Below are 230,686 nucleotides of genomic sequence, written 5' to 3'. Positions count from 1 at the left end.
CGTCGACCTGAGAGACTTCACCAAACAGCTTGGCGATTCGGGCATCGGCGGCCACCGCTTGGTCAGCCGCCTCGGTGCGTTTTTGTTCGTTGTTCCGTTGTTCTCGCCCCGCATCACCCGGCCGGATCGGCTGCGGAAGATCCAATGTGCCTGCGCCGGCATTCGGCGGTATCGCAAAGGCATCCGGTATTGGTGGCTGGGCTGATGCACCGAATCCATCAGGGCCGGCCCCAGCAATCCATCCGCCGATTGATGCCAGCACGATTGCCAGCAAACTCAGACGGATGTTTTTTCGGGGGAGGGCCATGAAGATTCCTTTCTTCGTCCGACAGCGGATTGCAGGCTTGGCCGGGATGATCCGTGTCGGCTGTTTTCACCTTGGCGACTGAAACGGACAGGGGCGGCTGCGGGAGGGTGGGACAGCCGTCGCGCCGTTGTCGCTACTTCCAGGTGTCGTCCAAATGATCGCCGGTGTTCAGCTCTGCCCGGCAATTTGGGGGAGAAGGTGGCCAGAAACTCTACGTAGGCAATCGATTGCTCCGTTGAACGGGCCGTGAAACCCCAACCGCGTTTCGTCTAAGGCAACCCGCGGAGGTTTGACTCGTCGGCGTTGGCCGCTGAAGTTTCGGCTGAGGCGTCGGACCCATCGATCACCCGGCGAACATCCGACCATTGTTCGGACTGTCGCGGCGTCAATTCCGAATGTTCCCGCAACATCTGGTAAGCGACGTCGGCTTGGGTCGCCCACAAACGTCGCTGGTCGGCATCGACGTTGCCCAGATGAATCAGTGCCGCCAGCACTTCCGCAACATCCGACAGGTGACGCACACCAGGAGCGGTCTGCAATAAACGTTGTCGTCGGGACAGGCTGTTTTCCAGCAAGCGACGTGCTTCCAGATCGCTCGGACCGGGGGGCGTTCGGTCGTCGCCAAAACCGTCGGCTTTCATCAACAGAGTTGCCAAGCTGTATTCCGCCGCAGCCAGGTTGGTTTGGCAGAACCCATCACCATCGGTCAGCGATCGAGACCTATGAAGATCGTCGATGGCCAGTCGATACATCTGTGATGCTTCGGATCTGTGGCCGCCGGCATCGGTGATCAATCCGGCCAGCCGCAGGCGCCCGTGGGCAATCGACTGTCGATAGTCGACGCGGTTTGGATGGTCGTGGGCGATTCGCTGCATCGCAGCAATCAACTCTTGCCACACCAACCGTTCGTCGGCCAGTTGTCCTAGGTGGTGTAACGCATCGGCTCGTGCGACTGCGGCCGTTTCCATCAGGCGATGATCGGCGGCGGTGCCACGGTGCCGGGACAACCACGCGGACCATTGATAAGCTAGTCGGGCTTGCGTCAGTGTTTCTCCGGTGCAAGTGGGTGATTCATTCGTTTGCCAACGTCTGCAGGCGACCAAGTGCAGGCGGGCGAGCACATTGGCCAGATCGAAATCCAACGATTGGTTGGTTCCCGGAGCCGACGTCGGGTTGTCGATGCCTTGGCGTCGAAGTTGCCAGGTCAGCCAGCGTTGATGGCCGTCAATGTCGATTGCGGTTTCCGGATCGATCAGCATCTGCGCGATGTCCAGGTTGATCCGATGGACGTGATGATCGATACGGTCCGATGGCGAAAGTCGGGCGGACTGTACGGATTTCGCTACTGTTTGGGCACTGCGGTACGCGGCGTCGGCTTGCTGAATGTGTCCAGCGATACGGTGAAGGTCGCTCAGACGCAGGTACAGTTTTGACTGCTGCAATCGGCCGTAATGCTGCAACCGGACGGGCACCAGTTGCGGCTCCGACCCCAATTCAGTGGGTGCTTCTTCTTGCAGCAGGGACTCGTAATGGACGATGGCTTGTTCGATCAATTCGGATCGCACCGGATCGAGTCCCGGGTAGAACTGAAGCGAACCGCTCAGGTCGATCAGCCACGCGTCGGCCGCACGTCGACTCTGGTCCAGTCGGCGAAGGGCGTTGCGATGGGACTGTTGGGCGGCGATACGTGCATGCCGCTCACTCAATTGTGCTTGTCGAATGAAAAATCCGAACACCAATGCGGCGACCAACAGCATCGCCATCGCAATGGAAATGGTTGTGGCAATCGCCCGGTGTCGCCGACACCACCGCGATAGGACGTCGATGGTGGTTTCGCGATGCGCGCTGACTTTTTCGCCTGCGATGAAACGGCGAACGTCGGTGGCCAAAGCTTCAGCGGTGGGATAACGATGACTGGGATCCAACTGCATCGCCGTATCGCAGATCGCTGACAGGGCACGCGGTACGTGTCGGCATCGAAGCCGTGCGGCATCCCAGCGTCCGGCTCGCACCGCTGTCAGCACGTCTTCCACGCCTTGGCCGGCGAACGGATGGCTGCCGACGGCGATTTCGTACAGCATGACGCCCAAGGAATAGATGTCAGTGGCGCCGGTCAGCGTATCGGTCTGGCCGCAAGCTTGTTCGGGCGACATGTAGGCCGGTGTACCGACGACGGCACCGGCGGTGGTGCGCGCCGAGTCATCGATCGGTGATTCCAGCAGGTCGCCGGCAGCATTCAAGTCGGATTCGATGGCCGAAACATCGCGTACGGCGTCGGCCCCGTCGATGCGTTTGGCCAATCCCCAGTCGACGACGATGGTTTCGCCGAAGCGTCCGACCATGACATTGGCCGGTTTCAAGTCGCGGTGAATGACACCTTGCTGGTGCGCGTAGGCGACCGCTTCGCAAACATCAATGAAACGCTCCAGAAGCGGCACGATGGCTTCGCGATGGGACCAGGTGCTGGATTCGGATTGTGTGCAAAGCGAGGCGTGGGTGTCGCGGATCGATTGGCGAAGCGGATGTCCGTCCAACAACTTCATCACATAGGACGCATGACTTCCCGCCTGGCCTTCGTCCAACTCGTGAACCGGAACGATGCCCGGATGCTGCAGTTGGCTGGTGATCCTGGCTTCGTGCAAGAATCGTTGCCGAACCGTAGCGGTGATGTTCGCCGATTCAGTGATTCGCTTGATGGCAACGGTGCGTTGAAGTTGTCGATCGAATGCCCGTTGCACCACACCCCAACCGCCTCGCCCGACTTCGCCCGTGATACGGTAGCGTTGGTTGGTGGTCGGTTGGAAATCACCGGCCATAACCGGTTCGCTCGTCAACGAAGACTTTGCGGATGCGTCTGTACCTGTTTGCCGCTTGCGATGACGGGCCGAACGTCGGGGACGTCGCGATGCACCGGAGCCATAAGATGCTTTTTCGCCGGATCCGGACGAACGGCTTGGCGGACCGCCGGCCTTGGTTGGGTCCGCTGGTGATTCCGACGATTTGGCATTGGCGATGGGGCCGGCAGATCCGGGGCCAACGGTGGCGTCGCTTGGCGGTGGTGACGGGCGACGGGATGACATGGCGGGCTGCGCGGACGGACCGGGAAAGACGGCGTATCGGCGTTGTTTGGAGCGTCGACGCCGGCTTTCAAAGCTAGGTCACAGCCGTGTCGGAATGATGCAGCTGCCACGCGGGCCCGCAAAGTCCCGCCAAAGATCCCCTGCAATCGTTTCAATTCATGTAATAGGCCAGCCCGCGGCCCAGTAAGCTGAAACCGGTGATGCTGCAGAACAGAATGCCGCCGATCGCCCGGCCGGGGCGTCGTGCTTCGGCTTCGCCGTTGAAATGCAAGTACATCCCGTACAACCCGACCGCCGCGATCCCCAACAAGACGACACCGCCGATGATGAAGCCGATCGCCTTCAGGCTGTTGTCCGGTGTGTTGTCCTTGGGTTGCTTTCCCATTTCGTCTTCGGCGCGACGCAAATAGTCCGACGCACTGCCGCTGTCACCCGACTGGCGGTACGGCCCCGACGATCCGCCGCGACGTGACGACGCGCTGCCTTGGGACGACAACGCGACCAAGCCCCAGATCGAACCGCCGATCGCGAACGGGTACAGGATCAGCCCCAAACACATTCCGGCCAGACACAGTGTCGGCAGCAATGCGGCGATGCATGTCACATAGCCGACCCACTTCGCCCCGCCGGTGATCATCCGAATCGAACCGGCCAAGACCAAAAAGAAATTGATCAGCAGTCCCGAGAACAGGACGATCATCACGTTGAAGTCGCGAGGATTCGTTACTTCGTCCCGGTTGGCGATCGCGATCCCCATAATCGCAAGCGTTGACAACGTGCCCAGGCCATAGGGAATCGCGATCAGCAAGCCCGGCCCCAGCAGGCCCGTCGACTTTGCCGACCCGCCGGAATTGCGACGCGGCGGCGTGTAACCACCCGATGAGGCATAGGGATTGCCAGCAGGCGCCGGTGCGGACGGAAAAGCTGATCCCGATGAAAGTGGTGATGACCTTGTCGGTGCTGGCGCACCAGCATCCGGTAGGTCCGCAAAGGGATCATCATCGATCGCCGAAACCTGAGCCAACGGTTCGGACGGGATTTCCACCTCGGGTGTACGGACCGTGATCGTGGCCGAACACTTGGGGCACATGAAATGGTTCACGCCCGGGGCGACGGGCAAACGCATCTTCGACTTGCACTTGGGGCACACCGTGATCGACGGATCATCGGCGGTCTTGGACGTCGGCTTTGCGGTTGAATTGCCGGTCGCGGTGGATTGGGGCTTTGGTGCAGCCGTGCTGCGTGTCGGCTTGGGCGGACCCGTGGCCGGTCGCCTCGGCGATGCCGCTTTTGCCGGCGCGGCAGGCTTGGACGCAGCGGTCTTGGACGGAGCGGTTTTGGTCGGTTGTCGTTTTTCGACCAGATAGATTTCCTGGCACTTCGGGCACTGGACCTGCTTGCCCTTCAGCTCGTCCGCGATGGACAGCTTTTGGCCGCACTTCGAACAAGTCAGGGTCAGTGGCACGGAAGGCGAAGGCGGGAGAAAAGAGGGAGGGAGAACGGCGAGATGTTCGCGACCCGAATGGGGCAGCCTTCAGTTTAGCTTGCGAGCTTCCGATTCGACGATCCCTTTTCGCCCGCCAATTCCATTCCCTTCAGGATTTATCGGTCAGTCATCTGCACCGCCTCGGACGTCGCCGACGGAAATCGTCTGGCGATCGGTATCCAACGACGGTTCGTTGTCCAGCGTGGGAATTGGGTAGGAAGTGGCACGGCGATAGTAATACAGCGCTCCATGGGCATAGCGTCCATCCACCACGGTGTCGCGTGCCAGCAAATCCGCCAAGTCATAGACTGATGAATCACCACCGACGATCTTCAAGCGTGGATCCTCCAGCGTGCTGTTCTCGGCAATCTCAACTGCAAACTGTGGCGAGACGAGTGCCACCTGTACATCGTCAATCTCAACCCAGTATTCGCCTTCTGTAATGGCCACCTGCGCAGCTTTTCCAGCAACGATCAGGAACGGCTGGCCCTGTGCCGGATCGATCATGACGTCGTCATCGACGATATCACTTAGGTCGGTGACAGCGGAAGGAAGTCGTCCGTCGTGAGTCTTTTGCCACAGCAAAATGGCCATCCGGACAATCAACGCGCGGTACATCTGGACCGATCGCAGGAACGTTGGGGCGTCTTGAAGCTTGAACTCATAGGTGGGGACCAGCAAATGCGGATCACCGATGTACGTCTGGCGGACAAACCAGTCTTCGGAATCGGGGCGTTGATTTCGCTCGATAATATCGGCCATACGGCGAAGCGATTGAGTCGATTGGACAATCTGGTGGTCCACAAAGCGTTGCAAACGCTGGCGTTCCCAAGGCATCCACGAGGTGACGATCAAACCACGACGTGTCGTCGGATCCCAAATCCGATTGAAGAAATCCGAATCGTTGGCGGCCAACTGTTGAAGGAGATGGCTCTGCAGAGCCTGTGACCGCAAGGCCGACTCTTTGTCCGGAACCAAAGGCGTCAGCTGATCGATGATGCTTTGAATCGCTGCGGGCTCGGTTGACGGCATGGTCGCCCACTGGAGTATCAGCCAAGCGTTTTCTTGCTGAAAAAAATAGCTGTACCCAGCATCTTGTGCCAACGCTTTCAAGCGGATCAGCGATTGTAAAAATTTCTGCGCCGCTTGGCTGTCACCGTCGGCAATGGCCCGGCGAGCGGCAAGTTGGGTGTCAAGGCTGAGTTTTCCCAACGCATGCCGAATGCGAACGCGATCTGTGTCCGTCGGCAATGCGATGCGGTCTTCTTGCAAGGCTTCGCTGAGGACGTCGACATCAACCTCCGCAATGGGATCGTAGTGATACATTCCCCCGCCCCAGGAAGCACCGAGTCTGCCATGGATCTTTGGGTCAATCATCCGCAGGAATGCGGCCGTTTTGCCTTGGTCTTGGCGTGGCAGATCGGGCAATGACAATGCCGCGATCTGTTGCGCAGTGACCGCCGGTATTTCGTAAGCTCGGAACGCGGCCACAAATGCCAGGATCAATACCGCCGGCACTCCGATGCAGACGGCCAGCCAACGGCGATGTGCACGGTCGTCCCATTGGTACAGCCAACCCTTTGCGGTCAGAAAAGTCGCCAAGAACGCAAAGACGATCAGCGGAAGGACGGCGACCCAAAACGGGATCGCCAGGATCACCGCGAACGAGATCCAAAAGATGACCAGCACGCCGGTCAAAAGTGACAATCCGAATCCGATCAGTCCTGACTTGGCGAAACGCGAGATCAATTGACCGACCGCGAACCCGGCCAGAGGGCCAAAACAAAACAACCAATACTCGCGGCGACGCCAATCCATCATCATCAATGCGATGCAGAACAACGCAACGATCGCGCCGGGCAACACCAAGGTCGCCAACCAGTGAAAACGCGGCCGAATCGGTTGGGCGAACAGGAATCGCTTTTCGGCGGACGAAAGGCCCAGCGTGATGCCGCCGAACAGCGAACCGCCGAGCGTCAGAAACAAAGCGATGCCTTCTTCGTCGCGACGGATCGCGTACACCATCAGCAGGATCACCGCAGTCAGTCCGATCCAGATCCCGGGTGCCGAGCGATACTGGCACCAGACCAATCGTCCAAGTCGCGCCAGGGAACCCGTGGCGACCTTTTCCGATCGACTGGCCAATGCATCGGTGTCTCGGCCCAATAGCCCTTGACCTGCGCGGCCCCAGTCGGCGGCTCGGTCATCAAACCAGGCACCGGACGATCGAACGGCCAATGCAGCCACCACCGACATTGCGATCAACCGCATCACCATTCGCAAGGCACTATTTTGCGATTGGGTGTTCCATAGCGTGCCCGTCCAACCGAATGTCCATGCCAGATAATCGGCCAGGCTAACCATCGCAAACGCGGTCACCACTGCCAGCATGGCGGCCAGGACCAAAGCGACCAGCGGACGTCGGCTGAGCATCGATATCAGCATGCCCCAGGCGGTCATTTCCAAGGCCGCGACCAGCACGCTTAGGTTGCCAAGATCGACTTTGTCGGGGGCCGCCAACGCCACCGCGGTGAACGCCAGAATCGCAAACAGAATCAACGAAACGACCACGGCGACGATCAGTTTCGACAACACGACGGCGGAAACCGATGTCGGCAGCGATCGCTGCAGGATTCCCGTGCCGTTTTCATGTTCGGCGGCAAAAGCGGTCGCCACCATGCCGGCCAACGCGATCAGCGGCAATCCGGTCGCCAACGCCGCCATGCCGATCGTGTAACTGTCACCACTGCCGCGGCCCAGAAAGGCGGCCATCGCCAACAATCCGACGCCAATGACGGCCAGGACGATCGCAAAGCTGCGAGCGATGCGCCATTCCTTCCACAACAGACGTCCAAATCCCGGTTCGGTAATCACACTCATGACGAAACCTCCGGTGCAAGGGGTTGATCGTCACTTTGGGGGCGTGGCTGGGCCATTCCGTCATCGGTCGACATCGATTCGCCGATATAGCCGACAAAGATCTCCTCGAGCGATGGTTCGTTGACACTGCAGCGGTCGACGAATTCGCTGTTTTCAATTTCCGCAATTTGCGAATCGGTCACGTCACGAACCAGCAATCGCCATTGCCGGCCCGTTCGGTTAGCGCTGATGACGTTGTCACCACCCAGCGGTGACGGAACACCGGTATCGGTCACGTTGACCAGCAATTCACGGGTGTTGCGTTTCAGCGATTCCAATGACTCGCAGTGCACCAACCGGCCTTGTTTCATCAACGCGACATGATCGGCGACCCGTTCGACTTCGTTGATCTGGTGGCTGGACAGAAACACCGTTTGGCCCGTCGCCGCACGTTCGATCATGCTTTCCAGAAACTCACGACGTACCATCGGATCCAAGCCCGAGGTGGGTTCGTCCAAAATCAACAATTCCGGTTCGTGCGCGGTTGCCAGAGACAGAGCCACTTTGGCTTTCATGCCTTTGGACAATTCGCGAATTTTCTTGCCCGGTGCGATACCGAACCGGCGAATGGATTCGCGATAGCGGGCTAAGAAGCCTTCGGCGTGAAAGCCGGCGGCGAACCAACCCGTTTCGTCGACCGTCATCCAGTCGTACAGCGACGGTTGTTCGGGAACGATGCCGATGCGGTGTCGCAATGCCACACTGTCGGCGACCGGGTCACAACCCAGCACGCGAATGCTGCCGCCGTCGATGCGTACGGTTCCCAGCATGGCTTTGATCGACGTCGTTTTTCCTGCGCCGTTGTCGCCCAGCAACGCGAACACCACGCCCGACGGCACGTCGAAGCTGACTTGATCAACCGCGGTCGTTTTGCGGTAGCGTTTGATGACCGATTGGAACCGGATGGCCGAGGCAGGTGAGGGGGCATTCATGATTGGGCCTCCGGTTGGGATTCGTTGGACTGGATCAGTGCTTGTTCAACCAGGTCACGCACCTGGTCGACGCCGAGACCGCTGCGAAGGGCTTCGTCGATCGCTTGGCCGATGCGGGCACTGACGATCGCGTCACGTTCCTTTCGGCACCGATCGGTGGCCCTTTTCTTGACGGCCAACCCGGTGCCGCGAATTGATTCCAGCACCCCGTCGGTCTGCAGTTGGTTGTACGCCCGGGCGACGGTGTTGGGGTTGATGGTCAGTTGCCGGGAAAGTTCGCGGACGCTGGGTGCCATTTCGCCTTCGCGTAGCACGCCGTCGGCGACGGCAAACTTCACCTGGCGGACGACTTGGTCGTAAATGGCGACCCCATTGCTGGGGTCGATGTGGAACAGCATCGAATTGGCCTCCTGTTCTAGGTAACTAGTACAGTAGCGGTTGGCGACGGCGCGGTCAAGCTTTTTTGCCGATCGGTCTGTCACAGCCGCCCGCGGGCCCCGCTTAGACGACGGTGCCGCGGGTGAATCGCCGCTGACGTCGACTCGGCATCAGCGGACCCGGATGTTCCGGCTCGGGCACCGATTTCCATTTCAAAAATCGGGGAGACAGTATTGATGAAACGCCAAAACCATCGCCGCAGCGTGCGGCCACGTCGTCTAGGAGTCCAACCACTGGAAAGTCGCAAGCTGATGGCCGGCGATGTCGCGGTGGACGTCGACATTTCCGGAAGCCGTATGGATGTCGAATTGACCGGCGACGGTTGGTCCAACGGTGTGGAAGTGCGCCAGATCGGGGACTATTTGCACATCAACGGCCTGAACCACGGCGGCGCTGCGACCACGATTGAGGGGCAAGCGTCGTACGTCCTTGCGACGAAGTTCTACACCGGGTCCCAGTGGGTATCGTTGGACGATTTGCGAATCGAATTGAACGGCGGCGACGATCACGTGTTGATCCGCGACGTTCGAATGAACGCGTTCACCCACAGCGATTTGGAAATCCGCACCGGGCGGGGCAATGACCGCATCACGATGATGGATGTCACGGTGTTGAACGACATCGATTTGGACGACGACGCTTGGCAGGACGGCAATGATTATTGGTGGATGCGCAACATCGATGTCGGCGGGAAACTGGAAGCCGACATGGGTGACGGCTTTGACACGTTCGTCGCGTCCTATTTGGACGCCGACCACTTGGATGTGAACTCCGGCCGCCACAACGACTACGTCAGTCTTTTCGGGATCGACGTGGATGAGTTGGATGTTCAGCTTTCCAGCGGCAACGACCGGTTGCGTATCGATGCGTCCGATGCCGTCTTTGCCGACCTGGATGGCGGCGCCGACGACGACGTCTTGGATGTCAATGGTACCGGGTTTTATGCCAACGGTTTCAATGCGGTCGCCGCATCGGATGATTTTGAAACCATCTACAGCTGATGCCGCGAAACCAACGCTGATGCTGGCATTTGACGCCGATCGCGGCGTGGGATTCCGGTGGGAAACTGCTGTGTTTCACGTCGCCGGTCGGACGTCTGGCAATCTGACTTGAACGAAATTCGCGATTTTGCGACTCTTCGTTGTGAACGGTTCAATGCCTTCCATGGTCAACGGAGTGACCTGAATTGATCCCGATGCGTACCGCCGGACTGCTGTTGCTTGTCTGGGTTGGGTGCTGCGCTCCGGCGACCGTCTGGGGGCAAAACGGTGCCGCGTCGGACATCGACCCCATGGCCGACGCGACGGTATTGCCAAGACAGCCGGTCGAATTGACGCCCGAATCGTTGGACTTCTTGGGCGGTGGTCCGGAAAAGTGGACCAGTCCCGAGGGGATGGCCAGCAGCTTGCAGATCTTGCTGTTGCTGACCGTGTTAAGTCTAGCGCCCGCGGTGCTGTTGATGACGACCTGTTATGTCCGCATCGTGATCGTGTTGGGATTGCTGCGACAGGCCATCGGTTTGCAGTCGCTGCCGCCCAGCCAGGTGATGACCAGTGTTGCATTATTCATGACGCTGTTCGTCATGACACCGGTCTGGAACGAGGTGTACGACGACGCGATCAAGCCGTACACCGATCCCGAAATCGAAATGTCGTTGACCGAGGCGTTCGAGGCGGGGGCTTTGCCGATTCGGCGTTTCATGGCTCGGCAGATCGATCAGGCGGAAAATCACGAAGACGTGTTGCTGTTTTTGAACTACATGGATCCTGACGGGCCCGTTCCCAGTGGATTCGAAGACGTTCCGATTCGCGTCATGTTGCCGGCGTTCATCTTGAGTGAATTGAAGGTCGCATTCTTGATGGGCTTTCAGATTTACTTGCCATTCTTGATCGTCGACTTGGTGGTCGCCAGCGTGACGATTTCGATGGGGATGTTGATGTTGCCACCGGCGGTGATCTCGCTGCCGTTCAAGTTGTTGTTATTTGTGTTGGTGGACGGCTGGAATTTGGTCGTTCACATGCTGATGAATAGTTTCGGATAGACCGGATCGACCTGCGCCGGGCGACGGATCGTCGGGCCAGTGGACCGATGGATATTCTGCCTTTTTGATTGACGATGACGACGCATGGACGCTTCCTTTGCCACCGATCTGGTTCGCGAATCGCTGATGTCGGCGATGTTGATCGCCGCGCCCATGTTGATCGTCGGGATGGCGGCCGGGCTGTTGATCGGTCTGATTCAAGGTTTGACTCAGATCCAAGATCAAACCGTGGCTTTTGTGCCCAAGATTCTGTCGATGGCCGTCGTCTTGGTCGTTTGTACGCCGTGGCTGTTGGCTCGCATGGTCGAATTCACTCGCACGGTGTTTGAAAACGCGGGGAATCCTTGATGGAAGCGACCCGCGATCTGTCACAGTGGCTGGTCGATCATCTGGTGGTCTGTGTCCTGGTACTGACGCGGCTGAGCACTTTGTTGATGGCGATGCCGGCGATCAGCGCGGGTGTTCCCAAACGGGTCCGCGCGATGTTCGCGATCATGTTGACCGCGTTGTTGGTGCCGACGGTGGTGGACATGACCGATCCGGCGCGATTGCCAAGCATCGATAACTTGGTGGATCTGGCCGTCGCGATTGGTCGTGAGGCGTTGGTGGGGATGTTGATCGGGGCCACGGTGCAATTGATCGTGACCGGGATCCAGTTGGCCGGCGAAACGATTTCCGGCACCGGCGGGATGCAGCTGGGCCAGTCGATCGATTCCACGTCACAAAGCAGCGTGCCGACTTTGGCCAAGTTGGTTGGCATGATGGTAACCGCGGTCTTGTTGTTGATCGGTGGTCATCGTGTGTTGCTGAATGTCCTGGTCGACAGCTTTCGATCAATGCCGGCCGGCAATGTGGTGCTGGATTCGGCGATGATGGACTTGATCTTGACGCAGTTGACGTCGGGAATGATCGCGGGGATCCGTGTGGCCGCGCCCGTGGTTGGGGCCTTGCTGCTGAGCAATCTGATCACGGGTTTGGTCAGCCGGACGCTGCCACAGCTGAACGTGTTGGCGATCGGTTTAAGTATCAATGCTTTGGCAATGTTGGTCGTCACGTCGCTAACCATCGGTACGGTGGGTTACGTCTTTCGCACCGAACTGGGCATCGCGGTCGCACGGTTGCAGGAGCTGTGGTAGGCGATGGCTGATTCCGGTGGTGACAAGAAGCATTTTGCGACCGACCGAAAGCGACGTCAGGCACGCGAGAAGGGCCAAGTCGTCAAGAGCCAAGATTTGGCCAGTGCGTTGATGCTGTTGTCGGCATTGGCGGCGCTATGGTTTCTGGGGGATGCTGCCGCCAAGCAAATCGGGATCGCGGTGACCGAGGGATTGTCCAAGCCGCGTTTGTCACTTGGCGGACCCGCCGGCGCGTCGCGGCATCTGATGACTCACGCGGCGCGACTGGGACTGGCGGCCGTGCCTTTCTTGTTGGTGATGTTTGCCGCCGGCGTCTTGGTGAACGTGACTCAGGTCGGCTTGATGATTTCGCCGGACAAATTGGTTCCCAAGCTCAGTAACATCAGTCCGCTGTCGGGTGCCAAACGTATCTTTTCTCTGCAGGGCGTCATGCGTTTGACCTTTGGCTTGTTCAAAGTCGCGGTCATTGGCGTCGTGGCATTCTTTGCCGTTCGTCGCCGTTATGAAGCGTTGCTGGGCATGGCCACGATGACGATCGGCCAGGTCGCAAGGACGCTGTTCCAAGTGTTGGTCGAAGTGTGTCTGTATATCGGTGCGGCGCTGACGATTTTGGCGATCTTGGAATACGCGTTTCAAAAATGGAAGTTCGAACAAGACCTGATGATGACAGATCAGGAATTGCGAGATGAAATGAAGGAGACCGAGGGCGATCCACAGGTGGCCGCACGTCGCCGTCAAGTGCAGCGACAGATCGCCATGAACGAGATCGGTCAGAACGTTCCGAAGGCTGATGTGGTGGTCAGCAACCCGACGGAGTTGGCGATCGCGATTCAGTACGACCCGGTCACGATGCCGGCGCCTGTGGTGCTGGCCAAGGGGGCGGGGGTATTGGCCCAGCGGATCCGGCGTGTGGCGCTTGAAAACGGCATCCCCGTCGTCGAACGCAAACCGCTGGCGCAGTTTTTGTACAAGAACGTTGAAACCGGAGACGTCGTTCCGCCGGAACAGTACCAGGCGGTCGCCGAGGTGTTGCGGTATGTTTATCAATTGCAGGGACGCAAGATGCCGCAGGCCGCCTAGACGTCCTCGGGCCGGCCGAATCGCGGTTGGGGCGATGGCAGAAACGCGTCATCGGGCGAACCCCGACGGTCGTATTCTGTCTAGGCTTTACACATCCCCGGATCTTTGACCATACTTTCAATCATGACGACCCGCACCCAACTGCTACCGAGCCTGCTATTGTTGCGACGCCCCTGCGTCGGATGATGAAGGTTTGTGTCGCCGGAAACGGTCGGATCCCCGAACACGGAAAACCCGAGTCATCGCGACTCGGGTTTTTTTTATGACTTCGTTTGTCGTTTCATCGGTTCCTGAAAGGAAACCAATCATGTCTTCGTCTCGTTACATCCGCATTTTCGACACAACGCTTCGCGACGGCGAACAATCGCCGGGTTGCAGCATGAATCTGGCCGAAAAGCTAGAGGTTGCTCAGGCGTTGGCGGATTTGGGCGTGGACATCATCGAAGCCGGTTTTCCGATCGCTTCGCCGGGAGACTTTGAATCCGTCAAACAGATTGCCGGCACCGTGCGTGGGGCCACGATCTGTGGATTGGCCCGGTGCAATGAAAAGGACATCGATGCGGCTTGGGAGGCACTGAAGACGGCACCGGCGGCCCGGATTCACGTTTTCTTGGCCACCAGCGCGATTCACCGCGAGTTCAAGTTGCGGATGTCGCCGGACGAAATCGTCCAGCGTGCGGTGACCGGCGTCCGCCGCGCCGCAGGCTATTGCGACGACGTGGAGTTTTCACCCGAGGACGCCTTCCGTACCGAGCCGGATTTTCTGTGCCGGGTGGTCGAAGCGGCGATCGATGCCGGGGCGACCACCGTCAACATTCCCGACACGGTGGGGTATGCGACGCCCGGTGAAATCTACGACCGGATTAAATTGCTGTGTCAAAAGGTGCCCAACATCGACAAAGCGGTGATCAGCATGCACTGTCACGATGACTTGGGCATGGGCGTGGCCAACAGCCTGGCCGGGGTCGCCGCCGGGGCAGGGCAGATCGAATGCACGATCAACGGCATCGGTGAACGCGCCGGCAATGCGGCGTTGGAAGAAGTCGTGATGGCGATGAAGACCCGTGGCGATTTCTATCAATGCGAAACGGGGATCGATTCCAAGCGGTTGTTGCCCACCAGTCGTCTGGTCAGCAAAGTCACCGGACAAGCAATCCCACGCAACAAAGCCATCGTCGGGCGCAATGCCTTCGCCCATGAATCGGGCATTCACCAAGACGGCATGCTGAAGGAACGCAGCACGTACGAAATCATGTCGCCCGAAGAGGTCGGATTCACGAAGACTGATTTGGTGTTGGGCAAGCACAGCGGACGGGCCGCACTTGCCGATCGCGCCAAGACGTTGGGGCTGACCTTGACCGGCGAACAGCTTCAGCAAGTCTTTGAACGTTTCAAAGATCTGGCCGACAAGAAAAAAGAGATCTATGACGGTGACATCATCGCATTGGTCCAGCAACAGATCAGCGGCAATGTGCCGGAGGAATGGTCTTTGGTCGATTATGAAGTCACCAGCAGTCGCAACAAGACACCCAAGGTGTCGGTAACGCTTCGCAAGGGCGGCGAAGAACACACCGCCCAGGCCGAACAAGGGGATGGTCCGATCGACGCCGCGTTTTGGGCGGTCGAAAAGATCACCGGTGTGCAACTGATCTGCAAAGACTTTCAGGTCCGCAGCGCCACGTTGGGTCGGGACGCCATCGGTGAAGTCAACCTGGAAGTTGAATACAAGGGCCAGTCCTATCGCGGCATTGGTGTCAGCACCGACAGCGTCGAAAGTACGATCTTGGCAATGTTGAATGCGTTGAATCGGATCGGCGATAGCCGGCCGGCCGGCACCAGCGACGCTTGATTCTCCGCCATCATCGTGGTTGTCAATTGGACAGGGATCCCACGCGGCGTTTCGTTCACGTCCACCCTGCATCGGCGTCTGCCGCATCGATGCAGGGTGTCAACGTTCGTTGACCGAGATAATTAGGACGGTTTGTCGGTTTCGTCTTCGTCGACCGGCAGGGTCGGTTCGCCCGTTCGCGGATCGTTCTTCAGACGCAAGTCCGAATCGTCCGCGACGAACTGCGAATCACCGCCCAGGGGACGAATGTTCGTGCTGGTTTCGTCTTCCGACCCGGTCAGGTCGCCAACGTCCAACGGTTCGGCGTCCAATTCCGATGCAACCGACGCCGCATCGGGCGGATCGTTGCGGTCACCGATCACGACATCGGGGCGACCCACGGCGGTCAATTCGTCGTCAGTCGGTCGTGGATCCAATTCGCCATCGCCGGTCGATTCGATGTGGAAGATGTCTTCGACGTTGCCACGCAGCACACGATGGCCCAGGGCGATCGCCTGTTCTTCGGACCAACCCAGGAAACCGACAAAGTGTTCGGCCAGCAAGTTGGACAGCACCTGGCGGTACATGTCGAACTTGGGCCACACGAATTCCAATTTGTAAGCGTCGCTGTAGTAGCCGATCTGTTTGGTTTGCGGGATCGCTTCCAAGCGTGCCATCGCGTCGCGAGCGATGAATGACGGCGTGTTGCTGTACCACCAGTGTCCGTTGGTGACCACGTTCGGGAAAATCCATGCATAGCTGACCAATTCTTGATTGGTGACGCTGGCCAACACGGACACCGGGAAGGTGACCTTGGGGAACGCATTGAACAGGGCTTTGTACTGGATCAAAGAAACCCGCGAATCGTACAGGTCTTGGCCTTGGAATACGCCGGACTCGTACACACCGCGATTCACACCAATCATCAGATCAAAGGGCAGCCTAAATTCATCGCACAGTTCGGCCAGTGTCCAAAAGACGAAACGCGACAACGCGGTGTGGTGTGAATCGTCGGCCAAGATGCCTTGACGCAAAACGCTTTCCCAAGCCGTCTCGGCTCGACCGTCGCTGACCTGTTGCGGTTCGAAAGTGGGGGGCAACGAGATGGCACAGGCTTTTGCACCGGAGGCGGTGAAGTGTTCGAACCGTTGTTTCAAAGCCGAACGCAGACTGTCCAGCGATCCGGTCAGTTCGATGCCGCTGCAGTCGGTCAAACGCTGGCGTGTTTCCGGCTTGGCAAGGTGAAAGACAAGATCGTCCGTCCGCAGACAGGGAATGTATTTGGCGGTGTCGAAACCTTGCAGATCGTCATCGAAGTCGTTGGTCAGAAAGACCGCGCGGACGTTGCTGCGGGACAGCACGGTGTCGGCCCAATTCGGGGATGCAAACTTGTCGGCCGCTGCCGCGGTGATCGTCTCCAGGTTTTCAGAATCAATCGTTCGACAGTCGACATCAAAAAGTTTCCGGCAAATCTCGATGAACCAACGATACTGGACCGTGTTTTCGATCGGCCAAAGGCCTTTGACCAGTCGGGCGACCAGTTCATCGGGGCCGATCGAATCGTCTTCGATTTGGTCCTTGGGCATGCCGGCCGAATGGGCCAGTTCGGTGTAGTAGTGGTATCCCAGCAGGTCGGCCAGCGACTTGGACGCCGGTGCGTGCGGATTAATGTGGGTGTGCGGATCGACCAATTCGATGTCGGCGAGGGCTTGGTAGATCGTCTGGCTGATGGGATGAGGCATGATCAATCGGGTGATAACGCTTGGGGCGGGTTACGGGACTGTCGTATGAGGTGGCGTGGGAAACAAAATTTTTGGCCACGAACGTTCGGGGGCGACCGTTCCGGATTCGGGGCGACCCGGCCGATCCGGTCGCGACAAAACTCAGAATCGGCCCGAACGGTGTAGGGCTGAGTCGGAATATCAGGCGCGGGCGGCATGGGAACCGCCGTTTCTGCACAGTTTATCACTCGTCCCCGATGCCGCACCGTTACACTGGACGGGTCCGGTGGCCCGCCACGGCACAGCGTCAGGATATCGTCGACCGTGGTTCCCAACACGTCCGCCCGATGCCCTGATTTTGCTGTCACGCGGGATTGCCGGGGCGAACGGGGGTGCGACAGTAACGTCGGTCGGATGGTGGTGGAATGATGATTCCGCCATAAGCATCCGGCTTTTTCCCTAATGTCGATGGTTTCGTTTTTGGTTGCGCGATGACGAATGATCCTGCCGATCGAATAGAACACGAGTTGCCACAGCAGGCGTCACCGCCGATGTCAGGCAAGGACGACGATTCGGTCGTCACAGGCGATTCCGCCGTCCACCACGTTTGGGCGACCGCATCCGATCCGAGCGACGATCTGAAAACCGGTGGGATGCCGGAGGGCCAGATTTGGCGATTTGACGATGGCGTCGGCGAAGGGGGATTGGGCAAGGCTTCGCCGGCAAAAAACGATTCCCGCGCCGACACCGGTGTTTCGGAAATCGAGGCAGATGAGGATCAAGTCGACCAATTTCGCCGCGCCTTTGATGCGGCGCCTGCGTTGAATCCGACTCCGGAATCCGCAATGGAATCTGCGTCCACGTTGAACGGCCCAGCGACCTTGGCTGCGCCGTCGGCTTTCGGCGGGGCGTCTTCGCCGGCCAGATCTTCTGGCGGTTCAACCGAACGTGGGCGATCAAAAGCCAGGGCCCAGGGTGGTTCGGACGCACTGACACAAAGTCTTTTTCTGATGGCCACGATGTTGGTCTTGCTGGCGACGGCGCGTTATGCCGTCCCCCGGATTGTGGAAGAGATCCGTTACGCATGGCACCGTGGCGAGTTACGGGCCGAATACGAGACCGGAATTGATGGCTTGAAGAACGTTTCGCTGGATGCACTCAGCGACGCGTATCAAATGGTGACGGCCACGGTCGGCCCCAGCGTCGTTCATATCGACGTCCAACGTCGCGTTGACCCATCCGGTGACGCATTGTCGGCCTTGTTGCCCGGCGGCGGATCGCCGTCGGACCAGGGCAGCGGCGTGATCGTGGACCAGGCCGGCTATGTCCTGACCAACCGGCACGTCATCTCCGAAGGCGACCAAATTTCGGTGACCCTTTCGGACGGACGTCGTTTGCCCGCCACCGTTCTGGGCAGCGATTCGCTGACGGACTTGGCGGTGCTGAAAATCGATGCTGACCGTTTGATTCCGATTCGTTGGGGCGACAGTGATCGCTGCAAAGTCGGTTCACCGGTTTGGGCGGTGGGAAGTCCGTTCGGGCTGGACCGGACGGTGACGTTCGGGATTCTGAGCGGCAAGCATCGCATGGTCCGCGCGTCGAATCACTACGGGGCTCGCGAGGAATATCAAGACTTCATGCAAAGCGACGTCGCGGTGAACCCGGGCAACAGTGGCGGGCCGCTGGTCGATGCTCGTGGCACTCTGGTCGGGATCAACACGGCGATCGTCGGCGAAACCTATCAGGGGGTCAGTTTTTCGATCCCCAGCAATGTCGTCCGCAAGGTTTACGACAAGATTCGTCTGACCGGTGTGGTCCAGCGTGGTTGGCTGGGCGTTCAGTTGGCCCAGGTGGATGACGATTCGATCATCGGCGAAGACCTTCGAATTCGCGGTGCCAGGGTGGAACAGGTCAATCCGCCCGATTCACCTGCGGGGCGTGCCGGCGTGTTGCCCGGGGACATCATCCGAGCCGTTGACGGCGTGACCGTCACCGACGTCGGGCACCTGATGCGGTTGATCGGCAACGCCATGGCGGGGGCGAACGTGCGTTTGGAAGTGATTCGTGACGGACAGACGCAAGAATTGCAGGTCCTGTTGGGCAAACGCCCCGATCATTTGGATCGATAAGAATCGCAGATTGACGGTTTTACCCGGCGTGACGAAACGTCCGGACGCGATGCTGATACGGAACGTCGCAGGCGACCGTAAATGGCGCACCACGCTGGCGTTTCGTCGGGTTTCTGCTGACAATAGGGGGCAAGCTTTCCGGTCGGCGTCGCGGATGTCCGGCGAACCTGAACATCCGGGGCGTGGTTTTCACCGACACGGTTGCTTTCCTGCCCGCCTGAAATAGGCTCGACCCGCCTTCCGCCCCAAAGTTTCTTTTTCATGACTATCCATCAAAGTTCGATGCACGTGCCACGATTTTCTTTGCCGCGACTTTCATTGTTCATCGCGTTGGCCGCCTTGGTCGGCTTGAACCCCCATGCGACCGCAGCGACGCCCGGTATCGCCGACGAAAAACCGGCCGACGGTCCGTCGGTCAAAGTGGACCAGGGGTACATGGTGCCTTACACGGTTCGGATTCCGGGGACCGACATCGAGTTTGAAATGATTCCGGTTTCCGGCGGGACCTATCAGATGGGCAGCCCCGATTCGGAAGAAGACCGCAACGATGACGAAGGCCCCCAGGTCAATGTCGAAGTTGCACCGATGTGGGTCGCCAAGACCGAAGTGACTTGGCAGCAGTACAAAGAATACATGCGGATGTATTCGATCTTCAAAGACTTCGAAGCTCGTGGCGAACGCACCGTCAGTGATGACAACATGACCGATGCGATCACGGCACCGACCGAGTTGTATGATCCGACCTTCACCTACGAATATGGCGAAGAACCGATGCAACCCGCGGTGACCATGACGGTCTATGCGGCCAAGCAGTTCACCAAGTGGCTTTCGCGGATCACCAACCAGCAATTCCGCTTGCCGACCGAGGCCGAATGGGAATACGCCGCTCGCGCGGGAACCACCACCGCGTACAGTTTCGGCGACACCGCGGACGACATTGATGACTACGCGTGGTACTTCGACAACGCGTTGGACGGACCGGGTTTGGTCGCGACGAAGAAGCCCAATGCGTTCGGGTTGTATGACATGCACGGCAACGCTGCTGAATGGGTCGTCGATCTGTACAGCGAAGACGGCTATGCCCGCCTGGCCGACAAGCAACCGGTCGATGCGATCGAATCGGTCCAGTGGCCGGAAACGCCATGGCCCGCCGTGGCCCGTGGAGGATCCTGGGAAATGGACCCGCCAGATCTTCGCAGTGCGGCACGCTTGGCCAGTAACGACGATGATTGGAAAAGCGAAGATCCGAACTTCCCCGTCAGCCCCTGGTGGCACACCAGCGACCCATCGCGAGGCGTCGGGTTCCGTCTGTTCCGATCCTTGGAACCGTTGGCCGATGAAAAGATCGATCTGTTCTGGGACGCCAACGACGAAGAAACCAAGGACGCCGTTCAGTCACGGATCCAAGGCGGTCGTGGCGGCTGGGGCCTGGTCGACGAAACGTTGCCCGAAGCGATCGAGAACATGGACAACTGATCGACGCTTTTGCGAGCCCCATGAGGGCGGCTGGAACCCGGACGCATACGGCTGAAACGACGGCCCTTCCCGGCGATTTTGTGTCGCCTCGAAGGGTCTTTTCATGCGCCGGTTATTGACGAAACCAAGATCCAGGCGGATGTTTTCCTTCGCCGATCGGCCGTTTTCCGGGGAAATTCGGATGCCGCTTGCGGACGCTTGACGACCGATCAGGATGATGGATGTCGCTGCGTCGGCCTGCCATGGCGACCAACCGCGCGGCGGCGATGACGGGCCGAACCTGTGGGCGGTTACCCCTTTCATTCAGTCTGTTTCGCGACTTCCAACGTGTCGCTCCGTCGATTCGGGCCACACGTGACGCATGTCCGTCCAACACACCTTCATTCTACGAATCAAAGGATCACGACGTTGTCAGTCAACTTAGCCGTCGTCGGTGCCACCGGTGCCGTCGGCCGGATCGTTTTGGAACAGTTGGCCCTTCGCAAACTGCCCATCAATCGCTTGAAGCTGCTGGCGTCCCAACGCAGCGTCGGCAAAGAGGTCCGGTTTGCGGACGAAACGTTGAAGGTCCAATTGCTGGAACCCGATGCGTTTCAGGGGATCGACATCGTGGTCGCCAGCACGCCGGATGAAGTGTCTGCAGAATTCGCTTCGTGGGCGACCGACGCCGGCGCGGTGGTCGTCGACGAAAGCGGGTATTGGCGGATGGATCCCAAGGTGCCGCTGGTCATTCCCGAAGTCAATCCGGAAGCGATTCATGACCATCAGGGAATCATCGCCAGTCCGAACTGCAGCACAACCCAGATGGTGGTTGCACTGGCGGCGCTGCACCGCCACAGCCCGGTGCGTCGCGTTGTCGTCAGCACTTATCAGGCGACCAGTGGCGCCGGCTTGGCTGGAAACGAAGAACTCTACGACAGCACCCGCAGCGCCCTGACCGGCAAGACGCATCCGGCCAAGACGTTCCAGTATCCAATTGCTTTCAACTTGATCCCACAGATTGGATCGGAAAAGGAAGCGGGGTACACCAGCGAAGAAATGAAGATGGTGTACGAGACACGCAAAATCATGGGCGACGACGACATCGTCGTTTGTCCCACTTGTGTTCGTGTCCCGGTCACGATCGGCCACAGCGAATCGATCCTGGTGGAAACCGCCGACCCGATTTCCGTCGACAAGGCGCGAGAGTTGTTTGCGTCGGCACCGGGCGTGACGTTGGTCGATGACTTGGACAACAAGCAGTACCCGATGCCACAGGATTGCGAGGGCAAGGACGATGTGTTCGTCGGCCGCGTTCGCAAAGATCTCAGTTCGCCCAACGGTCTGGCGTTCTGGTGTGTCAGCGATAACTTGCGAAAGGGTGCCGCGACCAACGCCGTGCAGATTGCCGAATTATTGATTCAGAAATTGGCGGCCGCATCGTCGTGATCAAGGTGGCTTGTCCGCGGTCGCCGGCCGAATGGGTTCCATGACGTCACCACGCACGTTCAAGTTGACTGTCGCCTATGACGGTACCGATTTCAGCGGATGGCAAATCCAACCCGGTCGCATGACGATTCAGGGTTGGTTGGAGCGGTCGGCCGCGAAGTTGGCCGGGACGCGTGTTCATGTCGTCGGCAGTGGGCGGACCGATGCCGGCGTCCATGCGATCGCCCAGGTCGCCAGTTGTACGATGCCGCGATGGAATGCGCCGGCCCAAAAATTGGCCACGGCGATCAACGTGTCCCTGCCGGATTCGATCTTGGTCACCGATGCGGTCGACGCGCCGGATGATTTCCATGCGATTCGGGATTCGGTCAGCAAGCGGTACCGGTATCAATTGCAAAACGGCGGCAACCGCAATCCGCTGGAACACCGGTATTGGTACCGGCTGCGAAAACGCGTCGACTTGGATGCCATGGCCGAGGCGGCACAGTTGATCGTGGGACGCAAAGATTTTGCGTGCTTTCAATCGGCCGGGGCCCCGCGAACCACCACGGTCCGTCATGTGACCGCGTGCGACATCATCCCGTTGCCCGACGGGCCGTGGGGCGAATCGCGTTTGGCGATCGAGGTTCAGGCCGACGGTTTTTTGTACAACATGGTCCGCAATATCGTGGGGACATTGATCTATGTGGGGCTGGGCAAGCATCCGCCGCACTGGGTGACGGAATTGTTGGCGGAAAAAAAGCGTGAACTGGCCGGTCCCACGGCGCCGGCGAACGGTTTGTTCTTGAAGTCGGTCTGGTACGGGGCAAACGAACCAGGGGCGATCGAGACGTCCCTCGGGCGTCAAAATGCACCCTCCGGCTGACGAAGATTTCGTTTTTCCATCAAAAACGGCGGCCTTCATTCAAACTTCATTGAGAAGGCCGTAAAGCCCCTCGTGACGCGGGCGTAAGGGGGACGATCATCGAGGGCAAGGCATTACACTATGAGGTTCCCGCGAGTTGCGGGCCCACGAATCCCACGTCTCGGCGACTTCATGTCTGGTCAACCATCGACCCCGAATCCCACCCTGCTGGATGACGCTTCGCGCGGATTCGTTCGGCGTGCGATGGCCGGTGGGCTGGTGGAATTGGACGACGTCAAGAAAGTCGTGGCGTCATTGCTGGCCGATCAGACCACGTTGACCCCGGAAAGCTTGGCCGAGGGTCTGGTGGCGGCCGGGATCCTGACCGACTGGCAATCGCAGAAGGTGCTGGCCGGTAAGAGCAAGGGCTTCTATCTGGGGAGTTATCGGTTGCTGCGGCCGTTGGGCCGTGGCGGCATGGGGATGGTGTTTCTGGGGGAACACCAAATCATGAAGCGTCTGATGGCGCTGAAAATTTTGCCGTCCGAACAGTTGGCCGACGAACGTCGAATCCAGCGTTTCAAAGACGAGGCACGTGCATCGGCCCAGCTGGATCATCCGAACATCGTGCGGGCGTACGATTGTGCGGAAGCCGGCGGCAAAGTGTATATCGTCATGGAATATGTCGATGGTGCGGATTTACAGCAGGCCGTCGCCCGTGACGGGGTAATGCCCGTCGCCACCGCGATTGACGCGGTTCGCCAAGCCGCCGAAGGCCTTTCGCATGCTCATGCCCGGGGGATCATTCACCGTGACATCAAACCATCCAACTTGATGCTGGGGCGTGACGGCGTTGTCAAAGTCAGTGACATGGGGCTGGCACGCATCGGTTTTGATTTTGATGACGGCGGCAAATCGTCCAAGCGTCTGACCGGGACCGCCGACTACGTCGCCCCGGAGCAAGCGATCGACAGCCGCAGCATCGATTCGCGGGCCGATATCTATTCGCTGGGATGCACGTTCTATTTTCTGCTGACCGGTCGTCCACCGTTCAGCGGCAGCTCGTTACAACAGCGGTTGGCGAAGCACCAAACCGCGCCGGTGCCCGATGTCCGGTCGGTTCGTGATGATTGTCCGGTCGCGGTTGCCGATCTGGTCAAGCGGATGATGGCCAAACGGCCCTCGGATCGACCGCCGTCGATGTCCGACCTGTTGGTCCAGCTGAAGCAGATCCGTGGGGTTCCCACGACGGACCAAACGGGATCGCTGCGTTCGTTTGCACACCCCGATGACACCACATCAATGGCAACGTCGGGACAGCACACGGTTTTCGAGGAAAGTTCTATTTCCTCCAGTGGTGGCGACGAAAGCGGTCTCAGTGGCGATCCCACCGAATCATTGGACGGGTTCGATTTTTCGGACCTACCCGATTTGCCGGCTCCCGGGGCTGCGTCCGCTGCTGATTCGATGGGGCCGTTGGGGCCCGCTTCGCCGCCACCGCCGCCACGCGCGGTCGGTCGCACGACGGGTGGAAAAGCGGAATCCGATGGCGGCGGCAACAGTCAGCAGGTCTTGCTGGGGATCGGGTTGGCCTTCGCCGCCTTGGCGTTGGTGGCCGTTTTGGGCATGATGGCGTACACGTTTTCTCGTCCTTTGGAGCAATCCAGGCCGCGGTTGAAGCAGTTCGACAGCAAGGACGGCACCCTGATCATCGTCGACGAATAGCCTTCATACGCTTGGGTCTTGCCCGTCATGTTCGTGCAACTGATTCTGGCACAGGGTAGCCGGGCCGGTCTGACTGCAGACATTCATCACGGCTACTACATGATCGGCCGTCATGCGGAGTGCCAGATTCGGCCGAAAAGCAAATCGGTCAGCCGACGGCACTGCTTGATTCATCATGGTGCCGAAAGCGTCCGCGTGCTGGATCTGAACAGCACCAGTGGGACTCGGCTGAACAACGAGAAATTGCCGCCTCTGCAGTGGACCCAGCTGAGCGACGGGGATCAGCTGCGTTGCGGCAAGGTCGCTTTCGATCTGGCCGTGGCCGCCACCACGCCCGCAAACGGAACACCCGCGGCCGGAACGACGACGGATCACGACGCCGGGGACGGATCCGTCGAAACGCCCACGATGATTCGAGGCGAAGCGTGGCAAGAGTTTGACATCGCCGCGTTCCTGGAAAAACAGGACGATGCGGATCGAGAAAGGCGATACGAAAACATTCGAAGTCGTGTTGCGGCTGGCGAAGAAGCGGCGGCCGATGACGGCGACGAACGATCCTTGGACATCGATTCGGTCGACGTCGATTGGGACGAATCGGATTCGATGGATGTGTCGATCGGTCAAAGCGATACGGCGGTGAAAGAACCGTCGGGACGCCCGTCCACAGCGTCGCGTTCGCCCGACCGAAAGCCATCGGAATCGCCGTTCGCGGGGTCAAAGAAAGCTCGGGCGACCAGGGCAAACACCGATTGGATTGAAACGGCCAAGATGGTCGGCGCCATCGTTTTGGCCATACTGGTCGTGGCATTGGTGATCTATCAGATCGTGCAATTCCAAAGCCCACCCGACTTGCAGGTGATCGAAGGGATCGACTGACTATACTCGCCCCCACGATGACCACCGATACGACCCTTTCGAACCCCGCCGATTTGCCCGTGGATCCGCCGCCGGAACGTCCGGGGAAGATCCGCGCCGCTTGGGATCAGGTCCGTCAACGCAGCACGTTCGTATGGACGGTGGGGTTTGCGTTTGCGGTCGTCGCACTCCAGCTGGGCCAGGGCATCTTGCTGGCGCGGTTGTTGGGGCCTGAGGGACGAGGCCAATACGCGACCTGCGTCTTGTATGTGCAGATGTTGCTGTACGTCGGACTGTTCGGTGGTCTGGAAGTGATCTGTCGTTACGCTGCCGATGCGGGCAACGAGCAAGACCCGGCAAGTCAAAACCCTTTGCGGCGGGCGGCGCTGCGATTGGGCATGACCACGGGAATCGCCACGATGGCGGTCGTCGTGTTATTGAACGTGGTCGGTTTGCCGGAAGAGAAGCGGTTCTTGATGCCGCTGGCATTGATCTGTTCGCTCAGCATGATCGGCCAGCATGTGATGTTGATCATGACCGCGGTCGATCGTGGTTCGGGCGATTTTCGTGCCTACAACTGGCGACGTTTCATGTCGGCGGCCGCATTTCCTGGGTTGTTGCTGGCTGCGTTTTTGACGTTCGGCGTTGATTTGCGTGTCGCGTGCTGGATGTTCGTCGCTGCATCAGCGTTGTCGATGGTGGTGTGTGTCGTTGGGGTGCCCCAGCCGCTGCGTGGCGCGTCGTCGCCGCCGGTGCGATCGCTGGTTCGTGAAAGCCGGCCTTACGGGGTTTCGATGTTGGCGACGGATCTGTTTGAACGGTTGGATTTGTTGTTGGTGATGTGGCTGACGTCATTGGTGACGCAGGGGTACTACGCCGCGATGGTGCCGGTGGTGTATCCGCTGACCGTGATCCCAAACACGTTGGGGCTGTTTTTGTTCAACGCCGGGGCAGATTCGAATCGCCGTCTGAAAACGGCCGACGTCCATCGGATTCTGGGCAGTTCGCTTGCCGTGCAGGCCGCGACGCTGGTGCCGTTTCTGATCCTGATCGGACCGTTGGTACGGCTGGTCTATGGCGAGGAGTTTTCACCCGCGATTCAGTTCGCATGGTGGTTAGCACCGGTGTCCGCACTGAAAGGAATCCTGCAGGGGCTGGACAGTTACGTTAAAGGACGTGGACGTCCGCTGGCATCCATTCTGTGTCGTGTCGTTGCGGCCGTCGCCATGGTCGCACTGACGCTGATCTTGATCGATCAATGGGGCGCCGTTGCGATCGCGTTTTCCGCGTTGGTGGGACAGATCATCTGTTTGGTTTGGATCTCGGCGATCGTTTATGCCGATGTCCGCCGTCAGCATCCCGCGTCGGTCGCCTAAGACGGAACGTCGTTGGCAAGTCGGCTGATCTTGCTAGGCTTGGGCGAACGGACAAATGCCATGGCCAAATCGCTCAAGCTTCTGATCGACGGATACAACATCATCGCGCCGGTAGCCCCGCCCGGACGCGGTTCGACGGAGGCATGGTTGCACCACGAACGCATGGGGTTGTTGAATCGTCTGGTGCAATTCTTGCCGGCGAAAATCGCGCGGCGTTGTTGCGTGGTGTTTGACGCTCGCCAGCCGCCGACCGGCCGACCGGACCGGTTTGAACATCAAGGGATTGATGTGCGTTTTGCTGTGGATCATGACGAAGCGGACGATCTGATTGAACAGTTGATCGCTTCGCACCATTCCCCCAAGGGCTTGGCCGTCGTGTCATCGGACCGGCGGATTCAGACCGCTGCTCGGCGAAAGGGGGCGACCGTTTTCGAATCGCAGACATGGTTTGATCGACTGTTGGATGGGCGTGTCGGGCTGGCCAAAACAGGGCAGGATCAAAACGATCACAGCGGACCAGGCCGAGCCTCGGAATTATCGTCAAAACCGGACGAAACGGACTTGGATGAAGACGAGGTTCAGCGATGGATGCGTGATTTCGGAGTCGATCCACACTAAGAGTGCGGGATAGCGGGGTTTTCTGCGCCGCCTAAAGAATTGAATCTGCGCGAATGAAACGGCATCAATTACACTCGATTTTCCGACAAAAACGAGAGATGTCATCGGACAGGGGCAATGTCTGGACTTATCGACAGGTGTGTGGTGGTGCGACGAAACCAAGCTTACGACCAATTTGCTCCGCTGGGCTTACGAGACCTCATCGCGGCATGCTTTCGGTATTGGCCGTCGATTCTGGCTTTGACATTCTTGATTTTCGCGATGTCGATCGTGGTGATCTTGTTGTTGCCCGCCAAGTTTGATTCTCAGGGCCAACTGTTGGTTCGTCTGGGACGGGGATCGGTCGCGTTGGACCCGACCACTTCGTTGACCCCGACGGTGTCGCTTCAGGAATCACGTGCCAGCCAAGTGAATTCGGTTCGCGAAATGCTTCGCAGCCGTGCGTTGGCCGAACGCGTGGTTCACGAAATCGGCGCCCAGCGGATCATGGAGCCGCACAGTCGGTTAAGCCGATGGATTCATTCAGTGATGGAATCCGTTGCCGCTTCATTGCCCAAGTCGCCGCCATCGGGCGACGGCGAAATGACCGAGCAACAGGTTGCCGCCCAACTGGAAATGGAACAGGCGTGCAAGACGTTGGAATCGATGTTGGATGTCTATTCGGCGCCTGACGTCTACACGGTCAACTTGGGCGTACGCAGTGAATCACCGTTCTTGTCGCGCGACGTTTTGAATGCCGTGATGCAACAGTATCAGGCCTATCACGTTGAAGCCCACCAATCCGACGGTTCGGTGGAGTTCTTTGACCAGGAATCCAAGCAAGCCTTTGCGTTGGCGGCTGATGCCAAAAAGCGTTTGGCCGAAACGAAGACCGAGATGGGCGTGGTGGAGATCGAAGCTGCCAAGTCGTCACTGGTCGGGTTGATCAGCCAAGTGGATCGCGACCTGTTGTCGACCGAAAGTGAAATCGCCAGCGTGCGATCCGAATTGGAACAATTGGATCAAGAGATCGCGGTTCTGCCTGCCGAAATCGAATCAGAAACCATCAGCGGGATCCCAAAGGCGACCGGCGATTCGATGCGACAGACGCTGTACGGTTTGGAGGTCGAATACAAAGAGTTGACTTCGAAACTGAAATCAAACCATCCGAAGTTGCGAGCGCTGAAAGAACAATTGGACTCGGCCACCGAGATCGCCGCGTCCGAGGTCGGGGAACGGCCGCAAACACGTGTCGCTTTGAATCCGATCCGCCAGCAATTGGAACTGACCAAGCGGACGACGACATCGCGTTTGTCGGGCTTGCAATCCAAGAAGAAGACGTTGTTGGAGTCCAAGCAACAACTGAAACAGCAATTGGCAACGTTGAATGAGGATGAAGCGGCTTTGGCCAAGCTTTCTTGGGAAGCCTCATTGGCCGAAGCCGACTACATGCGCGCCGCCGAAAACCGTGATCGGGCCCGCCGTGTTGCCGAGCTGGATCGTGAAAAGGTCAGCGAGATCAGCATCATCCAACCCGCAACACTTTCGCTGAAGAAAGCTTCACCGTCGCGTGGCGTGTTGGTCGTTCTGGCTGCGATGATGTCGATGGGACTGGCTGTTGGTCAGGCGGTTCTGCGAGGCCTGTTTGATGTTTCGGGTGAAGTTGATTCGAACAACGCGGTGGGACGTGGCGATTCATCGGGCCGGCGGGATGTGGCGATCGAAGAACACTTGGACGATTCGATTCACGAACCAATGCGTGACGGTACCGAGGTTCATGACAGGACCGGGGATATTGTGAACGCCGAATCCAAGGATGACCAAGTGGTCGGATTGCCACGGTAGATCAGCATGCGGTTGGCGGAACAGAACGTCGTATTTTTGGTGAATTTCGTTGCGCCCAATCACTTGGCGGTGTTGCGGGAATTGGCCAGCCGTGTCCGGCGTTTGACCGTATTGTCATCGGTCGCCATGGAAGCCAACCGACAGTGGGATTCCCAGTGGGACGACCTGAACGTCATCGTCCAACGGACCCGCACCATCACGCGAACAGCCAAGCATCCCGGCGGGTACCAGGAACCAAACTACATTCACATTCCGTTGGATACCGCGTCGCAGTTGAAGCAGCTTTCACCCGATGCCGTGGTTTCCTTGGAAATGGGCGCTCGGTCTTGGCTGGCCCAGCGTTATTGTCGTCGCCAGCCCGAGTGTGTGCACGTGCTAAGCGTTTATGCGTCGCAGCGAAGTGAAGCCGGGCGTGGGCGGTTGCGTCAGCGGGTTCGGCGGCATCTGCTGCGTCGGGCCGATTGGGTGACGTTCAACGGTCCCAGTTGTCGACGCTTGCTGTTGTCGCTGGGCGCCGATGCCCAACGAATGTCGCCTTGGGATTACGCCGCCGATCCGCGGAAAGCCTATCGCGGCCCTGTCCAATCGGATGTTGGTCGCACCGGCGATGCATCGCTGCAGGTGCTGACGGTCGGGCAATTAAGCCAGCGAAAAGGCGTCGACGTCGCGCTTCGTCAGTTGATCCGGTGTTGCCGAGATTCCGGCGGTCGGTCGGTGTGTTGGAATCTGGTCGGCGATGGCCCGTTGCGGGAACAGATCGCGGGGGCCGAATTACCCGGCAATCTGCGGATCCGGCTTCATGGTCATTGCGAACCCGATCAATTGTCAAAACACTACGCTGCCAACGATCTGTTGCTGTTTCCAACGCTGGGCGATGAATGGGGACTGGTCGTCGATGAGGCTTTGGCGTCCGCGTTGCCCGTGGTCGGCAGTCGTCATAGCCAAGCGGTTGAGACGCTGATAGAAAACGGTGAAAACGGCTGGATCTATGATCCGGACGAGGAACACGCCCTGGCTGCGGTGTTCAATCAGGTTGAACGAGTCGACGAGTCCAAATGGAAACAGTTGCGGTCGTCGGCCCGGCAATCGGTGGCTCACCGGACCCCGGAAGCTTCCGCATGTCAACTTGGCGAAGCCATCCAAAATGCTCGGCGTGTTGTCGGGCTGAACAATTCGATCGGTTCCGACAGTCATCAGGCGGATGGTCGGTTCGGGCCGGTGTCGTCTGAATGCTGAATCTGACGGTCGTTGCCGAGACGCCCCAGCGAAACGAATGGAACTGACGGAACAATCACAAACCGAATCACGAAAGTCCTCGTCTTATCGGCGTGGGCATTTCGTGGGTTCGGAATCTTCGCAGGATGGGGCATCGCAATCGCAGCGAACACTGTCGGTGGCGGTGTATTTGGCGGACCAGAATCCGCACCGCGATCGCAGTTTGGGCATCACGTCGATGACCCAGTCGGTGATGCAACAGTTTGCATCGCGTGAAGATCTGAAAGTCCGTCAAATCATCAGCCGCAGTTCCCACCGACAATCTGAACCGCAGTTCGTGACCGACAGGATTCCACTGCGGACCGACACTACGTTGGGCCGGTTGACGGTGGATCGGTTGCATCGGTGGTGGTGTCGACCGCAAGTCGATTTGTGGTATTACCCCAAGGGTTATCTTTCGGCATGGGGCGGCGGCGGTGTTCCCAACGTCGGAACGATGCATGACACGATCGTCCAACACTATGCGGACCACTATCCCGAAAGCCGCAGCCGACGGGCGTTTCAGTTTTGGATCAACCAAACCAAACGCAGTTTGGCTTCACTGGACTGTGTGTTGACGGTTTCACAAAACGCTTCGGAGCAGCTGTACCGGTTTGCCGAGCGGTACCGAATCAAAATGCCTCCGGTTCGTGTGACGTACGAAGGCAGTCATTGGGAAAACTGTTTGAACCACTGGTTCGATAAGCAGGACTATGTCGTTCACATGGCGTCGCGTGCCCCGCACAAAAAAACCACGTCACTGTTGCGATGTTGGCAACAGATCCAATCGACCGGACGCGATTTACCGACCCTGCGTTTGGTCGGCCATTTGGATGAAGAAGCACAGGCGTTGATGGCGAAATTGCACGCGGTGGAACTGTCGGGACCGATGCCGATCGGGCAGTTGCAGATGACCGTCGGCAGGGCTCGTGCGTTGCTGTTGTCCAGTGAAATCGAAGGTTTCGGATTGCCCGCCTTGGAAAGCTATTACGCGGGAACACCGGTCTGTTTCAGTCGGGGCACGGCGACGGAAGAAGTCTTGGCGGGGGATCCGGCCCGGGGCGGTTTTGAACTGGAACATCCCGATTCGCTGGAACAATCGCTGCACTGGGCGTTCGGCTTATCCGAGGACGACGTTCGTGTTTCAGCCCAGCAAATGTATCAACGTTTCAACTGTGCCAAGATCGCTGACGGGATCGTGGATGCCTTTGAACAGACCGTTCGTGGCGACCTTCGCTAATGCGACGGTGATGGGCTGGTGCTGATTCCGGCTGTGGGTGCTTTCAGCATGGCTTGGCGTCTGTTCGCAAGGTCCGATGTCTCGCGGTTGTGCCGCTGCATCCATGCATAGGTCGGGTAGAACAGACACATCAGCCAAGTCAGTGTGCACGGGCCGGGAAACGTTTCCAAGACGGTTTCTTCCAACAGGCAACTGATCAACACAAAGAATGCCACCGCACGGATCAGCGGATGGCCGCCGGTTAAAACCAGATTCAAAGTCACGATCAACAGCACCACCATGAATCCGCCGGCAACGACGCCGCCGGCCAGAGACGCGTGCAGCACCGCGTTGTGCGTCGACTGTGAAAAGCGTTCCAGTAACGTGGGGCCGGCATTGAATCCGTGACCGATCCATGGCCTTTGGCGAATCAGGTCGATCGAATAGGCCCAGATCTCGGCACGCCCCGTTCCGGTGGTCAGTTCTTCGGTGCTGCCCGTCTTGGTCAATTTTGACAACGCGATTTCGGCGATCGATTCGCCGTACCCAGCCATCCAGACGACCGTCAGTGTGGTGATACCGACCATGGCCAGCACGGTGATTGCCGCGACCACACGACGCCGAAGGATTTGGTCGGCCCATAAGATCAGCAGCGCGATCGCCGTGGCGACCAGGCTGGTTCGGCTCCACGCCAGATAAGCAGCAACGGCGAAGACGGGCGCGACCAAGGCAAACCAACGCGTGGGGATTCGACCGGATTTCCACAGCCACACTGAAAGGATCAGGCCCAGGCAAATCGCACGGCTGACCCCGTTGGGGTGACCCATGCCGCCAAGCCGATAGACGATCAGCCCACCGCCCAAGTCTTCGGGGAACACACCATAGCGAGGCATAGTTAGGTAAAGACCCCACGCGCAACAGGTGTAGACAAACATGCCGACGGTCATCGCCGACACAGTGCCTCGAATGCCCAGGCCGACCAACGACGTGGCAATGAATACCACATAAGTGGTGTTGATCAATGCGGTGGCCGCCGACGCCGAGCTGACCGCCCGTGGCGTGGCCAACAACACCAGGAATAGGATTCCGAACAGCAGCAATGCCGGCATCGACAGGACCAATTCGCGGACGCCGCGACAGGTCGCCAGACCCCAGGCCGACCAAATCATAGCGATCAGCGCCGTCCCCAATTTGACGGCCACGACCGGGTCCAGGCCGACCGTCATCGTGCCGCCGTCGGCGACGATGTCCACCGGGCCGACGAAGATCGCCAAAGCCGTGCTGGCCCAAAGCAAGCGTCGGGGCCAACCCCTGCAGCCGCCGCTGGCGTCGGCGGCGAAATCATCGACGTCGGCGAGGGCTTCGGGCATCAATTCAAAGATTTTGAGGGACAAATTCTGGATTCCGACGCCTCCATCGGTGCCGGAACGCTTCACTGCCAGGGTTGCCTCGATGCACCGAGGCGGCCACGCTGGAGACCGTCCAAACGCCCTGGGCCGTTCACGCGCCACGGGCCGGGGCACAATGCATGATAGTCCCCCCTGGAGCCGATCCGAACGGCTGACTGGGGCATTCCGGTCTCAGCCAACCTTTCGTGTTTTCGGATCCCGGCTAAAATCCGGTCGCAACGAGTTGACGGGATTTGCCGGCGGTGGTGGCATGCCGATCCGGCCGTCTGTCCCGAACCCGTCCGCGATCCGTCGTTTCCCTAGGATCGTCCAGCGTCCACGTTGCCACCTCCAACCCACATCCGATCGTCAAGTCCATGAGCTCAGCCCTGACCGATTCCGCCCAGCAACGCGTTTTCAACTTTTCCGCAGGTCCGGCTGCTTTGCCGTTGTCGGTCTTGGAAGAAGTCCGGGATGAACTGGTGTGTTATCCCGGTGCCGGTGCGTCCATTATGGAAATCAGCCACCGGGACAAACGATTTGTCGATCTGTTGCACGAAGCCCAGGCGACGCTGCGTCAGTTGCTGGGAATCAGCGACGATTATGAAGTCTTGTTTTTGCAGGGTGGTGCGGCGCTGCAGTTTTCGATGATCCCGGCGAACTTGTTGCGAGGCACCGGAAAGACCGCCCAGTACTTGTTGACCGGATCGTGGGGCAAAAAGGCGATCAAGGAAGCCAAGAAGGAAGGGGATGCCCTGTCGATCTATGACGCCGGGGAAACCAATTACGATCGACTGCCAGCCGCCGGTGATTACCAGGTCGCCGACGACGCGGCGTATCTGTATTACTGCAGCAATGAAACCATCCAAGGCGTCCAGTTCACCGACGAACCGGCATGTCCCGATTCGGTCCCCTTGGTCAGCGACGCGTCCAGCGATTTCCTTTGTCGCCCCTTGGACATTTCCAAATATGGGCTGTTGTATGCCTGTGCCCAAAAGAATGCCGGACCGGCCGGCGTCACCGTCGCGATCGTCCGCAAAGATTTGCTGCAACGCAGCCCTGCGGACTTGCCGGGTTACCTGAACTACAACAACCACGCCGAAGCCGATTCGGAATGGAACACACCACCGACGTTTGCCATCTACGTCCTTGGCAAAATCGCCAAGTGGTTGCGGGATGACATCGGCGGCTTGGATGCCATGCTGCAGCAGAATCAACAAAAGTCCCAAACGCTGTATCAGGTGATCGACCAAAGCAACGGTTTCTATCGCGGTCACGCCCAGACCGAGGCGCGGTCACTGATGAACGTGACATTCAACTTGCCAAACGATGATCTGCAGGCCAGTTTCATCGCCGAAGCCGCCAAGCATGATTTGGCGGCTTTGAAGGGACACCGCAGCGTCGGCGGGATTCGCGCCAGCATTTACAACGCAATGCCGGTGGAAGGTGTGAACACGTTGGCCAGCTTCATGAAAGATTTTGCGAAAGCCAACGGTTAATCGCCGGCTTTTCCCCCCCCGGGCGGCCGACCGCCCGTTGACCGTCCAAAACGACGGCCAATCAAGTCCTTCGGTTCGACGTCGTGCCGCGACCCGGTCGACGTCGACCGGGCGGCCTTTGACGCCCCACGTATGCAACATTCCACGCAACCGGATCCTTTTCGATGTACAAGATCCTGACCCTGAACAATATCTCCGTCAAAGGCCTCAAGCGTCTGCCGCAGGACCGCTACGAGATCGCATCAGAATTCACCACACCTGACGCCATTCTGTTGCGGTCGTTCAAGATGCACGACATGGAGATCCCCGACACCGTGGCGGCCATCGGCCGGGCCGGGGCAGGGGTCAATAACATTCCGGTCGACAAGTTGACCGCTCGAGGTGTTCCGGTGTTCAACGCACCGGGGGCCAATGCGAACGCCGTCAAAGAATTGGTCGTTGCCGGATTGTTGATGGCGGTACGAAACATCTATCCCGCGATGCGGTTCGCCGGAACCCTGGAAGGCGATGATGCGAAGATCAGCAAGGAAGTCGAAGCCGGCAAAAAGAACTATGTCGGCAGCGAACTTCCGTCCAAGACGCTGGGGGTGATTGGTTTGGGGGCCATCGGGGTTCGTGTCGCCAACGCTGCATCGGCCCTGGGAATGAAAGTCGTCGGATACGATCCAAAAATCAGTGTGCAGAGCGCTTGGAAACTGTCACGCAAAGTGGAACAAGCGGTCAGTCTGGATCACTTGTTCAGCCGGTGTGATTGCATTTCGGTTCACGTGCCATTGATCGATGCGACCAAAGGTCTGGTCAACGCCGAACGCATCGCCATGATGCCCGCCGGCGGTGTGATCGTGAACTTGGCCCGCGGCGGCATCTGCGATGACGATGCGGTGCTTGCGGCCTTGGACAGTGGTCATCTGCAATCGTACGTGATCGACTTTCCGACCGGTCAGTTGCTGCAACACAAAAAGGTCATTTCATTTCCCCACTTGGGCGCGTCCACCGAAGAAGCCGAAGAGAACTGCGCGATCATGGTCGCCGATCAAGTTCGCGAGTACTTGGAAGACGGCACGATTCGCAATTCGGTCAACTTCCCCGAAGCGGTCATGCCGCGCGGCAGTGGTAAACGGATCACCGTTGCCAACAACAACGTGCCCAATATGGTCGGACAAATCTCAACCATCTTGGCCGACGCGGGGCTGAACATCGCCGACCTGTTGAACAAGTCACGTGGGGATGCCGCGTACACCATCATCGACGTGGACGGCGACGTCGCCGATTCCGTCATTCAGTCGATTCGCGACATCGATGGTGTGCTCAGCGTGCGCCTGTTGGGCTAATTCGTTCCGATCGGACAAAGTCGTACCGGGGTCTTCGACGACGCGGGCCGGTGGCGTTATCATCGGTGCAGCCGAGCTATCTTGGGCAACAGGATCGTCATCGATCCGGGTGGGCTGGGCACCGATGCGGCGAATTTGACCCCACAAGGCAATGCAATGAATGACCGACCCGTGATTTCGACGACACCTTTGTTGGTGATGGGAATTGTTCTGGCGGTCATGGGAGGCGTCGCGATTGCCGCGCCAGCCATCGCCGGCACTGCCGTTGTTCTTCTGATCGGATCGTTGATGCTGCTTGCGGGGATCGCACAAGTGGTCGCCGCGATTCAGGTCAAAGGTTGGTCCGACAAATTGCCCATGATCATTCTGGGGGCAATTACCGCGATCGCCGGCTTGGGCGTGTTAGCGCATCCGCTTCTGGGGCTCAGTTTTCTAGCCTTGTTGTTGACGATCTTTTTTGTCGTCGAAGGCGTTTGGAAAATCGTGGCATCGTTCAGTTTTCGCCCCGCGACCGGTTGGATCGCCCTGTTGATCAGTGGCTTGTTGACACTGGCATTGGGCATCATGATCTGGATGCAGTGGCCGCTGTCTGGGCTTTGGGCGACCGGAGTGCTGGTCGGTGTCAATCTGCTGTTCACCGGTGTTTCGCTGATCGGGCTTGCGATGACGTTGAAGCAAGCCGGGCAAGCGGTGCGGTCAACGATCGACGCATCGTAGTGCCAGATACGGCATCAGGTTGAAGCCAAGTATCAACAGCTTGTAGCCGGCCAGGAACGAAAAATACATCACCGACAACGTTGCTTCGGGCAAGCCGAACCAACGGGAATGCAGGGATGCAATCGGTCCCCCGGCAGCCAATAAGACGCCGGTCGCAAGCGTCAGCATTCCAAAGTTCAACAGCGTGCAGACGCCCAGGAAACGCCGCAGCGTCTGCAGGTCCGTAATGGATCGACCGGTGGTCATTGGTCGCTTGCCTGGTTTTCGGGGACCTGTTCACTGATTTGCCGGATCGGCGTCAGTTGGACCTTGCGAAATTCGACCTCGCTGCCTTCGGCTTGCAACGCAATCTGACCTTGCTCGGCCGTGCAATCAAAGCCTTCGTTGACCAGGTCGCCGTTGACCCAGACTTTGACCTTGTCAGCGACACATTCGACGACCATTCGGTTCCATTGCCCCAGCGGCTTTTCCGAACTGTCGGTCAGATTCAAGATGCGTCGGCTTTGCCCTTGTTTGCCGCCCCAGGTCGACGGATCCCCCGGTCGTCGCGACGCCATGTCGTCCACGACGATGTTTTCGTGGATGCACCAAAAGTCCCCGGCGTTTTCGTGCATCATCTGCACTTCGATGGATTGCGGAAACATCTTGTACAGCGCCCTGGGGGTGGACGCGTGAACCAGCACGCCACAGTTACCCGGTTTGCCCGCAAAGCGATACTCGACCTCTAGCCGATAGTCGGAATACGATTGGTCAGTGATCAAGTGACCACGCGGCGTACCCATGCTGACCAATTTGCCATCACGGACGATGAATGATGGCCGGATGTCAGGGTTGTTGTCCGCGTCGGGGACATCGACATGCCAACCGGTCAGGTCTTTACCGTTGAACAAGTCCTTTGCCGTGCCAGTTGCCGATGGATCGTCGCCAAGCGTCACCGTGGGTAGCAGCAAGCCGATGGTGGTCAGCAGAAAAGGGAAAAACGCGAAAGATTGAATGACACGTCGCATGGTGTGGTGCATGAAAGAGGCGCGGAGGCGAAAGACTTGGCAAACGGCCAAAGTCAAACGCACATCATACCCCCGTGGCGGTCGGCCGGCCGGTGTCAGGAGAATTCCCGCCGATGCTGGCGTGTCGTTGGGGGCTGGTCTTCATCGTGTCGCTGCGACACGCGCGCCGACGTGGCAATACATCAGCGATCCCGGTGTGATCAGTGATCCAGATGGATACGTTTCGCGGCGATGGTGATCAGATTCATCTCGGGGTTGAATGTGCATTCACCTTCGACGCTCAGGCGGTCACCCTTGCTGACCCCCAATTCTTTTTGGGCCGTGTGGGCAATCAATTCACCGTCATCGCCTCGCAGTTCTACCAACGCCTTGGTCGCCGATTCGGCACGACGTTTACAGAACGGGCAATTGTCAACGTGTTCCAGCGATCCGTCGCCGTGGCTGGGGTCGGGCAATTCGGAGATCAAGAATGCAGCACTATCGGACTGGAACGGATCGTGTTCGCCGGCGTAAATGATGCCTTCGATGGCAAGCGATAGTGGTGCGGTGGCGTCTGCGTTCTGCAGCTTTTCCACGGCTTCTTCGATCGACATGGCGTCGGTTAAAGCATTGTCGGTCAAAAAATCGCTTTGTACCGCAGTCGGTGTGGGCGGATCATTGCACCCGGTCAGCACCAAGCAAACGGTCAGGGTGATGGCTGGTGCGACACGCCAAATCCACTGCGCGGCCGTTGAATGCTTCGGCTTGGACGACAGGTTCGGCTGAACGCGGGGGATCGATTTCATTTTGAACGTCTCCATTGTGATCATTCACCATTCAGGCTGGCTTGCAACGTCTTCACCGCGGCGGAGATCTCGTCTTTGACATCGGAATAATCCTTGCCCTCCAAGCCGTGCAGTTTGGCGTCAATTTCGCTGAAGGCGTCAAACAGGATTCCTGTCGCTGCGACCACATCGTCGCTTTGTTCAGACGACTTGGCCAACTTTTCGACATTCTCGATCGCGTACCCGACCTCGTGCAGTTCACCGTGGACGGAGTCAACGTCCCCGTCATCCAATCCTTCGCCGATCGTTTGTACCAGGGCGATCAGTGATGTGGTGGCTTCCGGGTAATTGTCAGGCAAGGGAGCCGAACCGGACGACGGCAACTGGTCCACGTCCAGCCCGACGGCACTTGGGTCCATCCCATGGTCATGATCGTGATCATGGTCATGACCGTGTTCGTCTCCGTGATTGTGACCATGTTCGTCGGAGGTATTCGAACCCGAATTGCAACCGGCCAACGCTAAAGATGCCGTCAACAGAAGGGCAGTGAATCGAAAGGAAAGTCGCATCGCAGTCTCGGTGGTTAGGGTGTGTCAGGACGCTGTCGTTACAGGTTCCAGTGCGGGCAAAGGCGATCGATCGATGGTCGCCACTTACGGTGTTTTGGATGCATATTGATTGGCAACGGAATCGATGATGTCGTCCAAATTCATGGTTGGTCGAAACCCGATCGCATCATGAATCCGTTGCAAATCGGGGACCCGCCGACGGATGTCTTCGAAGGATTGATCGTACGCATCGCTGTAGGATTGGAATTGAATTTCCGACGATGAATCGGTGCGTTCGATGACGCGTTTGGCCAAATCCAAAATGGACACCGGTTGGTCGCTGCCGATGTTGTACACACGACCGCTTGCCGAAGGCGTTTCGATCAACTTCACGACGGCTTGGATGATATCGTCGACGTGGGCGAAGCATCGGACTTGGTGACCGTCGTCGTGAACAACCAGCGGTCGGCCGGCCAGCGCGGCTTCGACGAAACGAGGCAGAACCATGCCGTACGCGCCGGTTTGGCGTGGCCCCACGACGTTGAAGAAACGACCGACCACGATCGGCAGGCCTTGTTGTTTGACGTGGGCCAAAGCCAGAAATTCATCAATCGCCTTGCTGACGCCATAGCTCCATCGCGGTCGAGTGGTCGCGCCGAAGACCAGATCGTCTTCTTCCGACCAGGTGTCCTTGGGGTTTTTGCCATACACTTCGCTTGTGCTGGCAATAAAACACGGGACCTGGCGACCACGCTGGGCCATGCTGCCCAGGCGATCCAGGATCAATTGTGTCGGGTAAACATTGCGCTCGATCGTTTGGATCGGCTCCTTGGCGATCAAGGCGACGCCCACCGCAGCGGCAAGGTGAAACACGCGGTCAGAACGACCCAAAAGTTCCGCGACCAAGGCGACGTCGTCGATGCTGCCTTCGATGAAATCCAGACGCGGATGATCCATGCTTCCGCTCAGGTTGTTCTGGCAACCCGTCGACAGGTCATCGACGACAATGACGTCATCACCTCGCTGCAGCAGGTGTTCGGCCAGGTGTGATCCGATGAATCCCGATCCGCCGGTAATCAATGATGTGGTCATGAGGCAAGCCGTTAGGTGCGAAATACGGAGAGGATTTGGCCGCAACCGGCGGCGGACACCGGGCGATCCGCTATTACGCAGCCCGGCGGTGAATCGTTTGGTCAAATCTGGGAGTTTCAGAATGCGCCCGTTGCACCGGCCGTTCAAGGACGGGGAAGACTTTGGAAAACGTTCGCGCAGCGTTAACCCCTGATGGCCGCATCGCATCTGCCAGTGGTGACCATGCGATCGCGGTGTTTTGGGTGCTTTGGGCGGGCTGGACGGTTGAACTTCCGACAGTTTTGCACGACCGCTAGACTAGGGCGGAACAGATTTTTTGGCACGTAGGGAACCGCTGGTCGCGAATCGGCATTGAAGATGCGCAGATCCATTCACCTTGTTCCGTCGATCGTCATGGCCGTGGTGCTGGCGACGGTGACATCCGAACAAATCGTCGTGGCACAGGACGATGCTGCTGATGCTGCATCGACCGATGAACAGGCGATGGCGTTGTATGCCGACGCAGCCAATTTTCAAACCGCCGGCGCGATCAAATTGGCGATCGAATCTTGGCAGGCTTTCTTGAACCGGTTTCCCGATCACAAGATGGCGTCCGGGGCGGCGCATTATCTGGGCGTCTGTTACATGCAACAGGAAAAGCCCGACTATCAGGCGGCAGCAAAATCGTTCGCCCGGGCCCTGCGCGACAAGACGTACGATTTGCGAGAGGAAAGTCTGGCCAACTTAGGGTGGTGTTTGTACGCGACCGCAGGTCCGGCGCCGGATTGGGATCAAGACAAGTTACGTCAAGCGATCAGCGTTCTGGGGACACTGAGAAAAGAGTTTCCCGAAAGCCCTTTCTCGGATCGTGCGGATTACTACACCGCGGAATCCTATTTCGGACTCGGGCAAACACAAAAAGCGATCGAGTATTTGGATCGTATGTTGGCGGCGCCCGACGCTAAGGAGTCTCCGCTCCGGTGCGAAGCTTTGTATTCACGAGGGATCGCTTACGAAGGCCAACGTGATTTTGAAAAAGCGATCGCGTCCTATCGTCAATTGATCGATGTGTGTGACGATTCGGACTTGGTCGCTGATGTCCATCTGCGAATGGGCGACATCGCTATTTTGAATGGACAATTCGGCGATGCCATTGATTCGTTTCTGTTGGCCGAAGATCAGGCGTCTGCCGACCAGGACAAAGCTTACGCGATTTATCGGCACGCCTTTGCATTGACAAAAAACAATCAGCCGGGCAAGGCCGCTGATCTTTACGAACGATTGATTCAGGAACACGGTGACAGTTCCTATGCGACCGCGGCCATCCTAGCCTCGGCACAAAGCACCTACCGCAGCGGTGACATCGATCTGGCATCGCAGCGTTTTGAACGTGTTTTGGAAAAGGGGGATCCCACAGCGGCAACCGAAGCGGCGCATTGGCTGGTGCGAATCGCTTTGTCCAAGAATGACGCCAAGGCCGCGGCGGAAATCGCCCGAAATCAGATCGACCGAGGGATCGAGGGGGATTTTGGGACCGCGTTGCGTCTGGATTTGGCCGATGCACTTGCGGCGGATCCGACGACGATCGATCAGGCACGCGACGAATTCAAGGCGGTTGCGACGGACAATCCAAAGGATCCTTTGGCCCCGCGTGCGTTGTACAACGCCGCGTTCTTCTCGTTGCAATTGGGAGACGCCGAACAAGCGATTCGCCAGGGTGAACAGTTTCTTGATCAGTATTCACAGGACGAACTGGCCGCCGATGTCAGGTTTGTGGTGGCCGAAGCGTTGCTGCGGCAGGGCGAGGTCAAACGGGCCGCCGATTGGTATGAAGAACTGATCAACAGCCAAGAAGATCGTGACAATCCCCAGCGACCGTTGTGGGTGATCCGCGGGGCTGCATCGATGCAATCGGCCGGTCAAGCGGAGGCCGCGATTGAGATGCTGCGGCGCGAGGTCGACCGGCTGCCCCAGTCAGCCCAGAAAGCGGAAGCTTCACTGATGATCGGCCAAGCGTTGATGGCGACCGGCAAGCCGTCCAGCGCCGTTGCCGCGTTCGGTAAAAGCTTGGAGTACAACGATCAATGGGCCCGCTCGTCGGAAGCCCGTTTGTTGCGCGGCGTGGCGTTTCAAGCGGATGGCAAAACGGACCAGGCCGCCCAGGTATGGACAGAACTTTCGGCAGATGACACGGATCCGCGAATGGCGGATCAGGCGATTTTTAAACTCGGCCAGTTGGCGGCAAACCAAGGGGACCATGCAACTGCCATCGCTGAGTTCGGCAAGATCTTGGACCGAAAGAACGATCCAAATCTTTTGCCTTACGCACAGTACGCCCAGGCAAGGTCCTTCATCGCCGACAAGCAACCGGAGCGCGCCGAAACGCAGTTGGACGCGTGGATCGACACGTATCCGAATCATTCTTTGAAGGGGGACGTGTTGACTTCGCTGGCATCGGTGAAACGATTGCTGGGCAAGGACGACCAGGCGTCCGAACTGTTGCAACAGGCCGCTTCATCCACGGCGTCGTCGATGACATCGGCTGCGGTGTTGTTCGAGTCGGCGATGTTGGACCAGGAAAAGGAACGCTATGACGATGCGATTGAGAAGTTTGTGCGGATTCGGTCCGAGTATCCGAACTATGCGGCGTCCGATCGCGTGACGTTCGAACTGGCTTGGTCGTACAAGGAAGCGGGGAAAACGCAGCAAGCGGAGACCGAGTTCGAGAACTTCCTAAAACAGTTTCCGGACAGTCCGCTGGGGGTGGATGCAAAGTATTTCTTGGCCCAACAGGCCTATCAGCGGGATCAATGGCAGGTTGCGGCGGACCTGTACAGCCAGGCTGCACAGTCGGCGGACGATCCGGAGATGTCGGAAAAGTCGCTGTATCGATTGGGTTGGGCGCACTTCAAGGACGGGGATTTTGCCGACGCACGCGATGCTTTTTCCCGTCAGGCCGATCAGCATCCCGGCGGTGAGTATCTGATGGATGCGTTGATGATGATCGGTGAATGCGATTTCAAACGCAAGGATTTTGATGCGGCTTTGGACAGCTACACCCGGGCTCGAACCCGGATCGAAAACGCTGACGAATCAGCCCAATCTTTGTCCCAGGATGACGAACGACAGGTTCGGGAACTGATTTTGCTGCATGGCGGACAAAGTGCAGCCCAGTTGAAACGCTGGGACGATGCGCTGGATTGGTATCAGGAATTGCGGACACGATTTCCCAACACCGACTATCTGTCTCAAGTCTTCTACGAAATCGCGTTCGCGAATCAGCAGAAAGGTGACACGGGGCAGGCGCTACAGTTTTATGGACAGGTCGCCCAAAAGTACCGAAATTCGGTGGCCGCGCGATCACGCTTTATGATGGGCGAGATTCATTTCGAAGCGGGGCGTTTGGACAAAGCCATCGAAGAATTTCAACGAGTCATGTTTGGTTTCGGTGCCGAAAAAGCATCGAAAGGAATCAAGGTTTGGCAGGCCAAAAGTGGGTACGAAGCCGCCCGGTGTAGCGAACGGTTGATGCAGCAAGCTCGCACCGAACAAGCCAAAAAGCGGGCCAAAGAAATTGCGGTGCAGTTTTATCGCTACGTCGTAGAAAAACATCCGACGGACGAAATGGCCGAACGGGCCCAACAGCGTCTGAAAACCTTATAGCGTTCAAAATGATTTCGCTGATCACACAACTTTCGTCGCGAATGAAACGCATCGTCGGCATCCGGGCCGATGAACGGACCGATTGGGTCCGGCGTTTGTCCGGCGACCATTGCCGTCCGGCATTCCTATGCTGGTTATTGCTGTGGGCGGTGGCAGTTCATGCCATCGCGGTGCTGGGCGGTCCATCGACGGGATACGCACAGACGGCCCAGACGCCGATCGTCGACGCATCCGAAATCCAGTCGGTGCTGAATGATGCACCGGAGCCTGAACCCGGCCAGGGCGAATCGCCCAGTGGAATTGATTTGCTCTCGCTGATCTTCCGCGGTGGTGTGTTCATGATTCCGATCGCGATCATGAGCTTGTTGGTGGTCACTTTGGCGGTGGAACGCATTTTGACGCTGCGTTCACGCAAAATCATTCCACGTCGTTTGGTGCGTGAACTGCGCACCCAGATGATGGACGACGCACACTTTCAGCCGTCCAAAGCGTTTTTGACCTGCGAGGAATTTCCTTCGGTGGCTTCACGCGTTGTCAAAGCGATGTTGATGCGGACCGGGGCTCCGATTGCCGATGCCGAGCGGGCTGCGACCGAAACGGCCCAGCGGGAAGCCGACCGTTACGCTTCGCCGATCCGGTGGTTGAATTTGGCAGCCGCGGCGACACCGTTGATGGGCTTGTTGGGCACGGTATGGGGCATGATCGTCGCGTTTCATGAATCGACCACATTGACGCCCGATCGCAGCCGCAGCGAACAGCTTTCCGAGGGCATCTACACGGCATTGGTGACGACATTGGCTGGTTTGATTGTCGCGATCCCGGCGGCGATCCTGGCCCAGCATTTGGAAAACAAGTTGACGCGTTTGTTTGGCCGTGTCGAACAATTGGCGTTTGATTTGGCGCCTTCGCTGAACCGATTCGTCGGCAACACTCAAATGCGTCGTGACGGGGCGTTGCAACCGATGGCCGATGCCGCGGGCGATGAATCGACCGGTGGACGTCCGCCCCAGGTCACAACCGGTTCTGTGGCTGGTCGCACGAAGACCAAGTCACGCGGTGGGATCCAAGCGGGATAGGTGCTGTGGCGGTAAAGATCAAGAAATCGTCGGCCGCCGGGACGCTCAGTTTGACGCCGTTGATTGACGTCGTTTTTCTGTTGCTGATTTTCTTCCTGGTGACCAGCGAATTTGAGGACGAAGAACGTCGCTTGGACATCGTCCTGCCGACCGCGACCAGTGCGACGCCGATGATCAGTCGGCCTCGGGAAATCATCATTGATGTCGATTCGTCGGGCCAAGTTTTTATGCGGGGGGAACCGACCGATTTGGTGACCCTGGAACAGTTGTTGGTCAAAGCGGTGGCCGACAATCCGGCCGATCAGTCGGTGGTCATCCGGGCGGATCGTGAAGCCAGCTTTCAACCGGTCGTCAGCGTGATGGATGTTTGCAATTCCACCGGCGTTGCTGACTATAGCGTGACCACGCGTGAGGGGCCTGCCGAGTGACCGATGACGGTTTGGGATTCAGCGATGATCCGGTGGACGGTGGTTCATCCCGGATGTGGCCACTGGACGTGGCCCTGGTCAGCGTGGCGGCGCTGATTTTGTATATCGTCTTTACCCAGCTAAGGTTTGACGATCCACGTTTGGTTCACAACGCTTGGACCTATGCGATCGCGGTCCCCGTGGTAACGTTGGCGTTGGCCATCTTGCTGCACAATGTGGTCAGCCAGAATGTGCAGAAATCGATTCAGCTTGGTTTTCTGACCAGCGTCTTTGTGCACCTGTTGTTGCTGTTGGTTGCCGTTCGTTGGGTCATCTTTCCGGCCTATTTTCCTGAGGCATTTCGCGGTGCAAAGTCACAGCGGAATCCGATCCGCAAGACCGTTCCCGAATACGTCTTCGAAGTCACCAAACAGACGCCCGACACACCGGACTGGGCACAGCCGGTGACGGCAACGTCGGCGGATCGGTCGACCCAGCGGGCCGACACCACTCAGCCAGACCCAGGGAAGCGATACACGCCGCCGGTACCGCTGGCTGATCTACAACCGGAATCTTCGCAACAGCCATTCGTGGTGCCCCGCGATGCACCGTCTGAAGCACAACCCGATTTGCAGAACGATCCGTCCACGCCTCCGCGACGTTCCCGCGATGTCGCCGAGACGCCTCCCGTCAATGCGTCGCCGACGGCACCTGATTTGACGCCAGTCTCGCCGTCTCCGGTGCAAGCCGATGTTACCGAGCGGTCCTTTGCCGATTCAAAAATTCCCAAGCGTCAGGATGTCGCTGCGATGCCGATGGCAGACATTCCGCTGCAACCATCCGACCCCGTTTCGGTGGCGGCGCAGCGCGCGGTCGATACGCCGGCGGCGACACGAAATTCGGCCGACTTGGATATGGCCATGCCACGAGTCGCCGAAAGTGTGACGACGCCACGCCGCAGTCAACGAATGCGGCCGGACCAACCGCTCGGTGCGGTTCCCTCGGCACCATCGGTGTCGATTGCGCGTTTGATGAACGACCAGTCCCGTCGGCTTGCACCGGAGCGTTCAACGGCTGAATCAGGTGATCGCCCCAGCCGAAGTTCCGACCTTAGTCAGACGTTGCCGCAGTTGCCCGGCGCGGTGCCAGGCGGGCCGATGGTCAGGCAATCGGAACCCTTGATGGCGGGGCCGCGACGCAGCGATTCGCTTGAATTGCCCAAAGTGACTGACGACGGCGCGGCGTCGAACCGTTTGGCGACGCCTGTACCGCGACAACCGTCCACGGTCGAAGTCGCGGGATCCGCCGTGGAAGTCCCCAACGTTTCCCCGAAGGACCCTGGCGAAGCATCGTCCCAGTCATTCGCTGCACGTGATCAGATCAACGAACCGATGAATCGTCGGGCTCCATCGACGTTGGCAGCGCCGACAGGGTTGCCGGGGCCACCGATGCCCGCGCCGGCGATGTTGCCCGGGCTGCCGGTGCCATCGCCTGCGATGGACGCCTCACCGATGGGCGGTGGACTGGACCAGCCTTTGATCGCATCACTGGAAACGATGCGTCGCCCCCGGCGTCGTGTTGATAGTGGTGGCCCGATCCCACCGGCCGGCAGCCAAGTCCAGCCCGTTAAACCGTTCGACCGTCGGACGCAACGAACCGATTCGTCCGCGCCACCCACGGCGGCGGGAATGGTCGGTCCGGAAACGGAGGAAGCGATTGAACGTGGGTTGGCATTTCTTGCCGAACTGCAAAACGAGAACGGCAGTTGGTCGCTTCAAGGGCATGGTGAAGACGTCATCTTGCGCAGCGATACCGCCGCCACCGGGCTTTGCTTGTTGGCATTTCAAGGTGCCGGGTACACGCACAAGCAACACCAGTATGCCGGGGTTGTCGCCAAGGGTTTGCAGTTTTTGCGTGATGTTCAGCGGACCAACGGTGATCTTTACAAATCCGAAGATCCGGTCAGCAATCGCAACGTGGCTTTGTACAGTCATGGAATCGCCGCGTTGGCGCTTAGCGAAGCGTTTGGGATGACTCAAGATCCCGAACTGCGCGAACCGGCGCAGATGGCACTGGACTACATCGCCGCGACCCAGCACCGCCGCCGTGGCGGCTGGCGGTACACGCCGCAAGTCAGTGCCGACACCAGCGTCACGGGCTGGATGATGATGGCTTTGAAAAGCGGTGAACTGGCTGGCTTGGAAGTGAATCCGGACGCATATGTTGGGATTCGCCGTTGGCTGGGCTACGCGCGACAAGATGCGGATCGCGAAGACCGCTATCGTTATGACCCCTTTGCCCCGGACACGCCGGCACAGCGACACGGCAGGTTTGTGACCCCGACGATGACCAGTGTCGGCATTTTGATGCGGATGTATTTGGGCTGGAGCCGTAATCGCGAGGAGATGAAATCCGCCGCGGAATACCTGCTGCAGTACCCACCACAGATCGGGACGCCCCGGTCCCCACAACGCGATACCTACTATTGGTACTACGCCACCCAAGTCATGTTTCATATGGGCGGTGATTATTGGGAACGTTGGAATCGTTCGCTAAACCCCGTCTTGTTGTCGGGGCAGATCAAACGCGGCGCCAACGCCGGTAGCTGGGATCCGAACTTACCGGTCGCTGATCGCTGGGCACCGCATGCGGGACGCTTGTACGTGACGACGATGAACCTGTTGAATCTGGAAGTCTACTATCGGCATCTGCCGATCTACGACGACACCGCAAAGTAAAGCGGTCAAGCAAGGCTGGACTTGCGGTGGCGACCTCGGGACGCCGTTATCGCGTAGGGCCGGTTGGTCACTTAACCGAAGCGTCGTTGCTCCAGCGTCACCGACCGATCGGCCAGCGTCTAGAATGTTCCTTGGTGGTTCTTTCACGCCTCCACCGGCAACCATTCCAGACCGAGCACAACGATGGCCAAAGAAAGACGGCTTGTCTTACCCGAACGACCAAACGTCAACGAGTTTCGATCACGACGCATCGCCGAGCCGATAAGTACAGCGGTGTTGCTGGGGATTGTTTTGGCTTTTCTGCCACGTGTTCATGCAGAATCCATTTGGATCGAAGGCGAGCAGCCTGAAGCATCCGACGTACGACATCATGGTTGGTACGACGGCGTTGATGCGGATCTGCTGTCCGGCGGAGATTGGCTGTCGCATTTCGGTGGTCAGGTGGCGACCGCCAGCTACAACGTTCGAGTCACCAAGCCAGCGACGTATACCGTTTGGGCACGGATCAATCCGACCAAGTCGTCATTGGCGATTGCTTGGGATGATCAAGCCTGGCAAAGCATCCCGACCCGAAACGCGAAGCATGTGGTCAATGTCGCCAAAGATGGTGCAGTGGATTTGCGATTCGTCGGGTGGTTGCGTTTGGGCCAGCGAAGCTTAGCGAAGGGAACGTCAACGCTGCGGTTCCGATTCGATAGCAAGAATCAAAATCACGGGGCAATCGACGCCATCTTTTTAACCGACGAGGGTCTATCGCCGGTGGGAAAAGGTAATCCCGCCGAAGAGGGCCAGTTGCATCATCCCGGCTATTTCGCTTGGTCACCGGGGACCGATCCGCTGCGCGAAGATTCACCGATTGATTTGCGGCGGTTGAATGAGACCGTCGCTGGTGAAAGCGGATTTGTACGACGCGATGGAGATCGATTTGTCACCGGGGCTGACGAGCCGATTCGATTTTGGGCGGTGCAAAATGGGCTGGGCAAAGACCCGGCGCAGTACGAACGCCGCGCCCGCCGATTGGCGAAATACGGTGTCAATCTGGTCCGCATGGGCAGCGGAGAATTCTTTCGTGTCTGGCGTCAGAATCCCGATCAAATGCGAGCTCTGGTCGATGACCTGCACCTTCGTGTTGCGGCGCTCCGAAAGGCCGGAATTTATACCTACATCGATCACTTGTATTGGCACACCCACCACCCAATTCGTGAAGCCGATTTTCCGGGTTTCGGCGAGGGGAAAAATGCCATCGCATTGATGTTCTTTAAAAATCAATTTCAAGACGCTTATCGTCAGTTCTTGATTGATTTCATGCACACGCCGAACCGCCATACCGGCTTATCGATGGCGGATGACCCGGCGGTGGCATTTCTGGAAATCCAGAACGAAAGCAGCCTGTTGTTTTACACGTTCAATCCTGCGCGTTTTCCTGAATCCGAACGTGCCTTGGTTGAACAGCGATTTGGTGATTGGTTGAAAGCCAAGTACGGCGATCTGGCATCGGCGCAAAAGTCTTGGCAAACCAGCCCGAGGCCGAACGGAAACGGATTGCAGGATCCACGTGCCGGTAAGCCCACGCCGGATCAGTGGGACGTCGGTCGCGTCGGGCTGTATTCGGCCGGCACCCTGTCCGGCGCGGATTGGGCGGTGCAGCAACGGAACCAACGCCGCGCGTCCGATCAATTGCAATTCATGGTCGAATCGCAGCAGGCGTTTTATCAAACCATGCGGCATTCGTTGCGTTCGGCCGGGGTAAAGCAAATGATCGTACCCAGCAATTGGAAGACGGCGGATCCCAAGGTGTTGGATGCGTTGGAACGTCACACCTATACCGCCGGCGATGTCGTGTGTCGGAATAGCTACTCTGGCGTCGACTATGCCAAAGACGGCCAGCAAAAATTCTATGAAATCGAAGTCGGCGACACCTATCGCGACGGCAGTGCGCTAAAGCGTCCGGGGTTGCCCGCGCCGCTGGGAACGCCTTTGGTCAAAGACTATCCGTTCATGGTGACGGAAAACAATTGGACGCGGCCCAATCGCTACCGGGTGGAATGGCCACTGATGATTGCCAGCTATGCGTCGCTTCAAGGCATCGATGGCTGGACGTTCTTCGCAATGGAAGACGTCGACTGGCGGCACTCCATGGGCGTTTGGGATCTTAGCAACCCATCGATCTTGGGACAGTTTCCCGCGACGGCGCTGATGTTTCGACGTGGCGATGTTCGCGCTGCGACCGAACCCGTGGTCGATGAATCGGTGGCACTGGACGATGCGTATCAAATGAAGGGCACGGCGGCGGTGCCGCTGCGTGGGTCGGATGCGTTGTGGCAGGCCAGGATCGGCGAACTGGAAGGCGGACAGCCAAAACAGGCCGACGGCCAAATCGATCAGCCATCGGTGGATCCACTGGCCTATTTTGTCGGACCGGTGGTGCAGTCGTTGGGCGATGGTCCCTCCACGTTACGTTCGGCGTCACTTTCACAATACATTGATCGTGATCAACAGATCGTTCGCAGTGTGACAGGTCAGTTGTCTTGGAATGCCGGTGTCGGGGTGATGACCGTGAACACACCACGGGCCCAGGGTGCTTGGGGATTCTTGCAAGATGCCGGGACGATCCGGTTGGATGACGTTGCCATTGATTCGCGAAACACGTACGGCAGTGTGTTGGTGATCTCGCTCGACGGCATGCCCTTGGCTCAGTCAGCGAAGATCTTGATACAGACCGGAACCTGGGATCAGCCGTACGGATTTGAAACCGAATCGGTGGGTGAATATCAACGGATCACCAAGCTGGGTGGATACCCAATGAATGTTCGCGAAGTCGACGCCACGGTTCACTTCAAGCGGCCGTGGAAGCAAGCCCGTGTGTTGGATGGCAACGGCGATTGGCAGGATCGAACTGTGCCGGTGACCGAGATGAAATGGGGACGTTCCGTTCAACTTCCCACCGACGCCATTTATACCGTTGTGCAGTGATCTCACACGATCGTATATTGCCGGCCCGCTGACGCCGGCTACTGGGCGGCCGATCGGCTGCCGTAGGGGCTGGCGGTGATCTTTTGGTCGGCAGCCAGTGGTCGTGCGGCCGTGGCGAAGCCTTTGGCGTACAGGTGCTCTTTCAGTTTTCGAAACGCTCGGTAGCTGTCCGGATAGACCCAGATCGTGACGGTGGTGGTGGCCGGATCTCGACCTGCGAGTTCGATATCCAACTGGCTGCGTCCCGATAGAATCACGTCCATGGATTGGCCGAATGGTTCTTCGACGGGTTCAAACACGAACCGAACCGGCCGGATCTCCGTCGCCATTGCCACGCGTCCGCCGCGGGAGGTCAGCCCGCGATTCTTTTCAAATTCATAGCGGCATAGATAGCCACGCACCGGCCCGACCACACTGTTTTGCCGACCTTCGCGTTTGCCGGCGAAAGCCAGTTTTAGATCGCGTTCCAATTGACGCAGCAGGCCATCCAGAGGGATTACCGATAGCTGGTTGCCTTTCAGTCGAAAGTGGACCTCATCCCCAAAAACCGTCTTGGCCATGGGGGTTGGCAGGTGGGCAATTTGTACCGTCGGCGTGTCGACATTTTCCAGTCGTTCGCGTTCGCCACGCACGCTTGCCAATTGGGCTTCCAGTTTCTGTTTACTGGACCAGCGTGCGGCCTGCTGCACTTTGGCTTGGTCCAGTTCGTCTTTCATTTCTTCCCAGGCCGATTCCGCTTCGGAAACCAAGTCCAAAAGCATGCCGCGTTTTTGTCGTTGGGCATCCAGTTTGGCTTCGTACAACTTGATCGATGCTTCCAAACGATCCGAATCTGCTTGGGCCGAAGCCGCTTTCATGGCGTACTGGGCCAACGTCGACATCTGATCATCCGTTGCCATCTCTTGCACCGGAGCGGGGTCGGCTTCGTCCAATATTTGCTTGGACTGGCTTCCCAAAACGACCACCAGGATGATCAGGATTCCCACCAAGTTTGCGACGATGTCCAAGAAGGCATCGTGTCCCATTTCGGGGCCGCTGTTTCGTCGTTTCGTCGACATGATGGGATTTACCTTTTGTCGATCGTCGAATTCGAGGTCCCGGCCGTGTGGACTTCGACGCCGCTGCCGTGTAGCAGCGTCCGAAGTTGGTCATAGCGGCCGGCCGCGTACGGCATGACTTGGACTTCCAGGCGTGGTTGCCATCGCCCACCGGGCAGCGATGTTCCCCAGGTCGCGACACGATCACGGATCGCCGCGGCCAGTTTCATCGTCGCGCTGTTGATGTCGCCGTTGGCGAAGCGAAACGTTTGTGAACGCGACGGATTGACGGTGTCGACCAACACGAATCGGTCGTGGTAGCAATGCATCGGAATCGGCCGAACGACTTCGGTTCCCCGCATTTGGGCGATCGCATCGGGCAAGGCCCAGTTGCGGCCCATTCGTTGCACCGGAGACTGTTGGGGCGAAAGGCTGGCCGATACCGATGGCGAAGCCGGTTGTGAAGGATCTTGGTCGGGGGGAGTTTCCGATGATGGCGTCGCGCCGGGACGCTGCATCGATGCGGCCGGTGACGCTGAGGCTTGGGCGTTTTGGCCAGACATCGTTGACGGGGTGGCACTGGCGACATCCGATTCGCCGGGCAACTGAAAGTTGTCACTTGCGTCGTTGCTGGATGGCGATCCGGTGTCGGATTGCGATTGGCTTTGCTGGGGCGATCCCAGTGAGGCCATGGAAGCATCGAAGGGCTGCCCGGCGGCGTCATCACCACTCTGTGCTAGCGACGGCGGATCCTTGGCGGCACTGGAACCATTGGGTTCGGCGGATCGACCATCGGAGGCTTGGCCACCAAACAGGTCAGCCGAATCCGAATCGGCGATCGTGGCCGAGTCACGGGGAATGCTGTCGACAATACGATCGATATCGGATCGGGTGTCGTAAGTGCTGGTGATCGAACCGGCGTGGGCAAAATCTTGATAGCCGCGGGCCTGGCCTTGGCGGTCAAGTTCGGCCGCCGACAAAACGGGCAATGGTTTGGCGGGTTTGGTGTTGCCCGCGTAGGAATCACCACCACCGCCGTTGGGTCCGGATCCGTCGCCCCCGGATTCGGCGGTGGGGCCACCGCCGAAGTATGGGTTATCCACGGTACCGGATCTAGAAACGCCCAACGGGCCACCTCGGCCGCCGGATCGTCCCAGCCCCGCGTAGCGAACCCGTTGGCTGGCAACCGTGCGTCGGATTGCGACCTGCAACGCTTCCTTCAGCTGTGCGTCCGGGGCGGGGAACGCCAATTCGATGTCGTCGGGAACCAATTCATAGCCGAACTGATCGTCCCAATCCTGCATCGCCATGCGAGCCAACGCGTACGTTTCGGTGCCATCGGGCCGAACGATCAGCAAGGGGTAGGGCGGGGCAGCATCACCGTAGTTTTGGGCGACGTGATAGCGAACCGCACGAAGTGCCGCGTCCAACGGGTTCGCGTCACGTGTGGTGTCAGCCATTTGCACCGGAGTGATGGTGACGCCTTCGGGCCAAATCGTGACGCCGTCGGCGGTGCATTCGACATAGATCGCACGGCGGTCGGTCCCGTTGGGACCCTTGTGTGGAACGATGACGACGCGTGGTTGTCCGGTCTCCAATTCTTCCTTCAGTTCGTCAACGGCCTGCTGTTCGTCTTCGATTTCTTCTTGCAAAAGGACCAGCGTTTCTTCGGCGATTTCTTCAACGTCCGCCGTCTCGCTTGCCAATTGGACTTCATCGCGAAGTTTGCGCAGACGGTCTTTCAGTTCTTCGGTGGCCACTTCCAGATGCGTCAGCTCGTCTCGGCGGCGTTGCAGTTCGTCGGTTTGTTCTTGACGAAACGAAACCAATTGCTTGGCACGGAACTGTTCGTCGGCGATCAATTGCGAAGCCGCCTTGGCGGTCAATGAATGCGTCGGCGGTGGTGCAGGAGTTTCCTGCTTTTGCTGCGCAGTCGTTTTGGCTTCGCGGGCCACCAAAGCCAGCAATAGGATCAGTGTTCCCAGCGTGCAAACCAGCACGGCTAAAAATGGGAACAGCGTGGGCGAAATCGCGTTGCGTTTTCGCCGACTCATGCCGCACGACCGATTTGCGAAGGAATCTTGGTTCCCGGTTCAGCCATCCGAGCGGACAAAAAGTCGACGGCACGGGCCAATGTGCGAACGGCATCGGACATGGCGGCATGACGCTGGTCGGCATCGGCGGCAATGTCGATTTGTTGCTGGGCCATGGCCAGACGTTCCAGGTTGGCGTCCAAGGCATTTTGGGCGGTGTGTAGCTTGTCGGTTTGGTGATACAGCAGCGCCAATTTCTCGGTATGTGAGATCAGGTCCTGCTGCAGATCGACCATCTTTTCATTGCCGCTGTTGAATGCGTGCAGTGATCCAGCGATCGAGTCGCTGTGGCGACGCAGGGTTTGCGATAGCGTGTTTTCGATCGCATCGGCGAACCGATCCGCGTCCGTTTCGTGAACACTTTTCCAATGTTCGTTGGCGACATCGATGGTTTGACGCCACAGATCGGTTTGGCTGGCCAGTGACTGGGCCACCGCCGTTCGAATACCGTCGCACAGGCTGACGATCAGATCGGTGGTGTTGCCTTCCTTGGCTTCGCTAGGCAGGTGCGCTGACAGCAACGGCCCGACACGTTTGTCGATCGTGGCCAGCAAGCGTTGTTCGCTGCGCTCCACCGGGAACTGTAAGAAGATCGCAACGACCGACAGGACCAACCCCAAGGCGGTGGTGTCAAAGGCGACGTACAAACCACTCTTCAGTCGGTCGACCGCCGCTGCACCATCGGTGAAATCCAGGCCGCCCAGGGTTTGGGTGATCCCGATCACCGTTCCCAAGAATCCCAGCATCGGGATGGCCCATACGATGATTCGGACCAGGCCGAATGAATCGTGCGATGCGTCGGCGTCACGTCCGGCCACTTCGCGCAAATCATCGGCCAAGTGGGCGGCGTTGCCTCGCAGCGATTGGCGATGCAGGACCTCCCGCAGCCGTTGCACCAACAGACTGTTGCGGACCGATTCGGGCAATTCAGCCAACGTTTCCGACCACCGTTGGGCGACGAACCGGACGTCGTGGCGGTCGCGGTAGCGATCGGTGGGCGATGCCTGGCCGACCGGCGGCAGTTCGGGCGTGAGGTCCAGATCGCGGATGGCCAGCGTGCGGCGGGTTTGGGCACGGACCTGGATCCCTTTGGCGATCAAGCTGGCCAGCGCCACGAAAAACAGAACCGTGGCGGCTACCGCGACGGCGTGCCCCAGGAAATACCGCTGGATCGGGGCCCAGGGCAAGACGTAGGCGGCTGCGTAAAACGCGCCGGCAGCCAAAATGCCAAAGCAGATCGGCAAGACGCCACCGGATTCGACCGGGGAATCGGGCAAATCGTTGTCGTACTGTTCGGCTGACGCCTGAGAATCCTTTCTCACGCCGAAATCCCTTGGGTTTGGGGGGCTGCTGTTCGCGACACGGGGTCGGCCCGCATCAATTCGCACAGTTAATCGGTAGATCGACCACTACGACGGGTGAGCTTTATCCAATCGTTAAAGTTTGCTACCAGATGCAAGCCGAGTTGGCCGGACGGACGGTAGGCAAGCAGACGCAAAGCAGGAAGGTCGAAATGATGTCGAATCCAACACCGAAGTCACAAATCCTGGGTGGCGCGATTCTGATGGCCGTTTTGGTCAACACCTGGGCCACCAGCCAGCCGCCGAGTTACCGGGATGTTCGCTCCGCATCGGTCCCCGCCATGCCGTCCGAGACTACGGGCGCGACAGCGACATCCTGGAATGCTGATCCCCCGGCCGATCCTGTTGATTTGGAGGACATCGAAACGGGGGCCTCCGGTTGGGCGGGGGGCGGCGACTTGCCCGCTTCCTTCGGGGCTTCCACACACGCCGGAACGATCGATTCCGGCGGCGGCCCGGCGGGCATTCCGGTCGGCAAGATGATGCCGCCAATTCCGCCCGCGGGAGGGGGTCAGGCAGCTTCGCCCATCCAACGCGTCGCCGCATCGGGCGACTTTATCGGTTTTTCACACGGGGACGGATCGGGAAGTCAGACAATCACGGTACTTCATACGGGAAAATCTTGGATGGCCGTGTATCATGTGGATTCGTCTGGGAAGATTTGGTTGCGCAGTAGCCGACCGATCGACGCGGACTTTTCGCTTCAGCTGAACGCCACATCGCCTTTGCCCGACGAGATTCGGCAGATGGAACGCCAAAACCGTTCCGGCAGCGGTTCTTAAGTCCCGACCGGTTTCGCCGGTGGCCATGACGGTTGTCGGCCCTCGGGGAAAGAGACCCGTCTGGTGGCGGGACCGCGATGAACCGGTGGAACAGGCCGACCGAAAATTCGGGCCGGTCCATGGGAACACGGTGATCGGATCGGCGGAGCGGAGCGAATGGGAACCCAACATCCCAAACTTTTCCAACGCACCCAAGCTGCCCCGCCTAATCGGAGCCACGTCGACGCATGGCCAACTATCTGTCACTCGAGGAAGCCGCCGCAAAACTAGGGATCCCCGCCGAGCGGTTAGTCGAACTACGCAGCCAAGGACAGGTTCGGGGATTTCGTGACGGCGCCAGCTGGAAATTCCCCGATACCGAAATCGATCGGTTGGCCGACGATTTGGCCGATTCGGGCATGGGATCCGGAATCCTGTATGACGAGGGCGGCAGCGGATCGTCCTTGGGATCCAAGCACGGCAGCGTTATTGGTGGCGACCAAGCCGGCGAAGAGGGCAGCGACGTTAATCTGACCGTCAGCCCCCAAGAATCCGAAGACAGCGACGTGGCTTTGGTGGCTGGTGGCAGCGACGTCCAAGCAAAGTCGCCTGCGGACACCGGGACCGGATCGGGGCCGGAATTGTTGGACGTGGATGATTCGGATCTGCAGTTGGATGGCCCCGCTGTCGACCACGATTCAGCGGAACTTGAATTGGCGGCGGCAGACACGCCCGAAACCTCGGGAAAGAAATCGGGCGAAAGCAGCTTGCTGGATTTGGACCTGGAAGAAGACAGTGCCGAAGCGATCATCGCCAGCGAAGACAGCGATCTGGACATCTTGGACGACGACAAGCCGGCATCTTCGGGGACCAGCAGTTTGGAATTGATGTCTGATCTGGAGGACGCCTCACAAAAGGCTGCCAGTGACAGTGGCGCCGACGTGTTGAGTGAACTGGATCTATTGAGTGCCGAACAGGCCGGCAGCGGGTTGATTTCCGGGCTGGGCAGCGGGTTGGTGACCGGCAGCGATGTCGGGTCGGGATCCGGAATACCCAGCGACGATGCTTTGGCCGACGACGACGACTTGGTCATCGCCGATGATGACGATGATCTGGTGATCGACAGTGCCGGCAGCGACATTTCCGTCGCGGGCGACAGCGGCATCAATCTAATGAGCCCGTCGGACAGCGGATTGTCCCTGGAAAGCGAGCCTCTGGATTTGGCCGGCAGCAGCATCAGCGCTTTGGATTTGGGCGCCGAGATCGGCAGCGGCAGTGGCAGCGGAGCGTCGGACGACGCCGGTTCGGCCGTGGATTTCCAGGCCGATGAAGAATTTCAACTTTCGCCCTCAGGCATCGGTTTGGAAACCGACGAAGACAGCGGTTCGCAGGTCATCGAGGTTGAAGAAAGCGAAGTCGCCGACGCGGTGGATTTCGGCGACGGCGGATTTGGCGGAGATGACGCATTTGCCGAAGACGCCGGCGTGGTCGAAGAGCCCGTCGCACTGGGTGACGCCGATGCGATGTCGCTGGACACCGATGACGTGGTCGCCCCGGCTGCGGGGACAGTATCGGCTGCACCGGAAATTCCGTTCACCATGTGGCAGGTCGCCTGCTTGGCGGGACTGGCCTGTACCTTGGCCCTTTGCGGCATGATCGCAACGGATTTGGTTCGCAACATGTGGGCGTATGCCGAACCGGCGTCGCCGGTCAGCGGTTTGACCGACGCATTGATCGGTCTGTTGCGGATGAATCCTTGATCATCCCGCCTTTGGTGGGTGACGTCTTGCGTTTGGGGGCCAAGGCGGCAACGGTCTGGGGTGACCTTGGCCGATCGACGCCGGCTATCTGATGAAAACATGGGTCCGGATGGCGGATCGGTTCGGCTCGATTGCCCCGGCGAACCGATCCGGCGTCTGGCCTATAGTAATGGGTGCAGAAGACAAGTTCGCTTTGGATGTTCAAAGCGTTCGAATTGGATTCGCATTCTGTCCCGCCTCTCGACATCGCTCATGCCGCCCCGTCTATCACGCCGCCGTTTTCTCGCGGTCGTCCCGTTTTGCTTTCTAGCCACCGCGGTCGTTTTGGCCGGTTGTGACAAAGAGGCCTCGGTTCGCACTTACACGATTCCGACCACGGTGCCGCCCCAGCTGCGAAGCAGCCCGCAGCGCATGTTGGCGGTCATGGTGCCGGTCGACCAAGACGTCTGGTTCTACAAAATTCAGGGGACGGCCGATGCGATCGAGGGTGTCGAAGCGGCCTTCAAAGACTTTGTCAAAACCCGAACATATGTCGACGATGCTCCGGACCTGGCGGAACTGCCGGAAGGCTGGCGACGCGGCGGCGAAAAGCCATTTCGCTTCGCTTCGATCGATATCAACACGCCCGACAAGCAACTGGATCTGAGTATTTCAAAGCTGACCGCCGGCGATGATTGGGACCAGTTTGTCGTGATGAACGTCAACCGTTGGCGTGGGCAAGTCGGCCTGCCTGATTCCGATGAACGTTGGGCCGGCGGAATGGCTTTCGATGTCGACGCGGTCGAATCCGACGCTGTCCTGGCTGATTTGGTCGGTGATGGTGACGCGGGAACGTCAGGCATGTCGATGCCGCCGTTTGCCGGCGCCACGGCACCGGGAGGCCCGGACAGCGGTGATCCACACGCGTCACTGCCGCCGGAAATGCGTCGACGCATTGCGGAGGGGCAGATGCCCAATCCGTCCGAAGGCCAGGCGTCTGGATCCGGCGAATCGTCCGAGTCAAAACAGGCGTCGGCCGACAGCGATGCAGACAATCCGTCCAAGTTGAAATTCGAGCGACCCGAGGGATGGCGTGACGGTCGAATGAGCATGATGCGGATGGCCGCCTTCGAAGCCGGCGAAGAGGACGCGAAAGCCGAAATCACCGTGATCACCGCCGGCGGTGACCTGCGCAGCAACGTCGCCCGTTGGCTGGGGCAAGTCATCGGCGGCCAGCCCAAGGATGAAGCGGTGGACGCCGCGATGGACGCGGCCGATGATGTGACAGTTGATGGTCGCGACGGAAAGCGGTTTCTTTTGCGTGCCGGTGGTGAATCCGATCCGGACCAAATGGCAATCGATGCGGTCATCGTGCCGTTGGAATCAGGGTTCAGTCTGTTTGTCAAAATGACGGGCCCCGAATCCACGGTCATGGCGGAACGCGATTCGATGGGTTCGTTCGTCCAGTCGCTTTCGTTCTGAGTGCGGACGATCCCGCCATAGAAATTCGATCGCTTTTTCGCCCGCAACTTCATCGTCATGTGAAAGGGGATGTTCGCTGTTGTTCAGCGGCGGCCCCGCTGATCGAATCATTCCCACCCCAACAACCGTCGGCTTGGTCCAAGCAAAGTGACGGTTTCCATCGACCCATTGTCAACGGATCGAGATATCCATGGCCACGGCAAGTACCACCACAGCGCAAGCGTCAACGGCGACACGGACGGATTTTTCGGTCAGCGATGTTCTGCGACCGTTGGGGTCGTTGAAGGTCACCGTTGTCCTGTTTGCGGTGTCCCTGATCTTGGTTTTGGTCGGGACGCTGGCGCAAGACGAGATGAACATGCAGGATGTCAAAGAAAGGTATTTCCTTTCTTGGATCGCACCGCTGCATTTCGATGACTTCTTTCCCCAAGCGTTCTTTCCGCACGAAAAAGCAATCCCCGGCGTGTTGCCGTTTCCCGGTGGTGCGTTGGTCGGCGTGTTGTTGATGGTCAATCTGTTGGCGGCCAAGATCACACGGTTTCGGATGCAAGCTCGTGGTCGACGTCTGGCGATGGGGCTGGGATTCTTAGTGGCCGGGTTTGTCATCGCCGGACTGATCGTCGCGTCGGGACACAACAGCGATGGATTGCAGGGCGCGCCGCCGATCACTTACCCACAGTTGTGGGGCGTTCTGATGGGTGGCATTGCGATGCTGGCCGCGTTTTGCGGTTGGGCGGCGACGACCACGAACGGTCTGTCGGCGCGAGTCTCATTGATGCTGGTGTCGCTGGCCCTTGTTGGCTTCATGGTCTTTGCAATCACCACCGGCTATCGCATCGGGGATCCGGGACTGCGGATCGTTTGGCAATTGCTGAAAGGTGTCGGTGCGGGGGCCGTTTTGTTGGTGGGATGCCAAATGTTGTTCGGTCGCCAAGGCGGCAACGTCTTGCTGCACTTGGGAGTCGGCTTGTTGATGGTCGGCCAGTTTGCGTTCGGTGACCGACAGTTGGAACAGCGTCTCAGTTTGGTCGAAGACCAGATGACCAATACCTTCGTCAACCTGGACGAAGTCGAATTGGTCTTCTTGACCGAATCCCAACAACAGCAAAACGTCGTCGCCGTTCCGGTGCAGCGTTTGGCTGCGATCGAAGGTAGAGACACCGCGTTGAACGATCCCGCCTTGCCGGTTCGAATCAAAGTCGTCGACTTCTTCGAAAACAGCAAGCTGATCGATATCGAGGATCTGGGCGGTGACAACCCGGCGGACCAAGGGAATGGGCTGGACTTCGCCGCAACCGAATTGCCGAAAAGCGGCGGCGCGAATCCGGAAATGGACATCCCGGCTGCCTACATCGAATTGCTGGATGCCGACGGCAATCAGTCATTGGGAACCTTCTTGGTATCCCAGCAGTTGTCCGACTTGAACATGTTGTCACCGGGGACGACCGCTGACGATTTGTTCAACGAGATCACCGTCGACGACACGACGTACAAGTTCGGTTTGCGACTGCACCGCGAAGTCAAACCGTATTGGGTCAAACTGGAAGACGTCCGACGTGTGAACTACAGCGGCACCGAAACGCCCAGAGATTACAGTTCGTTCATTCGAATTGTGGACCCGGAAACGGGGGAAGACCGTCGTGAAAGAGTCTGGATGAACAATCCGTTGCGATACCGCGGCGAAACGTTCTTTCAGTCCAGTTACACCACGCTGCGAAACGGCAAAGAACTGACCGGGATCCAAGTGGTGCGAAATTCGGGGTGGCTGATCCCGTATGTCTCCTGCAGCATCATCGCGCTGGGCATGGCGGCGCACTTTTGGGGAACGTTGGTGCGTTTTGTCCGGCGGCGTCGTCGCGAAGAATCCAAGAAACTGGCGGACGCCGATCCCTTTGATGAAGCACTGCAAGGTGACGATGCCCCCACCGTTTCGCCAAAACGCACGGGTGTCAAACCCTGGCCCACGTACGTCGCCTTGGCCGCCGTCGGCTTGTTCGCCGTGGCATGTCTGATTCCGGGATCACTGATTCAAAACGCGTTGCGACCGGCCGAGAGAGACCAGTCGGTCGACTATTTCGCGTTGGGCAAAATGCCGGTCCAGTACGGCGGTCGTGTGATGCCGCTGGACGCTTACGCGCGGCAAACCGTCAAAGCGATGACGAACAAAGAATCAATTCCGGTGAAGGACCGTAAGGAAGTGCCGTTGAAGGGGGTTCCTGGTCAGATCGCCGCGAAAGTCGATGGCAAGAAGATGTCGGCGCTGCAGTGGTTGATGGAAGTCGCCATCGATAACCCGAATCTGTACGACTTGCCGATGTTCCGTATTGATGCGGACGAAGTGCTTGCGGAACTGGGCGGCCTGGATCGGCGGCCGACCAAGTTGTACTCCTATGATGAGATTGATCGAAACCGTGTCGAGGTTCGTAAACAGGTCGAGGTCGCGTTTGCCAAACAGCAAGACGATCCGCAATCGCTGACATTTAAAGAAAAGAAGCTGATCGAACTGGAGCTTCGCAAACGACGATTTTTGACCACCGCCGTTGCCTTTCGCAAACCCACCATTCGGCCGATCCCCGAAGAGGCTTTGCCTGAAGGGATCACCAAGGAGATGGCGGAACTGTTTGCCGTTCGTCAGTTGCAAGACCAGATGCGGTCGATCCGACAGATGAATGCACCTCGCGTCATTCCGCCGGGTTCGGGCCAAGCGGCCGATGCAATTGATCAGCCGGACTGGGATGCTTATGCACCGGTCGCTTTCGACGACATGGTGGCCAAGGCGACCGCCACCGACGAATCCGATCAACCGGTTGCCGATGCGTTCACCGGGCTGATCGATGCCTACGAATCCGGTGATCCGATCGCAATAAACGAATCAATCGATGCTGCCTTGGCGGGCGTCGGTGCTTATCCGATTCCTGGTTACGTTGCAGGCCGTGTTTGGGTGGAGCGTTGGATGAACACCGCGCATCCCAATTCGATTTCGATTGCGTTGTACATCTTGGCTCTGGTGTTGGTGCTGGGGCATTTCGCTTTCGGCGGCGATCGGCTTCGCAAGGTCGCCTGGGGAACGGTGTTGATTTCGTTCCTGGTTCATACCCTCGTCTTGGCCGCGCGGGTGTACGTGACCGGCCGCGCGCCGGTGATCAACCTCTATTCGTCCGCTGTTTTCGTCGGCTGGGGCGCGGTGCTGTTCGGTTTGGTGATCGAACGCGTCTTTCGTTACGGAACGGGAACCTTCATGGCGGCAATTGCCGGTGCGACGACGTTGCAGGTCGCGTATGGGTTGACATTGAATCCCGGCCAAGGCGATACGATGCCCGTTTTGCAAGCGGTATTGGACACCCAATTCTGGTTGTCGACGCACGTTATCAGTGTGGCGTTGGGATACGTTGCCACGATGGTCGCCGGCGTGTTGGGGATCGCTTATTTGATTGCCGGTTGGATCGGCAAGGGGCCAGCGACGTTAAAGGAACTGTACCGCAGTGTTTACGGTGCGACCTGTTTGGGAATCCTGTTCAGCACCATCGGAACGATTCTGGGCGGACTGTGGGCGGACGACAGTTGGGGACGCTTTTGGGGGTGGGATCCCAAGGAAAATGGCGCCTTGTTGATCGTGATTTGGAACGCGCTGATGTTGCATGCCCGGTGGGACAAGATGGTGGCCGGTCGCGGGTTTTCGGTGCTGGCGATCGCCGGCAACATCATCACCGCCTGGTCCTGGTTTGGTACCAATGAACTGGGCATCGGTCTGCACAGTTACGGCTTCACCGAAGGCACGATGTTTTGGTTGACCGTGTTTTTCGTCAGCCAACTGGCATTCATCGCAGCGGGCATCGCGTATTGGCCCGGTTCCAAGACCGCCAACGATTGAACGCAGACGCTTTCGTGCGAGACCCGGGGATGGCGTTGGCGGACGATCGTGGGCCGGGCGGCCGGCTATCGCGGTTGGCTGATCGCTGCGGGCGAACTGTCGTCCAGTGATCGGACTCGCGACAAACGCGCCGTGGGCGAACCGCCGCTGATCTCCGGTGCACCCGGTTGCAACCACTTCAAGATCGGACGCGTCGCCTGTGTCAGCGGCACCATCGGGCTTTGTAGCGGAGCGGCCAGATATGCCAGCGCCGCGGAATCAAGCGGTCCGGTCGGGGGGAGCATCAGAAGGGGACGACCCCCGACGCTGGCTAGCACGTCCGGCGGCAAGTAGGTTTCGAGACGATTGCAGTTGCCGGTTGCCTGCATCGATCGTCCATTGATTTCGAACCAAGCCGAAAAGCGATCAAACCCGACGTCGCGTTGGCGGGCCCATTGGGGATCAATTTGGACGCCGAACTGATCAGCCAGCGGGGTCAGCAGCGTGGCGGCGATGAATCCGCCCCCGTCGCAGGTGATTTGACCGGCAATGTCGTGTCGTTGGTCCGATTGCAATACGCAACGATCGAATCGGATTTCCGCGGTTCCGCCCATGCGATGCGGAAGGTTTTCGGCGAAGGTGGCCAGGTCGATGTCGCTAAAGCGAGCACCGCTTAGATCGACAACCATGTCATCAAGACCGGTTTCCAAAGCCATCATCCCGGCGAACTGGGCCGAATCACCCAGACGTTTCATCCACGGAATGAAATCGTTCAGCACACGACACGGCAGTTGGGCCGTGTTCGTGTTGATCCACCAATTTGTCGACGGCAACACGCCGCTGCGATCACGCATGACGGTGGCTTCGATGACGTCATCGATTCCGTTTCCCGATGCCGGCACCGCACTCGCAATCACTTCCACGGTTTGTGGGTGCGGTACGATTTGCGCGTCGATGTCCCGGAATGTGAAATCGCCCACGGTCAAACCGTCGACCAAAATGGTCGTCGGTGATTGGGTGTGCTGGCTTTGGCACAGGTATCGATCGTGAATCAGATACCAGGCGGCGGAGATTTGATCATGGTGCAATTTGGGCTGCACAATCCGAATCACGGTGCCCTGGTCGTTGCGTTGCCACGTCACTCGGTACAGATCCAGCACCGGTCGGCCGGTTTCGGGATGACGTAATTGGACGTCGGAGAGTTCGATTCGATCCGGCGCCGCCCGATGAAAATCGCCGATTTGGAAATCTAGCCCGGTGCGAATTTCCAGCTTCGATTCCAACGCGCGGATTTCACTGCGGTGGTACCAGGGCGAACGGCAGACAATGATGACGGCCAACGTAAGCAAGGTCGGCATCGCGCAGCATGCAACGAACAGCAAACGAGCCATGGCTCGACTGGTCCGTTCATGCATCCCGCACATCCTTTTGCGAAGCGGATTTTGACCGTGGAATCCTAGACACCGTGGCGGGATCGCCGATAGGGCATTTGGGCGAAAGAGATGATCTGGAGAAGCCTTCGTCGGCATTGGTTTTTATTCGGACTGGGATTCGCCTTTGCGATCGGGTTTGGTGCCGGTCCGAAGGCCACCTGGTTGTTGGATTTGCCCTATTTACGCAGCGGGTTCGTGTTCACGGTGATGTGGATCACGGGCCTGACGTTGCGTGGCGATGCGATCCGCCGATGTGTGGCCCAGCCGATGGGCGGCGCGATGGCCTGTGGGCTGAACATGATCATTGTTCCCGCGCTTTGCTATGTCGCAGCGATTATTTTGACCCCCGAATTGGGCGGTGGGTTGTATGTGGCGGGGCTGGCGCCGTGCACCTTGGCGTCGGCCGCGATTTGGACACGACGTGCCGGTGGTGACGATTCGATTGCGCTGCTGACGACGATCGTCACCAACTTGGCGTGCGTTGCCGTGGTCCCGATCGGTTTGTGGATCGGTTTGGGCCGTCAGGCGGAAATCCCCATCGTCGGCCAGATTCAGAAGCTGTTTTGGGTGGTGGTCGTTCCCCTGTTGCTGGCCCAGGCGACCCGACGATTGGGCGGGGCCGCGGCGGCGGATAACAATCGAGGGCTGCTGGCATTTCTGGCGCAGATCGGCATTCTGGTCATGGTCTTTTTCGGCGCGATCGCCAGTCGACAACTGATGGACCAGTCCGACCAGCCGATGGGTTGGTTCGCCGGGGCGATGCTGCTGATGACGATTCTGGCTGCTGCGACCGTTCACGTTGCGGCGCTGCTGGGTGGCATTCGCTTGGCCAGGTTCGGCGGTTTGTCCCAGGATCGCCAAATCGCGGTTGGGTTTTCCGGCAGCCAAAAAACGCTGATGGTGGGATTGCAGATCGCCATTGACTGTGGCGTCAGCGTGGTGCCGATGATCATTTACCACCTGTCACAGTTGTTCATCGACACGTACGTGGCCGATCGCTGGGCCATTGCCCACGCCAATCACGGCGGACATCAGCCGCCCGATCCGACCGGTTCCTTGTCGGGAACGTCGGGGCCCTCCGACGCCGCCTGAAAGAGGATGTCCGCGGGGGACGTGATTCTCGGGAACAGAAATCCCGGCGGGGCTTGAACCGAAACCGTATTTCGGCGTATTCTTCGAGGCCCGGCGATCTGTACAAGGCCAGTGTCGCCACCCACGCCATTTGCGAATGAATTGAGCCATGAAAGACGGCATCCACCCGAAATATCAAGAAACCCAGGTCACCTGCGGTTGTGGTACCACGTTCACGACCCGCAGCACCCGTCCGGAATTGAAAGTCGACATTTGCAGCGAGTGCCATCCGTTCTATACGGGCAAGCTGAAGTACGTCGACACCGCCGGTCGAATCGATAAGTTCCAGAAGAAGTTTGCCGCGGGCAGCTACGGCAGCTTGGCGAAGCCGAAGAAGAAAGCCGGCAAAAAATAGCGACCGCACGATCGAAATATCGACCAGCCGCAGGATCCGTTCACGGGAACCTGCGGCTTTTTTCGTGCACCCGATTTTGCCCCCACCATTAAGCTTCGCCGTCGGCCCACATGAGCACCATCCGCGACACTCTGGAAGAAAAGCTTTCTCGATTCGAGAAGCTCGAGAGCGACCTGTCCGACCCGGAAGTCTTGGCTGACGGCGCGCGGATGTCGGCAACCGCCCGTGAACACGGCGGGTTGGCAAAGTTGGCCGGCAAGTACCGTGATTTCAAACGGCTGACCGACGAAATTCACGGCTGCCAGGAAATGGCCGAGGCCGCCGAGGATTCGGAAGAACGCGACATGGCGGAAGCGGAGATGTCATCGCTTCGCAAGCAACGCGAAGAATTGTGGGAAGAACTGCTGTCACTGACCGTCGGCGGCGAAGATTCCCACCGGACGCGTTGTGTCATGGAAATTCGTGCCGGCACCGGTGGCGACGAAGCGGCATTGTTCGCCCGCGATCTGTTCGACATGTATCGCCGCTACGCCGAACAAAAGGGATGGAAGACGGAGATCATGGACGCCAGTCCAACCGAACGCGGTGGTTTCAAGGAAATCACGCTGACGTTGGAGGGCGAAAATGTATTCCGCGATTTGCAATACGAATCGGGCGGGCACCGCGTCCAGCGTGTTCCGGAAACCGAAACCCAGGGCCGAGTCCACACCTCCGCCGCCACCGTCGCGGTGATGCCCGAACCGGAAGACGTGGAAGTCGCGTTGAAGCCAGACGATTATCGCGTGGACAAGTTTGGGGCCAGCGGTCCCGGCGGCCAGCACGTCAATAAAACGGAATCCGCGATCCGTTTGACCCACCACGAAACGGGAATCGTTGTGCAGTGCCAGGACGAGAAAAGCCAGCACAAGAACTTGGCCAAGGCGTTGCGGGTTTTGAAAGCGCGGATCTACGAAAAGAAACGCGAAGAGGAAGCGGCCAAGCAGGCCGAGCAACGCAAAGGCTTGATCGGGTCGGGTGATCGCAGCCAGCGGATTCGGACCTACAATTACCCTCAAAATCGCCTGACCGATCATCGCATCAACCTGACGTTGTACAAACTGGATCAGGTGGTCGCCGGTGACGTTCAACCGGTCACCGACGCACTGATCGAATACGACCGCGATCAATTGCGTGGCGACATGATCGATTGATCGGATCGGCCACATTCTTTTCAGCGCTCATGCGGAACACTCGGCCGTCCGACACATGATGCGTTCCGATATCGTTTCCACGACCTTTTCCATCCACTGATTGCTCATGTCCCAAGAACCATGGACGGTATTGCGTCTGTTGGAATGGACGACCGATTTCTTTCGCAAGCATGGCAGTGATTCGCCGCGTTTGGACGCGGAGGTGTTGTTGGCACACGCCCGCGAATGTTCGCGGATGGAACTATACACCGCATTCAACGAAGAACCCGCCGAGCCACAACGGGTGGCCTTTCGTGAATTGGTCCGTCGCCGCGGCGAAGGTGTTCCGGTGGCCCAGTTGGTCGGGTTCAAAGAGTTCTATTCGCTGAAATTTCGTGTCGACGAACACGTGTTGATCCCGCGACCGGAGACCGAACACTTGGTCGTCGAAGCGTTGGATCTTTGCAAGTCGGACTTTGCCGGCACCGACCCCATTCGGATCGCCGACGTCGGCACCGGAAGCGGCGCGATCGCCGTTGCGTTGGCCAAGCACGCGGACAAGGCAAAGCTGACCGCCATCGACATCAGCGAACCGGCCTTGGAAATCGCACGCTGGAATGCCACACACCACGAGGTGGATGACCGGATTGAATTTGTTCAAGGTGACCTGCTGGATGCCTTGGATGATCAGGCCGCGTTTGAATTGATCTGCAGCAATCCGCCGTACGTCAGTGAAGACGAGTACGAAGAATTGTCGGAATCGGTACGGCTGTATGAACCGGTCGAAGCATTGGTGTCAGGCCCGACGGGCACCGAGACGATCCAGCGATTGATCGACCAGGCATCCGTACGACTGGTCAGCGGTGGTGCGTTGCTGATCGAACTGAGTCCGATGATCGCGACGCGCTGTCTAGAAATGCTGCAATCGTCCGATGGTTTCACCGACGCTCGTTTGGTCAAAGACTTGGCCGGTCATCAGCGTTTGCTGGTTGGACGCCGGCGCTAGGGCGATCTAAAGCCATCCCGCGTCGCGGTACCACTGTGCGGTTTCGTGGATCCGCTGCTGCAAAGGCTCGGCGACGTGAAAGTCACATTCCTGGCTGATCTTCTGACTGTCGCACGCCCAGCCGCCGGCGCGGGCTTCGCGAATCTTGTCCAAGTTCAAGATATGCGGATGACCCCGCAATCGTCCGAGGCCTTCGTTCAAGAATGCCATGCCGTGGACCAGCGGCATTGGCACATTGATGGGCCAGGCGCGGGGCCGCGCGATGGTTCGGCCGACCATCCGTCCGAGTTCGCGGTAAGTGAACGGATCCGGATCGGCGGCAAAATAGCAGCCGGTCGCGTCGTCGTCGTCACGACAGCGGCGTCCATTTCGGGCGACGGCGATCAGGGCATCGGCCAAATCGGGGGCCGCGATCGCTGAAAACAAATGGTCCCCGCTGCCCGGCATCACGTGGATCCGCAACAACCGCATGGTTTTGAACAATTCCAAGCCGTCTTTATCCAGCGGGCCCAAGACGATCGGCGGACGCACGATGCTGACCGGCATTTGGTCTGCGAAGTTCCGGATCGCCCTTTCGCCGGCCAGTTTGCTGCGGCCGTAATCCGATACCGGGGCAACGGGATCCGATTCACGTCGCGGACGCATGCAGGCGTTTGCACCGGAGTCGCAAGGGACGTTGGGGCCGGCGGCGGCCAGACTGGACACCGCGACCATGATTGGCGGCGACGACTGATCAGCACAGACGCGTGCCAGGTTGGCCGATCCCGCTTCGTTGACCTTGAACAGTTCGTCGCTGCGGAACGCTTTGGTGCGACCGGCCAAATGAAAGACCACATCGATGTTCCGCATCGCTTCTTTCAGCGACGCCGGATCGTCCAAGCATCCGATCACGTTTTCCGCTTGCGGGGCAAGGTGGCTCGTGTCGGAACTTGGGCGAACCAAGCATCGAACGTCCAGCCCTTGTTCAATCAGGTGTTCCACCAGATGGTGTCCGATAAAACCGCTAGCGCCGGTCACCAAAGCGTGCTTCATGGTTCCGTGGAATTCAGGTCGGTTGTCGTACTCGCGGGTGTCGTTCAAACGGGAAACGCCGAATCAGTGGGCCGTCCAGCCGCCGTCGACCACCATCAGGCTGCCGGTCGTGTAGCTGGCGGCGTCGCTGGCCAAATAGATCGCGGCACCCTGGATTTCTTCCATCCGCCCCCACCGTTTCAAGGCGGTCGCACCGACGATTGACTCTTTGGCTTCGTCGGTGTCGGCGATCGGTTCGTTCATGGGGGTCAAGAATGGGCCCGGGCAAATTGCGTTCACTAGGATGTTATACGGTGCCAATTCCATTGCCAGGCTGCGGGTCAACTGCGTGACGGCACCTTTGCTGGTGGCGTAAGGCGTCCGATCGGCCAGGCCGACGATCCCCAGGGTGCTGGCCAAATTGACGATGCGGCCGCTGCGTCGCATTTTCATGTGCGGGACCACCGCCTTGGACATCATCCACATGCCGTCAACGTTGGTTTGCTGGACACGGCGAAAATCGTCGATCGTCAAACGGTCAATCGAACCGCGGACGTTCACACCGGCGTTGTTGATCAGGATGTCGATCCGGTCCATCGCGTCCAATGCCGCCGCGACGCTGTCGTCCACGTCGCCGGCGTCGGTCACGTCCGCTTCGATGGCCAGTGTCGGAACATCGTGGTCGGTGGCAATTTGTTGACTGGCGGCGGACGCCTCGTCCAAATTTCGGCTGATCAGAACCACGCCGCAGCCGGCCGATGCCAAAGCGTCGGCCATTGCCAGCCCAAGGCCCTTGCTGCCTCCGGTGATAACGGCAACACGATCGGATAGGTCAAACAGGCGAATGCCGGGCAACATGTCTAGCCAATGATTCGGGCGGTACAACGGGCAAGGGGGCGGACGCCGCCGGTCACGACGCCATGACGGTGCGTGACTTTGAATTTCTGGTTCGGACGACTTGTCAGTTTCAGATTCGGCGTGAAGCTTAAATCGAAAACAGAAAACTTACGCAAGAAGACACGAGAACGTGAAAGACTATACCAACCAGTACGACGCGCTGATTTTTGACTGCGACGGGACGTTGACCGATTCGATGCCGCTGCACTACGTGGCCTGGCGGGACACGATGGCGCGGCACGGGATCGAGTTTGCCGAAGATCGCTTTTACGGGATGGGCGGGATGCCCAGCGAAAAGATCGTCGCGACGTTGTCCGCCGAACAGGACGTCAGCGTCGACGCCAGCCACGTTGCCGTGACCAAGGAAGCGGCGTTTGTCGGCATGATCGACCAACTGGGAATGAAGGAAGATATCGTGGCTATTGCCCGCCACCATCACGGCCGAATGCCGATGAGTGTGGCCAGTGGCGGGACACGCCCGGTCATCGACAGACAATTGAAACAGATCGGGCTGGAAGGAATCTTCGACGTCATCGTGACGGCCGAAGACACCCAGCGTCACAAGCCGGAACCTGACGTCTTTTTGAAGGCTGCCGAGCTGTTGAAGGTCGACCCGACGCGATGTCTGGTGTTCGAAGATTCGCCGTTGGGGTTTGCCGCCGCCGATGCAGCCGGCATGGATTGGGTGGACGTCCGCTAAGAGGGCTGGCGGTCAATACGGGCTAGCGGTCAACAACACGGGCCGGCGATTCGCCGACCGCGGACTCACGGCCGTTCCGCGTCAGCCGTGCTTGCGAATCGCTTCGATGATCTTGTCCAGATCGTTTTCCACGGCGACCGAACCGTTACCAAATTTCGCTTCGGTCACACCGCGACTGCCCAAGACTTTGTCGAACATTTCTTGATCGCCGGCGTGATAGGCAACCGTCGCGTTGGGGTCTTTCAGTTCGTGGCCGGTCAACACACAGACGACCCGATCGCTGGGGGCGATCACGCCTTCTTCGCGAAGACGTTTGGCGCCGGCAACGCTGGCGGCCGACGCGGGTTCGCATCCGAATCCGCCGGCGCCCACCTGAGCCTTGGCATCCAGGATCTCCTGGTCGCTGACCTTTCGGACGACGCCATCCATCACGTCCAGGGCTCGCAGGCATTTCTTCAGGTTCACCGGCCGATTGATTTCGATCGCGCTGGCGATGGTGTCGGCGCGAATGCCGTCCTGGTCCATCTTCTGGTTGTATTGTTCGATCGGATCGGAGTTGATTCGACCTTCGTTCCAGCGGACGCCGCGGTTTTCAAACAGCTCGTACAGCGTTGCCGCGCCGGCAGCGTTGATCACCGCCAGCCGTGGGACGCGATCGATCAAGCCGTGTTCTTTCAATTCCATGAAGGCTTTGCCGAACGCGCTGCTGTTGCCCAGGTTTCCGCCCGGAACAACGATCCAATCCGGGACTTCCCAGCGGAGCGCTTCAAGCACGCGATACATCACCGTCTTTTGGCCTTCCAGGCGGAACGGATTGACGCTGTTGACCAGGTAGATCCCCATTTCTTTGCTGACCTCTTTGACGCGGACCATCGCGTCGTCGAAGTCGCCATGGATCTGAATGGTCAATGCGCCGTAGTCCAACGCTTGGCTCAGCTTTCCATAAGCGATCTTGCCGCTGCCGATAAAGATGACGGCCTTCATCCGCTGGGTCGCACTGCAGTACAGTGCCAGCGATGCCGACGTGTTGCCCGTGCTGGCGCAGGCGGCACGCTGGGCACCGACCAAGCCGGCGTGGGTCGTCGCGGCGCACATGCCGTTGTCTTTGAAGCTGCCCGACGGGTTCATCCCTTCGTACTGTAGGTGCAGTTGACCGGCATTTAGGCCGACGTAGCGGCCCACCGCGTCGGTTTGCTGAAGCAACGTCTGGCCTTCGCCGACGGTGACCAGCTTGTCTTGCGGTGCAAACGGCAACAATTCGTGGAACCGCCACACCCCGCTGAAACGGACCGGGTCGTTTCGTCGTGCCCACATCTGTTCGAAAAACGCCAGAGAGCTGGGCAGAGCGGCGCGGTCCCAGTCGTAGGCAATGTCCAGAAGTTCACCGCATTGCTGGCATGCTGTATGGATCGCCATCGCATCGTAAGTCGCCCCGCAAAGCGGGTTGATGCATCGTTGAAAGGCCAGGTCGGTTTGGGCGGCGTTGTGCTTTTCGGCGGAAAGCAACATGTCAGCGATCGATTGCGAAAGGGTGTGGACGTGCGAAAAACTAGACGGTCAAACGACTTCGTTTCCCGTAAACGCGAAATTCAAGTCGGCCGAGCCCGTGGCAGGCCTATGAAACCGGCGGCGCGATATCTGCCGCAACCGCACCGGATTCACGCTTAGAGTAGATCGGTCGAACGAGTTTGTCGCTAGATTCAGTGCCTGCAAACTTATGAAAATGTCGCGTCGCACGGTCGTAAAGCCGGCGGATTCCTCTGGGCATCCGGCGGTCGATTGTCGTACCGTGATTTCCATGGAAAACTGCATCAAAACAACGGATATGTCATCCCAGCGACACACCGTCGAAGAACCGGCGCCCGTGGGCCAGTGGCAGCGTGTCAGCGTGCCGATCAGCCGCGTGATCGCGTATGTCAGCCTGGCCGTGGTCGGCGGTGGCGTCGATTTGTGGACCAAGTCGGTGATGTTCGCATGGCGTGGGCTGCCCGGCCAGCGATCACCGTATTGGCTGATCGACGGGGTCTTTGGCGTCGAAACGGCCGTGAATTTGGGCGCCGTGTTCGGCATCGGCGCGGGCAAGGGCACCGCGTTCGCCGCTTTGTCGGTCGTCGCCGCGATCGGAATTTTGGCTTGGTTGTTCTATTTTGGCGCGGCCCGGTCCTGGTGGATGACCATTTCGCTGGGCATGGTCAGCGGCGGTATCATCGGCAATCTGTACGATCGATTGGGACTTTGGTGGGACGCGTCGATGCCGATCGAATGGCAAAGCGGGGTCCGCGATTGGATTCTGTTCCGGATCCAGGGCGTGCCGTTCTTCGACCCTTGGCCGAATTTTAATATCGCCGATTCGCTGTTGGTGGTCGGTGCGGCGATGCTGATCTGGCAGTCGTTCACCGTCGACGTCCAGTCTCCCGGTCAGGATGCCGGTACGGCCAACGCGGAATCCTAGGCGTCGATCCGGGCGGCGTTGCCAACGGGTTTACAGATGACTGCGACGGTCGCATAAACACCGTCGCGATGTCCCGATGGATTCATTCGGTCGGCGTCGCTGCTGTTTTCTTTCCGCGATCGCCGAATCCTTTGGATCATTGGTCATGAACGATCCCCGTCACTGGACCGAGCTACACGAAGGCCGCTTGACCGCGATGATCGACATCGCTATCGCCGCCGGCCGACACACGCTGCGTTATTACCAGGCGGACGACTTGGATGTGATTGCCAAGTCCGACGATTCGCCTGTGACGGTGGCCGACCGCGAAGCAGAACAACTGACGCGTCGGCTGGTCGGTGAACGCTTTGCCGATGACACCATCCAAGGTGAAGAGTTTCCGACCCAGGAGGGCACCTCGGCGTATCGATGGACGGTTGATCCGATCGACGGGACCAAATCGTTTGTTTGCGGCGTGCCCCTGTATTCGACCCTGCTGGCGTTGGAGATGGACGGCCAGCCGTTGGGCGGTGTCATTTTCATTCCCGCTTTGGGGGAAATTGCCGCGGCCGCGATCGGGCACGGTTGTTGGCATGCTAGCGAACTGCCGCGTGGTGCTGATGCAACGACGGTCGGGACCGATCTGCGGTGGGCTTCGGCACGCGTTTCGAAAAAAGACGATCTCGGGCGGTCGGTGTTCGTGACCAGCCAGGTCGATTCGTTCGCCGAACAGGGCGCCGCGGCGGCCTATCAAAGCTTGGAAAAACAGGCTTGGATCACGCGAACATGGGGCGATGGTTACGGGTACCTGTTGATCGCCACCGGGCGGGCGGATTTGATGGTTGATCCGATTTGCAACGCCTGGGACGTTGCGGCCGTTTTACCCGTGGTCGTCGAAGCCGGCGGACGTTTCACCGATTGGTCCGGGCAGGTGACCGCACAGGGCGGCAACGGGCTGGGGACCAACGGCATGATTCATGATGCCGTACTGAAACACCTTGCCGGTTGAATCCGCCGGCGTTCACGCCGGTGTCTATTTCAAGAACTCGACCTTGCCGGAATGCAGGTCATAGACGGCGCCGACGATCATCAAGTCGCGGTGTCGAAGGCTTTTCATCAGGTCGGGCACTTCCTTCAGCCGCCGGACCGACAATTCGACGTTGTGACGCACGCCTTCATTGATTTGCTCGCGCAACGCTTTGCTTCGGTCGACCTTTTCCAGTGCCGGTTCGATGCGATACAGCAAGGTTTCGATTTCATCGGTTTCGTTGACCTCACGAATCAAATGCTGGTGTGCCGCGGTCACGGCGCCGCAACCGGTGTGGCCCATGACCACGACCAAGTTGGTGCCACAGTGATCGACGGCGTATTCGATCGACGCAGTCACATCGGTGTCGACGACGTTCCCCGCGACGCGGACGACGAACAAATCGCCCAAGCCTTGGTCCAAGATGATCTCCGGCGGCACGCGTGAATCGGCACAGCCCAAGATCACGGCTTTGGGGGACTGCGACGCCTCCAGGCTGGCACGCCAGTTTTTCGACTCGTGAGGATGGCGGCTTTCCCCAGCGACGAATCGTTGATTGCCTTCGACTAGGTCTTTCAGGACGTCGTCGGCCTTGGGCCCTGGTTGGACGGCGGTTTTCGATTCCGTCTTTGGGTCGCTCGCAGAATCCGTCTCGGCCGATTTGGATTCGGTGGGTGGCGACTGGGCGCCGGCTTGTCGACCGCTGCGGGGGGCCAGGCTCAGGCAAATCAGTGCCGTGATCGCCGCGGTCGTGGTGATGGCAAGCAGCGTTTGGGGATTGGATCGTTTCATCAGCTGGCGTGCAGGGCAGGGTGATGTTGCCGGGGATGGTCCGGTCGGGCCTGGGCTTCGATTTGGCACCGAAGGATCGAGATAGTCTGGTCAGAGACGTTCAAATTGAAAAGCGACAACTCGGTTCCGTGACTTTTGGTCACCCTTGTGCGGCTGATTCGGATGCCTTGGCCGCCCCAAGAAAGACCCGCCGGCGGCGGCCGGCCTGGGATTCTGTGGTTTCCGGCGGTGGCCCTCGATTCGGGTCGCTTCTACACTTCACTGCGACTTCGCGGTTTCCGCCCACCGGTCTATTCAGGATCCGCCCACGTTTTCCCGCCCCTTTTTTGGAGACTTTCCAGTCGTGTTTGAATCCCTTTCGGACGGATTGCAAGGTGCGTTTAAGTCGCTGTCGGGCAAAGGCAAGCTGACCGAAAGCAACATGCGGGAGGGATTGGAACTGGTCAAACAGTCCCTGTTGGACGCCGACGTCAGCTATTCGGTCATCGAAGAATTCATGTCGCACGTGTCCGAGCGGGCGCTGGGCAAACGTGTGCTGTTGTCGTTGCGGCCGCACGAAGAATTGGTGCGGATCGTTCACGACGAATTGGTGTCGCTGTTGGGGCCGGTGGACACGTCGCTGCACCTGAAAAAAGATGGCCCGACCATCATCATGTTGTGCGGGTTGCAGGGAAGCGGAAAAACGACGACTTGTGGCAAGCTGGCTCAGTTGTTGTTGGAAGAAAACATCAAGCCCTTGCTGGTCGCCGCCGACCTTCAGCGGCCCGCCGCGATCGAGCAGTTGCACGTTATCGGCCGCCAGTTGAACGTGCCGGTCTACAGCGACAGCGAAAACAAGAATCCTGTCCAGGTCTGCAAGGCCGGGGTCGACAAAGCGAACGCGGAAGACGCCCGTGTGGTGATCCTGGATACGGCCGGTCGCCTGGCCATCGACGATGAATTGATGGCCGAATTGCAACGGATCGACAAACGCGTCGGTCCGGATCAGGTCTATCTGGTCGTCGATGGCATGACCGGTCAGGACGCGGTGCAAAGTGCCGGCGCATTCAATGAAGCGTTGGAACTGGACGGCGTGGTGATGACCAAGTTGGATGGGGACGCCCGCGGCGGTGCGTTGCTATCGGTCAAGCACGTCACCGGAGTGCCGATCAAATTCATGGGGACCGGCGAGCACTTTGATGCGCTCGAACCCTTCCGGCCCGACGGGATGGCCAGCCGCATTCTGCAGATGGGCGACATCGTGGCGGCCGCCCGGGAAGCGCACCGAATCGTCGACGAAAAGGAACGTGAGGAAATGGAGGCCAAGATGGCTTCCGGCGATTTCACGTTGGACGATTTCAAGAACATGATGGAAAAGGTGGCCAAACCGGGACTGATGGGCAAAATGATGTCGCTGATGCCGGGGATGAATCAGTTCAAGGAGGTCATGGAAAGCGAAGAAGCGGCCGGCGGTATCAAGCAAACCATCGGCGCCATCAACAGCATGACCCAGGATGAACGCAAGAATCCCAAACTGATCGACGCCGCCCGCCGGACACGCATCGCCAAGGGAGCCGGCGTCCAAACCCCCGTCGTGTCACAGTTGGTCAAGCAGTTCGAAATGATGAAACCGGTCATGCAGATGATGGCGGGCAAAGGTGCCGGCGACCGGATGAAAATGATGCAGCAACTGCAGGCCAGCGGGGCGATGACCGATCCGCGTGGAATGGGGGCGGTCAAGGTCAGCAAGGGGACCGGCAAGCGGCTGTCGGCGGCCGAAAAGGCCAAGCAACGCAAGGAACGTGACAAGCTGATGCGGCGGATGAAGCGGAAAAAGGGAAAACGCTAGGTTTTTGCGGGACCGGCGACGCAATTTCCCCTTGAAAATTTTGGGACCCCCGCCCACACTCTGCGGTCCGCGCCGCCGGTATGGACCGGCCGAGCGGATGTTTTCAGATGCCGTGAATGCTGCGGCACCGACCCGGGCAAGGCAGGGCAGGACCGTTTACCGGCAATACGTCCGGCAACCCTGACCTGATTCAATGCCGCCCAGGCAGTCTGACCCGATCCTCTGATCACCCATTTTCCGTTAGGAGACGAACCGACAGTGGCTGTACGAATTCGAATGAAAAAAATGGGACGGACGCACCGTCCGTTCTTCCGTATCTGCGCGATGGACCAACGCAGTCCGCGTGATGGTCGTGTGATCGAGGAATTGGGTTACTACGACCCGATGTGTCCGGAAACCGATGCCCGCGTGACGCTGAAAGCTGACCGTGTGGATTATTGGCTGTCCGTGGGGGCTCGCCCCAGCGACAAAGTCGGCGTGCTGATCAAAAAGTACGGCACCGAGGGCACGCATCTGGCCGCTCGTGAAGCCGCGTTGGAGCGATTGGGCAAGCGAAAGGAATACACCTTCACGCCGCCGGCACCTCAGCCGGCCAAGAAGGAAGAACCCAAGGCCGAAGAAAAACCGGCTGACGACGCCGCACCCGCCGAAGAAGCTCCGGCGGCCGAAGGCGGTGAAGCACCCGCCGCGGAAGCTGCCGGCGAGTGAGGTTCGATGTCGTCACGCTTTTTCCGGCGATCTTTGACGGCTATCTGACGCAAAGCTTGCTGGACAAAGCCATCCGACGTGACTTGGTCCATATCCACCGACATAACCTGCGGGATTGGGCCGAAGACACGCCGCACCGAAAAGTCGACGATCGGCCTTTCGGCGGCGGACCCGGGATGCTGATCCAAGTCGAACCGACGGTGAATTGTGTCCGTTCCGTGGAAGCCATGGACGACACACCGGCCAGAAAAATCCTGCTGACGCCCGCCGGGCGACGGCTGGATCAACGGGTCGCCGAAGATCTGGCGACCAGCAAACGCTTACTGCTGATGTGTGGACGCTACGAAGGTTTCGACCAACGCGTGCACGACATCTTGCAGCCCGAAGAAATTAGTGTCGGCGATTTCGTGCTGAACGGAGGCGAAGTCGCAGCCATGATCATCATTGACGCCGTCGTCCGTTTATTGCCCGGAGTCTTAGGAGACGAACAAAGCAGCTTTGACGATTCATTCAGCCGTGGAAATCGGTTACTGGAATTTCCCCAGTACACACGACCACGCGAATTCGAAGGTCATGTCGTTCCCGATGTTTTATTGAGCGGTGATCACCAAAAAATCGCCGCCTGGCGGGCCGAACAGTCCCACCACAAAACGAAGCAAAGACGCAGTGACCTGCTGGACGAATCTGCCGAATCCTGACCGAAAGCTGTTGTCCCATTTTCGGATCATTTCCGGACCCGACGAACACCCGTCACCCATTGCCCATCAACCATTCAGCCAGACATACCGCTAAGCAAGGAACCCACCAATGTCCAAAGCCATTCTGGACCTGGTCGAAAAGACCGCGATGAAAGAGAACCCGCCGCAGTTTGAAATCGGCGACACCGTGGACGTTCACCTGAAAATTTTGGAAGGCAACAAAGAACGCATCCAGGTCTTCAGCGGCGTCGTGATCGCACTGAGCGGATCCGGCAGCAAGGAAATGTTCACCGTTCGTCGCATCGTTGCCGGCGAAGGTGTGGAGCGAAAATTCCCGATCCACAGCCCGCGAATCGAAAAGGTCGAAGTCAAACGCAGCGGTGTCGTCCGTCGCGCCAAGCTGTACTTCTTGCGCGATCGCGTCGGTAAGGCCGTGCGTCTGAAAGAACGTCGCCGCAACTAGATTCGATCCCGCCGATAAAAGCGCATTCATCGGTCCGGTTCTGACGCCGGACCACGAGGGCTGCGAAGCTTGCATCGCCGGAATCTCCGACGAATCGCTGCTCGGCAAATGGCTGTTCAGCGAATCAATTCACGCGGATTTTTCCATCCGAATCAACCCTGTGTCGATCAATCGCAACATCGTCGCGGATGTCTTGGGCCGAATTCGCGATGACTTGGTCGAACGCTATCGAACGATTCGGTTTGGTGGAATCGATGATGATGGCCCGATCGGCCGGCGCGGCGAACAGGCCGCCGCCCGTCTTTTGCGTCAGAAACGGCTGCAAATTGTCGCCGAAAGTGAATCGGATCGTGGCGGCGAAATCGACCTGATCGCCGTCGATCGTCGGGCACGGACGATCGTTTTCGTCGAAGTCAAAACGCTGGCAACGACAAAACCGGGGCATCCGGCCGATCGTGTTGATGATCAAAAACAGGCACGGATCACCCGTGCCGCCCTGCGTTATCTGAAACGCAAACGTCTGGTCGGGACGCCTTGCCGATTTGACGTGGTGGCCGTTTGGTGGCCGCGCGACAGCGCACGGCCCCAGCGGCTGGAACACTATCCGGCCGCATTCGAAGCCGCTGGCCAGTGGCAGCTTTACTAGGCAAGCCGGATGCCGCGATGATCTTTTGCGATCCGGCAAAGTCGGTGGCTTATCGGCCGCGTTTGGCGGTCGCCAAGGCACGGCGGAATCGTGAGACGGGAGTGCCCACGCCAATCGTCCGCCCGCCGTCTTCGCCGCCCCCGGCGTTGACCGCGATCACCCGGTGCTGTTGATCGACAACGGGAGCACCACTGGTGGCCGTCAGGTTCAGCCGTCGGTCGAAACGGTACATCAGCCAACCGTCTTCTTCGCCCAACACCACGCCTCGGTGCGCTAGTGAATCGCTGCCGATCACTTCGGATACCAGCCAAACCACGTCACCTGTTGCGGGCCCTGCCGGCGCGATGGTCAGCGGATCCAAACGGTCATGGTTTGCGTCCAGCGGACTGGGGAAAAAGGCGATGACGTCGCCATGCAGTGACGTTTGCGGAAGATTCTTGGCCTGTGGAAGGTCCAAGACGCGTCCGTCCAAGCTTTCGATCCAGTCGCCGTTGACGCAATCTTCCAAACCCACAGTCATCCAAACAATTGGAACCTCCCGCCCGGCGATATCACGCGGGAACCCACCAGCGGTTCCCAGTAAATGCAATGCACTAATGACGATCGGATCGCGATCGGTATCCGATAGTCGCGCGATGAACGCCGTGCCGGCGGATGATTGGTCGTTGGACGTGTAGAACGTCGGACGATAAAGCGTCCCCGGGGTGATTTGTGGCGGCCCACGGAACCTAGGACGTGGTGTGGATGCCAACATGCCCGGTCGATCGGACCGAATCATCGGGCCGGAAATCGCGGCATCCGAATTGTCCACGTTGTCGTCGAAGCTGGAATCGATGCCACGGTCTGCCAAGCTTTCGGTCATCGACTGATAGGCATACCATCCAGCGCCGCCGATCATCGCCAGCATGACCAGCCCACCGGCAATGACCGCGACCAGCAGGCCCGCGTTGCCGCTGCGGTGCGATGTCGATCGAGCGCGACTTGGCACAACCGGGCGTGCGGCGGAAGACACGGCGGGGTTTGGCGGAAAGTTTATCTCCGGTGCAACTAATGGATCGACTGACGTCCCGGCAGCCGAAACCACGTTTGCGACGTAGGGTGCCGGTTGATCGGAAACAGCCGCCGGTTGGGCGGGTACATAGGCCACCGCCGGGATCACGTCGTCGTCGGCGGCGTCGTCATCGCTGACTGCGATCACTGGAATCGCACGATTCCTGTCTTGCGATGTCCGCTTGTCGGATACGGGCAAGGCGGCGACAACGTCTTCGCCGGCCGATCCGTCCGGATGTTGGCCGGTGGCAGAATTGCCCTCGACGCCGCCTTGGGGTTGCTCGGACAGCCAAGTTTCGAACTGATCCGCGGTCATCCAAGACCCACGTCGGCCGACGCGAAAAAGGACGCCGTCAACGACTTTCCATTTGGGCAGCATCCTTGCGGCACGCTGCAGGATGAAGGGTCCTTGGACGACATCGCCTTGGCGTACATAGACGCCGGTTTCGGCCAAACGTCGAAACAGAGCCATCACTTGCCGGGCCGAATGCCACACGCTGGTGCCCTGGCGGACTTGGTACAAGTCCATCTGGTCATCAGGCAGTTTCATCAGCCATCGTCGAAGTTCCGGTTCGGTCATCGGATCGCTTTCGCCTCGGGCGTCGCGATAGACCCAGTCCTTTTTCGGTTCAGCTTCGTTCATCGGCAATGGGTCAGACCGGCAACTTCCACGGTTTGCGATATTCGTAGTGCAGCATCGCGTTGGCATCATCGTCACCGACGAAGCGTTCCGCATCGGCGTCCCACTGCAACCGCCGTCCGAGTTTCAAAGAAATATTGGCCAAATGACAGAAGGTCGTGCTGCGGTGACCGATTTCGACGTCGGCATTGGGTTGCCGTCGGCTGCGCATGCAGTCCAGGAAATTCCGGGCGTGATTGGATGTCAGGTGATGGTTGTTGGAATCTTCGGTGCCTTTTTCAGGTTTGGCCATCGGGTGTTCTGTGGCGAATTGGCCACGGCGTTCGGGAATGATTTCGTAAGCACGTTCGCTGACGTAAGCGGTCCCCAACGTTCCCCGCAATTCGATCTCGCCGGTCGGCATCATCGGATTGCCGCTGGTTTCGTACTGGCCGAACACGGCCAATCGGCCCGATGGAAATTGGAAAGTGACCTCCATCGTATCGGGAATCGTACGGTCGTCGTCGATCGCAAACTGGCCGCCCATCGCGCAAACGCTCGATGGAGCCTCTTCACCGATGCACCAGCGAATGGCGTCCAGGTAATGCACGCCCCAGTTGCCCATTTGTGAACTGTAGTCTTGCCACCAACGGAATTTGTAAGGCGCGATGTTGTCTTGATAGGGCCGTTCGGCTCGCGGGCCCAACCACATGTCCCAGTCCAGGTGTTCCGGCGGCGTCATCGCGGGACGACGTCCAATGCCATCGGGCGCCATGTTGCTCAAACGGAACGCCCGCGACATGCACACTTTGCCCAGCAAGCCGTTTTGAATTCGTTGTGACAGTTCTTGGTACAGCCCGCTGCTACGACGATGCGTACCCACCTGAACGATTCGGTCGTACTTTCGTGCCGCGTCGACCATGGCACGGCCTTCGTGAATGGTGACCGCCAGGGGTTTTTCCACATACACGTCTTTGCCGGCGGCGCATCCGCTGATGCACTGGATCGCGTGCCAGTGATCGGGCGTTGCAATCACAATCGCATCGATCGAATCGTCATCGATGACTTTGCGAAAATCGGCGGTGGTTTTGGGGGATCCACCCGTTTGCTTGGCGGCTTTTTCTAATGTCTTTGAATCGACGTCGCACACGTAGTCGGGGGAACAGTCCTGATGTTCGGCAAAGGCTTTCATCAACTGGCCACCGCGATTGGCGACGCCAATGAACCCGAGCGAGATTCGGTCGTTGGAACCCGCTGCGCGAGCCGATGAAGCCGCCGTGGCGGCGGAAAGTACGAACGTCGTCGATGCGGACTTTTGGAATTGGCGGCGGGAAAGTGGGGCGGGGCGGTGGGACATGTCGATCGGGTCCTGATGCTTGGGGTGGGACAAAGCACCTTGTTGTCACGATACGGTGCTCAAGGGGTGAATTGTAGTCGACCGGTGATCCGTTGACTGCGTTTCCCGCGTCGGGATCGGCTAGTCTGGGCGTCCATGTCGTCCAAGCCTTTTCGTCGCATTCTGATCGGAATGATCGTCTTTCTGGCGATCTGTATCAGCGCCGTTGCCGGTTACGTTGGCTACGGATGGGACGTCAGCGACGCGTTGTACATGGTCGTGATCACCATTTTTGGTGTCGGCTATGGCGAAGTGAAACCCATCGAAACGCCCGAACTGCGGCTGCTGACCATTGCCGTGATCGTGTTCGGTTACGGCGCCGCTGTGTATACCGTCGGCGGGTTCATTCAATTGCTGATCGACGGCGAATTGCAAGAGATTTTGCGGAGTCGAAAAATGAGCCAGGGGATCGCCGGGTTGAAGGGTCACACGATCGTCTGTGGATTCGGTCGCATGGGATCCATCGTTGCCGAGGAACTGTTACGCAGCGAGCATCCGTTCTTGGTCATTGATCAAGATGAATCGCGCGTGGATGAAGCTCATCAGGCGGGCATGTTGGCAATGGTGGGCAATGCATCCGATGAAGACACATTGAATGAAGCGGGCATTGATCGTGCCAAGACATTGGCAACGTTATTGCCCGATGATGCGGCCAACGCGTTCATTTGCGTGACGGCCCGCGACCTGAATCGCAGTGTGGAGATCATTTCGCGTGGCGAGTCACGGAGCGCTGAAAAGAAGCTTCGACGCTGTGGCGCCGATCACGTCATCATGGCGGCATCGGTGGGCGCCAAGCGAGCGTTTCAATTGATCACGCGGCCGACGGCTGCCAGTCTGTTGCAGACCGACGGAGCGTCCGGCGATATCAACGGGGAACTCTCTGCGGTGGGCTTGCAGATGGAAGAACTGAAGATCACGGCGGGGTCACCGATGATCGGCCACACGTTGTCGGAGATCGAAATCCGTGGGAACCGTGGATTCTTGATCGTCGCGCTACGCAAATCCGACGGAAACGTCGAAATGAATCCGTCGGGGCAGTGCTCGTTGTCCGATGGTGACGTCGTCATTGTGGTCGGACACCGCGATGACATCGCGGCGCTCTGTCGGGTACATACCCTGAAACGCCAAGCGATGACTTATCGCGGTGCCAAGCACTAACCGGGAATCCGTTGGCGATCCCCGGTCACTGAATCAATCGTCGTCGTGACGCTGAAAGGCGGCCATTTCCGCTTGTTGAATGTCGCCGGGGGCCGGTTCATCGTGACTGTAGGTCATCGAAAAACTGCCCGCCCCTGAAGTGATGCTGCGTAGTTGTGGGGCATAGGATTGCAATTCGCCAAGCGGTGCGACGGCTTTGACCACGCAAGTCATTCCCTTCATTTCTGTGTCATTGACGCGGCCACGACGTGTCGCGATGTCACCAGACACATCGCCCATGAAATCGCTGGGCGTGGTGATGGCGACTTCGACAAAGGGTTCCAGCAAAATCGGCTTCGCTTTCTTCACCGCCTCCAAAAAAGCCTTCTTCCCGGCGGTGATGAAAGCGATTTCTTTGCTGTCCACGTCGTGGTGTTTGCCGTCGTAGACTTCCACCCGCACGCCCGACATTGGATAGCCGGCAACGGCGCCGTCGGCCAAGACTTGCCGGATTCCTTTTTCGATCGCCGGCATGAATTGACGTGGTATCGATCCACCAACGGTTGCATTGACAAATTCGAACCCGCTTTCATGATCGTCCGGCAACGGAGCAACCCGCAGATAGACTTCGCCGAACTGGCCGGCACCGCCGGTTTGTTTCTTGTGACGGTGATGACCCTCAGCCGGCATCGTGATGGTTTCACGATACGCGATCTTGGGTTGCGACGTTTCCAGTTCGATGTCGTACAACGCTTTTAGTTTTTCCAGCACGACGCGTAAATGCAGTTCCCCCAATCCACGCATCACCGTTTGCTTGGTGGCGCCGATGCGTTCCAGAGTGAAACAAGGGTCTTCGGCTTGCAACTTGGCGATCGCGGATGAAAACTTTGTTTCGTCGGCATGATTCTTCAGCTCGATGGCCAGTCCGAACATCGGTTTGGGCAACGGCAATGACACCAAGTGCGGCGGGTTGTCGGGGGTCGCCCCGTCGTGCAGCACACCGTCAAAATGGATTTCGTCCAGCTTGGAAACGGCTCCGATTTCGCCGGGGCCGATGGCTTCGGTTTCGACGTGCTCCTTTCCTTGCAGACGCATCACGTGGCCGACACGCAGCGGTTTCTTGGAATCGTCCATGTACAGTTCGCTGCGGTTGCGAACGACACCCTGGTGCACGCGGAACACACCTAGCTTTCCAATGTGCTTGTCGGTGGAAACACGGAACACGTGTGCGATTGTGGGTTTGGTGGCGTCAAATTCGGTTTGCAGTGGTTCGTCACCTTTGACGAACGGACGCGGGTTTCCTTCCAACGGGCTGGGCAACAGCGACGCGGTGACGTGCAGCAGTTTGTCCACGCCGGCGCCGGATTTGGCAGACACATAGACGATGGGTACCAGGTGGGCTTCGCGGAGCGCTTTTTCGAAGGCTTCATGCACACGGCCGGGATCCAATTGGTTGGGGCCCGATTCCAAATAGTTTTCCGTCAATTCATCGTCGACTTCGATCACCTGTTCGACGATTCGCGTGTGGGCGTCTTCGGCGCTGCTGAATAACGTGGGGTCATGTGAATCGGTTTCGAAAACATCGATCACGCCTTGACGATCGGGCGTGGGCATATTGATGGGCAGACAGATGTCGCCGAATTCTTCACGAATCTGGTTGGTCAATTCTTCCAGGTCGGCTTCGGCCAGATCAATCTTGTTGATCAGGATCATGCGTGGCAGATTGCGTTCAGTCGCGACCTGCATCAAACGCCGGGTTTCGCTTTCAATTCCGCGAACCGCGTCGATGACGACGACGACCGTCTCCACCGCGGGAAAGCAGGCAATGGCATGCCCGACGAAGTCCGCCATGCCGGGGGTGTCGATAACGTTGACGTGGTGACCTTCGTGGTCGAAGTGGATGACGGCGGGTTGCAGCGAATGGTGGTGCTGTTGTTCTTCGTCGGTAAAGTCGCAAACCGTGTTGCCGTGTTCAACGTCGCCCATCCGTTTGATCTCACCGGCGGCAAACAACAACCGCTCCGCGATCGTCGTCTTGCCGCCGCCGGTATGGCCGCACAGGCAAAGGTTTCGAATAGTATCTGGGTCAGGGATGGAAAGATCTTCAGCAACCATCGACTCACGGCTCCATGGGCTCCGGGGACTCGAACAAGCGAACGCCTCATCATATCGCTTCGCTCGCAGCCCTGGTGCAGCTGACAGGGGATTCACCACGTCCTGCGAACGTTTGTCGCAGGCCGCTGGTCCGATCATGTTGGCTGACGGAAGACGACGCGACGAATGCGGCGTTCAGTAGATCTCGGGAAGCCACGGCGCGGGGCCGGCAAAGGCCGCGTCGATCAGATCAATTGCCTGATCGTCGGCCCCATCGGCCTGGCCCAAGCGGATCAGCTGCCGCAATGTGGTGTGGCCGCTGTACAGCGTTGCTAAGCCGCGAATGTCTAGCCCGATCACCTTCTGGGACGGCTCCGGTGCATTGGATTGTCGGGCATGGCATTGTCCACCCGAAAACTCCAGTTCCCAGTGACCGTTGTTGGCCGGGAACAGCGAATCGGTGACTCGGATGGTGCATCGACCACCGACGTGTGTGGGGTAACCACGGGCCTGGATCGCTTGTGGGACATCCAGGATACGTAGCATCCAACGCAAGACTTCATGGATCTCGAACCACAATTCATCGGTCATGAACAGCAAGGGATCGTCGGGGCCGCCGCTCCATCGGAAACGTCCAAAGATCGACCGATGATCATGCAGCAACGCCATCAAACGTCGGACCGCGGCACCCGTGTTGGCGGCATAATCGCTGGCGATCAAGTCCGCCGGTAAGCCATCGTCGCGTCCGGCTTGTTTCAGAATGACGTATCCGTCGGGGCGATGAGTGTCGCCGAACAGGTACGTGAGGCATCGGCGACCGTCGTAGGGATGAATCAATCGATCCCATAAGCCTTCGGTCCGCAGAACGTTACCATTCGTCGCGTGGGCACGAGCGCGATGGGCATAATCCAACGCGTCCAGTGGGGCTGATTCGAATCGAGTGCAAGCCAATGTACGGTCCGGACGTGGTAACGACCGCAGCGGCAGGCTGTAATCGTAACGCGTGCCGGCCTGTTCGAATCCCACCGTGCGATAAAGGTGCTGCGTCGACGCGTACAGGGATGCGATCGGTATGCCTTCGTCACGCAATTCCTTCAGGGTGTCGATCAGCAGCGTCGCACACACGCCGCCGCCGCGGTAAGCAGGGTCAATCGCAACCCCCGAGATGCCTGCGGCGGGAATCGGTTGTCCGCCATAGACATGCTGCATCCGATAAAACGCCAAGCCCCCGACCAGGGTTTGGCCGGCATGAATGACACGGACATTCTCGCGGCCGATTCGGCGAAGGTACGTCTGCCATTGATCCAGCGAATTGCCAAGCAGCGATTCTTGAGCAATGTCAACGTATTCCGATTCGGTCTTCGCAGCATCGCATTGGTCAAGTGTCCGTACGGTCAAGTCACTGGCAGTCATGGGCGCGTTCGCAGCAATCGTGGGGCGGTCGAGTAGGGAAGTTCAAACCCGCTCAGGTCGAATCTTAGGCTGACCTGCAAGCTTTGGGGGGGCAGCAGGCTGTGGTCTGGGGACTGGGTGGTGCACAACCGGCGACGGGGTGCCGGCACAGACAGGTCAGCCCAGCATTCGGTTCACTGGTGCCTTCGATTGCGAACAGGATGCGTTTCCGGCCACGGATCGCTTCTGGTAGGATGTGGCCACGATGGCGGCAATTGGCCAGGCGGTAATTCGGCCAAGCAATCACTTGGCGACGCATGACAACAAGGGAATCGATGGAAAGTATCCCCCAGCCGACCGATGGTGCCGTATCGGGATCGGGGCGTTCCGAAATTTATCGTGAATTGACCGCTCGGGCGGTCGTGCTTGGCGTGATCCAAGGCGTGATACTGAACGTCGCGTTTGTGTACGCCGCGCTGAAACTTGGGTTTTCAATCGGCGGGTCGACCGTTGCGTCGATCATGGGTTACGCGCTGTTGCGTGGCGTTTTTCGCAACGGCACGATGGTTGAAAACAACATCAACCAAACCATTGCTTCGGGAATCAACACGGCGGGCACCGGTGTCGTGTTCACGGTCCCCGCATTGTTCATGTTGGACGCCGCTTGGCGTGCCGACGGCGGTGCCGGATTGGAGTTCCAGGTTTTGCCACTGGTCATCGCCGGTGTGGCCGGCGCCGTTCTGGGCGTCGTCGCCATTATTCCGTTGCGGAAACAGATGGTCGAACTGGACCGGTTGCGGTTTCCATCCGGTGTGGCCACGGCGACGATCATCCGGGCCGGTTCAACCGGAATGGAAAAAGCCAAGCTGTTGGCGGCGGGTTTTGCGATCAGCGCGCTTTGGAAACTGGTCATGGTTTCGGGCTGGTTGGAAACGCCCGGATTGATCGAGAAGTATGGCGCGGGCATTGCCGAGGAAGAATTGTTGTTCGGCTTTGGCGTCATTCCGGCCTATTGGGCACCGGCGGTTTACCTTTCGCTGATGAATATGGCGGCGGGGATGCTGGCCGGTCGCAGCGGGCTTCCATTCTTGTTGGGCGGCTTGATTTCTTGGTGGCTGATTTCGCCCACCGCGGTAGCGTCGGGATGGATGCCCGCGGATCTGGCCGTGGACGAAACCGCCGGGTTCATCTATTCCAAAATGCTGCGTCCGCTGGGCATTGGCGTGTTGATCGGTGGCGCACTGATGGGCGTGGTGACCAGTTTTCCCGCCATCAAAGGTGCGATCGGATCGTTGGCGTCGGCGACCAAAACGGCGGGCAGTGGCAAAGTCGTCGGCAGCGATGAAATGAAATTGCCCGTACTGATCGGCGGCAGCGTGCTGGCAATGGTCCTATTCTTTGTTGCTTCGATGATGACGCCGGGGGTGACGGTTGCCGGTGCGTCGCTTTCCGCAATCGTCGGGACGCTTTGGCTGGGGCTTGCCGCATTGATTGTGGCCCAGGCGACCGGGCTGACGGACATTTCCCCGATGTCGGGCATGGCACTGATCAGCGTCACCCTGATGATGTTTCTGTTGAACAAGAACATCGCCGCATCCATGGTGGTCGGCGTGGCCGTGTGCGTGGCAATCGGCCAAGGGGCGGACATGATGCAAGACTTGAAGACCGGTTTTCTGATCGGTGCACGACCGGTCAAGCAACAGTTGGTTCAATTCGCAACAACGTGGGCCGGTCCCATCATTTCACTGGCCGTGATTTACATCCTGTGGCACGGCGGACCCAACGGCCAAAACGGTTTCGGCGAAGGCACCGCGTTGCCGGCGCCCCAGGGCGGCGCGCTGATGGGGATCATTGATGCCGTCAACACGGGCAACGTTCCGATTGATAAATACGTGATGGGTGGCTTGGCGGGGGCGACGCTGGGTGCCGCGCCGATGAGCGGGCTTGGGGTTTTGGTCGGTTTGGCGATGTATCTGCCGTTTTCGATCACGCTGGGTTACGGAATGGGATGTTTGTTGCAGATGGCGATCCAGCGGGCCAAAGGTGTTGCATTCTGTGAACACAAACTGGTCCCTTTCGCGGCCGGTTTGATCGTCGGCGAAGCCCTGATGGGAATCGCACACGCTGGGTTTTCAATCCTTCGCGCAGCCTAGTTGATCAGGAGAGATTTCATGCGTCAGATCGGCTTGGCTCTGTTTGTGATCGGATTGTTGGTCGCGGTGATGTGTGGTGCAAAGTTGCCCGCCGATCCCGACACCGCTTTTCCCGATACATGGCCTGTCTTTGTGGTTGCCTGGCTGGTGGCTGTGGCCGGTTTGGTGATGTGGCGACGTGATCTGGCCGCATCACACCAGCATCATGATGACACGACCAGTCATGGCCAGCCCGGCGTTCAGGCCTTTGACGCTTTGCGATTGATGGACGCAATGACCAGCGAAATCGCGGTGGCGTCGGCAGGCACGGATGCCAAAGATCCGGCGTTTCTGGACCGCTTGGATCGTCTGATGCAAGAACACATCGAACCTTTTGTCGACCAACGTCAGCGGCTGATTCGCCAATTGGGACTACAAAAGGCGTCGGAAGTCTTGGTGGCGGTGGCGGTGGGCGAACGGCTGGTCAATCGCAGTTGGTCCGCGGCGGCCGATGGTTACCCCGACGAAGCGAATGCATCCTTGGCGGAAGCCGCATCGGCAATGGATGAGGCCCAAAGCGCGCTGAGTCGCGCGATGCAATCGATCTAGCCAGCCCGCGAAAAATTGACGCGGCCGAGGCATGATGCTTTGCGATATCGGATCAAGCATGTGGGCGGTATGTTCGACAGGCCGACATGTCCCCAATTCGCGACCGCAAACCGTACCGATGAATTGCTTTTCAGGTTCGCCACCATCTGGCCTTTTGGATTCGGAATTGCTGCAGTATTTGCGCGGCAATGACGAACATTCCGAACACCACATCACGTTGCTGCAGCGGGCGGAAACCTGCTTGAAGGATCCGACGGCGGAAGCCGCCGATCGTATGGACGTGGCCGGGCGGATCGAACGATGGCGGTACCAGACGCTCAACGAGTGGCGTGACGAACCGGTGCCGGGCCAAGAACGATTGATCGATTCATTGGATCGTTGGACTTGTTGGCTACACCGAATCGATCGCGAAATGCCTCGTTCGCTTCGTCATCATTTGACCTCAGTGTCATCCGATGACGACACCTGGCGGGCCGCGATCGATGGCCGGATGGCGATGCCCGAGCTTTGCGAAGCCGCCGAAGAAAAGACACGCCAGTTGTTTTCTGTCTCGTTACCCGATCAGCCCAATGCGACCAAGCGTCGGATGTTGCTGTATGCGCCGTTGTACGTGTCCAGTCACTGCGTGAACCATTGTGTGTACTGTGGATTCAAGTACGACATGGATATCCAACGAACGCATCTGGACATCGACGATGTGATGGTCCAGGCGGATATTCTTTTGGAAAATGGTTTTCAGCATCAGTTGTTGGTTGCCGGTGACTTTCCCCGTTTGACGACGACGTCGTATTTCTGTGATCTGGTTCAAGGCATGCGTGATCGTGGACTGGAGATCAGTATCGAAATTGCGTCGCAGTCATCGGATTCCTACCGCGCCATGGCTGATGCGGGGGCGACGGGATTGACGCTGTACCAAGAAACCTATGATCCGGAGGTGTATCGATCGGTGCATCCTCGTGGCCCCAAGCAGTCGTACGATTGGCGACTGGAAGCGCCCGAGCGGGCTGCCGAGATGGGGTTTTCACGAATCGGGATCGGAGTGTTGTTGGGCCTGGCTGATCCGGTTTCCGATGTGCAGATGATGATCCGTCATGCAACGTATCTGAAACACCAGTTTCCACACCTGCGACTGGCGCTCAGTCTGCCGCGTTTGCACGAGACGCCTGATGGTTACCAGGTCAAACATCCGGTCGATGACGAACAATTGATCCGATTCTATGCGGCGTGTCGTTTGGCAATTCCAGACGTCGAGCTGGTACTTTCGACGCGGGAACCGGCTGCTTTGCGGGATCGTTTGGCAAAGATCTGTATTACACAGATGAGCGCCGGCAGCAGTACCACACCCGGCGGCTATCAATCGGACGGCTGTAAACAGGATGACGCTGATCCGGATGGTCAGTTTCCAGTGACCGACCAGCGATCCGTTCACCAAGTTCGTGATTGGTTGTGCAAAGAAAACTTTGACGTCCGCTGGCGATTCGCTTAATCTTCCGGCCGGAATCCTCCGTTGGCGGGGGACGTCAATGCTCACGCACGGGGAATCGGGTCGATGTCGGATACGCTTCATTCACCACAGCACTCGCCGATGACGTCGGCGTCAGCAGACAAACCCAAATCTCGAACCGGTTGTCTCTTGATGGGTCTGGGCGGCGGCTGTTTGGGCGTCGTTTTGTTATGCGGTGGCGTCATGGGATTTGGCGTTTTCAGTCTGTTCACCCTGATCAAATCCAGCGATCCCTATCAGCAATCGTTGGCTAGGGCACAGGCGAATGAAACCTTGATCGCAGAATTGGGCCAGCCGATCGAAGCGGGCTGGATGCTGCAGGGCAACATCAACCTGAACGACGACGACGGGGACGCCGACCTGACGTATCCCATTTCCGGTCCCAACGGATCGGCGACCGTCAAAGTCAAAGGATCCAAACAGGACGGCGTCTGGACTTATGAAATCATGCGAGCGACCGTCGACGGATCGGGAACCCAAGTCGACCTGGGTGATGCCACCACCGAATCGCAAGAAGAATCTGTCGTGGAAGAAGTTTCGCTTTGACTTCAAGCAATCGCGTCAAGCGATGACTTCATTCACCACATTGCCGTGGACGTCGGTCAGCCGAAAGTCGCGACCGGCGTAGTTGAAGGTCAGTTGTTTGTGGTCCAAACCCATCAAGTGCAGCACGGTCGCATGAAGATCGTGCAGGTGAACCCGGCCTTCGACCGCTTTGTAACCCAGTTCGTCGGTGCTTCCGTATTGAAAGCCGCCACGCACGCCACCGCCGGCCATCCACATCGTGTAGCCATTGGGGTTGTGATCCCGGCCATCCAAGTTTTCTTTTGCGGTGTCGGGCGTGCGTCCAAATTCGCCGCCCCATAGAACCAGCGTTCGATCCAGCAATCCCCGTTGCCGCAGGTCTTTGATCAGGCCCGCGATGGGCTGGTCGGTCGCCGCGGCACGCGCGTTGTGGCCACTGACCAGGTTGTTGTGCTGATCCCAGAATTCGTCGCATAGTTCGATGTGACGTACGCCGGCTTCGACCATACGTCGAGCCAGCAAGCATTGGCGGCCGAAATTGTCCGACGGCTTACCATCGCCGATGCCGTACAAGTCCAGCGTTGCTTGGGATTCGTCATCCAGGTTCATCACCGACGGCAATTCGGACTGCATTCGAAAACCCAGTTCATACGAATCGATCACCGCATCGACTTGTGATGTATCGGCCGGATTCATTTGTTCGGCCAAATCTCGGTTCATCGATTGCAGCAACTCGATTTGTTGGCTTTGCTGGCGGCGATTCAAAAGGGGATTGGAAAGATTGCCGACCGACGCGTTCTTAACGGGTGTCTTGATGTCGCCGATCGCGGTTCCCTGGAACACCGCAGGCAGAAAAGCGGTCCCGTAGTTTTTGGCACCGCCATTGATGACCGGCGGGCTGATGCTGACAAAGCCGGGCAGATTCTGATTCTCCGTCCCCAGCCCGTACAGCAACCAAGACCCTAGTGATGGACGGGTGAAGGTGAATGATCCGGTATGAAGCTGCAGCATCGCAGGGGTGTGATTCCCGATGTCGGTGTGCATGCCCGAAAGCACACACAATTCGTCAGCGACCTCTGCGGTATGCTTCAGCAGATCCGATACCCACAATCCGCTTTCGCCCCGCTGTTTCCACTTCCAATGACTGGGGGTCAGTTGACGTCGCGGCTTCTTTCCCTTGGCCGGTTTCGCATCATCGCCCGAGGCCGACGCATTGCGTTTGGCCTGTTTATCCAGTTCCGGCTTGCGTTCGAACGTCTCCATCGCCGATGGTCCGCCTCGCATGTGCAGGAAAATGAAGTGATCGGCTTTGGACGCGTGGTGGGGCGTTTTGGGAGCCAACGGTCCGGGGGTGGCATTGCCGTTTGTTCGACCAGCGGCCAAACCTCCGGTCAGATCGCCTGCCTGGCACAGCAGGTCGGACAACGCGATCGATCCGAAACCGCATGTGGCGGCCGATAACATTTGTCGTCGTGTCGGTTGCACAGAAACCTCGGCGGAGCAGGGGACTTCGTTGTGGCCAAAAATGGTTTTCGAGAATCGCGGACCTAATTCACCAATCGAAATTCGGCGCTGGCCAAAAGCGTTTGGCAATAGACCGTCCAAGCGTCGAGTCGGGCGTCGATTGGTTTTGATGAATCGTCGGATCTGGAAGTGTCGTCGGGAATGAATGTGGGCAGCTTGATGAACTGTATGGCACGCTGAATCTCATCGCCGCTGGGCGATCGAGCAAAACACAGGCGATAAGCTTGGGTGATCCGTGCCTGATCGTCGGCCAGCGAAGAATCGTTCAGCAGATTGGATGCGAATGATCGAGCCATGCGGATCACGTCAGGGCTGTTCATCAGATACAGCGATTGTGTCGGCGTGGTGTTGGCGCTGCGCATCCCCTGGATGTTCGATGGCTCTGGGAAGTCGAAGATCTTCAGGCTTTCGGGAACAAGCCCTCGGATGATCGGCAGGTAGATACTTCGGCGATTGAACGGTTCCTCTAAAACGCGAGTGTTCAAGTTTCGGCCCACTTCTCCTTCGCCAATTCGTGCGACCAGGGATTGATCCAAAGGCGATACATCGATCAGGCCGCTAACGCTAAGCATCGCATCGCGAAATGGTTCAGCTTCCAATTGCCGTCGAGACATTCGCCAGCGTAGGCGATTGTCGGGGTCAGCCTGGTAATCGGTCGGATCAAACTCCGACGACTGGCGATAGGTGCTGGTATGCACCAGTGTCCGCACCATCGATTTCAGCGACCAGTGATGCTGGTGCACCATCGTGTGGGCAAGGTGATCCAGCAACGCGGGATGACTGGGCGGTGAACCTGAAACACCAAAGTTGTCGACGGTTTCGACGATGCCCCGTCCCATCAGGTGCTGCCAAATTCGATTGACGATGACTCGAGAGGTCAAAGGATTCTCAGACGCAACGACCCATTGGGCCAATTCGCGTCGCCCGCTTTCCGCTTTACTGATCTGGGCATCGAACTTGTCCAAGTTGGCATTGCACTGATTCACGGCGGAAAGAAAAGATCGCGGGACCACATCGCCACGTTGGTTCTTTTCGCCTCGAATCAAAATCGCCGCGTCGTTGGCTTTGCCTTTCTCGCGGACACCGATAAAAAACCGTGGGGGTTCGGGGATCGATGCTTCGATTGATGCCAGTTCGTCTTGCCGCTGTTTCAAAATCTTGCGGGCTGCATTTAATTGCCGAACCGCTGTCGCCGTTTTGCGATCCACGGTGTCGGGCAGTGATTTCGGATCCACATTGCGGTATTCCTCGGGAACCGCCCGAATCCGATTCGGCAACTGTCGCTTGGATGCCGCAATCTGTCGTTGCAGTTGAGTCGCCTTTTTCTGCAACTGGTCCAAGTCCTTTCGTGTTTTGGCGTCCGGAAGCGGATCCAGCGACAGGTACACTTTTAGTTGATCAGCCAAACCTGTGGGGCGATTGGTCCCGCCGCCGTACAGCGTTTCGGTGCTCTGGAAGATTCCCGACAGCGCGTAATAGTCGGCGGTTGGAATCGGGTCAAACTTGTGGTCGTGGCAGCGTGCACACGAAACCGTCAAACCCAAAAACGCTTTGGAAACGACGTCGATCTGGTCATCGACGATGTCGTGGGTCAAATTGCCACCGTTTAGCGACTTGCTGCCGATCGCCAGCATGCCTGTCGCAATCCGTTGACGCTCGCGTTCCTGGGCATCGGTCGAATCCAACAAGTCACCAGCGATCTGTTCGATGACGAATTGGTCGTAGGGCAGGTCGCGGTTCAGTGCGTCGATTACATAGTCGCGGTAACGCCAAGCGTGGATCATCAACACGTCGCGACTGCTGCCGGCCGATTCGCCATAGCGAACGACATCCAGCCAGTGTCGTGCCCAACGACGTCCGAATTCTATCGAACCCATCATCGTATCGACGATCTTGGCATAGTGCGTCTCCGACGGGTCGGCCGTGAAAGAGGCAACCAAGTCAGGCGACGGCGGTAACCCCAGCAGGTCAAAGCTAAGCCGACGGATCAACACCTCGGGCGACGCATCGCGATTGGGAGACATAGCCCGTTCACCCAACGCGGCCAAGATGAATCGATCCACGTCGCTGCGGGACCACTGATCATCTTGGATGACGGGAATGTCGGGGGCAACGATGGGCTGGATCGACCAAAGTTCTGATGCCGCGGGTGATGCGGATTTGGCGTCTGGTTTTGCCGGCGCTTTGCCTGTCGACTTGCGTGGGTCCGGTGCACCGCGAGCGATCCACTTACGAAAGGATGCGATGGTTTCCGGCGGCAGTTGGCCGTCCGGTGGCATTTCCGCATCGCGATACTCCAAAGCACTTAGCAGTGTGCTGGCACCGGGCCGTCCTGGAATGATGGCCGGGCCACTGATTCCGCCGCTTCGCATCGCGTCGGCGGAATCCAGCCACAAATCGCCACCGACATCATCGGTGGCGTCGCTGTGGCATTCGTAGCAGTGCTTCACCAGGGTGGGACGGACTACTTTTTCAAAGATCTCCAACCCAATCGGATCTGGCATCTTCGAATTGGCCGGGGCATCGGCCGCACCAGAATCGTTTTGGTGGCTGATGACCAGGCAGGCCAAAACAACCACATGCCGAAGCACACAGCGATGCATGAGGCAATCCATTCAAGCACGCCAGGGTCCGGTCAATCCTCGATTGGCAGAATCGGGTGACCGCAACGGTCGCGCAACTGGGTGGGACGGGTGGGGGAGGGCAACTGGCTTGTGGCCCGTCGCGACCCAGGTGCGGCGGGCGTCAAGACAGCAACACGTCGGACCGTTGTGAACGAATCGACGCGCCGAACGATCCAGGCTAACCCACCAAGCGGTGTGGATGCAAACTTTTGGTGGCAAAATCCAACACCGCTTCGTTCCGTGTGTTCACCCGTGGGGTGATGGTCGGCTTCAATTGCCCACCGGCGATCCGATGTAGGGGGCGCCGCCGGATGATCGACCGGAATCACCCAGTTGGACCAACAAATTGCTGGTCGTCGGCAAAATGTCGACACTGGCTTGCGATTCCAACAGAGCATCGATTTCCATCACTTCCAACAGCGTGCTCAATATTTCTTGGTCTTCCTTCGCGATTTCATTCAGCTTGTTGCCGACAATATTCGGCCGGGCTGCAGAAGCTTCCGCAAGTTTCTGGGAAACCTTGAAGGCGGTTTCACTGCGAATCAGGCCGACGCGGTTTTCACCATCTTGTTTCATGGCGCTGGTGACTTGAACCAAGCGTTTGACCACTTTGTCAGTGATATTGTCGACCATTTGGGCATCGGTAAATTCGACCTTTCGGATGTAGACCGAACCCAATCGGTAGCCCCATTTTTCGCTAAGCGGCGAAACGGTTTGGCGTACGGTGCGTGAAAGGCTGTGTCGATCTTCCAGCATCTTTTCCATTTCCAAATTGCTCAGCGTGGAAATGGTCGAACTGGTCACGTTGGCTTGCAACGACCCATCCGGGTTGGCGTTGGTGAACAGGAACGCGACCGGATCCTTGACCTGCATCTCGTACCAAATGCCGACACCCATCGGTGTGCCTTCTTCGCTGTTGACCATCTGGCTGCGCAGATAGTGTTGTCGCAGCGCCGTGCTGACGACGTACTTCTTTCCGAAAAACGGAATCAACAATGCTTTGGGGCCGAAATAGGCAATGGGGAAATGCAATCCGGCGATGTCGATGGTTCCCACCACCTTTCCGAATAACGTGAAGACTTGTGCTTCGCACTCGTTCACACAGGTGTAGATGCCGAACGTTCGAGCCAGACCCAATAGGAATGGGACGAAGACCAGTCCGACGACGAAAGCAAACATGTATGTCATGGCTGATAGGTCCTCGTTATGAACGTTGGTTGGCGGATTGAACGATGCGTCCGGCGCGTTTGTAAAGCGGGATCTTGGCGTTGCGGACATACGCCGATAAGCAATCCGATCCACCTTCGGTTTTGATGGTCGACAGGGTGCTGGCCAATTCCTGAAGCGGTGCGACTTCGGCCTGGGCGTTGTTGGTCGCAATTTCGACCGCCCGTGCGCTCATTGTGATCTGCTGTTCTGAATCGGCTCGGGCCGTACTGATGTCTGCGGCCACTTGGTTACGCGTGCTGTTGATGGCCGACAGGGCCCGGTCGACTTGTGCGGGCGGGTCAATTTCGGTGATCAGCGCGGCGTCCAGTTCGATGCCGTAACGCCCCGTGGTCGATTGACACTGCTGTTCCATGTACTGGTTCAGCAAAGGCAGGTTCTTACGCAAATCGTTGATCGAGACGCCTTCGGATAGGTCGACTGAACTGGTGGCGGATGCTTCGCCGTCGGATGGTGCCAATTCGTCATCTGCAAGCAACGTTTGGCCTTTCGGGTCGGTAAAGTTCGCGATCCGTTCTCGCAACACGGAAACGAAATATCCCATCACGTGTTCCAGCGGGCTGGCCACACCGAACAAGTAGGCGTACAGATTCTGTTCGCTGATTCGATATCGAATTTGCCCGTTCACGCCGGTCGTCAAATTGTCCTTGGTGACCGCTTCGATCGTGTCTTGGGCTTTGGTCGGGTCCCAAGACAGGTCGACCGCTTGGGTGGCAACGCTGACCTTGTGAACTCTTTGCCAAGGAAATTTGAAATACGGACCTCCGGGACCAATCACTTGCACCTGAGGATACCGATAACGTTCTTGCTCCTCGGTGCTCATCGAAGATTCATCAGTCATCCCCGGTGCCTGGCTGCCGGGCATCACCGTTGCAGCACCAAAGCTTGTGATGACGGCGCGTTGGTCCGGCGATACCGTATACAGACAGCCGGTCAGAATACGAATGGCGGCGTAGACGAATACACCAAACCCAAAGACGAACAAATGGATCATGGTTGATCTCGCTGCGGTTTATGCATCGATTTGGAAGGTTCACCAAGTTAGATCGCGACGCCGATCCGTTGGGTGACTTGAAAAGCAGCATACCGGCGCCGTTGTTGGCGTGCATGACGTCGTCGCTGTATCCCAGAGTGATTTGTCGTCATGACTGGACGGCGTTTTGACAGACTGGGCAACCGTCGAAGTGCCCATCTGCCGATCGGCGAGCGGTCGACAAAATTTTCGACCCAAGCGGACACATTGCGTGAATACGACCGTTGTGCGATCAAACTTAGCCCACGGTTTGGTGTTTGGGTCGTCCCACGCCAAATTGTTTGTGAAATCGATCTCCGAAGACTTTAGGTAAGACCGCATCATGGGACTTCCATCGTTCGACACAATGCTGCAGCGAATGGACCACCAGCGTCCCGAACACCGTGTCGTCGCGGTCGGTGCTGACGATGCGACCGTGCTGCAGGCTCTTCACGACGCGAAACGACGTCGATGGGTACGTCCTGTCGTCGTCGGTGATCAGCCCGAAATGCAGCGACTTTCTAAATCGTTGGACATCGATCTGGCCGACTGGGATGTGATTCACTCGGATGATCCGTCGGTCGACGCGGTTCGGGCAATCGTCGACGGTCGCGGCGACTTTTTGATGAAGGGCCGTGTTTCGACACCGGCATTGCTGAAAGCGGTTTTGGATCGTCGCGCGGGACTGAGGACGGGCGAAACCATATGCCAAATTGTTTTGATGGAGATTCCTCGTGACGACCGACGATTTCTGTTGACCGATACTGGAATCACTATCCAGCCTGATCCACAACAGGCCGACAGTATCTTAGGACAAGTCGTTCGCGTTGCCCGCGGCCTGGGGGCCCAGCAGCCGGTTGTTGCCGTCATGGCGGCGTCGGAAAAGATCAACGACGCAATGCCCGAAACAGCGCTGGCGACCACACTGGCGGATCGTCTCAGCGACACCGCTGCCGCCAATATCGTCGGACCATGTTCCTTTGATTTGGCCTATTCGCGGGAATCCGCCCAGCGAAAGAGTGTTGATGACGGGGCAATGGGGGCCGCCGACGTCATGCTGTTTCCCAACCTGTTATCAGCGAACTTGACGGTGAAGGCCATCATGTACACCAGCGATTGCCGGTTCGGTGGCATGCTTTCCGGCGTGGCTTGTCCGGTCGTGTTCATGTCACGTTCGGATGATGTGTCGACACGTATCCGGTCCCTGGCACTCGCATCGTATGCACATCGCCGTGGCGACAGATAATCGCTGCTGTTCGGCGATCAGCTTTCCGACGGTTGATCCCACCGGGGCGGACGCTTTTCAAGGAACGCCCGGATGCCTTCGTCGGCTTCCGGATCACATGCGTTGCGTGTCATGACGTCGACCGCGTCGGCATACGCATCGGGTTCGCATAAATGCAGTTGTCGGTAGAAGGCCGCTTTGCCGATCGTCGCCGCGTGTCCGCTAGATTCGACAATGTTTTGGGCAAGACCGATCGTGGTTTCCGGCAAAACGTCGTCATCGCAAACCGCGTTGACGAATCCGACATCGTAGGCACGTTGCGCGGTGATGGGGCGCCCGGTCAACAACATTTCCATCGCCAGTTTCGGCGGCAACCCGCGAACCAACGGGACCATCGGTGTGGTGCAGAACAGACCGATCTTGACACCGGGCGTTGCGAACGCGGCCGATCGGCCCGCCACAATCAGGTCGCATGATGCGGCAAGCTGGCAGCCTGCAGCGGTGGCAAGTCCTTGCACCTGAGCGATGGCAGGTTGTGGGATCTGACGAATCCGCTGCATCGTCATCGTGCACTGGCGAAAAAGCTTCTCGTAGTCTTCGGCCGATCGATTCACCATTTCTTTCAAGTCGTGCCCGGATGAAAACACCTTTCCGCTTGCCGCAATGATGACGACACGCACCGACGTATCGCCACCCAACTCCGACAAGGCTCGTTCCAGGTCGGCTAAGACCTGAAGTGACAAAGCGTTGCGTTTGTGCGCCCGATCCAGAGTGACGTGAGCGATCGAGTCGGTGATCCGGACGCGGACTTCGGGCGAAATGGATGGGTTCATCGAACGGCGATACGTTAGTCGTGTCTCGGGCGAAAAGGCAGAAATCCGACAAGATTTGACCGAAAGATACGTTCGGTGTTGCCCATCGCCCAGACGCCGGATTCTCGATCGGCGGATTCACCGTGTGAGCCGTGTCGATCCATTCATCTAGGGGCGTGCCCGCGGGTCAGTGGTGGGAACGCCGAAGTTGATCCCTGGGATGAAGTGACGGTGTGGTGACGGTACGCCGTAATTGATTCCGGGCACGATGCTGCGATAGGGCGACCGCAAGCCGCTGGCCGGCAACAAGGCTCGGTCGATTCGGTGTCGGAGTTCCGCTTCGCTACGACGCCGGTGGTCGGTGACGATCACGGGGCCTCGTTTGGCTTGGTTGTCCAACCCGGCACGCTTGCCGATGGTTCGATAGTCGGTGATGGAAACCCATCCCCTAGAGACTTTGGCGTCAGCGGAATCCTTGGACTGTCCGAACGAAGCCGATTTAGCTTTTCGCCACTTCCGGTACAGTTCGTCGACCCGTCGGCTGTAATCATCACCGTTCGACACGGACCGTGGAAGGCAGGCCCCGAACGAAAAGACGGACCACACAGCAACAGCGATGCACACTCGTGATCGCGGGCCGATCGTGGGCACCGGGGAAATTCGTGTCGGTTTGCCTGGCCACATCAATTTCTTCCGTGGGGCTTTGTGCGAAACATCGATGGTTGGTCAGGGCGTTGGGCCGAGACCGGGTGGCACCGAAAAGCGGTCAACCAGTGAAATCCTTCGTCTTGACCCGTTGATCGGGCAAGCCGGTATCGCCAAACTTGCTACTGGACATTTGTGACGAACTTGAGGGTTTGGGGCGACGATGCTGGCCGCCGCCGGTGCACACAACCTGTTGATGATCGGTCCGCCTGGGTCGGGCGAGCCGCGGGACATTCTGAAAAGTTGTTCCGACGATTCGATCACGCTTGAAAGCAGCTTCCCGAGGGGGGCCATCGCTTCGGTCTTCGACACCGCCAGCACTCAGTCGCATTTCTTTGAACCGGCGGTGGGTCCAACCGATGCATCGTTGCGAATCAACCAAGTCGCATCGGAGTCTCGATTTCAGTAGGAGAGCGCATCGGATTCTGCTCATTGTTCACTGGCAGCAACGATTGAGCCCCTTCCGTTAACCCGACTCCTGTTTGGGCTTCCATACCCACCCTACCTCTGGGTGGAATCGGATCTCGCAACTGGGACCCAAAGAAGCTCTTGCCAAGGGCGTCCCACACGCGCTAGCAGGTTGTGCAGTTCATTCGCATTCGATGTGGTGAAACGGACTGAAGAGATTCCCGAATCCGCGAGGCTCGAGGTCGGGTAAGCCCAGTGAACCCCCAATCCGAAAAATTTTGTGGCGATTGGTTGTAGAAACGATCGGCCAATCTCGTAACGTATTTGAATGACACAATCAATCCAACGCGAGGATGCTCTGCTCGAGCAGTTAGCGGCAGGCGAAGACTCCGCGCTCGGTGATCTATTTGCGCTGCATCGAGACCGCCTTTGGCGGATGGTGAGTTTTCGACTAGATCCACGTTTGACCGGCCGCATAGACGCAGACGACATCTTGCAGGAAGCATACGTTGAGGCCGCGCGACGAATCTCACAATATGCTCATGACGGCCAATCGTTCTACGTCTGGCTTCGCTTGGTGGTCCTGCAGACGATGGTCGACCTGCACCGCCATCATCTGGGTACCCAGAAGCGAGACATTCGGCGCGAGGTGGCGAAGCGGCCGGCATACCCCGAGGCAACTTCGGTATCTCTGATCCGCCATTTGGTAGGGAAGGTATCGACCCCAAGTCAAATAGCAATCAAAGCAGAATCGCTACGTCAATTGGAAGAAGCTCTAAGAGAGATGGAGCCAATTGACCAGGAAGTGTTGGCACTTCGTCACATAGAGGAGCTCACGAACATCGAAGTTTCTCAACTACTTGGAATCGAGCAAAAGGCTGCCAGCATTCGTTACGTGCGCGCGATCGCACGACTTAAGAACGTCCTCGCTGGAGTGCCGGGTTTCTTTGAGGAAGTGTTGAGAACAGATGATGCCCGAAGAAGCGACTGAGCATAGCCGCGTGGAAGCGCTGGCCGCAGAATTTTCCGAGAAGTTGCGGGACGGCGAGAATCCATCCCTCGATGACTACGTCGCGCGGAATCCGGATTGTGGGCCCGAGTTGCGCGAGTTGCTGCTCACCATCCTAGCGATGGAGGAGTTGAAGAACCAAAACAGTCCGGACGCGCCGCCAACAATGTTTGGGCCGGTTGGAATCAAACAATTGGGCGATCTGAGAATCGTGCGTGAAATTGGTCGCGGGGGAATGGGCATCGTTTACGAAGCGGTCCAGGAATCATTGGGCCGCACTGTCGCGGTTAAGGTCCTGCCCAAAGGTCGATTAGAAAATGAGCAGGCACTGGCTCGTTTTCAACGAGAGGCGAGAACTGCCGCTAGCCTCCACCACACTAACATCGTTCCGGTACTGGGTGTGGGGGTTGACGATGGTTATTACTACTACGTGATGCAGCTGGTCCGCGGCGTCGGTTTGGACGAAGTGATCGACGATCTGCGCGCTGACACTGCGCCGAGTTCACAGACCGACAGTCCCACTGTGAGTTTAACTTCGGTCGCCCACCGGCTGATCCAACGCAGCGAAGAAGCGTCAACGCTTTGCGTTGCCCAACAAGATGCTGCGGGCGAAGCCGACGGGAGCGCTTGTAACGCTGGATACTCCATCCCCTCGGCAGGTAGGCCGCGTAGATCCGACCGGGCGTATTGGCAATCGGTTGCTTGGATCGCTCATCGAGTGGCTACGGCGTTACAGTATGCCCATGACCAAGGGATTTTGCATCGCGATATCAAACCTTCCAACCTGCTGGTAGATTCGCACGGAGAGGTTTCGGTCGCTGACTTCGGGTTGGCCAAGTCGACTGACCAAGCGGGGATCAGCCGGCCCGGCGATGTCGTGGGAACATTGCGCTACATGGCGCCCGAACAGCTTGCTGGAGCCGCCGACAATCGCAGTGACGTCTACAGCTTGGGCGTTACGCTCTACGAGTTGGCGACACTGAGACCATTCTATGACGAAGCAGAGCTGGCACAGACGCTTACACACGGCGGTGGTCTGAAGCCGGCTCGTCCAAGTGAGATCAGACCGGACCTACCACGGGATCTTGGGACAATTATCGTCAAAGCGATGGACGTCGAACCAGCCAAACGGTACCAGACGGCTGCGGAGATGTCGGAGGACCTGCGACGGTTTTGTGAAGATCGCCCCATTCTCGCGAAGCGTACAAGCGTATTCGAGCATTTCTGGCGATGGAGCCGCCGCAATCCTGCCGTTGCGACTCTTGGAAGTGTCGCCGCGGCTCTGGTCGTTGCTGTCGCTGCTGTTTCAACGACTGCGTACTATCGTACTAACCTGGCTCGGCAAGAGGCCATCGAACAGCGCAACAAGGCTGACGAAACTGCCGAGTCGGCCTTCGACGCGCTGGACGAGATCTTTCACACTCTCGCGCCGATGCCGATGGTGAATCCGGACGAATTCGTCGACTCGTCCGACTTGGAGAGTGCGCCTCCTGCAGCTCCCATTCCCAGGAAACAAACCGCTGCCCTATTGGAAAAGATGCTCACGTTCTACGGCCGGCTCGCGGAATCCGGACAAACCGACGAACGGTACGGACAACGGCTGGCCGAAGCGCACCACCGGATTGGCGATATCCGCCAACGCCTAGGTCAGGTCGAGATCGCTGCATCGTCCTACCGCCGCTCCGCGGAACTTTATCGCCATCTTATAACCACCGATCCGTCACCGACCTTAGTCGCGCGGCTGGCCGCAGTTCACAACCAGTTGGGCATCTGCGCCCATCATCTCCGTCGGCAGCGAACGCCGCTCCCCGAAAATTCGCAACAACATGACCGGAGCCATGGTTTAGCAGAGTTCCAGGCGGCTCGTCTGTTGCTCGAACCGATCGCTACAGCCAACTCCCCGCCCGAGGTTCGATATGAGTTGGCTCACACGTATTACTTGTTGGGTGACCAACCCAGTGACGGGCGCCATGAAAGTCATGACGGGGACCATGAGCGACAATTGACTGAGTCGGCCGATGACATCGCCGGCATTCGAAGGGACAGACAACAAACAGAAAGCATCGAAGAGTCAGCTCGATTCAGTAGTCGAGCCCCCGACCGAGAAGTGCTGCTGCAAAGGGCAGCCGAAACGCTTCGACAGCTTCTCAAGGATTATCCTGAATCGCCAGATTACCGGCGTCTGTTGGCAATGTGTTATATGGAGAACTCCAAAGAGCTTTGGATCTCGGCTTATCCGCAAGGCCGACAACCCCGCCTCGATGCGATCGAGATATTGACCCCATTGGTCGAAGAGTTTCCTGAAAACCCGGACTATCGATTCGCCTTGAGTTCGGCACATGCGATCGGGAGGGTGAACTCGCCGTGGCTTGATCGTGATGCAATCCGGGCGTACATCGATCGGCTGGAAACGGCGGAATCCTTAATCTCAGATTTACGGGCTGAGCATCCCAACGTTCCGCAGTACCTGGTAGCACATGTGAAGCTCTTTCGCCAATTGGCAACCTTGCATCGTCGCCTTGGTGGACGTAGTGCTCAGTTGCCTGTCTATCGCCGGGCATCTCAAGTTTGTCGTGACGCTCGGCCTGACTCGATCACAAACGTATCATTCAAATCGGTGATCGAAGTCTACGATCGTACGGCAGATTTGCTCCTGGCCGAGGCGTCCGGCAATCAGCAAGAAAACCTGGTGGAAGCGCTCGCCGTGCTCAAGGCGGGGATTCATGAGTTTGAACGGCTAGAAATTCGAGCCAGCGAATCCAACGGCCATCCCGTGCGGGTCGAATTCCTCGCGCGGTTGGCTGATGTTCAGGAAAGATTGGGTCACACAGCGTCGACCAATTCGACTCAGCCACCGGAGTAGTCGACCGGGTTTCTTGTTTAGCGATTCGAGAGCAACTTGCTCCATCGTACCCGCGAAATCACGGTATGTCGGCCGCAAACCGGCAGCATCCACAGCAGGCAATTGTTGTTCAAGCGATTTGAAGCAGGGCCTGTCTCGGTGACTTGCGAGGGAAAAACCAAAATCCGTGTAGATAATTTATCCAGCGCCCGTATATCGGTAGCGAGACAATCCGCGTCCTTGCCCAGCCGGCAAGAATTGCTTGTGATGCGGTTCTAACTTTCCAAAACGAGAGGTCCTTGTTGTGCAGACTCAAAAGCTTTTGATTCTATTTGTTGCGTTGGTTTGGTCACTAGACACGTTTGCCCAAATAGTGATGGCTGCGGACGACGATACGGCATTAGACAACTACTATGTCAGCCGGTCCGAGGATGACGCCGAAGAAGGAACGAACGGTGAGGTAGACCTGGCCAATGAAGACCTTGATCTGGGCCAGCTATCGGGGTTCGAGTCAGCCGCAAAGATTGGAATTCGGTTCGATGGCATCCGCATGCACAACGAACGAAAGATCGAACGGGCATTCGTTCAATTCACAATGGAGGGAAATCGAATCAAATCTAAGCCGACCACACTGACGATTCGCGCAGAGCTTTCACCCGACGCCGAGTCCTTCAAGAAAGACGCAAAGAATATTTCGTCACGTGAGCTCACCAAAGAATCAGTGACTTGGTCGCCAGAGCCTTGGGACCCGAAACGAGCGCGGGATGAGAAACCACAGACTCCTGATCTGTCGGCTTTGATTCAGGAGGTCGTTGATCAAACGGATTGGGTGGAAGGGAATGCTCTGGTGTTCATCATCTCCGGAGAAGGTGAGCGTGATGCCGTGTCGTTCGATGGCGATAGGAAGAACGCTCCAATGCTGTATTTAGTGACTGATTGACGACGACCGTGCGTCACATTGAAGCCAGCGGCTCTTCAACAAGCAGAAGAGTCACTCAGGACCTATTTCAACGTTCGTACTTCCGTACCAAAGACGCTCTGCTCTGGCGCCGTCACCTAGATGTGATTCGTAAGTGGCACTAATCATATAAACTAAACGGTTGTTGATGTGAAGATTCAGAAGCTTGTGATTGTATTGTTGGTTTTCGGCTTCCAGATCCACGTACATGCCCAACAGGGAGGTATCGACGACGATGAGATCTTGCAATTGCTCGACACCGATTACAACCAAACCGTCTCGTTCGACGAAATCGACCAAGGCGCACAGCGGATACGCGGGATGGACGCAAACGGCGACAAGCAAGTCAGCGTTGCTGAGATGGCCGCTGCAAGGGGAGTCGATGGCGGCGCGGAGCTAGCCAAGCAACTGATGGGATTTGACAAAAACAAAGACGGAAAACTCTCGGCTGATGAGGTTCCCCATCGAATGCGTCTCATCTTGAAGTCGGCTGATAAAGACAAGGACAGCTTAGTGGATCGAGCAGAGTTGGCCGAAATGACCGCAGAAGTGGCAGCATCGGCTCCGCCTGCCGGAAGACGGCGCGGCGGCCGCGACGACGACGATGATGAGATTAGCCCGACTCGAATGGTACAACTCGCGATGTCATTTGATGCCGATAGCAATGGACAACTCAACCGGCAGGAGCTCACAGAATTCGCCGAGGCGTTTGCTCAGCGTGGTGGGCCGGGCCGACCGCGAGCTGAGAGGCCCGAATGACGTGGTCACCCGCGGAAATGACCTATTGCATTTGACAACACCTTAACAAAGTAAGACTCTCCATGAACCTGAAATCCGATGACCGACTGAACCGACGCGGATTTATCCGAACAGCAGGCGCAGCTGCCGGTATCGCTCTGCCTGCTTTGACCGACGTGGACCGTCTCCGCGCCGCGATGGCAGAAGCAAATTCGGCTGCGAGTGCCGTCCAAGAGTTTTACGCGTCGCTAACCGATAGGCAGTTGTTGACGCTGTGTTTCCCCTTCGGCGACCCTCGCCAGCAACGCATCCATGCGAACTGGAACATAACTGAACCAAGAATCGGCGACGAATTCTACTCCGACGAACAGCGAGAACTCATCAATCAGATCCTCAGGAACATTACCAACGAAGACGGCTACGAACGATTCACCCGGCAGATGGACGATGACATCGGAGGAGTCGAGGAGTTTAGCGTCGCCATTTTCGGTGACCCCGACAACGGACGATTCCAATGGGAAATGACAGGCCGGCACCTGACGCTGCGGGCGGACGGGGCATACCACGATAAGGCGGCTTTCGGGGGGCCGATCGTCTACGGGCATGGCGAAGCAGATCCGTCCGCGAACATGTACTACCGGCACACCAAGCAGGTAAACGAGGTTTTCAAAGCGCTCGATCCCGCGCAAATGCAGCAGGCATTGGTCCCCCGAGCGCCACGCGAAACGGCAGTCAGAATTCAGGGAAGTGCGGGTGACTTCACCGGTATCCGCGTTGCCGCCATGTCGTCGGACCAGCAACAACTGGTGGAGGAAACGATCAAGTACCTGCTGTCACCGTTCCGCGCTGAAGACGTTGGGGAGGCGATGGAAGCGATGAAAGCGGCCGGTGGATTCGACTCTCTGCGGATGTCGTTCTACCAGCAGGGTGACATTGACGACGACCGAGTATGGGACATGTGGCGGATCGAAGGTCCGTCATTCATATGGCACTTCCGCGGTTCGCCACATGTGCATGCCTACATAAACATTGCCGCACCAGCAAAGCCCTAACGGCGAAACCGATGCATCGGCGATCTGGCGGACGCAACCAAGGCACTCTGCTTCCACGCGACCGAGGTGATTTAGACCGATGCAACTTCTGCAGCTTTCCTCATGCGTGCGGGTGCATTGACTCCAGCGCCTTAGCAAAATCGCTGCGCCGCACTCTTCTCGAAATCTCGGACGAGATGGAGAGGAAACTGCTTCCAAGCGGGGCGACTGCCAGGGGTGTTGATACCGAAGCGGCGCCCGCGCAAACGAGAGCACCTCACGGGGCTCCTTCGTGCGTGAAGCGGGCCCAACCGAGCCGCCCAACGACTAGTTGGCCCCAATTCTGTTCACCGGTTGATTCTCGGACGAGGGCTCGCCACATTGTTGGTGGACATTTGTGACGCACTTGAGGGTTTGGGGCGACGATGCTGGCGCGACTGAAGACCTTGACGCTGTTGGGAATCGAAGCCAAACCGGTCGATGTGGAAGTCGACATTTCGCCGGCCGCGATGCCTAAGACGATTCTCGTGGGACTGCCCGACACGGCGGTGAAAGAATCGACGCACCGTGTTGAACGTGCGATCGTCAACAGCGGGTTCACCCGCCCGCATGATCGAATCGTGATCAATCTGGCCCCGGGTGATCTGCCCAAACAGGCCGCGTCATTCGATTTACCCGTGGCGTTGGGAGTGCTTGCCGGCAGCGGGCAACTGGCCACCGATCGTTTGGAACAGTACGCGATCGTCGGTGAACTGGCTTTGGAAGGGCACACGCGTCGGATCAAAGGTGCTCTGTCCATCGCCATCGAAGCGGCCAAGTGTGGAATCACCGGTTTGGTGGTGCCCCGTGAAAACGCCGAGGAAGCGGCGGTGGTCGATGAATTGGAAGTGATTCCGGTCGACAGCCTCGCACAAGCCGTCGCTTTTTTTGCCGGGGAGATCGACATCGCACCACAGCCCAGTCGTGTGGACGAATTGTTCGATGAATTCAGCGTCTACGATTTAGACTTTGCCGACGTCCGCGGCCAAGAAATGGCCAAACGTGCGATGACGCTGGCCGCCGCCGGCGCACACAACCTGTTGATGATCGGTCCGCCTGGGTCGGGAAAGACGATGTTGGCCAAGCGAATGCCGACGATCTTGCCGCAATTGACCGCCGCGGAATCAATCGAAACGACACGCATCTATAGTGCTTTGGGCCAGCTTCCAAGTGGCCAGCCGCTGCTTGCCAAGCGGCCTTTTCGAAGTCCCCACCATACGATCAGCGACGCGGGTTTGGTTGGCGGCGGAAGCCCGCCGGCACCTGGCGAGATTAGCAAAGCGCACAATGGCATTTTGTTTCTGGACGAATTGCCGGAGTTCAATCGCAAGACGCTGGAAGTCATGCGACAACCTTTGGAAGACGGCGTCGTAACGATCAGCCGGGCGCTGTCCAGCAGCCAATTTCCGTCCGACTTTATGTTGATAGCCGCAGCCAACCCTTGTCCCTGCGGTTATCGCAGTGATCCGCGCCGAAGCTGCAATTGCACACCGCCACAAATTGAACGCTACGTCGGTAAGATCAGCGGTCCGCTACTTGATCGCGTCGACATGCATATCGAAGTCCCCGCAGTCCCCTTCGATGAATTGTCATCCCAATCGGCCGATGGCACATCCAGTCAACAAATGCGACAGGATGTCGAACGTGCACGTCAGGTCCAAGCCGTTCGCTTCGACGGAAAGGCGTCTCGGTACAACGCACAGATGACCAGCCCCGAAGTCCGCACGCACTGTGCGCTGACCAGTGCTTGCCAGACCATGTTGCGGTCCAGCGTGGAGGAGATGGGGCTGTCGGCTCGGGCACACGACAAGATTTTGCGTGTGGCTCGCACGATCGCCGATGTCGACGGCAGCGATTGCATTCGCGAAGAACACTTGGCTGAAGCGATCGGCTATCGCAGTTTAGATCGAGATTTTTGGGTTTGATTCGTCCGTCGATCGCGATTTTGTTCGGCTTCTGCGGTGTGATGCGACTGAAAACTGCTGCGTAGCTTTTGGCAGCGTATTCACAGAGTCAATCTTGGTAAGGGGTCCAAAGACGGCATCGGAGGCAGGTTTAGGCGACGGTGCCGTTCGCTGAATTCCTGCGATGTTGTCGCAGTCGCGTGTCGCGCCAGAATGCGTGGGTCTTTCTTCGCCCTGATCCGCCATTCGTTGTTCTTTCGCATGAATTCAGTCCATCGCCCCTACCGGCATACCAAGATTGTTGCGACCGTCGGCCCTGCCACCGAGTCGCCCGAAATGTTGCGTGAATTGATTCGTGCCGGCGTCGACTTGGTGCGGCTGAACATGGCGCACGGTTCGGTCGAATGGGTCGGGGAAGTCATCGCAAGGATCCGTGAGGCTTCTGATGCCGTGAACCGTCAAGTCGCCGTGATGATGGATGTGAAGGGCCCCGAAATTCGTACCGGTCCGGTGGATCAACCCGTCGAATTGAAATGCGGCGACCGTTTGGAGTTGCATGTGGATCCGCCGCAATCGTGCGATGACGGTGTGCATCGTGTGAGTGTCAACTATCGCGATTTGCCCGCCGATGTTTCCGTCGGTGCGACCGTTTTGGTCGACAGTGGTTTGTTGCGGTTTCGCGTCTTGGAAACCGATGACACCAAAGTCGTGATGGAGGTGCTGACAGCGGGAACGCTGGGGTCACGACGGCACATCAATTTGCCGGGGATTCAAGTCAAATTGCCTGCCTTGACGGAAAAAGACAAGCGAGATTTGCAGGCCGGCGTCGAAGCAGGGATTGACTTCGTGGCATTGTCGTTCGTGCGACAGGCCGAAGACATCCGAACCCTTCAAGCCTATCTGGACGAACTGGGAAGCAAGGCTCGGATCGTCGCCAAGATCGAAGACCAGGCGGGCGTGCGAAACATGCACGAAATCATCTGTGCCGCTGATGGCGTGATGGTGGCTCGTGGTGACTTGGGCATTGAAATCGAATACCACCGGTTGCCGCTGGTGCAGACGCAATTGGTCCGTGCATGCCAGATGGAAGGTAAACCGGTCATCATTGCCACCCATTTGTTGGAATCGATGATTCATGCACCGATTCCCACGCGTGCCGAAATTAGTGATGTGTCCAACGCGATTCGTGAACAGGCCGACGCAATCATGTTGTCGGGCGAAACCACCACGGGATCGTATCCGCTGGAGTCCGTGGAAGCTTTGAAAAGCATTGTCGGCAGTATCGAACCATCGGTATCAACACCGATCAATAAGCGGATCGTCTTGCACGAACCGAAATCGAAAATGCTACGTGCATCGGTTTCGCTGGCGACTGAACTGGGCAATTCGGGAATCGTGGTCTTCACACGAAGTGGATTTCTGGCGTACGTGTTGGGGGCGTTGAAAGCCCGTGACGTTCCGATTTATGCATTCACCGATCTGCCGATTACCTTCCACCAGTTGTTGTTGCCCTGGGGCGTCGAACCATTTCTGATTGACTTCGACGAGGATCCAGAAAAGACAATTCAAAACGCGTTACAGATCCTCAGCAAGAATCAATGGTGTGTTCCCGACCAGTGGTTGGTCGTGATCACCAATGCGCTGGCCGAGGGTAAGATCATCGATACGTTGCAGTTGCGACAGGTTCCATCAGCTTCCGCGACCTGAATTCGAGACCGGCGACCAAACGCGATCGTGGCGGCCCGGCAAAGCTGGATTGTCGGTCGCTAGGGTAGGGTGATTCACACCGAATTCATCTTCCGCTGAGCGGCACACGCTGCTGATGACGACGCTGGAAACGCTTAGAATGCGACGCGATCGAGTCGTGGGAGTGTCGAATGACCGGAGTGCAGACGGTTGCTAAGTGATGAAGAAAAGGCCACTTACGAGTGGCAGATGTGGGTGCCGGACTTTGGCGAACATGGCCAGCAAAAACTGAAGGATGCCAGCGTGATGGTGTCACGGGTCGGCGGCGTGGGCAGCGTTGTGGCCTATGAACTTGCCGCCGCCGGTGTCGGCAAGTTGGTGCTGGCGCACGCCGGCAATGTGAAGCCCAGCGATTTGAATCGCCAGTTGTTGATGACGCACGATTGGATTGGAAAGCCGCGTATCGAATCGGTTCGCCGACGATTGTTGGAATTGAATCCTCGGTTGGAAATTGTCGCAGTCGGGGAAAATGTCAATGCCGATAACGCGGCGGACTTGGTCGCCCAAGCTGATGTCGTGGTCGATTGTGCACCGCTTTTCGAAGAACGGTTTGCAATGAATCAGCAGGCCGTCCAACAGGGCAAACCATTGGTCGAAGGTGCGATGTATGAAATGGAAGCACATCTGACCACAATCATTCCCGGTGCAACGCCGTGTTTGCGTTGTTTGTATCCGGAATTGCCGCAACCATGGAAACGACAGTTTCCCGTTTTTGGCGCCGTTTCCGGTTCGGTCGCCTGCATGGCCGCAATGGAAGCGATCAAGCTGGTTTCTGGACTCGGGGACCCACTTGCCAACCGAATGCTGCAGATGGATCTGCGAGACATGTCGTTTCGAACCTTAAAGATTGGCCGGCGCGAGTCGTGTTCGACTTGCCGACACTTGTTCACGACCGATTTCCAACCAACGGTGACCGAAAGCCCCCAATGATTCTTGTGATACCCACCGCACTACGAAAGCACTGCGACGGACGAAAGCAAATCGAATCGACCGCGTCCACGGTCGGCGATGCACTGGATGGCATCGGGAAAGATTACCCGGAATTGCACGCGGCGTTGTTCGGACCCGACGGTGATGTCGCGTCCCATATCAATCTGTTCGTCAATGACCAGAACGTTCGTGATCTGTCAGGGCTAAAAACGGCCGCTGGTGAACGCGATGAGCTGTTGATCGTGTCGGCGCTGGCCGGAGGCTGATCGTGGAATCGGCGGATTTTTTTTCAACGGAAGAGCGTATTCGATATTCCCGGCATTTTACCTTGCCCGAGGTCGGTGTCGGTGGCCAAGCAAAACTGAAACAGGCGTCGGTGCTGCTGATCGGGGCGGGCGGTTTGGGCGCGCCGGTGGCCATGTACTTGGCGGCGGCCGGGGTGGGGCGTTTGGGATTGGTCGATTTCGATCGCGTCGACCAATCCAACCTGCAACGACAAATCATTCATGGCACCAACGATGTGGGGAAACCGAAGGTTGAATCGGCTGAACAAACCCTAGCGGACATCAATCCACACGTGAGGCTACAGTTTTTCAATGAACCGCTGACATCCGAAAACGCAATGCAGCGGGTGGCCGACTATGACATTGTAATCGATGGCACCGACAACTTTGCGACCCGCTATTTGGTCAATGATGTTTGCGTGTTGTCAGGCAAACCCAATTGCTATGGTTCGATTTTTCAGTTCGAAGGGCAAGCGTCTGTGTTCGGCCTCGGGGACGGTCCGTGTTATCGATGCCTGTATCCCAAGCCTCCCGCACCGGGAACCGTTCCCTCGTGTGCGGAAGGAGGCGTCTTGGGCGTGCTGCCCGGCATGATCGGTATGATTCAGGCGACCGAAGCGGTGAAGCTGATCTTGGGCCAGGGCATGTCGCTGTCCGGTCGCCTGGTGTTGTACGACGCCTTGCAAATGCGGTTTCGCGAAGTGAAAGTGCGTCGTGATCCTCAGTGTCCTGTCTGTGGTGATCATCCCAGTATTACCCGTCCCATCGACTACCAAGAATTTTGCGGAGCCCCAAAGATGTCTTCAACCGACGCCAACGAACAAAGCCCATGGGATGTCCAGCCGGGCGATGTTCAACAACGACTGCAAACAGGTGCAGACTTTATCCTGCTGGATGTTCGCGAACCTCACGAGTACGAAATCTGTCACCTGGGCGGGACGCTGATTCCGTTGGGTGAACTGCAACAGCGTGTTGGCGAACTGGATGCGTCACGGGAAATCATTGTCCATTGCAAGATGGGCGGGCGCAGCGCTAAAGCGGTCCAGCAGCTGCGGCAACTGGGATTTGAAAACGTGCACAACATGCGTGGCGGCATCCACGCGTGGTCGGATGAAATCGATTCGTCCGTTCCGAAGTATTGATCCCGTTAGCCGATCAACGACAGGAATCTGCATCGGTGGTCCGAGTCAGCTTTCCGTCATGCAGTTGATAGATGGTGTCGGCCAGTGTGTCGGCTTCGCTTCGGTTATGAGTCACGTGCAAGGTGGTCACACCGGTTTGACGCTTGATCTCCAGCAGCAGTGAAAGGATTTCTTCACGCGTTGTTTCGTCCAGTGCGCTCAGAGGTTCGTCCAGTAACAGCACCGCTGGCTGAAACGAGAGCGCGCGGCCCAGTGCCACGCGTTGGCGTTCGCCTCCGCTAAGTCCTTGGATCCGACGTCCTGTCAGATGGCTGATTCCCAACAGGCCGGCTAAGTCAGCGGTACGGCTGGCGATGTCGGCGGTGGCCACGCGTCGCAAACGCAAAGCGAATTCCAGGTGTTCTTGGACCGTCAGTGTGGGAAATAAGGCCAGGTCTTGGGGAACGTAGCCGACCTGACGGTCACCCGGTGGCCAATTTGTGACGTCGGTCAGGCCAATGGTGATCGATCCCGATGTCACCGAGCGAAGGCCACAAATTGCTTCCAGAATGGTCGTTTTTCCTCGACCTGTTCGTCCCATCAATGCGGCATAGGTACCTGTAGGAATGGTCACCGACACATCGGTCAACTCAAAAGTCCCCGCTCGGATGGTGACTTGATCTAGGGCAATCATGATCCCAATTCCGTCCCCAAGAGTCTTAGAATCAACAGCACGACGATCGCCATTAGGACCATCAGCAGCGACACCGCGACCGCGGCGTTGAGTTGACCGATGCTGAGTTCCAGAAATACGGTGGTCGACAGGACCTCGGTCCTCATCCGTGTCGCCCCCGCGAAAACCAAGATCGGTCCGAATTCGCCCAACGCTCGTGCCCATGCGATGGTCGTTGCCGCAATCATGCCACGCCAAGCCTGCGGCAAAACGATTTGCAGGAACGCCTGGCCTCGGGTGCAACCAAGTGTGCGGGCGACGTTTTCGGGACGTGGGTCGATCTGGTCAAAGGTGACCCGCATCGTCCGAACTGAAAATGCACAGGCGACGGTGAATTGGGCCAGGACGACTGCCGGCCACTGATAGGTCACAGGGAAACCAACTCGATCACGCAGCCATGATTCCAGTTCCCAACCGCCGATGGGCAAGTGAAACAAGATCAACAGGCTAAGCCCAAGGACCAACGGCGGTAATACAATCGGGATGTCGACCAACGTGTCGATTGCCATCCGGCCTGGAAATTGGAATCGCGACAATAAATAGCCCAGCGGTGTTGCAACCCAGACCGAAAGCAGTGCGGCGGCAGTGCAGGAAAGCAGTGTTAAGCGAAATGCATATTGAATTTCCGGCTTCTTCAGTGCCGCGATAAAATCGTCGAAACTGACAAACAAGATGTCGGCGGCCAACAACAGCACGATCAGGAGAATGAAGCCCGACGAAATGCCACCCATCACCAGAAAAAACGGCGCATCGGACCTGCGGCGAAGCGGAGGTGCGATGGACGTCGGCGGATGGGGCGGTCGATCGGCAACGCTGTTCATTCAGCGAATTTCATCCGATTCCAACCGCCAGCGGAACCCTTCTGCTGCAAAGATTTCTTGTGATTCTGCCGAGCAAATCTTTTGGAACAAACGCGAGGCGGTTTCCGGATGTGAAGATTCCTTGTTGACGGCCCAGGGTTGGACGGCCGTGCTGCATTCGATTCCGGTGATTTGAACGGCGTCCAAAAATTCGCCTGCCCCCGCTGCGTTACTCAGGTAGGCCACCGCGGCGTCCAGGGACCCGGTTTGCAATTGGTTGACCAGCATGTCGCCGGTCGGAGTTTGGACGGTCACGTTGGGCATGATTTCTTCCTGTACGCCCCCTTCACGGAAAGTATTTTGCGTAATCCAGCCCATGGCACATTGTTTCTCGTGTCCGATGCCGACGCGCAGACCTTCACGGGCCAAGTCCTTCAGTGATCCGATATTGTGCGGGTTGCCTTTCTGAACCAGGATGACCAGTTCGTTCTGCGAGACCTGGACCGGCTGTGGGAAAAGGTCGTGCACTTGGTTCATGAATTCCTGGTCGCACGCAAAGTAGGCATCAGGATGCTGGCCGGCTTGCATCTGGGCGACCAAAATGCCGCACCCGTTGTAAACGCGGTTCACGGTGACGCCTTCGCGACTTTCAAAGGCGGCAATCGTGTCTTCGATGGCGGGACGCAACATCGAACCGGCAAAGACCGACAGTTCGGGAACGTCCGCCCAGACATCATGTCCGGCGGTTCGAAACCCCTGTTGGTCGTATTGGATCAACCCGCGATCTTTCGCGGACACGTACCGCGCGAAGTGCAACGCGGCGGTGGGTTGTTTGCTTTGGTCGATCACCCCCACAGCCACGCGACTGACGGCCGGTTTCAATTCGGGTAATTCGACGGCAACCAAATCGGGATAGGTGTGCAAGACAGCGTCATAAACAAAGCCGGCGTCAGCGGCGCCCACGACAATGTCGCTGGCAACTTCGGTCACCGTCGCACGATAGGCGACCGTGGCGCCAGACACATCGTCCCACTGGCCGGATTGTTGCAGCGTTTGTTGAACCAGTTTCCCGACCGCGGCGGTTTCCGGGCTGGCCTGGACCAGCTTTACCGAGTCGGACAGTAAGTCGTCCAAGGATTGAATGTTATCGGCGTCCTGGCGACGAACAGCGACCACCACCTGCATGTCGGCGATGGGCAAGACTTCGCGGATCAATCCTTTCTGCTTCGCCAGCTTCAAATAGCTATCATCCGCTGGCAAAAAAAGATCGCCCGCACCGCTGACATCGACAGATGACAACAACGTCTGACTGGGGCCGTACTGAATCTGAATTTCGCGGTTGTATTCGTCCTGATAGCGTTCCCGAATCGCTTCCATGACGGCGCGATTGCTGGCGGCGCAGTACAAAACGATCGGCGATTGGCCGTCGGCGGAAGTCGTTTGGGACGAAAGATTGACGCCTGCCATCGTCGTGATCAGCAGACCGAGCACGACGATCGAACCCAACATCCATAGCAAAGGGCGGTTCATAGAACGGACCCATCATCGAAGGAAAGGGAATTGCGAGTGGTGATGGACGTTTATCGCCCGGACGGAATTTCAAGCAGGACGGGCGGGCGATTTTTGCCTTCTTCTCGGCTGCGATCCGGCGGACTGTTTTCGATGCCGCCGAACAAGTCATTTTCCCATTGCGCTGCGATCATCAAATCGAATCCTGGATTGCGTTCTTTGACCAAGCATGAGCAGGCCGAGCACAAGAAACGACTGATGTTTTCAATCAAATGTTCCTGCACCATTTCGCCGGGAAGCACCTCCAAGGCTCGCCCACGGCCAAACACCGGAATGAAAAGCGGTTGCCCTTCATCAAACGCTTCTTGCTGAAATCCGATCAGCAGCTTTTTCAAGTACGGGTCCGCAACACCATCGTCGCCCATTTCCAGCACACTGAATCGCAGCAGCAGCGGAAGGTCCGCGTATAGTTCCGATCCAGGAAGCCCGACGCCGTCGGGAAGTTCCAGTTGTCCGGGCAAGCTTTCCAGCGATCGTTCGAGACGCTCACGAGACTCGCGGTTCAGCGTTTCATTGGTGCCGGGAATCATCAACCAGACCACCGAGTCGCCCGCCATTAACCGACGTCGCAGTTCCGTGCGGATCGGCGAAGTGACCAGCTGATCGCACAGCTGTTCATTCAAGCTGCCTGCGATCTGTTGCGTCCAACGACCCCGGCTGAGCTTGGTTCGGACGACGACCAACGGCAATGCGGCATTGTCGGTCGCCGCCTTGCGTCCGACCGCGACCAAGTCGTCGGGCTGTGATTGTGTGATGTCCACCGTCTGAACATCCACGTTGCACTTTGATTGATCATCGCCGATCGGTCCGGTCAAACGGTCAATCCATTGACGTTGATCTTCACTGATGGGTGAATCGTGAATGACCAAGACCTGGCAATCATCGGGGGCCCAACGTTCCAGTGCATAGCGAAACACGGGGATGTTGCAGGCCGACGCCGTGATCGACATGGCGATCAGCCCGACCGCCATCCCGAGGCATCGAACGCCCGTTGTTTGAGCCGTGCGTTTTGATCGCGTTAAGGTTTGGAGAAACAAATGACTTCGCCATTCAGGGTGGTAAGAAATAGACTTCCGTTGGCACCCGCCATTCCGTCCCAAGTCGGCAAGGAATCCAATTGGATTTCTCGTTTAACTTCACCGGTGTCGATATTGATTGCCAACAACGCGGCCCCTTCTGCGCCCAATAATGCTTTGTCTTGACGATTCAGTAAAGCGTGTGTTTTGGGGTCGTCGTTAGACAATCCCTCGAACGTTTTTTGTTCGTCAATGATGTCCGGCGGGCCGATGATAAAGAGGTTTTCTCCTGCCAACACCATGCCACGAACGTACACCGGTACATCTTGGGTCCACTTGGGTTCCACCAAGCTGTTGCCTTGACGCGAGGCGTTTTTGTTCTTCTTGAGACTGGGGGTGAACTGGACGGCGCGTCCGAACTGGCCGTCGACCGACTTGGCCCCCATGACCGTACCTGAATTGCGGTGCAGCGAGTGATCACGCGCGGATCCATCGTCAAAGCTGTAGGCCAGTACGGCATCGCCCGAGATTTCGGATCCGTTTGAATACCGTTCCGCGATTTGCTGTGATGTTGCCGCCGCAAAATAGATGCGAACTTCATCGATGATGCCGGTGAATGTCCCGGGCGATGTGTATTCGCCGACCGCGGTTTGTTGATCCGATCCGATGTCCAATCCTTGCGCGGGCTTTTTACTGATCAATCCATTGGCGACCCCTTCGCCCGCAAGCCGGCCGTCCAGATAGATTTTCATCGAGCGATCGGTATCCAAAACGCCAACCACATGGTGCCAACCGCCGACGGCACGCTTGTCCGCGGACACTTGGTTGAGTTTGTTGTTGCTTCGAATCAAGAACTCTGGACGACCATTGCGGACCGTCAATGCGTAACCTTCGCTCGGGCCACCATGTGCGACGATGACACCGTTAGGTTTGGTCGTCGTGAACCAAGCTTCGACCGTGATCGGTTGTTGTTGCGGCTGGATGCTGGGCGACATCGGAACTGACACGGTTGGGCCATTGGGGCCCGACGGCTTTCCTAAGTTTTCCGGGATCTTGGGTGGGTTCGGCTCGGCTGCGAACAGTTGATGTTCCAGAACCGTGGTCCAGCGCAGGTATTCCGGTTTTCGGCCATAGCCGTAAACGTATCCGTTGCCGTTGACCATGATGCGTCCCGATGGTGCGAAACGTCCTGCTTGGTAATAGCCACCGTGGCCGCCGGCGAAGCTTTGTCCGTGCACCCAGTACGATCGGTGAAACCAGGTGTCGTCCAAGAAGCCCATGGGGGCAAAGATGTGTGCATCGGGTCCACGTTGCTTGCTGACTTGGCCTACAAAGTCACCACTGTTGGGGCCGATCTCCAGACGATTGCCGTCCAAGTCAAACTTTTGTGACTTCATGAAGATATGATCGCCGTCACAGGACAGGATGTCGGGCAGACCAACGGGCATTTGAAGGATCTGCAGTTTTTCTTGGATGTTGTTTCCCGTGTCGGGGTTCTTTTCATCCATGATCTTCTCGGCCAGTTTTTGCCCGGTGGCCAAGTCCAGTTTCAACAGACGTAGGCCACCGTCCAGGAAGATCGAACGACCGGCGACGCAATACAGTTGGTCATTGTGAATAAGCACACTGCCGTGAACCGGCCACAGCGATTCCAGTTGCTCGAACGCCATCGTGCGACGATCGATCGGGGCGGCGCGGAACCGCCAGACCAGTTCGCCGTCGGTCGTTAGGCAATAAACCCAACCGTCGGTGCTGCCGAAGACAACCCGGCCGCGATGCACCGTGGGTGGCGAATCGATTCGTCCGCCCGCCTTGAACGTCCAACGGGTATCACCGGTCGTTTCGTCCATGGCGAACAACGTGTGCGTATCGACTTGTGCCACGTACACCGTTTCGTCTGCGATCACCGGTGACGTCAAACGGCCACCCAGATCCACCGACCAACTCGTTTGAACATCGTCATCGATGGGCAAATCGGTGGTGCCGCTGCGACGGGCGTCGTGGCGATAGGTCGGCCAATCATCACGTTGGGTGTTGTCGGCGCTTGTCAAAGCAGTCCCAAAGGCAGGCCCCTGTTCCAGTCGGCCTTCATCGGAAACTTCACCCGGTGTCGGTCGCGTGGGTGATGCAGCCGACAACGCGTTGAAGCCGAACAATTTGGCTTCCGGATAACAGGCACAGTTGTGCGGCGGTGCGTAAGTCAATCCGTTGCACGGCATGACGCCGTAAAGACAGCCGCCACGAACCCAATGGTGAATGTCCCAATGCTCTTGGTCCGGGTCGACAAATTCAATGCCGGTGCGCGATGGCATCAGGAAATTGTCGGTCGCTTTGGCGATGTAGCAGCGGTGATGGAACCAATAGGTATCGACGTCCGGGGCGAATTCCTTTTTCACTTCGCCCGTTCGCGGATCGCGGCCGGTATAAACCCCGCTGTCCTTGCCGGACGTTAGGGGAGCCAACCAGACCAGGCCGTCGACCACCATCAAGTCTTGGGGTGATTGATAGCCGCTGTTGGGGAACTGGGAATCCCACAACGCTTCGCCACTTTTGGCGTCCACGCTGACCAGTTTGCCGTCGCCGCCGGCATACAGCACCACGTCTTGATAAACGACCAGTCGCGGTCCGAAATTGAACGTGAACGACTGGCGACGCGTTACGGGATTGCTGGCCCAAACCGTATCACCGGATCGCCCGTCCAAGCTGACCACGCGTTGTCCGTCATGGAAATAGATCTGCGAATCCTGGGCGGCCAAGCTGAGTGGTGAAATCACGGTTTGCTTCGCCCACAACTGTTTCCCGCTGTCGGCGTCAAAGGCCATCAAGACCCTGGGGTGTTCGTCCCAGAAGAATTCCTCTCGTGATCGTGCTTGATCACCCACGGTTCCAAACAGCGGTGTGTAGTTTTGAAGTTCCGCTTCCCCTTTGCGGACGACCAAATACAGCGTGTCTCCGGTGCAAATGATTTCTTCGGTGGCATCGGTTCCTTCATAGACCCGCAGGGTTTTTCCCGTTTTGGCATCCAACGCCGAAAGAGGTTCGTTGAAACCCAACGGGGCATAAACGACGTCGTCGGTAGAAACGAGTCTGCGGGAAAGTTGACTGGGGCCACTTTTCAGCGGCCAAAGGTGCGATTGCCATTCGTCAATGTCTCGTTTCCAAAGCACCGTGCCGTTGAACGCATCGCGGGCAATCAGCTTCCATTTCGGAGGCATTTGAATGGATATCCGGCTGCCTTCATCCATGATGTAAAACATGCGGCCACCGGTGGAAACCAAAGCGCTCATGCTGGCCATTCGATCGTGGTGGCGCGACCACCGCGGGCTGCCCACCCATTGCAGGTGGCGGGGCGGTCCGACGACGTCGTCATGAGCGACGGAGTTGCCCGATGGGTCATGCAGATAGTGTGACCACTGGTCGATGTTGTCCGGCCAAGCCTTGACGTTCTTGGTCCACCCGTTGTCGTCACGGATCAAAGCGACACCGCCGGGCACCAAGACGCGATCAATTTCGGAGGCATCAATGTCGATGTCGTCTTCGAGGATCAACAGGTTGACCAAGTTGTCGACGTAGGGCAGGCGGCGATCGCGAAGTTGATCGAATGAAACGTTGCCATAGCGTTCAGCGTCGGTCGCATGGTCTCGAGCTTGCTTCAATTGCCGGACTGTTTGCACCAAGCCTTGAACTTGTGTCGCATCGTTCTGTTGAAGTGCCGTCGTCAGTTCGCCATCGGTGGCACCGACGTGGACGATGAAGCCGCCACTGAACTGGCCGCGTTCTAACAAAGCTGTCGCCTCGGAAACGGCATCCGCGGATGCGACGCCGAGGTTTCCAGCGGCCAGGACACAGATACAAACGAAGGCCTGGAGGGCCAATCGGGCCAAAGTCATCGACGCGATCTCCGACACGGTCAGAAACGAAAGCAGCGGCACAGCGGACGTTCACGCCGATTCACGATCACAACGTCGTCGTCCGGTCTGGGCTGGCGAGTCGATTGTACCGATGGCGTCACAGCCAATGTGAATTCTTTTTTTAGGACGGCGTCGCGGCGATTCGGTGCGGCAGTAGGACGGTGGATGCGAAGACGCGGAAGCCATCGGCGGCGGATACATCTACAATGCGCACCATTCGCCGCTGGTCTTGATTGACGGGTTGCGGTCCGATCTCCCGAGCAAGATCCGAGCGAGATAAAGGGACCCCGCGTCGCCGATCACGGCGTGAATTTTGAGCTCGCTTGGGTGACGGCAGACCCGCGCGACGATGTCCGCCGCATCCAACTCTGACCCCAAGAAGAGACATTCGTGATAGACAACGACGCCGTGATTCTGGGCCTACTGCTGGTCATCTTGGCGGTAATTTTCCGGACCAACGACAGCCCGCATCCGTTTTTTCGGCGATTCTATCGGTTCGTTCCGATGTTGTTGCTTTGCTATTTCCTGCCTTCATTGTTGACGCTCAGTGGGTTGGTCGACATCGAAAACTCGATGTTGTATTTCGTCGCGACTCGATATTTGTTGCCCGCCAGTTTGGTGTTGTTAACGCTTAGCATTGACCTCAGCGAGATCGTCAAACTAGGCCCCAAGGCCATCATCATGTTCTTGACCGGCACGGTGGGTGTCGTCATTGGCGGCCCGTTGGCATTGTTGATCGTCGGCCTGGTATCGCCCGAATCGGTGGGGGGACAAGACGGCGAAGCGATCTGGCGAGGGTTGGCGACCGTGGCGGGCAGCTGGATCGGCGGTGGTGCCAACCAAGCGGCGATGAAAGAAATCTTTGAACCGTCCGAACGACTTTACAGCCTGATGGTGGCGGTCGACGTCGTCGTGGCCGAAGTTTGGATGGCGATCTTGTTGTTGGGCGTCGGAAAGCACCGTTGGATCGATGCGCGGTTGAAAGCCGATTCTTCCAGCGTTGATCAGTTGACCGAAAAGATGGAGTTGTTTTCCAAACAAAGTCGTCGGATTCCCAGTTCCACCGACTTATTGATGGTATTGGGCGTCGCGTTTGGTGTGACAGCGCTTTGTCATTTGGCCGCCGACGCGATTGCTCCCTGGATCGAACAGAACTATCCAACACTGAATCGCTTCAGTCTGAATTCTGCGTTCTTCTGGCTGATCGTTCTGGCGACGACCGGCGGTGTGCTGTTGTCGTTCACGTCGGCACGTGGCCTGCATGGTGCGGGCGCGTCGCAGTTGGGGACGGTGTTTATCTTCATGCTGGTCGCAACGATCGGGCTGCGGATGGATGTGACCGCGGTGGCGGAACGCCCGATGGCGTTTGTGATCGGAGGCCTGTGGATGATGATCCATGTGGGATTGTTGCTGGTGGTTGCCGTGCTGATTCGTGCGCCATATTTCTTTCTGGCGGTCGGCAGCAAAGCAAACATCGGTGGTGCCGCTAGCGCTCCCGTCGTCGCCGCGGCGTTTCATCCCGCATTGGCGCCGGTCGGCGTACTGTTGGCGGTCGTCGGTTACGCGCTGGGGACCTACGCAGCGTACTTGTGTGCGTTGATGATGGAAGCGATCTCCGCCGCCTAGGTGGTCGTCGCCGCAGCGGGATGGCGCGACGGTGACATGTCCACGTTTGGATCTGATGCGGTATCGGCGACATCGCCGGCTAAATCGAACCGGTAGCGGATTGCGATGATCAACAAGCACACGGCGGAAATGCAAACCGTGGCAAGACCGAATCGGTTAAAGAACACGACAGCGTCACCGCTCGCCAAAATCTGATCCTTCACCGCGAGTGTCACCACGTAGCCCAGGTATCCCGCCGCATCGACCACGTACATCAAGTAGCCGATGTTTCCCTCTGCCCGTGTCATTGCCAAGAATCGTTCGAACACGGTGGTGTGGATGGCGACATACGGCAGGTACAGCCCCAACCCCATCAGCACCATGAACGGAAAAGCGGGTAACACGTTGCCCGACGCTTGGTCCACCAGCACGGCGGCAATCAGTGCCAAGCCCAACCCGCAAGTGACCAGCGATGTCAAGAATGCGCGGACGTTGTTGGAAACCAAGACGGCGGCGCCGTTGATGACCAGCACGCCGAAGGCAACCCACATTTCCGAACGACTGAACGTGGACGGGACCACGTCGGCACCCAACGCCTGCCACAGTTCCGGGGCAAAGTCCGCGCGAAAACTTCGCAGGATGGTGACCATTAAATAGATCGTGGTGATCGACCCCAACGTAACCCAGTATCGTCGTAGAACGCTGCGCCGCTGGCGTGAATTCATTGGGGTGCGTTCATGTCGTGCTTTCTGGTCGTCCAGCGATGGCGGAGGGACCCGTGATAGGACTCCGACGCAAATCAACAGTGGCGGCAAAAACAGGCCGCCGGCAACCGCCGGCATCCAAGCTTCGGTGACACCCGCTTGCAGCACCCAAGCCCCGACGGACTTGGTCACACCGTCGGCCAAGATAAAGCTTGCGCACAGGCCGGCCACTAAAGCTTCGGTCAAACGCCGACCTTCCAGGAATCCCAGCACCAGGCCGAAAACCATTCCCAACATTAGGCCGTTGACGAACAGAAACACAAACGACCACGTGGGCGGAGTGACGGCAAACAAAACCAACGCCGCTTCGGCCACCGCGATCATGCCGCACAGAACCAATGCACGCCGACCGCGACGCATTTCAGCTATCACTTTGATGCCGATGATTTTTGACAGCGTGTAGCCGACAACCTGTGTTAACACCAATACAGACTTCATCGCCCATGGACCCAAGAATTGGTTCTCGTAGGCGGCCACCGTGAAGGGTTTGCGAAGCCCGTAGGTGCAAAAATAGGTGCCGAAAGCAGCGACGACCGCGACGATCCCCCAGGCAAGGTCCTGGCTGCGAAGATTTGATGTGGACGGCTTGATCAACGCATGCCTCCTGGGCAGGATGCGATTGAGGGTGTTTTCGGATTCTCTTTTCACGCCGGCAGGTCCGAGGCAGGACCGAACGCAAACGCGAATTCGGTAAAGCGTGTGGCAAGCCGTTCGGCAGCGGTGTCGTAACAAAACACGCGGGAAACTGGATGCGAATTCGATGAAGGAACGGCTAGGATTCCAAGAGATTGCTCGGCCGGCCGAAAGGGAAACGTTCCTTGCCGGCTTGTCCGGGCGTTGTGCTTGAAACATGACCGACGCTGCTTTTGAACCCGTCGCAGTTTTTTGATCCGTTCTGGAAAATTCATGGCCCCATCAACCGTAAGGAATGAGTGGATGGAAGATCGTCAACATGTCGGAATCGTTGGTGCCGGAATCGTGGGGTTCGCTCACGCGTTGGCCGCCGCCAAACAGGGGCACCGCGTCACCGTTTTCGAAAGAAATGCAGCATGCCAGGGCGCATCGATTCGAAACTTCGGGATGGTGTGGCCGGTCGGCCAGGAAGCGGGGCCGGCATTGGATGCGGCGTTGCGAAGTCGAGAGATTTGGTTGGAATTGGCAGGACAAGCCAACTTCTTTTGCCGTCCCACCGGAGCGATCTACTTGGCCCACCGAGAGGACGAATGGCAAGTCCTGAACGAGTTCGCTGACCAAGCAGTCGACCTGGGGTATCAGGTGGAACTTCTTTCGCCGGATCAAGTTCGTCGAAAAACTCCCGCGGCCAACCCGAACGGTTTGTTGGGGGGGCTGTTTAGCCGGACCGAGTTGGCGGTCGATCCGGTCCAGGCCATTGCCGCGCTGCCCGGCTTTTTGAACGCACGTTACGGAGTCCAGTTCCATTTCGAATGCCCTGTGGTGGCAGTTCGATCCGGCGGTTTGACCACATCCGACCGGCGCGAATGGACGCTGGACCAAATCATTGTCTGCAGCGGTGCGGATTTTCATTCGCTGTTGCCCACGGTCTTTCAGCGTTCCGGCCTGCGGGCTTGCAAACTTCAGATGATGCGGACCATCCCGCAGCCCAGCGAATGGAACTTGGGGACTCACATCGCCAGCGGTTTGACGCTGCGTCACTACAACAGCTTTCGCATTTGTCCCAGTCTGAGCCGACTGGTTGATCGTGTTGCCGAAGAGACGCCGGAGCTGGATCGCTATGGCATCCACGTCATGGCTTCACAAAACGCGGCTGGTGAAATCATCTTGGGCGATTCGCATGAGTACGATACCGAGATCGGACCGTTTGATCGTCCTGAGATTGATGCGTTGATCCTGCGCGAACTGCACAAGATCATCGAACTGCCAACTTGGGAAGTTTCACGGCGATGGAGCGGAATTTATGCCAAGCATCCGACGCAAGTGATTTACCGTTCCGAGCCGATTCAGGGCGTTCATGTCGCGACGGGAACCGGTGGTGGCGGAATGACGCTGGCATTCGGCCTGGCGGACGCCTTTGTCGCCGGCGGACCCCTTTGTTCGGTGGCTTCGTGACCTGTCATACCAATTGATCCTGCGTCGCTTTCCGGCGATGCGGACCGATTCGCGTGCCTGTTCTTCACAGAACAGTCCACACCGTCCGCCCAGAACGGTCGATTCAAAATTCTTTCCTGCGAAGCGCAGCGTTCGTCTCGGGTCAGGCTCTAGCGTTGGGAAGGCCGGCATGTTCACCGCCGGCCGCACGCTTTGGCGTCAAGATTGCTATGTACGTTTGCCTGTCAACCAATTGGCTGTGCTCGGCCGCTTTCGGCATGCGAAGTGTTTGAGCCTGAATCAGGTGCATTGCACCTATCGGCAAGCCTTCGTTTGTGATTCTGGTGACGGTTACGGTGAAGAGACGATGAAATGAAGTCCCGTATCAATGATGACGGTAGATACCCGCCCGCCCGGTCCGCCATACTCGACCCGCAGGTCCATCGCAGTTCTACACATACGTTCCGTTTTGATCGGTCGCGATCTTCAATGTTAGCGGCGAACCAGCGTCTGTCGGTCATCGCACGCAAGGTCTTTGGGGCGGTCATGCGCGGTATCGTCTGGGCGACGGTGATTCCTTTGGGACTCGTTCATCGTCTGGCAATGCAGCTGGACGATTGGATGGACCCATCGTTGGATCAAGTTGCGGTCCAGCGCCCCTTGTTCGTCGTCGGTCTTCCACGCAGCGGAACAACCTTCGCACACCGCTTGTTGTCATCTGATCGTCAGACGTTCACGACGATGCCACTGTGGGAGGTCTTGTTTGCACCGGCGTTGTGCCAGAAACGATGCATCGGATTGTTAATGCGTATCGATCGACGCTTCGGTGGCCCGCTGGCCCGCTGTCTACGTTGGGCCGAAGACTGCTGTTTTCGTTCGCTGAACGATATTCATGCCACGCGTTTGACCGATCCGGAGGAAGACTATCTGGGGCTGATCGCTTTCGATGGATGTTTTCTGCGAGTACTACTGCAACCCCACAGTCAGCATGTCTGGGACCTGGGCCATTTCAGCGATCGATTATCCCCGCAACGCAAGCACCGATTGATCGATGCGTATCGCCGACTGGTGATCCGGCACCTGAAGTATCGAGGTGGCAACCGACGTTTGCTATCCAAGAATCCGTGTTTTACGGCATGGTTGCCTGAACTGGCGGATGCCTTTCCGGATGCAAGCTTCATTGGGCTTCGTCGCTGTCCCGAGCAGGCCGTCCCGTCCCAACTGAGTTCGATTGATGGCGGGCTGCGTCTGTTCGGACATCGTGCCAGCGAACCCCAGATTGTCGACCGGTTTGTCGACTTGTTGGCATCGTATTGGGATCGGCTGCGATGGGCTGATCATTCAACGCCACGAAATCGATTTGTGTTGATCGAGTATGCCGATTTGACTTCCCAGCCGTTTGAATCCGTCATGGGAGCCTTGGACACGTTGTCCGTACGGATTAGCGAATCGGGAGTGACCGAATTGCGGACGAAGGCTGACGCCGCGGCGGGCTACCAAAGCCGGCATCACTATGACTTAGGACAGTTTGGGCTGGATGCGAAACAACTTTCCCAGCGTTTTCAAATCGGTAGTCCTTCGGTGATGGATCCAAACTCAATTCATCGTGATGACTTGCGACCTGTTTCCGACTATGTGATGACGGGAGATCAAAAATGAGCACCAAAACCAGCCGCGCCCGGGTCGTTCAAAGCCAAATGAAGGACGGGACGATGGTGCCGCCGTCCGCCGGTCGACTGAGGATTGCGATTGTCTCCGATGCAATTGTTGGTCGCAATGGTGTGGGGACTTTCTATCTGGATCTCATTGAACATCTGATGCCGTTTGTCGACTCGATCGACCTGATCGCACCGCAGCAAGAACGCTGTCGCGAAATGGAGCGTTTTTCAATTCCCATGCCAGGGGATTCAACACAGCGATTGGCGTTGCCCCATGGGCGTCATGTGACGGAACGTTTGGACCGAATGGCACCGAACCTTATCATCGTGCCCACCCTGGGCGCGTTTTCGTACCTGGGATTGCGGTACGCGAAACGAAACGGCATTCCGCTGGTGATCGTCAATCACACCAGTTTTGGACAGCTGTTTCGTTTGTATTGGTCCAAGCTTGTGGCCGGACCGATGACTTGGGCGTTGAATCGTCTGAATCGTTGGTTGATGCGTCAGGCGGATGCCGTGGTTGCATTGAATGCCGAGGCGTACCAGGAAGCCAGTCAATGGGACGCCAAATTGGTACGTGTGATGGGCACACCGGTCGCCGCTGATTTTTTGCGTCGTCCGTCAGTTCGGCGACCAGGGCTAGCGCAGCATGACGGGGAAACGGGAATTCGGCGAACGGTTTTTGTCGGGCGATTGGCCGCCGAAAAACGTGTCGGCGATTTGATCGAAGCTGCCGAGAGGTTTACCAATTGTCAGTTCGCGATTGCGGGTGATGGTCCGATGCGCGATCAAGTCGAATCGGCGGCCCAGCGATTGCCCAATCTGCAGTACCTTGGTTGGCTGTCACGCGATCAGGTGTTGGGAGCACTCGATGAATCGGATGCCCTGGTGTTGCCATCGATGATTGAGTCGTTTGGTACCGTGGCATTGGAAGCCATGGCGCGGCGTCGTTATGTCATCGTCCGACGCGACTGTGGGATTGCAAAATGGCCGTCAATTTCCGCCGGATTGTTTTATATCGAAGATGATCAGTCCTTTGCCGATCGTTTCGAATCACTGCGAAATATGGATGATGAATCGTTGAACCAAATCGCGGGGAAAAGCTGGAACGCGGTAACCGATTTCAATCAACACACCGTCCGTGTTTGGTTGCAGTTCCTAATTGATGCGGCACGATTGGATGAACACCGTGTGATTGGTCAGCGCCGTGTACCCGCGGATCAGAGTGTTTGATGCTTTCGATGTTGGCGGTTTCCACACCTTCGCAAACGAAGCAACCCGAGGCGGTTGTTTCGATTCATGATGTGATGCCATCGACGATGGCACAGACTGGGCAACTGATCGACTTGTGCCGCCGTCACCAGATTCGGCAAATCGCTTTGCTGGTTGTCCCCGGTCTCGATTGGTCCGGCCGCGATGTGGACCAATTGCGTCGTTGGTCGGATGAGTCGCTGACGCTATGTGGACACGGGTGGGTGCATCAATGCGAACGAATCGCTGGATGGAAGCATCGACTTCATTCGATGTTGATTTCACGGCAAGTGGCCGAACATCTTTGTTGGTCCACTGACCAGATTGTCGGCACGATGTGTCGCTGTGCCGAATGGTTCGACATGGTCAGCCTGCCACGTCCGCGTTTGTACGTTCCGCCGGCCTGGGCATTGGGCGATCTGCCGAAAGATCGTTGGGGCGAAGTCCCGTTTGACTGGATTGAAACCTTGGCGGGTTTGGCATCGATGCGAGACCGCAGGGTCGCCGAACTACCGCTGGTCGGTTTCGAAGCCGACACGATTTTGCGGAAATGGTCTGTGCGTGCCTTCAACGCATTTGGATTGGCCGTTCGACGTTGGGGATGCCGGCCGCTGCGGATTTCCATCCACCCAAGGGATCATCAATTGAAGCTGGCTGATCACCTGGAATTCGTGCTGGCAAAGGGGTGGAACGACTTGTCCTATTCGCAGGTCGCCGAAGACGTGTTCACGACCACCTGAATCATTGTTTTTTTCGTTGGCCGGATGGCTTTTTGGGGTTCAGCGGTAGCACATTGGCGCGCTGGGCATATTGCTGCCAACGATCGGCCATTTCTTTTGCACGTTCGGGCATCTGGTCTGCCAGGTCGTTTTGTTCGCTGCGGTCTTTGGCAATGTTGTACAGCTCCCAGGGACCGTTGGCCTTCTTGGCGACCAGTTTCCAATCGCCCATCCGGATCGCACGATTGCCTTCATGTTCCCAGTAGATCGCGTCCCGTTGGATGGGTTCTCCGGACAGCAGTGGCTGCAGGCTGACGCCTTCGGCCGGTTTGATTGGTCGGCCGTCGTGATACGTATCAGGGTACGACGTTTGGGCGACGTCCACGGCGGTGGCCATCAGATCGATCAAGTGCGCCGGGGTGTGCTCAATTTCTCCCGCACGCGACAGTCCACCTGGCCAGTGCATGATCAAGGGGGATGAAATGCCGCCTTCGTGACAGAAGTGCTTGTATTCACGAAACGGCGTGTTGGATACCGTCGCCCACACTCGACCATACGCGATGTAAGTGTCCGATGGCCCCGGCATGACCATGGCACCGGTCCGCACCGGATATCCATCACGGGTCTGTTTCGGTTGCATGTGAACTTGGAGGTGTTCTTTGGGAAGCGGTGCCAGCGTTGGAGCGTCTTGTCGCAGTGTCGTCGACTTGGATTGGCGACCGTAGTTCTCGGCACATCCGCCATTGTCTTGAAAGAAGCAAATCAAGGTGTTTTCGAATTGCCCGGTGTCTTTCAATGCGGTGACAATACGCCCGATGCCTTGGTCCATGTTGTCGATCATCGCCGCATAGACTTCCATGCAACGTTTGTCCCATTCCCAGTGATTGTCGTTGATCCAATCTTGCGGAATCGGCCAAGGGGTAACGCTGTTACGATTCAACAGTCCCAGGCGAATCATCTTTTCGAAACGAGCCTTGCGTATCGCCTCGTATCCCGCGTCGTATTTGCCAATGTATTTGGCGATGTCGGCCTTTCGAGCATGCATCGGCCAATGGGCGGCGGTGTAGCTGACGTACAAGAAGAACGGTTGATCCCCGACGTTTTGGTGATGGTCATGGATGAACCCGACCGCGTGGTCGCTGATCGCATCGGTGTAGTAAAAGTCGTCGCTGTCGTCTTGGTCATCGCCTGGGTCTGAATCGCGTGGATACAGCGGGTCCGAAAACGGCGACACGAATTCGTTGTCTCGCGTCAGTGAATTGGGATCCCAGAAGCTGCCCGCACCGTGAATGGTTCCGTAAAAGCGATCGAAACCACGTTGAAGCGGCCAGTTGAACTTGTCTGCCGATGATTCCGGCTGGACCTTGGACGTCACATGCCATTTTCCAGACAGATAGGAACGATAGCCGGCGGACTTTAAAGCCTCGGCGATCGTCACACAGTTGCGGTTCAATTCGCCGCGATAACCGTCGTGTCCACGGTCTTGCATCATGTGCCCGATGCCGGCTTGGTGTGGATACAAGCCGGTCAGCAAACTCGCTCGCGTCGGACAGCATCGTCCGGTGTTGTAGAACTGAGTGAACCGCAATCCACGTTCGGCAAGACGATTCAGGTTCGGCGTGTCGATCTCGCTGCCGTAGCATCCCAAATCAGAAAACCCCATATCATCGCTCATGATGTACAGGATGTTGGGCTTCTGGTTTTCGTCCGCGCACAGCAGAGAGCCGACACACGTGATCAATGCAATCAGAATGACACGGTGGCAATGAGAGGCGATGTTCATGGGTTTGACGTGGGAGACATGCGGAGCGGGAATGGGGACTGGCGATGCGTTTGACGGCTATTCGATCGGGGCCGTTTCGAAGTCGTCTTTGTTGACCCAACCGGCGTTCATTTTTTCACCGTTCATGTAACGCTCGTAGAAGTTCTTCGTTCCCGAGTTAACGTATTCCATCTGTTCAAAGGTCTCGCCTTTGCCGAACATTCGGGGATCGTCCTGTAGTTTCAGTTCAGCGTTCATCTGGTTTCGGAGCGCCCGCATGATGCGGGCGTAGTCGGAGTTTTTCGCCAGATTCGCCAAGCAATCTTGATCGGCCGACAGATCGTACAGCTCTTCACTTGGGCGTTTTCCAAAGGACTGGTCCCAATGCAACGTATCGGTTCCGTCACGACGGCCCTCGAGGATGATGGACTTGGTCGGGCTTCCGTCGGTATTCAGGTAACCAGTTTCCGGATTGCCCGCGGGCCAGCGGTCGGGTTCAAAATTTTGGATGAACAGCATGTCATCCTGGATGATGCCTCGGATCGGATATCCCCAGTCGTTCGGACGTCCAATGTCGTGTCGTTCTTTACCGATCAACACGTGGTCGCGACTGGGATCGACTTGTCCTTCGAGGTCGCTTTCCAGCAATGCGACCAAGCTTTTGCCGGTCACCGGTTGCATGATGCTTTCTTGGATCTGCAAATCGGTTGCGTCCAGGATCGTCGGCGCCAGGTCGATTAGGCTGACATAGTCGTCGATCCGTCGGCCGATGTGTTGCATCCGCTGCGGCCACATGATCGCCAATGGGACGTGGTTGCTCGGCTCGTAAGCCTGGCCCTTGACTCGAGGGAAAGGCATTCCATGATCCGAGGTGACGATGACCAACGTGTTGTCCAGTTCGCCCAGTGAATTCAATTGGTCCAAGATGCGTTGGGTATGTTTGTCAAAGTGTTCGACTTCGACCGCGTAGTCCAGCATGTCGTTGCGAACGGTTTCGTTGTCAGGCCAATAGCCGGGAACACGATCGATGTCTGAAAGCTTTTTGCCGGCGATCCGTTGGCCCACGCCATATTCGTAGGCTCGGTGTGGTTCAGTCGCGCCGTACCAAAAGCACCACGGTTGTGATGTGTCGACACTTTGGATGAAGTCATCAAAGTTTGCCGCATAATCGTTCGCGCTGATGTGTTTGGCCGGTGGCTTAGCGGTGCGTTTGGTGAACGGGACACCGGTCATCTGGCGATTTCTTCCGTTGACGTCTTTGGCGATTCCAGGGCCCCAGCCTTTGCCGGTGGTTCCCACCTGATATCCGGCGACCTTCAACGCTTCGACGTACGTTTTGAACTTTGGCGGAAAATCACAGATGTGATTGCAGGCTTCTTCCAGCTGCCACGAGTTCCGACCGGTCAAGATCGCCGCCCGTGATGGCGCACACTTGGCGTTCGGCGTGTACGCATGGGTGAAGACGACGCCCTGCTTGGCGACTTGATCGAAACCGGGCGTTTGGACCCAATCGCAGCCGTAGGCTCCGGCATGTCCGTACGACCAATCGTCGGCGATGCACAGCAAGACGTTCGGACGTTCGGTTGGTTCCGATGTGGATTCGGCTTGCGCCGTGCAGCACAGGAGCAGGCACATGGCGATGGCGATCCGTGACGACGGCAGTCGATCGGCCTGCCGCAAAGTCAACCTACCGGATGCCAGTTCGGCTGTGGGATCGGTTGCGGTGCGATGGGCAGGACGGTGTCGGCGTCGGGCAGTGGGAACGCGAAACGCGGCGGCCGAAAGCGAAAGGGGGGACTTCATGGTGATGAATTTTTGGGGAAGGTTCACGGACGGCGGCGGGACTGTGGGCTGTCCAGGAAGATGGGTCTGGATTTTCCGTTTTTGATCATTAGCCAGCCGATCAGTGTATCTGTGTTTTCGAAGGGGTGGTTTGCCGTTTCGCGGGTGGCGATCCGATGGGATTCCGGTCATCAAGCCTTGATTGATGTGATGAAGCCGTCATGCGGTGCACCGAGAAGGCGGCTGGTCCTACGGACTTTACGGGCGGCACCGAGCCCAAAACGACCAGAAACTGCGGCTTGCCGCGAATTTGGAGGCAAATCGGCATGAACGCCAGCATGCCCGACCTAGGGTCCAGCGGTTCAGGACGTCGAATCCACTGGCTGCTTGCGGGCGAATTGCCGCAGTCGGCAGTCTGGTGCGGGAATCTGCGTTTCTGAGTCGACAGAAATGACCTAGAAAATCCGATTGTGGGCTCTGTCTGGGCTCAGACTGATCTCACTTTGGATCAAGACGGTAGGTTTTTGCGGCCAAGTGTTAGCCCCAGGGCGAAACCTGCAGAGACACCAACTTGATTGTCGAGTATATTGAACTGTCCCTCCGGGGTGCACACCGCGGCACACGTTGAATCGTCGTCGCGGTCGCTACGCTCCATCCTTCCCACCTCCGATTTTGTCGTGTTTGTTGTCACGCACGTGTCGAACGCCTGCCATGCCGGGTGTCGTTATGTGCACCGCACGCTGACGAAAGCCAGCCGCCTAATGCTGGGCCGATCAGGTTCCGCTCGGGCAGTGGTGGCCGTTTTGCAAGCGACGACGAACCGATTCCCACCCACCTACAAAGATCACTCCGATGTCTCAAAAGAATCAGCGATCTGACGTCAGCCGACGGCTGAATTGGAAAGGTGCGATTTCCGTTCGATCGGATGCCCGTGTACGTCGATCACGCCAGCGTCGTGGTGCGATCCCCGTGTTTCCCAGCCTGGCCGCGGCATCGTTGGTGCCCGTGTTTGGACTGGTCTTGGCGTCCAGTTTCTGGGGCGGCGGTGAAACACTGGATGATCGCGTGTTGTGGCACACGGTGGCGACCGAAGACTTGCAAATCAGCGTGATTGAACGCGGGAATTTGGAAAGCCAGACCAACCTGGAAATCAACTGCGAAGTCGAAGACGTCCAGCGAGACGGCATCAACGGCACCCCGATCGTTTGGATCATTCCCAACGGCAGTAGCGTCAAGAAAGGCGATTTGCTGGTGGAGATCGATTCGACGCCGATGCGTGAAGAATTGGACGAACAGATCCTGGATACGGAAACCGCTCGTTCGAATAAGATTCAGTCGGAAGCGGATTACAGCAACCAGTTGGTGCAAAACGAAACCGCCAAGGCGGAAGCCGAACTGAAGGTGCAGCTGGCCAAGCTGGAATTGGAAATGTTCGTTGATGAAGAAAGCGGCACTTACAAGTTGGCCGTGGATGAAATTCGACGAAACATTCACAACGTCAACAACGACATCTTGGAAGCTCAGGCTTCGCTGGAACTTCGGCGCGACGATCGCCAGGGCATCGAATCGCTGTACAAGTTGGGTTATGCCAATCGCAACGAACTGCGAAAAAGTGAGTTGGCATTCCTGCAGGCCGAAGGCAGCTATGCCGCTCAATTGAACAAGCTGCAAACCACCTTGGCCACGCTGAAGCGGAAGGAAAACTACGAGCGTGAAATGCAGTTGTTGACCTTGGAAGGCAAAGTCAAAACAGCCGAACGCCTGCTGTCACAGACCGAACGTAACAACGAAGCGCGGTTGGCCAAAGTAGAAGCGATCCTGCGGGCACGCACCGAATCGCTGAAGAAGGAAGAAGAGCGTCTGGAACGCTATCAGACCCAGCTGAAGGCTTGCAAAATTTTTGCCCCCGAGGACGGGATGGTCGCTTACGCTTCGGATCGCAACACCGAGATCCGCGAAGGCGTGCCGGTCCGTTATCGCCAGCACCTGATGTCGTTGCCATCGCTTAGTGCGATGCAGGTCCAAACAACCGTTCATGAATCCGACTTGGACCAGATTCAGCAGGGCATGAAGGCTCGCATCACTGTCGACGCCTTTCCCGAACGTGAATACTCCGGGACGGTTCAGTCGATCGCCGTTTTGCCCGCTCAAAACTCTTGGCGTGGCAGCACCACCAAGGTGTACGAAACGGTCGTGACCATCGATGACGAAGTGGCACACTTGAAGCCCGGTATGACCGCCGTGACCGAAATTATGGTGGACTACTTGGAGCAAATCGTGACGGTGCCCATGCAGTCGATCGTCGAACGCAACGGCGTGACGTGGGTGTTGACGCAACAGGACGGTCGCCTGATTCCACGCCAGGTTGAAACCGGTCGCGACAACGATTCGATGGTGCAAATCGTCGAAGGTCTGCAGGCGGGTGAATCGATCGCTTTGAATCCTCGCGAGTTCATCGACGATTTGCTGGAGACCGACGCCTGATGTGGTGGTCGACGTTCCGCTTGTCCGTCCGCAATTTGCTGCTGCACAAGATGCGAAGCACGTTGACGTTGCTGGGGACGATTCTGGGCGTCGCGTCGGTCATCGCAATGCTTTCGATCGGCGAAGGCAGCAAGCAGGAGGCCTTGGAACGCATCCGTTCGTTGGGGGCCAATAATGTTATTATCCGCACGCTTTCACCGGGCGAGGCGGAAGACGGCGGTGACAACAATTCCTCAACGTCCGCGGTGACGTCACGCAGTCTGTATCAAGTCAATGCATATGGACTGACCTATGAAGATCTGCGTGTGCTGGAAGATCTGCCCACCAAACGTTCCGTCGTCCCGGTGATGATGCAGCGTCGTGATGTTAGCCAAGGAGGGAACCGTTTGGGCGAAGCCCGCGTTGTCGCAACGACTCCCGAATTGTCAGCCGTTCGTAATATCCAGGTCCGCCGCGGGCGTTTTCTGCAGCGTCGCGATCGCGAAGACATGGCCAACGTGGCGGTTTTGACTCAAGGCGCGGCAACGGAACTATTCGGATACAGCGATCCCTTGGATCAACCGATCCTGGTCGGCGGCACCGCGTTCCGCGTGGTCGGCGTTTTGTCGGCTCGCGACAGCGGGATTGCTCGCGCCGGTGAATCGGGCGGGGACGATGCCAATCGCGACATCTTCGTGCCATTGGAGACGGGCCGAGCACGTTTCGGATTCTTGACGCGTGAAGCCGCCAGCAGCCGCGAATTTGATCGTGTCGAACTGAGCGAGATCACGATCGCCGTGGCCGATGGCGACCAAGTCGCACCGACCGCGACGATGGTCCGTGATCTGTTGGAAAAGCGACACACCGACGCCACCGATTACCAGGTCCTTGTTCCGCTGGAGTTGATGGCCCAAGCGGAACATGAAAAGCGGATCTGGAATTTGGTCTTGGGGGCAATCGCGGGGATTTCACTGCTGGTCGGCGGGATCGGCATCATGAACATCATGCTTGCGACGGTGACCGAACGGACTCGCGAAATCGGGATCCGACGTGCGATCGGTGCCAAACGCCGTGACATCATTCGCCAGTTTCTGGTCGAAACCACGGTCTTGTCGGCGACCGGCGGTCTGTTGGGGATCTTTTTGGGGATCAGTATTCCAATGGTGGTCACCGCGGTTGCCGGGATGCAAACGGTCACCAGTGTTGCTTCCATTGCCTTGGCGTTTGGGATCTCCGTTGCGATCGGCATCATCTTTGGTGTCTACCCGGCCTACAAAGCTGCGGCGATGAATCCCATCGAAGCCCTTCGGCAGCAGTGACCAATGCAACGGACCGGTTGCCTGTGATTCGGTCGCGTGATCGTCGGGAAACTCGACGTCTTTTGCGACAATATGCCTATGCCGTTTTGACACTGCGCGTGCGGTTCTGATGCGTCTTTCTTGACCGAAGGTGGCTACAATAGGGCGCAAAGTGAGCTGTAATGGTGACATGTTCGCCCATGTCGCTGGCACGCTTTGTCCCTCCGATATCCCCACCTTTCAGATTGGATTCACAACCAATGTCTGACGTCAAGAAATCCACGACGGAAAACCGTCGATCGTTCATGAAGAAAGCGACCGCCGCCGCAACGTCGGCGACCTTGGTGACCGGTGCAATGCGTCGTGTTCACGCCGCGGAAGATCACACGATTCGCTTGGCGTTGATTGGCAGTGGGGGACGTGGTGCCGGCGCCGTGGTCAATGCATTCAATACAAAAGACCAGGGTCCGATCAAGCTGCACGCCGTGGCCGATTTGGAATCGTCGCACATCCAAGCCCGCTTGGTTCCGTTGACCAAAAAGTTTCCGGACCAGGTCGATGCACCGGAGGAACGTTGGTTCTTGGGTTTTGACGCCTACAAAAAGGCGATCGACACCCTACGTCCTGGCGACGTCGCCATGTGCACGACGCGTGCATACATTCGACCGGTGCATGTCGAATATGCCGTCAGCAAAGGCATCAATGTCTTCATGGAAAAACCGTTCGCGTGTGACCCGCGTGGGCTACAGCGGATGGCCAACGCAGGAAAGATGGCGGACGAAAAAGGCGTCAAGATTGCTTGCGGTCTGCAGTGTCGTCACTCACCCGCCCGTGCCGCTTTGATTGAAAAACTTCGCGACGGCGAACTGGGCGAACTGGCCTATGTTCGTGCCAATCGTCGCGCTTCACGGCGGTGGATGGGATCCCAGCGTGAAAAGTCCAACATCTTCAAAGAGCAGCTAAGGTTTGGGAAGACGCATCTGTTGTGGGTCGGCTCGGGGCACATGGTGGACAATTTGATCCACCAAATTGATGAGTGCTGTTGGATCATGGACGACTGGCCGGTTTCCTGCGACGGGATGGGCGGGCGTGAAGTCGGCAGCACCGATCATGGCCAGAACATCGACACCTATTCGATGGAATACACCTTCCCCGACGGACGTAAAGCGTTCTGTGGATTCCGTCGCGCCGAAGGCGGGCACAGGGATTTTGCCACCTACATCCATGGCAGCAAACGAGCCGCCCAGTTTTCCGGGAACGTGCACAAAGCGACCGTGCACATGTACAAAGACTTGCGGGTTGACGATGACAACATCGATTGGCGGCCCGAAGCGGACAAACTGGTCCCGTGGGACTACGAATGGGTCGACTTTGTCCGCGCGATTCGGTCGGACACCCCCTACAACGAATGTCATCGTGCGGTCAAAGCCGACTATGCGTCGTTGATGGGCCGCGCCGCGGCACACTACAACCGCATCGTGACCATGGACGAGATCGTCAATTCAAACTTCCAGTTCTGTGACTATCTGGACGACTTGACCGACGACAGTCCACCGCCGGTGCTGGCCGATGCCGACGGCGTCTTTCCGGCGCCCGTCGCCGGCAAGTGGATTGAAATCTAGCGTTTCAGTTTCACGTCTTTGCTGCGTTTCTAGTCGGTGTTGCGTCCACGGTCCGGTCGGATTGGCCGGACCGGCCGCTGGCGGGGCGGAAAAGTTTGCCTGATCCGACCGACCCCTTCGTCGTGAGAAACCGTCGAAAGGCGAATAACCGATTGCCGATTCCAAACTGCGTGGTTCTCGCGCGCCCTTGGAATCGGCATGACCGTCTTGATCATCAGCTTCACGAATCTTCGCTCACGCTGGTTCGTCCTTGGCACCATGCTTGGGGCGGTCTGTCTGTCCGTTGGCGGCTGCACTCGCAAACACTATCGCACCCAAGCGGATTGTGATGTCGAGGCGATTTATCAGGAGAAACGCGCCGAAGAGGCTTGGAATCTGCCTCGTTTGCCAGGAATTCAGGTCGATCCCCGATCGCGTTTCTTTGACCCGTCGCCCGAAGATTGCCCGGCACTGCCGCCACCCGAACCCCGTTTGCACGGGTACACGCTGCCGCAGCTTGCGACGGGTGATCCCCGCCAATCGGTGGATTTGGCCGCGGACGAATCTGCCGACTTGGAGTCCGTTGACGAAACAACCGAACCGGAAGAAACGCGGGGGGAATCAAATCCTGAAACGACTCCGCAGCCGGAACTGATTCCCGCGGGTGATCGTCCTGAGTTGATCGACCCTGGTCTGATTGATCCGGACGCACAGGGGACCGCCGAACAATCGCAAATCGGTGCCCATCAACCGATCATTGTGCCGCCGTACTCGGAATTCAAGTCCGTCGCACCATCATCAAGCGACCCGCCGAGTGTCGGAAAACCGAAACAGGTGGGTGCGGCGACGCCAAGCGTTGGGACCATGCCTGTTGCCGATTCTTTCGTGCAACAAACATCCGCGGTGCAGCTGGTTGCACCAGGTTCCGCCGATGGTGGTCAGCCGGCAGCGGAGCTCGCGGTCAATAAAGACGCCGCTGCCGAACAGGTGGACGCACCGGAGGAATTAGCATTGCCAGCTGATTCGGAAGCGGTCGATTCCGATTCACTGGGCCAATTGCTGCAAGATGCTCCGAGCGCAGACGCCGACGACGCGACGTCCAGCGAACCGGCAGTCGCAGATGACGAACGCTTGGAAGACAGTGATGCGCAACCAACGGGCGGTTTGCGAATCGTGCCAATTCCACCGGAATACTGGGGGCGGATTCCCCAAACATGCATTCCCAGAATGCTGGAATTCGAATCGGTACGCGAAGAATTTCGTCGGTCGTATCCCAACGCAACCGATGCAGAAATCGAGCCGATGCTTAGCGATGCGCCCCGCCTGACATTGCCCAACGTCATGGAATTGACGTTGATCAACAGCCGCGAATATCAGACGCGTAAAGAGATCCTGTATCGGGTGGCGTTGCGTTTGACTCGCGAACGCTACGATTTTTGGTTGCGTCCGACGCGGCGGGGCAACGGAACAGCTCTGAATTATACGCACTCTCGGTTTCGTGGGCTGACCAACAACCGATTGGCGATCCCCACCAATGCGGCGGTGACGCAAACGTTGTGCACCGGGGGCCAGTTCCTGGCCAGCTTCGCCAACAGCGTGGTGCTGACGTTCAATGGGCCACAAGGCTTCGCCGCCGATGTGGGATCAGAATTGCTGTTCGATTTTCAGCAATCGCTTTTGCAACGCGACATCGTTTTCGAAAGTCTGACCCAGGCAGAGCGTGACGTGATTTACGCGGCTCGGGATCTGATTCGGTACCGACGTGAGCTTTTCGTCGACATGGCCGGTCGATATTACAACCTGTTGCTGACCTACCGGGCGATCGAGATCAGTTCACAGGATTACTTCAGTAATCTTCGGGCTTTCCTGCAGGGTAGGGCAGAGTACTTGAAGGCGGGCCGAATTCCACGCATTCAGGTCGACCAGTTTGAACAGAACGCACTGCGAAGCCAGAGTTCGCTGGTGGGTGATTGCAATCGATTGGAAACCTCATTGGATCGGTTGAAGCTTGCGATCGGCTTGCCTCCGGAAATGCCGTTGAATATCTCGCTTAGCGAATTGGAGGCATTGACCACCAGTGACGAATTGACCGTGACGCGACAGCTTGTCCAGCGAACCAAAACGTCGTTGCTGGAAACCACGGCGGGGCGATGGAGCGAACGAGATTCGGTGGTCAATGGTGCAACCGTATTGGTGGACCGCTTGATGGATACCCTGCGCGTCCGCAACGAGGTGTCCGGGATTGATGAAGTGACCGACGAACAGCGTGCCGCGACGCAATTGGAATCGATCCTGGCCCTGATCGAGTCGCGTTTGCAGGCGGATCAACTGGACGCGATTCGGCGTCGGGAACTGAGCGGCGACTTGCCGCCGGAGCCAATGATTCGCTTTGCACGAACGGTTGATTTGATCGATGCCAAGCTGGCCCAAGCCGAAGCGGCCATCGGTCTGCGCGCGCTGATGCGACAGGCGGAATCAGCCGAATCGGACCTCCGTGATCCCGACCCGGTGCCGGCCGATCCGGTCAAGGATGAAGGTTTGGAACAGTTAAGTCAGCAGGTCGAAACCTACGATCGCGAACTGGATCAATGGATCCGGCAATGGGAAACCGCGATCGAAAAACGACGGTTGGATGAATTGGAAACGCTATCCAAACGCGGCGATCCTTTGTTGCAGCAGGTGGATCGCTTGGATCGCGAAGCCGCCGGCGATTTGTTGCCCGACCAAGAGGGCGAAATGGATGAATTGATCGCCAAGACCGTCAAGGAAATTGTCGACTTGGTGGATCAGGTGGCCGGTAGCGACGTCGGCGGGCTGGATGAAGTCGATATCGACGACGACGAAGCAATGCTGACCGCATTGGTGCAACGTTACGACTTGATGAATCAGCGCGGCGACTTGGCCGACGCGCGACGTCAGATCAAGTTGGCTGCGGATGATCTGCGTTCGATCATCGACATTCGTGCGACGCATATTTTGCGGACAAGAAGCGATGTGAATCGTGCCTTTGATTTCACGTTTGACGACAGCGAAACTCGGCTAAGTGTTGCACTCGACACGCCGTTGAACCGACGGATCGAACGTAATGCATATCGTACCGCGTTGATCAACTACAACGCCGCACGTCGTGCATTGATCGACCAGGAAGACCAGATCAAGTTTTCGATTCGTGAACGCTTGCGGCAGCTTCGATTGCGACGAACGCAGTATGAAATCGCCGTTGCATCGGCGGCACTGGCGTACGAGCGTGTTGTCAGCACTCGACTGCAACTGCAACTAGCGGTCGGCAATGTCGTGGCACGTGACTTCTTGGAAGCTCAGCAAGACTTTACCGGAGCCTTGAATTCTGTGGCTCGAGAACACATCAATTTCATTCTGGAACGGATCGATTTGTTCTTGGCGATGGAAGCAATTCGTCTTGATCCCAATGGGTACTGGGAAGGCGTCGACGATGAACAGCTGGAACTGCCTTTGCGGCCTCCGTTTTTGGAAGCAAATCCCAATCCGTACGGGCGACTGGCACCGTGTTTGATGTACAGCGATGAAATCCGCAGTCTGCACTGACCCGAGCGTTCGCTAAGGTTCCGGTTGGGCAATGCCGGTGGATAGGTCGAAGGCCGATAGCATGCTGCCGAACGTCAGGTCCGCGAAAACCGCAGCATGCTGACCTTCGGGGACGTCGAATTCGACGGTCGCTTTTCGCTGGTTTTCCGCATCCGCATCGATTCGACGAAACTGGCGATCGCGGAAATCACGCGTGTCGGAAAATGCCACCCAAAAACGAAAGTCTGACACATCACGATCGGACTGGGCGGTGAAGCGAATGGAGCGTCCTTCGGTTTGGGTGGACCATTGAATGGACGGTAATCGCCGGCCTTCGACGCAATGCGCGGCAAAGGTCGCAATCGAAGCGGTCACACGCATGTGCCCGCCTTCCAAACCGTGTCCGGCATTGGCAATGGTCAACACATTCTTGGGCGATGATAGATCGTTCCAGTAGTTGTCCAGTGCATCGCAACGCCAATAGCGATCATTCGCACCATTGATCAGCAACTTGGGAACGCGTATTCGATCCCGGTACTCGTATGGATCCATCATCAAACGCAATTGCCGTTCTGCGTCACTTTCGTTTTCAAGGTTGACCAGCCCCGCTTCGGTGTAGTCGGCGATCTGTTCGCTGAAGAAGCCCCACTTCTGCTTCTGGTCCGCCATCTGTTTCCGAAAATTCAGTGTGTCGATGACCATGGGGGCTATGCCGATGACGCGATCATCTGCGGCGGCCGATAACCAACTGGTCCAGCCTCGCTTTGACGCGCCGGTCACGATGAAGCGTTCGATGGGACGTTGGAATTGTTGCTCGCTAAGTTCACCAACGCAGTCCATCGTCTTGACTGCGCTCTTAACCATTGGGAACAACAGCGGCCATGTCGCGTCGCCTGTGTCGAGGTATCTCAGCCAAGTCGCGGCAATCAATGCGTCTTCATATTTGCCGCCCAGCAACGGTTGATTGGGGACCTGGAACAAGGCCACAACCGGCATGCCGCTCATTCCGGCTAAAGCGACACAGGCGGGTTCGATCGCTGCGTTGGGTGGACGACGGTTGGAGCCACCGTTGACGAACAAGATTGCTGCATCCGGATGCGGACAGGGCTTGGGAACATAGACACGGACATCGTGCTTCCAAACGATGTTTTGCCAACGCTGGCTGGTCAGTTTCAACGACCACTTCTGATAACCCGCTGTATCAACCTTGTCTTCTAATTGCCACTGATAATCAGGTTCCGCCGTCTGGATGAACTCGGTAAAGGCAGCTTGCGGTTTCGCAAATTCTGGGTCCAAGCCAAAGGTGGCGTAGGGGCACAAGACGGCTTGGACCGCGACCAACGCAAAAGCGACTGTCCAGGTGCGACAAGTCGTGCTGGTCGGTCGGAGGTCGTGTCGCGTTAAGTTATTTTGAAGGCCCATCGAAAAGTCGTCCTGTAAGCAGCAGATCGCTTTGGCGGTGATCGTTCTGGATTGCAATGTATCAGATGCAAAAACGATAGCGATCGACGAAACGTTTTTTGTTTTCCAGCGTGGTGAAGGGTTTGGCCGTGAAGGTGCATGCAGCGATCCTGGTGACCGTCTTGTTTGGTGCGATGGCAACGGTGCGGGCGGAGCAACGTGTTCCATTCCCCGTGGACTGGACATCGATGGGAGACTCCTCACTTGACCTAAGCCGTTTTCTTGATGCTCCCGCGGGCAAACACGGGTTCATCCGTCCACAAAAGGATCACTTGGTGGATGGATCCGGCAAACGCTTTCGAATTTGGGGAGTCAATCTGGGTGGGCCGGCGTGCTTTCCTGAAAAGCAGCAAGCCGAACGACTGGCCGATACGCTTGCCGCTCTGGGAATCAACTGTGTCCGCTTTCATGGATTGGATTCAGCTTGGGGTAAAAGCAGCCTGGACCGATCGGGTGATCGTTGGGATCAGCTGAATGAAGCAGACCTGGCAAAGTTCGACTATTTGTTTGATCAACTGCGACGGCGTGGAATTTATGCCAATTTGAACCTGAACGTTTTCCGTACCTACGGACCGGCTGACGAAGTTCCGCAACCACGCGAACTGGGGCTGGGGAAATGGGCCACTCATTTCCATCCCCGTTTGATTCAGTTGCAGCAGGACTACGCCCGAAAACTGTTGACTCGCACCAATCCATACACCGGACGACGCTATTGCGAAGAACCCGCGGTCGTGGTGGTGGAAATCGTGAACGAGAATTCGCTTGTGGGCGGTTGGTTAAGCGGCAAATTGGTCGGCGAGGATGATCAAGACGCGGGAACCTGGAGCCCTTTGCCGACGAAGTACGCCGCGGAACTGAACCGTCAATTCAACCGTTGGCTGGCGGAAAATCGATCGCCAGAACAGAGATTAGAATTCGAGATGCAGGCGGGCCGGGCCGGTCCTTTGACATTGCTGTCGCCCGATCAGTTCGCAGGGGTCAGTCGCGAACGATTCGAAACGGATTATCAGTTCATTGTGCAAACGGAACGCAAGTTTCTGTCGCAAATGCGATCCTTTTTGAAGGACCAAGTCGGTCTGAAATCGATGTTGATCGGTGATTCTGATCACAGCGATACATTGAACGGATATCCGCACATGCTAAACAACGCCATGTTCGACTACATGGACGGACATGGTTATTGGCAGCACCCCAGTACGGGAACCGAAGTCAGGATCAAAAACGATCCAATGGTGAACGATCCATCGGACAGCACAATCGTGCAATTTGCTCGCACCGCAATGGTCGGCAAACCATTTGTGATTAGCGAAACACAGCATCCGTATCCGCACCGGTATGCCGCCGAAGGGATGCCGATTGTGACCGCGTACAGCATGTTGCAAGACTGGGATGGTGTGTGTTTCCACGCTTGGGGATCCAGCTTTTATGACAGCAAGTCAATCATCGAGCGACACGAATTGTTCCAGTTGTCACCCGATCCAATCAAAGTGGCCACATTGTGGGCGTGCGGTCTGATGTGGCATCAACGGGTGATCCGGCCCGCGACCGAACAAACGGTTCGGAATGTCAGTGCAAGGGAAATGGTCGATTGGTGCCGAGTCAGTCGTTGGGATCATCGACCGTTTTTCGACCCGTTGTTTCCAAAAACCTTACCGCTAGTACAGCAGACGCGTTGGCAATATGTGGGTGATGACGAAGTGCCGTCCGCGGATTATCCGGCCGTGTCGATTGACAACGGGATCCGATCCGAAGGTGGACAATTGGATTGGCTTGACTTTCAAAACGGTCGTGGGCATCTATTGATACAATCGCCGATGGCCGAAGCGATCGTTGGATTTCAATCGGATTGGCGGGGAAAAGCCTGGAAGGGCACTCGCCACTTGTCGACAGACTTGTCCAATGATTTCGCGGTGGTGATGTTAGTCAGTTTGGATGGACAACCGATTCAAGACAGTCGTCAATTGTTGTTGCTAGCGGCCGACCGAGCCGTTTGCAAGGGATTGACTTGGCATGACGACATGCAGACGGTCGACCAGTGGGGCGACGGCCCTGTTGAGATTCGTCCGGTCATAGGGAAGGTCTCGATCAAGGGGTGGCGAGAATCTGACAAGCTGAACGTCAGAATCCTCGGGGCCGTCGGGCAACCAACCGGCGAACAATGGATGGCGGAATTGCGCGGTGATCGACATATGATCGATGTTGGTTCGCCAGCGGGCATCATGGCAATCGTCGAACGAAATCCAACGGGCACGGAATAGTCAAAGGCATCGGAAACTGTCAGCTTCTTGCTTGCCCCATTAACTGTCGACGGTTGCCAAGAAGGTTCGCGTTTCAGCGAATGGCTGTCGTGCACATGTTTGTTTTGGCACTCGGTCAATTCATCTTTTTCGACATCGTCAATGTCCCCGTGTCGTCAGGATAGAATGTCGTCGTGACCCACGATGCGGAGACTAGGAATTGGCAATCGATCGACAACAAGATCCGACAGACGAACCAGGACCCGGATGTTTTGCCTCGGTCGGGGAAATCGATAGCCTGTACCAGCTGCCGCTACGTGGACGTAACGGGCGACACGGACAGCACGGCACCAGTTATCGTCGCCCGCCGGTGCGTCCCGGACAGCGTGGTGCCAACGGCGGCAATGCGACATCACCCGAAGACGGCGGCGACGCCACCGATGCGATTGTCCAGCTGGGATTTTCGGGGATGGATCGGCAAAGTCTGCGGCTGAACGGTCCTGTCCAAGTCGATTTGAACATTGGCGACCTCGGCTATGTCTTCATGGACGGCAGGGGAGGTCGAGGCGGTAATGGCGGTGACGGTGGCAACGGCCAGCCAGGCAGTCGCGGGTATCGTGGACGCGACGCCACTCGGTTTTCGCGTGGCGGAAACGGTGGGCCTGGTGGCGACGGCGGCAATGCGGGCAATGCAACCGACGGTGGGAACGCGGGGCGCGGATCCGACCTGCGACTACAGATCGATCATCGCGACCTGGGTTTGTTGATGTTGGTCAAGGGCGACCAACGCAGTGGCGATGTGGGCTTCGCGGGAACGCCAGGTAAACCCGGAAAAGGTGGCCCCGGCGGTCCCGGCGGCAGCAGTTATCACTGGACCGAGACCAAGACCTATCGTGACAGTGAGGGCCGAACGCGGACGCGAGTGGTCCATCGTGGTAATCCGGGAGGCTTCCGAGGCAGGGCGGGGCGTGACGGTGCGCCCGCATTTTATCGACCGGTTGATGGTGCCGAAGCTCGACCCGGGCGTCTGGCAATTGATGTTCAGCTGCCCGAAGGCGTGGTTCGCTATCCATCCCCTTACGACCTGCAATTGCGAACACTGGATGTTGCATCGGAGTATGCCATCCTTGAACCCGATAGTCTGGTCAGTGCCGACGCCATCACCATTGTCAATTGCGGTGGAATGCCGACGCCCGACAACTTTGTGGTGCGGATCTTTCTGGAACGTGATCGATGGATTCTGCCCGATGAAGTGGATCTGGTACTGGTCAGGTCGTTGCAGCCGGGCGAAAGCTTTACGTTTCAAAACGCCGGCTTGCGTTTTCGCTTGGGTGACTATGACGTTGATCGTCCACGACGCCAGCCGTTCACGTTGGATCATCAGGTCGATCCACACTGTCGGATGGAAAGTGGGATTCGCCGCCCTTTTCGTCAGTTCGAAAACGGCGAAGATATCGCGGTTCGTTTTCCGATCGAATTAACCGAGATCGAAGCTTTAGGAAGCCTGACGCCCGGGGAATCCACGTGGGTGCGTATCGGGGTCACTAACGTTGGCGATGAAACCTTCGATAACCAATACTTGTATCGGGCGGTCAAAAGCCAGATGCGATTGCTTAGCGGCGACCTGGCTTTCGAGAACATCGCGTTTTTTGATCCAACCGATCAACCGTATGACTTGATGTCCACGGATCTGACCTGCCCCATCAGCGACTTGCGGCCAGGGCAGACACACCAGATTCAAACCCGAATTGGCATTCGCGAAGATGCGGATATTATTCCCTATCAAGCTTTCCGATTCGGAATCGATCTGCATCTACAACGACCCAAGTCCAGTCCGCGTCACGATGAATTCCGTTGTGTCGACTATCGGAACTGGCAAATTCGCGTTGCCGAACCCTATCGACGTGACGATGGGTCACGATTCTTGCTGATTGCGAATCGCAACACCGATGTGAACGACATTGATCGGTGGACCCAGTTGGCGGACTATTTCGGAAGCGGCTTGGATGTTTGGGACGTTTCGTATTACGGTTTTTTCGATTTGGTTCGTCGGGTCCAGCAGGATCATTCGTTGTTGGATCACTGGCGTGGAATGACCATCATCATTCCGAATGATCATTTCAGGACCGCCGCCGGGCGAACCGTTTCCTTCAATGAATTGTCCCGGTCGCAATTCTTGAAGGCTGCGGCCGATTTTGACATCAACTTTTATATCGTGGGGGATTCGAAAACCGGCGGTGAAGCAATGTTGGCTTCGGCGATGGTGCCATTGGATGAATTCAAGTCCGACCAACAGCTAACAGATCAGAAGCAGTTTTTAAAAGCCGTCAAACGCTGGGGCAAATATGTGGCCCGCAGTGGCGATGTCAGCCAGGCTGTGGCCAGCGATGCGTCGGAGATTGCTGACCAGGCGATGGGAGCGGTCCACCGATTTGACGTCTCCAAACGCACCTTCTTGTTCCAGCCTGACCAAGCCTGGCTGACCAAACAAGCCGAACGACTGCAGCGGCGACTCCGCAAGATCGATCCGCTACATCGATGGGTCATTGTGCATCGCTACGATACCGGAGACTCGGATACGAGCTGGGGATTTTTTCGACATCGGCAGGTGGGAACGCTGGAGGCCCGGCGGACTTTGGATTCCACCAAGGGTTCCGTGGTTCTTTATGAAGTGGATCCCATCGACCTAGTGGATCCCGAGTTCATTACCAGCAATGCCAACAAGCACGGAATTTTTTTGGCGTTGAAGTTCGAAGACAAGGTCGATCGATTCATTCGTGTGGTCAGCGAACGAGTGTTTCCACGCTATCGTGAAGACTACATTGATCGTCCACTGACGGACGATGAAGTACAGCAGATCGGTCAAGAGTTGTTGGATTCGATCATGGTCGATCTTTACAACGAACAGTTGACTGCTCGGAACAGCCGGGTTTGGGGGCCGTGGGGGGTGGCAAGCTTGACGCCCAAGTTGAATTATTTGGCGGAGCGCTCGTTGAACTACGGTGTGACTTATCGGCAAATGCAGGAGAACGAAACGACGCTTCGGTTGCTGTACGATTTGATCGCCAACCTGAGGTATATGGCGATGGAAAGTCGCACGGCTTGGGATTTGCCGATTTTTCCAACCGCGTTTCTTAAACGCAGTCGCGCCGTTTCAGCTCACATGCTCGATCGTGTGGATCGGATCACCTCGGCCATCTTCGGTCCCAAGCTGTCATGGTGGGATCGCTGGACGTCGTCTAGCGATGATTACAACGCATTCGGCGGCGCTAAGAAAAAAGTCCCCAAAGGATTGGCCCGCGACACTGCGGATGAAAAGATCCGTCAAATCGAAACGCGTCTGCGAAACGAACGAACGAAGTTGTCCAAATACACGGTTGCCCAGTCTCATGATGGACTGACGTATGACCCAGAAGTTCTGTTGGAAAAGCAGCGGGTGATGTCGGGCAAGCAGTTTGATGCGTTGGTTCACGCCGAAAAACAGGCGGAATTGCGTCGTGCGAGAACGGAATACGAGGTCGCCGAGCAGCGGAATGAGTTGTTGGTTCCGTTGGAAACCGCGGCGGTGACAGCCACGCGGCAAGCCAGTTCCAAACCGACGCCGACGGGCGGTTCGGCGTAGCTGATCAAACCACGGAAGTGGATTTCGGTGATGACATGGACGCACGTTGCAGGATGTCCAAGCTGTAGACGGCGCTGGGAATCACTTCGCACTCGGCCCAACACCCCGGGCATGATCGCACCCAGTCGCGTGACTCAGAAATTTTCAGGCCGTGCCACACTTCGTCGAAGGTTTGTTCACGCAAGTTCCCCACAATCCGGCTGTTGAATTGGCACGTCGGAACGTCACCGTTGGGAAACAGTCGCAGGTGGCTGGTCAGGGCGACACAGGGCGGGTTCGGGCTGGCTTGGCCGTGGACGATACGATTACGGATGCCACGCAAGTAATACCGTTTTGCGATACGTTCGCCCCAGGGAAGGTGGCCCGTGTCCTGTTCGGCCTGTTCCAGCAATGCATCCAGTTTCAGTGTGTCCAAGTCGCCAAACGTTAAGAATTCACCGGGGGCTTTGGGGGCAACATCCAGTTCACGTTGAACGTTGTAGGTCGCGCTGGTGTCGTAGGCGATGACCAGGTGATGCGGGACATTCATATCGCGTAGCATCGCCTGCAATTGTCGGTAGTGATCGGCACCTTCGGCGTCGACGACGGTCTGATTCACCGCAAGTTTTAGGTTCAGCTCTTTTCGTCGCGGTGCCAATTCCTGTAGCGACTTGACGACGCTGGGCCAGGCTAGGTTGCTTCCACGAATTTGATTGTGTTTCTCACCCATCCCATCGACGGAGATCAGCAATTCCAGCGGTACCGATCGATCACGCTTTTCACAGAAATCCACCAATCGTTTGGTCAAGAACCCATTGCTGGTGACATGGAGCATCAGAGGACGCAGTGTCTTGATTGCAAGATTTGCGATTTCGGTGAAGTCCATTCGCACCAAGGGTTCCCCGCCAGTCAGACGGACAACATCCATCGTGGGCAGTTGCCGAAAGATGTGTTTGATGTCGTTCAGCCGAAGGTCATCGTCGGTGGGCATCTTCCACGAATCGCACATGATGCAGCGTGCGTTGCAGCCAAATGTCACCGTGTACGTCAGCATGCGAGGCAAGACATCTTTACGACGTCGCGTACGCCACGCATCGCGAATCCATCCCGGACCACGGGTCAAAGCTTGCGCGGTTCGGCGGAACTGATGAGTCGACGGAAGGTCAACGCCTGCGAGTGCTCGGAACAAGCTTGGGGCTCCGGATGGGGTGGATTCGAGGGCTTCGACAATGATGGGGGCGACGTCCAGTCGACGCGAATGCTGGGTACAGATTTCAGGCGGCGTGTGACGGCGCAGACTGTTGATCCGCAGAATCGTGATCCAAGATCATTTGATTCAAGCGATCAATGACCACTTGATTTCCCGCCGCGACGGCGCCGTTGGCGTTGCGATAGCGGTCAATGTTTTCCAAGAACTGCCCGACGGTTTGTGGATTGACCTGGGAATCCTGTACGGTTTGGCCTCCGCCGGTCGTTGGCAGAAAGAAACCGTTGATCTCTTGTTCAAAGTTTCCGAATTCCGGGACAGCCAAGATGGGTTTCGACCAGTGCAAGGCTTCGCCGATCAACTGGTTTCCGCTGCTGCAGACAAGTGCGGTGCTGGACCGCAAGTGTTCCAGGAAACCGTCAACGGACGTTTCCAAAAACTGGACGTTTCCCGTCGGCGACAACGCCCCCAGCCCGTACACGTAGACTTGTTTGCCGCAACGTTGCAGCGATTTCAGGAGTTGCTTTGGAAGGTCGCGGCGGAAGTATGCCACCAAGTGTTCGCCTGATTCTGATTTAGCACGCAGCACGGCGTTACGAAGCAAAGGTCCCACTTTGGTCACTTGATGCGACATCGACGGTCGGACTGGAAAATCGAAATAGGACGAAATGATCTGTCGGTCGGGACGCGGGCAAAACAACGGGATGCTTAACCGCAAAAAGCGAACCTTGCGGGCCAGCGAGGATGGCAAGACGCTGGTGTCCATCGCCGCAAGAAAGTGCTGGTGATCCAGACTGATCAATGGCAAGCCGGAACTGCGAGCGACTCGCGACAACAGCGGTTCGAAGTCGTTGATGACGTGCGTCGCGCCCCAGTTGCGGATTTCATGACGGATTGTTCGTAGGCGGGCCGGCAATCGCATCAGGAAACCCGACGACGCGACCAGCGAAGATAGGTAGCTCAGTCGGCGACCACGGTAGCGAAAACGCAGGCCGTCCAGTCGCCGCAACATGATTCGTTGAGGATCATACTGGCACTGAGACAACAAATCGTGCGCCATTCCGGGGGCATACACCAGGACGTCATGCTGTCGGCCAAGCAACGAAATCACGGTGTGGGCTCGGGTCGCATGGCCACGACCTTCGCCTGATAAACTGTAGACAATTCGTGCCATCGGAAAGGCCTTTGCGTCATGCCAGCCTTGCGGCCTTTTTGAATGCGGATCCGACACTGCACCTCAGCGGATCATTGTGCTGTGGGCGAACCGGATTCTGACCGCTGTGGATGAACATGATCCGGTCTTTGCCGTGAAGAACTGAAGAAACTTCCATCCGTGTATCTCCAAGGATGTCTCGCATGAGCGTGCCGCCCGACGACGCCGTTTCCGATGACTACTTCGAAGCACGCGATCGATTTTGTGAACTTGCGACTCATGCCGGAATCCGTCCGGTCAGTTACCGCGTTCGCCAGAACGAACAGGCCGGCGACCTGTTGACCATCGACGTTGCCGTCGGCGGATCGCTTGAATCTGATCAGGTCATGTTGGTGACCAGCGGTGTGCACGGCGTTGAAGGATTCTTAGGGGCCGCGGTGCAGGCAAGGTTGTTGGCCGACTGGACGCGGGACGGGTTTCCCGAAAATGTCAAAGTCGTGTTGATCCACGCGGTCAATCCATGGGGCTTTGCCCATCTGCGTCGTTTTGATCCACAGAACCGCGACTTGAATCGCAACTTCATGGTCGACGACGAACCGTACAGCGGGGCCGCACCGCTATACCCAAAACTAGATTCGATTATCAATCCAGTCGAACCGATGCCCAATGTCTTGTTTCAGTTGCGAGCCGCATGGTTGATTGCGATTCATTCCAAAGCGGCGTTGCGTCAAGCGATTGCATCGGGGCAATACGAATTCCCGCAGGGATTGTTTTTTGGTGGCAATGGGCCGGCCGTCCAGCACGATTTGATGCGACGCATCCTGGCGGAATATCTGGATGCGGCTGGCCGGGTGGTGCACATGGATTTCCACACTGGTTTGGGCCCCTGGAAATCATGGGTTCTGCTACCGTCGGGGCAATTCAAGCCCAGGCATCGTCGCTGGCTGGGCCGCTTGTTTGAACCGTCGATGGTGACCGAAGACATGGGGGAAAAGGCTTATCATCCGCGTGGTGACTTTGGAAACTGGTGTCGGCACACCGTCGGGGGCGATTATTTGTATGCCTGTGCGGAATTCGGAACGTATTCTTCGACCAAGGTGTTGAAGGCATTGAGCGATGAAAATGCTTGCCATCATTTGCATCTGGCAGGCAAGATCCAGACCACCGATGCCAGATACGCGGGGGCCAAACGACGGTTGAAAGAAGCGTTCTTTCCCAAGTCACCGGACTGGAGATCGTACTCCGTTGGCGAAGGGGTTCGGATCGTTCACCAATGCATTGAACAATGGAACACAGATTACGAATGAACGCTTTGGCACGTCTCTTGGCTGTTGTCAGCCTTTTGTTGGCCTGCATCGTCGGCATCAATGGCAATGTTGCTCTGGGCGATGACGGGCTGATCGATCAATTGATCGATCCCGGAATTGAGTTTGGCGACGGTTCATTGCATCCGGTTCAAAAGCCTTTGGACTGGGAGACGCCGCCGCACGTGGATACGCTGGCTGGTCGTCTGTCCTGGGATCGAATGGTGCGTGATTCGGTCGTCGCGCCGGTTTGGATGGATTTGGATTATGTCAAAGACGAATCGGGGCAGCGTATCGGTCATCACGTTCATTTTCGTTTCGTCGTGCACGTTCCTTTGGCGACGCTGCGCGACCGCGATCTGATGCGTGACTTGTTTAGCGATGTTGATGCAGACGATAGCGATGGCGACTTCGTTGATCTGGAGACCGAGGCGTTGTCCAAAGCTGGAATCGATGCGTCGCCAGGGCGGCACTATGGTCTGGCCAAGGTCCCACTGATGAATCAAGTCGTCGTCCGCGGGATCATCGAAGCGGAATCGAATTCGAACCATGACACCTATTTGATGATCTGGCGATTGAAGCCCCTTGATTCGGCCTCACCATACGCTTCGGTTTGGACGCCCGTGCAACGAAATGCGGTTGGCAAACGAGTGGTCGGCGACCCGGAACCCTATCGTGGTGCCGGTGGCTATCTGCAGCTGATGTCCCTGGCGACGTTGGACGACCAGCCAGTGGATGCTTGCTTGGTGGAAGGAAGGTTTTTGTTGTACGAGCCGGAAGGTTGGTTCGGCGGTAGCAACTTTTTGCGCAGCAAGTTCCCGCTTTTGATCCAAGAGGCGGCGCGAAAGTTTCGCCGACAAATCGCAAAGAAGTGATTCGGAACCGGAGCTTGGCAGATGCCTAGGGATGAGAGAACTTCGGTTCGATCTGCCAAAGATACATGAAGGTCGGCAGTTCGCTTCGGTCCAACCCGGGGACTTGAATCGGCAACAAGGACCCGATCTGCGATCGAACGGGGGTGATGTCCAGCGGGGTGAACGCGCGGTCGTTGTCGCGCCGAAGCATGATGACCGAACAGGCCTGGGGGGTGATGCCCGCCAAATCACCGGCCAGCGTGATCGCGTCGTCGATGAATCCGGTCTGATCCACCAGTCCTGCTTGGGCGGCTTGGACCCCGGTGACGACGCGACCGTCAAACCAGTCGTCGACGGTTCCGCCTGTGGGGCCCGTCAATGCGGGACGTGCTTGTTTGACTTGATCGACAAACATTTGGTGAAACGAGTCGGCCATGTGTTGCAGCGTCGCTCGTTCATCTTCAGACATCGTTCGTACCGGGGATCCCGCATCGATCTGTGAGCCTGATTTCACGGGAATTGCAACGATGTTGTATTGGCCCAGCGCGTCTTCCATGTTGTACAGATTCAAGATCACGCCGATGCCACCGACGACGGACGTGCCATGAGCGACAACGGCGTCGCAGTGGGTGGCGACGTAATAGGCGGCACCAGCGCCGTGCGTCATCAAGCAGGCGACGACTGGAATGCCGGTGCGTTGGCGAAAGCGATTCAAATCGTGACCTATCATTTCCGCAGCGGTCACACCGCCACCGGGTGAATCGATTCGCAAAACCACCGCATCGACGGTCGGATCTTGTTCCAGATGCCGGATCTTTTCGCGAAAGAGCGCCACGGGGTTTTCCGCCAGTGACCCGACGCCGCCCAAGTTTCGATTGACCAGCAAACCATCCAATTCGATCACTGCGATCTTTCCGGTCCGTGAATCCGATGATCCCTGGACGACGACCGATGAAAGGGCCGACGCTGTATTGTCCGCCTTTACCTTGGTCACCAGATCACCCTTCATGGTCATCGTGCCGTCGACCGCGGTTTGGCCACTGACGTTCATGTTTCCGTCCATTTGCATGCGACCGCCGATGTTGCCGCGCATCGCGACTGGAAACGGTCGGTGCATGCAGCCACCGAACAAAAGAATCAGCAAGCAAGTAAGAACGCGGAATTGACGCATCTGTCGTGACGGGGCGAACGGGAAACCGATGTCGGCGATGTGGATGTCCGCATGGTGGGCTTTTTCGCGAAATCCGATACCGTCGTTCAAATCGGACCGATCGATGAGGGTTCCCCGGCTAAAGTGGATTGATCGGGGCGACCGGATCTTTGTCAGAAAAGTTGAAGTCTTATCGAAGGAAAGCCGACCGGTGCGGTTCACATCCCTGATCGCGAAAAACCTGTTTCGCCGCCCGTTTCGATCGCTGTTGACGTTGGCCGCATTGACCACGGCGATTGCCAGCGTCGTCGCGTTGCTTGGCATCGCATCGGGTTTCAAGGAATCGTTCGCGGGCGTCTATCGCAGTCATTCGGTCGACATCGTGGTTTCGCGACAGGGGGCAGCGGACCGCTTAAGCAGTTCGTTGGACGCCTCGATCGCCGACAGGATCGGAAATGTCCCGGGCGTCCAGAAGTCGGCGGTCGTGTTGTTGGAAACGTTGTCGCTGGAACAACAGGGCGTGTACGGGATTCCGGCAATGGGGCTACGCCCTGATTCTTGGATGATGGAAAACTTTCAATTCCAGTCGTCCGGCAACGACCAATCCGAAGACCGTCGGGTCTGGTTGGGAAAAAATCTGGCCGATCGCTTGGAAACGCAGCCTGGCGACACGGTCTTGCTGTTCGACGATCCGTACCGGGTCGCCGACGTTTTCACCAGTCGCAGCACCTGGGAGAACGGTTCGATGGTGTTGCCGCTGAATCAGTTGCAAGCGTTGACGGGCCGCGAAGATCAAGTCACCTACGTCAATGTGGTGATCGATCCGGCGTCGACCCAGCAGCAAGCCGGGCAAGTGGTCCGGCGGATTGAGTCCTTGGATGCGAAGCTTTTGCCTTTGCTGACCGAAGATTTCGTGTCGACCGACACTCGAATGCAGATCGCGTCTGCGATGGCATGGATGACGTCCGTGATTGCGATCTTGATCGGTGCGGTGGGGACGTTGAACACGATGATGACCAGCGTCGTCGAGCGAACCGGCGAGATCGGAATCTTGAGGGCGATTGGTTGGTCGCGTCGCCGTGTGGTGGCAATGATTTTGGGGGAATCTTGTTTGCTGGCGGTGGCGTCCACGCTGTCAGGCATCGCATGTGCTGTGGTCCTAACGTGGTTGATGAGTCGTTCGCCGGCGGTTGCGGGGGTGCTGAATCCATCCATTCGGCCCGTGGTCATGCTCCAGGGATCGGTGATCGGGGTCGGGATTGGAGTGATCGGCGCGTTTTTGCCGGCGGTGCGGGCGGCACGACTGATGCCGACGGATGCTTTTCGCGATCTTGCCTAGTCTGCGTGGCCGTTCCGGTTTGCCAGTCGCTAAGGGTGAGCCATAATTCATAAATTTTCTGTCCCTCTGACGACTCGACGCTCGCTGAACTGTCTGTGGGGCCTGGTTCTCGGTTATCCCCGGTCAAACGTGATTGATTTCAGCCCATCTACATCGAACACTCTCGGCCCGCCCGCCATCGCGGTGGTTGGACTGGGATGCCGTTTCCCCGGCGGCGCGAATGATCCGGAATCGTTCTGGCAGTTGTTGTCCCAGGGACGTGACGCGATTACGTCCACGCCGTCGGATCGTTGGAACTTGAAAAAGTTTTTTCAGTCCGGCGAATCGGTGCCCGGAAAAACACAAAGTCGGTGGGGAGGCTTTGTCGACGGGATTCGAGAATTCGACCCGCAACTGTTCGGCATATCGCCTCGCGAAGCCGCTGCAATGGATCCGCAACAGCGACTGTTGCTGCAGGCTGCATGGCAGGCGATGGAAGACGCCGGGAAACCGATCGAATCGATGGCCGGTTCACGAACGGCGGTCTTCGTTGGGATCAGCAGCATTGATTACGCCGTCGCGGGACTTAGCTTTCGCGATCGATCCGTACTCGGTCCCTACAGTAACACCGGCGCGTCTAGCAGCATTGCCGCCAACCGAGTCAGCTATTGTTTCGATTTGCGTGGACCCAGTGTCGCCGTGGACACGGCCTGTTCGTCGTCTCTGGTGGCGTTGCATTTGGCCTGTCAGGCGATGTGGGACGGACAAGCCGATTCGGCATTGGTTGGTGGCGTCAATGCGCTTCTGCTGCCCGATTTCTATATCGCCTTTAGCCAATTGGGTGTGTTGTCCAGCGACGGACGTTGCAAAACATTTGATGCATCCGCCAACGGTTACGTCCGCAGCGAGGGCGCCGGCATGGTGATGCTGAAGCCTTTGGATGATGCGCTGCGCGACGGTGACCAGGTCTATTGTGTCATTCGATCCACCGCGCTGAATCAAGACGGGCATACCGATGGCATGACCGTGCCAAGTCAGCAGGCACAAATGGATTTGATGCGGCACGCCTATCAGAAATCGGGAATCGATCCGGGATTGGTCGGCTATGTCGAAGCCCACGGAACGGGAACCGCGGTTGGCGACCCCATCGAAGCCGCCGCAATTGCCGGGGTGATTGGACGCCATCCGGTTCGAAAGCAGCCGTGCTATGTCGGCAGTGTGAAGACCAACATCGGCCACTTGGAAGCCGGTGCGGGGATCGCAAGCATTATCAAGGTTGCGCTGTCGATGCGTCACCGAACAATTCCCAGGCTGCTGAACTTCCGCAGTTTGAATCCGGCAATTGATTTGGCAGACGGGCAATTGCGTTTGCCGCTGGAGAATCAAAATTGGCCGACCATTGAAGGACGACGGATTGCCGGCATCAATGGATTTGGGTACGGCGGTGCCAACGCACACGTGGTTATCGAAGACTTTGACGTTGGCGAATCGCACCACATCGCGAAGGCCTCTGGTCAGCAACAAGTCGATGCATCGGAGTTTGGCCAGCTGGGAGTTCCGTTGCCCATTTCTGGACAATCACCGGTGTCCTTGGCCGAAAACATGGACCGGTGGGAACAATTTTTGATCCAAGACGGATCGTCATGCCAAATGGACGCGGTGTTGGCCGCGGCAGTACACCATCGCAATCATTTGCGTCACCGTCATGTCGTTTTCGGTTGCGATACGAATCGCTGGGCGACCGAATTAACACGTGGCCCGGTCGACACGACTGACGCACAACGCTCGATCAGCCGAACCGGTCGTCAGGCCGGGATCTTGTTTGCCTGTTGTGGCCAGGGGGCCCAGCACTGGGCGATGGGCCGCCGTTTGTATGCCGCCGGCGGAACATTCGCCAAGAAACTACAGCAATGCGATCAGCAGATTGGGCGTGACAGCGACTGGTCGCTCTTGGAAGAGCTGCATCGCGACGAAGCCGATTCACGATTGAATGAAACCAAGATTGCTCAGCCCGCTTTATTCGCGATCCAAGTGGCGCTGGCATCGCAGTGGAATACGTTGGGGGTCCGACCGTCGGTTTTGGTTGGCCACAGCGTCGGTGAGATTGCTGCGGCTTACCTTTGTGGTGGTCTGTCATTTGACGATGCCTGCCGTGTCGCATTTCATCGGGGACGGACCATGGATTTGGCGACATCGCGCGGCAGCATGATTGCGGCCGGGATCAGCGCCGACCAAGCGGCCGATCGCATTGCCGGGCAACATGATCGTCTTGCGTTGGCGGCTGTGAATGGGCCCGAAAGTGTGACAATTTCTGGCGACGATGATGCCGTCGAATCCTTGGCTTGCCAGTTGGAACGCGAAGGGCAGTTTGTACGTCGACTGGCGGTCGAATACGCGTTCCACAGCCCACAAATGGACCCGGTACGCGACGAATTGCTGGAATCCCTGGCGTCGATTCAGCCAAAGACTCCGACCCTGCCGATGGTTTCCACTGTCACCGGAAAGCTCGTGCAGGGACCCGAGCTGGATGCAAAATACTGGTGGCAAAACGTCCGTCAAAGCGTTTTGTTTGCCGATGCGATCGACGTTGCGGTTGATCGGGACATCGAAGTGGCGCTGGAACTTGGGCCGCATCCGGTGCTGTCTTACATGATCAACGAATGTGCTTCGCAGCGCAAGTCAAAGATCCACACCGTTGCATCATTGCGACGTGATGAAGACGAAGTCGATACGATGCGACGTGCGTTCGGCCAACTGTACGCGGTCGATGCGCCGATCGATTGGAACGCGATTGTTCCTTCCAAGACGACGTGGGCCAAGTTGCCGCGATACGTCATGCAAAAGGAAGACTGCTGGTACGAATCACATGAGTCGGAAACGACGCGGTTGCAGGAAAATTATCACCCTCTACTGGGAGATCTGGTCGATGCACCGGAGCCGCGATGGCAGAATCGTCTGTCGTTGAAGACGCATTCCTACTTGGGCGACCACCGGGTACGTCAATCGGTTCTGTATCCGGCTGCGGCGATGATCGAAAGTGCTCTTTCGGCGATGCGGCAACAGGGGGCTGAACAGGTTGTACGTCTGAAGGATGTTCGTCTATTACGGCCGATGGTGCTGGATGCCGAACATCCGCAATGGACAACGGTCGATTTCGATTCGCGTGAAAGTCGGTTGAACTTTTATTCCCGTGGCAGCACAGCGGATCCCTGGCAATCGGTTGCCACGGTTGGGGTCAGTGACGACAATCGTCCCGCTTCATCGAAGCAAGACTTTCAATCGGTTTGGGATCGTTGCGACGAAACGGTGACTCAGTCCCGCTGCTATCGCTATTGCAACCGGCTAGGCTTGGAATATGGGGCGATGTTCCAAGGTGTGCGTCATGGCCGTCGCCGGTCACATGAGGCCGTCGTCAAAGTTTGCTTGCCAGATGACCTGCTGTCACAGGCCTGTGATTACGTCGTGCATCCGGCTTTATTGGACGCTTGCTTTCACGCCATGGTGGTCGCGGATCAAGATTTTGATCACCACGTCGGGGACCTCTATTTGCCCAGTCGGATGGGGCGGGTTCAGTGGAATCTGCCCGACGCAACCCAGTCGGATGTCGGGTTGTCGGAATTGACCGTTCACGCGCGTATCGTGTCCAAAGATGCCTATCGCATGCTTTGCGAACTGACGATCTGGGATTCGTTCGGCCAACTGGTCGCGGTGATTGAAGACTTCGAAAGCCGTAACGCTTCGGGCGTGGCCGAATCCAAAGGCGTTTCCGATTTGCTGTACCGGTACCAATGGCAAACACCCGATACGGAACGATCTGACGGCATTTCCATGAACGGGCGACGTCGCTATTTGGTGATGGCCGCTGAAAATGGTGTCGCGCAGCATCTGATTCAGCGACAGCGGATGATGGGAATCGACATAGCCGAAGTCCGTGTCGGCGAGACGTTTTCGCGCAACCAACGTTGCTGGACGATTGATCCCTGCGTGCCCGAGCATTGGGATCGGCTGTTGGATGAAGTGGGGCCCGAGAGCATCAGCGACGTCTTGCATTTATGGGCCACCGGTTTGCCCCGGAATCATGAGATTCAAGAGGTTCATGCGGTTCGACAAACCACTTCTGTCAGCACCGAATCATTGGTTCTGTTCGCCCAAGCGTGGGATCGCCGCCTGAAGCAGGCGGGCACCGCCACACGCCCGGTTTCTGAAACGATCAAGCCGCGGTTGACTGTCGTGACCACCGGGGCACAGTCCACCGACGACGAACCGGAAGACGTGCAGTTTTGTCAGACGCCGACGATTGGTTTGGGACGCGTGCTGATCAGTGAATTCGGTTCGATGTCGACGCGATTGGTTGATCTTTCGATCGAAGATGAAACGTTGGCGACCGAGCAGTTGGTCAAAGAACTGACCACGGACGACGAAGAAGACGAAGTGATGTACCGCGGAACCAGGCGGTTCGTGCGGAGATATGTTCCCCACGCCTCATTGCCACTTCCAAATTCGGCCAAAGGCCCCCGCCGTTCACGTTTGGCGTTGGGCAAGACGGTTGGTATCGGCGATCTGCATTACGTGGCCCAATATCCAGGCGAATTGGGCGATGGCGATGTTGAGATCGAAGTGTTGGCGACGGGGCTGAATTTCAGCGACGTCATGAAGGCGTTGGACCTTTACCCAGGATTGCCCGACGGACCGGTGGTTCTGGGTGCGGAATGTTGCGGACGCGTCACGCGAGTCGGAAGTTCAGTCGGGGAATTTCAAGTAGGCGACATGGTGGTCGCCATTGCCAAAGGTAGTTTTGCGACGCACGCGGTGGTGGACCAGCGATTGGTTGCCCGAAAGCCGCAAGCAACGACGCCGGAACAGGCCGCCTGTCTGCCGATTGCGTTTCTGACAGCCAAGTACGCCATCGAACACTGTGCACGTTTGCGTCGTGGGGAATCGTTGTTGGTGCATTCCGCCAGTGGTGGTGTGGGGCTGGCGGCGATCCAGTTGGCAAAGCAATTGGGGATCCATGTTCATGCCACTGCGGGGAATGCACAGAAACGCGATCATGTTCGGCGTCTGGGCGTTGCTTCGGTATCCGATTCGCGATCGCTGCAATTTGCCGACGACGTCCGCCGCGCGACTGATGGCTTCGGCGTCGACGCCGTACTGAACTCGCTTCCCGGTGAAGCCATCCGGCAAGGGCTGGGGTTGTTAAAAACGGGTGGCCGATTTTTGGAAATCGGCAAACGAGACATCTACGGGGACCAGGTGTTGAACCTGACGCCGTTCCGCAACAACTTGGCCTTCTTTGCCATTGATTTGGATCAGTTGTTCACCGAGCAGCCTGAGATGATGGGCCAGATGTTGCGTGAACTAATGCCCCAGTTTGACGACGGAACGTTGCAGCCTTTGCCGACGAAGTCATTCCAGGCGAACGAAACACGAGAAGCGTTTCGATGGATGCAGCAGGCAAAGCACATCGGTAAGGTCGCGATCAGTTACGAAGACGCGCCGGGTGATGTGTTCCCGGATCAGGATGTTGCACCGGAGCCGTCCGTCGCATCCGCGAACGGCCGATCGTTGTTCAAGTCCGATCGGACCTACTGGATTGCCGGCGGTCTGGGTGGTTTTGGAATGGAACTGGCTCGATGGATGGCGGGGCACGGTGCCGGTCATCTGGTGTTGGGGGGACGTTCGGGCAAACTGAGCGACGAACAGGTCGACCAGATTGACGCGATTCGTGCCGCCGGTGCGACAGTGACGCACCTTCCAACGGATATCACCGATCCGGTTCAAGTCCGCCGCACGATGGAACAAATTCGCGATGAACTGCCTCCGCTGGCTGGGATTTTTCATACGGCGATGGTCCTGAAGGATCGACTGTTGATCGATTTGGACGCTTCGACTCTGAACGAAGTTTTGAACCCGAAAATCCTGGGTGGATGGAATCTGCACAAGGCATCGCTTGACCGTGAATTGGTGCCGCAAGCGATTGACCATTTCGTGCTGTTTTCGTCTTTGTCCAGCATTTTCGGGCACGCCGGCCAAGCCAATTACTCCGCCGCAAATGCCGCTCTGGATGGTTTGGCCATGCATCGCCGTTGCAAGGGGTTGCCCGCGTTGGTGATCAACTGGGGACATGTCGGTGGTGCCGGCTATCTGGCCCAGCGTCAAGAGTTAGGAGATCGATTGGAACGGCAAGGTGTGCTGCGTTTTTCGATCGACGAAGCGATGCGTTCACTCGAGGAACTGATTCGCAGCGATTCGATCCAGTGCAGCGTTTTGAAAATGGACTGGTCGTTGTGGCGAGGTTTGGGGCTGACGGACAACGTCTCGCCTCGTTTCGCCCACCTGATTCGACATGAATCGGGAGCCGCCGACGTCTTTGACGCGGGCGCGTTACGGCAAGTGGATATGGCCGAACGCCAGTCAAAAATCATTGACCAACTGCGTTCGAAATTGAACGGGTTATTGGGCCTGCGTTCCGATCAGTGGGATGCCGACCGATCACTGTTGGAGTTGGGCTTGGATTCATTGATGGCCGTCGAGTTGCGAAACTGGATTGAGAGCCGCTTTGAAATTGTGATGCCGATTTCGGATTTGATGAGCGACGCGAATCTGTCTCGAATCACCGCAGCGGTTGATCGTCAGTTGATGCAAACGCCCGTCACCGAATCTTCCGATGGTGCCGATCATCAGAACTTCGTTGCTGATTCGGCGACCGGTGACGTCGACCAAGTAAGCCCCGACGATGTCGACCAAATGAGCGAAGAGGAACTGGACCAATGGTTGTCGCGTGTGGGGGCCGAGGGTGTCCAACAGGCAATCTTGGACGAAGGTTCTGTGGATGAAACGCATCCCGGATCAACGGAAACATTGTGACCCGATCGATACCCGATGGAACGGACACGGCGGGTTTGACCGCTGACGAAAAACGCGAACTTCTGAAACGGATTTTGCAAAAACGGCGTGCTTCGAGTTCGTCGTTCGCAATGTCTGCGCAGCAACGCGGCATATGGCATGCTTATCAGCGTGACCCCGAATCGTCGGCGTACAACGTGTTCTTGCCAGCCCGAATTCGTTCGCCTTTGGATGCGGATGCACTTCGACGGGCGATGCAATTGTTGGTGGATCGTCATCCCGCACTGCGAACCACTTTCCAAGAATCTAGCGGGCAACTGCGGCAAACGGTCCAACCGGCAATGTCGCCGGGGTTTGTGTCATGCCCGGCCAAAGGACAGGATGACTCTTGGGTCCGTCAACGAATTCTCACCGACGTAGCGAAACCATTCGATTTGGCCAATGGTCCGCTCTTGCGACTGACGGTGTTTGATCGAACGCCCGCAGACCAAATCGTTTTGGCAACGGCGCATCACATTGTCACGGACTTTTGGTCGCTTGTTCTGTTGATGAATGAATTGCGGACAATCTATCCCGCAATCTTGCACGGTCAGGATCCCGATCTGCCATCGGCAGCGGGAAACTACGGCGATTTTGTTCGCGAGCAAGAGACGCTGTTGCAATCGGATCAGGTCCACCGGTTACGTGAATACTGGGCAACGCAGTATCATGGAGCCGATCACGTGTTGGATTGGCCATTGGATCGTCGGCGTCCGGATCGATTCACCGGACGAGCTGACGTCATTCCAATGCACCTGGATGAATCACTGACACGCCGCTTACGTGACTTGGCGGTAAGGTGTGGCGCGACGATCAACGCCGTATTGCTGACGGCGATTGCTGTGTTGATTTATCGCTACACCGCCCAGCGTCACTTTTTGTTGGGCAGCCCTTTTTCGGGAAGACGCCAACGCAAATATGAGCAAACCGTCGGCTTGTTCAGTGGAGTGTTGCCGATTCGCGCGGACGTCGATCAAGCGTCGACATTTGATGATCTGGTGCGTGCGACGGCACAGCGAATGGTTGCGGCATTGGAACATGAAGCCTATCCGCTTTCGGAGATCGTTCGTGATGCGGCACCAGTTCGCGACGTCAGTCGATCGCCGCTGATGCAAGTGCTTTGCACCTTCGAAAATTCACAGGACCGAAGCGAATCGGGGCGGGCCAAGTTTTTGATGCCCCAGCACGGCCAGGTCGATGTGCGGCACGACGTCGGTGGGATGTTGCAGGAAGCGTTTTCGGTGGACCATCCGACGTGTCACTATGATCTGGAATTCGCGTTTGAATCATCCGGCAAAACGATCGACGGAATGCTTTGTTTCTGTCGTGATTTGTTTGATCGGGCGAGTATGCAGCAAATGGAGATGAATTTTCAAAGTCTGCTGGATCAATTGGTGACGCAGCCCCGGGTTCCACTGTCGCGGGCTTTTGCGGATGCATCGCCGGAATCGGACGACACTGGGATCTTTGGCGACATTGACGTCCAACCGCCCCGGTCGATGCTTCAAGGCTTCGAACAAGCATGTGCACAGTTTCCGGATCGAATCGCCGTCACATCGGGCGACGTTTCATGGTCCTACGGCCAATTGGATTCGATCAGCCGATCGATCGCGATAGGTTTGGCCAACCAGGGTGTGGGCCGCGGTGATATCGTTCCGATCGTTTGTCGGTCGAACGCGGCGGTGGTGCCGGCGGTGCTTGGCGTTCTGCGTAGCGGCGCGGCGGTGTGCCCATTGGATGCGTCGATGGCATCGGTTTCCGCGGATGACCTGGTCGTCCAGACCGGGTGTCCACTGGCCATCGTGGATGCACAGGGACGTCAATATTTGGACCAGGCTTTGGGGCGTGCAAAGCAGGTGACACTATGGGACTTGAAAGAAACGGTCTCGGCGACTGAATTGTCGGACGATCGCTTGCCCGAAATCGCCGGCGACGACTTGGCGTATGTCATTTACACGTCGGGTTCCACGTCAGGGCCGAAAGGTGTGAAGGTCAGTCATCGGGCGATCGGAAATACGCTGGCGTGGCGACGCGCGGCGGTACCGCTGGCTGCGGACGACGCGGTTCTTGCGTGGATGTCAGTCCAGTTCGACGCAGGATTTGGTGTCATGATGACAACGTTGGACCAAGGCTCACGTTTGGTCTGGCAATCGTCCGCGTTGGACTTGGCATCTGTGGTGCAGGCGGTTGATCGTGACCGGGTGACCGTGTTGCCGGGGACTCCAGGAATGGTCGCAGCGGTGTTGGATCGTTTGGATCTGGACGATTGCCAGGTACGACAGGTTTGGTCGGGCGGCGAGGATTTGACGGACGACTTGGTACAGCGAGTCGCAAAGATTCCCGATGCGGAACTTTGGAACTTCTACGGTCCCACCGAAACGGCTGTGGAAGCGACGGCCTACCGTGTCGATTTTCAAGCGGATGTTCGGCGACCCATACCGATCGGTCGCCCAGTCGCCAACAGTCGCGTGGCGGTGGTCGACGAAGCGGGGCAGGGCGTTCCCGACGGAATTCCGGGCCAGATCGTCATCGTGGGCCCGGGGCTGGCGGACGGTTACTTGGACGACGATGTGTTGACCGATCAGCGATTCGTCCGTTGGTCAATGAACCGTGTTTATCAGCGAGGGACGGATCAATCGACCGATGGCACGCGGGCGTATTTGACCGGCGATCGAGGCCGGATCAACGCCCAGAGGCAGTTGATGTTTCTGGGGCGGATGGATGATCAAGCCAAGCTTCGCGGTTATCGGATCGATTTGTCGGAAGTGCAACGAGCGTATCAGCAGATGGACGCCGTCCAGGATGCGGCTGCGTGTATTGTCGGTACCGGCAGTGATGCTCGTTTGCACGTCTTTGTGGTGACTGAATTGGCTTCCGACTTGGTCGGAAACGCGGAACGTTTGGCAAAGTACAAACGCCCCGACCAAGTGCACCGCATCGCTGCGATTCCTAGGACGTCGGGTGGCAAGATTGATCGTCGGCGATTGAAACAGATCGCGTTGGAATCAACGGGACGATCCGAAATCAGTTGCATCGCACCGGAGGGGCCTCTGGAGTCCTACCTGGTTGAACAATGGGCGGACGTTTTGAAAACCGATGCCGTCAGCACGTCGGAGAACTTCTTTGATTTGGGCGGTAGTTCTCTGTTGGCTGCGACGCTGACATCACGACTTAGCGATGAACTTGGCGTTCGCGTTCCACCCGCGCTGGTGTTCGATCTTGCCGACATTCGTACGATGAGCAAACGATTGCTTGACCTTTACCCGAGCCAATTGGAGGCAAGGTTTGGCGTCGAAGTCTTTCAAAATACGATGGCAGCGAACGGTCTTGATCAAGCCCGCGTTGGTTCCGATCCTTTGATTGCCGCTTGGAAACCTAGCGGCAACCGAACCCCTTTGTTCTTGGTCCACCCGCCGGGTGGAATCGTGGTCTGTTACAAAGACTTGGCATCAGCGGTGCATCCCGATCAGCCGTTGTATGCAGTTCGTTCACGGGGACTGCATGGGGATGAGCGTTTGCCGGCGACTGTTGTTGAGATGGCAGATGAGTACGCGGCGGCAATCGATCGGACGTATCCCGACGGGATGGTTTCCGTCGGTGGATGGTCGTTGGGCGGAATCTTTGCGGTGGAATTGACACGTCAGTTAAAGCGGCGGAGAAGACGGGTTCAGCGTCTTTGGTTGTTTGACACCACCTTGGACGCCGCGGCGTCCGATCCATCAGCGAGTTCGAATTCGCCGGCCCATATTGGTCGTGAATATGGATTGGACATGACACTGCAAGATCTGAGTGAATTGGCACCAGAGGAACAACTGCCTTTCTTGTGGGATCATGCAAAGAAACTTGGTGTGTTGCACGACGATGCACCGGAGGGCGTGGTGCGACAGACTCTGGAAGACCTGCAGCGGCTGTTTCATCATCACGTGCAGTTGGCTTCCGGCTATGCGATGGAGCCGATCGATGTCCCCGTCACCCTGGTGCGACCCCGGGACGTTCCGGTGCAACTGGTTGGTCCAGAAGACCGCGGATGGTCCGCTTGGACGGGTTCACTGGACGTGTTGTGGGTTCCGGGACATCACCACAGCATGCTTTCGATGCCTCACGTGAAAACTTGGGCGGCCAGTGATCTGGGATGCCAATGACCGGGGCCGCTCAAGGCATCGACCGTCGGGCTAGTCGCTGACGATTTTCCCGTCACACAATCGGATTTGGCGATCGGATCGATCGGCCAAAGCTTTGTCATGAGTGACCACGACAAGGGTAGCGGTGGAATCGCGGCAAACCGTTTCCAAGATGTCCATGATCGCGCGTCCCCCCTGTGAATCCAGCGCGCCGGTCGGTTCATCGGCCAGGACCAAGCTTGGGGCGTTGGCCAAAGCACGGCAGATGGCCACACGTTGCCGTTGGCCGTTGGACAATTGTGCGGGGCGGTGATTCAAGCGATCCGACAATCCGACCGAATCCAGCAGAGCTTTTGCACGGGCGACGCGTGCGGAGGGGGGAAGTTTACCCGGCATCATCGGCAACTGGACGTTTTCGATGGCGGTCAGGTTGGGCACCAAATGGAACGATTGAAAGACAAAGCCAATTTTTTCAGACCGCAATCGGTCCAGGTTCATCGATGGATTGACGCGATGGCCTTCGAAATAGACTTGGCCCGAGGTGGGGCGGTCCAAAATTCCAATCATGTTCAGCAGGGTCGATTTGCCACAGCCGCTGGGGCCCACGATCGAAACCAATTCACCTTTGGCGATCTGCAGGCTGACGTCATCCAATGCTTTGACATCGCCATCCGCATAATGCTTGCTGACGTTGCGGATTTCCACGATGTTGGTATCAGGAGGAACGGGTGTTTTTTGATTCAAAGGAGTTCCCGCGGTGAACCGATGGAGTGACGGCGTCAGGCCAAACCCAAAGACGCTGATTTCAGAAAGTTGTTCCAGTCGGATTCGGACGAATCGCAGACGGGCAAATCCACCCAGATCGTGCTTCTTGGGCACGGTGCTGGTCGTGTCCTGTGTTTTTACCACGTTTGTGGTTTCACAAGGACCGATGCTTTTTGCGGCACCGGTTTCGCGTTTGCCGCCCGGTTTGGTTGTGCCTGAACTACCGCCGGATGGCGAGTCCGGCGAGGTGTCGATCAGGCGGTCGGGCGATGCGTCGCTAACCGGCACCTGGAACCGTGTCTTGCTAGTTGCCAAGCCACGGATTGCTGCCGGCGATGTCAATTTGGTCAGTCCCGCGATCCGAGATGCCGCTTCGCAATTTCGTTTGACGCTGATGGCAAAAGTGGGTCAGGAAGATGAAGACCAGCGATTTCATTTGCATGGTGTGGGAATTGGTTACAGCTATCCGATCAACGGCCAATTGACGGTCATCGACGGCGATAGTGCATCACGTTTGGGGGCATCCCTGGGATTCATCGAAGGTCAAGTCTTAAGCGAAAACGAAAGTCACCTGACGGAGACGCGAGTGGTGGTTCACACGTCGACGTTGATGATTTTTGATGTGCCGGCTATCTACCATCGTTTCGGCAAGCACTTGGAACTGCTTTCCCGGCATCTGGTCTGGATCGACCGATCCACCGGAAAAACGATGATGGCCAACTGGTTGATGTCTGGCGATGATCAGCGGAACGACTATCGCAACATGAAAGAACCGATCCGGTTGGTGCCCGGCGGGACTCATGAAGATCGTGTCATTCATGTGGACCAAGATCATTTCTTCTTGGGCATCCCCAGCCGGCGTGGATTCGCACTGGTGAACCTGCCGCCCGGAATTGACCTGTCGTGGAACGCGGCGTTGTCGGATTTTGCCGTCCGACGACAGTACGATGGAACGACACTGGCGCGATTGGTGACACACTTGAATCGAAAGATTGCGGAACAAACCAAGGATTCACCACCATCGAATCAAGGCGATGCCGACCAGAACTAGGCGTCCGGCAGGTTGGCCGCTGCACGCAGTGTTGAAATGAATCGTTCGCGATCACGAGGCGATACGATGTAGCGGCGGTTTCGTGTTTTGATTTCCACACGACGCAGCGACAACGCCGGGCCACTGAGCAGTGTGCTGGTTGGACGCAGGTCAGTGATCTCATTGACCGGGACGTGGAAGACGATCAATCCGCAACGTATCGCCAAGGTGTCGTCGGACAATGTGTAGCGACACGGAAGCATGAACAGCAGTGTCAGGAGCAACGCGAAGGCGCCGGCCAGAAACAGCATCGCCGCATCGTTCGGGTTTCCATCCAGCCAAGTGTGAATGCCTGCGGCCGTTGCAATTAAAGGGCCGACGGTGACGATAAGAATGAGCCATCGGTCGATTGCCGAGGGGAACACTTCGGGTTGTCGATGGGGCGGGCTGGATGCCGGCATACGGTGGACACCAAGACGAAAACGGTGAAGGCTGTCGGCGTGAAGGATCAATGGATCCGGTAACCTTTCGAATCATAAATACGTCGCTGCACCGTCGTTAGACCCCGTGCGTGAACGTGACAAATCACAGATCGGTCGCCTGGCCATGAAATTCGATTCGAAGCTGGAGGCAAACCGAAAACAGATGAGTACCGATTCGACGACCGCGGTGACCGGTTGGCGTCCGTGGCAGGCCTGGAACTTGAACCGAAATCCTTTCGGAGAACTGACGCGGTCGGAGCGAGCGGAATTGGCCGTTCTGCTGGACGATCTTGAACAACAGTCGACGCCGGGTGACTTTCAAGCCTGGCAGTTCATCGGTAAGTGCGGGCGTGGCAAGACCAGCCAGATGCTGGGGTTACAACGCCGTTGGTCGGATTCGGCCTACGTTTACATGCCCGTCGATGGACCTTGTCCCGACATCCCCGTGGCGCGTCCGCTTTTGATCGATGAATTCCAAAGGGTTCCACGTCGAATCCGGACGCAGTTGATTCGTTCCGGTTTGCCTTTGGTGTTGGGAACGCATCGCGACATGTCACGGTCGCTGCGCGGTGCAGGATATCGGGTACGCACGATTCGATTGGGACATCAGAATACTGCGGATCACTTGTGCAAAGTATTGAACCGGCGGATCGAACACTGTCGACTGTTTGAGGGGCCGGTTCCCAAGATCCGTCGTCGAACCGCCGAAGACCTGATTCGACGATTCGGGTCCGATTTGCGCGCGATCGAGAATCATTTGTACGAATGGACCCAAGCACAAGCGTTCTTGCCGAGACCCACAGACCATGGCCAAATGCAATTTGACGGTGATTTTGAATGATCCCGATCGAATCTATTACGCCGGCGACACGGTTTCGGGGCGTGTGCGCGTGGACGTCGATGCAGAGGTGCGTTGCAACGCGTTACAGATACGGTCGGGGTGGCGAACCGAAGGTCGAGGCAACGTATCGCGAGGTGAAACAGAATCAATTGTCGCCTTCAGCGGAACTTGGGAAGCGGGACAAACACTGGAGTATCCGTTTGAACTAGCGGTGGCAGCATGGCCGCCGACGTATCACGGTCACTACTTGACGGTGAATCACGCCGTGGATGCTCAGGCAAAAATTTCGTGGGCGTTCGATCCAAAGGCTTCCTGCCAGTACCGCGTCGCCGCATCGGGAGCACCGGAGAGTTCCGAACTCAAACCTACGGCGCATCAAGTCGGTGGTTGGATCGCCGGGCTGGTGGCGGTCGTCTTCTTTGCGTTTCTGGCCTTTGTGTTTGTCGTTTTGATTGCCAACCCGGTGATTCTGGCGATTGTTTTGGTCTTCGCGATCGTCGCCGGGACGTATTACTTCGTACGGCATGTGATGCCGCGCATGGTGCTCGGTGAAGTGGATTGCGTGTTGGATTCGCCAGTGGCGACGCCGGGATCACCGATTGCCGGAAATCTGCACCTGTCTCCCAAGAAAGCGGTTCTGCTGGATGCTGTCACGGCGGAATTGACCGGGCAAGAAGTCTGTGTCAGTGGTAGCGGCAGCAACAAGAAGACACACAAACACACGTTGCGGACTCATACCGAAACGCTACGGCAATCCATCAAAGTCTTGCCCGGCGTGCGGACATCGATCCCGTTTGAATTTCAGTTGCCGTCGACCGATGCATACACGTTGAAACTGGGTGACAACCAAATTCGGTGGACGCTTTCGATGCGGATCGCCATTCCACGCTGGCCCGATTGGCGACATAGCGAGGCAATCCAAGTGGTCCCACCGCAACGGTCCGATTCCGCGGACGGTGCCATTGATTCGGAGGCGTCGATGTCGATGCAGCGCGTGGCAGGCGATTCGCCGGAGGATGAAATCACTTTCGACGAAACAGCGTCACATTTTTACGCAGCGCGCCGCGATCGAGAGCGTCTTGATTTGTTGCTTGACGCAGTTTCCGGGATGACGTTTCCCATGGAAGTCATTGTCGAAAGGCGTTTGTTGTACAGTGGCGACGATGGTCAGCTGGGATACCCCGACGGCCATGCCGTGTGGGCCAGGTTTGTCGATCCGCCGTTGCCCATGACGCTGTATGTGCCCGGTGAATTGGCGGATGAATTTGAACAAGTGGGAAATCGGCGGTGGCAGGGCCGGGCCACGGTGGTCGGCTGGGATTTTGATCACCGACGTTTGGCAGTGCGGCTGGAACGACCGAGCTAAAAATGGACGCTGCACCATCGCCGACGTCGAAGGGCGTAGGCTAATGGCGGGACGAATCGTCGCAGCTTGGCGAAACTAGGCGGGAATCGCCGACTTCTGCGATTGATCCACTGTCGGGCGAAACCTTATGCCAACAAAATGGGACCATTGGTTCCGTCGCTTTTCATTTTTCATCATCCCCACGATTCGATGTTTCCAATCGTAGAAGCTCGTTTCTTGGCGCCCGACGTCAAGTTGTTCCGCATCCAAGCACCGCGTATCGCGCGCAAGCGACGCGCCGGTCAGTTTGTGATCATTCGCATCGACCAGCACGGCGAACGCATTCCACTGACGATTGCCGACAGCGATCGGGATGGGAACATCACGATCATCGTCCAGGGAGTCGGGAAAACCACTCGGTGGTTGAACACGCTTGAATCGGGGGATTCGATCCGCGATGTCGTCGGTCCGCTGGGGGAACCATCGGAAGTGGAATCCTTCGGCACAGTCGTGGTGATCGGCGGCGGTGTTGGAACCGCAATCGCCTACCCGACCGCGGTCGCCATGAAGCAGGCGGGGAATCGGGTGATCAGCATCATCGGGGCCAGGGATCGCGAACGCCTAATCTTGCAGGACGCGATGCAACAAACCAGTGACGAATTGCACGTGATGACCGACGATGGATCGGCGGGCACCCAGGGATTCGTTACCGATGCGTTGGACCAAATGATTCAGTCGGGCGTGGTCGTGGATCGTGTGTTGGCGATCGGGCCGGTTCCCATGATGCGCGCCGTATCGGCCGTGACGAAACCTCGCCAGATTCCCACCATCGTCAGTTTGAATCCGATCATGGTCGATGGAACCGGGATGTGTGGCGGTTGTCGCGTTTTGGTCGGCGGGCGGGCTCGGTTTGCGTGCGTGGACGGCCCCGAATTTGATGCGCACGAAGTCGATTTTGATGTTCTGATGAAACGCAACAATTTGTATCGCGATCAGGAAGCCGAAGCGTTGCGTGAATTTAACAAACATCCATCTGAATCCGTCACGCGATCATGCCAATTGCAACACCACCATCCGGAAGTCGGGCCCCGTTCGGGCGATGACAGCCGAAGCGATGTGCCGGTGACATCACCCGAAAACTCTTGACGGCTTCACTGACGACCTACTGAATGCAGTTGATATTGAAGCTGTGAATCCATTGCCGTCCCCGTCATTTCCCACTGATATTCATTTCAAGTTGATCTGTCATGGCTGAACCACTGCCGCCCAAAGAGCGAGTCAAAATTCCTCGACAGGCGATGCCGGAACAAGACGCCGACGCACGGGCACGCAACTTCGACGAAGTCAATCTGGGATTGGAAGTGGTGGCGGCCCAGTGCGAAGCGCAACGCTGCTTGACCTGTGCCGATCCGAAATGTGTCAAAGGTTGCCCGGTCGGTGTGAAGGTTCGTGATTTCGTCGAACTGGTGTTGGCCGGTGATTTTCTGGGTGCCGCGTCGAAGATCCGCGAAGACAATGTTTTGCCCGCGGTGACCGGGCGCGTTTGCCCGCAAGAAAACCAGTGTGAAGGTGCTTGCATCATGGGCAAGCGATTTGACTCTCTGGCGATTGGTAACCTGGAACGCTTCGTCGCGGATTACGAACGCGAATCGGGTCAGGTCGCTTTGCCTCAACGTGCACCGTTGACCGGAAAGAAGGTGGCAATCGTCGGCAGCGGGCCGGCGGGTTTAAGTTGTGCCGGCGACCTGTGTTTGCGTGGACACGACGTCACGGTGTTCGAAGCATTGCATGAAATCGGCGGGGTGCTGCTGTATGGCATTCCCGAGTTTCGATTGCCCAAGGACATTGTGCGTCAAGAAATCGACAACATGAGGGCCATGGGCATTGAATTTCAAACCAATGTCGTTGTGGGCAAGACCGTCACGATCGATGAACTGATGCAGGAGGAGGGGTTCGATGCTGTCTTCGTTGCCACCGGTGCCGGCTTGCCTCGTTTTTTGGACATACCCGGCGAACACTTGGGCGGGGTCTATTCGGCGAACGAGTTTTTGACACGCGTGAATCTGATGAAGGCCTACGATTCATCGCACTATGATTCGCCGATCTATCAATGTCGTGATCGGCACGTCGCGGTCATAGGTGGCGGCAACACGGCAATGGACTCGGTGCGATCGGCGATGCGATTGGGCGCGGCGAAAGCATCAATCATCTATCGCCGCAGCATGGAAGAAATGCCTGCGCGTCAAGAAGAGGTTCATCACGCACAGGATGAAGGCGTGCAATTTTTGGATCTGCACAATCCGGTGGAATTCATTGGTGACGAACAGGGCATCTTGAAATCTGTGCGTCTGGTGAAAATGGCGTTGGGCGAGCCCGATGAATCGGGCCGACGTCGTCCAGTGGCGATCGAAGGCAGCGAGTTTGAAATGCCGCTGGATGTTGCGATCGTGGCCGTTGGGACTGGAGCGAATCCATTGGTTCAATCCACCACGCCCGACATGAAAACCAATCGTTGGGGGTACATTCAGGCCGACGAGGAATCGCTGCGGACCAGCAAGGTGGGCGTCTTCGCGGGTGGCGATATCGTCAGCGGTGCGGCCACGGTTATTTTGGCCATGGGTGCCGGACGCACCGCGGCCAGTTCCATTGACGATTATCTGCAGACGGGAGTATGGGAGACGGATCCGGCGGCGGCCGAGTCGTGACCGGTCGTTGGCTTGGGGACGCCTACTCAAAGTCGACCGGATTGGCGAAGATGAGGCCAGTGGCTTTTGAAAGCCACGTTGTTTCACCCATTCTTCCTCCCATACGTTGCATCCATGGTCGCACCACGCGTTCTCGTCTTGCGGGCTCCCGGAACCAATTGTGATGAGGAAACCGCGTTTGCGTTCGAGCAGGCCGGGGCGGTCGCCGAACGCGTTCACGTCAATCGATTGATGGAGAACCCGGCATTGCGGGACCGCTATCAGATTTTCTGCCTGCCGGGTGGATTCAGCTATGGCGATGATGTGGCGGCCGGACGGATTTTGGCCAGCCGTCTGCAGCAGCATCTAAGCGACTGGGTCGACGCATTTGTGCACGGTGATGGTGATCGCTTGGTCTTGGGGATCTGCAATGGGATGCAGGTGTTGATGCGACTGGGGGTGCTGACCGCCGATGTCCACGATGACGCCGATGCGAATCCAGATGTCCCGGCCACGTTGACCTGGAATGATCACGGTCGGTTCGAAGATCGATGGGTTCATCTGGCTGTCGACGAAACCCCCTGTGTTTTCTTGAAAGACATCCAGCACATGTATTTGCCAATGGCTCATGCCGAGGGCAAGTTTGTGGCTGCCGACGATGACGTATTGCAAGCGTTGAAACAGCAGGGACGATTGGCCATTCGGTACTGCCAAGACGAGCAGAACATGATCGTCGATTCGCCGTTGCCGTTTCCCGCCAATCCGAACGGTTCAGACGCCAACGTGGCCGGCGTCTGTGACCGAACCGGCCGTGTGTTCGGGTTGATGCCCCACCCCGAACGACACCTGGATCCTACGCATCACCCCAGTTGGACACGTCGGGAACAACAACCCGATGAAGGTGACGGGATGAAGATGTTTCGCAATGCCGTCGAATGGTTCAAGTAGCGGGCGATTCGAATTGCAACGGATCCACGCCGAACTTGGTCGATACGGACGCGGACGGTTCGATCAACGAAGGTGGATGCTGCAGGTGTCTCCGTCACATGATTTGCCGGCCAAGCGGTAACGTCGTTTGGCGACCTGTTGGTATAGCCAACGCCATAGCGACGCGGTTCCCGGCAAGTGCAGGATCGGCACCGCCGGCCAGAGTAAGGGTAAGCGACGCGACAGATAACGCACCGCTTCGCTGCCACCATGGGCGTCGCCGTTCTGGTCGACGACATACATCTGTTGCATCAGATCTTCGTACTGCAAATCTGGGTACCGATCGTTGACGCGGTCGTCATGCAGCGAAAGAAACGTCAAACGGCCGCTAAGATCCAGGCGATGCAAGCGTCGAACTTGGGCGCGACAGAAATTGCATTGCCCGTCGTAAATGACGACGTCCGATGATTCCATTGAATCTGGATCTGGCAGATCGATTTTTTCGGACGATGACGACATGACAAGTGTCCAGGACCTCGGCAGCGGCATCTTGAGCCGGATTGAGGGCAAAAAAGGGCGGTGTGGTGGTTCGGATCGCTATACTGCGAACAGGTGAAAACCGCGTGCCAGTGGCACGCCAGTGACGGGCGAAGTGACAAAATGGCGTCCTTTGCCTATTAGAACCGTACCTTTTCTCCAGGCGGCAACCCATGAATTCGATTGAATCCACCGTCAGCAGAGCCCGGATTCGAATGATTTTGGGACGATTCGGCCGATTGTGCTGCTGGACCATCGCGGTCGGTTTGGCAATCGCCGCCCTGGCCATCGTGTCGGTCGTTTGGTGGAACGTTCCGGTCGATTTGACAAATTGGTCGATCGGTTGGGTGGCCACCGGATTGGGTGGCGGAATGGCAGTGGCCGCGTGCATCGCTGCTTGGACCGCGCCAAGTCGACAGGCGGCTGCCGAAGAAGTCGATCGACGTTTCGGCTTGCGCGAACGGGTCGGCAGCGCGATGGGCATGTCGCATTCCCAGCGTGAAACGAAATTCGGCAAGGCGTTGGTTTCCGACGCCGACGTCAGGGCAGGCCAGTTGGCGGTGGCCGACCGCTTTGCCTTGCGTCCGAGCCGTCTGGGATGGTTGCCGCTGTCGATGGTGCCGGTGTGTTTCGCCGCTTTCTTGCTGGTCAAGCAATATGGGGATACGCCGCCGACGGTCACCGAGGCGACCGAAGTTTCGGCGGAAACGAAACAAGTTCAAACCGTGGCACGCCAGCTTCGCAACACGCTGAAGGAACAAAAGGAACGCGCCGAAGCGGAAGGTTTGGAAGAGGCGCGTGAGTTGTTTGAAAAAATGGAAGCTGATCTGGAAAAGGTCGCTCAGCAGAAACAGATGTCGCGCAAGGAGGCATTGATTGCGCTGAACGAATTGAAAGACCAGTTGGATCAGCGGCGTGAAAATTTGGGATCGCCTGAACAGATGCGTCGGGCAATGTCGCAAATGAAGGGGTTGGATTCCGGACCGGCAAAAAAGGTCGCCGATGCCATCAAGGACGGTCAGTTCGGTGACGCTCAAAAGATGATCAAAGATCTGGCAAAGAAGGTGCGTGAAGGCAACCTGTCCAAAGCGGACCAAAAAAAGCTGGCCCAGCAGGTCAAGCAAATGCAACAACAGATGAAGCAGGCGGTCGAAAATCACGAGAAGAAAAAACAAGACCTGCAACGACAGATTGATCAGGCACGTCGCGAGGGCCGTACGGCCGATGCCGAACAGATGCAACAGAAGCTGGACCAATTGCGTCAGCAAGACGGCCAGATGCAAAAGATGCAGCAGATGGCCGAAGCGATGTCCAACGCCGCCCAAGCAATGGAGCAGGGCGATGCTTCATCCGCCGCCGATGCCATGCAGCAGATGGCTGATCAACTAGGCGACATGGCTGACGAAATGTCAGAACTGGAAGACCTGCAGTCGGCGATGGATGACCTGCTGCAATCCAAGCAACAGATGGGGTGTCAGCAATGTCAGGGCATGGGTTGCCAAGGGTGCCAGGGTGGGATGCAAGGGGACAAACCCGGCAACGGGCTCGGCCGCGGGGCGGGCCAGGGCGATCGTCCCGAGTCGGAAACCGACACCAATTTCTATGACTCGCAAGTTCGCGGCGATGTGCGTCGTGGACGAGCGATCATCGCCGGTTTTGCCGACGGACCCAACCGCAAGGGAGTCACACGCGAAGATCTGAAATCGGTGATCGAGAGTGAATTGGATGAAGCGGCCAACCCGCTGGAGAATCAGAATCTTCCCCGAGCCGAACAAGAACACACGCAGCAATACTTTGATCGCCTAAGATCGGGGCGATGATCACCGGCGGCGACGCCGCCATACCGACACACAAGCTTCGAGCGTGTTGCTGCCATTGCGCCGGCGAGCGTCTGACCAGGTTCGTGACTGACTAGAAATTCAATCTGTCGCGCAACGGTCGTCAACTCTTCATCGTGTCTTCATGGCTGCCGGATAGACTATCGGCAAGTATGAACGCCCCTGAACATGATCCCGCCAGCCCATTTCGCATCAGCCTGGTTTCCCGCAACGCGGAAACGAATGGTTCGCGGTACCCTGTGGATCCCAAGGGGTTCGTCATTGGTCGGCACGATGGTTGCCATCTGCGGCTGAAAAGTCGTTCCGTCAGTCGCCGGCATTGCCAGATCGCGGTTTATAAGAATCGCGTGGTCGTCTGTGATTTGGAAAGCCGTAACGGCACCTTGATCAATGGGGCGCGTTGCAAACCAAAGCGATGGTGTTTGCTGTGGCACGGCGACACGTTGAAAATCGGTAAACGCCTGTTCCGTGTGTCCGTTCGGGATGCGGTGTCGCGTGAAGCGGTGACACCGGACACCATTGCATCGATTGAATCGGGCAGCAGTCGCAAGAAGGACGATGTCGCTGCTGCGAAGCAGGCCACCAATCCGGTCGAATCCAACAAAAGTGTGGATGAGTTGTTCGAGGAACTGGAGCAACTAAAGTCGTCGTTCAGCCTGGGGGTATCCGATGACCTGTCGCAAGGCAGTTTGATCGACGAGGAAGATGTGCAGCCCAGTGGCGACACGACAATGGACGAATCGGCATACGCCGACACGTCCGCCGGCAGCTTTTTAGCCGAAACCGCCGAGGCCATCGTGGGCAAGGATGATTCGGTGTTTCGCATCGACCCGGCAGAGGCCGACGAGCATCTGCTTGACGAAGACGGCGAGGACGAAATCCCGAAGGTTGGCAAGCTGCCAGACCACATCAAGCATCGCCGTACGGTAGATTCTAAGAACGCTGCCGAAGAGGCTTTGAAGCGGTTTTTTGAGGGCCGCTAGCCGAACCGCTTCTGATTTGCCGGTTGTTCCACGAGCTGAACCGGTGTGATCTGCAATGCCGCTATTCGGCAGCACCGGTTTCTGGGGAACCGTTTTCTTCGTTCCGCAAAGGTGTTCTGTCGTGCGTTTGTTTTCGCTTCTGTTTGTATTGACCCAGGGCATGGTGCTAGGTGGGGTTTCGGCCACCGCCGCTGAAAAGAACGAACAGATTCAGACGCCCGCCAACGTTTTGTTGATTTGCGTCGATGATTTGAGACCGGAACTGAATTGTTTCGGTCAATCGTACATCCAGTCACCCGCGATCGATGCGTTGGCGGAGGATGGCGTTCGGTTCACGCGGCACTATGTCCAAGCCCCGACCTGTGGCGCGTCCCGCTACGCCATGTTGACCGGCCGATATGGGCCGTACGGAAACGCTGCCTTGTTGAATCGGGGCAAGACCATTCTGAAGCAGGGCGATGACGCCGATCATCCCACGATGCCAGGTTGGTTTCGCCGCAACGGGTACGCGACCGTGTCGGTCGGCAAGGTTTCGCATCATCCCGGTGGACGTGCGGGAGCCGATTGGGACGATGGCAGCCAACCAGAAATGCCGGGCGATTGGGATCGCCATTTGATGCCCTGCGGCCCTTGGATGCATCCCCGCGGGGCGATGCACGGGCTGGCCAATGGTCAGATCCGACGTGACGCGGGAAAGATGGATGTATTCGAAGCGTTCGATGGATCCGATGAAAGTTATCCCGACGGATTGATCGTCGAAACAGCATTAAGTGAAATGCGGCGTTTGCAGGAGGACGCATCTGGGAAGCCATGGTTTTTGGCCGTCGGCTTGATTCGGCCTCACTTGCCGTTTGGCGCACCGGCCAAGTATTTGCAACGCTACGACGGTGTCTCTTTGCCGCCGATCGAGCATCCCCAGAAACCGGAAGGCGAAACGACATGGCATCGGTCAGGGGAGTTCATGAAGTACAACCGTTGGGGGCGTGATCCCAACGTCGATCATGAATTTGCCACCGAAGTTCGTCGACACTATGCCGCTTGCGTTTCCTACGCCGATGCCCAAGTCGCCAAACTGTTGGACCAATTGGAACAGCTAGCGGCCAGTGAAAATACCATCGTTGTATTGTGGGGAGACCACGGATGGCATTTAGGTGAGCACGCGATTTGGGGGAAGCATGCTTTGTTTGAGGAGGCATTGCGATCACCTTTGATCATTCGTGATGCCGGATCACCGTCACGAGGCGGCGTTGTTGAACATGTCGTGGAGTCGATCGACGTCTTTCCAACGCTGTGTGATCTGGCGTCGTTGCCAATGCCCGAGTTTGCCCATGGGCAAAGCTTGCGGCCACTTTTAGCCGATGACGATCAAACCACCGGAACAGCGGTCTCCTACACCAAGGCAACCACGATCCGGTCAGATCGTTTCCGATTGATTTTGCATCCGTCGGGTCACGTGGAACTGTACGATCATGCATCTGGTGACGGGGAAACGGTCAACGTCGCCCAATCGCATCCCGATGTTGTGAAGAAATTGACACGTCAAATGCAAGATCGGCTGGCACGACGCGAACGTTAGTCCGGTACAGCGATGTCGGTCGATTGCGACGCCGATTGTTTACGACGTCGGATGGAAGCATCGTACGACCGTTTCGAAATGTTTTTGGCTTGGGGCGGAAAGCACAGTCGATGAACCAAGACCCCGACCCGACATTCGTCTATCGATCCGACGATCACGACGCCAACAATCCGTATGCCGACCCCGGTTTGCTAGACCGTTCGCAGGATCCTCCAGCCCTTGGTGGTGATGCGGAATCAATGTCCGGTGAGATGTCGGCGAAAGGTCGCCCGCGAGTATGGACGGTCTTTGTAGCACTGATGCTGGGATTGGTGCTGGCCGTCGGCTTCCAAGTGTTGTGGGGGATCGTCATGGGGGTGATCGAGGCGGGGCGTGGGACCCCGCCACAACAGATCGGCCCCAAATTGATGTCGCTGCTGAGCGACCCGTGGGTCTTTCTGTTGATCCTGGTGATGTCCCAAGCCGGTTTTGCGCTAGCTGCATGGATTGGCATTTCCAGGTCTCCGATTCCATGGAGACATCGAATTGCGTGGCGTCGGCCTCGGGCGGGATGGCACGTGTATCCGGTCACGATGCTCAGTTCACTGTTGCCCCTAGCGTTCGGGCTTTGGGCGGCGATCCAGGTCGCCAAGGTGATTCCGGCGGACACATCGCTTGAAGGTTTGTTTGACAACTTCACTGTGTCATCGGGAATCGCATTTGTTGTCTTGATCGGATTGCTGCCCGGCGTGATCGAGGAGGTCTTGTTCCGCGGCTATGTGCAGACCCGATTGGTTCATCGCTGGGGTGCGGTCATCGGCATTGCCGTCACATCGATCTTGTTCGCGTTGGTCCATGGTGGTCCACATGCGATTGCCGCAGCAGCGGGGCTGGGGTGTTGGTTCGGCTACTTGGCGTTCCGCAGCGATTCCATTTGGCCGACGATCGGTTGCCACATTTTCGTCAACAGCGGGCTGAATGCCTATCGTCTGTTGGTCATGTGGCTGGGGTGGACCGAGGGGACACAGACCGTCATCGCCTGGGGGGCAACCATCGTCGGAGCGATTTTCTTTGCCGTGTGTTTGTGGCCCGGCTATTGGCTAAGCGCGCGTGAGCAGGAAGCTGACGATGCGGATGCCGCGGAAATGCCCACAACGGTACTGGGCGGGCAGTAGGACACAACGCGGGCATCGCCATTGGCCGCAGCACGTCGCGCGGCACGATGCGGTGATCGAGGAACCATCAATGCCGTGTCGTTTTAAGACAATCCGGCGAAGGCTTCTTCGATCAGTTCAGATTGTTCCAGCTTGTGGGTGGCCATGCTTCCGGTGCTGGGACTGGCCGATTCGCTGCGGGTGACTTCCCGGAACTTGTACTTTCGCAACAGTTGGTCGCCGAAGTTCAGTTTCAGATACGGCCACGCACCCATATTTCGGGGTTCGTCTTGGACCCAAACGATCTCGCTTCCCTCGGCCAATCCTTCCAAGGCGCCGAAGAACTCGTCGACTTGCAGCGGATAAAGCTGTTCCAGTCGCATGATGGGAACGCCGTCGAGCTCTTTTTGTTGACGGGCATCCAGCAAGTCGTAGTAGATCTTGCCGGTGCACAGCAGCAAACGTTGACAGCCTTCCAGAGGAACCTTTCGGTCGGGAAGGATCTTTTTGAAGTGAGACTTGGCCAGGATTTTCAGCGGGCTGGTCACCTCCGGGTGTCGCAGCAGGCTTTTAGGCGTCAGAACAATCAGCGGCTTGCGCCACTTCATCAGTACTTGGCGACGCAACAGGTGGAAGTACTGGGCCGGCGTTGTTGGCTGACAAACTTGGATGTTGTCTTCGGCCGCCATCGCAAGGAAACGTTCGATCCGGGCGCTACAGTGTTCCGGGCCTTGGCCTTCGAAGCCGTGCGGCAGCAACATGACCAGCCCGGACAGCCGACTCCATTTGTCTTCGGCCGACGCGATGAACTGGTCAACGATGACTTGGGCACAGTTCCAGAAGTCACCGAATTGTGCTTCCCAAGCGACCAAGCCACCGGGACAGTCCAGAGAATAACCGTATTCAAAGCCCAGCACGCCGGCTTCGCTAAGCGGGCTGTTATAAAGTTCCAAACGGGCTTGGTCGTCGGTCAGATGGGACAGCGGTGTGTAGGTTTCGCCGGTCTTCACGTCGTGCAAAACCGCATGCCTTTGGCTGAACGTGCCGCGTTCGCAATCTTGGCCGGTGATGCGGATCGGATGTCCTTCGACCAACAGGCTGGCAAAGGCGGCCGCTTCGGCGGTGGCCCAATCGACACGCCGGTTGCCCTCGGCCATTTCCCGACGCTGTTGCATCGGACGCTTCAGCTTTTTGTGCTGGGAAAATCCTTCGGGCAATCGGGTCAACCGGTCGATCAATTGGCCCAGCCGTTCTTTGTCGTAAGTGGTGTCGACCGGGTCGGACGGCTCGGGGCCGCCGTGATAGTCGGCCCAGTTGGCCGCCAGTGTTTGGGTGTCGGCAACGAACGGTTCGTTCTTACTGGCTTCGAATTCCGTTTCCAGTTTCTCGGTTCGTTCGCGATTGATTTCCTCCGCCTCTTCGGCGGTGATTTTGCCCAGCGACAAAAGACGTTCCAGGTATTTTTCGCGGACCGTGGCGCGGCGATCGATTTCGCTGTACATCCGCGGTTGGGTGAATCGCGGCTCGTCGCCTTCGTTGTGTCCCCAGCGGCGAAAAGCGTACAAGTCAATCACGACGTCACGATGGAACGCCTTGCGGAAATCCATTGCCAAGTTGACGACTTGGGCGACCGCTTCGGGGTCTTCGCCGTTGACGTGAAAGATCGGGATCTGCAGCATTTTGGCGACGTCGGTCGCATAGGTGGTGCTGCGTCCGTCGCGTGGCAACGTGGTGAATCCGACCTGGTTGTTGATGATGATGTGCAGCGTGCCGCCGGTGCGATAGCCTTCCAGCTGGCTCATGTTCAACATTTCCTGGACCACGCCTTCGCCGGCAAACGCCGCGTCGCCGTGGATCAGGATCGTCATCACTTCTTCGCGTCGATCATCGCCGCGATTGTCTTGTTTGCAGCGTGAACGACCTTGGGCGACGGTGTTCACAAATTCCAGGTGACTGGGGTTGAAGCACAACGAGATATGGATCGAGTCGCCGGCCGACGTCGTCCAGTCGCTGCTGTAGCCCAGGTGGTACCGGACGTCGCCGCCGCCGCGGTGAAGTTCGGGCCGCGGGTCGTCGAACGACCAAAAGATGTTCATGGCCCGCTTTTTCAGAATGTTGGCCATCACGTTCAAACGGCCGCGGTGGGCCATGCCCATGACGACTTCTTTGACGTTGTGCTGTCCCGCTTTTTCCAAAGCCAGGTCGATCATCGGGATCAGCGTCTCGGCGCCTTCGAGCGAAAACGTCTTCGCACCGACGAACTTGCGGCGCACGAATTCTTCGAAAATCGACGCATCGGCCAGGCGTGCATAGATCCGCCGTTGGACGTCGTGCGACAGGTCCAGACGGTTTTCGGTCGTTTCCATCCGTTTTTGCAGCCAATCGCGGATGTTGCGATTGTCGATGTGCATGAACTGGGCGCCGATTCCCCGGCAATACGTGTTCTGCAGCTTGCTAAGGATCACGTCCAGCGTCGGGCCGGTGACGTTTTCCAGAATGCTGCTGTCGAACGGGCGCTTCAGGTCGTCGTCGCTAAGCCCGTGGCTGGCGGGGCTTAATTCGGGGCAGTCCTGTCGGTTCAGCCCCAGTGGGTCCAATTCAGCGATCAGGTGCCCGCGAACACGATATTCCCGAACCAGTTGATCGATGCGGTCTTGGATGCGGGCCATCCAAAGTGCTTGGTCGGCCACCACATTTCCCGTCGATCCCGGGGGGGCCTGTAGGGCGGTTGCCGACATCGAACCGTCGCCGGTCAGGTGGCCGGCACCGTTGCCGCCGGTCGCGGCCTTTGCGGCGGCGCCGTTGCCCCCGGCGTTACCGGTGGAAATGGGAGCGCCCGCACCGACCAAAAATTGCTCGAAATACTGACGCCAGGTTTCAGAGACGCTCGACGGATCGCGAACGTATTGGACGTACAGGTCATCGATGTAGTCCAAGCTATAGCTATTCATGGCGGCGGCAGGGGCCCAACACGGACGGGATGATCGCGGTGGTCAAGCTTGAATGCGGTGTGCAAACACGGGCGTTGCGAATGCGCGTGTCGTTGGTCTGGTCCACTGTACGGAATGGACCACGCCCGTGGTAGTCGATTCACTGCCCGATTCGCTCGATTTCCCAGGACACTGTCACCGTCGAACCCTTCACCGCGACCTTGTGAATCGGACTTAGCTTGATAGGTTGATCGATCGGTCGCCAATTGTGGTCGCCGATCCACTTGATGACAGCTTAGTTCCGAGAAATTTTGAACCAACGATGGCCGTTCTGATCCAAGTCCGCGATGCCCATAAACGCTTCGGCGACCAGGTGCTGCTGGAGGCCGCCGAGGTGTCGCTGGTGGACGACAAAAAGGTTGGATTCGTCGGTCGAAACGGTGCCGGGAAATCAACGCTGTTGCGGGTCTTGCTGGGGGAGGAGGAACTGGAACAGGGCGAGGTCATTCATCACCCCAGCTTGCGAATCGGGTACCTGCGGCAACACGATCCGTTCCAGCCCGGCGAATCGGCCTTGGACTTTCTGATGCGGGACAGCGGTGCCGAAGAATGGCAATGCGGCGAAGTCGCGGGGCGTTTCGAACTGAAAGGGGCCTACCTGGAAGGACCGGTCAAGGAACTGTCCGGTGGTTGGCAGACGCGGGTCAAATTGGCGGCTTTGTTGCTGCACGACCCGAACCTGCTGATGCTGGACGAACCGACGAACTTTCTGGATCTGCGGACCCAGATTCTGCTGGAACACTTCTTGCGTGACTTTAGCAAGGCGGCGCTGATCGTCAGCCACGACCGTGAATTCTTGAAAGCCACTTGCACCGAAACCCTGGAGTTGTCACGCGGAAAGCTGACGATGTTCTCGGGCAAAATCGACGCGTTCCTGGAACATCGCGAAGAACGACGCGAACACGACCGCCGGGTCAATGCGACCGTGCAAGCCAAGCAGAAACAGCTGCAGCGGTTCATTGATAAAAATCGAGCCAACGCATCCACGGCCAGCCAAGCCCGCAGCAAGGCCAAGCAATTGGAACGCTTGCAAACGGTGGAATTGGAAACCGATGAACCAGTCGTTCGGATCCGTGCCCCGCGAGTCCAACCACGCAACGGAACCGCCTTTCGCTGTGAATCGATGGCGATCGGGTATCCCGATCACACCGTCGCGTCAGATATTGGATTTGAAATTGAACACGGCCAACGTGTGGCGATCGTGGGAGACAACGGACAAGGGAAAACCACGTTGTTGCGAACCCTGGTCCATTCGCTGGATCCGATCGAAGGCAAAATGAAATGGGGGCATGGTGTGAACATTGGCACCTATGCCCAGCACGTTTACACCAGCCTGGACGAACGCCAAACCATTCTGGAACACTTGGAATACAACAGTGATCCCGAGGTAACCCGGCAGGACTTGTTGGCCATGGCGGGAACGCTGTTGTTTCGCGACGAAGCGATCAACAAAAAGGTCAAAGTGCTGTCCGGTGGCGAACGAGCCCGCGTGTGCATGGCCGCACTGTTGCTGGGCAGCGACAACGTTTTGGTGCTGGACGAACCTGGTAACCACTTGGATGTCGAAACCGTCGAAGCCCTGTGCGATGCTCTGCAACAGTACGAAGGCACCGTGATTTTCACCAGCCACGACCGGCACTTTGTTCGCCGGGTTGCCACCCGTGTCGTCGAAGTCCGTGACGGGCGTGTGAAAGTCTATTTCGGCGATTATGACGAGTATCTACAGTCCGTCGAAGGCGAGATCGACGCCGAAGAACGTGAACGAAACGTCGCAAACGCCAAGAGCGGAAAGCAAAACGCCGGCAAAGGTAAGTCAGGAAAAACGACAGCGACCGATTACCGCCGAAGCCAACAAGAAAATCGTAAAGTCGAAAAGGAGATCAAGAACCTGGAAAAGAAGATCGCGCGACTGGACGACGAAAAAAAGAAGTTGAACGAACAACTGTTGACCGAAACGGATCCTGACCAGGCGGTCAAGTTGCACGAACAAATCACCGACATTGATCAGCAATTGACCGAAGCGGAAGAACGCTGGTTGGAATTGTCGTCGTGAGATGACAGTGTCACGAAGACGTCAGCGTCCCGCCACAACTGCTTCCCGCACCCGCGGTGCATCCGAAACAATGAGCGTCCGTCGCGATGCGACGACCGCTTAAATCTTCCAAACGGTGATCCCACAGATACGATCCCGACAAGGATGCGGTGGGGATTCCCATGGCAAAGTTGAAATCGCAATCGTGCGTCCGGCCCTGGCTGTCGATGTGGATCATGTGCCGGCACATCAAGTGATCGACGGAACTTGGATTGAAAGCAGCGATCAGCGTTTGCATGTATTGATCGAGTTGGCCCGATCGCTGTAGCGAGTCACGCCAACGTGCGATCGGCATGTTGGTGATCGTCCACAGCTGGTTGAACCGCAATCCGTAACGCGACAGTAATTCGCGACGATAATCTTCTTGCAGTTGTTCCTGGGGCGGTGGAAGTGAAGCGCCAACGGGGTTGTAAACCAGATTCAGCTGTAAGCCTGGGTCGACCCCGTAGCCGACATCGTTCAATCGCTTCAGGCCCGCGACGGAATCATCAAACGCATGAACGCCACGCTGTTTGCGAACGTTGTCAGGAAGATAGCAGGGCAGCGACGCAACGACTTCGACCGAGTGTTCGGCCAAGAAGTCCGGCACCCAGCCATAGGGTTCGTTACCGGCCGGGTCTTGGTGAACGATGATGGTCGGGTTACAGCGGTCCATGACCGTGATCCCCAATGACCGGACGCCTTGAACCAAGTTGCAAAAGTTGGGGTTCATTTCCGGGCTGCCGCCAGTGATGTCGACGACCCGAATGCCCGGGTTGTCGGCCAGCCATTGCAAAACTCGATCGGCGGTTTGGCGATTCATGTTGTCCGACGCAGCGTTGCGTTTGGGCGACGATTCAACATGGCAATGCTTGCAGGCCAGATTGCAAACCAGACCAATGTTGATTTGCAGTATTTCGATCTTGTTTGCTGCGTTCAATTTGCCGCCCCGCATCCGCGCATCGAACGAGTTCGATTGCACCAACGGCAATTCGATTCGGTTAGAAGGCGGTTTGGGTTTCGATTGGGGCATCGGGTTGTCGATTGATGGCACAGATACGAATGGGCACGCCACAAACAGACTCAGATGCGGACGTCGCTGATTTTAGGGCTGATTCAGCAGCACCCACCGCCCTGGTAATGCCAGGTGGGATCGGTAACTACCAAATCCTTGCGTTGCAACGCTTTCAAATTGGCGGCCGTTTTGTCGCAAACAGGGTAGGGCAGATTCCGCTGCAGGACATGCCCATTGCCGTCGTCCAGTTGTGGCTGGTCGCCGAAATACACGGCGGTTGCACCGGTAAAGATGCAGGCGCCGTCCGGGGGTACCGGATTTTTATGGGCGGCGACCTCGATCGTTTCCAACAAAATCGGTTCCCTCAGCTGATACGTCACCGTGTCCAGCATGCGATAGGGCGTCCGTTTACGAACTTCGATCGAACCAAAGCCCGCATCAACCATTTGATTCAGGTAGTCGTCAAGCAACTGACATCCCGACAAACATTCCGCTCGCCATTGTTCGTTGTTTTTCACGTGCGGTGGCAGCGGAACGGGAGTGATCGGGTCGGACATCGACAGCCGTCCGCCCGGCGCTAAAACACGGTGCATTTCCGCCAATGCTTTCTGAAGATCGCCGTCCGCCGTGAAGATGTTGAACAGACAATTCTGTGCGGCCAAATCGATCGTGTCATCGTCGACCGGCAGATTCAAAGCGTCTCCGTCGACGATCCGAACGAAAGACGGATCGAACCAGTCGTTTTCCTTCGCGGCCAAGGCCAAGTTTTTTTCTGCTGCTTGACGCATTTCCGCGACCGGATCGACCGCAATGACTCCGCCGGGCCGGCGACAAAAATAGGCCAGCTGTAAAGCTTCCAATCCGCCGCCAACACCGACGTACAACGCGGTGCAGTTCGGTGTGAAATCTTCGGGATGCACCGTCGACCCACAGCCGTAATTCATCTCGTGCATGATCGGCGGGATCACAAGTCCCGGCAGGTACTGCGGTCGCTGCGGCACACAGCACAGGTTGGACGCCGGCGTCAGCGCGGCATCGCGATAAACGTTTTGAACCGTTTGGTGATAGGTGTCAGTCGACATCGGCATGAACAAAATCGGATTAGACAGAGATAGAACGCTGCTGTCCGAGCATCTTGAATGCTGGTAGCGAGGCAGCGAATGGTGCAAACACGGGGGACCGTGCGAAAAGATGACCTTTTCAAGAAGGCAACCTTGTTGACGGCCGTTTCGGATAGTGACCGCGTTGGGGTACCGATCAGGCAATGCACACAACAGCATCGTATCCGCCCAGCCTTCTGGGCAAAGGTCGCACAGAGAAAACTGAAGCGCGGCCGGGGCTACTGCGGTTGCTCGGATCCTTTTGCCTTCGGCCGACGTTGCTCAAGCCATGGCATGTCGGGGATGGCTTCGGGGTTCTGTTTCGCCCAATCCGGTGTCGCAAACCATCGCAGCGGAGAAAAACGTGGGTAGGATTCCCAAACATCCGCAGCCGATGGATCCGTTTGACGCAAGTCGCCCGTTGCAGCCAAATGAGACGACAATCGTTTCGACAAACGCTGGTGTTCGGCCGCGAAATCGTCGTCGCCGACCAGGTTGTTCAAGCACTGTGGATCGGTGACGACGTCGTACAGTTCCTCCGCGGGACGTTTGGCGACCGCAGCGTCAAACAAAGGGCGAACATTCAGATCGTCACGGTGGTCAATCATCCAGGCCAGTGTCGGGCCGTTGTCGATGTCGTGGTAACCACCGTGTTCAGGGCCCCGTTCCGATACGATCAACCGGCCATCGCGATCGTAGGTCGCCGAGCTGAATTTTTGGGGCGTACCGGCGGGCCAGCGTTCGGGTTTGAAATTCCGGATGTACAGAAAACGCGAATCGCGAACGCATCGGCAGGGATACGAAAGGCTGTTGAACCGTGACGACGAATGGCGTTCGCGACCACTGAAGGCGGCGGTCGGCAAATTTGCCGGTTCTGCGCCGGTCATTGCTCCCAGCAAACTCGTGCCGGTCATGGATTCACACTGACCGGGATCAATCGATGCGGCGTCGACAATGGTGCGCGTCACATCAATCAAAGACACGGGTGTATCGATGGATTGTCCGGCCGGAATACGAACGGGCCATGTGATCGCCAACGGCATGTGAATCCCGTATTCGTACAAGTTGGCTTTGGCACGTGGGAACGGCATGCCGTTGTCACTGGTCACCACGATCATGGTATTTTCCAGTTCGCCAATGGCTTCCAGCTTTTCCATCATGCGTCCCAAGTGGTCATCAAACCATTGGATCTCGTACAGATAGTCGGCCACGTCACTTCGGATCTCCGGTGCATCGGGAAGAAACGGTGGCAGTTGCTCCGCGGTGACATTGATGCCGTTTTGGCGGCCGATTCCTTGCTGATAACCACGATGAGTTTCGTGCCCGCCGTACCAAAAGCAAAACGGTTGGTTTTGTTTTCGCTCGGCCAAGAAGTCTTCGAAGTTCGCGGCGTAGTCCTTGTCTGAGATCCCGCTGGGGGATTTCTGCTTGCGTTTGTTGTAGACCTTTCCGGCTGGATTGTCCGGCCATCCATCGTGGCGTCCCGGTCCCCAGCCTTTTCCGGTTGAACCGACGTGATAGCCGGACTGTCGTAGAAGCTCGGGAAACACTTGTAGGTGCGTGGGAAAGGAGGATGCGTGAGTGCCCGCGGGACCGATCTGCCAAATCGGACGACCGGTCAAGAAGGCGGCTCGCATCGGCGAGCAACCCGGTGACGGCGTGATGGCAGTGTCAAAACGGACTCCTGTCGCAGCGACACGATCAAACGCGGGTGTCGATACGGCGGTGTAGCCATAGGCCGAAGCGTGTGGATACGACTGGTCATCACAAATGGCAACCAACACGTTGGGACGCCGGTCGCTTGCGTTGGTTTCTTCGCCGCGAGAGCTTTGGCATCGACCGATGAAGCCGCTTAGCAGCAAGGTCAACCAGGCCAGTGAAAGGCATGGGGATGAACCAAAACGGAGCCCGATTGGGGCGATGTGAATGCGGTGATTCATCGATGTCTGCGATCAGGTGGGGGATGCGAAACGAATGTTGCAAAGACGCTTGCGGTGGGGCGGATGGTGAATCGTGAGGGCCACGCCCGCGGTTGCGGGCACGCAACGCCGCGGATCGGCCTTTCTTCACCATGGTAACGGGGGCGGTCACACAAAATCGTCAGCGGCCGATTGGGAAAAACGCATTGGCAGCTTTCCTGGATCGGCCTAGCATGGATCGACGTGCTTTTTCATGTGATCACCACGCCGATCGCTGCGGTCGGTTTGTCGTCGTCTTGGTGATCCGTTTGTGACCGTTTGATTGCGGAATCTCGGTTCGATGTCTCATCGCCCGCTTCCACCCCCACCGCTGCGTATCGGCGATTTGGTCGTCGATCCGCCGATTTTACAGGCCCCGATGGCGGGGTTCACCAATGCGGCGTTTCGCCAGGTCGTTCGTCAGTTCGGTGGTGCCGGATTGTTGGCGACCGAAATGGTCAACGCTCGCGGGTTTGTCTGGATGGACCAGAACGAAGCGGAACATCCGGATCGATTGTGGGGCGTCGCGGACGAAGCCAGGCCGCTGGCCGTCCAGATCTGGGACAACGATCCCGAAACGATGGCCAAAGTCGGCGTACGGCTGGCCCAGGAATACAAAGTCAGCGTTGTCGACATCAATTTTGGTTGTCCGGTTCGGCAAGTGACCGAAAAGGCTCACAGCGGCAGTTATTTGTTGCGTGAGCCCGATCGGATGTTTGCGATCATCAGTCGGTTGGTCGAAGTCTGTGCGCCCACACCAGTGACGGCGAAGATTCGCTTGGGGTGTTCACCCGAAAACATCAATGCCAATGAAGTCGCCCACGTGGTCGAAGAAGCCGGGGCCGCCGCGCTGACCGTTCATGGGCGGACCGCCAAAGACATGTTTCGCGGGCATGCCGACTGGGAACGTATCAGCGAGATCAAGCAGCATCTGAAGAAGATCCCGTTGATCGGCAACGGTGATTTGGATAGTGCGGACAAGGTGGTCGCAGCCTTCAAGAATTATGACGTCGACGGCGTGATGATTGCCCGGGCTTGTCTGGGCCGTCCTTGGTTGTTCGCCCAGGCCGCCGCCGCGCTACGTGGTGACGAGATTCCGCCGGACCCGACCTTGGCCCAACAGCGTGACGTCATGCTGCGTCATTACCGATTGGTCGTCGAAAGGTTCGGCGAAGAAAAAGGCACGGTGCTGATGCGCAAATACGCTTGTTGTTATGCGCAGGGCAAACACGGGGCCCGTCACTTTCGCAGTCACGTCGCCAACGTGGCATCGGCCGAAGAATTCTATGCCGTGGTCGATGAGCATTTTCCACAAGACCGTCCGGCGGTGATCGTCTGACGGACCTAAATTGGCGACGATTGCAACAGACGCGTGACGTAATCACTGAATCCACGCATGTCATCGGGCGGGTCCTGTGGCCCGATGATGATCGGTCCATCGGCCGAGTCGTCGGGGTGCAACCCATGACTGCCGTGGACCAAGGCGGGGTCTAGCGGGACGACGTCCATCTTGTATCGAAAGCCCAGTTTTTTCTGGAGCAGTCTGGCCACCACGCGGGGCATGCTCGTCTTGAAAAGTTCGCAAGGGTCGTAACCCGGCTTGCGGTGAATGTCGACCGTGCGGGAAAAGTCCGGTGCATGCCGATCATCGTCCCAGTAGTAATAGCTGAACCACGCATCGGGGTCTGCCAACGCGATCAGCTGACCGCTGCGTGGATGATCTAGTTCTAGATCTTCCGGGGCAAACACCGATTGCACACCATCGGATTGGTCCAGCATCTTGGCCACGGTGGGAACGTCACTCGGATCTCGGACATAGATGTGGGCCAGTTGGTGGTCGGCGACCGCAAACGCGCGAGATTCACCCGGCATTAACATCTCGCCGAACGGACCGCCTCGAACCGAGAGCAAGTCGTTGCCCCGCAGCAGGCGGTTGAGATGGACGCATCGTTGGACGGGACGCAGCCCGTATTCAGAAACGATCACGACATCGGCGCCGATATCATCCGCGGCGTTCATCACCGTCGCGACGCACTGATCGACTTCCTGCACGCGTGCGGGATCTTGGTCTGGGTAGCGTTGGTAGTCGTAATCCAGGTGCGGAAGATAACACAGCGTCAACTGTGGTTTTTGGGTTCGCATCACCGTCGCCGTGGCGTCGGCGATCCAGCGACTGGACGCCAGGCCCGCACCGGGACCCCAGAACGCAAAGAACGGAAACGGGCCGTGTTTGTGAACGAGGTTGCACCCGGTCTGGTCGATGATGTCAAAGACTTTACTGCCGTCGCACCCATAGTGTGGTTTGGGCGTTGCGAAGTACTTGACCGATGACCCTTGGTTGAACCACCAAAACATATTGGCGGTTTCCACGTCGTCGTAGAACTTGCGACCTTGAACCAGAGAATTGGCTTGTTGCCAAAACCGGATTTCTTGGGTGTCCGGATAGAACCATCCGTTGGCGACGATCCCGTGATCCCGGGGTGCCAATCCGGTCATCATCGTCGCCTGGCAGGTCGACGTCACCGCGGGCAGCGGGCTGGACCATGGCAGAGCGGTGTAACCGGGGGCGGATGCCAGCGTGGAAACAGATTCCGCGGATTTCAGCAGCTTGGGGGTCAGTCCGACAACATTGATCAGGACCAGTCGTTTCATGTTGCAACGGTCCGATTCGTCATGGTGTGTCCGCGTCATCCGACGGCAGGGTCAGCACCCGAAACAGGCAATACGATACCAACGTCAGGACAAAACCCAACGACAGCAACATCACCAAAATTCCGCTCGATGTCATGACGTTCCTTTCGGTTGATCGGTGACCGGGGACGCTTCATCGGCCAGGGCTCGTTGAAGGCGTCCGCTTTCCAGCCAGCGGGCACCGGCCAAGTGAATCAGAACCAGCAACAGGACAGTCACTCCCAGCAAAAAGACGACCGACATCAAGGCGACGCGGTCCTGGATGATCGTGCTGAAGTACCCCTGAATGACTTCGCCCGTTTCCGGGTCTTTGCGGTCCAGCACGTTCTGGAAAAAGAACGCCACAAAGATCACGCCCAAGTACACGGGGACGACAAATTTCAGCAGCAATTGGACGAATCGTGGGATTCGCATGTGGGCGCCGATGTGTGCCTCGTGTTCTCCACGATCGATCCCAAAGACCCATCCATACACCACCGCTTGGATCATCGCCAAAACGAAGATCAAGAACGTGCCGACCCAAAAATCGAACGTGTCTAGGGCCTTCAACCCGGCGGAAAAGTAGACGACAAACAGCGATCCCGCCAATGCAATGATGCCCAGAAGGGTGGCGCTGGCATGACGTTCCAGGTCAAAGCCTTCTTCCAAGAAAGCGATGAATGGTTGCAGCATGGACAGGCTGCTGGTCACCGCGGCAAGGAACAGCATGAAGAACCACAAGAAACCGAACAGCTGGCCCGCATACATCTGGGCGAACACATTGGGCAGGGCGTTGAAGCCAAGACCGAACGTTCCAAAGGATGCCACGCTGACACCCAAAAAGATGAAAGCAGCGGGCAGGGTGATCAGGCCGCCCAAGCAGACCTCGAAAAATTCGTTCATGCTGCATGCGGTCAACCCGCTCAGCACGACATCATCTTTCTTGGTCAGGTAGCTGCTGTAGTTGATGATGACGCCGAAGCCCACCGACAGGCTGAAGAAAATCTGGCCGGATGCGGCCAACCAAGTTTTCGGGTCCGTGAGTGCTTCGGGTTTCGGATTCCACATGAACCCCAGTCCGTCATTGACCTGGTCCGACGGCAAGGTCAGCACGCGTGCCAGAACGCACAATGCACAAACCACCATCAATGGAATGGCGAACTTGCAGAAGGTTTCGATCCCTTTGGCAACGCCGCGATAGATCAGGATGAAGTTCAATACGAACGTGATCGCGATGAACAGCAATAGTGGCGATCCACCGCCGCCGAAGGCGTGTCCGTCTTCGCCAATGCCAACGAAGTCGGCAAAGAATGATTCGTAGGCCGCGCTATCTTTGCCCAGCATCAGATCGCCCGTTGCGTAGTTCCAAGCGTAAGCCAGGCACCACGCTTCGATCACGATGTAGTACATGTAGATGACCAGCGGGATCAGCAAAGCGAAAACGCTCAGGTAGCGGGCTTTGGGTGTTCGGCACAGAACACAGAAGATCCCCGGCGCGCTGTGGAATCCACGCGTGCCTCCGAAGCGTCCCATGGTCCACTCGGTCCAGCACAACGGGATGCCCAGGATCAATAGCGAAATGAAGTACGGCAACATGAACGCGCCGCCGCCGTTCTGGGCCGCCTGGCCGGGGAACCGCAAAAAGTTGCCCAGTCCGACCGCCGATCCGGCGACCGCCATGATCACACCCAACCGTGATCCCCATTGTTCCTTGCGACGCCGGGGCGGCGGCGACGCGGTGGAATCTGGGTCGGTAGAGGACGAGGAAACGGGGGCTGCGGGAACGTTGGACTCGGGCTCCGCGGCTTCGCTCATGATGGACCGTTGGGCAGGGCGGTGTGCGTTCGTCTGGGCGACCGAGGCCGCAAATCGGCAACAGTGTAGCACGCATGACGTGGGGGGCGGGCTGACCGGCCTTTACCGCAGGCGGGCATCGGCGGAATCGGTGACCGAACGGCACGCTAGGGGCGATCGAGGGACCGCCGCAAAAGAAATTTCGTCGCAGCAGAAACACGCGTCGGTTTCGGGCGAGTGTCGAAAGTGGTCAGGCGCGGGCTCGAACCGCGGACACCGGCCTTTTCAGGGCCGTGCTCTACCAACTGAGCTACCTGACCGAACCACCGAAAGTGATTCGTGTGGTCATGCGAAGGGCGACAGTTTACTCGCGAAGCAAATAAAGTCGATCCTGGATGATCACTCGTTTCCCGGTTCGCGTATCCTAGGTTATCCTCAAATCAAACGTCAATCGGTCAGGTGGTTGGTCTGGTCGCTGCGTTTTGGATGGATCGGTCTTTTCGTCTTTTTTCTTCAGTCCTCGGTTTGATGCTAGCCAGATTTCTGTCAACGGCGTCGTGTCGGCTCCGTCTATCGGTGCAACGAATCGGTCGGTCGCCGACCGCCTGGGGGGCGACCGCCGCTTGGGGATTCCTGTTGTGGGTGGCGACCGGGCTGTTCGGGACGCTGCCCTCCGCGTCGGCTTATTCGCCCTATGACCCTCAGGTCATGCAGATGGTTGACCGCGGGGTTCAGTACCTTGAATCCTTGAACGAACGGTCCTTTGCCCAGGTGACAACCGGTTTCGGGCAAGGTGTGGGGCAGCGAGCGATGGTGGCCTATGCCCATCACAAGGTGGTCGGCGATCCCAACGCTCCGGCGGTGACCCGAGGGGTAGAAAGGGTCCGCTGGCTGCTGGATCGCATGCGGCGGACCGATACGACGGAAGCTTCGCACAGCAACAAGCTTTGCTACACCGTGGCAGTGTCGATCTTGTTGTTGGCCGACCTGGATCCGGATGGCTACAAGTCGGAATTGAATGAGTTGTATCGATTGATGCAACAGTTTCGTCTGTCCAACGGCGGCTACACGTATCCGGGCGAAAAGAACGGCGACACGTCCCAAACGCAGTATGCGGTCTTGGCATTGTGGACATTGTTACGGAACGGCTTCGACGTCGATCAAAACCAGTTGGCCGACACGATTCGTTGGCTGGGGCGTGTCCAAGACGTGCAGGGCGGATGGCCCTATCACGGCGTCGATACGGCCGGTGGCCAGCGGATCAACCAGCGCCCGGTTTCGATGTCGACGACACTGGCTGCCGGTAGCGCGTTGCTGATTGCTGCCGACGCGCTGCAGACCTTTGGCGATACCGGGGGTGACGACGTCAGCGATATCGAAGGTTTGCCCAAGGCGCTCAAGATTTATCGCGAAGAATCCGAACGCCGGAAAAAGGTTCGCGTGCCCCGTGACATCGTCATGACACCGATCAGCTATGCCGAACGCTATCGGGCCGAAAATCCATACGAGCGTGTCCAGCGAGTCAGTGGTTTCGATTGGTACTACTACCAGCTGTACACGCTGGAGCGATACGAGAGCTTTCTGGAGTTTGCCAACGGGACGAAAGCCAAAAGTCCCGCCTGGTACAACGACGGCGTGGAGGAGCTGAAGGAGTATCAGGATCCGAAGACTGGCGGATTTGGGATCATCGATGGGGCCGGAACCAATCCCGGCGTGTCCACGGCATTTGCCGTCCTGTTCTTGATCCGTAGTACCCAGAAATCGATTGTCGATTTGAATCGCGGGTCGCTGGCCGGATCGCGTGGTTTGCCCAGTGACACCACCGATATTCGGGTCGAAGGGACCAAGATCAAAGGGCGTCCGATTGCCGCCGCGGTGACTGATTTGTTGGACATCTTGGAAGACGACGGTGCCGACGAACTGGACGGTCAGTCGTTGCCCGAAGATTTGGAATTGTCCGACGACCCCGACGTTCGCAAAGCCCAGTTGGATCGGCTGGAACGACTGGTTCGTGGCAGTCGGTCGTGGCAGGCCCGCCGTGTCGCTGCACGATTGCTGGGCAGCAGCGATGAACTACGCGTCGTCCCATCATTGATTTTTGCCTTGAGCGACAACGATGCGATGGTCCAGCGTTTCGCACGCGATGGTTTACGTTTCATCAGCCGAAAGTTTGACGGCGTTGGCATGCCAGACGAGCCGGATCGTGAACAAGTGGTCCAGGCCCAGCGCGACTGGCGTCGGTGGTATCACACGATGGAACCGAATTACGTGTTCTTGGAATCGGACCTTCGCTGAATGCCAGATTCTGTATTCGTCACATTCAATCAAGTCGGCTGGATCATCAGCCGCGCAAGTAACGTTTGCGTCACCACCGCATCTGAGAGCTGAAACCACCCATGCCCCCGGCAACTTCCGCCGAAATTGAACCTCCGCCGGTCGCCGACGGCGATGTCCAACTGTTGCGCGAAGCCCGCCGTGCGGAGCGTGAAAAGTTGCGGACCAGCCGTTTCGATGTCGTGACGTCGTTCTTCATGGCGTTGATCTGGTTCATCGGGACGTTTGTCGTCCTGATGTTCATCATCTGGCTGTTGTCCGGTGACCCGCGGCCGATGGTCCTGAAGCCGCAGATCGAAGAAGCCAGTGGTCGCGGCGAAAACGCCGAAGGCTTTGAACGCGACTTCGAACCCCCGGGCGAAGAAGAAGTCGAAGAATTACTGGAACCGACCCTGGAAGACACCATCGAAGCGGTCACCGATAGCGTCAGCAGCGTGGCCGCCACCCTGACATCCAACGACACCCAGGCGACCGCCACGAATGTGGGCACCGGGATGGGTGACAGTCGGCCCCCTGGGCCGCCCGGCGAAGGCCCCTATGTCGTGCCGCGGGGCGAACGCTGGCAGTTAAATTTCACCGCCAAAGACATCAAGTCCTACGCCAAGCAGCTGGACTTTTTCGGCATCGAATTGGCCGTGATGGGCGGTGGAACCCAGGGCGTGGACTATGCATTCAACCTGGCGGGAAAACCCAAATCACGGCGACTGGTCGACACGTCCACTGAAAAACGACTGTATTTCATGTGGACTCGCCCCAGTCCGCTGCAACGTTTTGACCAACAACTGTTGATGCAGGCCGGCGTCAGCCTGGACGGTGGGCGCACCCAGTTGCGGTTCATCCCGCCCGAATTAGAAGACTTGTTGTATACGATCGAGATGACTCATGCGTTTTCGAAGGGACGCGAGACGGTTCAGGAAATCGCCAAGACGGTCTTCGAATGCAAACCCGGCGGTGACGGATTCACGTTTGAAGTGATCGACCAACGTTATCGGTCGCCGAAACCTTGATTTGCGGCACCTTGTCCGGGACGAAGACGCCACGGCCGCTGCGTTGGCCGCCAAAGCGGCGGGTTATCCGGCCCACGGCGTCCGAAGTGTCCATGAAATCCGCCCATGCCGCGTTGCACCGGCGGGGTGTTCGGGTGAAAGTGTTGGAACCCTGCGTTGCCGCCTGGTGATGGGACGTCCGGCGCCCGTCGGCACCACTTGTCGTACAGATTGAACCGCTTGTCAGTAAATCCCCCGCAGTGGAAGGATGGGATCCTTGATGGTCCTCGCTACCTCACTTTTCGATATCATTTCGAACTCCACCTACTTGGCTCTGGCGGCGGTCGCGCTGTGGGGCATCTATTGCATCGTTCTGGTGTGGACTCGTGTCAACCAGAAGCGTTTCGTCAGCGAAGACGAACAGGATGCGTATCTGGACGAAGTCGTGCCGTTGTTGGAATCGGGCCAGTTCGACGCGGTGCTGGACCACTGTGAAGACGACGCTCGTGCGATTCCTCAAATGGTCGAATTGGCCGTGGCCAATCGGCATTTCGGTCTGCGTCGCGCCCGTCAAATCATGACCGACCGGTTCCAGCGTGACGTGCTCAGCGACCTGGAGTATCGGCTCAGTTGGGTCGGCACGGTGATCAAGGCGGCCCCGATGATCGGTTTGTTCGGGACCGTGTTCGGGATGATGGGCGCATTCCAAACGTTGGCAACGGCCGAAACCGTCGAACCATCGGCGCTGGCCGGCGATATTCGTGTCGCGTTGGTGACGACCGCTAGTGGTTTGGCGATTGCCATTCCGTTGATGATCCTGGTGGCCAACGTGAACATCCGAATCGCCAAAATGGAAGACTTGGTCAGTTCCGGAGTGACGCGATTCTTCGAAGCGTTCAAAACAGGACTGTCCAAAGAAACCGGTCGTGCCGCCTGATCCTTTGCGATGACACAGCACCTTTCCGATCAAGACGATTCGATTCATCTGCCTCGACACAAACGTGCCGAGGACGAGATGGATATCACGCCGATGATCGACATCACGTTCTTGTTGCTGATCTTTTTTGTCGTTGCGTCCAAAATGGATCCGACACAGACCGGCACCATCCCCAGTGCTGACAACGGGTTGGCCGTGTCGGCGGATGATTCGGCGGTTTTGTTCTTGGAACCTGGACCGGAAGACAAGGCGATTGTGACGCGTTTGGACGGCACCCCGTTCAGCATGGACGAAGAAGTTCAGGCGGCCGAAATCGTTGAATATGTGGATACCGAATTGAATCGGACCGTCGGACGTCAAAAGACACATGTGATGTTGATGGGCGATGCCGATCTGAGTGTGATGCATGTCACACGCGTTCAACGAATCATCGGCGACGCGTTTGAGGATCTGGACGTCACCTACATCGCGGTGAAGGAGCAGTGACGTGTCGATCCCGTTGACCTGCGAAAACTGCGGCAGCACCCATTCGGTGAATCAACGCATGGCGGGAAAGGACATCCGCTGTCCCGAGTGTGATCAGTTGATTCACGTGCCCGATGAAGTCGATTCGCCAGCCGAACCCGTGGTGGAAGCGGCGGACCTGCCAGTGGCCGAGCCGAGCGAAGAAGTTCCGGTCGATGTTATTGCCGCCGTGGATCAGGGAGGCCAAGAACGCTGGGCCAATGAACCCGCTGCGGAAGCTTTGGACGCCGCGGTCGCAGTGCCCCTGGCAGTGGCCCAGGCGATTCCTGTTGCCGGTGCAGATGACGAACAGAGCGTTGCCGGCACGCCGGTCCCCGAAGGATGGGATGATGATGATGTGGCCGACGAATTGGCCGACAGCCTGAAGCGTGAACCGAAAGAACAAGAGGAATTGGACATGACGCCCATGGTGGACGTCACATTCCTGTTGTTGATCTTCTTCATGGTCACCGCATCATTCAGCTTGCAAAAATCGATTGAAATGCCACGGCAGACCAGCGATCTGCCCAGCACGGCTAACGAAGAGGAAATCCTGGACGAACTGGATGTCGTCGAGTTGGAAATCGACCAACACGGTTCGTTCTTGGTATTGGCACCGGATTGGGAACGCGAGACCCCAGGAAAACAAAACCTGACCAATACACTGAAAGAAGCGATTGCGGGACGACGTGACGGAATGAAATTGAACATTCGGGTTCACGAAGAGGCGAAACTGCAGGCCTTGGTCGACGGGATGGATGCCGGGACGATCGCCGGATACACGGAAATCAAAGTCGCACAAGTCGACGGGTTTGATTAACCCACGACGTTCAGCTTCGTCGGCGGCGGTTTCCGGAAAACATGGTGGAAAATGATTGCACCACCCCCGATTTAAACCCGACCAGACTGTGACGCATCGACGGAACCTTGCCGCGTCGACGGCAACCATCGAATCCACTTTTCACCCTGACCAACGTCTTATCATGCTTGCCAAAGAACTGATCGATCGATTGGAGCGACTCGCGTTGCTCGATCAAGAGATCATCGAAGCCCTCCGCGAACAGCTTCAGCAAAGTGGCAGTCGCGTCACACCCGAAGCGGTAGCCAAATTGCTGGTCGACAACGGGCAACTGACTCGCTTTCAAGCCACCAAGTTGATTGGCGAACTTCGCAGCGGCGAATATCAAGATGAACAAGAGGATGCACCGGAGTCGGAAGCGCAGGTCGACGAACTGACGTTTGCCGATTCCGAAGAATCCGTCGAAGCCGAGGAAGAAGAACCGATTGCCGAAGCGGTGCCGGTCGCTTTGGCGGCATCGGCTGACGACGACGTCCCGATGGCCCAACCGGTGGATTCCGATGACGAAAATGCCGGCGGCGACTTGTCGTCCATTGCCGGCGGCACATCGGCCCGGCCCGTGCGTCGAACAAAGAAACCGGACAAGTCGATTTGGGATTCGTTCAAGGTTTACGGCTATGCCGGCATCATCGTGATGTTGGTGCTGATCTTTTCGGCGCTGTATTTCGTCCTGGGACGCGACAGCGCCGAAGACTTCATCAAGCAAGCCGATAAACTTTACAACCAACAAAGCTTTCAGCCGGCACAGGAACAGTACACCAAGTTCTTGGACAGCTATGGCGATGACAACCAATACTCTTCGCTGGCTCGGACACGTGTCGCCCTGAGCGAACTGTACCGTGCCAAGGCCGTTCCCAATCCGGTGCGTGGACTGGAAGTCGCCAGGGATGTGTTGCCGAGCATTGCCGAGGAACAGGCGCTGAATGATGACCGCGATGATCTGGCTGCATTGCTGACGGATATTGCGGAAAATATCGCTCAGGCCGCCGACGAATCGGAATCGACCGGTGAAAAACAGCAGTTGTTATCTGATTTGGATGAACACATCGATTTCATGGATAACCCGCTGTATGTGTCGTCGCAAATGCGGGTGACTTTGGCCGGTCGTCTGAATTCAGTCAAAGAGACTCGGGCACGTGTCCAGCGTGAAATCAACCGAAACCTGCAGCTGGACCAGGCCGTTGCCAGTATGAAGGCATCGCTGGAGGCGAAAGAGACCAAGGATGCCTATGACACTCGTTTCGCACTGTTGCGTGATTTTCCCGAATTGCGTGACAACGATCGTCTGGAAGAACTGATTCAAAGGGCAAGTGAGATTCAACAGACGTTGGTCGGGCCCTCCAGCCGATTGCCCAAGACGGATCCAACCGCCGATGAATCGGATTCGATGCGGTCGATTGCTTTGACCACGCTGGTCGGCGACTCCATCGTGTCACTGCGGGACGAAATTGTTTATGTCGGTGCCGCAGCGTCGGTGCTGGCGTTTTCGGCCGAGGACGGGCGGTTGCTGTGGCGCAAATACGTCGGCAGCACCAATACCCATCCGCCACTGCGAATCGGGGCCGGGCAAAGTGTATTGTTGACCAACGGTGTGCGAAACGATTTGTCGCGATGCGACGGTCAAACCGGCGATGTTCAATGGCGTAGCAGCTTGGGGGAACCGTTTAGCCAGCCCGTGATGACACGCGGCGCGACGTTTGTTTCCGGAGAATCCGGTGTGGTGTATTCGCTGGACTTGGAAACCGGTGATGCCATGTGGTCGACACAAATCCCACAACCCCTGGAAACGAGTCCGGGGGTCGACGATCGTGCCGACATGGCGTACCTGCCGGGCAACCACAGCAATCTTTACTTGCTGAACACACGCGACGGAAAATGCGTCGAAAGTTACTACATCGGCCATCGCGAAGGCACCATCCAGGTCCCGCCGGTTCCGTTGCTGGGGCACCTGTTCGTTTTCGAAAACTATGCCACCGACGCGACGAAAGTGCATGTCCTGCGTCTGGACGACGAAGGCAAGAATTTGACGCCCGTCCAAGTGTTTCAGTTGAACGGCAACGTCATCGTCCCGCCGATTGTCCAGAAACGTCGCTTGATCGTTTTGACGGATCTGGGCGAAGTCAACGTGTACGACGTGGAACCGACCGCCGATCGTGACAAGGTGTCGTCGATTGCCAAGTGTTCGCCGTCGTACAAGCAACCGACATTGACCCGTATGGCCGCCAATCGCAGCCAGATGTGGATCACCGGAACCCGCATCGCTCGTTTCCAATTGCAGATCAATACCGGGACGGTGGTTCGTGATTGGGTCAAACACGACGGCGATGCTTTCGTCGGTCAGCCGATTGCATTGGACGACGCTTTGATTCATGCCCGTGTGTTGCGGGGGACGTCGGGGATTCGTGTTACCGCGGCGTCACCGGAAACGGGCGACATGGTGTGGCAAACCGATGTCGGTGTGCCGATCGCAATGCTGCAGCGGGTGCCCGGCAAGGCGGCGTTTCATGCCATCACCAGCCAGGGTGCGCTGTTCGAATTGGACCGCGCCGCGTTGGCCGAAGGCAGTACGAAAGCACCGCTGGAAAATCCAGGTGGCGAAGGCGTTGCGATGCGGTTTGTCGACCCGATCATCGCCGCTTCGGCCGGCCAGGAAACCCCCAATCGGATTTTGATCAACAGCCAAGAACCCAGCGAAATTCTGGTTTACGATCCGTCACGTCAACGCGACATGTTGCGGAAGGTGACGATTCGCTTGCCGGGACGTGCGAAGACCGCCGGACAACCGATCGTTGCCGGTGGCGGTTTGCTGATACCACTGGATACCGGTCGCGCGGTTTTGATGCGTTGGCAAACCGGGGCCACGTTGGGCAGCCCGTTCCAGCCCTCGGTCGATCCGACCGGTGTGGTTTCGTGGTCCGATCCGGTGCCATTGGCGGATGATCCCGATCAGGTCGTCTTGTCCGACAGTCTGGGCCGGCTTTACCGGTTGCGTGTCGGGCAACAGATGCGTGAGCTGTCACAAACACAGATTGACAAACCTTTGTTGGGGCCAGCGACCCGCGTCGGCACCACCATGGTCGCGACGACGGCCGGGCCGGCCGCCGATTTTCTGGTCGGCTATGACATGACCGGTTTGGAGTTGCAATTCGAATCGCTTTTGGATGGTCGCGTGGTTTGGGGGCCCACCGCGGCGCCCCAAGACGACTCGGGCGCGCTGTTGCGGACCGATGATGGACAGCTTCGTGTCTTTGACGAAGCGGGCCAGCAAAAGTTTGCCGTTGATCTACCTGCGGGGCGGTTGGTCGGACCGCCGACCGCTGTCAGTGACGACCAATGGTTGTTCACCGGACGCGACGGATGGATGGTGACGGTCGATCGCAACACGGGCCAACGAATCGCGGAAAAAGATCTCGGACAACCAATTTCGGCACAGCCGGTGACCGTCGGCGATAATCGTTTTCTGGTGCCCGGTGAAGAAGGGGTGGTTTACATCACGGAGTTTTAAAGACCGTTTGTGGTGAAACGAATCTTGGGGACATCGATCGCATCCCATTCGTCCGCCTTTCGATTGCCTCCGTGCCAGTACATTGGGTCGCTAGTCATGATCGCAAAACACATCGTTTGGAACCCCGCTTCCAAACCGACGCCTTTCCCGACGACCGATCCAATTGGGGCTCGATGTCGACCGGGGGCAACGCAATTCACAGCAGACGATCACGTGGAACACATTGTCCGGCGATCGATCGCGATTTCGGCGGGGGGGCTCCGGTGCATCTTCTTGTGTTTCCTTGTTGCGGGAACGGTTTCCACCGGCGTTGCCCGTGCGGCTGAATTGCTGAACTACGCCCAGTCGGGATCGCCACCCGATCCCGGACTGCAGCTGTTGCAGGAAGAACCCCATGACCTGATCTTTTTCACCCAAGATTCGGGTGCCGGTTGGGTGAAAGCCCGATTGTTGGATTTGCCCAATCGGACATCCATCAGTGGCCAGACGGGAACGCTGCGGGTGGAAGTGTTGGGAATCGACGACCGTGTTTTCGGAGCCAAATGGTCGGACGTCGAACGGATTGATTTCTGGGAACAGCGTTTGAAACGTGAAACGGCCGAGCGGATTGCCCGACGTGATTTTAAGGGCGCTTATCCGTTTCTTTCCGTGCTGATTCGCGATTTCCCAAATCTGCCCGAATTGACTCAGATTCGCAGTGATTTTCTTTGGCAAGACGCAATTGATCGTGCGTCCCGCAGCGAATTCGTGCAATCTTTGGCGATGTTGAAGGAGCTGCGGCGTTACAACCCGGACTACAAGGTCGAACGATTATTGGGGGCGATCGACGGGCTGAACGATCGACTGATGGGGCAGCTGGTCGAAGATGGAAAGTTGGACGACGCCCAGAAAATGTTGTCGCAACTGGAAGACGAGTACCGGGGGCAGAATTTAAAAAGCGTCGCCAAATGGAACCAAGCCTTCGTGCGGATGGCCACGCAGCGAATGGATCAAGCGATTGCGGCCAAGGACCGTGAAGATTATCGCGAAGCGCATCGCTTGGCCCGAGACGCGGTTCATTTGCGGCCATCCCTGGCGGGCGCGAAAGAATTGGTTCGTGAACTGAATCGGATCTATCCGATGGTCAATGTCGGCGTGTTACAGGCCGCGCGGGACTTGGACCCCACCAACATGTCCAATTGGGCGTCGCGTCGATCCGGGCGATTGTTGTACCGCACGTTGTTTGAAATGCGTGGTGCCGGGCCCGAGGGCGGTGAGTACGAGTTTCTGTTCGGGCAAACCGAACAGAGTGCCGACCGATTGGAGTTTGATCTCTATTTTGAACCCGAAAGTTTGCCGCCGCCATTGAACCAGGTGAATGGTTTTGATGTGTTTGATCGCATTGCCGATCGGGCACGTCCGGAAAGTGAAACCTATTTCACGGCGTTCGCCGCAGCGCTGAAAACCATGGGGATGAACGGGCCCAAGGAAATCCGCTGTATTCTGCGACGTCCCCACGTGTTGCCCGCCAGTCTGTTGCAATTGCCGGTGGACGGTTCGTGGTTTGGGCAAGAGATCGGGGCGCCGACGGGGGACTATGAACGGGTCGATGTCGATGAAGTGGAGTCGCGTTACCGATTGATTAACGAGCCGCGGATTGAATCGCAGCCTCGGGAGATCATTGAAACGAAAGTGTCGTCGGCCGCCGAAGGCGTCGCACAGTTGCTGCAGGGCGAGATCGATGTGTTGGACCAACTGTTCCCTTCGGATGCCGCTCGTCTGAAAAGCAGCCGTGACATTCGTGTGTCGGAATATCCATTGCCGACGGTGCACATGCTGATTCCCTGCAGCGATCATCCCTTCGTCGCGGAACGGACCTTCCGGCGTGCATTGTTGTACGGGATCAATCGCGAAGACATTCTGAAGGGTGAACTTCTCGAAGGCTTCCAAACGCCGGGATGTCAGGTCATTTCCGGCCCGTTCCCAGCCGGCAAGGAGCGGGATGATCCGATGGGCTATGCCTATGATCGGACGATCCAGCCGCGACGTTATGAGCCGTCGGTTGCCAAGCTGTTGGTCGCATTGAACCAAAATGAAATGAAATCGGCCGCACAGCGTGCCGAGAAAGAGATGCCGGAGATGACGCCGCTGCGTTTGGCATATCCGTCGGACAACCTGTCGCGAACCGCTTGTGAAGCGATCAAGTCGCAGTGGCAACTGTTGGATTTGGACGTCGAACTGGTCGAATTGCCCACCGGTGCCAGTTACCCCGAGGAAGGCACCGCCGACTTGGTCTACACGTCACTGGCGATTTGGGAACCAATCATCGACGCTCGACGACTGTTGGGCCCCGACGGTTTGGCCCAAAGCGGCAACCAATACATTGGTCTCGGTCTGCGGCAGTTGGAAGAGTCGCGAAATTGGCGCGAGGCTCGTGACCGTTTGTTACTGTTGCACTTCTACGTCAGCCAGGAATTGCCGATCCTGCCGTTGTGGCAATTGATTGATTCCTATGCGTATCGTCGTCAGATCCGCGGGATCGGGACGGACATTGTTTCACTTTACGAAAACGCCGACCAATGGCAGCTGCAATGACAGCGTTGATCGATGAGGATCCGAAAGCTCGGGGCACCAACGAATACTTCCATCGCGACACTAGCGGTCAAGTCAACGGCGTGTCCGCGATGATGGCACCGACCGATTGGGGCCGACGTGGTTTCGTTATCGTCGCGGCGGCGTGCTGGACCGTGCTGTCCTGGATGCCTTGTGCATCGGGCCAAAATTCCCGGACGTCGCGCTCCGCCGATGCCGGTTCAAGCTCCACAAGTCCACCGGTGGTCACACCTTGGGATTACGACCCGTACCGGGTGTTGATCTGGTTGGCCAGCGATGATCCCGCTATCGATGCCGACGCTGTTGAAAAGCCGCTGCGAAAGTTCCTGCGTCGTGATTTTGACGCGTTGTGGCGATTGGACATTCGCGACACGCCGGTCGCCGTTGGCACCGAAGCGATGCGAGACTTGGAGGGTTTGGATTTTCAACGACTGGCGTCGTCCGACTTGGTGATCGCCGTCAAGCGAAATCATCCGGACGCCAGCCAGATCCGTTACATCGATGACGTCAATCGCTTCGTCGACAAGGTGACAACGACGTCAACACGACGGGATGTCATCACTCGTCATATCGAAAACGGTAAAAAGGCTTCTCTTTCGGCGATCGCCGACAAATTGAATGTCATCGATGGTGATTCACTGAAATTGATGCGACAGTGGCCCGAGGAGTCCACCGAAGCATTGTTTCTGACTCGTGGTGCCGCTGGTCAGCTGGATGATCCCGAGGCCAAGTTGGTGATCCCGCCACTGGAGGATCAGGTCATCCAGGTGATGAAGGAGTATGACAAAGTCTTTATTGTCACCTATGAGTCCCTCGCCGAATCCGGCCCCGTGGTTCGAGCGGTGGAATTGGACACGTTGATGCGGTACGTCGGTGGCGTCAAAACGTTTTCCTGTTGGTCACGGCCGGAAGTCCCCGGGGCAATTGGACGCGCCGTCACGGCGGCGTTTGCCCCCGTCGTGCGTTTGGATGATGCCGGTACCAAGACCTCCGGTGGCTTGGTGCGTGGTGGCGGGCTGATCGTCGATGAAGACAGTCCAGCGATGATTCGGGTTGGTGATGTGTTGCGCCCAATGATTCGCAAGAATGATCACAACGGCAAACCATTGATCGTCGGCCCCGCCGATTGGACCTATGTGTTGGTCACCGAAGCGGACCAGAGGAAAGTCAAAGGCAATATCCACGCTGGAAAATCCAACACGTTGAAGGTGCGGATGAACAATCGCACCTTCCGCATGGGGTTGAAGGTGGCGATCGATGGGGAGCAAACCGAACTGCGACTGCACGCCCGCGAAAAGCCCGATTTTCCGCTGATCGGTTACGAAATTTACGAGCGTGAATTGGAATCGCGCCACATGAACTTTGTCGGCCGCACCAACTGGGATGGTCGCTTGGTGATCGAACGCAATGACCAGCCTTTACGTTTGTTCTATGTGAAAAACGGTGGCGCCGTCCTGGCACGTTTGCCACTAGTGCCTGGCCGTGCTACCCAGGAAACCGCCGGGCTGATTGGCGACGACATGCGACTGCGTGCGGAGGCGTACGTGCGTGGCGTCCAGAACGCGATCATCGACTTGGTGGCAATTCGCGAATTGTTTGCGGCTCGCATCCGTTTGCGATTGGAACGTGGGGAAATTGACAAGGCCGAAGAACTGCTGGGACAACTGCGCGATCAGCCCACCAATCAAGCCATCGCGGACGATCTGAGCAACAAGCAGGATGAGTTCTTGAAGGCCATTGGTCGCGATCCGAATCAGCGACGCAAGGTCGACAACCTGTTTGCCACAACACGAGAGACGCTGGTGAAGTTCATCAACGGACGGTTGCTATCCGAACTCGAAGTGGAAGTCCTGAACGCCAGAAAGAAGGCCGACAGTGCTCCTTCGCAATCCGAACCGGATCCCAAGGACGAGGACCCGTTCGGCTGATCAGCGGCTCGGGCGACGAAGTGAGGCCGCTTTGGGGACTAATCTATTTGCGCCAGTTTGGGCGTTTTCGCCTGGCGTTGGGGTGATGTTTGATGATCAGGTGAGGCGCATCTCGTCCGGAAAGCTTCTTGCCCAATGGACGTGTCGTTGGCCGGACGACCTTGGCCCGCAGTTTGTCCGTTTCCCGCATGTGGTCATCGTCGATCTCAAATTCGACAGACATTTTTTCTTGCGGAACTTGCCCCTTCTCACTTTGCCATACGGTGTGGTGAAAGAAGACATCGTCGCGAAAATCTTCCGCTTCGATGAAGCCAAATTCACCGTCGGGACGGATGAATCGGATCACTCCCAGACGCTTTCGTTGAATCGGGAACGGGCGAGGACGATCCGGATCGGGATCGGTGGGGCGCGGCATACAACGGCTCGGAAAGAATTGACGGGGCCAGATGGAAACGACACGGCGACGATTCCAAGCTGTTGGCGTCGCGCGATCAGATTGTCCGGATCAATTTAGCTCGTGGGCCCGTTCGTCGTCAGGGATCTGCATCCACTTGGCCATCGAGCCCGCGGTGGCACGGCGGACCAACCGGGGCCACATTTCGGCATTGTCCGAGAAAACGCTGTCCGCGGATGCCGGTAAGACGTGCCACCAGCCTTCGTCAATTTCGCGTTGCAACTGGTCGGGATGCCAGCCCAAATGGCCGATCATCAGACGATACGGCCGATCCGCGTCGCGGATCAGTTGTTGCAGGTTGTTTTTTTGGGCGGTGACGAAAATCCCCTTGCCGGTCTCGCTTTCCGCATGATCGGCGTCGGCGTGGATCGCCACCAACGGACCGGAAAGGGGGCCACCAAAATGGATCGGCGGTGCGGTTTCAGTCGACGGCAATGCGGCCGCCGAAGGCACGATCAGACTCTGGTCATCGCTTTCGTCGGAATCGGCCGGCAATTCCGCGGAGGGATTGGGAATCCGAAAACGCGACTGCGACGATTTTTCGTCCGACCCGAATAGGCCGTCCAGCAGTCCCGGAGGTGTCTGCATGGGACGATTCAACATCACGCCAATCACGGCGTCGTCTTGTCGATGCACCAACAGACAGACCGATCGCTCGACCGTCGGGGTATCAATCAAAGTGGACGCAACCAGCAGGTTGCCCGCCGAAGGGTCCTTCATCTTTCATCTCGCTGAGTGTACGAAAACGGTCAGGTGTTGCCCCGCTGCCAGCATGGCAATTTGCGGGATACCGGTCTGTGAAAATGCAAGGTTCGTGCCAATTGTTCGTGCCAATTTGCGGCCCCCTTTCGGGCGGGGAGGGCGTGATCGGCCGATTTCCGGATCCTTCACAATGGATTCGTGGCGAAGAATGAAAGGGTGTTTGCGGTGACGATTGAAACGATGCGAAAAAACTACTGTTTGGCGGGACTGGACATCGGCGACGTTGACCCAGATCCGTTGGTCCAGTTCGACCGTTGGTTTCACGAAGCCCGGCAATCGGATCTGCCGGATTGGATGGAAGTTAACGCCATGACACTGGCGACGGCATCAAGTGACGGGACGGTCACCAGCCGGATCGTTTTGTTGAAGGGCGTCGAAGAGGGCAGGTTCGTCTTTTACACCAACTATGGATCGGTCAAAGGTCAACACTTGCAGCAGAATCCGCGTGTGTCCCTGTGCTTCTTCTGGCCACACTTGGAACGTCAAGTCTTGATCGACGGCGTCGCTGCTAAGGTCAGTCGCCAACGCAGCGAACAGTATTTCCATTCGCGTCCAAGGGAAAGCCAAGTCGGTGCGTGGACCAGCGCGCAGTCCAGCGTCGTTGATGGACGCGATGTGTTGCAGCAGCGGTATCAGCAGTTGACCGATCAATTCAACGGCGACGTGGTTCCGTTGCCCGATCAGTGGGGCGGATATGAGGTCACCGCCGACCGCATCGAATTCTGGCAGGGTCGCCCCAGTCGTTTGCACGATCGGATCCAGTACCGACGTGATCAAGATCAGTGGGAAATTCAGCGACTGTCGCCGTGACGGGACAGCGCGAACGAAACGCCGAATCGGTCGACATGGTCGGCATCGGCGTGTCGGTTTGGGACCAGATCTTTTTGGTCGACCGATACCCCGACGAAGATTCCGTGGTTCGGTCGGATCACCGTCTGCAAACAATCGGCGGCGGAATCGCCGTCGCGATGGCGACCGCGTCGAAACTCGGGTGTAACGCTGTGTTGCTGGATCGTTTGGGGCACGACGACGCTTCGATGCAGATCATCGATTCTCTGCGTCGCGCGGGCGTGAACGACGGACTATTGCAACGGTGCCAAGGGGTGACCGCTTCGGTGGCCAGTATTTGGAGTGCCGAAAAGGGTGGTACGCGAACCATCGTGTTTTCACCGGGACGCGACATCGACCTGCGTTGGGAAGAACGCTATGTCGAAACCGTTGCTTCGGCCAAGTTGTTGCATCTAAGCGGCCGACACCTGGATGCCAGCCTGCAAGCGATCGCGATTGCCAAACGATCCGGGACGCGGGTGTCTTATGACGGCGGGGCTTATCGGTACCGTGATTCGATCTTACCGTTGGTCCGCCAAGCCGACATCTTGATCGTGGCACGGCAATTTGCCGAAACCATGTTGGCCGCATCCATCGACGGCAACACGGATGTGGAACAAACGTTGTCGCCGGAATCGTTGGCAAGAACTTTGTTCGATGCGACATCCGCCGAAATTGTTGGCGTCACCGCTGGTGTGGACGGTAGTTGGTTTGTTTCCGCCGACAGCCCCGATCCCCGGGGGGAAAGTTGGCATCAACCGGCGTTCTCCGTCGACAAAGTGGTCGACACGACGGGATGCGGTGACGTTTTTCACGGAGCTTTTCTGGCAGCGATCGCGCGAGGGCAAGATCCAAAATCGGCTTCGCGATGTGCGGCCCATGTCGCGGCGATCAACGCCACGGCTGTCGGCGGTTTGGCCTTTGAATCCAGCCAGTTGGATATTCGGCTGATGGGATGGCCGTCGGTCGGCAAAAGATTTTGATAGGACAATTTGTGACGACCGCGTTATGATTCGTAGTCGGGTGGGTCGGCACGGCTGGGCAATGATTGGGGCTGCCGGCCGGATCGTCCACCGACGCATGGTATCCATCGACGAATCAATCCGACGCACAGGTTTCAAAGCGTCATGACATGGCAAACTCCCGCGGGTGATCGCACGCTTACGGTTTGGGAAAGTCGGCTGTTTCGCAGCAGCGTTGACCTGCTGATCGATCAGATCACTCGCCAGAATCGCGGCGCTCCCGGCTCTCGGCTGGTCAATACCGGTGTGTCCCTGTTTGACCAACTGTCCAGCGTGCAGCAAATCGCGGTGCTGTCCGATGTCACTCGTCATTTGCTGTGTTCGACCATCACGCCGGCGGAACTGAACGCGACCAACGAAGGGACCGTTTATGCCGTGTACCGCAACGTGATGGACCAGATTGATTTTGAAATCATGGGCCTGCCGACACCCTGTCCGCTGATCGACGGGCAGGACGATACCACGGCCCAGGGGCAGCTTGCATCATGTGCGTGGCGGGCGCTGGTCAGCGAGGCCTATTTGGAACGCTTTCCACCCGGCGAATCGGGATTGGACACCGAGGCGGACGATCTGTTCGATGATGACTTTGGACTCCCGCCGCTGGATTGCGATGACGAAGACCGCTGGGATTTTGTCATCAATGCGTTGGCCGATGAAATTCTGTGGGACCGGGATTTTGAATTGTCAGATCTGGTTCTGGACGTCGATCCCACGCGGGCTGCGATCATGAAGCAGCAGTTGGGGATCGACAACGATTACTACACCGATATCGCGGACGACCCCCGTGACGAAGACTTTGGTGTTTTGCAGCAATCGTTGAAAACGATGTTGCGTCAGGCCTAGTGCTTTTGACGCTGGCAAAACGCGACAGCCCGCCGTCTGCGGGTACGTTCGACGAGCCGAGGTTGGTTTTCGTCGCGTGATCGGGATCAGGGCAGATCGTCGGCATCGATTGTTTCGCGTCCGTTGCGGGTTCCCAACGCGTGCCAAACATCCAAGTCGATGGATTCCGTCACGCTTCGAACCGAACCGTCGACAAAGACTGCTTGAACTTGCCCTGCGTGAAAGCTGCGCGATGTGATCATGGCATAGGTGGGATTGCCCGCGATTCCGTTCTTGCCTTCTTGCCAAGAATTGAAATCCATTTCAATCAGCGTTTCGCCTCCGTTCTGGTACATCACTTCGGAATTTGGTGCCAGGGTAACAGTGAAGCCTGTGTGGTGGACTCGGCCGTCGGGCCATTCGGTATGACCGGTGTTTTTGAATTGATCACCGCTTGCGACCACCGCTTCGGCTTCTTCGATGGTGGCGGGCATGTCGGTGTTGGATGGTCCACCGTTCCGCGTGTAGGGCGTCCAAGCTTTGACTTCCGATGCCAACAAGGTGCTGGATGTGCCATCAACGCAGTCGCGAAAGCGCAAGAATGAATCGGGAAAGAACATTCCGTCGCCGACGCGGCGTTCGTTCGGTGCGTACACGTACCAACGCCCGAAATTGAATCCGTACGTGGTCGGATACAACGACGGGCGGTTGTCGCTGAAGGTCCGGATCTGTCCTGTGCCTGGATCGCTGGGGCAGGCGTAAACGGGGACCCGCACCTCGTGGATCACCGCTTGATGGTCCCAGCCGATGCTCAAGTCCACGTTGTCATAAAGGCTGCCTTGTTCCAAGAAAGGCAAGATTCGCCCATGCACTCCCCAGGATCCATTGTTTCCGGTCTGGGAAACCGACATGTCCAATACTGCCGAGGGCGGGAATTTCTTGAACGCGCTCTGGTAGTTGTGGCAGGCCAATCCGATCTGCTTCAGGTTATTCGAACATTGCATTCGACGCGCCGCCTCGCGGGCTGCTTGCACCGCCGGTAACAGCAGCCCGACCAAAACCCCGATGATGGCGATCACGACCAGCAATTCGACCAGGGTGAATCCGTTGACCGATGGAGCGGGAGGGCGTTTCGGTTGCGAATGCGTCATATCGGGCGAAAACGGATGTACGGGGAATAAAGTCGCTGACGTTGTCGATCCCGCCGCACATTGCAACCGCCGTACCAGTGCCTTGGGTGACCACCAGGGCAGGGAATCACGGGTAAGTCGCACGAACGACCATGGAATTCGCAGCCCATGGGGTTTGCCGGCGGCGGATTTGCCGTCGCCGGCGGACAAATTTGCGTCGGTGGTTACCCGACAAGCGGCATCGCAATCCGATTGGCGCATGTCAGAATGATGGTTTGACGATCATCCCCGCATTCGGCTCAACGCGACTTGTGATTTCTTTCGCACCCCGTCACCGTGATTCGCTTCAGATTCGTGTCCTGGCACCTCTGCTGGGCGTGGCGACGGCCGCCGCATTGTTGGTCACCGCGGCGTCGTGGTGGTTCGGCCAGCGATCGGCTTTGCTGGAAATGGAAGAGCGTTTTGCTTCGATCGAATCCACCGTCGCGCGGTCGACTTTTCCCTTGAAATCAACCGTACTGGAATCGCTTTCGGGTTTGACCAAAACGCAGTGGGTGGCTTTGGATGCCGAAGGAAATTTGGTTTCGGCAACCTTGCCCATGGATGACCAAGACATCGGGCAGTTTAAGGCTTTGCGTCCCTTGGACTCCGGGTGGTATCCGATCCGATGTGAAGGTGCCCGTTTCATGGCTCGAGCATTTCGCCGTGTTCAATCCGGTTATCGTGTGGACGGCGTCACATCGGTTGCTGTTCTGTTTCCCCGGTCCAAGGTCGACGCCGCTGCACGGCAAGCCGCCTTGTTTCCTTTAGCGACCGGCTTGTCCACGATCGTCGTCGTGTGTGTGGGGATTTGGACCATCCTTGTGGGAATGATTCGACGTTTGAATCGGCTGCAAAAGCATGTTGAACGGATCGCCCAAGGTGACTTTGACGCGCGATTGGAAGATGCCAACAACGATGAACTGGGGCGATTGTCTAGGGCTGCCAACGTGATGGCCGGCCAATTGGATCAGCTGTGGCAACAGGTGCATGCCCAACAAGGTGAAAAGCTGTTGCATCAGATATCCGGCGGTATGGCGCACCAATTACGCAACACGTTGACCGGTGCACGCATGGCAATGGAGTTGCACCAATCGTCGTGTCCCATTGACGATCAGCAGGACATCGATGTTGCGGTCGACCAGATTCAACAAGCTGAAAACTATATCCAGCGGTTGTTGTCCCTGGGGGCCGCCGGCGCGGGAGCCCCGGATGCCAAGCCGGCAACGATCACGCAATGTATTGACGATCTTCGTTCCACGCATCGGCCTGTCGCACAACACTTGCGGGTCAAGTTGATTTGGGATGTTAGGCCGGAGACCGGGGACCAGTGGGTCAGCAACGGATCATCGTTCTGTGTTGCGGTTTCTAATCTGGTACTTAACGCACTGCAGGTGGCAAGCGTTGTGGAGATTCGTGTGTCGTCGGGACGGAGCGACGAACAGGCGGAACAATGCCGTGTCCAGGTCATTGATAATGGACCGGGGATCGATCCCGTGGTCGCTGATCGGTTGTTTGAACCGTTTGTGACATCCAAGCCCGAAGGGATGGGATTGGGGTTGCCGTTGGCACAGCGTTGTGTCGACGAATTGGGCGGGCAGATCGATTGTCGTGGCCGCGATGATGGCACATCCGGAACGATCTTTGAATTCTTTTGTGCCGTGAAAGTGACCAAGCCGAAATGACAACGAACGATTCAGCAAACGCACCGGCCGATGTTTTGGTGGTCGATGATGAACCGTCGATCTGTTGGGCGTTTCAGCGAATGCTGGAAGAACAGGGACACCACGTCCGGACGGCATCTTCGGCGGAGGAAGGCCTGGAACTTGCGTCAGACCGTGCGCCGGACTTGATTCTGTTGGACGTCAGGCTGCCGAAAGAAGACGGCATCTCGGCGCTTCCCAAGTTTCGGTCCGTGACCAACGAAGCGCCCGTTGTCATCATGACGGCTTTTGGTGACTTGGACACCGCGGTCGCCGCCGTTCGTCAAGGCGCCAGCGACTATCTGGTAAAACCCTTTCGTTTGGAAGACGCACGACGTGTCTGTAAGAACGCGCTTCGTCGGCCCGCGGTAACGAGTGCACCAGCAAGTTCACCGACCGCCAGCGGGGCCAACGATATTGTTGGCGTTTCGGCAGCGATTCAGCACGTATTTCGTCAGATCGCTTTGGTGGCATCCAGCGATTTAAGCGTGTTGATCACGGGAGAAACGGGAACGGGAAAGGAGTTGGTGGCAGCGGCCATCCACAAACACAGCGACCGTGCCGACAAGCCATATCTTCCCATCGCTCCGGTCGCGTTGAATGAAGATTTGATCGAAAGTGAATTGTTCGGCCACGTGAAAGGGGCCTTTACCGGAGCTACCGATGATCGACAAGGCTTATTCGAACGAGCCGAGGGGGGGACGATTCTATTGGATGAGATTGGCGACTTGCCGATGCACATCCAAGTCAAGTTGCTAAGGGTTCTGGAGCAACGCGAATACTTTCGTGTCGGCGACGTGACGCCACGTCGGTGCAATGTCCGTCTGCTGGCGGCCACCAATGCGGACCTTGGGCATGCCGTTCGCGAGAATCGATTTCGCGAAGACTTGTTTTATCGATTGAACGGATTGCACATCCACCTGCCACCATTGCGTCAACGCCGCGAAGACGTGGCACCCTTGGTCCAGCATTTCTTGCGGTTGGCGGGACACGCAGACCCGGCATCCCTGGTCTCGGACGATCTGATCGCCGATCTCCAGGGTCGACCTTGGGAAGGCAATGTGCGCGAACTTCGTAACTCGGTGGAACGCGCTGCGGTTGTGGCACGCGGCCGACGTCTATCCGTCGATGATTTTCCAGTGGCATCTTCCAAACATGATCTCTCACCGACGGACGACCGGCCGTTTGATTTGGCCGTTCACGTTGAAAGCTGGGTTCACAATGCGCTCTCGGACGGCCAGCGGGCGGATCTGTTGGCCCGACTGCATGCCGAAGTTGAAAAGCCGTTGATTCGCATTTTGATGCAGCGGACAGGACAAAACCGAGCCAAAACGGCGGAGATGCTTGGGATCCATCGCGGGACTTTGCGCGAAAAGATTCGCAGCTACGGTCTTGAAACCGATCCGCCGTCAGAACCCTAGATCAAATCGGCGTCTCGTCAGTCGGACGGGATCGACATCATCCATCCCAGTGCCGCGACAATTTCGTCGCGACGCCCGGTGACCAAAACGGCACCGATTTTCGGCGAACGGGTGTTAGATGGTCGCAGTTCCCACCGACCGCGGCAGATGAAGGTGTGTTCCAACCAAAGTCAGGTAAGCTTGGTTGTGGAGGGATGTGCCGCAAACGTTTCGTCGGCGTTGAAGCAAATCAGGTACGCGTCGTTATCGCTGCGTGTCACGAACAGCCATGTCGATCAAACGGCCAGTGCTTTGTCGACGATTGATCCATCCGGTCGGTACGTCGAAGTTGCCCGCACTTCTCCCTGCGACGTGAAGGCTTTGGGAGCCAAACTCGAGATGAGCCCGAAACGACTGTCGAAAAAACGACTGACATTGATCAACCCGGTGAACAATGTTCGGTCCGGTTTTGCCGTGAACCCGAGTTCACGGTTTCCACCGCTGGGTCTCGGGATTCTGGCATCCTTGACGCCCGACGACTGGGAGGTGGAACTGCTGGATGAGAACTTCGCGCCGTTTTCCTACCGGGACGCTGACTTGGTCGGCATCACCGCATTCACGTCGGCGGCGAATCGCGCCTACGAGATCGCCAGCATCTATCGGGATCAGGGCGTTCCCGTCGTGATGGGCGGGATTCACGCGTCAATGTGTTCCGATGAAGCGTTGCGTTTTGCCGATGCGGTCGTTGTCGGCGAAGCCGAATCGGTCTGGCGGCAAGTGCTTGCGGATGCCCAGTCTGGGCGTCTCCGCGGGTTGTACCACGGACAATGGTTGGATCCGGATCGTGTTGCACCGCCGCGAAGGGATATCTATAGCGATGAGTATGTCTTTGCCTCGGTGCAGACGTCCCGCGGCTGTCCTCTGGATTGCGAATTCTGTTCGGTCACCGCCTACAACGGCCGACGCTATCGCCGTCGCCCCGTCGCCGATGTGCTGGATGAATTGGAGACGCTGAACAACGAAATGGTCTTCTTCGTTGACGACAATATCATTGGAAACGGTGCTTCCTGTCGAAAACAGGCGTTGGAATTGTTTCAAGGGATGGTCGCCCGAGGCATGAACAAGACCTGGTTTTGCCAAGCGTCGATCAGCGTAGCCGATGACCCGGAGGTGTTGGACTGGGCCGCGCGTGCCGGATGCCGGATGATATTCATCGGGATTGAAGCCGAAGACTTCGACGCGTTGACGGAGGTCAATAAACGATTGAATTTGAAAAAGGGTGCCTCGGCTTATCAGGAAACCTTTGACCGTATCCACGCATCGGGAATCTCCGTACTGGGGGCATTCATCTTTGGGATGGACAGTGACACGCCGGAGGCCCTTTTTCGTCGTGCGGAATTTATGGTCAACAGCGACGTCGACGCGATGCAATTGACCACAATGACGCCGTTACCTGGCACGAGACTGTTTCAACGACTCGAAGAAGAAGAGCGTTTGCTGTACACGAATTTTCCCAATGATTGGGCGCACTATGATTTGACCAAACTGGTGCATCGTCCCAAATCAATGCCTCCGGACGAACTGTGGGACATCATCCGCCAGTGCACCGAGCGGGTGTACGATCTACGCACATTGAAAACAAAAGCCAAACGTACGCTCGAAACCACCGGCAGTATGGAAGCCACAGAGTTCGCGTATCGGACCAACATCAACTATCGAAACATCGGGCTCGCCCTGGGGACCTTGGTTTAGCGGATGCGACCCTTTCAAAATTCATGTCCGCTTGTCGATGGTTTTCCTGATTAGGCCAGATTCGGCGGATGCAGGCCATCGACGATCATTTGTCGGCTACTTTATTGGTCTTTCACACGGGCCGATGTTCAAACGGGCCAGCATCTCAGGATTTTGAAACATGATTGACTATCGGACCGAAGTGGTTGGCAAGAACGACGACGTGCTGGTGGTGCACCTGCGCGGGCGGATGGATTCGGTGACGTCCGATTTTCTGTTCGACGTCTTTAGCAGCCAAGTCGAATCGGATTTGAATCGTGTCGTGATCGATTGTGAAGAATTGGACTATGTGTCCAGTTCAGGCTTGGCGGCGTTGGTACGGTTGCACTCGCGTCTTCGCAAAGCGGGTGGCATTGTTAAACTCGCAGCCGTCAATTCCTCGATCACAGACGTGCTGCGTGTCGTGCACTTCGAAAAGCTTTTCGGAATTTACGACACCGTCGATGACGCCGTGCTTGCCTTCTAGTTTCGGCGGCCCGTCTTGTCGCCGCCATTTACCGGCGGGAAACGACCAAAGCGGGTGACGGGATTCGAACCCGCGACATACAGCTTGGGAAGCTGTGAAACTGGGTTCAAAACACCGGAAATTGCGGAGCCAAACCAAGATGCCGTTAAACGGTTGCACCAGGCGTTGCACCAGATAGCCGAATCGGATGAACGATCGGTCGCGGCCGTGCTGGTCGATGCGGTGGCCGAACTGTTCGGGCATGAAGCTGTCCCCCGCCTTTTTGCAGAGTTGCAGGAGCGGGCGGAATCGAATGGGTCCTTGGAAGCGCGGCGTGCCGACGGGGCGTAGCCCGATGTCCCAAGCGATTTTTTTGACGCACCATTTTTTGGATGCGGAGGTTGTGCCGCATTGAGGGGGCGAAACCCAGTCGGTGAATTTTGATCGGCGGGGCAGAAGTGCTATCTTCACCGGCGCCGGCTCACCACCGGCAAGTAAGTCGCGGTCGGTCCCGCGATTTTTCGAGAGCAGGCGTCCGACGGGATGCCGCACGGTTCGCCCGGTTTCCGATTGCACCTTTCATCGGACGCCGGGCGGACCGGCTCGCATTCTGAAAGGTGAGATATGCAGCGTATTGAATCGTTGCGGGATGACTATTTGCCCGCGTTCAAACAACTAGCAAACGATTGCGATCGGCCGATCCAAGCCGCTTGCGAAATCAGTTACGGCGGTGGGCAACAGCGGCCGGGCGACGTTGAGCAATGGCCGAAGAAAATTGATGCGTTGTTGCAAGGGCAACCGCCGCTAAGTGGTCGAATCTTTTGGAATGCGACGGACACAGGAGCGGCGCCGATAACTCGCTGGCTGGAATTGGCTGGAGAAACATCGAAGTTACTTGGCGATTGGGTGAAGCCGCTCGGGCTGGACCCTCGCGCCGTTCGTCCGCGTTGGGCCGGTTGTTGGTTTACGCTCTTTCGCGAACTTCATCGGATCGAATTGTTCCCGTTCCCGGTGAAGGTGACGCGATCGTTCAGACAATCGGACTTCATATTGGTGCACAGAGACAAACGCCCGTTGATTCATCAAGTGCCGGCGGACTTACCGGGAAAGCCTGACCTGGTTTACGGCACGTCTGAATTGATCCGCATCCCTGATTTGTTGAAGGCGACCGTGTTGGCGATCCGTTGCATTGTCGATGCCGACGAAACCCGCAAGCCAAGGGAATGGGGCGCCGGTCCGGCGGTGATGGTGTGTCAGTGGTGCAAGCGTGAATGCGAAGCCGATCCGTATTGCCCGCCCTGGCGTTGTATTTGGTGCGGGAAGGAATACGAAACCGCCACGGTCGCGGGCGAAGGGGAATCCGAGAACGGGAGCGAAGAATGGACCACCCAGCTAGCGAAACTGAGCGATAGGCACCGCCATGCGCTGATCGCTTTCAAATTGGCCGAATCTGCGATGGCGACACCGGGGAAAAAGTTTACGCGTGATATGGCATGGGATTGGGTCGAAGAGCATTACGAGGACTACCCATTCACCGGGCGTCAAGCTTTCGTGGACTACGTCACCCAGGCCCGTGGAAAGATTGGGGCAAACGTGAATATGCCCAGGAAAGGACGAACGGGGCGAAGCATCGCCCAATCATCCGACCTATAAACCCGACGAAACCAGACGAAAACCAGATTTTTTGACATCGCCGGACAGGGCGGTTTCCCCGCGTAATCCGGCGGTCGGCGTTTCCGCAAACCAGATTCCCTAGGGCCGTTTCCCGTCTGGTTTGTGGTTTATGTCACGCTCGCACGTTGCGACGTGGCATAACTCCACATGGGAAACAGAATGCCTACCCAAGCAAACGCCGATGCGATCGCTGACGGTCGCGGGCGGGCGATGTTATCGGTTGATGACATTGCAAACGACTATCTCGGTTGTTCGTCGCGACACGTTCGCAGACTTGCCGATGCCGGCCGAATGCCTAGGCCGATCAAACTTGGTTCGCTGGTCCGTTGGCCGCGCTCAGCCATCGAACAATGGATTGCTGACGGTTGCCCCAATGTTCGCAACATTGCGAAAGGGGGCCGACGATGAATTGCGACGAACAACAGCAAACACGCCAAGAGGAACGCGACCAAGCGTTCCGGCAAGCTGCCGCGATCTTTCGGCGGATGCTGCGAACGGGAAAGCCAATCGCATTCGAGGATGCCGTTCGCGGCGTCAAGACGCCTGATTGGTTCGACAGACGGGCGTTCGGGCACCTGACCGCCGCGATGCACCGCGACGGCGAAATTGTGCCGGCTGGTTTTCGCATCAGCGAGACCGCGAAGCACAACCACGCGATAAAGCGACTTTGGTTGTCCGCGTCCGTAACTGCAACGGGGGCCACCGAATGAGCAAGCTCAAACAGCAACCCCCGAAGCCTGGCGACAGTGCAACCCGCCGCCGACATTCTAAACGCCGGTGGTCAATTGGCGAAGTAAAAGCGGCTGCTCGTGGCAGGTGGGCGACGCTGTTGCCCGATGCCGGGTTGCCGGCGGAATACCTCGATGGTCGCGGGCGACCGTGCGTTCATTGCGGTGGCGACGATCGTTGCAACGCCTCGAAGGACGTTCACGAAACCGGTGCGGTTTTTTGCCGGCATTGCTTCAACAAGTCGTCCAAGATCAAACCCGGCGACGGCATCGCGACGGTGGCGTGGTTGCTTGGCGTGACAAACTTCGAAGCGGCAACGTGGGTCGCCGAACGGCTCGGCATGAACGCCGGCGACGGAAGTCCGGTCGCCGCCGTGGACATCATCACCGCGACGTGCCGCGACAAACGGATGCCAGTTGATGCGTTCAAATTGTTCGGAGTAAAGGAAGCCCAGCGGGGACGCGAACGGCGGACCGTTGCCCGCGTCGATGTTTACAACGATGCCGGCGAAGTTCATTCCTACTTCGATTTGTGGCCGGGCGATAAAGGACGCCTGCGACCTAAGCGAGACAAGAACGACCGCCCAAGCGGCTTATTCTTTCCCGGCAGATTGCCCAAGCCTGGCGAACTTTGGTTGGCGGTCGAAGGCGTGAAAGATGCCGCCGCTTTGATCGGACTCGGCTATCAGGCTTTCGGCTACTGCGGCAACAAAATGGCGACGCGGTACGCTCGGCTATTCGAAGGCGTGGACATCGTTGTCGTTCCCGATTTGGATACCGCCGGCAACATGGGGGCCGAACATACTGCCGGCAATTTGTCGGGTATCGCGTCATCGGTTTCGGTCGCTCGGCTGCCGGGCGTGATGAAGGACAAAGGCGGGGATGACGTTCGCGATTGTTTGCGAAAGCCGGATGGCGAAAAGCTGGTCCGCGAAGCAATCGAAGCAGCAACGCCGTGGAAGCCAAGCGAAGCTGACAACGCTGGCGACGGCCGACCGGAAGTCATCGTCACGATGAACGAAGCCCATGTCACCGATCAAGTCGTTTCGCACCTAGGGCGGCTCGGGTGGGATACGTCGTGGATCAAACCCGAACACGCCGAAGTGGTGCGGGTATTCGTTCGCGGTGGCGTGCTGGTTCACGCCGTCGAAAGCGACGACATCGACGCGGACGGGCGTTTGGCGGTCCGTGATCTGCCGCAATGTTTGATTCGCGAACGAATCACGCAAGCGGTTCAGCTATTCACTGAAACGGACAGCGAAGATGAAGTCGAAGTGAGACCGATCCGGCCGCCGGGATGGTTGATCGAAGCGGTTTACAAGCGTGGCAGCTATGGCGGTGCAGTACGTCCGTTGTCCGGCATCGTCGAGTCTCCGACGATCCGCGTCGATGGTTCGATCGTTCAAACGCCGGGATACGATCCCCAAACAGGATTGATCTTTCGCCCATCGGTCGCATTCCCGAACGTGCCGGACAACCCAACGAAGGATGACGCGGCAAAGGCTATCGCGGATTTGTTGGATGTGTTGGCGGACTTCCCAATCTTTGAAGATGCCGACGCTAGCGCGTGGTTGACGATGGTTCTTTCGATGATCGGCCGATCGTGCATTGACGGCTACGTTCCGCTGTTCGCGGTGACGGCGAACATTCGCGGGGCAGGGAAGTCGTTGCTGGTCGATGCAGCAACATTGATTGCCTACGGTCGGCGGGCGGCTCGCAAAGCGTTCACCCGCGACGATGACGAAATGCGAAAGACAATCACCGCCGTCGCCATCGGTGCAGTGCCGTCGGTGTTGTTCGACAACCTGGACATCCAATTGGGCGGGGCTGCTCTCGATGCCGCGATTACGTCAGCAACGTGGTCGGACCGAGTGTTGGGGCAATCCCGCATGACGGGTGATTTGCCAATGCGGACGGTTTGGGCCGCAACAGGCAACAACATGGCGTTTGGGTCGGATGTCGGGCGGCGCGTTCTTCCGATCCGCTTGCAATCGCCACTCGAAACGCCGGAAGATCGAAGCGGCTTTCGGCATCCTGATTTGCTCTCGTGGATCGAAACGGAACGGCCGCGATTGGCGGTCGCAGCGTTGACAATCCTGCGGGCGTACTTCGTCGCCGGTTGTCCGGTCCAACCGGGCGGCGATTGGGGGTCGTTTGAAAACTGGTCGGCAAAGATTCGAGGGGCGATCGTTTGGGCCGGCGGTGCCGATCCGTTGCCAACACGCGCGACGGCTCTTGCGGGCGATGATACGGCCGCATTACTCGGCAAGCTGATTGCCGGCATCGAATCGGCCGACCCGTCGGGCATCGGTTTGACGACGAAAGAGATTCAGCGAAAGACGTTCGGAAGCCAATCAGACTTCGAAGAACACGAAGCATTGGCCGAAGCAGTGTTTGAGATTTGCGGCGAACACTTCAACGGTAAGCAATTCGGCCGGCGGGTCCGACAGTTTGTTGGCAGGGTTCACGGCGGAAAGTTCCTTGACGCCGACAACGCTCGGGGCGGTGTGAATCGCTGGCGGGTCCGATCGGCTGCCAGCGGTTTTCCTTCCGGCGCTAGTTCCGCTGACGACAAGCGGCCGAACCGCGACCGGCTGGAAGTAAACCCCTCAAACCCACCAAACCAACCCGATCCTATCGGGCCGGCGGACGTCGATGGTGGGTTTGGTTGGTTTGGTGGTTCTAATTCAGGGCGTTTGGACCCGGAGGGCGTGTCGTCACACGCCCCGAACGCGACGCCGGAAGGCGGATCGGCGGTGGAATTGTGACCGCCGCCGCGATCGTCGCCGAACTATCCGCGTTGGGCGTTAGCGTGGTGAACTCGGGACCGGGCAAGATTCGCTTGACCGTGGAGGCCGGCGACGTGCCGGCCGAAGCGGTCGCGCTGGCTCGGGATCATAAACCCGATTTGCTTGAACACTTGCGACCGGACTGCCGGCCGCACAATAACCCGGCGAACTACATCGACGATCACGAAAGCCGGCCGGGTTGGACTCGGACGACGTGCCGGGTTTGTGGCCGGTTCGTCGGCTACCGACCGAACGGTGCTGACCGGTAAGCGGCGAAACGTCCGAAGATTCAAAACGGTATGATGCGTATCGCGACGGCTAGGAGCGGCTTAATTACCCGCTCCGAAAACCGGCATCATCACCGGCCGCCGTCGCGTTTTCTTTCCTTTGATGAATCGTGGAGATGAACACGATGGCAACGCTTTTCAAAAAGTTCGTCACCCGGCCGATGCCGGCTGGTGCAAAAGTCGTCACCCGTACGGTCAAAGGCGAATTGAAACGGTTTGCCCAGTGGACCGACCGGAAAGGGAAACGTCGCACAGCGGAACTGACCGAAGCCGGGGACCGTATCAAGACCGAAGCGAAAACGTGGACGGCCAAGTATCGGGACGGCGAAGGAATCGTCCGCGAAGTCGCGACCGGCTGCCGCGACAAGGACGCCGCGATGTCTCGCTTGCAAGAGCTGACACGGCGGGCCGAAAAGGTACGCGGGAACATCCTGACGGCCGAAGAGTCGAGGACGGTCGACCACCAGCAAACTCCACTGGCCGAACACTTCGAAGCCTACTTGGCGTGGCTTGGGAATCAGCGCGGCAAAGGCAAACGAAAACGGGTCTCCCCCGAACACATCACCAACAAGAAACGCGAACTGTACCGACTGGCCCGCGATTGTCGGTTGCGGTTGCTGAGGGATATCACCCGGGACCGCTTGGAAAGCTGGGTGTCTGATTGCCTAACATCCGCCGAAGTCGATTTGGCGGCTCGCACGTTGAACGCACACGTTGCGTCGATGAAATCGTTTTGCAATTGGTGCGTGGACACTGGGCGGCTTGTGGTGAATCCGATTGGCCGAATGTCGATGTTGGATGAAACAAGCAACCAGAAGCGACCGCGGCGGGCGCTGACCGAAGATGAATTGTCCCGGTTGTTGCTTGTGGCTCGCTTGCGTCCGGTTGCCGAGTACGGACGCAAAACCCGGCGAAAGACAAAGGACGAAAACCCGACCGGTCGGCGGACTTGGATTAAAGAACCTTTGAACGTTGCGAACATTCGCGAATCCCATCAGCGAGGGTTGAACGCATTGGACGGTTCGCCTGACCGGCGGTCCGAACTGGAACGGTTGGGGAAGGAACGGGTGATGCTTTACAAAACGCTTTGCTTAACCGGGTTACGCAAAGGCGAGTTGGCATCTATCACAGTCGGTCATGTATCGCTTGATTCCGATCCGCCGTTCATTCAGGTGGACGTTGAAGCCGAGAAGTCCGGCGACATCGCCACGATTCCGTTGCGACCCGACCTAGCCGACGAACTTCGGGAATGGTTGAACCAGAAACGAACAAGCCGGTTGAAGGAATGTGGCGACGTGATTGCGATACGTGACGAACCATTGGCGTTATCAGAACCGCTGTTTTACGTTCCGGCTGGATTGATACGAATCCTGGACAAGGATTTGGCGGCAGCCGGCATCGCGAAAGTGGACGAGCGTGGAAAGAGCGTTGACGTTCACGCCATGCGTCACACGTTCGGTTCCATGCTGAGTGCGGCCGGTGTGGCACCGAGGGTTGCCCAAGAAGCGATGCGACACAGCGATATCCAACTGACGATGCGGAACTATACCGACCCGAAGTTGTTGGACATTGCCGGAGCGGTTGAGCGGCTTCCGGCATTGAACGCCGACGGGACCACGACCGAAACGGCGGCGGCGACAGGGACCGATGACGCAGTGCGAATGGTTGCACCAACGGTTGCACCAGACTCTGGCAAACCTAGTAAATCTGAGTCAGTTACAGTCAATCCAGGGAAGGTTGCCGGATCGGACGCAGACACGACAAAACCCCGCAAAACACTAGGTTTTACGGGGTTTTCTGAGGAGCGGGTGACCGAGTTCGAACCGGCGACAAACAGCTTGGGAAGCTGTCACTCTGCCAACTGAGTTACACCCGCAGCGATTACCATTTTAGCGGTCGCCATCGAGCGTGTGGGAATTCGGCTTGCCCACTGGGCCGGTGCGGCATGATGTTCGTGGTGCGGGGGCCGCGAAGCCGGTTTGGTTACTGATGCGATGAAACACTGGACGCCGGCGACGCGGGTGATCCGCCCGCCCGATCGAATTCTTTCGTTGTGATTTCCTGGCCGTCGGATAGATTCTTGAATCCAGGACCGTGCGTATGGTCCTTGGGATTTGAATCCGGGATCGGACGGGAGACTGCGATGGGCAAAACAGTGCGGTGTGCGGGTCGGATTTGCTACGTTCCGCGGTTCGAAACCATGGAATCACGCCGGTTGCTGGCCGCGATCGTGATGACGCCGGAGGAACAGTTGCACTTGGAACTGGTCAATGCGGCACGTGCCGATCCGTTGGGGACTGCCGCGCAAGCCGGATATCCGCTGAACGACGGTCTTTCCCCTGGGACAATTTCCTCAAGCCCCAAGCAACCGTTGGCCCCCAATCAACAGCTAATTGCGGCGGCACGAGGTCACAGCCGGGACATGATCGATCGTGCGTACTTCGATCACGTTTCGCCGGATGGAAAAGATCCCGGGCACCGCATCCGCGAATCCGGTTATTCGCCCCGACGCTGGGGCGAGAACATCAGCGCGATTTATGGTTGGTTTGGAGATCAGTCGGATACGCAATTCCATCACTGGAACTTGTTCGACAGTCCTCCCCACCGAGTCAATATCATGGATGACTCGTTTCGAGAGATCGGTGTCGGCGCGGTGGCAATCGACGGCGATGATCTTCTGACGCAGGTCTACGGCACTCGGAACGGGAATGCATTCTTGACGGGCGTGGCGTTTGCCGAAGCCAACTTTGATCGCATGTACTCGATCGGTGAAGAGTTGGCGGACCTTCGAATCGAAGCACGCAATCAAAATGGCGGTGTGTACGAGACCGTCACTGGACCGTCGGGCGGGTATGCACTGGCGGTTCCCAACGGTGTCTATGAGTTGACCGCGACGGGTGCAGGGCTTGATCAGCCGATTGTGGTATCGGGGGTTAACATGGCCGGTCGAAATGTCAAAGTCGACTTTATCACGGGGGTAACGGAGATTGCCCCTGATGCGTACGAGCCCAACGATGGGTTTGCCAAGGCGGTGGCTATCGACAGCGGTTCTGTGGTAATCGATGACCTGACCATTCATCACGCTGGTGACTTGGATCATTTTCGGTGGCAGGCCCGATCGGCGGGCAGCGTCACGGTCTTGCTAGAGGGCCAGTCCGATGGTGGCGACATCGATTTGTCGGTCTACGATGCCGATGAAACGTTCGTTGCAGGATCGACGAATTACGGTGACGAGGAATCGGTGGTGTTTCAGGCCGAGGCTGGGTCTGTCTATATCTTCAAGGTCGAAGGATATGTGGGCGAATTGCATCCGGCTTATCGTTTGATTGTGGAAGCTCCCCAGCCACCGAAACTGAACGATGATGGTGCGTTGACCGCGCAAGACACCTCGGTTCAGATCGATCTGCTTGCGAATGATGTTGTGGGCGATCAACCGTTGGATGCCTCGACGATGCAGATTCGTGTGCCAGCCAACAACGGAAACGTTGAAATCGATGAATCGGGGATCGCAACGTACATTCCGGATCCGGGGTTCGTTGGCACAGATTCATTCACCTACGACGTCGCTGATGAAATGCAGCGGGTTGGCGAACCCGCCGTCGTGTTTATTCATGTCGGCGTCCGGCCAGAACACAATCCACAGAATCGCTATGACGTCAGCGGTGAAGGCGACGTGTCGGCGTACGACGCGTTGCTGGTCATCAATCGGCTTGGCAGGGAATTAGGATCCACGCAGTCGGAGATCCCGGTCACTATGGCCGGTCACGGTTATCCGTTCTATGACGTCGATGGAAGTGGAACAATATCCAGCTACGACGCACTGCTGGTGATCAATCAGGTATCGCGTGGTCGCTATGCCGCGGAACCTGAATCGACGGAGGCCGACGTGCGGCGGTCGGACCGTGTCTCACCAGCGATGGAACGCAATGACGACCAGTTCGTCCAATGGATTGATGAAGGATTGAAGCAGCTGTTTTAAGTAGGCGGGCCGATTTCAGCGTTGTTCCATCCACTGCGATGCCCAATGGTTTGCTTCGACAGACTGCGATCGGCCGTTAATCGTGACTTGGATCCGCTGGTCATTGAAATTTTCAACGACCCAGCTTCCGTCACTGTAGCAATAGATCGCTGTTCGCTGAGGCGCGGTGATTGACAAATCCAGTGGCTTGAGAACCACATCTCGAAGCATCGATAATTCTTTGGCGGGCAAGGAGTAGGCGTTTTCCATCGTGCCATCCAACGTCAATATTGAGACGTGCTTACCAGAAAGGTCGATGTCTCCAGCGATCTTTTGCGCAAGCGAATCCGTCAGGATCACCGGTCGTTTGGTATGCAAAAATTGGGCAAGCTTCTTCACGAAGTCTGCATCGTGCAATGCATGCACCGAAAAGAACGCGGCGTCCGCGTCATTGGGAAAGCGATCGGTCGTGACAAACGGAATGCCCATCATCCCCACGAACTCAAAAACACGACGATCATTTTCGCCGTCGCTGTTTGGTGGTTTGTACATGGTGACGCCAATCGCCTGGCGCTTGCGGACCTGCTTGGCGAGTTGCAACAGTTCGGGGAGGGCCTTTCGTAAGGCTTCCGCGTCGGAGCGTCCGGGATCCTTGAATCGCAGATTTCCGGCGTTGAACAACATCGATTCATTGGCACCGCCCAAGATGGTTTGTCTTGCTTGGGAAAGGTAAGTCGCGGGGGTGGTTCCGAGAGTGTCGTACCAACCGCCGCCGCATTTTCGGCCACTGAGACCTTCCACCCAGGACTGCAAAAAGTAAGCGGTTGTGCGACCACGCCCGCCCCAACGCTCGTCAAATTCGTCTCGGATCTCGGTGCCAACCCAAGTCTGGTCAAACACCTGGGTTTGGCGAACGATGTCGTATCCTCGCTCTTGAAAATTGTCGTACCACTGTGGGTACTTGATGATCACCGAAACGTTTGGATTGACTTCCCTTGCCGGCTTCAGGACAAGGTTTTTGGAGACCTGAAGCATCAGTTCGCGTCGATAGTCGCTCCACTGGTCACCGTCGACGTCAAACGTTTTCCCATCGACAACGACGCGCTCAGCCGCTCGTGCTTTTTCACACTGGTCACACTGGCAATCGGTGAACCAGAAGTCATCGATCATGATTTCGTCAAACAGACCTGCGGTGAATTCGAAGATCTGTTTCGTCTGCTGTTGCGTTTCCTCGGCGGTGTAACAGGAAATCAAATTCCATCCGGTCGAAATCTTGCCGACTCGCGTGGTGGTGACACAACCAGAGACGAGAAAGCCGGCTTTGCGAAATCGGTCTCGGGCATGGGCGATGGTTTCGGATTCCGCCCAGTGCTGCGTGCGAAACGTTTCCAGATAGACCTTGGTGATTCCCATTTCGCGGCACCATTGAATCGCTTGATCAATGTCGTTGTCGTTAGCCAAGTCGGAGGTGACTTGCTGTGCCGTGAAGAGTGTCGAAAACCGATGTGTGTCGGCATGTTCTTG

164 protein-coding genes, 2 tRNA genes and 1 pseudogene (2 of these 167 running past the window's edge) are annotated in these 230,686 nt (G+C 57.6%); 108 read left to right on the top strand and 59 right to left on the bottom strand.

Annotation, left to right across the window (positions count from 1 at the left end):
- The 3 genes from HFP54_RS06085 to HFP54_RS06075 form a co-directional block, all read right to left on the bottom strand.
- Nucleotides 1-307, bottom strand: partial view of a TonB-dependent receptor gene (locus HFP54_RS06085; RefSeq protein WP_168564443.1) — the 5' portion only. Its footprint begins 2,051 nt before the window's first position; only the first 307 of its 2,358 coding nucleotides appear in the window; its start codon is at nucleotides 305-307; its stop codon lies beyond the left edge, outside the window.
- A 269-nt stretch (nucleotides 308-576) separates the two neighbouring features.
- Nucleotides 577-3,123 (bottom strand): serine/threonine-protein kinase, encoded by a 2,547-nt coding sequence (locus HFP54_RS06080; RefSeq protein ID WP_168564442.1) that lies wholly within the window; start codon nucleotides 3,121-3,123, stop codon nucleotides 577-579.
- A gap of 415 nt (nucleotides 3,124-3,538) precedes the next feature.
- Nucleotides 3,539-4,477 (bottom strand): hypothetical protein, encoded by a 939-nt coding sequence (locus tag HFP54_RS06075; protein WP_168564441.1) that lies wholly within the window; start codon nucleotides 4,475-4,477, stop codon nucleotides 3,539-3,541.
- Here HFP54_RS06075 and HFP54_RS06070 point away from each other — a divergent pair.
- On the top strand, nucleotides 4,476-4,754 hold the full coding sequence (locus HFP54_RS06070) for a hypothetical protein (RefSeq protein ID WP_168564440.1): 279 nt from the start codon (nucleotides 4,476-4,478) through the stop codon (nucleotides 4,752-4,754). The two genes, HFP54_RS06075 and HFP54_RS06070, sit on opposite strands and share 2 nt — an antisense overlap.
- Before the next feature lie 242 nt (nucleotides 4,755-4,996).
- On the opposite strand, the gene HFP54_RS06065 is transcribed toward HFP54_RS06070, so the two are convergent.
- Genes HFP54_RS06065 through HFP54_RS06055 form a run of 3 tightly spaced genes read right to left on the bottom strand, consistent with a single transcriptional unit; the run spans nucleotide 4,997 to nucleotide 9,122 of the window.
- Nucleotides 4,997-7,753, bottom strand: a complete 2,757-nt coding sequence (locus tag HFP54_RS06065; RefSeq protein WP_168564439.1) for a hypothetical protein — start codon at nucleotides 7,751-7,753, stop codon at nucleotides 4,997-4,999.
- Nucleotides 7,750-8,724, bottom strand: coding sequence for an ABC transporter ATP-binding protein (locus HFP54_RS06060; protein ID WP_168564438.1), 975 nt, complete (start codon nucleotides 8,722-8,724; stop codon nucleotides 7,750-7,752). The genes HFP54_RS06065 and HFP54_RS06060 overlap by 4 nt, the downstream gene beginning before the upstream one ends.
- A complete protein-coding gene (locus HFP54_RS06055; protein WP_168564437.1) occupies nucleotides 8,721-9,122 on the bottom strand; it encodes a GntR family transcriptional regulator in 402 nt (133 codons plus the stop codon). Before HFP54_RS06055 ends, HFP54_RS06060 begins: the two co-directional genes overlap by 4 nt.
- Before the next feature lie 216 nt (nucleotides 9,123-9,338).
- Here HFP54_RS06055 and HFP54_RS06050 point away from each other — a divergent pair, with 216 nt between their 5' ends.
- From HFP54_RS06050 to HFP54_RS06025, 6 genes are all read left to right on the top strand, one after another.
- On the top strand, nucleotides 9,339-10,163 hold the full coding sequence (locus tag HFP54_RS06050) for a hypothetical protein (protein ID WP_146410539.1): 825 nt from the start codon (nucleotides 9,339-9,341) through the stop codon (nucleotides 10,161-10,163).
- Between the two features lie 290 nt (nucleotides 10,164-10,453).
- Nucleotides 10,454-11,203, top strand: coding sequence for a flagellar type III secretion system pore protein FliP (gene fliP, locus HFP54_RS06045; protein ID WP_390656866.1), 750 nt, complete (start codon nucleotides 10,454-10,456; stop codon nucleotides 11,201-11,203).
- 84 nt (nucleotides 11,204-11,287) lie between these two features.
- Nucleotides 11,288-11,551, top strand: coding sequence for a flagellar biosynthetic protein FliQ (locus HFP54_RS06040; RefSeq protein WP_145303369.1), 264 nt, complete (start codon nucleotides 11,288-11,290; stop codon nucleotides 11,549-11,551).
- Entirely contained in the window at nucleotides 11,551-12,339 is a 789-nt protein-coding gene (locus HFP54_RS06035; RefSeq protein WP_146410541.1) for a flagellar biosynthetic protein FliR, read from the top strand. Before HFP54_RS06040 ends, HFP54_RS06035 begins: the two co-directional genes overlap by 1 nt.
- A gap of 3 nt (nucleotides 12,340-12,342) precedes the next feature.
- Nucleotides 12,343-13,419, top strand: a complete 1,077-nt coding sequence (flhB, locus tag HFP54_RS06030) for a flagellar biosynthesis protein FlhB (protein ID WP_168564436.1) — start codon at nucleotides 12,343-12,345, stop codon at nucleotides 13,417-13,419.
- 307 nt (nucleotides 13,420-13,726) lie between these two features.
- Complete coding sequence (locus tag HFP54_RS06025; protein ID WP_197135865.1) at nucleotides 13,727-15,268, top strand: 2-isopropylmalate synthase; 1,542 nt, start codon at nucleotides 13,727-13,729, stop codon at nucleotides 15,266-15,268.
- 122 nt (nucleotides 15,269-15,390) lie between these two features.
- Here HFP54_RS06025 and HFP54_RS06020 read toward each other — a convergent pair whose 3' ends face one another.
- Nucleotides 15,391-16,989: a glucuronate isomerase gene (locus HFP54_RS06020; RefSeq protein WP_168564435.1), complete on the bottom strand. Its 1,599-nt coding sequence runs from the start codon at nucleotides 16,987-16,989 to the stop codon at nucleotides 15,391-15,393.
- Between the two features lie 470 nt (nucleotides 16,990-17,459).
- On the opposite strand from HFP54_RS06020, the gene HFP54_RS06015 reads away from it, so the two are divergent.
- From HFP54_RS06015 to HFP54_RS05965, 11 genes are all read left to right on the top strand, one after another.
- Nucleotides 17,460-19,097 carry a S1C family serine protease gene (locus tag HFP54_RS06015; RefSeq protein ID WP_197135867.1) on the top strand — a complete coding sequence of 546 codons (1,638 nt, stop codon included), beginning with the start codon at nucleotides 17,460-17,462 and terminating at the stop codon, nucleotides 19,095-19,097.
- A gap of 282 nt (nucleotides 19,098-19,379) precedes the next feature.
- Nucleotides 19,380-20,573: a formylglycine-generating enzyme family protein gene (locus tag HFP54_RS06010; protein WP_197135869.1), complete on the top strand. Its 1,194-nt coding sequence runs from the start codon at nucleotides 19,380-19,382 to the stop codon at nucleotides 20,571-20,573.
- Nucleotides 20,574-20,981: 408 nt separating this feature from the next.
- Nucleotides 20,982-22,001, top strand: a complete 1,020-nt coding sequence (locus tag HFP54_RS06005; RefSeq protein WP_146410546.1) for an aspartate-semialdehyde dehydrogenase — start codon at nucleotides 20,982-20,984, stop codon at nucleotides 21,999-22,001.
- Between the two features lie 40 nt (nucleotides 22,002-22,041).
- On the top strand, nucleotides 22,042-22,866 hold the full coding sequence (truA, locus tag HFP54_RS06000) for a tRNA pseudouridine(38-40) synthase TruA (RefSeq protein WP_168564434.1): 825 nt from the start codon (nucleotides 22,042-22,044) through the stop codon (nucleotides 22,864-22,866).
- 171 nt (nucleotides 22,867-23,037) lie between these two features.
- Nucleotides 23,038-24,570 (top strand): serine/threonine-protein kinase, encoded by a 1,533-nt coding sequence (locus HFP54_RS05995; protein ID WP_146410548.1) that lies wholly within the window; start codon nucleotides 23,038-23,040, stop codon nucleotides 24,568-24,570.
- A gap of 27 nt (nucleotides 24,571-24,597) precedes the next feature.
- Nucleotides 24,598-25,446 (top strand): FHA domain-containing protein, encoded by an 849-nt coding sequence (locus tag HFP54_RS05990; protein WP_168564433.1) that lies wholly within the window; start codon nucleotides 24,598-24,600, stop codon nucleotides 25,444-25,446.
- Nucleotides 25,447-25,463: 17 nt separating this feature from the next.
- Complete coding sequence (locus HFP54_RS05985; RefSeq protein WP_168564432.1) at nucleotides 25,464-26,801, top strand: lipopolysaccharide biosynthesis protein; 1,338 nt, start codon at nucleotides 25,464-25,466, stop codon at nucleotides 26,799-26,801.
- Between the two features lie 60 nt (nucleotides 26,802-26,861).
- Nucleotides 26,862-27,419, top strand: a complete 558-nt coding sequence (locus HFP54_RS05980; protein ID WP_146410551.1) for an NYN domain-containing protein — start codon at nucleotides 26,862-26,864, stop codon at nucleotides 27,417-27,419.
- Between the two features lie 117 nt (nucleotides 27,420-27,536).
- The gene (locus tag HFP54_RS05975; RefSeq protein WP_168564431.1) at nucleotides 27,537-29,243 is read left to right on the top strand and encodes a GumC family protein; all 1,707 of its coding nucleotides are present in this window, start codon (nucleotides 27,537-27,539) and stop codon (nucleotides 29,241-29,243) included.
- A 6-nt stretch (nucleotides 29,244-29,249) separates the two neighbouring features.
- Entirely contained in the window at nucleotides 29,250-30,479 is a 1,230-nt protein-coding gene (locus HFP54_RS05970) for a glycosyltransferase family 4 protein (RefSeq protein WP_168564430.1), read from the top strand.
- Nucleotides 30,480-30,516: 37 nt separating this feature from the next.
- Nucleotides 30,517-31,737: a glycosyltransferase gene (locus tag HFP54_RS05965; protein WP_168564429.1), complete on the top strand. Its 1,221-nt coding sequence runs from the start codon at nucleotides 30,517-30,519 to the stop codon at nucleotides 31,735-31,737.
- On the opposite strand, the gene HFP54_RS05960 is transcribed toward HFP54_RS05965, so the two are convergent.
- Nucleotides 31,734-33,086: an O-antigen ligase family protein gene (locus HFP54_RS05960; RefSeq protein WP_168564428.1), complete on the bottom strand. Its 1,353-nt coding sequence runs from the start codon at nucleotides 33,084-33,086 to the stop codon at nucleotides 31,734-31,736. The two genes, HFP54_RS05965 and HFP54_RS05960, sit on opposite strands and share 4 nt — an antisense overlap.
- 395 nt (nucleotides 33,087-33,481) lie before the next feature.
- Between HFP54_RS05960 and serC the strand changes: the two genes are divergently transcribed.
- From serC to HFP54_RS05945, 3 genes are all read left to right on the top strand, one after another.
- A complete protein-coding gene (serC, locus tag HFP54_RS05955) occupies nucleotides 33,482-34,603 on the top strand; it encodes a 3-phosphoserine/phosphohydroxythreonine transaminase (RefSeq protein WP_146410556.1) in 1,122 nt (373 codons plus the stop codon).
- 164 nt (nucleotides 34,604-34,767) lie between these two features.
- Complete coding sequence (locus HFP54_RS05950; protein WP_146410557.1) at nucleotides 34,768-35,934, top strand: phosphoglycerate dehydrogenase; 1,167 nt, start codon at nucleotides 34,768-34,770, stop codon at nucleotides 35,932-35,934.
- A gap of 156 nt (nucleotides 35,935-36,090) precedes the next feature.
- Nucleotides 36,091-36,651 (top strand): HdeD family acid-resistance protein, encoded by a 561-nt coding sequence (locus HFP54_RS05945; protein WP_168564427.1) that lies wholly within the window; start codon nucleotides 36,091-36,093, stop codon nucleotides 36,649-36,651.
- Here the strand turns inward: HFP54_RS05945 and HFP54_RS05940 are convergent.
- From HFP54_RS05940 to HFP54_RS05920, 5 genes are all read right to left on the bottom strand, one after another.
- Nucleotides 36,631-36,897, bottom strand: coding sequence for a DUF6868 family protein (locus HFP54_RS05940; RefSeq protein WP_168564426.1), 267 nt, complete (start codon nucleotides 36,895-36,897; stop codon nucleotides 36,631-36,633). The two genes, HFP54_RS05945 and HFP54_RS05940, sit on opposite strands and share 21 nt — an antisense overlap.
- On the bottom strand, nucleotides 36,894-37,658 hold the full coding sequence (locus tag HFP54_RS05935) for a 3-keto-disaccharide hydrolase (protein ID WP_146410560.1): 765 nt from the start codon (nucleotides 37,656-37,658) through the stop codon (nucleotides 36,894-36,896). The genes HFP54_RS05940 and HFP54_RS05935 overlap by 4 nt, the downstream gene beginning before the upstream one ends.
- Before the next feature lie 200 nt (nucleotides 37,659-37,858).
- Complete coding sequence (locus tag HFP54_RS05930; protein ID WP_168564425.1) at nucleotides 37,859-38,443, bottom strand: hypothetical protein; 585 nt, start codon at nucleotides 38,441-38,443, stop codon at nucleotides 37,859-37,861.
- Nucleotides 38,444-38,463: 20 nt separating this feature from the next.
- Entirely contained in the window at nucleotides 38,464-38,991 is a 528-nt protein-coding gene (locus HFP54_RS05925; protein WP_168564424.1) for a hypothetical protein, read from the bottom strand.
- Between the two features lie 84 nt (nucleotides 38,992-39,075).
- Entirely contained in the window at nucleotides 39,076-40,062 is a 987-nt protein-coding gene (locus tag HFP54_RS05920) for an NAD-dependent epimerase/dehydratase family protein (RefSeq protein ID WP_168564423.1), read from the bottom strand.
- 357 nt (nucleotides 40,063-40,419) lie between these two features.
- On the opposite strand from HFP54_RS05920, the gene HFP54_RS05915 reads away from it, so the two are divergent.
- From HFP54_RS05915 to HFP54_RS05895, 5 genes are all read left to right on the top strand, one after another.
- Nucleotides 40,420-43,704: a tetratricopeptide repeat protein gene (locus tag HFP54_RS05915; RefSeq protein ID WP_168564422.1), complete on the top strand. Its 3,285-nt coding sequence runs from the start codon at nucleotides 40,420-40,422 to the stop codon at nucleotides 43,702-43,704.
- 8 nt (nucleotides 43,705-43,712) lie between these two features.
- A complete protein-coding gene (locus tag HFP54_RS05910; protein ID WP_235951293.1) occupies nucleotides 43,713-44,780 on the top strand; it encodes a MotA/TolQ/ExbB proton channel family protein in 1,068 nt (355 codons plus the stop codon).
- Between the two features lie 5 nt (nucleotides 44,781-44,785).
- On the top strand, nucleotides 44,786-45,208 hold the full coding sequence (locus tag HFP54_RS05905) for an ExbD/TolR family protein (RefSeq protein ID WP_168564421.1): 423 nt from the start codon (nucleotides 44,786-44,788) through the stop codon (nucleotides 45,206-45,208).
- Nucleotides 45,205-47,925, top strand: a complete 2,721-nt coding sequence (locus HFP54_RS05900) for a prenyltransferase/squalene oxidase repeat-containing protein (protein ID WP_235951292.1) — start codon at nucleotides 45,205-45,207, stop codon at nucleotides 47,923-47,925. The genes HFP54_RS05905 and HFP54_RS05900 overlap by 4 nt, the downstream gene beginning before the upstream one ends.
- A 183-nt stretch (nucleotides 47,926-48,108) precedes the next feature.
- Nucleotides 48,109-50,898: a hypothetical protein gene (locus HFP54_RS05895; protein ID WP_168564420.1), complete on the top strand. Its 2,790-nt coding sequence runs from the start codon at nucleotides 48,109-48,111 to the stop codon at nucleotides 50,896-50,898.
- A gap of 38 nt (nucleotides 50,899-50,936) precedes the next feature.
- Here HFP54_RS05895 and HFP54_RS05890 read toward each other — a convergent pair whose 3' ends face one another.
- Genes HFP54_RS05890 through HFP54_RS25480 form a run of 3 tightly spaced genes read right to left on the bottom strand, consistent with a single transcriptional unit; the run spans nucleotide 50,937 to nucleotide 55,350 of the window.
- Nucleotides 50,937-51,956, bottom strand: coding sequence for a hypothetical protein (locus HFP54_RS05890; RefSeq protein WP_168564419.1), 1,020 nt, complete (start codon nucleotides 51,954-51,956; stop codon nucleotides 50,937-50,939).
- A gap of 8 nt (nucleotides 51,957-51,964) precedes the next feature.
- A complete protein-coding gene (locus HFP54_RS05885) occupies nucleotides 51,965-53,989 on the bottom strand; it encodes a hypothetical protein (RefSeq protein ID WP_168564418.1) in 2,025 nt (674 codons plus the stop codon).
- Entirely contained in the window at nucleotides 53,986-55,350 is a 1,365-nt protein-coding gene (locus HFP54_RS25480) for a MotA/TolQ/ExbB proton channel family protein (RefSeq protein ID WP_168564417.1), read from the bottom strand. The genes HFP54_RS05885 and HFP54_RS25480 overlap by 4 nt, the downstream gene beginning before the upstream one ends.
- Nucleotides 55,351-55,541: 191 nt before the next feature.
- On the opposite strand from HFP54_RS25480, the gene HFP54_RS05875 reads away from it, so the two are divergent.
- The 4 genes from HFP54_RS05875 to ccsA all read left to right on the top strand — a co-directional run bounded on the left by HFP54_RS05875 (nucleotide 55,542) and on the right by ccsA (nucleotide 63,242).
- A complete protein-coding gene (locus HFP54_RS05875; protein ID WP_168564213.1) occupies nucleotides 55,542-56,171 on the top strand; it encodes a hypothetical protein in 630 nt (209 codons plus the stop codon).
- A gap of 227 nt (nucleotides 56,172-56,398) precedes the next feature.
- Complete coding sequence (locus HFP54_RS05870; protein WP_168564416.1) at nucleotides 56,399-57,910, top strand: helix-turn-helix domain-containing protein; 1,512 nt, start codon at nucleotides 56,399-56,401, stop codon at nucleotides 57,908-57,910.
- A gap of 252 nt (nucleotides 57,911-58,162) precedes the next feature.
- Nucleotides 58,163-59,371, top strand: coding sequence for a hypothetical protein (locus tag HFP54_RS05865; RefSeq protein ID WP_235951291.1), 1,209 nt, complete (start codon nucleotides 58,163-58,165; stop codon nucleotides 59,369-59,371).
- A gap of 190 nt (nucleotides 59,372-59,561) precedes the next feature.
- Nucleotides 59,562-63,242 (top strand): cytochrome c biogenesis protein CcsA, encoded by a 3,681-nt coding sequence (gene ccsA / locus HFP54_RS05860; protein ID WP_168564415.1) that lies wholly within the window; start codon nucleotides 59,562-59,564, stop codon nucleotides 63,240-63,242.
- Between the two features lie 65 nt (nucleotides 63,243-63,307).
- Here the strand turns inward: ccsA and HFP54_RS05855 are convergent, their stop codons facing one another.
- A complete protein-coding gene (locus tag HFP54_RS05855; RefSeq protein WP_168564414.1) occupies nucleotides 63,308-64,579 on the bottom strand; it encodes a hypothetical protein in 1,272 nt (423 codons plus the stop codon).
- A gap of 144 nt (nucleotides 64,580-64,723) precedes the next feature.
- On the opposite strand from HFP54_RS05855, the gene HFP54_RS05850 reads away from it, so the two are divergent.
- The 4 genes from HFP54_RS05850 to prmC all read left to right on the top strand — a co-directional run bounded on the left by HFP54_RS05850 (nucleotide 64,724) and on the right by prmC (nucleotide 68,315).
- Complete coding sequence (locus tag HFP54_RS05850) at nucleotides 64,724-65,746, top strand: bile acid:sodium symporter family protein (protein ID WP_168564413.1); 1,023 nt, start codon at nucleotides 64,724-64,726, stop codon at nucleotides 65,744-65,746.
- Nucleotides 65,747-65,894: 148 nt separating this feature from the next.
- Nucleotides 65,895-66,140 (top strand): 50S ribosomal protein L31, encoded by a 246-nt coding sequence (gene rpmE / locus HFP54_RS05845; protein WP_146410576.1) that lies wholly within the window; start codon nucleotides 65,895-65,897, stop codon nucleotides 66,138-66,140.
- Between the two features lie 110 nt (nucleotides 66,141-66,250).
- The gene (gene prfA / locus HFP54_RS05840; protein ID WP_146410577.1) at nucleotides 66,251-67,330 is read left to right on the top strand and encodes a peptide chain release factor 1; all 1,080 of its coding nucleotides are present in this window, start codon (nucleotides 66,251-66,253) and stop codon (nucleotides 67,328-67,330) included.
- Nucleotides 67,331-67,436: 106 nt separating this feature from the next.
- Nucleotides 67,437-68,315 carry a peptide chain release factor N(5)-glutamine methyltransferase gene (gene prmC, locus HFP54_RS05835; RefSeq protein WP_168564412.1) on the top strand — a complete coding sequence of 293 codons (879 nt, stop codon included), beginning with the start codon at nucleotides 67,437-67,439 and terminating at the stop codon, nucleotides 68,313-68,315.
- Between the two features lie 6 nt (nucleotides 68,316-68,321).
- On the opposite strand, the gene HFP54_RS05830 is transcribed toward prmC, so the two are convergent.
- Both HFP54_RS05830 and HFP54_RS05825 read right to left on the bottom strand, forming a co-directional pair.
- Nucleotides 68,322-69,347 (bottom strand): NAD-dependent epimerase/dehydratase family protein, encoded by a 1,026-nt coding sequence (locus HFP54_RS05830; protein ID WP_168564411.1) that lies wholly within the window; start codon nucleotides 69,345-69,347, stop codon nucleotides 68,322-68,324.
- Nucleotides 69,348-69,410: 63 nt separating this feature from the next.
- On the bottom strand, nucleotides 69,411-70,184 hold the full coding sequence (locus tag HFP54_RS05825) for an SDR family NAD(P)-dependent oxidoreductase (protein ID WP_146410580.1): 774 nt from the start codon (nucleotides 70,182-70,184) through the stop codon (nucleotides 69,411-69,413).
- 169 nt (nucleotides 70,185-70,353) lie between these two features.
- Here HFP54_RS05825 and HFP54_RS05820 point away from each other — a divergent pair, with 169 nt between their 5' ends.
- Nucleotides 70,354-70,923: an HAD family hydrolase gene (locus HFP54_RS05820; protein WP_231604524.1), complete on the top strand. Its 570-nt coding sequence runs from the start codon at nucleotides 70,354-70,356 to the stop codon at nucleotides 70,921-70,923.
- 81 nt (nucleotides 70,924-71,004) lie between these two features.
- On the opposite strand, the gene thrC is transcribed toward HFP54_RS05820, so the two are convergent.
- Nucleotides 71,005-72,432 carry a threonine synthase gene (gene thrC, locus HFP54_RS05815; protein WP_146410581.1) on the bottom strand — a complete coding sequence of 476 codons (1,428 nt, stop codon included), beginning with the start codon at nucleotides 72,430-72,432 and terminating at the stop codon, nucleotides 71,005-71,007.
- A gap of 214 nt (nucleotides 72,433-72,646) precedes the next feature.
- Here thrC and HFP54_RS05810 point away from each other — a divergent pair, with 214 nt between their 5' ends.
- Together HFP54_RS05810 and HFP54_RS05800 are read left to right on the top strand one after the other, a co-directional pair.
- A complete protein-coding gene (locus HFP54_RS05810) occupies nucleotides 72,647-73,375 on the top strand; it encodes a signal peptidase II (protein ID WP_235951290.1) in 729 nt (242 codons plus the stop codon).
- A 145-nt stretch (nucleotides 73,376-73,520) separates the two neighbouring features.
- Nucleotides 73,521-74,363: an inositol monophosphatase family protein gene (locus HFP54_RS05800; RefSeq protein ID WP_168564409.1), complete on the top strand. Its 843-nt coding sequence runs from the start codon at nucleotides 73,521-73,523 to the stop codon at nucleotides 74,361-74,363.
- A 24-nt stretch (nucleotides 74,364-74,387) separates the two neighbouring features.
- Here the strand turns inward: HFP54_RS05800 and HFP54_RS05795 are convergent, their stop codons facing one another.
- Nucleotides 74,388-75,173 (bottom strand): carbonic anhydrase, encoded by a 786-nt coding sequence (locus HFP54_RS05795; RefSeq protein WP_168564408.1) that lies wholly within the window; start codon nucleotides 75,171-75,173, stop codon nucleotides 74,388-74,390.
- 343 nt (nucleotides 75,174-75,516) lie between these two features.
- On the opposite strand from HFP54_RS05795, the gene ffh reads away from it, so the two are divergent.
- The 5 genes from ffh (at nucleotide 75,517) to HFP54_RS05770 (ending at nucleotide 79,516) form a co-directional block, all read left to right on the top strand.
- Nucleotides 75,517-77,001 carry a signal recognition particle protein gene (gene ffh, locus HFP54_RS05790; protein ID WP_146410584.1) on the top strand — a complete coding sequence of 495 codons (1,485 nt, stop codon included), beginning with the start codon at nucleotides 75,517-75,519 and terminating at the stop codon, nucleotides 76,999-77,001.
- A 276-nt stretch (nucleotides 77,002-77,277) separates the two neighbouring features.
- Nucleotides 77,278-77,709 (top strand): 30S ribosomal protein S16, encoded by a 432-nt coding sequence (gene rpsP / locus HFP54_RS25925; RefSeq protein WP_146410585.1) that lies wholly within the window; start codon nucleotides 77,278-77,280, stop codon nucleotides 77,707-77,709.
- Nucleotides 77,706-78,407, top strand: a complete 702-nt coding sequence (gene trmD, locus HFP54_RS05780; RefSeq protein ID WP_146410586.1) for a tRNA (guanosine(37)-N1)-methyltransferase TrmD — start codon at nucleotides 77,706-77,708, stop codon at nucleotides 78,405-78,407. Before rpsP ends, trmD begins: the two co-directional genes overlap by 4 nt.
- 109 nt (nucleotides 78,408-78,516) lie before the next feature.
- Nucleotides 78,517-78,870: a 50S ribosomal protein L19 gene (gene rplS / locus HFP54_RS05775; protein WP_145303236.1), complete on the top strand. Its 354-nt coding sequence runs from the start codon at nucleotides 78,517-78,519 to the stop codon at nucleotides 78,868-78,870.
- 166 nt (nucleotides 78,871-79,036) lie between these two features.
- Nucleotides 79,037-79,516 (top strand): YraN family protein, encoded by a 480-nt coding sequence (locus HFP54_RS05770; protein ID WP_390656864.1) that lies wholly within the window; start codon nucleotides 79,037-79,039, stop codon nucleotides 79,514-79,516.
- 49 nt (nucleotides 79,517-79,565) lie between these two features.
- Here the strand turns inward: HFP54_RS05770 and HFP54_RS05765 are convergent, their stop codons facing one another.
- Nucleotides 79,566-81,209: a S1 family serine peptidase gene (locus HFP54_RS05765; RefSeq protein ID WP_168564407.1), complete on the bottom strand. Its 1,644-nt coding sequence runs from the start codon at nucleotides 81,207-81,209 to the stop codon at nucleotides 79,566-79,568.
- Between the two features lie 10 nt (nucleotides 81,210-81,219).
- Nucleotides 81,220-82,542, bottom strand: coding sequence for a Gfo/Idh/MocA family protein (locus HFP54_RS05760; protein WP_168564406.1), 1,323 nt, complete (start codon nucleotides 82,540-82,542; stop codon nucleotides 81,220-81,222).
- A 135-nt stretch (nucleotides 82,543-82,677) separates the two neighbouring features.
- On the opposite strand from HFP54_RS05760, the gene HFP54_RS05755 reads away from it, so the two are divergent.
- Nucleotides 82,678-83,739, top strand: coding sequence for a potassium channel family protein (locus HFP54_RS05755; RefSeq protein WP_145303224.1), 1,062 nt, complete (start codon nucleotides 82,678-82,680; stop codon nucleotides 83,737-83,739).
- Between the two features lie 33 nt (nucleotides 83,740-83,772).
- Here the strand turns inward: HFP54_RS05755 and fusA are convergent, their stop codons facing one another.
- Nucleotides 83,773-85,833: an elongation factor G gene (fusA, locus tag HFP54_RS05750; protein ID WP_146410589.1), complete on the bottom strand. Its 2,061-nt coding sequence runs from the start codon at nucleotides 85,831-85,833 to the stop codon at nucleotides 83,773-83,775.
- A gap of 174 nt (nucleotides 85,834-86,007) precedes the next feature.
- A complete protein-coding gene (locus HFP54_RS05745; RefSeq protein WP_168564405.1) occupies nucleotides 86,008-87,225 on the bottom strand; it encodes a GNAT family N-acetyltransferase in 1,218 nt (405 codons plus the stop codon).
- Nucleotides 87,226-87,539: 314 nt separating this feature from the next.
- Here HFP54_RS05745 and HFP54_RS05740 point away from each other — a divergent pair, with 314 nt between their 5' ends.
- From HFP54_RS05740 to HFP54_RS05725, 4 genes are all read left to right on the top strand, one after another.
- Entirely contained in the window at nucleotides 87,540-89,357 is a 1,818-nt protein-coding gene (locus HFP54_RS05740; protein ID WP_168564404.1) for an OPT family oligopeptide transporter, read from the top strand.
- Between the two features lie 18 nt (nucleotides 89,358-89,375).
- A complete protein-coding gene (locus HFP54_RS05735) occupies nucleotides 89,376-89,945 on the top strand; it encodes a hypothetical protein (RefSeq protein WP_146410592.1) in 570 nt (189 codons plus the stop codon).
- Nucleotides 89,946-90,063: 118 nt separating this feature from the next.
- Nucleotides 90,064-91,431: a radical SAM protein gene (locus tag HFP54_RS05730; RefSeq protein WP_168564403.1), complete on the top strand. Its 1,368-nt coding sequence runs from the start codon at nucleotides 90,064-90,066 to the stop codon at nucleotides 91,429-91,431.
- Nucleotides 91,432-91,494: 63 nt separating this feature from the next.
- Nucleotides 91,495-91,995 (top strand): cytochrome c oxidase assembly factor Coa1 family protein, encoded by a 501-nt coding sequence (locus HFP54_RS05725; protein ID WP_197135886.1) that lies wholly within the window; start codon nucleotides 91,495-91,497, stop codon nucleotides 91,993-91,995.
- 15 nt (nucleotides 91,996-92,010) lie between these two features.
- Here the strand turns inward: HFP54_RS05725 and HFP54_RS05720 are convergent, their stop codons facing one another.
- From HFP54_RS05720 to HFP54_RS05705, 4 genes are all read right to left on the bottom strand, one after another.
- Nucleotides 92,011-93,438 carry a DUF1501 domain-containing protein gene (locus HFP54_RS05720; RefSeq protein ID WP_168564402.1) on the bottom strand — a complete coding sequence of 476 codons (1,428 nt, stop codon included), beginning with the start codon at nucleotides 93,436-93,438 and terminating at the stop codon, nucleotides 92,011-92,013.
- Nucleotides 93,439-93,521: 83 nt separating this feature from the next.
- The gene (locus HFP54_RS05715; protein WP_206036021.1) at nucleotides 93,522-96,101 is read right to left on the bottom strand and encodes a DUF1553 domain-containing protein; all 2,580 of its coding nucleotides are present in this window, start codon (nucleotides 96,099-96,101) and stop codon (nucleotides 93,522-93,524) included.
- A gap of 291 nt (nucleotides 96,102-96,392) precedes the next feature.
- A complete protein-coding gene (locus HFP54_RS05710) occupies nucleotides 96,393-97,310 on the bottom strand; it encodes an SPFH domain-containing protein (protein WP_146410596.1) in 918 nt (305 codons plus the stop codon).
- A 16-nt stretch (nucleotides 97,311-97,326) separates the two neighbouring features.
- On the bottom strand, nucleotides 97,327-98,343 hold the full coding sequence (locus HFP54_RS05705; RefSeq protein WP_146410597.1) for an SPFH domain-containing protein: 1,017 nt from the start codon (nucleotides 98,341-98,343) through the stop codon (nucleotides 97,327-97,329).
- 361 nt (nucleotides 98,344-98,704) lie between these two features.
- On the opposite strand from HFP54_RS05705, the gene HFP54_RS05700 reads away from it, so the two are divergent.
- A complete protein-coding gene (locus HFP54_RS05700) occupies nucleotides 98,705-99,607 on the top strand; it encodes a phosphate acyltransferase (RefSeq protein ID WP_168564400.1) in 903 nt (300 codons plus the stop codon).
- 17 nt (nucleotides 99,608-99,624) lie between these two features.
- On the opposite strand, the gene HFP54_RS05695 is transcribed toward HFP54_RS05700, so the two are convergent.
- Nucleotides 99,625-100,419 carry an enoyl-CoA hydratase gene (locus HFP54_RS05695; protein WP_168564399.1) on the bottom strand — a complete coding sequence of 265 codons (795 nt, stop codon included), beginning with the start codon at nucleotides 100,417-100,419 and terminating at the stop codon, nucleotides 99,625-99,627.
- Nucleotides 100,420-100,566: 147 nt separating this feature from the next.
- Nucleotides 100,567-100,962: a hypothetical protein gene (locus HFP54_RS05690; protein WP_168564398.1), complete on the bottom strand. Its 396-nt coding sequence runs from the start codon at nucleotides 100,960-100,962 to the stop codon at nucleotides 100,567-100,569.
- A gap of 304 nt (nucleotides 100,963-101,266) precedes the next feature.
- Here HFP54_RS05690 and HFP54_RS05685 point away from each other — a divergent pair, with 304 nt between their 5' ends.
- The 11 genes from HFP54_RS05685 to moeB all read left to right on the top strand — a co-directional run bounded on the left by HFP54_RS05685 (nucleotide 101,267) and on the right by moeB (nucleotide 114,134).
- Nucleotides 101,267-101,512 carry an ATP-binding protein gene (locus HFP54_RS05685; RefSeq protein ID WP_168564397.1) on the top strand — a complete coding sequence of 82 codons (246 nt, stop codon included), beginning with the start codon at nucleotides 101,267-101,269 and terminating at the stop codon, nucleotides 101,510-101,512.
- Between the two features lie 327 nt (nucleotides 101,513-101,839).
- Complete coding sequence (locus tag HFP54_RS05680) at nucleotides 101,840-102,502, top strand: sigma-70 family RNA polymerase sigma factor (protein ID WP_168564396.1); 663 nt, start codon at nucleotides 101,840-101,842, stop codon at nucleotides 102,500-102,502.
- Nucleotides 102,480-105,383, top strand: a complete 2,904-nt coding sequence (locus HFP54_RS05675; protein WP_168564395.1) for a serine/threonine-protein kinase — start codon at nucleotides 102,480-102,482, stop codon at nucleotides 105,381-105,383. Before HFP54_RS05680 ends, HFP54_RS05675 begins: the two co-directional genes overlap by 23 nt.
- A gap of 283 nt (nucleotides 105,384-105,666) precedes the next feature.
- A complete protein-coding gene (locus HFP54_RS05670) occupies nucleotides 105,667-106,302 on the top strand; it encodes a hypothetical protein (RefSeq protein WP_168564394.1) in 636 nt (211 codons plus the stop codon).
- Between the two features lie 168 nt (nucleotides 106,303-106,470).
- The gene (locus HFP54_RS26125; protein ID WP_168564393.1) at nucleotides 106,471-107,079 is read left to right on the top strand and encodes an EF-hand domain-containing protein; all 609 of its coding nucleotides are present in this window, start codon (nucleotides 106,471-106,473) and stop codon (nucleotides 107,077-107,079) included.
- Between the two features lie 62 nt (nucleotides 107,080-107,141).
- Nucleotides 107,142-108,110 (top strand): DUF3500 domain-containing protein, encoded by a 969-nt coding sequence (locus HFP54_RS05660; protein WP_168564392.1) that lies wholly within the window; start codon nucleotides 107,142-107,144, stop codon nucleotides 108,108-108,110.
- Between the two features lie 404 nt (nucleotides 108,111-108,514).
- On the top strand, nucleotides 108,515-110,053 hold the full coding sequence (locus tag HFP54_RS05655; protein WP_146410601.1) for a YifB family Mg chelatase-like AAA ATPase: 1,539 nt from the start codon (nucleotides 108,515-108,517) through the stop codon (nucleotides 110,051-110,053).
- A 240-nt stretch (nucleotides 110,054-110,293) separates the two neighbouring features.
- A complete protein-coding gene (gene pyk, locus HFP54_RS05650; protein ID WP_168564391.1) occupies nucleotides 110,294-111,739 on the top strand; it encodes a pyruvate kinase in 1,446 nt (481 codons plus the stop codon).
- Between the two features lie 189 nt (nucleotides 111,740-111,928).
- Nucleotides 111,929-112,708: a HesA/MoeB/ThiF family protein gene (locus tag HFP54_RS05645; protein ID WP_206036020.1), complete on the top strand. Its 780-nt coding sequence runs from the start codon at nucleotides 111,929-111,931 to the stop codon at nucleotides 112,706-112,708.
- Nucleotides 112,705-112,974, top strand: a complete 270-nt coding sequence (locus tag HFP54_RS05640) for a MoaD/ThiS family protein (RefSeq protein WP_168564390.1) — start codon at nucleotides 112,705-112,707, stop codon at nucleotides 112,972-112,974. Before HFP54_RS05645 ends, HFP54_RS05640 begins: the two co-directional genes overlap by 4 nt.
- Nucleotides 112,971-114,134 carry a molybdopterin-synthase adenylyltransferase MoeB gene (moeB, locus tag HFP54_RS05635; protein WP_168564714.1) on the top strand — a complete coding sequence of 388 codons (1,164 nt, stop codon included), beginning with the start codon at nucleotides 112,971-112,973 and terminating at the stop codon, nucleotides 114,132-114,134. Before HFP54_RS05640 ends, moeB begins: the two co-directional genes overlap by 4 nt.
- Before the next feature lie 13 nt (nucleotides 114,135-114,147).
- On the opposite strand, the gene HFP54_RS05630 is transcribed toward moeB, so the two are convergent.
- From HFP54_RS05630 to HFP54_RS05610, 5 genes are read right to left on the bottom strand one after another with little or no spacing between them, the layout of a single operon-like run.
- Complete coding sequence (locus HFP54_RS05630; protein ID WP_168564389.1) at nucleotides 114,148-114,807, bottom strand: ABC transporter ATP-binding protein; 660 nt, start codon at nucleotides 114,805-114,807, stop codon at nucleotides 114,148-114,150.
- Nucleotides 114,804-115,667, bottom strand: a complete 864-nt coding sequence (locus HFP54_RS05625; protein WP_206036019.1) for an ABC transporter permease — start codon at nucleotides 115,665-115,667, stop codon at nucleotides 114,804-114,806. The genes HFP54_RS05630 and HFP54_RS05625 overlap by 4 nt, the downstream gene beginning before the upstream one ends.
- Nucleotides 115,668-117,176 (bottom strand): molybdate ABC transporter substrate-binding protein, encoded by a 1,509-nt coding sequence (gene modA / locus HFP54_RS05620; protein ID WP_168564388.1) that lies wholly within the window; start codon nucleotides 117,174-117,176, stop codon nucleotides 115,668-115,670.
- A 50-nt stretch (nucleotides 117,177-117,226) separates the two neighbouring features.
- Nucleotides 117,227-118,186 carry a hypothetical protein gene (locus HFP54_RS05615; protein ID WP_168564387.1) on the bottom strand — a complete coding sequence of 320 codons (960 nt, stop codon included), beginning with the start codon at nucleotides 118,184-118,186 and terminating at the stop codon, nucleotides 117,227-117,229.
- Between the two features lie 47 nt (nucleotides 118,187-118,233).
- Entirely contained in the window at nucleotides 118,234-122,121 is a 3,888-nt protein-coding gene (locus tag HFP54_RS05610; protein ID WP_168564386.1) for a BamB-related PQQ repeat family beta-propellar protein, read from the bottom strand.
- Nucleotides 122,122-122,532: 411 nt separating this feature from the next.
- Between HFP54_RS05610 and HFP54_RS05605 the strand changes: the two genes are divergently transcribed.
- Nucleotides 122,533-123,768, top strand: coding sequence for a DUF819 family protein (locus HFP54_RS05605; RefSeq protein ID WP_168564385.1), 1,236 nt, complete (start codon nucleotides 122,533-122,535; stop codon nucleotides 123,766-123,768).
- Here the strand turns inward: HFP54_RS05605 and HFP54_RS05600 are convergent.
- Entirely contained in the window at nucleotides 123,765-125,105 is a 1,341-nt protein-coding gene (locus HFP54_RS05600; RefSeq protein ID WP_168564384.1) for a DUF5690 family protein, read from the bottom strand. The two genes, HFP54_RS05605 and HFP54_RS05600, sit on opposite strands and share 4 nt — an antisense overlap.
- Before the next feature lie 342 nt (nucleotides 125,106-125,447).
- On the opposite strand from HFP54_RS05600, the gene HFP54_RS05595 reads away from it, so the two are divergent.
- The 4 genes from HFP54_RS05595 to HFP54_RS05580 all read left to right on the top strand — a co-directional run bounded on the left by HFP54_RS05595 (nucleotide 125,448) and on the right by HFP54_RS05580 (nucleotide 130,227).
- Nucleotides 125,448-126,599 (top strand): TIGR03364 family FAD-dependent oxidoreductase, encoded by a 1,152-nt coding sequence (locus tag HFP54_RS05595; protein ID WP_168564383.1) that lies wholly within the window; start codon nucleotides 125,448-125,450, stop codon nucleotides 126,597-126,599.
- Between the two features lie 468 nt (nucleotides 126,600-127,067).
- Nucleotides 127,068-128,237 carry a sulfotransferase family protein gene (locus HFP54_RS05590; RefSeq protein WP_168564382.1) on the top strand — a complete coding sequence of 390 codons (1,170 nt, stop codon included), beginning with the start codon at nucleotides 127,068-127,070 and terminating at the stop codon, nucleotides 128,235-128,237.
- A complete protein-coding gene (locus tag HFP54_RS05585; RefSeq protein ID WP_168564381.1) occupies nucleotides 128,234-129,469 on the top strand; it encodes a glycosyltransferase in 1,236 nt (411 codons plus the stop codon). The genes HFP54_RS05590 and HFP54_RS05585 overlap by 4 nt, the downstream gene beginning before the upstream one ends.
- On the top strand, nucleotides 129,469-130,227 hold the full coding sequence (locus HFP54_RS05580; RefSeq protein WP_146410630.1) for a polysaccharide deacetylase family protein: 759 nt from the start codon (nucleotides 129,469-129,471) through the stop codon (nucleotides 130,225-130,227). The genes HFP54_RS05585 and HFP54_RS05580 overlap by 1 nt, the downstream gene beginning before the upstream one ends.
- A gap of 1 nt (nucleotide 130,228) precedes the next feature.
- Here HFP54_RS05580 and HFP54_RS05575 read toward each other — a convergent pair whose 3' ends face one another.
- The gene (locus HFP54_RS05575; protein ID WP_168564380.1) at nucleotides 130,229-131,989 is read right to left on the bottom strand and encodes an arylsulfatase; all 1,761 of its coding nucleotides are present in this window, start codon (nucleotides 131,987-131,989) and stop codon (nucleotides 130,229-130,231) included.
- A 57-nt stretch (nucleotides 131,990-132,046) separates the two neighbouring features.
- Nucleotides 132,047-133,771, bottom strand: a complete 1,725-nt coding sequence (locus tag HFP54_RS05570; RefSeq protein WP_206036018.1) for a sulfatase family protein — start codon at nucleotides 133,769-133,771, stop codon at nucleotides 132,047-132,049.
- Nucleotides 133,772-134,602: 831 nt separating this feature from the next.
- Here HFP54_RS05570 and HFP54_RS05565 point away from each other — a divergent pair.
- The 4 genes from HFP54_RS05565 (at nucleotide 134,603) to HFP54_RS05550 (ending at nucleotide 142,676) form a co-directional block, all read left to right on the top strand.
- Nucleotides 134,603-136,234, top strand: a complete 1,632-nt coding sequence (locus tag HFP54_RS05565) for an efflux RND transporter periplasmic adaptor subunit (RefSeq protein WP_146410636.1) — start codon at nucleotides 134,603-134,605, stop codon at nucleotides 136,232-136,234.
- Nucleotides 136,234-137,532, top strand: coding sequence for an ABC transporter permease (locus HFP54_RS05560; protein ID WP_146410638.1), 1,299 nt, complete (start codon nucleotides 136,234-136,236; stop codon nucleotides 137,530-137,532). The genes HFP54_RS05565 and HFP54_RS05560 overlap by 1 nt, the downstream gene beginning before the upstream one ends.
- 239 nt (nucleotides 137,533-137,771) lie before the next feature.
- Nucleotides 137,772-139,133: a Gfo/Idh/MocA family protein gene (locus HFP54_RS05555; RefSeq protein ID WP_197135895.1), complete on the top strand. Its 1,362-nt coding sequence runs from the start codon at nucleotides 137,772-137,774 to the stop codon at nucleotides 139,131-139,133.
- A 198-nt stretch (nucleotides 139,134-139,331) separates the two neighbouring features.
- Complete coding sequence (locus HFP54_RS05550) at nucleotides 139,332-142,676, top strand: TolC family protein (RefSeq protein ID WP_168564379.1); 3,345 nt, start codon at nucleotides 139,332-139,334, stop codon at nucleotides 142,674-142,676.
- Nucleotides 142,677-142,688: 12 nt separating this feature from the next.
- Here HFP54_RS05550 and HFP54_RS05545 read toward each other — a convergent pair whose 3' ends face one another.
- Complete coding sequence (locus HFP54_RS05545) at nucleotides 142,689-144,077, bottom strand: PhoPQ-activated protein PqaA family protein (RefSeq protein ID WP_168564378.1); 1,389 nt, start codon at nucleotides 144,075-144,077, stop codon at nucleotides 142,689-142,691.
- 113 nt (nucleotides 144,078-144,190) lie between these two features.
- Between HFP54_RS05545 and HFP54_RS05540 the strand changes: the two genes are divergently transcribed.
- Both HFP54_RS05540 and HFP54_RS05535 read left to right on the top strand, forming a co-directional pair.
- On the top strand, nucleotides 144,191-146,374 hold the full coding sequence (locus HFP54_RS05540) for a hypothetical protein (RefSeq protein WP_168564377.1): 2,184 nt from the start codon (nucleotides 144,191-144,193) through the stop codon (nucleotides 146,372-146,374).
- Nucleotides 146,375-146,573: 199 nt separating this feature from the next.
- Nucleotides 146,574-149,975 (top strand): DUF7932 domain-containing protein, encoded by a 3,402-nt coding sequence (locus HFP54_RS05535; RefSeq protein ID WP_168564376.1) that lies wholly within the window; start codon nucleotides 146,574-146,576, stop codon nucleotides 149,973-149,975.
- A gap of 4 nt (nucleotides 149,976-149,979) precedes the next feature.
- Here HFP54_RS05535 and HFP54_RS05530 read toward each other — a convergent pair whose 3' ends face one another.
- The 3 genes from HFP54_RS05530 to HFP54_RS05520 all read right to left on the bottom strand — a co-directional run bounded on the left by HFP54_RS05530 (nucleotide 149,980) and on the right by HFP54_RS05520 (nucleotide 152,492).
- A complete protein-coding gene (locus HFP54_RS05530; RefSeq protein ID WP_168564375.1) occupies nucleotides 149,980-151,143 on the bottom strand; it encodes a radical SAM protein in 1,164 nt (387 codons plus the stop codon).
- 85 nt (nucleotides 151,144-151,228) lie between these two features.
- Nucleotides 151,229-152,335: a glycosyltransferase family protein gene (locus tag HFP54_RS05525; protein ID WP_168564374.1), complete on the bottom strand. Its 1,107-nt coding sequence runs from the start codon at nucleotides 152,333-152,335 to the stop codon at nucleotides 151,229-151,231.
- Nucleotides 152,336-152,351: 16 nt separating this feature from the next.
- The gene (locus HFP54_RS05520) at nucleotides 152,352-152,492 is read right to left on the bottom strand and encodes a hypothetical protein (protein ID WP_168564373.1); all 141 of its coding nucleotides are present in this window, start codon (nucleotides 152,490-152,492) and stop codon (nucleotides 152,352-152,354) included.
- A gap of 25 nt (nucleotides 152,493-152,517) precedes the next feature.
- On the opposite strand from HFP54_RS05520, the gene HFP54_RS05515 reads away from it, so the two are divergent.
- Nucleotides 152,518-153,621, top strand: coding sequence for a M14 family metallopeptidase (locus HFP54_RS05515; protein WP_168564372.1), 1,104 nt, complete (start codon nucleotides 152,518-152,520; stop codon nucleotides 153,619-153,621).
- On the top strand, nucleotides 153,618-154,493 hold the full coding sequence (locus HFP54_RS05510) for a hypothetical protein (RefSeq protein WP_168564371.1): 876 nt from the start codon (nucleotides 153,618-153,620) through the stop codon (nucleotides 154,491-154,493). The genes HFP54_RS05515 and HFP54_RS05510 overlap by 4 nt, the downstream gene beginning before the upstream one ends.
- 25 nt (nucleotides 154,494-154,518) lie before the next feature.
- On the opposite strand, the gene HFP54_RS05505 is transcribed toward HFP54_RS05510, so the two are convergent.
- On the bottom strand, nucleotides 154,519-155,733 hold the full coding sequence (locus HFP54_RS05505; RefSeq protein WP_235951288.1) for a S49 family peptidase: 1,215 nt from the start codon (nucleotides 155,731-155,733) through the stop codon (nucleotides 154,519-154,521).
- Nucleotides 155,734-155,833: 100 nt separating this feature from the next.
- Here HFP54_RS05505 and HFP54_RS05500 point away from each other — a divergent pair, with 100 nt between their 5' ends.
- The 3 genes from HFP54_RS05500 to HFP54_RS05490 all read left to right on the top strand — a co-directional run bounded on the left by HFP54_RS05500 (nucleotide 155,834) and on the right by HFP54_RS05490 (nucleotide 167,967).
- Entirely contained in the window at nucleotides 155,834-156,961 is a 1,128-nt protein-coding gene (locus HFP54_RS05500) for an ABC transporter permease (RefSeq protein WP_315853852.1), read from the top strand.
- A gap of 129 nt (nucleotides 156,962-157,090) precedes the next feature.
- Nucleotides 157,091-163,807, top strand: coding sequence for a type I polyketide synthase (locus HFP54_RS05495; protein WP_168564369.1), 6,717 nt, complete (start codon nucleotides 157,091-157,093; stop codon nucleotides 163,805-163,807).
- Between the two features lie 110 nt (nucleotides 163,808-163,917).
- Nucleotides 163,918-167,967, top strand: a complete 4,050-nt coding sequence (locus HFP54_RS05490; RefSeq protein ID WP_168564368.1) for a non-ribosomal peptide synthetase — start codon at nucleotides 163,918-163,920, stop codon at nucleotides 167,965-167,967.
- A gap of 30 nt (nucleotides 167,968-167,997) precedes the next feature.
- Here the strand turns inward: HFP54_RS05490 and HFP54_RS05485 are convergent, their stop codons facing one another.
- Complete coding sequence (locus HFP54_RS05485; protein ID WP_206036074.1) at nucleotides 167,998-168,690, bottom strand: ABC transporter ATP-binding protein; 693 nt, start codon at nucleotides 168,688-168,690, stop codon at nucleotides 167,998-168,000.
- A gap of 187 nt (nucleotides 168,691-168,877) precedes the next feature.
- Between HFP54_RS05485 and HFP54_RS05480 the strand changes: the two genes are divergently transcribed.
- Nucleotides 168,878-169,762, top strand: coding sequence for a hypothetical protein (locus tag HFP54_RS05480; RefSeq protein WP_206036017.1), 885 nt, complete (start codon nucleotides 168,878-168,880; stop codon nucleotides 169,760-169,762).
- Here HFP54_RS05480 and HFP54_RS05475 read toward each other — a convergent pair.
- Nucleotides 169,759-170,202, bottom strand: a complete 444-nt coding sequence (locus tag HFP54_RS05475) for a PH domain-containing protein (RefSeq protein WP_168564366.1) — start codon at nucleotides 170,200-170,202, stop codon at nucleotides 169,759-169,761. The genes HFP54_RS05480 and HFP54_RS05475 overlap by 4 nt on opposite strands.
- Nucleotides 170,203-170,347: 145 nt before the next feature.
- On the opposite strand from HFP54_RS05475, the gene HFP54_RS05470 reads away from it, so the two are divergent.
- From HFP54_RS05470 to HFP54_RS05450, 5 genes are all read left to right on the top strand, one after another.
- A complete protein-coding gene (locus HFP54_RS05470) occupies nucleotides 170,348-171,064 on the top strand; it encodes a hypothetical protein (protein ID WP_206036016.1) in 717 nt (238 codons plus the stop codon).
- Complete coding sequence (locus HFP54_RS05465; RefSeq protein WP_168564365.1) at nucleotides 171,030-172,430, top strand: sporulation protein; 1,401 nt, start codon at nucleotides 171,030-171,032, stop codon at nucleotides 172,428-172,430. Before HFP54_RS05470 ends, HFP54_RS05465 begins: the two co-directional genes overlap by 35 nt.
- A 189-nt stretch (nucleotides 172,431-172,619) precedes the next feature.
- On the top strand, nucleotides 172,620-173,555 hold the full coding sequence (locus HFP54_RS05460; protein WP_146410675.1) for a sulfide/dihydroorotate dehydrogenase-like FAD/NAD-binding protein: 936 nt from the start codon (nucleotides 172,620-172,622) through the stop codon (nucleotides 173,553-173,555).
- Between the two features lie 101 nt (nucleotides 173,556-173,656).
- On the top strand, nucleotides 173,657-175,114 hold the full coding sequence (gltA, locus tag HFP54_RS05455) for an NADPH-dependent glutamate synthase (protein WP_168564364.1): 1,458 nt from the start codon (nucleotides 173,657-173,659) through the stop codon (nucleotides 175,112-175,114).
- A gap of 114 nt (nucleotides 175,115-175,228) precedes the next feature.
- Nucleotides 175,229-176,041 carry a phosphoribosylformylglycinamidine synthase subunit PurQ gene (locus tag HFP54_RS05450; RefSeq protein ID WP_168564363.1) on the top strand — a complete coding sequence of 271 codons (813 nt, stop codon included), beginning with the start codon at nucleotides 175,229-175,231 and terminating at the stop codon, nucleotides 176,039-176,041.
- A 63-nt stretch (nucleotides 176,042-176,104) separates the two neighbouring features.
- On the opposite strand, the gene HFP54_RS05445 is transcribed toward HFP54_RS05450, so the two are convergent.
- On the bottom strand, nucleotides 176,105-176,539 hold the full coding sequence (locus HFP54_RS05445) for a thiol-disulfide oxidoreductase DCC family protein (protein WP_168564362.1): 435 nt from the start codon (nucleotides 176,537-176,539) through the stop codon (nucleotides 176,105-176,107).
- Nucleotides 176,540-176,730: 191 nt separating this feature from the next.
- Here HFP54_RS05445 and HFP54_RS05440 point away from each other — a divergent pair, with 191 nt between their 5' ends.
- The 4 genes from HFP54_RS05440 (at nucleotide 176,731) to HFP54_RS05425 (ending at nucleotide 182,108) form a co-directional block, all read left to right on the top strand.
- Complete coding sequence (locus HFP54_RS05440; RefSeq protein ID WP_168564361.1) at nucleotides 176,731-178,377, top strand: hypothetical protein; 1,647 nt, start codon at nucleotides 176,731-176,733, stop codon at nucleotides 178,375-178,377.
- A 170-nt stretch (nucleotides 178,378-178,547) separates the two neighbouring features.
- On the top strand, nucleotides 178,548-179,378 hold the full coding sequence (locus HFP54_RS05435) for an FHA domain-containing protein (protein WP_168564360.1): 831 nt from the start codon (nucleotides 178,548-178,550) through the stop codon (nucleotides 179,376-179,378).
- A gap of 160 nt (nucleotides 179,379-179,538) precedes the next feature.
- Complete coding sequence (locus HFP54_RS05430; protein ID WP_146414155.1) at nucleotides 179,539-180,954, top strand: sulfatase; 1,416 nt, start codon at nucleotides 179,539-179,541, stop codon at nucleotides 180,952-180,954.
- Between the two features lie 110 nt (nucleotides 180,955-181,064).
- A complete protein-coding gene (locus HFP54_RS05425; protein ID WP_168564359.1) occupies nucleotides 181,065-182,108 on the top strand; it encodes a CPBP family intramembrane glutamic endopeptidase in 1,044 nt (347 codons plus the stop codon).
- Nucleotides 182,109-182,191: 83 nt separating this feature from the next.
- On the opposite strand, the gene HFP54_RS05420 is transcribed toward HFP54_RS05425, so the two are convergent.
- On the bottom strand, nucleotides 182,192-185,038 hold the full coding sequence (locus HFP54_RS05420) for a 2-oxoglutarate dehydrogenase E1 component (protein ID WP_168564358.1): 2,847 nt from the start codon (nucleotides 185,036-185,038) through the stop codon (nucleotides 182,192-182,194).
- Between the two features lie 301 nt (nucleotides 185,039-185,339).
- Between HFP54_RS05420 and HFP54_RS05415 the strand changes: the two genes are divergently transcribed.
- Nucleotides 185,340-187,130, top strand: coding sequence for an ABC-F family ATP-binding cassette domain-containing protein (locus tag HFP54_RS05415; protein WP_168564357.1), 1,791 nt, complete (start codon nucleotides 185,340-185,342; stop codon nucleotides 187,128-187,130).
- 10 nt (nucleotides 187,131-187,140) lie between these two features.
- Here the strand turns inward: HFP54_RS05415 and arsS are convergent, their stop codons facing one another.
- The 3 genes from arsS to HFP54_RS05400 all read right to left on the bottom strand — a co-directional run bounded on the left by arsS (nucleotide 187,141) and on the right by HFP54_RS05400 (nucleotide 191,203).
- Nucleotides 187,141-188,181: an arsenosugar biosynthesis radical SAM (seleno)protein ArsS gene (gene arsS, locus HFP54_RS05410; protein WP_206036015.1), complete on the bottom strand. Its 1,041-nt coding sequence runs from the start codon at nucleotides 188,179-188,181 to the stop codon at nucleotides 187,141-187,143.
- Between the two features lie 83 nt (nucleotides 188,182-188,264).
- The gene (arsM, locus tag HFP54_RS05405) at nucleotides 188,265-189,251 is read right to left on the bottom strand and encodes an arsenosugar biosynthesis arsenite methyltransferase ArsM (protein ID WP_206036014.1); all 987 of its coding nucleotides are present in this window, start codon (nucleotides 189,249-189,251) and stop codon (nucleotides 188,265-188,267) included.
- Between the two features lie 251 nt (nucleotides 189,252-189,502).
- Entirely contained in the window at nucleotides 189,503-191,203 is a 1,701-nt protein-coding gene (locus HFP54_RS05400; protein WP_168564355.1) for a sulfatase family protein, read from the bottom strand.
- 319 nt (nucleotides 191,204-191,522) lie between these two features.
- Between HFP54_RS05400 and dusB the strand changes: the two genes are divergently transcribed.
- Nucleotides 191,523-192,560, top strand: coding sequence for a tRNA dihydrouridine synthase DusB (dusB, locus tag HFP54_RS05395; RefSeq protein WP_168564354.1), 1,038 nt, complete (start codon nucleotides 191,523-191,525; stop codon nucleotides 192,558-192,560).
- Nucleotides 192,561-192,565: 5 nt separating this feature from the next.
- Here dusB and HFP54_RS05390 read toward each other — a convergent pair whose 3' ends face one another.
- The 3 genes from HFP54_RS05390 to HFP54_RS05380 all read right to left on the bottom strand — a co-directional run bounded on the left by HFP54_RS05390 (nucleotide 192,566) and on the right by HFP54_RS05380 (nucleotide 196,005).
- On the bottom strand, nucleotides 192,566-193,873 hold the full coding sequence (locus HFP54_RS05390; protein WP_168564353.1) for an alkaline phosphatase family protein: 1,308 nt from the start codon (nucleotides 193,871-193,873) through the stop codon (nucleotides 192,566-192,568).
- Between the two features lie 132 nt (nucleotides 193,874-194,005).
- The gene (locus tag HFP54_RS05385) at nucleotides 194,006-195,706 is read right to left on the bottom strand and encodes a sodium-dependent transporter (RefSeq protein ID WP_168564352.1); all 1,701 of its coding nucleotides are present in this window, start codon (nucleotides 195,704-195,706) and stop codon (nucleotides 194,006-194,008) included.
- A gap of 226 nt (nucleotides 195,707-195,932) precedes the next feature.
- Nucleotides 195,933-196,005, bottom strand: a tRNA-Phe gene (locus HFP54_RS05380).
- A gap of 208 nt (nucleotides 196,006-196,213) precedes the next feature.
- Between HFP54_RS05380 and HFP54_RS05375 the strand changes: the two genes are divergently transcribed.
- The 8 genes from HFP54_RS05375 to HFP54_RS05340 all read left to right on the top strand — a co-directional run bounded on the left by HFP54_RS05375 (nucleotide 196,214) and on the right by HFP54_RS05340 (nucleotide 209,330).
- Nucleotides 196,214-197,980 carry a prenyltransferase/squalene oxidase repeat-containing protein gene (locus tag HFP54_RS05375; RefSeq protein ID WP_235951287.1) on the top strand — a complete coding sequence of 589 codons (1,767 nt, stop codon included), beginning with the start codon at nucleotides 196,214-196,216 and terminating at the stop codon, nucleotides 197,978-197,980.
- A 101-nt stretch (nucleotides 197,981-198,081) separates the two neighbouring features.
- Nucleotides 198,082-199,026, top strand: a complete 945-nt coding sequence (locus tag HFP54_RS05370) for a hypothetical protein (protein WP_146410705.1) — start codon at nucleotides 198,082-198,084, stop codon at nucleotides 199,024-199,026.
- Between the two features lie 259 nt (nucleotides 199,027-199,285).
- On the top strand, nucleotides 199,286-199,942 hold the full coding sequence (locus HFP54_RS05365) for a MotA/TolQ/ExbB proton channel family protein (protein WP_196784385.1): 657 nt from the start codon (nucleotides 199,286-199,288) through the stop codon (nucleotides 199,940-199,942).
- Between the two features lie 9 nt (nucleotides 199,943-199,951).
- Nucleotides 199,952-200,428 (top strand): ExbD/TolR family protein, encoded by a 477-nt coding sequence (locus tag HFP54_RS05360; protein ID WP_168564351.1) that lies wholly within the window; start codon nucleotides 199,952-199,954, stop codon nucleotides 200,426-200,428.
- A gap of 1 nt (nucleotide 200,429) precedes the next feature.
- On the top strand, nucleotides 200,430-201,266 hold the full coding sequence (locus tag HFP54_RS25915) for an ExbD/TolR family protein (RefSeq protein WP_315853850.1): 837 nt from the start codon (nucleotides 200,430-200,432) through the stop codon (nucleotides 201,264-201,266).
- 163 nt (nucleotides 201,267-201,429) lie between these two features.
- A complete protein-coding gene (locus tag HFP54_RS05350; protein ID WP_168564350.1) occupies nucleotides 201,430-204,810 on the top strand; it encodes a BamB-related PQQ repeat family beta-propellar protein in 3,381 nt (1,126 codons plus the stop codon).
- A 273-nt stretch (nucleotides 204,811-205,083) separates the two neighbouring features.
- On the top strand, nucleotides 205,084-207,384 hold the full coding sequence (locus tag HFP54_RS05345; protein ID WP_235951286.1) for an ABC transporter substrate-binding protein: 2,301 nt from the start codon (nucleotides 205,084-205,086) through the stop codon (nucleotides 207,382-207,384).
- On the top strand, nucleotides 207,381-209,330 hold the full coding sequence (locus HFP54_RS05340; protein WP_168564348.1) for a hypothetical protein: 1,950 nt from the start codon (nucleotides 207,381-207,383) through the stop codon (nucleotides 209,328-209,330). The genes HFP54_RS05345 and HFP54_RS05340 overlap by 4 nt, the downstream gene beginning before the upstream one ends.
- Nucleotides 209,331-209,373: 43 nt before the next feature.
- Here the strand turns inward: HFP54_RS05340 and HFP54_RS05335 are convergent, their stop codons facing one another.
- Both HFP54_RS05335 and HFP54_RS05330 read right to left on the bottom strand, forming a co-directional pair.
- Nucleotides 209,374-209,745, bottom strand: coding sequence for a cold-shock protein (locus tag HFP54_RS05335; protein ID WP_146410713.1), 372 nt, complete (start codon nucleotides 209,743-209,745; stop codon nucleotides 209,374-209,376).
- 90 nt (nucleotides 209,746-209,835) lie between these two features.
- Nucleotides 209,836-210,504: a YqgE/AlgH family protein gene (locus tag HFP54_RS05330; protein WP_168564347.1), complete on the bottom strand. Its 669-nt coding sequence runs from the start codon at nucleotides 210,502-210,504 to the stop codon at nucleotides 209,836-209,838.
- A 222-nt stretch (nucleotides 210,505-210,726) separates the two neighbouring features.
- On the opposite strand from HFP54_RS05330, the gene pdxH reads away from it, so the two are divergent.
- From pdxH to HFP54_RS05315, 3 genes are all read left to right on the top strand, one after another.
- The gene (gene pdxH / locus HFP54_RS05325) at nucleotides 210,727-211,356 is read left to right on the top strand and encodes a pyridoxamine 5'-phosphate oxidase (RefSeq protein WP_146410717.1); all 630 of its coding nucleotides are present in this window, start codon (nucleotides 210,727-210,729) and stop codon (nucleotides 211,354-211,356) included.
- On the top strand, nucleotides 211,353-212,357 hold the full coding sequence (locus HFP54_RS05320) for a carbohydrate kinase family protein (protein WP_168564346.1): 1,005 nt from the start codon (nucleotides 211,353-211,355) through the stop codon (nucleotides 212,355-212,357). Before pdxH ends, HFP54_RS05320 begins: the two co-directional genes overlap by 4 nt.
- A gap of 144 nt (nucleotides 212,358-212,501) precedes the next feature.
- A complete protein-coding gene (locus HFP54_RS05315; RefSeq protein ID WP_168564345.1) occupies nucleotides 212,502-213,239 on the top strand; it encodes a hypothetical protein in 738 nt (245 codons plus the stop codon).
- 86 nt (nucleotides 213,240-213,325) lie between these two features.
- Here the strand turns inward: HFP54_RS05315 and HFP54_RS05310 are convergent, their stop codons facing one another.
- The gene (locus HFP54_RS05310; protein ID WP_168564344.1) at nucleotides 213,326-214,369 is read right to left on the bottom strand and encodes a DUF1559 domain-containing protein; all 1,044 of its coding nucleotides are present in this window, start codon (nucleotides 214,367-214,369) and stop codon (nucleotides 213,326-213,328) included.
- 290 nt (nucleotides 214,370-214,659) lie between these two features.
- On the opposite strand from HFP54_RS05310, the gene HFP54_RS26120 reads away from it, so the two are divergent.
- The 9 genes and pseudogenes from HFP54_RS26120 to HFP54_RS26335 all read left to right on the top strand — a co-directional run.
- On the top strand, nucleotides 214,660-216,072 hold the full coding sequence (locus tag HFP54_RS26120; protein WP_168564343.1) for a sensor histidine kinase: 1,413 nt from the start codon (nucleotides 214,660-214,662) through the stop codon (nucleotides 216,070-216,072).
- Nucleotides 216,069-217,511 carry a sigma-54-dependent transcriptional regulator gene (locus HFP54_RS05300; protein ID WP_168564342.1) on the top strand — a complete coding sequence of 481 codons (1,443 nt, stop codon included), beginning with the start codon at nucleotides 216,069-216,071 and terminating at the stop codon, nucleotides 217,509-217,511. The genes HFP54_RS26120 and HFP54_RS05300 overlap by 4 nt, the downstream gene beginning before the upstream one ends.
- Before the next feature lie 378 nt (nucleotides 217,512-217,889).
- Nucleotides 217,890-219,242 (top strand): B12-binding domain-containing radical SAM protein, encoded by a 1,353-nt coding sequence (locus tag HFP54_RS05295; RefSeq protein WP_235951285.1) that lies wholly within the window; start codon nucleotides 217,890-217,892, stop codon nucleotides 219,240-219,242.
- A gap of 160 nt (nucleotides 219,243-219,402) precedes the next feature.
- The gene (locus HFP54_RS05290) at nucleotides 219,403-219,747 is read left to right on the top strand and encodes an STAS domain-containing protein (RefSeq protein WP_146410728.1); all 345 of its coding nucleotides are present in this window, start codon (nucleotides 219,403-219,405) and stop codon (nucleotides 219,745-219,747) included.
- Nucleotides 219,748-220,350: 603 nt separating this feature from the next.
- Nucleotides 220,351-221,379, top strand: a complete 1,029-nt coding sequence (locus HFP54_RS05285) for a hypothetical protein (RefSeq protein WP_168564341.1) — start codon at nucleotides 220,351-220,353, stop codon at nucleotides 221,377-221,379.
- Between the two features lie 168 nt (nucleotides 221,380-221,547).
- The gene (locus HFP54_RS26340; RefSeq protein ID WP_390656625.1) at nucleotides 221,548-221,808 is read left to right on the top strand and encodes a helix-turn-helix transcriptional regulator; all 261 of its coding nucleotides are present in this window, start codon (nucleotides 221,548-221,550) and stop codon (nucleotides 221,806-221,808) included.
- Nucleotides 221,805-222,110, top strand: coding sequence for a hypothetical protein (locus HFP54_RS05275; RefSeq protein WP_168564339.1), 306 nt, complete (start codon nucleotides 221,805-221,807; stop codon nucleotides 222,108-222,110). The genes HFP54_RS26340 and HFP54_RS05275 overlap by 4 nt, the downstream gene beginning before the upstream one ends.
- Nucleotides 222,107-224,896: a primase/helicase family protein gene (locus HFP54_RS05270; protein WP_168564338.1), complete on the top strand. Its 2,790-nt coding sequence runs from the start codon at nucleotides 222,107-222,109 to the stop codon at nucleotides 224,894-224,896. Before HFP54_RS05275 ends, HFP54_RS05270 begins: the two co-directional genes overlap by 4 nt.
- 424 nt (nucleotides 224,897-225,320) lie before the next feature.
- A pseudogene (locus HFP54_RS26335) lies at nucleotides 225,321-226,748 on the top strand (site-specific integrase); the annotation flags it as partial.
- A 259-nt stretch (nucleotides 226,749-227,007) separates the two neighbouring features.
- Here the strand turns inward: HFP54_RS26335 and HFP54_RS05260 are convergent.
- Nucleotides 227,008-227,080, bottom strand: a tRNA-Gly gene (locus HFP54_RS05260).
- A gap of 324 nt (nucleotides 227,081-227,404) precedes the next feature.
- On the opposite strand from HFP54_RS05260, the gene HFP54_RS05255 reads away from it, so the two are divergent.
- Nucleotides 227,405-229,183 (top strand): Ig-like domain-containing protein, encoded by a 1,779-nt coding sequence (locus HFP54_RS05255; protein ID WP_206036013.1) that lies wholly within the window; start codon nucleotides 227,405-227,407, stop codon nucleotides 229,181-229,183.
- Nucleotides 229,184-229,198: 15 nt separating this feature from the next.
- Here the strand turns inward: HFP54_RS05255 and HFP54_RS05250 are convergent, their stop codons facing one another.
- A protein-coding gene (locus HFP54_RS05250; RefSeq protein WP_168564336.1) for a hypothetical protein crosses the window boundary here: on the bottom strand, nucleotides 229,199-230,686 show its 3' portion. The gene runs 87 nt beyond the window's last position; the window shows 1,488 of its 1,575 coding nt (coding positions 88-1,575); its start codon lies off the right edge, out of view — the gene reads right to left on this strand; the stop codon is at nucleotides 229,199-229,201.

Origin of the sequence: Crateriforma spongiae (genome assembly GCF_012290005.1) — a bacterium.
Lineage (GTDB): Bacteria > Planctomycetota > Planctomycetia > Pirellulales > Pirellulaceae > Crateriforma > Crateriforma spongiae.
Note: the sequence above shows the minus strand (reverse complement) of the source record. Positions and strands in the feature narration are given on the sequence as shown.

Coding starts and splice junctions, on each gene's coding strand:
- HFP54_RS06080 (WP_168564442.1), bottom strand. CDS start 3,123: ATGGCCGGTGATTTCCAACCGACCACCAACCAACGCTACCGTATCACG.
- HFP54_RS06070 (WP_168564440.1), top strand. CDS start 4,476: ATGAAATGGTTCACGCCCGGGGCGACGGGCAAACGCATCTTCGACTTG.
- HFP54_RS06075 (WP_168564441.1), bottom strand. CDS start 4,477: ATGTGCCCCAAGTGTTCGGCCACGATCACGGTCCGTACACCCGAGGTG.
- HFP54_RS06065 (WP_168564439.1), bottom strand. CDS start 7,753: ATGAGTGTGATTACCGAACCGGGATTTGGACGTCTGTTGTGGAAGGAA.
- HFP54_RS06060 (WP_168564438.1), bottom strand. CDS start 8,724: ATGAATGCCCCCTCACCTGCCTCGGCCATCCGGTTCCAATCGGTCATC.
- HFP54_RS06055 (WP_168564437.1), bottom strand. CDS start 9,122: ATGCTGTTCCACATCGACCCCAGCAATGGGGTCGCCATTTACGACCAA.
- HFP54_RS06050 (WP_146410539.1), top strand. CDS start 9,339: ATGAAACGCCAAAACCATCGCCGCAGCGTGCGGCCACGTCGTCTAGGA.
- fliP (WP_390656866.1), top strand. CDS start 10,454: ATGGCCGACGCGACGGTATTGCCAAGACAGCCGGTCGAATTGACGCCC.
- HFP54_RS06040 (WP_145303369.1), top strand. CDS start 11,288: ATGGACGCTTCCTTTGCCACCGATCTGGTTCGCGAATCGCTGATGTCG.
- HFP54_RS06035 (WP_146410541.1), top strand. CDS start 11,551: ATGGAAGCGACCCGCGATCTGTCACAGTGGCTGGTCGATCATCTGGTG.
- flhB (WP_168564436.1), top strand. CDS start 12,343: ATGGCTGATTCCGGTGGTGACAAGAAGCATTTTGCGACCGACCGAAAG.
- HFP54_RS06025 (WP_197135865.1), top strand. CDS start 13,727: ATGTCTTCGTCTCGTTACATCCGCATTTTCGACACAACGCTTCGCGAC.
- HFP54_RS06020 (WP_168564435.1), bottom strand. CDS start 16,989: ATGCCTCATCCCATCAGCCAGACGATCTACCAAGCCCTCGCCGACATC.
- HFP54_RS06015 (WP_197135867.1), top strand. CDS start 17,460: ATGACGAATGATCCTGCCGATCGAATAGAACACGAGTTGCCACAGCAG.
- HFP54_RS06010 (WP_197135869.1), top strand. CDS start 19,380: ATGCACGTGCCACGATTTTCTTTGCCGCGACTTTCATTGTTCATCGCG.
- truA (WP_168564434.1), top strand. CDS start 22,042: ATGACGTCACCACGCACGTTCAAGTTGACTGTCGCCTATGACGGTACC.
- HFP54_RS05995 (WP_146410548.1), top strand. CDS start 23,038: ATGTCTGGTCAACCATCGACCCCGAATCCCACCCTGCTGGATGACGCT.
- HFP54_RS05990 (WP_168564433.1), top strand. CDS start 24,598: ATGTTCGTGCAACTGATTCTGGCACAGGGTAGCCGGGCCGGTCTGACT.
- HFP54_RS05985 (WP_168564432.1), top strand. CDS start 25,464: ATGACCACCGATACGACCCTTTCGAACCCCGCCGATTTGCCCGTGGAT.
- HFP54_RS05980 (WP_146410551.1), top strand. CDS start 26,862: ATGGCCAAATCGCTCAAGCTTCTGATCGACGGATACAACATCATCGCG.
- HFP54_RS05975 (WP_168564431.1), top strand. CDS start 27,537: ATGTCTGGACTTATCGACAGGTGTGTGGTGGTGCGACGAAACCAAGCT.
- HFP54_RS05970 (WP_168564430.1), top strand. CDS start 29,250: ATGCGGTTGGCGGAACAGAACGTCGTATTTTTGGTGAATTTCGTTGCG.
- HFP54_RS05965 (WP_168564429.1), top strand. CDS start 30,517: ATGGAACTGACGGAACAATCACAAACCGAATCACGAAAGTCCTCGTCT.
- HFP54_RS05960 (WP_168564428.1), bottom strand. CDS start 33,086: ATGCCCGAAGCCCTCGCCGACGTCGATGATTTCGCCGCCGACGCCAGC.
- serC (WP_146410556.1), top strand. CDS start 33,482: ATGAGCTCAGCCCTGACCGATTCCGCCCAGCAACGCGTTTTCAACTTT.
- HFP54_RS05950 (WP_146410557.1), top strand. CDS start 34,768: ATGTACAAGATCCTGACCCTGAACAATATCTCCGTCAAAGGCCTCAAG.
- HFP54_RS05945 (WP_168564427.1), top strand. CDS start 36,091: ATGAATGACCGACCCGTGATTTCGACGACACCTTTGTTGGTGATGGGA.
- HFP54_RS05940 (WP_168564426.1), bottom strand. CDS start 36,897: ATGACCACCGGTCGATCCATTACGGACCTGCAGACGCTGCGGCGTTTC.
- HFP54_RS05935 (WP_146410560.1), bottom strand. CDS start 37,658: ATGCGACGTGTCATTCAATCTTTCGCGTTTTTCCCTTTTCTGCTGACC.
- HFP54_RS05930 (WP_168564425.1), bottom strand. CDS start 38,443: ATGAAATCGATCCCCCGCGTTCAGCCGAACCTGTCGTCCAAGCCGAAG.
- HFP54_RS05925 (WP_168564424.1), bottom strand. CDS start 38,991: ATGCGACTTTCCTTTCGATTCACTGCCCTTCTGTTGACGGCATCTTTA.
- HFP54_RS05920 (WP_168564423.1), bottom strand. CDS start 40,062: ATGACCACATCATTGATTACCGGCGGATCGGGATTCATCGGATCACAC.
- HFP54_RS05915 (WP_168564422.1), top strand. CDS start 40,420: ATGCGCAGATCCATTCACCTTGTTCCGTCGATCGTCATGGCCGTGGTG.
- HFP54_RS05910 (WP_235951293.1), top strand. CDS start 43,713: ATGATTTCGCTGATCACACAACTTTCGTCGCGAATGAAACGCATCGTC.
- HFP54_RS05895 (WP_168564420.1), top strand. CDS start 48,109: ATGGCCAAAGAAAGACGGCTTGTCTTACCCGAACGACCAAACGTCAAC.
- HFP54_RS05890 (WP_168564419.1), bottom strand. CDS start 51,956: ATGTCGACGAAACGACGAAACAGCGGCCCCGAAATGGGACACGATGCC.
- HFP54_RS05885 (WP_168564418.1), bottom strand. CDS start 53,989: ATGAGTCGGCGAAAACGCAACGCGATTTCGCCCACGCTGTTCCCATTT.
- HFP54_RS05875 (WP_168564213.1), top strand. CDS start 55,542: ATGATGTCGAATCCAACACCGAAGTCACAAATCCTGGGTGGCGCGATT.
- HFP54_RS05870 (WP_168564416.1), top strand. CDS start 56,399: ATGGCCAACTATCTGTCACTCGAGGAAGCCGCCGCAAAACTAGGGATC.
- HFP54_RS05865 (WP_235951291.1), top strand. CDS start 58,163: ATGCCGCCCCGTCTATCACGCCGCCGTTTTCTCGCGGTCGTCCCGTTT.
- ccsA (WP_168564415.1), top strand. CDS start 59,562: ATGGCCACGGCAAGTACCACCACAGCGCAAGCGTCAACGGCGACACGG.
- HFP54_RS05855 (WP_168564414.1), bottom strand. CDS start 64,579: ATGCCGACCTTGCTTACGTTGGCCGTCATCATTGTCTGCCGTTCGCCC.
- HFP54_RS05850 (WP_168564413.1), top strand. CDS start 64,724: ATGATCTGGAGAAGCCTTCGTCGGCATTGGTTTTTATTCGGACTGGGA.
- rpmE (WP_146410576.1), top strand. CDS start 65,895: ATGAAAGACGGCATCCACCCGAAATATCAAGAAACCCAGGTCACCTGC.
- prfA (WP_146410577.1), top strand. CDS start 66,251: ATGAGCACCATCCGCGACACTCTGGAAGAAAAGCTTTCTCGATTCGAG.
- prmC (WP_168564412.1), top strand. CDS start 67,437: ATGTCCCAAGAACCATGGACGGTATTGCGTCTGTTGGAATGGACGACC.
- HFP54_RS05830 (WP_168564411.1), bottom strand. CDS start 69,347: ATGAAGCACGCTTTGGTGACCGGCGCTAGCGGTTTTATCGGACACCAT.
- HFP54_RS05825 (WP_146410580.1), bottom strand. CDS start 70,184: ATGTTGCCCGGCATTCGCCTGTTTGACCTATCCGATCGTGTTGCCGTT.
- thrC (WP_146410581.1), bottom strand. CDS start 72,432: ATGTTGCTTTCCGCCGAAAAGCACAACGCCGCCCAAACCGACCTGGCC.
- HFP54_RS05810 (WP_235951290.1), top strand. CDS start 72,647: ATGTCGCGTCGCACGGTCGTAAAGCCGGCGGATTCCTCTGGGCATCCG.
- HFP54_RS05800 (WP_168564409.1), top strand. CDS start 73,521: ATGAACGATCCCCGTCACTGGACCGAGCTACACGAAGGCCGCTTGACC.
- HFP54_RS05795 (WP_168564408.1), bottom strand. CDS start 75,173: ATGAAACGATCCAATCCCCAAACGCTGCTTGCCATCACCACGACCGCG.
- rpsP (WP_146410585.1), top strand. CDS start 77,278: ATGAAAAAAATGGGACGGACGCACCGTCCGTTCTTCCGTATCTGCGCG.
- rplS (WP_145303236.1), top strand. CDS start 78,517: ATGTCCAAAGCCATTCTGGACCTGGTCGAAAAGACCGCGATGAAAGAG.
- HFP54_RS05765 (WP_168564407.1), bottom strand. CDS start 81,209: ATGAACGAAGCTGAACCGAAAAAGGACTGGGTCTATCGCGACGCCCGA.
- HFP54_RS05760 (WP_168564406.1), bottom strand. CDS start 82,542: ATGTCCCACCGCCCCGCCCCACTTTCCCGCCGCCAATTCCAAAAGTCC.
- HFP54_RS05755 (WP_145303224.1), top strand. CDS start 82,678: ATGTCGTCCAAGCCTTTTCGTCGCATTCTGATCGGAATGATCGTCTTT.
- fusA (WP_146410589.1), bottom strand. CDS start 85,833: ATGGTTGCTGAAGATCTTTCCATCCCTGACCCAGATACTATTCGAAAC.
- HFP54_RS05745 (WP_168564405.1), bottom strand. CDS start 87,225: ATGACTGCCAGTGACTTGACCGTACGGACACTTGACCAATGCGATGCT.
- HFP54_RS05740 (WP_168564404.1), top strand. CDS start 87,540: ATGGAAAGTATCCCCCAGCCGACCGATGGTGCCGTATCGGGATCGGGG.
- HFP54_RS05735 (WP_146410592.1), top strand. CDS start 89,376: ATGCGTCAGATCGGCTTGGCTCTGTTTGTGATCGGATTGTTGGTCGCG.
- HFP54_RS05730 (WP_168564403.1), top strand. CDS start 90,064: ATGAATTGCTTTTCAGGTTCGCCACCATCTGGCCTTTTGGATTCGGAA.
- HFP54_RS05725 (WP_197135886.1), top strand. CDS start 91,495: ATGTCGGATACGCTTCATTCACCACAGCACTCGCCGATGACGTCGGCG.
- HFP54_RS05720 (WP_168564402.1), bottom strand. CDS start 93,438: ATGTTATCGGCCGCCACATGCGGTTTCGGATCGATCGCGTTGTCCGAC.
- HFP54_RS05715 (WP_206036021.1), bottom strand. CDS start 96,101: ATGCATCGCTGTGTGCTTCGGCATGTGGTTGTTTTGGCCTGCCTGGTC.
- HFP54_RS05710 (WP_146410596.1), bottom strand. CDS start 97,310: ATGACATACATGTTTGCTTTCGTCGTCGGACTGGTCTTCGTCCCATTC.
- HFP54_RS05705 (WP_146410597.1), bottom strand. CDS start 98,343: ATGATCCATTTGTTCGTCTTTGGGTTTGGTGTATTCGTCTACGCCGCC.
- HFP54_RS05700 (WP_168564400.1), top strand. CDS start 98,705: ATGGGACTTCCATCGTTCGACACAATGCTGCAGCGAATGGACCACCAG.
- HFP54_RS05695 (WP_168564399.1), bottom strand. CDS start 100,419: ATGAACCCATCCATTTCGCCCGAAGTCCGCGTCCGGATCACCGACTCG.
- HFP54_RS05685 (WP_168564397.1), top strand. CDS start 101,267: ATGCTGGCCGCCGCCGGTGCACACAACCTGTTGATGATCGGTCCGCCT.
- HFP54_RS05680 (WP_168564396.1), top strand. CDS start 101,840: ATGACACAATCAATCCAACGCGAGGATGCTCTGCTCGAGCAGTTAGCG.
- HFP54_RS05675 (WP_168564395.1), top strand. CDS start 102,480: ATGATGCCCGAAGAAGCGACTGAGCATAGCCGCGTGGAAGCGCTGGCC.
- HFP54_RS05660 (WP_168564392.1), top strand. CDS start 107,142: ATGAACCTGAAATCCGATGACCGACTGAACCGACGCGGATTTATCCGA.
- HFP54_RS05655 (WP_146410601.1), top strand. CDS start 108,515: ATGCTGGCGCGACTGAAGACCTTGACGCTGTTGGGAATCGAAGCCAAA.
- pyk (WP_168564391.1), top strand. CDS start 110,294: ATGAATTCAGTCCATCGCCCCTACCGGCATACCAAGATTGTTGCGACC.
- HFP54_RS05640 (WP_168564390.1), top strand. CDS start 112,705: ATGATTCTTGTGATACCCACCGCACTACGAAAGCACTGCGACGGACGA.
- HFP54_RS05630 (WP_168564389.1), bottom strand. CDS start 114,807: ATGATTGCCCTAGATCAAGTCACCATCCGAGCGGGGACTTTTGAGTTG.
- HFP54_RS05625 (WP_206036019.1), bottom strand. CDS start 115,667: ATGAACAGCGTTGCCGATCGACCGCCCCATCCGCCGACGTCCATCGCA.
- modA (WP_168564388.1), bottom strand. CDS start 117,176: ATGAACCGCCCTTTGCTATGGATGTTGGGTTCGATCGTCGTGCTCGGT.
- HFP54_RS05615 (WP_168564387.1), bottom strand. CDS start 118,186: ATGGCGGTCGGGCTGATCGCCATGTCGATCACGGCGTCGGCCTGCAAC.
- HFP54_RS05610 (WP_168564386.1), bottom strand. CDS start 122,121: ATGACTTTGGCCCGATTGGCCCTCCAGGCCTTCGTTTGTATCTGTGTC.
- HFP54_RS05595 (WP_168564383.1), top strand. CDS start 125,448: ATGGAAGATCGTCAACATGTCGGAATCGTTGGTGCCGGAATCGTGGGG.
- HFP54_RS05590 (WP_168564382.1), top strand. CDS start 127,068: ATGTTAGCGGCGAACCAGCGTCTGTCGGTCATCGCACGCAAGGTCTTT.
- HFP54_RS05585 (WP_168564381.1), top strand. CDS start 128,234: ATGAGCACCAAAACCAGCCGCGCCCGGGTCGTTCAAAGCCAAATGAAG.
- HFP54_RS05580 (WP_146410630.1), top strand. CDS start 129,469: ATGCTTTCGATGTTGGCGGTTTCCACACCTTCGCAAACGAAGCAACCC.
- HFP54_RS05575 (WP_168564380.1), bottom strand. CDS start 131,989: ATGAACATCGCCTCTCATTGCCACCGTGTCATTCTGATTGCATTGATC.
- HFP54_RS05570 (WP_206036018.1), bottom strand. CDS start 133,771: ATGAAGTCCCCCCTTTCGCTTTCGGCCGCCGCGTTTCGCGTTCCCACT.
- HFP54_RS05565 (WP_146410636.1), top strand. CDS start 134,603: ATGTCTCAAAAGAATCAGCGATCTGACGTCAGCCGACGGCTGAATTGG.
- HFP54_RS05560 (WP_146410638.1), top strand. CDS start 136,234: ATGTGGTGGTCGACGTTCCGCTTGTCCGTCCGCAATTTGCTGCTGCAC.
- HFP54_RS05555 (WP_197135895.1), top strand. CDS start 137,772: ATGTCTGACGTCAAGAAATCCACGACGGAAAACCGTCGATCGTTCATG.
- HFP54_RS05550 (WP_168564379.1), top strand. CDS start 139,332: ATGACCGTCTTGATCATCAGCTTCACGAATCTTCGCTCACGCTGGTTC.
- HFP54_RS05545 (WP_168564378.1), bottom strand. CDS start 144,077: ATGGGCCTTCAAAATAACTTAACGCGACACGACCTCCGACCGACCAGC.
- HFP54_RS05525 (WP_168564374.1), bottom strand. CDS start 152,335: ATGGCACGAATTGTCTACAGTTTATCAGGCGAAGGTCGTGGCCATGCG.
- HFP54_RS05520 (WP_168564373.1), bottom strand. CDS start 152,492: ATGGAAGTTTCTTCAGTTCTTCACGGCAAAGACCGGATCATGTTCATC.
- HFP54_RS05515 (WP_168564372.1), top strand. CDS start 152,518: ATGAGCGTGCCGCCCGACGACGCCGTTTCCGATGACTACTTCGAAGCA.
- HFP54_RS05510 (WP_168564371.1), top strand. CDS start 153,618: ATGAACGCTTTGGCACGTCTCTTGGCTGTTGTCAGCCTTTTGTTGGCC.
- HFP54_RS05490 (WP_168564368.1), top strand. CDS start 163,918: ATGTCTGCGCAGCAACGCGGCATATGGCATGCTTATCAGCGTGACCCC.
- HFP54_RS05480 (WP_206036017.1), top strand. CDS start 168,878: ATGCTTTTTGCGGCACCGGTTTCGCGTTTGCCGCCCGGTTTGGTTGTG.
- HFP54_RS05475 (WP_168564366.1), bottom strand. CDS start 170,202: ATGCCGGCATCCAGCCCGCCCCATCGACAACCCGAAGTGTTCCCCTCG.
- HFP54_RS05470 (WP_206036016.1), top strand. CDS start 170,348: ATGAAATTCGATTCGAAGCTGGAGGCAAACCGAAAACAGATGAGTACC.
- HFP54_RS05465 (WP_168564365.1), top strand. CDS start 171,030: ATGGCCAAATGCAATTTGACGGTGATTTTGAATGATCCCGATCGAATC.
- HFP54_RS05460 (WP_146410675.1), top strand. CDS start 172,620: ATGTTTCCAATCGTAGAAGCTCGTTTCTTGGCGCCCGACGTCAAGTTG.
- gltA (WP_168564364.1), top strand. CDS start 173,657: ATGGCTGAACCACTGCCGCCCAAAGAGCGAGTCAAAATTCCTCGACAG.
- HFP54_RS05450 (WP_168564363.1), top strand. CDS start 175,229: ATGGTCGCACCACGCGTTCTCGTCTTGCGGGCTCCCGGAACCAATTGT.
- HFP54_RS05445 (WP_168564362.1), bottom strand. CDS start 176,539: ATGTCGTCATCGTCCGAAAAAATCGATCTGCCAGATCCAGATTCAATG.
- HFP54_RS05440 (WP_168564361.1), top strand. CDS start 176,731: ATGAATTCGATTGAATCCACCGTCAGCAGAGCCCGGATTCGAATGATT.
- HFP54_RS05435 (WP_168564360.1), top strand. CDS start 178,548: ATGAACGCCCCTGAACATGATCCCGCCAGCCCATTTCGCATCAGCCTG.
- HFP54_RS05430 (WP_146414155.1), top strand. CDS start 179,539: ATGGTGCTAGGTGGGGTTTCGGCCACCGCCGCTGAAAAGAACGAACAG.
- HFP54_RS05425 (WP_168564359.1), top strand. CDS start 181,065: ATGAACCAAGACCCCGACCCGACATTCGTCTATCGATCCGACGATCAC.
- HFP54_RS05420 (WP_168564358.1), bottom strand. CDS start 185,038: ATGAATAGCTATAGCTTGGACTACATCGATGACCTGTACGTCCAATAC.
- HFP54_RS05415 (WP_168564357.1), top strand. CDS start 185,340: ATGGCCGTTCTGATCCAAGTCCGCGATGCCCATAAACGCTTCGGCGAC.
- arsS (WP_206036015.1), bottom strand. CDS start 188,181: ATGCCCCAATCGAAACCCAAACCGCCTTCTAACCGAATCGAATTGCCG.
- arsM (WP_206036014.1), bottom strand. CDS start 189,251: ATGCCGATGTCGACTGACACCTATCACCAAACGGTTCAAAACGTTTAT.
- HFP54_RS05400 (WP_168564355.1), bottom strand. CDS start 191,203: ATGAATCACCGCATTCACATCGCCCCAATCGGGCTCCGTTTTGGTTCA.
- dusB (WP_168564354.1), top strand. CDS start 191,523: ATGTCTCATCGCCCGCTTCCACCCCCACCGCTGCGTATCGGCGATTTG.
- HFP54_RS05390 (WP_168564353.1), bottom strand. CDS start 193,873: ATGAAACGACTGGTCCTGATCAATGTTGTCGGACTGACCCCCAAGCTG.
- HFP54_RS05385 (WP_168564352.1), bottom strand. CDS start 195,706: ATGAGCGAAGCCGCGGAGCCCGAGTCCAACGTTCCCGCAGCCCCCGTT.
- HFP54_RS05375 (WP_235951287.1), top strand. CDS start 196,214: ATGCTAGCCAGATTTCTGTCAACGGCGTCGTGTCGGCTCCGTCTATCG.
- HFP54_RS05370 (WP_146410705.1), top strand. CDS start 198,082: ATGCCCCCGGCAACTTCCGCCGAAATTGAACCTCCGCCGGTCGCCGAC.
- HFP54_RS05365 (WP_196784385.1), top strand. CDS start 199,286: ATGGTCCTCGCTACCTCACTTTTCGATATCATTTCGAACTCCACCTAC.
- HFP54_RS05360 (WP_168564351.1), top strand. CDS start 199,952: ATGACACAGCACCTTTCCGATCAAGACGATTCGATTCATCTGCCTCGA.
- HFP54_RS05350 (WP_168564350.1), top strand. CDS start 201,430: ATGCTTGCCAAAGAACTGATCGATCGATTGGAGCGACTCGCGTTGCTC.
- HFP54_RS05340 (WP_168564348.1), top strand. CDS start 207,381: ATGACAGCGTTGATCGATGAGGATCCGAAAGCTCGGGGCACCAACGAA.
- HFP54_RS05335 (WP_146410713.1), bottom strand. CDS start 209,745: ATGCCGCGCCCCACCGATCCCGATCCGGATCGTCCTCGCCCGTTCCCG.
- HFP54_RS05330 (WP_168564347.1), bottom strand. CDS start 210,504: ATGAAGGACCCTTCGGCGGGCAACCTGCTGGTTGCGTCCACTTTGATT.
- pdxH (WP_146410717.1), top strand. CDS start 210,727: ATGCGAAAAAACTACTGTTTGGCGGGACTGGACATCGGCGACGTTGAC.
- HFP54_RS05315 (WP_168564345.1), top strand. CDS start 212,502: ATGACATGGCAAACTCCCGCGGGTGATCGCACGCTTACGGTTTGGGAA.
- HFP54_RS05310 (WP_168564344.1), bottom strand. CDS start 214,369: ATGACGCATTCGCAACCGAAACGCCCTCCCGCTCCATCGGTCAACGGA.
- HFP54_RS05300 (WP_168564342.1), top strand. CDS start 216,069: ATGACAACGAACGATTCAGCAAACGCACCGGCCGATGTTTTGGTGGTC.
- HFP54_RS05295 (WP_235951285.1), top strand. CDS start 217,890: ATGAGCCCGAAACGACTGTCGAAAAAACGACTGACATTGATCAACCCG.
- HFP54_RS05290 (WP_146410728.1), top strand. CDS start 219,403: ATGATTGACTATCGGACCGAAGTGGTTGGCAAGAACGACGACGTGCTG.
- HFP54_RS05285 (WP_168564341.1), top strand. CDS start 220,351: ATGCAGCGTATTGAATCGTTGCGGGATGACTATTTGCCCGCGTTCAAA.
- HFP54_RS26340 (WP_390656625.1), top strand. CDS start 221,548: ATGGGAAACAGAATGCCTACCCAAGCAAACGCCGATGCGATCGCTGAC.
- HFP54_RS05275 (WP_168564339.1), top strand. CDS start 221,805: ATGAATTGCGACGAACAACAGCAAACACGCCAAGAGGAACGCGACCAA.
- HFP54_RS05270 (WP_168564338.1), top strand. CDS start 222,107: ATGAGCAAGCTCAAACAGCAACCCCCGAAGCCTGGCGACAGTGCAACC.
- HFP54_RS05255 (WP_206036013.1), top strand. CDS start 227,405: ATGGAATCACGCCGGTTGCTGGCCGCGATCGTGATGACGCCGGAGGAA.